Origin of the sequence: Rhodococcus sp. IEGM 1241 (assembly GCF_033142365.1) — a bacterium.
GTDB lineage: Bacteria > Actinomycetota > Actinomycetes > Mycobacteriales > Mycobacteriaceae > Rhodococcus_F > Rhodococcus_F erythropolis.
In genome coordinates, this window is record NZ_JAWLSE010000001.1 from 646,836 (window position 1) to 871,860 (window position 225,025).

The window sequence follows — 225,025 nt, forward strand, 5'->3', positions numbered from 1 at the left end:
GGGGGTGCTGCCGCGAACGCGCGGCTCGGGTGGGGCCCCCGCCCCCAACCCGCCCGCCCACACCCCCCCCCCCCCCCCGCCGCGGGGGCCCCGCCCCCCCCCCCCCCCCCCCCCCCCCCCCCCCCCGCGGTCATTTCTGTGACTCTTTGATTGCGTCCAGTCGCGCCTCTAGACCGTCGAGGACACGGTCGAGTGTGTAGCGATAGTGTTCTGCCCGTGTTGCTTCCGCAGCATCCGGTGGACCGGCAAATTTCCCGATCAGTGTCTCCATCGATGAACGGGGATCTGAGGGTCCGTCGTTGCTCAGGCGTTCCAGCATCGCGCTGTGATCGGGTGAACGCTGTCCGCTGGGAATGCGCCTGGCGTCGTTCATGGCAATCAGTGTGGTTGTCGAAGTGAAGGCGACGGTGTAAGCCTGAGCGGCTTCTTCCCCGAACCCGGCGGCGGTCAGTGAAGCCAATCCGGCCTCCATGAGTTCCCGGCTGCGCTGGGTGGCAACTCCGTTCATCAGCAGCCACTGTGCCGCGCCTGGACACTCGATCAAGGCCTCTCGCATCTGCAAGAGCAGATGCGTCAGCCATTGACGCCAATCTTCTTGTGCGGATGGCACGTTCACGGCCGACACCGCACTGTCGACCACCGCAGCCGAGAGTGCGTCCCGATCTCCGACGAGTCGATAGACGACGGAGAACGACGTATCGAGTTCGCTGAGCAGCTGCCGCAGCGACCAGCCCTCGACTCCGTGCTCGCGACTGAGCCCGAGCGCCACGGTCAGCACGGCGTCCGCAGTTATCCCGGTGTTGTAACTCCGGCGGCGCTGTGATTTCGCGGCGGACTTCTTGTCAGGTGATGGCGCAGTCATGGTCCGACCGAGCTTAGCGGCGTCGGATCGGGTCGCGTAGTCGACGCAACCGATTGACGGATGAACTTAGGTGAGGTTTACTTGCCAAATCCGAGCAGTGCTCCGATTTGTAGCGAACCCCCGATTATTCGAAGCTGAAGGACACCATGAAGTTGAAAACGCGACCCGGTTACCTATCGAGGCTGGGTGCTTCGCTGCTGGTCAGTGTCGTTGCCCTGACTGCGGCCGCCTGTAGCTCGAGTGAGGCGGGACCGACGACGGAACCTGCCGAGGGAACGCGTGTTGTGTCCCACGAATTCGGTGAGACGTCGGTTCCGGGCGACCTCGGGCGAATTGTTTCCCTCGACGAATACGCCGCACTCGGTCTCCTTGCCGTCGGCATCACCCCTGACGTGGTCTTCACGTCGTGGGGATCGGAGATCGGCCAGGACATCTTGGCGTCAGCGGGTACCGAGGTGGTCACGGTGCCGCCGCTCGGTGCACCCCCGATCGAGCAGGTCCTCGCCCAGGATCCTGGACTGGTCATCTTCACGTCGATGGGCGATCGGAGCTACTACGACTCCCTCGCGTCGACCGTCCCCACAGTGCCGGTCCCGGCCGTCACAACTCCGTGGCGTGAGAATCTTGCCTTCTTCGGACGCGCTTTTGATCGTCAGTCGGTTGCCGACAAGTTGACTGTCGCTTTGGAGAGCAAGATCGCTGACGTCTCTGCTCGGTCCGGTGGTGAAGCGAACACCGTGTCGGTGTTGATGAGCAGTTCTGGAATCCTTGCCACCACCACCGAGCAGGCGCCGCCGTCGTTGCTGTTGGCGGAGAGCGGCTTCGGGCGTCCGGAATCCCAGCGAGCGAATGCCGCTGGAGGACTGCCGTATGCGCCCCTGTCCGACGAGGCGATCCCGGCGCAGGATGCTCGGATCGTAGCCGTGTTCGACGAGGGCGTGTACGAGTTCGGCAAGGTTGCCGGTGTTCCCGGGTTCTCGAGTCTTTCAGCGGTGCAGGAGAACCGAGTGGCCAAGATCAACGGAGACATGTGGCTCGCCACTCATCCCTTCGCCACTTTCTGGATGATCGAGGACATGGATGCCATGGCTGCCGGCAATCTGACCGGCACCGGAACCGAAGCTGTTGCCGCGACGCGCTATCAGGAATTCACGGCGCTGACGGCATGAGTTCGAGTGCGTTGAGTCGGCGCCTGGCTCTGCGATGGGGAGCGGTGACTCTCGGCTCTGCGGCTGTGGGTTCTGCGGCTTTGGGTTCTGTGGCATTGAGTGCGTGCAGCCGTGGCTCGGCGAACGAAACCAGTTCTGAGATTTCACCGTTCGACGACGAAGTACGTGCTGCCGAACAGGCCAGATTTCGTAGCGGGCACACAGTCCAACGGAATCTGACAGCTGCACCCGCTCGGGTGAGTCTGGGCGCCAGAGGGGTGGACACATGGTCGTACGGTGCAGAAGCGGTGGGGCCGGAGATTCGAATCTCCAAGGGAGACCGGCTCAACCTTCGGTTGCAGAACGACCTTCCGGCGGAGACCTCGGTGCACTGGCACGGCATTGCGATCCGCAACGACATGGACGGTGTCCCACCGGTCACCCAGGAACGAATCCGACCAGGTACCGAGTTCACCTACGACTTCGTGGCCCCGGATCACGGAACATATTGGTACCACTCCCATTCAGGATTGCAGGCCGATCGAGGGCTATTCGGTGCACTCGTGGTCGAGGACCCGAACGACCGGACCGGAGCCGACGAGGACGTCGTCATCGTGATCGACGACTGGCTCGACGGGCTGGGAACAACCCCGGATGCAGTGCTTCGCGCATTGTCACCGGACGTGCAGGGAGGACACCACGGGCACGGCGGAGCTCCACCGGAAGTCGATGATGCAGAGATTGATTCTGCCGCAGAACTTCTCGCCAGCGGTCACGGTAATTCCGAGGCGCTCGGTGGAATGGCAACGCACATCACGTATCCACTGCACCTGATCAACGGACGGCCTGTGGAAGATCCCTTCGTCGTCAGTGCAGCGGCCGGAACACGGCTTCGATTGCGGGTGATCAATGCCGGGGCGGAGACTCCGTACCGTTTCTCGGTCGCCGGGCACGAGTTGACCGTTGTCAGTGCTGACGGGCAGGACATCGCCTACACAGCCGGAGACGAGATTCTGATCGCACCCGCGCAGCGATACGACGTATTGGTGACGGTGCAGTCCGGTTCGTGGCCTATCGCCGCGAAGGTGGAAGGGAAGCCAGGTGGCGCCGCGTGCCTGCTTCGGACACCGGATTCGGTAGCGAGCGTCGACCTGACTTCTCCTGCAGTGCTGTCAGGGTCCGGCGGTCGACTCGTTCTGGAACCGACGCTTCGACCGTCGGGCGCGTGGGAACAGAGGGTGCCGGATCGTGAGTATTCGGTCGATCTCATCCAGGCCGGGGATCGATACGTCTGGGGAATGGCGGGCGCCGATGCGGGTCGGTTGATCATGAAGCAGGGCGAGCGAATACGAATCGTCATGAACAACAACACCGATATGTGGCATCCGATGCACACCCACGGGCACACCTTCTCGGTTCCCTCGTACGGCGGGCTTCGCCGAGACACCGTGATCGTACTTCCGCGTGCACAATTGGCGATCGACTTCGACGCCGACAATCCAGGACGGTGGATGTTCCACTGTCACAACGCGTACCACTTCGAGGCCGGGATGACTGCCGACCTCCACTACGTTCGATGAGGAGAGCAGAATGTCAGTTCGCACCGGGTTGACCACATTGATCGCTGTTGCAGCGGTGTTCACGCTGACGTCGTGCGGAGGTGAATCACAGGGTTCCACCGAGCAAGCGCCGGTCGAGATCTCGGTGAAGAACCTTGCGTACTCACCGAACTCCGTCACTGTGCACACAGGACAGACGGTCACGTGGATTTTCGAGGACCAGGGAATGCCGCACGATGTCGTGTTCGCCGAGCTGGGGATCAAGAGCGATCTCCAAGGAAGCGGAACCTACAGTCAGACCTTCGACAAAGCCGGAACGTTCACCTACACGTGCACACCACATCCGAACATGACCGGCACGATCATCGTCGAAGAGTGAGTAACTCGATGACAGTGAACTCGATGACAGTGAAGGAGACTGTGGCCTTCGAAGACTCGCCTGGTCTGGTCGACCGAGACGCTTTGGGTCGCATGATCGCTCCCGTGAGAAATCGCCTGCTCCTGGGTGCGGGTTTGTCGGCGCTGTCGGTGCCGCTACGATTCCTGCCCTACGTTTCGGTGGTCGAGATCGCGCGGGTGCTCCTGACCGACTCGTCGTTGAACCTGGTCTGGCTGTGGGCCGCAATCGGTGCAGCGGGCACAATTCTCGGTTTTGTCGTCTACAACGCAGCGCTGACCGTGTGCCACACCGCCGACGCGCATTTCAAATACTCGATCCGCTCGCGTATCGCTCGGCATCTGTCCCGAGTTCCTCTGGGGTGGTTTGCAAATGGTGGCACCGGTGAAGTGAAGCAGGCGATGACCGACGACGTGAAGCGGATGCATCTTCTCGTCGCTCACCTTCCCGCCGACGTGGTACCCGCGATCCTGTCGCCGATAGTGGCCCTGATCTATCTGGTGGCGATGGACTGGAAGTTCAGCCTGATCTTGGTCGGCTACATCGGAGTGTGTCTAGCTCTTGCCGCGCCGTCGATGCGCAGAGCCTATCGAACGAACGTCGACTCGTGGAATCTTGCGATGTCGACATTGACCTCTGCGACAGTAGAACTGGGCGACGGTATCGAGGTTGTCAAGACGTACGGGAGTGGGAGTCGCGCATTCGCGCGCTACTCGAGCGCTGTCGATTCGATGGTTGCGGTGTGCGTGCGCTGGATGTCGGGGATGGGAAGGCCGGTGGTCGCGATGTCGATCCTCCTCTCACCGGCGGTACTCATCGTGGTCATCACGGCGACGGGAACTGCAATGTTGTCCGGGGGTTGGATTACCCCGGTAGCTCTTGTTGCCTTTCTGGTCGTCGGAATCGGTGTTCCGTCGTCGGTTCTGCACATGGGAACGATGGCCAACCTCTACCGCGAAGGCCAACTGGGAGCGACTCACGTCGAGAGCATCCTCGGCGAACCAGAGCTGGCCGAACCTCAGGATGCAGTGCCTGCTCGCAGCACTTTGGTCGAATTCGACAGCGTCGGCTTCGAATACACCACTGGGCAGCGCGTCCTCGAGAACATCTCCTTCGAGATGCAACCGGGCACCGTGACCGCGATCGTTGGCCCCTCCGGCTCCGGCAAGACCACTTTGGCGCGTCTACTTCCGCGGTTCTGGGACGTGACGGACGGGTCTATTCGACTGGGCGGAAGCGATTTACGAGATCAGTCCAGTCGTGAAGTCTTGAGATCGATGGCCATCGTCTTCCAAGATGTTGTGCTCCTGCGGGACAGCGTGCGCGAGAATATTCGGCTCGGTCGACCGGATGCAACGGATCTGGAAGTGGAGACAGCGGCGAGGCGGGCGCAGATTCACGACGTGATCATGCGACTGCCGGACGGGTATGACACCGAGATCGGTGGTGGTTCGGGCGGTGAGCTGTCGGGTGGGGAGAAGCAACGCCTGACGATCGCCCGCGCCATCCTTCAGAACCCGCCGATCGTCATCCTGGACGAGGCGACTTCGCAGGCCGATCCCCACAGTGAATCGGCCGTTCAACGCGCACTGGGCGAGATCAGTGCAGACGGCGGCACCCTGATGGTGATCGCTCATCGACTGCACACCGTCCGATACGCCGATCAGATACTCGTTCTCGACGCCGGACGGATCGTGGAAAAAGGTACGCACGAACAGTTGTCGGCGCTCGGCGGAACCTACGCGCGGATGTGGGCGCTCCAGAACCCCCTCGTCGAAGACATCTCTCCGCGAAAGGCGCCGCAATGATTCGAGACCTGGACGAAATCCTCGGGCGCGACAATGGGATGCGAGGTCAGATAGCAGGTTTCACGCTCGCCGGGATACTCGAGGGTGTCGTCTTTGCACTGATGATTCCGATCCTGAAAGCGGTGGTTCGCGGCGATTACGACGCCGCAGTGCCGTGGGTTGTCACGGCTGCTCTCGTGGCGGTGGCCTGTGGCGCCGTACGGTGGATCGCCGAGAATCGGGCGTACCGCATCGGAATCGAGGGTTTTGCCGGTGGAATCATGCATCGCCTCGGTGAGCACTTGGTGCAGGTTCCGCTCGGGTGGTTCAGCAAGGCAAACCGTGGAGCGTTCACTCGCCTGGTCACCGAGGGCACGGCTATCTTGATGAGCATCCCGGGAATGATCATCGCGCAACTCGTCACCGTCACGGTGACTCCAGCGACAGTGGCGATCGCTGTCTTGTTTGTGGACTGGCGACTGTCTCTCGCGATGGTCGTCTTCGTTCCACTGGGGATTCGGGCTTACCGCAACGTGCAACGGGCGGTTGTTCCCGAATACGAGGCGATCGGCAAGAGCGAATCCGAGTTGGCATCGCGCGTCGTCGAATATGCACAGGCGCAGCAAGTTCTACGTTCGGCCGGTAAGAGTGGCGAAGGCTGGACTCGGTTGGACGAAGCTCTTGTGTCCAACCGGGACGCACACCTGCAGGAAATCGGATCGGTCGACAAGTATCTGCTGCGCTTCATGATCGTCGTTCAGGTTGCCTTTCTCACCGTCCTGGTTCTGGCGGCGCTGCTGGTCACCACCGGGTCCATCGACACAGCAAGCGTGATCGTTGTTCTCGTGTTAGCCGTGAGGTTCGTGGAGCCGATGCAAATGCTCGCAGGATTCGGTGAAGGTATCTCACTGGCCCGGGTGTCGCTCGGATCTGTCCGAGAGATGATCGATGTACCGGTGCTGGCGGAGCCTGAGGTGCCGAAAGAGCCTACCTCGTATGATATTCGGTTCGATTCGGTTTCCTTCGGCTACGGCCCGGATCGCGTGATTCGTAACGTGAGCCTCGAATTCCCGGACTGCTCGGTCACTGCTCTGGTCGGTTCTTCCGGTTCCGGAAAGACAACTCTGGTTCGGCTGATCTCCAGATTCTGGGACGTCGACGAAGGTGCGGTATCCATCGGGGGAGCCGATGTTCGCGACATCGGAACGAGAGCATTGATGTCTCGGATATCGACTGTCTCACAGCAGGTTTACCTGTTCGACGGAACCATCCTGGAGAACGTTCGGTTGGCGAGACCGGATGCCACCGAGTCGGAGGTCCGTCAAGCAGTGGTGGATTCCAGGCTAGGCGAAGTGATCGACCGTTTGCCGAGCGGTGAGGAGACCAGGGTAGGTGAAGGCGGATCACTGCTGTCCGGCGGTGAACGTCAGCGGGTCTCGATTGCGCGGGCATTCCTCAAGGACACTCCGATAGTTCTTCTCGATGAAGCGACTTCCGCCCTCGACGGAGAGAACGAAGTCGCCATCACCGAGGCAATTCACCGATTGGCCCGTGGTCGAACGGTGGTGATCATCGCTCATCGCCTGTCGACTATTCAGGGAGCAGATCGCATCGTCTACCTCGAAGCCGGAGGGGTGGAGGAGGTCGGTTCCCACGAAGACCTGATCGCGCGAGGTGGAAAGTACTCGGATCTGTGGGCCGAGCGCAGTGGCGCGGAGGGATGGAGGATCGACCGAGCACTCGAGCCATGAGCAAACCGTGTGGTTTGATCGACGAATGGACGAAGCTGCTGCAGATCCAGTGAAACCGCCGCGCAAGCGCAGGTGGCCTCGTTGGGTCGCAGGCATTGCGGTGCTCGGAGCAGTTGTCTACGCGGGCTCGATCGTGTGGATCTCCGTGGCGTCGGCCGGACATACGTCAGACGCCGCCGATGCTCCCGACGCTCCGGTTGTGATCGTGCTGGGCGCGCAGATCAAGGACGGTAAGCCGATGGCTTTCCTGAAAGGGCGGCTGGACGCAGCAGTCGAACTGGTGGAAGCGGGAAAGGCTAAAGCGGTCCTGGTCTCCGGCGACGCGAACGGCGGCTCGGGTGACGAGATCGCGGCGATGACGAACTACCTGGTGGAGCAGGGAATAGATGAGCGTCGCATCGTGGGGGATCCGTACGGCCTCGACACCTATGACACCTGCTTCCGGGCCATACATACGTATGGGGTAACCAAGGCGTTGATCGTCACTCAGGGGTATCACGTGCCCCGCGCTGTTGCGTTGTGCCGAGACGTCGGCATCGACGCAGACGGTGTGAACAGCGATTGCGGGTGCGCAACTCCCACGCTGATCAAGAACGCCGCGCGGGAGTGGGTTCTTGCCAAGCCCAAGGCAGCGCTGGACATGCTCTGGAGTCGGGACGCAAAGGTGACGTCGCCGTCGGAGGACTCGGTCCAGGTGGCGCTGTCGATTCCCTGACGCGGGGTGAGTGCGCACGGTTTCTGTCGAGTGAACACACGCTCCGGAGAGTCGGAGCGTGTGTTCACTCGAGGTGAAGGGTGCTAGCTCGACAGTCAGATCAGTGCTGCGGCGGCGAATGCTCCCAGTGCGATCAATGCCGCGCCGGTGACGCTCTGCACGCGACGGTCCACGACGCACATGATCGAGAGGAATCCCGGCATCGAGCCACCACGCTTGGTGTGCACGATTGCCGCGAGGCTGGGCATGCAGCGGCCAAGGGATACGACCGTGAACAGCGCCGCCCCGAGAGCCGGTGAACCCGAAGCCATGACGCCGAGTGCCAGGAGGTAGTACGCACTCGAGCGGATGAAGATCAGAAATCCCGGACCGATGATCGCGCCGAAGATCAGCGAGACCTTCCAGGGCGCCATTGTGCGGCGCAGATGGCGCGGAAGCTGTTGGCGCCGCATCGGAGTCGGCATCCTCACCGCACCCAACTCGTGCAGCCCGTACGCAACCGCGACGACGGCCCAGACGCCCAGCGCCCAGCCGATCGGGACGTACCCGGACATCGCCGCACCGAGAGCGCCGATCAATGCCCCGGTGACGGCTCCCGTCGTGACCGAACCCAGAGCGTGCCAGCCGAGTCGGCGGACGGGGGTCGAGGATCCCTTCCGATCTACCTGCTTCGGCGCGGCAACAACTCCGGCGACGGACATTCCGCAGGTCGACCAGTTCGCAGCCAGCGACGTAACCAGTCCGGCGCCGATAACAGCTGTGGTCAAAGCTGTTGTCGCAGATGGCGTGGCCACGAGTGCGAGGCCGGCACCCGCAGCAGCGCCCGCCGCGACGAGGCTGACACGGGTCGCGGTGCCGACCGAGCCTTGAAGGGTCGGCCGGATGTCAGGGACATCGGTCTGCAGTGGGCCGTGTGAGAGAACAGTAGTCATCAGATCCTCCGAAGTGTTTGTGGTTCAGGAAAAGTGTTGAGCCGAAGTCGCAGCGAAAAGTGATGAGCCAGGTTTCACAGCACTGTGATGACGCCGATCATGTACGGGTGGACGGAGCACGAATACTCGTAGACGCCGACGCTCTCGAACGTGTGCCGGAACGTTCCGTCTCCGGTGATACCACTGTCGAACAGGCCGGGTGATTCCACATGATGCAGGAGTCCACCGTCGTCGAAGCGCCACTCGACGGTGCCGCCGTGTTCCACGGTGACGTCCATCGGGCTGAACTGAACATTGCTGATCTCGACCACCACGTCGGGGACGGGATCTTCTGTGCCGCAAGCTGGGACAAACGTCGCCGCGACAGCGAGGCCGAAGCCGGCGATCCACCTCCTCACTATTGAACGATCACGGTGCCCACCATCATCGGGTGGGGCGTGCAGTGGTAGGTGAAGGTGCCGGCGTCGTCGAACGTGTACGAGAAGGTTCCCTCGGTGAGCAACTCGCTCTTCAGCTTCCCGTCGAGATCACCGTTGCCGACCACGTCGTGGGGGAGTCCGCTGTCGTCGAACTTCCATTCGACGGTCTGTCCCTTCTCGATGGTGACCGATGCCGGTGTGTACGCCATGTTCTTCACCTCGATCACGACTGCAGGTTCGTCCGACGATGCACCGGCATCACTACTGCAGGCGGTGAGGCTCAGGGCAGCGCACGCGGCTAGGAAAGCGGGAACGAGTTTCTTCATGAGGTGTCTCTCCATTCTTCGACTTGTCAGCGGACGTAACGCAGATTTGCCGTCATGCCGGCCTCGAAGTGGTAGGCGTTGTGGCAGTGGAACATCCACTCGCCGGGATTGTCGGCGTCGAACTCGATGGCAAGCTCGGTGCCGGGTAGGACGTTGACGGTGTCGCGGCGAAGTCCGCCGTAATCCGGTACCGCAAACGTGTGGCCGTGGGTGTGCATGGGGTGCCACATCGTGGACGTGTTCTTCATCGTGATCCGGACCCGTTCGCCCTGTTTCATGACGAGCTTGCCCGCATCGGCTCCCGCCATTCCCCAGACGTACCGATCGCCGGCCTGGATCAATTCGATGTGGTAGTCGCGATCAGGCGACTTCGTCTCGAGCCGTGCGGATTCCGTGGGCCGGAGTTCGCTTTCGGTGACCAGTCGGCCGGCCAGTTTCGAGAGGTTTCCGCCCACATCCGGATTCGCCAGCGCCAACGCGTCGGTGCTGCGTAGGACGGTCGACGCATAACCATCTCGGCCCTCGACCTTCGCCACCACCGGCCATGTTCCCGACTTCACCGTCACCAGTACGTCGTAGCGTTGGGCCATTCCGACGATGATGGTGTCGGCGGGAGTTGGTTCCACGTCGTAGCCATCGGTAGCGACGATTGTCATCTCGTGACCGGCCACAGCAAACCGGTACGGAGTTTCGGCCGCTGCGTTGATGATTCGCAGTCGAAGGGTCGAACCGGGCGCTGCAGTGACGACAGCAGGATCGTTGGGTGGCCGCCCGTTGATCAAGTGCAGTGGATACGCGATGTGTTGAGTCATCCCGCCGAGTGGTTCGGAAGAACCGTGTCCACCGCTCACCAACTGTTGCGCGACGGACATGTCGGCTTCCGAGTGTTCCGCCGGAGTCGTTGCCCCACCGCCGTGTCCGCCGTGCCCGCCCGAAATTGCCGGGTTCAGGGCCATCAGGACGGAATCCGGTGTGGTACCCAATCCGTCGAGCCAGTCGTCGAGCACCAGAACGGCATCGGCGTCGGCCCCGGTGATGTCGTTCGGATCCTCGACGATCATGGCGCCGAAGAGCCCCCGATCGGCTTGTAATCCGCTGTGCGAGTGGTACCAGTACGTTCCCGGATCCGGTGCGATGAAGTTGTACTCGAAACTCGAACCGGCGCCGATGGGGGCCTGCGTGGTGGGTGCCGCGCCGTCCATGTCGTTGCGGATTCGAATTCCGTGCCAGTGCAGTGTTGTTTCGGCATCGAGGCCGTTCTGGACGCTGACGTTCACCCGGTCACCGGACTTCAGTCGAAGTTCCGGAGCCACCGCAGCGCCTCCGTACGTCCACGTGTCCACGAGGCGTCCGCCAAGATCTACCGTCGAGAATCCGGCGGCAAGGGCAAACGCAGCGGTGGTCCCGTTCCAGGCTCGCGCCGATTCTGCGGCGGCAACTTCGGGGTCGGTGGGCAGAATGTAGTCGAGATCGGTTGTGGGCGTCGGAGATGCTGCAGTGGAACTGCATCCGGCAATCGTCCCCATCGCGCCGAGCCCGAGTGCTCCGGCGCCGAGTGCTCCCAAACTCAGGAAGCGGCGCCGGCCCATCGCCACACCGGATCCGGGACGACTCATCGGAGTACTTCTGGTGTGATCAACCCGCTGACATCCCCGACGTTGCCCGAGACATCGACGGAACTGACCTGCTCGCCGGTGCTCGCGTTGTAACCCACGATCTTCTGCGGAGCGGAGCCTTCGACCTCAGGTCCGGTACCGAGCACGTAGAACGTGGCGCCGTCGACGGAAAAGGTCATGCTCTTGATGTCTGTCAAGCCGAGGTCTGCCAGCGTCAAGCTCTTCACCGGGGCGAAGGTCGTTGCATCGGACAAGTCGATCTTGACCAGTGAGCCTCCCCGAGCAGAGTCCGGATGAATAGCCGTGTCCGTGTACGCGATTGCGAGCCGGGTTGCGTCGGCGTTGATGACGTTCTCCGAGAATCGACCGGAGTCCTGCCCGGCGTTTCCGATCGGCTTGACACCTTCCTGAGGCAGTCCGTTGGAGAAGTCGAAGACGTACACATCGCCGTTCTCACTGACCAGCAAGGCTTTTTGTGCTTCCGATGCCCACGTGACCTTGCGGGTGGAGACAAAATCCTCGGGTAGGACCTTGCTTCGGGCGGTTTCCTTCGGAACACCGTCGTCACCGATCGTGACGTGCAGCAGTTCCCGGGTGTCCTCGCAGACGCTGTACAGCTCGTGATCGACCATCCACGTGAACGGACCGCAGCCGACTATCTGGAGTGCACCGGTCGCTTCCTTCTTCTCGAGGTCGACCACTCTGATTCCGTACAAACCGTCGTCCCACGTGACGAAGAACTTGCCGTCGGACGTCACGGCGTTCGAGCCGGGACGGGAATGTACGCGTGCGACGTCCGGAAGCATGACCTCGGCTGGTTCCAGCAGGTTTCCGGAGTAGGTGCTGACCGTGAAATCTGCTGCGCCGCGGGAACCTCGGGGGCGCCACACCTCGGCAGCGAGCACCGCAGGATCTTCGGCGGAATCCCCGACGAATCCGTGAATGACCGGGTCCCAGATACCCGGGCCGACGGTGATTCGGCTCTCGGCCACACCGGTTTTCGGATCGATGACGTTGACGCTCAGCTCGAGCTGGCCGAATCCACCTTCGACGCCCAGCAAGCGGTCAGCTGCGATCGGGGTGATCGAACCGACGTGCAATGGCTCGGGAATGGTATCGCCGATTTCCTGGTCGTCGTGACCGAGGGAGATCCCCTCGCCCGGAGCAGTGAACGGAACTGTCGGATAGGTGACATCGCCTGCGCTGGAGGGTTCGTCGTTGTCGGACGAACTGCAACCGGCCAGCGCGAGTACGACTGTGAGTGGGATGACGGCAACGGCGGGGCGCGCCAGTTTTCGGGTTCGCGAACTGCTCATGATCCGGCACCGACCTTGGGGCGCTCGGCCGGTCGAGTCTGGCAGTCCTCACCGATGATGGGCGCCATCGTGCAGGTGTATGCCTGAGACTCGTCGGAGACACACCAGATGATTTCCTGGTCGTAGCTTCCGGAGACCGGGTTGTACATCACGGCCTGCATGTCCGGTTCGCCGCAGAATGCGTTGGAACACGAAGGTGCACCGCAGCAGTCGTAGTAGGCGATCAGATAGGTCTTGCCGGTATCAGGGTTGGTGCAGCATCCGACCCAGAACTCTGCGCCGGGCTTGCTGCCGGGGGCGCAGGTGGTGACACCGCCGCCGTTGCATGCGGCACAGGACGTTCCGTCCATGTTGCACCAGCGCCAGTACTCGCACTCGGCCGGATCTTTACCGTCGTAGACAGGGACAAGTTGTTCGGGGCCAGGTGCCGGCGCAGGAACCTCGGGCTCTTGGGCGAAGGCACTACGTGTCACGGGAAGTGTGCTGATCAGTGCCACTCCTGACACACCCATGGTCCACTTGCCGATCCGACTGATCATGGACCGTCGCGAAACTCGTTCGGAGAGTTTGCGTCCGGTTCGACTGGTGAGCGAACCGCCCTGGCCCGCCATCCATTCGGCCTGGGCCTGAACTGTCGCCTCGTCGACTGGATATCGATTCTCCGTCATGTTGTGCTGCGGGAATTCATTGTCGTCCAACGATTTTCTCCTGATTCGTGAAGAGGATCGAACTGTGCAGGAAGATCAGGCCGCGCTGCCGGATTTCGCCTGGGCATGAAGGTGCTGGAGTGAGGGAGTGCCGGATTCGAGCGCATTGAGCAGGCTTTCCACCTGAGCCATGTGATTGCACAGGCCCTTTCCTCGGATCTTGCCGTGCTCGTCGAGAATCACACCGTACGGAGTGGTGCCCACCTGGTACGCGATACCGACGTCTCGAGCGTCGATGTAACTGAGCTCGGAACCGATCCCGCTGCCGGCCAGGAACTCGCGATGCTCTTCGGGTGTTCCGTCGGAGATGATGATCACGTCGAGATCCGATTCGGCTCGGGCCATTGCCCTTACGCCGGGAAGAAGGCTCTTGCACGTCGAGCAACTCGGAGCGGTGAACAGCAGGAGTTGCGGCTTGTCGCGGTGACCACCGACTCCGACGGTCCGTCCTTCCTGATCGATGAGACCGGCAAACGACGGGCCGGCCTGTTCGACCTTGGGCCCGGTATCCATCATCCGGGCACCGAGAGGTCCGAGACGTACTTGTACGCGGCCGATTTCACGAGCCAGAGCAAGAACCATCAAGAACAGTACGGCTACGGCGATCACCAGGATCACTGTCGCGACAAGGAGGAAAGTGGTCATCGTGGTAGTCCTGCCTTCGAGTTTTCAGTGGTGGGGATGTGAGTCACGAGCCGTACCGGGACGCGGTTTCGGCGGTTCGGAGGCGGATGGAGGCGCTCGACAGATAGTCGTCGACCGGGCGTCGTCCGAGGTGGACCACCGAACGAATCTGTGCGAGAGCAACTCCAGCCAGGACAAAGAGGAATCCGAAGGTCGCCGCCACGGCCTGGACGCCGATCTCAGCCTGTCCGGCGGTGACCGACAGTGCCACAGCGATCACCGCGAGTGTTCCGGCGCGAACGGCGTGGAACCATCCGATACGCGGAATCTCGCCGACTCCGAATGCAAAACATCCGCAGTCCAGATCGCGTCGCCCACGCAGGAGGTTGATCGTGAGGCCCGTGAAGAACGACGCGAACATGACGGCAGCAACCAAGGCGGCGAGGCGATGGGCCACGCCGAGAACCAGGAGGATGCCTACGACGGTTTCCGCGACGGGAAGGATGCGAGCGATCGGTACTTCGAGTCGCACCGGCAACACTTTGTATCCGCGTACCGAACGAAGGACCCCGTCGTGGTCGTTCAGCTTGGGAATGCCGGCGAGCAGGAGAACAAATCCGATGATCGCCGAAGTGGTGGCGCTGACCAAGTCCATGCTTCCTCCGTTCCTCTCGGGTAGTGCCGGTGGTGTGTGGGACACATCCTGTACGGGCGATGCTGCGAACCCGCGTCGACCGCGCTACGCCTGGACGAGGTGCAACTGAGAGAGCAGTTGTCGTGTGAGAATCGGAGAACTCGCAGGTCAAGGTGCTCCCGGAGGGGCCGGATACCGTCGGCCGCCCTTGATCCGGCATGACGCTGGGTGGGAAACAGAGTCGGATTCTCACTTGAAAGTTCTGTGCGCGCCATCGTGGAAACTGCGCGGAAACATAAGCGGACTAACTTGACCGAATTCTGACAATTCGCTCGTAGGTTCGGGCCTGGACGCGACGGACGGTGACACATGGCCGTGAGTGCGGCACTGCGTGCGGCGATCACGCGAGCGCAGAATGCGGATCAACACAGTGAGCCCGTGTTCTCCCCGCTCCGTGGTCTCGGACGAGGACGTCTGACCCCGATCGACCTGTTGGGGCAATCACTTTCCACGATCGCTCCGGCAACGGGAATGGTGTTCATCGCCCTGTGGATGATCACCTACAGCCCCGGCTACGTCGGGTTGGCTGCGATTGCTGCGACAACTTCGGCGGTGTTTCTCGTTGCGTTCTGCATCACTCAGTTCACGCGGAGACTGGCCGCAGCAGGATCGTTGTACAGCTTCGTCTTCCAAGGCTCCGGTATCCGGGCGACACTGACGGCGGGAGCCGCACTGGTACTCGGGTATCTCGGTATCTCGGTTTCGGTTTTCTCACAGGCAGTTCCGAGTCTGCTCGATACCATCGCCATTGTCGGCCCCGACGTGCGAGGGACTGCCGCGACGGTGATCACGACGGTGGCGATTGCCCTGGCCGTCGCGTGGATTGCAGTGCGCGGCGTCCGGTTCGCCACCCGAGCGATCCTGGTCGTCGAAGCGTGCTCGTTGATTCTCATCGTCGTGGTCATGCTGGCGACGCACAGTGACACGACAACTGCTGTTGCCCTGCCGAATCCGTCGCTGAGTGCAGTTCCGTTTCTCGCGATGCTGACGGTGCTCAGCATGGCGGGCTTCGAAAGTTCGGCCTTCTTCGGCCCGGAAGCGAAGCGACCACTCATCAGCGTCACACGCACGGTTCTCATTTCGCCGATCATCTGCGGGGTGCTCTTCGTTTTTGCGGCCTGGGCGGCGATGACCGGCCACGGCGCGACGATCGTCGGAGCGTACTTCGAGGGAACGGCATCGGGGGCCAGCGCGGAGGTGGTTCTGGCAGTCAAGATCGGAATGACGTGTTCCTGGTTCGCATCCACTCTCGGTTGTGCGCAGGCGGGTTCGCGGTTGTTGTATTCGATGGGGATCGAACGGGTACTGCCTGCGCCGCTCGCTCGCGTGCACAGACGGTTCCGCACCCCGTACGTTGCGGTACTTGCGTTCGTCGCGGTAAGTGCGGCAGGCGTATTCATCTATTCGGATACGGTTCGCGACGATTCGGGATCCTTCGACGGCGTGGTGGAGACCGCGTTGGTCTGCGCTTACACGCTGGTGGCCTTTGCTTCGTGGAAGTTCTTGCGCCGAATCGGGGAACATACGTCGCTGACCCGGATATGCACCGTGTCCGTGAGCGTCGCCGGTGCCGGTCTATTGGTCTACATCGTTCTCGACGGGGCGGTTCACGGGATGTGGGCACTGCCGATCGCTGCTCTTGCTGTTGCTGTGTCGGGGACAGTGTGGAGCGCATTGCTCCGTAGAGCCAGACCTGAAAGCCTTCTGATGGTCGGTGCTTTCGACAGCGTCGAGACGGCGGACCTGTTGCCCGGTGCTGGCACTCTGCTGATCGACGGTGACGGGCGAAGGCGACTCGTTCCGGATCGTGGGACCGCCGAGGGCGACTCGCCGGAGCATGGGCGGTGACCGCGGACCGTGCAACCGCTGGTCCACGATCAGACAAACGGATCGGCGAAGAGACCCACTTCAGTGGACAACAACCGCGTGCGGTTCAGAAGGCGCTGGGGATGCTCGAGGCGGTGGCTCATCTGGGACCGGGAACAACCGCGAAGGAGATCGCCACTTTTGCAGGCGTTCCATCGGCCACGGCGTACCGGATGCTGAATCTGCTGGTGGCGGAGGGCTTTCTCGTGCGGGTGCCGGACCTGTCAGGGTTCGCGTTGGGACGTCGGACTGCCGAGCTCTCGCATGCGGCGTCGTCGAGTGGTCCGGCGCCGACGCTGCACGAGCGCGTCGAGGACATGCGGACACACACGAGGTTCGGATTGCACGTCGCGTCATTCGCCGGTGGGCGCTTGCGGTTCGTCGACAAGGATCCGGATCACGAGATCATCGGAATAGCGGCACTGGCCAAGAACCTTCACGCGAATGCGCTGGGGAAGGTTCTGTTGGCGCACGACGAGCGGTTGCTTTCGGGTTTGGAACTTCGCCGGGTCACGGAGTTCACCCTCGGTGATTTCGATGCGTTGTATGAGCAGTTGAGGTCTGTTCGCCTGCAGGGTTTTGCATTCGAGAACCAGGAATGCCGCCTGGGTCGATCCGCAGTGGCAGTACCGGTTCGAGATCACGCAGACCAGGTGGCGGGCGGGTTATGTGTTCAGGGAGCGAGCGGGCGAGTGACGGACGAGGATCGAGAGTTGGTCGGTTTCCTACTCGATTGTGCGCGTCAGCTCACCGGATTGCTCTGACGTCACACGCGCAGGCTCAGTGGGAGCCCGGCGGTCATCAGGACCACGGACTCCGATTCACTGGCAATGCGGCTGTTCACCAGACCGAGTAGATCGCGGAACAGCCTCCCGGACTTCGTGTCCGGGACGACGCCGCTTCCCACTTCGTTCGTGACGGCGACAATCGGAACCGGACAGGCGGTCCAGGCGTCGGCCAACCGGTCGATATCTGCGTGGACGGCGCTGAGATCTTCTGTCGCCCACGCCTGATGTCGGTCCAGACGTGCGGTCAACCACGTGCCGAGGCAATCGAGCAGGATCGGTGTTGTTGCGGCCGCGAGAATTTCGGTCACTTCGGAGGTCTCAACCGTCGTCCACGTCGACGGCCTCCGCGCGCGATGCGACGCAATTCGTTCGATCCAGTCGGGATCGTCGTCCTGCGGATCCCCGGTGGCGATGTACGTGACGTTCCGGTAGCCGGCAAGCAGGCCCTCCGCGTAAGTGGACTTGCCCGAGCGGGCGCCACCGGTGACCAGAGTTCGATGGCTCTGTCCTACCCCGATCTCGAGCACAGCTCCATCCGGAACCGCTCGCGCCCCGGACACGCGAAGTGCTTCCGAGAGTTCGTTTTCGACTGGGTTGTGGTGTCCGAGGTGTACGGCGACCACATCGGTTCGATCGGCGATCGCGTCGCAGTTGCGTAGTCGCGACACCGTCTCCGCGAAATTCGGCAGATCATGGTGCCCGGTGCCGTGGTCAGTTTTGTAGCCGAAGGTCTCTTCGAGAAAGACGGCGTCGAAACGGGCGTCGGCAAGTGCGTCGACAGTGGATTCGGGCAGAGGCCCGGTGTCGGTGGCCCAGAAGATTCGGGTTCCGGATGCGTCGGTGATGTCGTAGAGAAGGGTGGGTACTTCGTGCGCGGCTTCGAGTGCGCGAACACGATAGGTGCCCAACATGATCGACTGGCCGGTCTCGAGCGGTGTGAAGGTCACCGGGTCATCCGGGCCCACCCAGTCTCGGCAGAGAGCGAGCGCGTCGGGTGGTCCGAGAACCTGTAGTGGTTCGGTGCGCGAGGCCCAGGACCGGAACAGCAATGCCATCGGGCCGAGGTGATCGGGATGAGAATGCGTCAGCAGGATGTGTTCGACGTGTGCCAGCGTGCGACCGAATCGCGATGCGGCACGCGGTACTTCGGGTCCACAGTCTAACAGAATTCTGTTGTCCACCAGGGCGGCAGTGTGCCCGCGAATGGTTTCACTCGACAGGGCAGCCAGGCAGGAAGGGCAAGTACAGAACGGGTTCGGCCAACCGTCGGCAGCGCCGGTGCCGAGCATCACCAATTCCATCAGCGGGTGCCTTCCTGCCGAATCGGAACAACTATGGGACCGCTGGGCCGGTCCAGGATTTCGACCCGAGCGCCGTACACGCGGCCGAGGAGGTCTGCCTCCAGCACCGATGAGGGAGTGCCGTCGGCAACCACGCTGCCCTTGTCCAGCAGCACGATTCGTCGACCGTACTGACCCGCGAGAGTGAGGTCGTGCATCGCGGCGATGACCGTGATGTTGTCGGCCTCACGCAGTTCCTCCACCAAGTCGAGAACCTGCTGCTGGTGACCGATGTCGAGCGCGCTGGTGGGTTCGTCCAGGAGCAGTACCTGAGGTTCTTGAGCCAATGCCCGAGCGAGGACCACGCGCTGCAGTTCGCCACCGGAAAGTTCGGTGGCTCGTCGATCTGCGAACTCGGTGAGGTCGAGCCTCTCGATCACCGAAGAGATCACCGAACGGTCAGTGGCGGTTTCGGTTCCGAAGCGTCGTAGATAGGGAGTGCGGCCGAGCGCAACCAGTTCCTTAACCGTTGAGCCCTCGGGTACTACCGGACGCTGAGGCATCAACGCGACGACGGCGGACATCGCCTTGCGGCTGGAATTGCGAGGACTCAGTCCCCCGACCGAGAGCTCACCGGTAGACGGAATCAATCCGGCGAGGGCATGCATCAAGGTTGTCTTGCCGGCGCCGTTCGGCCCGACCACGGCAACCCAATCGCCGGGTGTCACATCGAGATTGATGCCGTCGACGACGTCTTTGCCGCCGAGGTTGACTCGGAGGTCGCGGCACCGCACTGCGCTGTCGGTCATGCCGAGACCCGGCTGCGGCGCAGAACCAGAAGGAAGAACGGAGCGCCGATCATCGCGGTTACAACCCCGATGGGGAGTTCGGCCGGTGCCATGACCGTGCGGGCGGCAACGTCGGTGAGGACGAGAAACGCCGCTCCGAGCATGAGTGACAGGGGGAGAAGCAGTCGATGCGACGGGCCGACGACCAGTCGAACCGCATGGGGAACAACGATTCCGACAAAGCCGATGAGTCCACTTGCACTCACGACCGCCGCCGTTCCCAGAGTTGCGGCGAGCACCAGTACCAGGCGTGATCTGGCCGGGTCGACGCCGAGGCTGGCGGCTTCGACGTCACCTACGGCCATCACGTCGAGTACGCGTCGGTGTACCAGGATGACGGCAGATGCCAGCGCGACGTACGGCAGGACAACCAGAACTTCCGACCAACCGTCGGTGGACAATCCGCCGAGCAGCCAGGAATAGACCTCGCGGAGTGAATCGTCGAACCGCTGCTGGACAAAAGTCTGCGCTGCATTCGTGAACGCCGCGACTGCGACACCGGCGAGGATGATGACTACCGCGTTCTGCGGCCCGCCAATGCTTCGGCCGAGCGAATAAGTTGCGAACACGGCCAGCACACCACCGACGAAGGCGGCCATGGGAATTCCGAACATGCCCAGCGCTCCACCCGAAACGATGGCGAGGGTTGCTCCCAGTCCGGCTCCGCTGGAAACGCCGAGGAGATACGGATCTGCCAAGGGATTTCGGAACACGCCCTGGTAGGCGGCACCGGCAACGGCCAACATTGCTCCGACCAACGCGCCCAGTACTACTCGCGGAAGCCGGATCTGCCAGAGAATCGCCTGCTGTGTCGCGGTGAGACCGGAATCGAGGTTGATGCCGGGTATTCCGTCCAGAAGTTCGAGAATGGTCCGATCAGGCGTCAAACCGGCCGGCCCCACCAGAACACCGATCAGCAAGGCAGCGCACAGAATCAGCGCGGCGCCGAGCAGAACGGCGGTCCGATGGTGGGAGATACCGGCTTTGATCATCGAGTGCTCAGGCCGCGGGAACTTGGGCGACGATTGCCGCGACGGCCTTCACCTGATCGGCGACACGAGGTCCCCAGCGGCTGGAGAGGTCTTCGTCGAGCACATGGATCTGGTTGCCGGTAACCGCTTTCATGCCGCTCCACCCGGGCCGAGCGGCGACGGATTCTGCTGTCACTCCACAGCATTGGGAGTCTGCGAGAAAGATGAGATCGGGATTGGCCTGCACCACGAATTCGGCGGACAGCTGCGGATAGTCGCCCTGCCCCGCGGCGTCGGCGATGCTCTTCATTCCGAACAGCGAGTAGATCTGCCCGACGAAGCTCGAACTCGTGACGGTGTAGAGCGAGGAGTCGAGTTCGTGGAAGTACGTCAGCGGCTGTTGGCGCGCAGGAACACTGGCGACAGCGGCGTCGATGTCCGAGCGCATGGTGTCGACAACTTCGGTGCCCTTGTCCTCGTGGCCGGTGGCCTTCGCGACGCGCTCGATCTGGGCGTAGACGTCGTCGATGCTTGTGGCTGCCGGTAGCAGGAGTGTCGGCACCTTCGCCTTTTGCAGTCCGGAGACAAGATCGTTCATGTCATCCGATGCGATCACCAGATCCGGTGCGTAGCCGAGGATGGCTTCGACGTTCGGTTGAAAGCCCGAGAGATCGGTGACCGGGATACCGGCCGGGTAGTCGGACTGATTGTCGACGGCCTTCACCTGATCGCCCGCGCCGACGGCCCACAGGGTCTCGGTGGCGCTGGGACTGAGTGACACGATCGACTGCGGACGTGACTCGATGGTGATGTCCGTGCCGGAATCCGTGGGACCGGAAACAACAGTCACCGGGAACGAGCCGTCCGAGGCGGCTGTGGTTGCGGGTGCATCGGACGTCGAGCTACTGCAGGCACCGGCAAGCAGTGCGGTGCTCACCGTCAGTGCTGCAAGTACAGATCTGAATCTACGTGTCGGCCGAGTACTCACAGCCACCCCTCCGCTAGTGGTGAAGGGTCGCGAGCAGCGCGGCCGCGAGGCGAAGCGCCACGAGCGGTCCTTCGTCCGAGAACCATCGTGTCGCCACGAGGCCGGTGACCTGACTCGTTCGCCTCGAGTAGTGACGGGCGAATTCACAGTTGCGTCGACAGTGCCGGGGTTTCACCGAACTTCACACGAGCAGCGTGGCACCCCAGTGAACCGGGGCATCTGCACTTTACAGGGGTCGTCTGGCTTGACCCGGGAGGTCAAGGCAGGGTAAATATCTATTCCACTAATGAACTAGTGAAAGGGTTCGGATGATCGACTTCCGTATCGACCGCCGATCCGGCATTCCCACTTACGTGCAATTGGTCCTTCAGGTGAAGCAGGCGCTCAGGCTCGGTGATCTCCAAGTCGGGGATCGGCTGCCCACAGCCAAGGACGTCGTGGGAGCGCTCGCGATCAACCCGAACACAGTCCTGAAGGCCTACAAGGAACTCGAGCGCGACGGACTTGTCGCCCCGCGGCCCGGATTGGGCACGTTCGTCGTGAAGTCCCTGGCAAAGCCCGGTATGGCGGAAAGCTCTGCGCTACGTCGTGAGTTGGCGCGTTGGGTTGCAGATGCCGTGGCCGCCGGACTCGAGCGCACGGACATCGAAGCATTGGTGAGTTTGGAGCTCGAGAAGACGTTCATCGAATCGGATCCGTCCGGAAAGCAGGGGGAGACATCATGACTGCGCAAGAATCGGCACTGACGATGCAGGACGTGGACAAGCGCTTCGGCAAGAAGAAGGTGCTCGACGCCTGCACTTTCGAGGTCGCAACGGGAAGCATCACTGCCCTGGTCGGGGTGAACGGCGCCGGTAAGTCCACACTGATGTCCTTGGCTGTCGGGTTGACGATGCCTGACCACGGTTCGATCTCGGTACTGGGCAGCACGCCGGATCAGGACGGCATCTGCCCAGGCCTGTCCTACCTCGCTCAGCACAAGCCGCTGTACCCCAAATTCACTGTTGCGGAACTTCTTCGATTCGGTGCGTATACCAACGACAAGTGGGATGCGAAGTACGCTCTGGATCTGGTGGAGCGCGCTGGGATTGCTCTCGATGCAAAGGCGAAGACTCTGTCACCAGGTCAACGAACCAGGGTTGCACTGGCTTTGGCGCTCGGGCGCAGACCGCAGTTGCTTCTACTCGACGAACCCTTGGCGGATCTTGATCCCGTGGCGCGGCGGTCCGTCGCGACCACTCTGCTCGAAGACGTTGCCGAGTACGGCACCACGGTTCTGTTGTCTTCACACATCGTTTCCGAATTGGCAGACGTCTCGGATCGACTTCTTCTGCTGGGCGGCGGAAACGCGAGATTGTCCGGTCCGTTGGATGAATTGATCGCTGCCCATTACGTATTGATCGGGGACGGCGATCCTTCGGACATGGTCGGTGCCGGTGCGGTCATTCATACCGACAAGGGGATGCGGTCGAATTCTCATGTGGTGGAGGGAATTCGTCCGAGCCCTCAGGCCGGCTGGGTGATCGACGACGCAACTCTCGACGACGTGGTGCTCGGGCACCTGAGCGCGGAAACGATGGTGGCGGCATGATCTGGGTTACGTGGCGGCATCACCGGACATCGCTCGTTGTGTCGTTGGGATTCCTCGCGGCATTAGCAGTCATTGTCTTGTCGAGTGGTGCGATCATCAAGAGCGGCGGACAAGCCCAACTCTTCGGATCGCCTCTCAGTTGCTTCGATGACATCACCGCTATCTGCACGGCAGAGACTGCTCTCACACTGACGACAGTGGTTGCGACGGCTCTGCCGGTGTTCCTCGGCGTGTTGATCGGTGTCACCGTGTTTTCGCGGGATGTCGAACAAGGAACACACGTATTGGGGCTTACTCAATCGGTCAGTCGGACTCGTTGGTTCTGGACCCGGGTGTTGATCGTCTTCCTGCCGATTTCTGTGGCTTCGGCATTGCTCGGATTTGCACTGCAATGGGCTCGATCTCTCCCGGACAACTCCCGGTATGCATTTGTTGCCGGGCGTTCGACTTTCGTCGAGATATCGAACCTGTCGTATCCGCTCTTTCAATCCAGCGGACTGGTCTTGGGTGCATACACATTCATGGCACTCATGCTCGGAGCAGCTCTGGCTTTGCTGGTGCGTAGTTCGATCGGCGCAATGGCGATCACGATGGTCGGTGTTGTTGCGATCCTCGCAGCATTTCAGTTGGTTGCACGACCCGATTACGCCGAGCCGAGTGTCCGAACGTCACCCGTCGCCGGATTCAGTTCCTACTATTCGAGCGATACCAGTATTCCCGCGGTCAATTGGGAACTCGCGCAAGGATATGTCGACCTCCGAGGTAACTGGGTCGACATCAAATACGACGAGTGCACGTGGGGTGGATCAGGCGGCGAGAACCCGTACGACCAGCGCCCGGAGGAGACCGGCGCCGAGTACAGCCTCCGCATGGATGTGCTCTCAGCGCGGCAGAACAGAGAGATGGAGATCTGTTTGCGGGAACACGGCGTCGACCACTACGAAGTTCGCTACCACTCAGCTGATCGGTTCTGGCGTTTCCAGTTCACGGAAGCTGCACTCGTCCTGATCCTTTCGGGCTTGTTCCTCCTGCCGGCGCTCTGGGGCCTACGACGCCTCAAGCCGTGACTCAGCGGGCGACCGGCGCGACCGTCAGCTGGTTGATGTTCGCGCCGGTCATCGAGCAACCCTTGGTGGGGTAGGCGAGGAAGACCGAGTCGTAGCTGTTGGGCGGGTAAACCCTCAGTCCCGCAACGTCGGTCACGCCGCACTGATCTGCCGGGTAGTTCTCGACGTTCGTAGCTCGCACCAAAGACGTTGCGGCAGAGCCAGGGGCAAGGGAGACGAGTGAACCGGATCCGGAGCGGCCGGCTGCAGCACCCACTTCGCTTCCGGACGCTCCCGTGACATAGGAGACGCCGGGGAAACCGTCGAGCGTGCACGTGCGGCCGCTCGTGTTGGTGAAGACCACCGGAAGCTCCACAGAACCGGCGGCGCCACTCGACTCGCCGAGGGTGACGTTCAGTTCCCCGATCGCGCAGCCTTCGGGATTGGGTGCCGTCGAGGTTGTGGTTTGGGTGTGATCGGTATGGGTCGTCGAAGGTGCGGCAGTACCGGTCTGGGTCGTCGGCGCAGAGGCGGTCGTGGTTGAGGCGGGTGCCGGTGAACTCTCGGCCGTTCCCGTTTCGTCCGAGCCGCAACCGCTGAGAAGGGCGAGAGCAGCAAGTGGAGCCGCCAACAAGCCGGCGTTGCGCATGCGGTTGGGATTCATCGCTCTGTACTCCTCAAGCTGGTCGACAACTGGCTCCGGAACATCCGTGTCCGGTATATCCGAATCCGAGGCCGGATGTGCAGAAACGAATCAGGCTCGCCGGTGATCAGGACCTACCTCCCGGATGGATTGCCGCTGCGGATCTAGCATGAGAAATGACCTGTCCGGATCGCGACCACCGGGAGTAGCGCATGTTCACCTTCACCAGCGACGACGGAGTGGTCATTCATGTCCACGAATGGCCCACCGAGCAGGAACCTCGAGGGGTTGTTCAACTCGCGCACGGTATGGGTGAGCACGCAAAACGCTACGCACACGTTGCCGAAGCCCTGAATGCTCGCGGTTTCCACGTCTACGCGGCGGACCACCGCGGCCACGGTGAGAGCATGCACGCCGGCCCAGGCAACATCGGCGACGACGGCTGGAACCGCTTGGTGGCAGACATGGTGACCCTCACGGGCATCATCCGCGACAAACACCCCGGCCTGCCCGTCGTACTGCTCAGCCACAGCCTCGGTTCGTTCGCTTCGCAGCAGTACATCCTCGATCATTCGCACCTGATCGACGCCGTCGCACTGTCGGGGACTACCGCGGTCGATCAACTGATCGAGAGCCTCGTCAACGACGGCCCGGACGTCCTCGCCCAGTTCAACGCCGAATTCGAACCGGCCCGCACTCCGCACGACTGGCTCAGCCGTGACGAAGCGCAGGTGGATTTGTACATCAACGATCCGCTGTGCGGTTTCAGCCTGGACGACGCAGGCATGGGCGGACTTATCGCAGCGGGACCGAGGTTCGTCGACGTCGAGGGTGTGCGACAAGACCTTCCGATCCTGGTCTTCGTCGGCACCTCGGATCCTCTCAACGCCGCGCTGAGCCGTACCGACGTCGCAGTCGAACGGTACAACTCGGCGGGGATCGAAGACGTCACCTATTACACCTATCCGGGCGCCAGGCACGAGATCTTCAACGAGACCAACCGCGACGACGTCATCAATGATCTGACGACGTGGATGGACCGCGTACTCGAAGCGTGACCGCCTCACCGGAAGGGGAACACGATGTCCACAGTTCCGGCCGCACGACCCGATCCAGACCCGCGAGATGTCAAGCGCTGGAGACGATACCTCGCCGACGAACAAGCCGAGGCCGCCGTCTACCGCGACCTCGCGGGTAGGCGCAGCGGCGAGGAGCGCGAAATCCTTCTAGCCCTGGCCGACGCGGAGGGCCGACACGAGGCGCACTGGCGAGCGCTTCTCGGCGATCACGTCGGTAAACCACTGCGCGGCGATATCCGCACTCGGATACTGGGCTTTCTGGCCAGGCGCTTCGGCTCCGTGTTCGTGCTCGCTCTTGCCCAGCGCGCGGAGACGCGATCCCCGTATCCGAACGACGCCGACGCGACCGCATCGATGGGCGCGGACGAGAAGATCCACGAAGAAGTGGTGCGGGCCTTGGCCACTCGGGGTCGGAACAGACTTTCGGGGACGTTTCGTGCCGCCGTCTTCGGAGCCAACGACGGCCTCGTCAGCAATCTCGCTCTCGTGCTCGGCATCAGCGGTAGCGGCGTCTCCAACCAGATCGTTCTGATCACCGGCATGGCCGGGCTTCTGGCCGGCGCCCTGTCGATGGGAGCCGGCGAGTACGTTTCCGTCCGCTCGCAGCGAGAGTTGTTGGAAGCGTCCAATCCTGGTCCCGCGGCCAGCGAAGCCGTCGGACTGCTCGACGTCGACGCCAACGAATTGGCGCTGGTCTACCGGGCCCGTGGCATGTCCGCCGAGGAAGCGGACCAGCGCGCCGCCGAGGTCCTCGCGAACAGCACCTTCGGCGCCGCGGACGTTGTCGACGACCATGAAGCTGTCGGAACCGGGTTGGGCGCAGCGGCGGCAAGCTTCTGCTTCTTCGCCTCGGGCGCCATCATTCCGGTGCTGCCGTATCTGTTCGGCCTGGAAGGCATGACGGCTCTGATCGTCGCATCTGTTCTCGTGGGGATCGCGTTGCTGACGACGGGCGTTGTGGTCGGGTTGCTGTCGGGCGGGCCGCCGTTCAAGCGGGCGCTACGCCAACTTGCGATCGGCTACGGCGCTGCCGGCGCAACGTATCTACTCGGCATGTTGTTCGGGACCTCGCTCTGAGCGTCTGCTCATGCGCGCAGGGCGGGATCGCGGTGAGCCGGATCGATCCGGACCGGAATTTGGCACACCACGGCCTCGGTGTGTTTGCGCAGTGCATGAGCGATCTCATCGGTCCGTTGGCTCGGGAGTATCCGATGCCATCTGGTCGCCGGGTCGATGGTGGCGACGACAACAAAGGTTTCCCGGTGGGGGAAGTGTGTGCGGATGTATCGAGCGAGGGTATTCCCCACGGAATTCTCGGTGTCCTCGATGACGATCAAACGCGAATTCGGGTGTCGGGCTTGCCATCGGCGGGTGAAGTCCGTCGTCGATTCGTGGGCAAGGCAGACTCGAATTGCGATGGGCTGCGAAGACATTGCCGTTGCCGCGGCCATCGCGCGGGTGGAGAGCGACGTAATTTCGGACACGGGTACTAGGACCGCTGGTTTGTATCCGATAGACAGAGAATCGTTCTCACCCTGAACGGTTAACCGCGTACCGATATGTGTGTACGCACCGCGGATGCGTTCCATGCCGAGGACGAGCGCAGGGAGCGCGAGAGCGATCAGCCAGGCGCCCTCGGTGAACTTCATGGCGGTAGTCACCACTGCTGCGATCGAAGTCAACGCAGCCCCGAAACCGTTGAGCGCCAATCGCCACTTCCAGCCCGGTGTCCGTTCAGTGAGCCAGTGGCGCACCATGCCGAACTGCGCGAGCGTAAATCCGATGAACACACCGATGGCGAACAGCGGCACCAAGGTGTTCATGTTTCCGCCGGATCCGATGAGCAGGAGAGCACCGACGCCACCGAGCGACAAAACGCCGTACGTGAAGACGTCGCGCGTCGACTTCCGGCTGAAGCGGTGCGGGAGCACGTTGTCGTCGGCGAGGATCCGCATCAGGTTGGGAAGTCCGCCGTACGAGGTGTTCGCGGCCAACGCCAACAGAATCACGGTGGAGAATTGGACGACGTAGTAGCCCACACCATTTCCGAGGGCAGCGGAAGTGAGTTGCGACAGGACCGTTGTTCCAGGGACCGGGGCCAGTGAGAACTTCTCGATCAACACGGCAAGGCCGATCAGCATGGTGCCCAACAGGATTCCCAGAGCTACTTCGGCACGCTGAGCGCTACGCACGCGAGGCTTCTTGAAACTGGGTACCGCGTTGGCGATGGCTTCGACACCGGTCAATGCGGCGCAACCACTCGAAAATGCCTTGAGCAGAAGGAGAATGCCGATCGTGTGTGCGTTGTCGGCGAGGAAGGGAGCCGTGGCGGCGGCAGGGTTTTCCCGAAGTAGTCCGGCACCGATCACCGTGAAGATGCTGACGACAAAAACCACGGTGGGCAACATGAATACCCGCGCGGAATCTGCGATGCCCCGCAGATTCAGTGCCGTGATGCCGCCGAGTATCGCCAGTGCGATCCAGACCGTGTAGGGAAGAAGCGCAGGGAAGGCGGAGGTCAGAGCCGCGACACCGGCTGCGATCGACACCGCGACGTTGAGGGTGTAGTCGACGATCAACGATGCGGCGGCAGTCAGGCTTGCGCGAGGACTCAGATGCTTCTTTGCGACGGCGTATGCGCCACCGCCTTCGGGAAATGCGGCGATCACCTGGCGATACGACGCCACCAGGACCACAAGCAGCACGGCGATGGCGATCGTCACCGGCACGGTGAAGCCGATCCCCGCGCCGCCGGCGAGGGCCAACACCAACACGATGGCCTCTGGACCGTACGAGACCGAGGCCATCGCGTCGAGCGACAGACCCGCCAGTCCGGTTGCGACGGAGAGCTTTTGCTTCTCAGGTTCGCCGCCGGCGCGGGTGGTCGACGATATGACTCCACGGTGTCCGAGTATCACTGCATGTCTCACCGAGTCAGTATCGTCATTTCCCGTAGCTCTGAGACTGATCTTGACGATGCCTTGACGCGATGGCCCGCAAATCTGTACGGGTTCACAACGGGGGTTCGAGTCGCGGGAAGCCTTGTGACAGCTGATCAATCCAGCGGGCGCGCGTGGCGAGAATATCGCGGTTCCGAGACTCCGATTGGGCGGCGACGTGCGAAAGTAGGTCGCGAAGTCGGCCCAGAACGAGTGGCGAGTTCGATGCCGAGGCTATGACGTCGTCCAGTCCGGTTCTGACGAAGCTCGTGAAGTCGGGCAGCGGAATCACCACACGCAGATCACCACGCTCGTCGACGGCCCGGATCGAATCTGCGCGCACGGAGGCCACCAGAGAGAGGAGGTCCTCGATCTCGTCCAGAGCCTGCACGGCCGTCGCAGGATCGTTGATAGCGGGTGAGAGCGCTCTGAGCGCGATGTCAGCCAACAACCGAATCGCGAGTAGGGGGTCCTGGGTGAAGGTCCGCTCACTCCCACTGACCAAGGCGTCAAGAATCGTGTTGGCGGGCATCGGTCCGCCGTAGACGTCGGCGAGCGGCAATCCGTCTCGCAGCGTGCTACCCGGCGACACTCGGAGGACCACCATGGATCGGCAGTTCCGAGTGCTCTGCAGGAGATCTTCGACGAGGATCTGTTGCAGAACGGCCGGCGGTCGATGCCACTCGATAGTCGTGATCACCGGAAGTGTTGGTAGAGGAGGCAACTCCCGATCGGTGGTGGGGTACACGGCGGCGAAGACTGCTCGGCCACGACTCGAGATCGAGGTCAGTACAGGAGCCAACTGGATGGCCGAGAATGCGCGCAGCTGGAGCAGCCTGATCAGCGTCAGCGTGGCCAAGAGCGCCAGCACTGCGAGACTTGGCACAACCACGGACACATCCGTTTCGTTGCTGATGGCGAGCGCTGCCGTGATGTCGAAAACCGACTGGCCTATGGCGAAGGCAAACGTCCGCCACACGATGGGGTCGTCGCGGAACAACAACAAGCGAGGAGTGAAGGTGGTCGCGGCCCACTGGACGACAAGGAACAGTAGCGAGAAGATCACTGCGACTACACCCAGTAACCCCAGCCCGAGTGCAACGAGCATCTCGCTGACCTGACGGGCGGGAATCATTGGGCCGCTACGTAAATATGGCATCGCCAGTCCGGCAGCCAGTCCTACGACGACGCACAGGATCTGGGTCAGGCCGGCGCGCACACGGCGCCGGGGGACGAGGAAGGCATGCCCGATCGGGGTGGGAGCGAAACGTCCGGGCTGATCCACCCTTCAAGCCTCCACGCTGCGGCAATGGTGCGCCTTCACCCGAAACGGATGATGTCGACGCCGTCGTGATCCTGAAACGCTTGAAAGAGCCATGTGAGAGACAGAAGGCGAGACGTCATGACGGATCCGACAGGCCAGAGCCGCGCTGTACTACCGATTCCGGATCGACAACATCTTGGTCTGGTGACGTACGACGCGAAGGATCCGGACACGGAGTTTCCGCCGATCACTCCGCTACTGCCGCCGGCCGGGGCACCCAATGTTCTGGTGGTCCTGTTGGACGACGTGGGATATGGCGCGAGCAGTGCCTTCGGCGGACCAGCGGACACACCGACTGCTGAGCGATTGCAAAGTAATGGGCTCACGTACACGCGGTTTCACACGACTGCGCTGTGTGCACCGACCCGCGCCGCACTGCTGAGTGGGCGCAACCACCATTCGGTCGGTATGGGCTCGGTCACCGAAACCGCGACCTCAGCTCCTGGACTTTCCGGTCTGCGCCCGAATACCAAAGCCGCACTACCGATGACGTTGAAACTGAACGGATACTCGACGGCGCAGTTCGGCAAGTGTCACGAGGTACCGCCGTGGCAGACATCCCCGGTGGGGCCGTTCACATCGTGGCCGACGGGAGAAGGCGGATTCGAGCACTTCTACGGATTCATCGGCGGGGAGAACAACCAGTACTACCCGGCGCTGTACGAGGGTGTCGCGCCCGTGGAGGCGGACAAGACACCGGAGGAGGGTTATCACCTCACCGAGGACCTTGCCGACCACGCGATCGACTGGGTTCGGATGCAGAAGTCCTTGGCTCCGGACAAGCCGTTCTTCGTCTACTTTGCACCCGGCGCCACACATGCACCGCACCATGTTCCGAAGGAGTGGGCAGACAAGTACGAGGGCCGGTTCGCAGGAGGTTGGGATGCGCAACGCGAATCGATTCTCGAGCAGCAGAAGCAGCGGGGAGTCGTCCCCGCGGATGCGGTCCTCACCCCGCGCCCCGAGGCCATTCCGGCGTGGGAGGACATGAGTGAGGAGATGAAGCCTGTCCTCGAACGCCAAATGGAAGTTTATGCAGGGTTTCTCGAACACACCGATTTCCATGTCGGCCGGCTTGTCGATGCGATCGAGGAACTCGGAGCTCTCGACAACACCCTCGTGTACTACATCATCGGCGACAACGGAGCGTCTGCAGAGGGGACGATCAACGGGGCCTTCAACGAGATGGCCAACTTCAACGGACTCGCCGCCATCGAAACACCCGAGTTCATGGCGGAAGTGAAAGACAAGTTCGGTACCAAGGACGCGTACAACCACTACTCCGTGGGGTGGGCATGGGCAATGTGTACGCCGTACCAGTGGACGAAACAGGTTGCCTCGCATTGGGGTGGCACTCGCAACGGAACGATCGTGCACTGGCCGGCTGGGATTCGGACCAAGGGTGAGACGCGGTCGCAATTCACCCACGTCATCGACGTCGCACCGACGATCCTCGAGGTCGCGAAACTGCCGGAACCGACCTTCGTCAACGGCGTCCAGCAATCACCGATCGAGGGGACCAGCATGGTCTACACCTTCGACGACGCCGAAGCCGCCGAACGTCACGATCTGCAGTACTTCGAGATGGCCGGCAATCGCGGTATCTATTACAAGGGTTGGAGTGCGGTCACCAGACACAGCACTCCGTGGCTGTTCGCGGAGGCGCTCCCCGCTCTCGACGACGACGTGTGGGAGCTCTACGACGGGTCGCAGGATTGGACGCAGTCCAAAGATTTGGCGGCCGAGTTGCCGGAGAAACTTGCTGCACTGCAACGCTTGTGGTTGATCGAAGCAGTCAAGTACAACGTGCTTCCGATCGACGACCGAAGATTCGAGAGGTTCAACCCTCACATCGCGGGGCGTCCGCAGTTGGTGTCCGGGAACCGACAGGTTCTGTTTCCCGGAATGAAACGGCTGAGCGAGCACAGCGTGCTGAGTATCAAGAACCGATCGTTCAGTGTCACAGCAGCAGTCGACATCGCGGATGGCATTACCGCCAACGGTGTGATGATCGCGCAGGGAGGCAGGTTCGGCGGTTGGGCACTTTACGCGCGGGAAGGTCGCGCCAAATTCGTCTACAACCTGCTCGGCATGACCGAGTTCGTCGTCGGGTCCGAGGTTGACATTCCGGCAGGATCACATCAGATCAGAGTTGAGTTCGCCTACGACGGCGGTGGTCTCGCGAGGGGCGGCGGTGTCACGATCTATCATGACGGTCGCGAAGTGGGCTCGGGTCGCGTCGAGCAGACCCAACCGATGGTCTTCTCCGCGGACGAGACCACCGACATCGGTGACGATTACGGCATGCCTGTCAGTGTCGACTACAGTGGCGCAACCACATTCAACGGCCGTATCGAGGTAGTGCAGATCGACGTCGGCGACGATGACCATACCCACCTGATCGACCCGGAGGAGGTGGCGCGAGTGGCGTTGTCCAGACAGTGATTCCACTGACAAGAGCAGCAGTCACAATCTCCTGAGGGAGGGTCGCAATGCCGACCGTCATCCGTACTGTTCACGATCTGGTCCGCCACGCGCGCGGGCCGACGCACCATCACCACCATCAATCCGTGCACGAGGCAAGGCGAATGCGCGCCCACCACATACTGGTCACGCATTCGCTCGCCTGATTTCGGGGCTACAGGTCGCGCGCCAGTGCTCGTCCGGCTGCGCGGCCGGAGAAGATGCAGCCACCGAGGAAGGTCCCTTCGAGCGCGCTGTAACCGTGGACTCCGCCGCCGCCGAAGCCCGCGACCTCACCGGCCGCGTACAGGCCGTCGAAGACACTGCCGTCGGCCTTGATGACCTGTGAATCCAGGTTGGTTTCCAAGCCGCCGAGGGTCTTGCGGGTGAGCAGGTGCAACCGGACCGCGATCAGTGGGCCGTTCTTGGGGTCCAGGATCTTGTGCGGTGCAACGACGCGCACGATCTTGTCTGCCAACAGATTACGAGCACCGTGGATGGCGGTGACCTGGAAGTCCTTGCTGTACTTGTTGTCGACTTCGCGGTCGCGGGCGATCATCTCGCGCTCGATGTCCTCGTAGTCGAGGAGCGGTTCGTCGGTGAGGGCGTTCATGCCGTCGACCAGATCACGAAGGTTGTTGCGCACCACGAAGTCTGCGCCCTTCTGCTTGAATGCCTCGACCGGTCCCGGCGCGCCCTTCTTGATTCGTTCGAGGAGGAGCTTGAAGTCGCGGTTGGTGAAGTCCGGGTTCTGTTCCGATCCCGAGAGTGCGAACTCCTTCTCGATGATCTTCTGGTCGAGGATGAACCACGTGTACTCGTGGCCGCTGTCGAGGATGTACTTGAAAGTTCCCATCGTGTCGAAGCCGGGGAAGTTGGGGACGGGCAGACGCTTGCCGGTGGCGTCGAACCACATCGAGGACGGTCCGGGGATGATTCGGATTCCGTGGTTGGGCCAGATGGGATTCCAGTTCTGGATGCCTTCGGTGTAGTGCCACATGCGGTCGCGGTTCACGATGTTTCCGCCCGCGGATTCGGTGATTTCGAGCATCCGTCCGTCGACGTGTGCAGGTACTCCCGTCAGCATGTGCTTCGGTGCCTTGCCGAGTCGCTCGGGCCAGTTCTTCTTCACCAGTTCGTAGTTGCCGCCGATTCCACCGGAGGTGACCACGACTGCCTGTGCGGCGAACTCGAATTCGCCGATGGGGGTGCGCGAACTCTTCACGCCGCGTAGATCACTGGAAGGTTCGAGGACGGTTCCGCGTACACCGGTGACCGCACCATCGGTGACGACGAGTTGATCGACTTGGTGGCGGTGCTTGAACGTGACCAGTCCGCGCTTCTGGGCGGCGATCACCTTGGTCAGGAAGACATCGACCACGCCGGGGCCGGTTCCCCAGGTGAGGTGGAATCGCGGTACCGAATTGCCGTGTCCAAGAGCCATTCCGCGGCCGCGTTCGGCCCAACCGACATTCGGCATCAGGCGAAGCCCCAGGTCGTGCAGGTACTGACGCTTGTCGCCGGCCGCGAACTCGACGTACGCCTTGGCCCACTGGCGAGGCCAGTGATCTTCGCGCTCACGGTCGAATCCGGCAGTGCCCATCCAGTCCTGCATTGCCAACTCGAGAGAGTCCTTGATGCCGAGTCGGCGTTGCTCGGGGCTGTTCACGAGGAAGAGTCCGCCGAGCGACCAGAATGCCTGCGCGCCGAGGTTGGCTGCGTTCTCCTGTTCCACGACAAGGACTTTGCGGCCGGCGCGTGTCAGTTCGTAGGTGGCGACCAGTCCCGCCAGCCCTGCCCCGACAACGATGACGTCAGCTTGTTCGCTCACGACAGCTCCTCTTTCGATTGGTTGTTCTGGATTATTTCGCTGTAGGACAGCAGGATTCGAGTGAAGATATCGCGGCGCAGTGCGAAGGCGGCGTTGGTGTCGGTGTCGACGAGACACTGCACGCTGGTGCCGTCGTGCACTGCGACCAATGCCCGTCCCAACGCAGTCGGGTCGCCGACGATTGTTCGCCCGACGTCGCTGAGTGCGGACTCCACAATGGGCAACAGGGTGCGAAGGATCGCGTCTTCACGGTCGGCAAGGGCTTTGCGAAGTGCCGGGTTGCGGAGCGCGTGGGCTGTGAATTCCGCGTTGATCCGGTACCACTGCGGGTCGACCGGAACCACCGCCACGATCCGGGCGACAGCGGCATGGATGTCGACGGTGTTGCCGGCGGTGATCGACTCCGTCGCCAACCGCAGATCGGCGAGCATAGCTGCAGATCGTTGCTCCCACATCGCGAAGAACAGTTCGTCGAGTGAATCGAAGTTGGAGTAGAACGCGCCTCGGGAGTAACCGCCGCGTTCGCAGATCTGCTCGACCGTGGCGTGCCCGAACCCCGATTCAGAGAAGGCGTCCGCAGCCGCGTCGAGCAGGCGCTGCCTGGTTTGACCACGGCGTTTGGTGACACGCTTGGCCGGCGAGTTGTCCGTTCCAGTCGTCATCGGCGCCTCCGTCGGGGTGGAACCCAAACGATACACCGATGTATCCGATGCGAAGACGTATCTCGATTAGATCTTCTTGGCAGGTGTTTCTATCTATATCTAGCAAATACGCAAGATAGGAAGATATTTGTATGACGACAGCTACAAGTGCAGATCACGCTTCCTGATCGCCGCTGTGGCGACGACGCTGATCGCCGAGGTGGCCACGAGATATCCACATGCCAGCCACGGTGAACCGCCACTGGCGCCGATCAGTGCCGTCAGAATCAGAGGTGTGACGCCGGAGGCGTAGATACCAGAGAACTGGTAGACGACCGACAACCCGGTGTACCGGATTTCTGTGGGGTAGAGGCTCGCATACAGCGTTCCCTGGGCGCCGTAGAACAAGGCATGAATCACTCCGAAGACCACGACCATCGCGACTCCGAAGAGCAGGAGATTCTCGGTACCGAACAGTGCGAAGGCGGGGAAGATCGCGAGGCCGTACGCGGCGATGCCCACGATGTAGACCCGTTGCGGGCCGAACCGATCAGTGAGTAAACCGGAAAACGGCAGCAAGATCGCCATCACTATTGCGGCCACGGTGACCACAAGAAGTACGGGAACCTTTTCGAAATGCAGAGTCTTGGTTGCATACGTGATTGCAAAGACGCCCCAGGTGTTGAACGCGGCGCCCTCGCCCCAGCGAGACAACATGCCCAGTACGGTGTTTCGCGCGGCTTTTCCTTGAAAGACTTCCCTGAGCGGGGCGGACGAGCGCTGTTCGAGGTCGCGAACGGCCTGAAAGGCGGGCGTCTCGTCCACCTTCAAGCGGACCACCAACCCCACGATCACGAGCACCAGGCTCAGGACGAAGGCGATGCGCCAGCCGAAACGGAGAAACTGGTCGTCGTCGAAGACTGTTTGAAGCAGCGCGAACATTCCTGTGCCCAATGCCAACCCGAGAGCCAATCCGATCTGCGGGATGCTGCCGAACAGTCCACGCTTCTTCTCCGGACTGTGTTCGACTGCCAAGAGAACAGCTCCGGCCCACTCGCCACCGAGAGCAAATCCCTGCAGGATACGAAGCAGCAGAAGCAGAATCGGTGCAACGACTCCGATCTGAGCGGCGGTCGGAAGAACGCCCATCAGCGCCGTCGCGATACCCATGATGAACATCGTGAGAGCAAGCGTCTTCTTGCGCCCGATGCGATCGCCGATGTGACCGAACACCACTCCACCGATGGGGCGAACGAGAAAGCCGACTGCGAAGGTCGCAAAAGAGAGCATGGTCCCGACGAACGAACTCTGGTTCGGGAAGAACAGTTGGTTGAAGACCAGACTCGCTGCCGTTGCGTAGAGGAAGAAGTCGTACCACTCGACCGTCGTGCCGAGCAGGCTCGCGGCGACGACGGTTCTCAATCTGGATCGCCGCTCGTCGTCGGTCTCGTTCGAGAACGGTGAATTGTGCTCGACTTCGGCAAACGTGGTCATCGGAGCCCCCGGGTCGCGGTGCAAATTCACGAAGGTATCGCCGGCGCCGAAAGTGGGCACCCCTAGCGATCAGGGTGATTTCAACCCTGTTCTTCGAGGTGGACTGTGGTTGTAATGACAGAAGAGTTCTGCCTGTACGTCGACGAAAGGAATCACCGTGTCACTGCGCTTCCACTGGTTCTTGCCTACTTACGGTGATTCCCGGAATCTGATGGCGGGTGGGCACGGCAGCTCGATGTCCGGTGATCGTCCGGCGACGCTGAAATACCTCAATCAGATCGGCGCGGCCGCCGAGACGAACGGCTTCGAAGCCGTCCTCACGCCCACCGGCGCGTGGTGCGAAGACGCATGGCTGACGACGGCGATGATGCTCGAGACCACCGAGACACTCAAGTTTCTGGTTGCTCTGCGCCCGGGATTGCTCAGCCCCACGCTTGCCGCTCAGATGGCCGCAACCTTCCAATGGCAGTCGGGCGGTCGTCTGCTGCTCAACGTCGTGACCGGCGGGGAGGACCACGAGCAGCGCACGTTCGGTGACTTCCTCGACAAGAACCAACGGTACGCACGATGCGGCGAGTTCCTCGACGTGATCCGCCAGTTGTGGTCCGGTAACGGTCCGGTTGATTTCTCCGGCGAGTACGTCAACGTGGAAAAAGCTACGCTGCAGCGTATTCCGGATCCGGTACCGCCCATCTTCTTCGGCGGATCCTCGCCGGCGGCCGGCACCGTCGCATCGCGCTACGCGGATACCTACCTCACCTGGGGTGAGACGCCGTCCGCTGTTGCCGCCAAGATCGCCTGGATCCGCGACCTCGCGGAAGTCCAAGGTCGTCACCTCGACTACGGAATCCGTTTGCACGTCATCAGCCGGGACACCTCGGAACAGGCATGGGCAGAAGCGGATCGGCTGCTCAGTGCGCTCGACCCGGCGACCGTCGAGCAGGCTCAGGCGAGTCTTGCGCGATCCGGCTCCGAAGGTCAGCGTCGGATGCTCGAATTGCACGGCGGCGGTTCGGCTTACAAGGAGGGCGTCGGAGCGAGGTCGCTGGAGATTGCGCCGAACCTGTGGACCGGCGTCGGATTGGTGCGAGGGGGAGCAGGTACCGCATTGGTCGGTTCGCACCAAGAAGTGGCTGATCGGATTGCCGAGTACGCGGCGATCGGACTGGATCACTTCGTATTGTCGGGCTATCCGCATCTCGAAGAGGCGTATCAGTTCGGTGAGGGTGTGCGTCCGATCCTCGAAAAGCGTGGATTGGTAGCACCGCACGGTTCTGTCGGCGGACCGGTGCGAACGCCCTTCGTCTCCAGTGGGAACTGAGTCGAAAAGCTAGCTCTTCGAGAAGGGGACGTTTGTCCCGATCTTTCGGGCATGCCCTCCCGGCGGGGCAATTGGGCCATTTCGGGCGCTAGATCCGATCTAGGCTGCGCACTGTTGCCGAACTCAAGGCGCAGTACGAAAGGATCCTCGATGAAGCTGGGCACGAGTGGAGTACGTCGCTTAGTGGGAACCGTGGCAGTCGCCGCTGCAACCGCGGCAGGCGTCGCGATGGTCAATCCTGCGACTGCGTCGGCCGAGGTGGTCCCGCCGGTCGTCTCGTACAAGGTGACCGGAAACGATCTGGCACTGACGATCACGAACAACAACACGGGAATTGCCCCGTTGTGCCAGGCGTTTGTCGTCAACGCCGCGGATTCTGCTGCTGTGCTTGATGATCCGCTGAAACTGCTTGATCCGAACCTTGTGGTGTACCCCAAGATCACCGATCCGGCCTCGCTGTTCGACGTGGGCAAGGGGCAGACGGTCACCGATACCGTGACCGATGTTCCGGACGGAACCTACGCCGTGCTCGGTGCCTGCTCCGATCTTCTCGATCTCGAGACGTTGGGTAAGCCCGTTACTGGCGTGCCGAGCCTCGTTGTCATCGGTGGACCGTTCAGCGGCATCAATACCGGAAGCCTGAGCGACCTGTTCGGTAGCGGCAGCCTCGAAGGACTTTTCGGGTAGCTCACTGTCTGTCTCCCCAATTTTCCGACTGAGCGGTCTATTCTCCATGCATCTGGTGATCTGACCGACTTGCCTGGAGGTTCGGAAATGCGAAGTCGTGGATTCAAACGCGCTCTCGGAAGCATTGTCGCGGCGTCGGCCGCCGTCGTGGGACTGGTTGTCATGACTCCGGCGACGGCGTCGGCAGCACCGGCGATTCTTCCGCCTCCGGTATCGGTGAGCGCAGCGGACAATGCGATCACCTTCACCATCACCAACCCGAACCCGCGGTTCAGCTTCATCAACTGCACGGTGGCGATCCTCAATGCCAGGGATGTCCCCGACGTGATTCGTGATCCGGCAAAGCTGCTCCAGCCTGGCGTGTTGGTGTACCCGACCGTCAGTAACATCCTCGATCTGTTTGCCGTTTCGCCTGGGCAGACGATCACGCGGACCGTCGGTAATCTGCCGGCCGGGGTTTACGCCGTTGCGGGAGCGTGCGTTCGACTGCTCGATCCGACCAACCCGACTATCGCGATTCCGCAGGCAGTTGTGGTCGGCGGCTGGTTCGAGGGCGCGGGAACCGGAAGTCTCTCAGGATCTTTGGAGGATCTGGGATACAACACGGTTCAGGACTTGATCGACGCGTGGAATCGGATCAGCTCGGGAAGTAGCGGCGGTAGCTTTCAATTCGAGTACCAAGGTGGCTCGGATTTCGAGGTAGTGGGTCCCACGTCGTAGTAGGTGCAGCTCACTTGCGTGCACGATGACGCCGCACCGCGTCGCGATTCGCGCACGTGGGGGAGCAGTACCGCTGATTGCCGTTGCGGGAGGTGTCCGCGTAGATGTTGGTGCACTCGTCCAGGGTGCATCGACCTAATCGGTGCATGCCGCGGCCGACGAGGTGTAGCGCCGTGCCTACCGAGAAGAGTGCCTTGAGGACCTCGGCGAGCGACTGTTGGGGATCGCGGTAGTGCAGATGCCAGCCGTCGTTCGCGTGGTTGGTCATGCGCGGATACGCCGACGCTTGCTCGAGCATGACGTTCACCAGTTCGGCGCGGGCTGCCTCCTCCGTGACGTCGACGATTTTCGACCACTCGATCAGAAGGTCGAGGGTCTCGTCGAGGTCCTTCTCGGCGATGGGGAAATCGAGAATGATGCCTGCATCGACGCAGCGTTCGACGAGTTCGGCCAGGGTCTCGGGGTTTCGATTGGCCAGGTCGGCGGCCAGCGTCACCGCATATTCGCCGTAAGGGTTGAGATGCACAACGCCATTACATCATGCTCGTTGCATGAAGAAAACAGAGATCACGCCGATCGGTTGCATCCATCGCTGGGAGGTCGAATCCCGGCACCGAACCAGCGAGGGGACGGTCACCTACCTGCGCTGCCATTGCGGGTCGTGGCAGACCTTGCTCGCCGAGTGGATGTCGGGTGGGGCAGCCTCGGCCGTCGCCGCACCGATAAAGGTCAGGTCCAGGTAATGATCAGCTAATCGTTCCGTTTTACCTCCGGCGACATGGAACGTGTTCTAGATTCAGGGTTATCTGCCTCGATGTCGCGGCGCGGACTCTGAAAGGAAAGACAATGCAGTTCAATCTTGCTGACATATTCGAGACCGTTGCCGGCTCAGTCCCTGATCGCGTTGCATTGACTTACGAGGGAGAGAACTTCTCCTACTCTCAGTTGGATGCGGAGGCTAACCGAACGGCCAACCTGTTCGCGCAAGCTGGCATCTCGAGCGGCGATCATGTAGCCCTGTTCCTGAAGAACAGCGTCGAACATGTCACGTCGATCCTCGGGTTGATCAAGATCCGTGCGGTCCCGATCAACGTGAACTACCGGTACACACCCGCCGAGCTCGAGTACATCTTCACCAACTCCGACTCGGTCGCAGTGGTCGTGGAACTCCCCGAGCATCAGCGTGTCCTTGCTTCCCTCTTCGGTGCATGCCCGAAGGTGAAGACGGTGATCGTGATCGGCGAGATCGACGCCGAACTGGTCGCAGCAGCAAAAGCGCATGAAGTTTCCGTGGTTTCGTTCGACGACGCCCGTGAACAGTCGCCAGTGGGGGAGTTCGACGCTCGTTCTGGCGACGACGTGTACCTCCTCTACACCGGCGGGACCACCGGATACCCGAAGGGCGTCATGTGGCGTCATGACGACTTCTTCCGTAAGCCGCTCTCCGGCGGCAATCCGTACGGTGAGGGAGCGCGACAGGATCTCGCCGAGATTGCCAGTGCTGCAAAGGAATTTCCGGAACTCTCGTTCCTCATTGCTGCCCCGCTGATGCATGGCGCCGCGTTGTACTCGCTGTTCACCTTCCTCACCCTCGGTGCGCGAGTTGTTCTACGACGCGAGTTCGACGCGGAGAAGGTCGTCGAAGCGATCGAGAAGGATTCGGTACAGGTGATCTTGATCGTCGGCGACGGCATGGGACTGCCGTTGGTCGACGAGATGGAACGACGCAAAGACGAGGTCGATTTCAGCACCCTGTTCTCGATCACCTCGGGTGGCGCGATCTGGTCCACCAGTGTTCGGGATCGCATGCTGGCGGTGAAACCGGACCTGCTGCTGCGGGACAACTTCGGAGCCTCCGAGTCCGGTAACGACGGCGCCTTCTCCATCGACGAGGCGGGCAATCTGCGAATGCCGCCCTCGCCGAACATGATTCTGGTCGACGAGCGCCTCGAAGAGATTCCAGCGGGCTCTGACGACGTGGGCTACATCGCTCGTATCGGAAACGTCCCGCTCGGGTACTACAAGGACGAAGAGAAGACCGCCCGCACATTCCCGACCCGCGCCGACGGCACCCGCCTTTCGGTGCTCGGCGACATGGGCAAGGTGGAAGCAGACGGCACCATTGTCTTCCTGGGGCGTGGCTCGCAGTGCATCAACACCGGTGGCGAGAAGGTCTTCGCCGAAGAGGTCGAGGCTGCCCTTCACGCACATCCGGCGATCTCCGACGCGCTCGTTGTTCCCGCACCCGATGCGCGCATGGGGCAGCAGGTCGCAGCGGTGATCGCGACCTACCCCGGATCCGACGAGCTGACTCTCGAAGCGGTACAGGAACATTGCCGCAAGACGTTGGCCGGATACAAGGTGCCGCGCACGATCGTGCTTGTCGATGAAGTCAAGCGAACCCCGGCCGGTAAGGCGGACTACCGCTGGGCGACGACACTGGCGTCGTCCTAGCGGCGTGGAGTGGGCGACGACGATCTTTCACACGGATTTCACCACGACATAAGAGACATACCGGAAAGATGGTGCAGAGTAAGTCGTTCGCGCCTTGCGTCGTCACTCCACGAAAGGGCCTTGTCTCATGCTCATCATCGGAATACTCCTGTTCGGGATCGTCATCGGAGCGGGAGCCCAGCTGATTCTGGGGAAAACGACCGCACGAGTGGACTGGACCTTCGCGTTCATCGCGGGAATTGGTGGTTCGCTGGTCGGCGGATTGCTTGTGAGTTTGATTGCAGGCGACGGATTATCGTTGCGCCCGAGCGGCATCCTCGGGTCCCTTGCCGGCGCTGTCATCATCACCGCGGGGTGGCAGTGGTACCGCGGGAGGAACGCAACAACAACTACGCGTCCGTCTGATCGCTGATTTCCACAGTTCCGTCAGGGGACGGAGAGCGTCGACATATGAACGAACTACTCGATGAAGTCCTCACCGCACATGGCGGAGTCGAATGTTGGCAGTCCGTTTCAGCGATCACGGCGCGGGGACGTTTGGGCGGTCTGCTGCCTCAGCGCTTCCCAGGCAACAAGTTGGCGAAGTTCACGGTCGAGGTTGAAGTCGCCGAGCAACGCACTGTCCTCCAAGACTTTCCGCGTGTCGGCGAGTGCGCTGTGTTCGACAAGGGCGTCGTGCGGATCGAAACTCGTGACGGCGAAGAACTCGGGAGTCGAACCGACCCACGTCCAGAGTTTCGGGATGAGCGGACTCCGACGCAATCTTCACTGGGACGCACTCGACACCGCTTACTTCGCCGGCTACGCCTTTTGGAACTATCTGACGGCACCGCTGCTGCTCGCCCGCGACGACATCACTGTCACCGAAGCCGAACCTTGGCAGGAATCCGGGCAGCAATGGCGACGACTTCAGGCAACGTTCGCGCCGGCGATCGATACTCATTGCCGGCAGCAGACCTTCTATGTCGACAACGGCGGCCTCATCCGCCGTCACGACTTCGTCGCCGAACCGGTAGGCAGCTGGGCGAAAGCTGCTCTCTACTGCGACCATCACCGTCAGTTCGACGGTCTCACCTTTCCCACTCGACGACGTGTGCTCCCGAGAGGCCCAGGCGGCCGCGTTCTCTCGCGGCCGACGCTCCTGGCGCTCGACTTCGACGACATCGAGATCAAGCGATGAACATCAGTTACTGGTTACCGGTTGTCGAGTGTGAACAAACGGAACACGGTCCGCATGCACAGAACGACGCCGACGAAGCCCAGTACCGCACTCACGAGTGCATAGCCCGACAGCTGAGGTGTGAGTTGTGGTCCGCCAGGCACGAACAGCAGGATCGCCGCGACAATCAGCGCGGTCACTCCCGCCGCCATACCCAGGGCGTTGTTCGCCGACCGTCGTAGCCATCGCCTGTCGTCGGGGTGTGCGACCGAGCGTGTGCGAAGTGTGAAGCTTCCCGATGCGATCGAGGTCGCGATCTGGTCGAGCTGACCAGGCAGACGCCTGACCACCGCGGTTGTGACCGCCGTCGTCGACAGGATTGCCTGCGCGGCTGCAGTCGGGCTGGAGACCTGGGTCAACAGTCGGGGTACTTCGGCCCGAACAGCAGCGACGAGGTCGATCTGCGGATCCAAGAGCCGGAGGGCGCGCTCCAAAGACGCGAGCGAACGGAAAGCGGCGGCGACGTCTCCCGGCACTCCGATTCGGTGTTCTCGAAGCACGGTGAACATTCTCGCGAACGATGCCATGGAAACATTGGGTTGGACACTGAGCAGGGTGATCTCTCGGCCCACCTGGTGACGTAGTGCTCCGCGATCCACTTCGGGCGGTACGTCGAATGCCATCAGCATCGCGTCGACTGTCGCCACCGGATCACCTGCGAGGGCAGCGTTGAGGAGCACGGCGAACAAGATCCGTGTCTCGCCGTCCAGAACCCCTACTGCGCCGAAGTCGAGGAGCCCGACCCGGCCGTCATCGAGGATCATGATGTTGCCGGGGTGCAGGTCCGCGTGAAACACCCCGTGGACAAAGATCCCGTCGAGCAACGACGCAAGAAGTTCGTTGGCGACGCTGCTGCGGGTGTGGCGGTCGAGGCCGGTGAGCGCCGAATCACCGTCGGAGAGCGGGGTGCCGTGAAGACGTTCCATCACGAGCACCCGTCCGCTACTGAGGTTGGGGTAGATATGCGGAACGACGATATCCGGGCGGTTCGACATGGTGGAAGCAATCGCGCCGGTGTTCGCTGCTTCGGTGCGGTAGTCGAGTTCCTCGAGCAGTGACGTGACGAGGCCCCCGGCGAGTCGATGAACTCCGATATCGCGTGCCCAGGGAAAACGGGTCTCCGCGAGCGCCGAAACGCGAAGGAAGATATCGCAATCCACGCTCACTTGTGCGCTCGCCTCGGGGCGTTGAACCTTCACCACAACGTCGACGCCTTCAACGGTGCGCGCGGAATGTACCTGTGCGACAGAGGCGGCGGCGAACGGCTCCACATCGAACGACGCGAACACCGACTCTGGTGCGTCGCCGAGTTCCGATGCCAGTAGCTCCGCGATACGGTCGGGATCAGCCGGGCGTGCCGAACTTTGCAGAGAAGAAAGGGCGCGAGCCAACTCGGGTGGTATGAGGTCGTCTCGCGTGCCGAGGATCTGTCCCAACTTGACGAAAGTGACACCGCACCGGTTGATTACTTCCACCAGTGCATCCCCGAACTGAGGCGCTGATGGCCCAGCACGGAGAGCGGGCCCGCCTCCCGCTCGCACGACGATGCCCGTGATCTGGACGTACCGCTTCGTTCGGCGCCACGATTTTCGGCTGCGCCGCAATGCTTCCGACGGACCTGGTAGGGATCCTGTAGGAACCACGACTTCGAGGAAAACCAATGCGGCCAGGCATGCTGCGAACACCCATAGCGCGACAACTCCGAAGAACGTGAGCGCTACTCCCACGCTCACCAGAAGTTGATCGTCCTGGCTGGCAATTCCTGCGAATGTCGCGGCGTAGCCAGACAGGGGGACACCCACCGAGAGCGCTATCACCGCGACCGCGAGGGTTCGCGGCCATCCGACTCTCGTCCCCAGCGTTCGTCGCATCACGCCTGCCAGTGCTGCTGCAAGAAATGGCGTCGTGACGATCCAGACCATCAAGTCCATTGCGATAGCGTACGGGTTCGCAATCTGCGATACATCCAGGAAAACCCCGAGCCCACCCCGACTGACGGGTAACAAGCCCGACAGTGCCCAAGCGTCGAACATGCTTGGGCACTTCGGTGTTCATTCGCTCCGATGGCGACTCGTCCTGATCGGCCGTCCAAAACTGCGTTCACTGACCATCCGCGAGGCCGAACTACGCATCATGCTCGTCAGCGAGGTCCCGGCCCCCTTCGCGCGGAGCTGTACAGCCGAAGAACAGGCTGCGATGGACGCCGAGCAGAAGTGGGACCGAGTGGACTCCTTTAAAGAATGGGGCCGCCGGTGAACAGGTTGACGAGACTCACCACGAAGAACTGGACGATCGCTATGGCGGTGGCAAACGGGTCGCCCGCATACGTAGCTTGGTTGACCCATTCGTTGAATGCGTTGATCGAACCCATTGTGATTCCTCCTGAGTAGTGATGGCGTGATCGATTGAAACTGGTGGTATGACACTCGACACGAGGGACATCAGTACGGACCCAGCGCAGTTGGGCATATGAGGCCACGAAAGGTCAGTGACGAGCGCCGACAGTACGCTGCGGTTACGGCCTTCTGCGTTTCGAATGTAGTTCCTCGACTTAGGAATACCGTGAAGGACGGGCGGATTGGTTACGAGTATCCCGCGACAGACGACATCGTCAATATTACGATGTCGGTAACAAACGCGACGACCGCACCAATCGGATTCTGGACAATCCACGAAATTACTTCAGTCATGTTCTCGGTCCTTCCTTAGCGTAAGACGCGTGATCGAATACTCGACCAGCTATTGCGGTACCCGGCCCCGTTCGGCGAATTAAGCCTTTGTCGAGGATGATTGGCGCAAATAGATAGATCGCACACCGGGGGCGTTGAATCAACTCGCCCAATCGTTGCACCTCTGTGCTCCGGGTTCGATTCGTTACCAATACCTTTCGGAGAAGGGGTGATCAGTCCCATCAGCGATCGGTACCCCGTGTGCGGAGCCCTTTTCCGTAAACACTTGCCCAGCAACGTCGTAACGTCAGAGGTGGCAGTTGGCAAAGCCGACCGTCTTCTCGAGATCGTGGCGAGTTTTGCTGGGCAGATGTGACACTACCTTGCGGTTTCGCCGGATCAGTCTTCCTTTCGGAGATCGATGGCTGTTCTTCGTGTGGTTGTTACACAATCGACGGAATCGCTGTTGGTGGTGGCGATGCGCAGCTATTTCCCCTACGAATCTTCAGGAATTGCTTGCGACACCCGTGGATACGGATCCTCGATCTCCACCGAGCGCAATTCCATGTGCCGACAACATCGCAGTGCTTCCGGCAGGATCGATGCGCCCAGAACCAATCGCCGTCACGCACAAAGGGCCAGACTGTTCTGGGAAAGACTCAAGCGCTCCTTCAGTTCCCGGCGATCTGTTGCGCCAGTTCGAGTTCACGCTTGGTCTAACTGGTCGACGCATAGTGGTGTACCGGTAGCCGAAAGAGTCCTGCCGGTCGGTTAGTGTTGACGGTGAAACACGACGTGGAGGTGGCTGTGAGAATCTGGAACTGGTTGATGCTCAAAATCTCAGCAATCGGCGGGTCGCCGAAGTTTCAGACGATAGTCGACAGTCCGATTTGGGCGGGCGCCAATGACCGCAAGCTCTGACTGAGCGGGCGGCAGATTCTCCAATTTGCAATTGCCGACCTGCGACTGCGGGCACGCTCACTGCCTGCTGCGACGGGAACGCGACTGTCGACCTGAATTTATCCGCAATCGATATGGGAGGGCTTGTGGGAGTCTGGGGTCCGGGAAACTTTGACAGTGACACCGTCGCGGATGGGTTGGGGGCCCTGACCGGTCGAATCGTGGACGACATCACTGCCGAGTTCGAAGACGATTCGAGTCTGGAGCCGGATGAATGGGGCGGGGAGATGGTGCCGGCGTGGCTCGAGATCCTCACCGATATTGCCCAGACGAAACGAGTCGGTGTGACCTTTCCATCGACGCAAGTGCTGATCGACTGGCGCGATCGATATCTGCGCGTGTGGGATGGCTACATTGACGAACTCGAACCGGACGAGGATCACAAGGTCGCTCGACGTGCAGTGCTCGTCCATACCTTTGAACAGGCGGTCGCCCTCGCCGCCGAGCGGGAACAGGCATAAACCTCGCGCGGCCGCGCTACTGACCATAGATCCGTCAGTTCCCCGGTGGAACGACGGTGAACGTGAACCCTCCGGAAGTCATTGCGTTGGCTTCTTCGAACATCGAACAGAGAGCTTCGGCGGCGTCGGTCGCCAATGCTCGGGCGGCGCTGGGGGTTCGACCTCGGGCCGTCACCGCGAGCCCAGGTACGTCCGCATCTGTGATCGTCAGATCGGACTCGTAGTCGGAAGCACTGCCGCCGAGTATCTGCGCGAGTTTTTCAGCAGGAACAGACATGCCGTTGGAGGCTTCCCGTTCGCCGATGTACGCATCGCGCGGGGACCCGTCGTAGAGTCCGGTTCGATTACTACTGAACTGAACTACTGCAGTTTCGGTGAAGGAGATGGTCTTCGTCCACCACAGACCTCCCGCCACGACCAAAACGGCGGCGGCAACGGCCACCATTACCTGACCGCGGCGGTCGGAGAGGAATGTTCTCATCTGTCAGTTGTACCGCCTTGGCCGGCTGATTGACCGGCTTCATCACTACCTTGTCGGCGGCTGGTCCGCGAGATCACGTCCGCTTCGCGTCGTCATGATTGCGGACGAACTTCATGAGTCGGGGAATTACCCGATCAGGTATGTGTCCCAGGATTCCGTGGCCGGTTCCGGCATAAATCTCCACTTCGGCTTCAGGTACAAGATCAGCTAACCTCGCGGCCACCTGCTCGGGGTTGGAGACCACCGTCTCGGCGCCGGAGATTACGAGCATTGGAACCGAGATCGACTGCACTTCTGCATCTTTGAGCATTCGTGCCCACCCCACACCGGGCCGGTAATTCAGCGCTTCCTTGGCGAGGGCGAACTCGAGGTCGCCGAGAACGTATCCGGGGGACAGCCAATCGTTGAGTTTGCGAATATTTTTGTCGGTGCGGCGTATACCGGCGCGGACCATCTTCAGCAGTACGCGCCACGAGGGCTTGTCGAAGACTCCGCCCGGCTCGATGAGCGTCACACTCGCCAGTCGTTCAGGGGCGTGCAGTGCTACGAGAACGGCGTGCCACGCGCCCTGCGAGTAGCCGACCAGGTGGACGCGATCGACCTTGAGTTCGTTCAATACCTCGCTGATCCAGGTGGCGAAGTCGGATTCCCCGGTCAATGGAGAAGTCTGGACACTGCGGCCTGGTGTGCCGATCGTGTCCATTGCGTACACGACTCGGTCTCGGCACAGGTCCTCGATGACGATGTGCCATTGCAGACAGTTGGCCCCGAGAGAGTGCACCAGGACGATCGGCGTTTCCGTGCCGGTCCCCGACCTACGGACATGGGTGGTTCCGAACGATGTCGGCACGTCGAGTTGTGTCGACGGAACCGGCCAGGTGCCCTCCAGTTCTCGGTAGATGCTCTCGTACGCCTGCTTTGATGCTTCGTTCTTGAATCGTCCGATCTTCGGCATGAGCCTCCCTCTCGCTGCATTCAATTTTGATGGTATGACCGTATCACTAATGCGGTACGTGCGTATCATTAACGAGTCAAAGTCATCCATTCGAAAGGGGAAGGACAGCCTCATGCCGCGACTGGTCGACCATGAAGTGAGGCAACGGGAGATCACCGATGCGGTGCGGCGAGTGATTGTCGACGGTGGGCTCGCGGCGGTGACATTTCAGTCCGTTGCTGCCGAGGCTGGGATTTCGGTGCGACTTGTGCAGTACTACTTCGGCACGAAGCGGGAATTCCTTCTCGCGACGCATCAAGCTGTGCGTCAGGATGCGGGTGCTCGCTTGATGCAGGAGTTGTCTGTTCTTGGCGCGGAAGCGACACCCCGCGAGGTTATTTCAGCGTTCCTTGTCGGCATGCTCCCACTCGATCGACAACGTCGGGAGGAAGCGATTGTTCTCGGTGCCTTCCACGCTGCCGCACTGACCGGACAAGGAATCGCCGCCGAGGAAACCCTCACTGCCCCAAGAGAGTTGACAGCGCTCATTTCCGGCCAGCTTCAACGAGTGACCAATCGGGACGCGGTTGCGCCGTCAATGGATCCCGACCTCGACGCCGAGCTCATTCTGGCGGCTGTCGCCGGGCTCGCCCAGGGGATGCTTCCCGGCTACGCCACAGCAGAATTGGCGGCCCAGTTGGTTGAGCGTCTCCTCGATCGCATTCTCGGGCCGACGAGACCTCAGGCCATGAATCAACCCGAAGTCGGCCGCCGTTAGTATTCCGGGATGTCTCCTGTGAACCCAGCGCTCGCCGGCCGGGTGTTTCCCTCGTCTTCGTACCTTGTCGGGCGCGAAAAGATTCGCGAGTTCGCTCTGGCGGTGCGTTCGAGCAATCCCTTGCACCATGATGTCGGTGTCGCCAGGGAGGCCGGGTTCGTCGATGTCATCGCGCCGACAACATTCACAACCGTTGTCCAGCAGCGAGCGATCATGGCACTGCTGCGCACGCCGGATACTGGGCTCGATCCGACTCGTGTGGTCCATACTTCCGAGAAGATCGAGCATCAGCGTCCGATAGTCGCCGGCGATGACCTGTCTACGACACTGACGATTACAGGGGTGACAGTGCGAGCAGGCAGTGCGATCCTGTCGACAGTTTCCGAGATCCACGACGTGACCGACGCTTTGGTCGCAACGGTCACCTCGACCCTGCTGGCGCGAGGAGAAGGCGCATGACCGTACCCGTCGTGCCGGTTTTCGAAAACCTCGTCCTTGGTGACATCGTCGCGAAGGTTGATCTGGTCCTCACTCGTGATGACCTAGTTCGCTACGCCGGTGCCTCCGGCGACATGAACCCGATCCATTTCAACGACGCAATCGCTACTGCGGCTGGGCTACCGGGAGTTCTGGCGCACGGAATGCTCACTGCCGGAATTGCTTTGCAGGCCATCGTCGACTGGGTTGGTGACCCGAGCGGTGTGATCTCGTATGAAACTCGCTTTACTCGGCCCGTCGTAGTCGATGCCGTCGATGGTGCTGATCTCTCCATCGCTGCGAAGATCGCGCGGATCGACTCCACAACGCGGACTGTGCGTATCGATGTCACCGTCATGCATAAGGGCCAGACGGTTCTGGGAAAGACCCAGGCGCACCTTCAGTTCCCGGGCGCCTGACAGGATTGCGGGCTGTCACTGGTCACATCGGGACCTACGCATCCGGGCGGGAGATCAACTGCATTGTGGCGCAGCACTACCGGAAAGACACCAACAGCTCGTCCGACGCTTGCATCGGTGCGTATCCGTCGGCGATGACGCGCCGACAGCCGTCGAGTTCGACGGTGAGTAATCGTTCCTCGTTCGTAGGACGGTCCACGTAGATCGTCGACGCCACCTCGGTGGCCACCGCGTCACAGTCGGGAGCGGGTGAAAGTCCGTCGAAGGTTTCCGTCGTAGACGATGTGCCTACGAATTCGGTGGCGGAGAATCGGCAGAAAACGCTGCCCGCCGACAGCGACGTCAGCGCCGTGGTAACTGTTGTGGCTGGTCGGTAGGCCGGCCGACAATGCGACAGTTCGTAGATCTGGTCGTCGGACAACGCTATTCGGTGTTCGGTACTGCCGACCGGTGTCAGTTCCTTGATGGCGGCCAGGCCACCGGGTTTCGGCAGTCCACACGAATCGGAGGGATACCCCGGCCGAGTTGCTCGGCCTCGATCGTCGACCAACCAGAATTGGTCCAGGACAGCCAGGCTGTAGTTGTCACCGCAGCCTTCGGGGAACCAAGTCTTGTGCGCGGACGAGCGGTTCAGCATTTCCACCGCCCGACTGAAATCGCCCTCCCAACGATGAGCAGAGAAGCTGACGGTTCGGTCGGCTGCCACGTTGTCGCTGACAAACGGGTCGCACGTGACTGCGGCGACGGGTACGAAATCGTCTGGAACCGTCGCCGTTGATGTCGTCTGGAGCGGGCCGATCGGATACGGGGTCGCGCACCCCAGCGTCTCGGCGTCGACTATTACGGCAACTGGTCGATCGGGGATGGTCACGTGCCAAATGCCGGCAACAGCGAGGATGACGATCACGACTGCGAACCAACGCCAGAGCATGAGCCCACCGTATCGTTCCCGATGTACGCCGAGCGGGAACAGGCCTAGTCCTCCGTTAACCGCCGAAGTCCTCGCATCCAAATTGAGTGGATCCAGGTTGCGGCTCGCAGATATGGTCCACTGGTGACGCATCCGAATGGCCGAAACGACAGTCCGATCCTGGTGATTGGTGCCGGTGTCGTCGGCGCGTCGATCGCGTATCACCTGGCGCGCATTGGTCTCCGAGTCACGGTGCTGGACCACGGCTCGGTGGCAGGAGGGGTGACCGGCAACTCCTTTGCCTGGGTCGGCCTCTCGAATAGTGCCGCAGAAACTTACTCAGATCCGTTCCGGCAAGGCGCTGCAGTCGAATTCGACCGCCTGGAGCGCGAACTCGTCGAGCCAATCGGTTTGCGCCGCAGAGGCGCGATCACCTGGGAAGCGACGGAAGCGGAGACTCGAGCGTTCGTAGATGCTCATCGAGCACTCGGCCATCCCGTCGACCTCATCGGTAAAGAGGAAATCCTTGCTCGTGAGCCGGGATTGCGGACGGCCCCCTCGGTCGCAGCGTACGCGCCTGATGACGGTGGCGTTGACCCGGTTGCGTTCGCTCGATCGCTCCTGCGAGGTGCCGAAGAGTGCGGTGCCACAGTGTATTCCGATGTCAGTGCGCGCGGGGTGCTCACGGAGGGCATGAGAGTGTACGGAGTAATGACTGCCGACGGTCCCGTCTACGGATCGGCCACCGTGCTCGCTGCGGGTACCGCGATCCCTGGACTCGCGGCGTCGGCGGGAGTCGACGTCGAGGTCGACGCCTCCCCGTGTTGCCTCATCAGATTCTCGACGCCCCACCCATTGGTGAACGGAATACTGTCCTCTCCGGATTTCGAGATCCGGCAATTGGACGAAACGACACTGATTGCGGCTGAAGATGTTCCGGCCGGGTTCTCCGGAGATGCTCGTGAGCTTGCGGGGCCGACGCTGCACGCGATCCGCAGTCAGCTCGTGGACGGTGACCAAGTGGAACTGATCGAGGCGGTAGTCGCTGACCGTCCCATCCCGCGTGGTGGCCGCCCGCTGCTGGGCTTCGCCGAAGGCGTGTCGGGGCTCTATCTGGCCGCGACGCATCCGGCGATCATTCTGGCCGGAGCAATTGGAGCCCACGTGGCCGGGGACTTCGCCCGAGCGTCGAGCCTGGACGGTTAGACGACGATGCCGGAGCCCGGTTCGACAAGGTCGAGCCGATATTGCGGTTCCTAGTTCTCTCTAGGACACGCGCTAGAGAGCGGGATATTCGTCTACTCGGCTTGTACCGTCGATGGGCATGGACCCCGTGCGCAATCCGTATGCCCCCGGTGCCGGTCAACGCCCGCCGGAACTCGCCGGGCGCGACAAGCAGATCGACGCCTTCGACGTCGTTCTCGAGCGAATTGCGCGTGGCCGCCCGGAACGAAGTGTTGTCCTCACCGGCTTGCGTGGCGTCGGCAAGACCGTCCTGCTCAATCAGTTGCGTTCGGCCGCGATCTCCCGAAGTTGGGGGACCGGCAAGATCGAGGCGCGCCCCGATCAGGATTTACGACGCCCACTCTCGTCGGCGCTGCACATGGCAGTCCGAGAGATCGCGGTCTCCCATCGCGATCCCGAGCGGGTCGAGCAGTTCCTCGGAGTCCTCAAATCGTTTGCCCTACGCGCCACTGCGGACAAGGGAATGCGCGAGCGCTGGCAGCCAGGCATCGATGCACCCGCGATCAAGGGTCGGGCAGACAGCGGCGACATCGAGATCGACCTCGTCGAGTTGCTGCTCGACGCGTCGTCGCTGGCCAGGGATGTCGGCGTCGGGATCGCCATCTTCATCGACGAGATGCAGGACCTCGGTGCCGCGGATGTCTCGGCGATCTGCGGGGCCTGCCACGAGTTGAGTCAGGACGCGGCACCGTTGATCGTCGTCGGGGCGGGGCTTCCGCATCTGCCTGCTGTGCTGTCGGCGTCGAAAAGCTACTCGGAGCGCCTGTTCAGCTACCACCGGATCGACCGCCTTGAGCGTGAAGCTGCAGATCAGGCACTGATTGCGCCTGCTGAGCGTGAGGACGTCGAGTTCACCGAATCCGCGCTCGACGCCCTCTACGAAGCGGCTGACGGGTACCCGTACTTCGTTCAGGCCTACGGAAAGGCCACGTGGGATGTGGCGGCGTCGAGTCCGATCACGTCGGAAGACGTGCGCGTCGGCGCGCCGACGGCTGAGGAAGAACTCGCTGTCGGCTTCTTCGGATCACGGTACGAGCGAGCAACGCCCGCGGAGCGTGAGTACATGCGCGCCATGGCCGATCTCGCCGGTGACGACGGACCCGTCGCAACCGCGAAGATCGCCGTCGAGTTGGGGCGCAAGCCGGCTTCCCTTTCGCCGGCACGCGATGGACTGATCAAGAAGGGACTGATCTATTCGGCAGAACGTGGGTCCATCGGATTCACGGTCCCTCACTTCGGCCGATACCTGCGCGGACAAGCGGAGTGAACGCGCTCGAAACCGCGTGGGATCGGGTGGCGGCGCTCAGTCCCAACCCACCGGCGTGGGTAGTTCAACTGGCCGCGTTGATCGCCGTGATCATTGTTCTCGAACCACACCTGTGGCGGATCGCCCGTAACGTCGTCACCATCGCACACGAGGGCGCTCATCTGATTGTCGCCGTCCTGGTCGGTCGACGGTTGAAAGGTCTTCGCCTGCATTCGGATACGTCGGGTGTCGCTATTTCGTCGGGCAAACCGACCGGCTTCGGCGTCATTCTGATGACGTTCGCGGGGTACGTCGGACCGTCGATTCTCGGACTCGGCGCGGCCGGGTTGTTGGGCGCGCAGCGTGCGGTCTCGGTGTTGTGGATCGGCGTATTCGTGATCGCGGTGATGATGGTTCTGATCCGAAACCTCTACGGAGTCTTCTCACTTGCCGTGGTGGGAGCCGTGTTGTTCGGACTCGTCTGGTGGGGGACCCAGGAGCAGCAGGTGGCTGCTGCCTACTTCTTGACGCTCTTCCTGCTTTTCGCCGGACCACGCCCAGTCGTGGAGCTTCAACGGCAGCGAATGCGACGAGGCGGGGCACCGGACTCGGACGCCGACCAATTGGCCAGGCTCTCACCGATACCCGCGATCGTCTGGGTCGGTTTGTTTCTGCTCGTGAACGTCGCGGTGCTCGTGCTCGGCGGATGGTGGATCCTGCGCCCGGTGGGTGGCTGACCGCATTGATCAGTTGTCCTGACGGGACAACTGATCAACGATTATTGATGCTCCGCGGCCGTAGTCATCGCGTGAAGGCGCTCATATCGTGGAAGTCGACGAGTGGTCGTGCCGGGACTTCCCGCGGCCACAACCGCAGCGACGAAGACCGTCGACGATGACAAGGATTCGTTTTGGACGACAAGAACTTCCGCGGACGAACCGCGATCATGTCCGGGGGAAGCCGTGGCATCGGACTTGCCATCGCCCGTGCGATAGCGCGCCGCGGCGGAAACGTCGTGTTGCTCGCCAAGACCGATACGCCTGACCCCCGGTTGCCCGGAACAATCCACACGGCTGTGGACGAGTTGAACGAGCTTGGGGGTCATGCCGTTCCCGTCGTCGGTGACGTGAGGAACGACGACGACATCGCGCACGCCGTCGATGCAGCGGTAGAGCACTTCGGTGGTATCGACATCGTGGTCAACAACGCGAGCGTCCTCGACATTTCGAAAACCGAAGACCTCGCGATGAAGCGATTCGATCTGATGCAGCAGGTCAACGTCCGTGGCACTTTCGCGCTCACCCGAGCGTGCCTTCCGTACCTTCGGGTTTCGGCCAACGCGCACGTATTGACGCTGTCGCCACCGCTCAACTTTTCGCCGCACTGGTTGGGTGCTCATCCGGGCTACATGCTGGCCAAATACGGAATGACATTGGCGGCCTTGGGTATCGCCGCGGAGTATTCAGGTGCACCGATTTCGAGTAATTGTCTGTGGCCGGAGACCATGATCGCCACGGCGGCCGTCGGAAACCTGCTCGGGGGAGACGAAAGTATCGATCACTCGCGTTCACCCGAGATCATGGCTGATGCGGCTATCGAGATTCTCGGACGTCCCGCCGGCACGGATACCGGTCGGACGGTGCTCGACGTCGATGTCCTGCGCGAGGCGGGGATTTCGGACTTCTCGCAGTACGGCGGTCAGTCACCGTTGGCTATCGACATTTTCGTCGACGCTCCAATTCCGTGATCTCGGGTGATCTACAGGTATCTAGCCAAATCGCTAGATACCTGTAGATCTTCCTCACGCCACCTCGTGCTCGCCGCCCGGGGCAACCTTCTGAAGTCCGCGATATGCGTCGCTGGCACTTTGGCGACCACCGATGACGGCCTCGACCTCCGCGGCAATCGGCATGTCGACTCCGTATTCGCGAGCCAGATCCATGACGGTAGGGGCAGTTTTTACTCCCTCGGCGACCTGGCCGAGCTTGGCGACCGCCTCCTCGACGGTCAATCCCTGCGCCAGAGCTTCGCCGACGCGACGGTTGCGAGAAGTCGGAGCCATGCAGGTGGCGATCAAATCGCCGACGCCCGTCAAGCCGGCAAAGGTGCGCGGGTTGGCGCCCATCGCTTCACCGAGTCGGGTCATTTCGGCGAGACCGCGCGCGAGCACCATCGCACGAGTGTTGTCCCCGACTCCCAGGCCGTCGGCCATGCCCGAGGCGATGGCAACGATGTTCTTGAGGATGCCGCCGAGTTCACAGCCGAGCACGTCGGTGTTGCGGTAGACACGGAAGACCGACGACGCGAACAGGGGTTGCAGCGCGGCGGCGACGCGATCGTCCTGGGTGGCCACGACCGATGCCGCGGCCATGCCGTCGACGATCTCTTTGGCGATGTTGGGGCCCGCGAGCAGTCCGACGGGATGGCCGGGCAGGCACTCGGCGATCACTTCGGTGGGGCGCTGCCGGGTGCCGGGCTCGAGGCCCTTGGACAGTGACAACACCGGGACCCACGCCCGAACCTCGTTGGCGATCTCGGCGAGGGTGGCGCGAACGGCGTGCGAAGGCACCCCACATACGAGTACGTCCGCTTCACGAGCGGCTTCGACCAGATCCGAGGTTGCCTTGAGTCCCTTGGGAAGTTTGCGCTCACCAAGGTATTTGGAGTTGGTCCGTTGCGAATTGATCTCGTCGGCCGCTTCGGAATTTCGTGCCCACAGCAGGGTGGGAGTGTTGCGGGCAGCGAGGCCGGCCACCGTGGTTCCCCACGATCCGGCACCGAGGACGACGACGCGTACCGGGCGGGCCATCAGAGTGCGCTGTTCTGGGTAGCGAGTGCTGTCATGGCGCCAAGCGTTCCACTTGCGGAGCAGTTGCGGGCCAATTCCGGCGAGTCTGTGGCTCGACTTACAGATGAGGCGGCGGTTCGGGGCTTTCGCGCATTGTTTCGACCGCTTCTGCGGATTCCGCGACGATCGAGCGCATCGCGGTTTCTGCAGCGTCGGCGTCGCCGGACTGAATGGCTGATGCGACCACTCCGTGCAGGTGAATCGCTTCGGGGTCGGCTTCGTGGGGCATCAAGGAGTGGCGTGTGCGGCCTTCGAGTATCTCGACGACGATCTGCGACATCGCCCGCAGCATCGGGTTACCGGAGGCGGCGAGCAGGGTGCGGTGGAAGTCGGAGTCATGGCCGAGATAGGCGCCGGTATCGGCAGCGCGAGAGGTAGCTGACATGCCGATGACGGCTGCGGTCAGAGCGCCGCACTGGTCGGGTGTTGCGCGAGTTGCGGCCAGTCGCGCCGCCAGGGGCTCGATACCGGAACGGAGTTCACTCAGGATCGAAAGCTGCTCGAACCGATCAGGACCGGCCAGTTGCCAGCGGATGACATTGGGGTCGAGCGAGTTCCAGTGTTCGGAGCCCAGGATGGTGATTCCGACGCGTCGACGAACCGAAGCCAATCCGAGAGATTCGAGAACGCGGACAACTTCGCGGATGACGGTTCGCGACACGTCGTAGCGCGTTGCCACCTCGTCGGCGGAGATCGTGGTTCCCGGGGGGAGCACACCACCGACTATGTCTTGGCCGAGCTGTTCCAGCATCGAGTCGTGTAACTGCTGAAACGGGACAGAAGGCATACGTAGATCGTCCCATGCGTATGGAGTAAGCCCGGTGCAAGGCGAATAAATACTACAAATTAGTGTCTGCTCTTGAAATTGTAGGTTAATTAAGGAACAGTGACCTCAATCACTCATCGGACTGGGAGTCCCTATGAACACCACAGCATTGCTGGCGGCCGAGGTCGTCCCCGCTGGTAGCGACGCACGATTGATCATCGCTGCAGTCGCCGGCGTCGCGGTCATCATCGCGCTGATCACCTGGCTCGACCTGCATCCCTTCCTCGCGCTGTCCATCGGCGCGGTAGGTGTCGGTCTGGCGGCCGGCCTCGGTTCGGCAGAGTCGGTTGCAGCATTCGCCACCGGTTTCGGATCGACCATGGGAAGCGTCGGAATCCTGATCGGTTTCGGCGCGATGTTCGGCAAACTCCTGGCCGATTCCGGTGGTGCCGACCGAATCGTCGACACACTGGTCGGCCGCTCCAGCACCAAGGCGCTCCCGTGGACCATGGCTCTGGTCGGCGCTGTCATCGGTCTGCCGATGTTCTTCGAGATCGGTCTCGTTCTGTTGATGCCGGTCATCATCCTCGTCGCGCGGCGATCCGGATTGTCCCTGATGCGCATCGCGATCCCCACCCTCGCCGGCCTCTCGGCCATGCACGGGTTGGTCCCCCCGCACCCAGGGCCGCTGGTTGCAGTCTCGGCGTTGAACGCAAACCTCGGCCTCACGCTCGCGCTCGGTGTCCTCGTCGCGATCCCCACTGTTGTTCTCGCCGGACCGGTCTTCAGCAAGTACGCAGCGCGGTGGGTCGACGTGAAGGTTCCGGATCTCTTTGTCACAGGCGAAGATCGAGGTGAAGAAGAGAAGCAGCAGCGCCCTTCGTTCGCGGCGACTCTCGCAGCGATCCTCCTCCCGGTTGTTCTCATGCTGGGCAAGGCATTCGCCGACGTGATCGCACCCGATTCCGAGGCACTCCCCAAATCCGTCCTCGACTTCCTCGGAACACCCGTTGTGGCTTTGGGTCTCGCGGTTCTGGTTGGAATGGTGCTGCTGGGTCGCGGCGGCGGAATGGACCGCAAGGCCATCTCGAAGTCGCTCGAGAGTTCCCTACCTCCCATCGCAGGCATCTTGTTGATCGTCGGCGCCGGTGGCGGTTTCAAGCAGGTCCTGATCGACACCGGTATCGCCGGAGTGATCGCCGACGCGATCAAGGGCAGCAGCCTTCCCGTGCTGTTCCTGGCCTGGCTGGTAGCGGTATTGATCCGCGTCGCAACGGGTTCGGCAACGGTGGCAACGGTGACGGCGTCGGGCATCCTCGCTCCGGTTGCGGCCGACCTCTCGTCCGCACATGTCTCGCTGATGGTCTTGGCGATCGGTGCAGGCTCGCTCTTCCTCTCGCACGTCAACGACGCCGGATTCTGGTTGGTGAAGGAGTATCTGGGCGTCAGCGTGGTACAGAACCTCAAGACCTGGACCGTGATGGAATGCATCATCTCGGTATCGGGCCTGGCCGGAGTGCTCGTGTTGAGCGCATTCATCTAGGTAGGCGAGCACATGAACAGCGAAGCGGCACAGCAGAAGCAGTATCCCGTGCTCGTCCTGATGGGTGTCTCGGGCTCGGGAAAGTCGACGGTCGGCGGCATGCTCGCCGGAGCGATGGGTTGGGACCTTCAAGAAGGCGACGATCTGCACCCGCAGGCGAACATCGACAAGATGGCGACCGGGCATCCGTTGAACGACGACGATCGCTGGCCCTGGCTCGACAAGATCGCCGTCTGGATCAAGAGCCATACCGACGCCGGTCAGCCTGGCATCGTCACGTGTTCGGCACTCAAGCGCAGCTACCGCGACGTGCTTCGCGGTGAGCACGTCGTGTTCGTGCACCTCGCCGGTTCGCGGGATCAGATCGGCCAGCGATTGACCGCCCGCCTCGATCACTACATGCCCGCCTCGCTCCTCGACTCCCAGATCTCGACGCTCGAGGCCGTCGACCCGGACGAGCAGGCCATCGTCGTCGACGTGGGCGGTAGTCCCGCCAAGATTGCGGAGGAGATCCTGCGACGGGTGGAGACGTTCGAATACTGAGCATGCCAGGCGTGTAGAGACCCGCGGTTCGGGTTACGGTGCATGGGTGACTGCTGCTGACGAAGGCCACGACGTCGATCAATTGCGTGTCGATGCCCAAGCGCGTCTGGAAGTCGCGGTGGGTGAGGGGCGTTTGACCCTCGAGGAGTACTCGGACAAGGCGGCAGTGGTGTGGTCGCCCACCGCAGATCGAGGGCAGCTCGAGCAGATCGTGCCGTTCAGTGCGGCACCACCTGCTGTGGTGTCGCCGCCGCAAGCAACGATCGTCGGTGTCTTCGGTGACACGAAGCGCTCCGGCCGCTGGTCTTTGGCAAAAAAGACACTCGCTCTGCTGTTGTTCGGGGACGTCAAGTTCGATCTGCGATCGGCAACCATCACAGCGTCCTCCTCGACGATCACCATCGTGTCGATCTTCGGGGACACGAGGCTGCGGGTTCCGGAGGGTGTTTCAGTCGAGTTGGGTGGCTTCGACCTTTTCGGAGATCGGGAATTCGACGGGGGTCGACAGGATCCTGGCCCAGGTGCACCGGTTATTCGTGTCGTCTCGTATTCGTTGTTCGGCGATCTCGCCGTGCGCACCGGCTAGCTCGGACGCCGTGACCGACTTCGACTTCCACAGCGTCTGGACGCTCCAGGCCTCTGCCGACCGTGTCTACGCCGTTCTCGCGGATGCCGAGCGGTATTCGCAGTGGTGGCCTCAGATACGCCGAGTCCGGGCGACCGACGAGCACTCGGGCTCCATGGCCATCCGCAGCGCTGTCCCTCTGACGCTGCTGGTCTTCGGGCGACGCGAGGTCGAAGACCCCGTTGCCCGACGTCTGCAAGTGCGTCTCTCCGGGGCAATGACCGGGTGGAGTAGCTGGGTGGTACGCCCCGCTGAATCTGGCTGCGTCGCCGACTTTCGGCAACAAGTAGCGGTGTTCGGAGCGCTCGGTCTGGCCTCGAAGATCGCGAAGCCGGTATTCGAGTGGAATCATGAAGCGATGATGCGTGGCGGGCACCGCGGACTCTCCGCGTATCTCTCCCAGCCGTGATTGCGAGCCGAACTTACACACGCTCGAGTAATTCATGCCTACCCGTCGTGTCGTTTTGACGCAGCGTCAGTTATCGTTCACAACAGCAGTCGACAAGTATGTGTAACTCACATGCACAAAACGTCTTGACCTGGGAGGACGCTATGCGGACGCGAGATTCGACGGTATGGCATTGGAACGTGAGTCCCCGAGCGCGGGTTATCTTCTGCCTGACCAGGACGTTCGTGAAGCCGATGTTCACCCTCTGGCCGACCACCGAACGCGGCATCCGCCAACTGGAGCGACTCGACGCGATGGCGGACAAACTGCCGAAGCCGAAGAACCTCGACATCGAGCCTTTCACGCTTGGTGGTGTGCCAAGCGAGAAGGTGCAGCATCCACGCAAAGCGCAGGGCGAGTTGGCCGGAGCCACGATCCTCTACTTCCACGGCGGTGGGTTCGTCTTCTGCGGTCTGGCAACGCACCGCGCGCTGTGCGGTTTGCTCTCGGCGAAGGCCGGGGTGCCGGTGATCTCCGTGCGCTACCGTCAGCTGCCGGAAGGTTCCATCGGCACCTCCGTCAAGGATGCGATGGCCGCGTACACCGCGTTGCTCGAGACAGCGGAAGACCCGAACAAGATTGTGCTTGCCGGTGATTCGGCGGGCGGTTACCTGGCCATGAAAGTCGCCGAAATTGCCGCACTGCGCGGAATCACGCGGCCCGCTGCCGTGGTGGGATATTCCCCTCTTCTCAACGTGAACCTCGAGGACCACGATCCCGATTTCATGAAACGCGATGCCTACCTACCGATGTCACAGGTCGAAAAGCTCAAGGACCGGTGGCTGGAGGGTCCGGACGAGATTCCTGGTGCGCAGTCTCCGATCAACGCCGACGCCAGCCTGATTCCGCCGTCGTTCCTGGTGTCCGCCGAATACGAACTGATGCGTCCGGACGTCGAGATCATGACCGAAAACCTGATCAAGGCAGGACAAGCCGTCGAAACGCACATCTGGAGTGGGCAGATCCATGCTTTCCCGGTGATCGGCAAAGCTCTTCGGGAGGGTAAGGCGATCGTTGATCTCACGGTCAAGTTCCTCGAGCGAACGATGGCCTCGCAGAACCAGATCAGCGCCTGAGGTGTTTGTCAGCCGATCGACGTGAGTGTTGCGTAGTCGTCGTTGTCGAGAACGCCGTCGACGACTGCGCGAACTTCCGAGGCATGCAACGTGATCGAACCGCCGTGGTTGTCGAGGAAGGCGGTATCCGCGGCGTCTCGCCCGGTCGAGATCCGCACAAGATTGCTGCGCGGCGCCAATTGAGTTGCGTCGACCACGCGCCACACGTTGTCGATACTGGCTTCGACGACGGCGTGAAAATCCATCGGATCGCAGCCCGGCGCGTAGACGGCCACCAAGCGCGCGGGAATCCCCACGGCGCGTAATAGTGAGATGGTCAGGTGCGAGTAGTCGCGGCACACTCCGGCGCCTGCGAGCAAGGTGTCTACCGCGCTGTCGGTGCCGCGACTGGTGCCGGGAACATAACTCAAATGTGTACTCACCCAGCGGGTGACTTCGAGGAGGAGTTCGGCCGGGGGAGTGGCGAGATCGAATTGCCCGGCGACAAAACCGAAGAACTTGTCGGCCTCGGCATAGCGACTGGGGCGCAGATATTTCGACACGTCGTAGTCGCCGACCGACGACGGTTCTGCGCGGCCGATCACGGTCGCGTCGTAGCTGACGATCAGTTTGCCTGGGGCACAGTCGAGTAGGTGAATTCGGGTGCCGTGTTCGGCGATGATCTCACGGGGTTCGATCGGATTGCCGTCATGGACGAACGACATCGTTTCCAGCAGTTCGACACCCGGCGCGCGCGTCACCGCGATCTGGAATTCCAGATTGGTCGCCTCGTCGATCTCGATGTCGAGCAGGGCGGCGACGGTACGTTTCATCGGATCATCTTTACACCGAATTCGGACACCCACCACCTGGGAGGATTGTGACAGTGCGATCAGGCTTCGGGATAGTCGACGTCGACGCCGCTGCTGAGGTCGCTGCACTCCACCAACTCCACGCCGTGTTCGCGTAGATAGGTGTTGGCGCCGCCGTCCCCGGTGAGTGACTCTGCAAGCGTCGGCCAATGGTCGCGTCCGATCAGGACAGGATGGCCGGGCCTTCCGTGAAAGACAGCTCTTCGCAGTATGTTTCGTGATGGGATGCCCTGACCCGCGATTCGCGTCACGGTGTCGGTGTTCAGGTCCGGGACGTCGACCAGGGAGATCGCTGCCGCCTCGGCACCCTCGATCTGCATGGCTGCCTCGAGTCCGCAGCGTAGTGATGCGCTCATTCCCCGTTCCCAATCCGATTTCACCACAATGACATCGGTGGTGGGCAGCAGTTCGACGGCGTCCTCGGCCTGTGCGCCGAGAACCACGATGACCGGTGAGAGTCCGGCGGACTGCAGCGTCGCCACCCCGTGGCGAAGCCAAGGCTGGCCGTCCGTGCCCGTAACGAGAGCTTTCGGTTTGCCCATGCGGGATCCGGCCCCGGCAGCCAGCAGGATCCCGCACGTCGACATGATTATGCTCCGGTGACCCGCGGGCGCAGCCACTCGATCAGATCGTTCAGAACCTCTTCCTGCTCAGGCTCATTGAAGATCTCGTGATACAAGCCGTCGTACACCTTCAAGGTGACGTCCGAAGAACCGGCCAACTCTGCTACGAGCTTGCTGCCGGCGGGGTCCGTCAATCGGTCGTCCGAGCCGTGTTGAAGCAGTACGGGAATGGTGAGCGATGGCAGGCGCGCCGGGAAGCCTTCCGCGGCGGTGATCATGCCGCGCGCAATTCCGGCAGGAACCTTGCCGTGGTGAACCAGCGGGTCGGCGTTGTACTTGTCGACAACCTTCTGATCACGCGATACGGCAGCCGCTTCCAGGTTCTCGACAGGCACGTCGGGGAGGTACTTGCCGACGATCTTGCCCAGCTGCATCACGATCTTCGGAGTGCCGGTTGCGATGATCACAGCAGGTCCGGACAGGGCGAGTGCTTTGAGATCGGCCTGATGGTCGAGGGCATAAGAAAGTGCGATTGCGCCTCCCATGCTGTGGCCGAGCAGGAACTTGTCCTTGCCGGGATGTGCCGCCGTCACGATCGAGAACAACGTGTGGACGTCGTCGGTGAAGTCGGAGAATTCCTTCAGGTGAACGCGCTTGCCGCCAGAGCGTCCGTGTCCGCGATGGTCGGGTGCGTACACGATGAGCCCGAGTTCCCCGAGCCGCGCAGCAACATGGTCGTAGCGCCTCGCGTGTTCGCCGAGTCCGTGGCACAGGACAAGAACCCCGGTGGGTTCGCGGTCCGGTGTCCACACGTCGTAGACGATCTTGGTGCCGGCTACTCCGGTGAACGACGACTCTTCGTGCTGCATTGTTGCGCCCTCTCTGCGACCGGTTCCGGTACGCGGATTCTCACATGCTATTCGCCCCGTGGGCAGGGCGCGGGTGTTCAGGGTGTGAGGTCGTCGAGGAAACTTCGACACTTGTTTGTTACGGCTGGTTACATTAACTTAGGGGCGTGACCGGACAAACCGTTGATCGTTCCGACCCTGTTCCAGCCACCCGCTCGCGCCGATTGTGGCGACCCGCGGTTCGGGCCTTGCTGGACGGCGCGCTACCGCTGATCGACAAGCGAATGGCGGAATCGGTACGCCCGTTCGATCGGCCCGACATGATGCGTCCGCACCTGGCTTCGCGGAAGTTCGCGTGGACGCACTACGGGATCTTCGTTCCCCGGCTGCCAGGGCCTTTCCGTTACCTCAACATCATGACGTTGATCGGTGCAACCGGGACGGTGGTGTTCGACAACGACTATCTCGCTGCACCCGACGCGCGAAACACTGCAACCGTGCTGAGTTCTACCGCAGCGCCGGGGCATCACTTCTATCGGGCGTACGACGCGGCCGATGAGTGTGCGTTCGAAGAAGATGGTTCGCGAATCGCCTTCGGTGACAACCTGATCATCGACAACAGCTATCCGAAGTTCCGTGTCACCGGACGATACGACTCTTTCGACGTCGATCTCGAGATCGTGGCATCAGATCAAGCGTCGTGGTTCGTGCGCAATCCCGTCTACGACCACGTCAGTCTGCTGGCGCAGTGTTCCGGGACGATCTCGAGTCCGGATGGCCCGGTGAGTATTTCGGCTCCGTGCACCGTCGAATACGCGCGGTGTATGACACCGCAATCGTTGACCCGCCGCGCCCTTCCCGAGTCCTGGAAGCTCCCGGCCGATTTCTTCACCTACCAGATCGTTCAGCTCGACGACCGGCATCAATTGTTGCTCACCGATGTTCGAGCTTCAGGGGTTACGGCGTGCAAGCTCGCCTACATTCGGACGGTGGACGGCAGCGCAAGGGTCTTCGACGATGTGGTGTTCGACGTACTCGAGTACGCTGACGCATTGCATGTCGACCCGCAGGGACGTGAGATGCGTGTGCCGCGCGTACTGCGTTGGCAGGTACGCGATTACGGCAGGGCAATTGTCGAGTTCGAGGCCGAGATCGACTCGGAGTGGCGCTATGGCCACGGTAAGGGATACGTCGGCGCGTACACCTACCGGGGAAGCTTCGACGGTGCGTCGATCAACGGCACCGGTTACATCGAATGGGTGGACTGCGAAGTGTAAGGCACCTAGTGTGTATCGGTGCCTTTCGTAGACCCCGCCTCGCTGACGACTCGTCCGCAGAAGATCCTTGTCGCGGGGACCTCGGGCGCCGGAAAGACGACTCTCGCCGGTCGAATCGGGCAGCTTCTCGGGATCGAACACACTGAGTTGGACTCGCTGTTCCACGGGCCCGACTGGGTTCCGCTCGAGAGTTTCGAAACCGAAGTACGACGCTTTTCCAGCGAGCCGGCCTGGGTGACCGAGTGGCAGTACGGTGCGGTGCGTCGGCTACTGGCCGAGCGTGCGGACCTGATGCTGTGGTTGGATCTGCCTCGGCGGACGGTGATGCGCCAGGTGATCACACGAACCGTGCGTCGGCGATTGCAGCGAGAGGTGTTGTGGAATCGCAACATGGAGCCGCCACTGCACACCATTCTGTTCGATCCGGATCATGTGGTGCGCTGGGCCTGGCGAAGCGACGGACGCAATGTCGGGCGTATGGCCACGGTCCTTGTCGATGTGCCGTCGTTGCCGATAGTTCGGCTGCGCAGTCGAGAAGAGATCGAGGCTGTGCTCGAAGTCCTCGGCCGTCTGCCCTCAGATCGTCTGAGCTAGGCGAAATCCCAAGTCATCGATAGCAAACGTCGGGTGGCTTCGCCTCCGTACGGTAGCGCCGCAACCGCGCTCACTTTCGGCCCAACTGCCGCCGCGGAAGATCCGGTACGTGCCGTAAACCTCGGGGTCGTAGAGATCCCAGCACCATTCCCAGACATTGCCGATCATGTCGTACAGGCCCCAGTTGTTGGGTGCCTTCATCCCGACGTCATGTGCTCGTCCTTCTGAATTGTCGCTGTACCAGGCAATCTCGTCGATTTCGCCGTAGCGGTAGCCGGAGGTGCCGGCTTTGCACGCGTACTGCCACTCGGCCTCGGTGGCGAGTCGGTAGCCGGTTGCCGCCCGGTCCCACCGGGGAGACTCGGTGTCGATGTCGTGATACGCGGGCGACAGACCGTCCGCGACTGACAGTGTGTTGCAGGTTGCGATGACGTCTTTCCACGAGAGGTCGACCGCGGGTTTGCTCGGATCGTCCGCCGAATCTCCGTGAAGCAGTGCCCTGGTGGTGAGATGGCGAGCGAGGCGGAATGATTCGACTTTCGAGGTCCACGCAGTGCCTTTGCGATCGTCTCTGAGATGCACCTCGCCGGCAGGGATCTCGATCATCAATTCCGCTGCTCCGGTCATTCGTTCATCATCGCAGAGGTTGTCGCTCACCCGGGGAGACGCTCGAACGCAGCTTGTGGGTCAAGGCCGGTACGCATGCGCCATGCGGTCAGTGCAAGCCCGAGACACACCACCTGCGCCGGATCGTCGAGGGAAACTCCCATCAGCTTCTCGATACGAGTGAGCCGTGCATAGAGCGACTGGCGCCGAATGCCGAGGAAATCCGCGGTTCTCGCCTTGCCGCCCCGGTGTGCGAGGTACGCGTCGAGTGTCCGGACGAGGTCGGCGGAATGTGCTGTGTCGTAAGCGATCAGCGAACCGAGTTGCTCCGTGACAAACGAGGACAAGGAAGCGGGCGTCGTGCCGGCGGCGAGCAGTCGTTGGACGCCGACGTCCCTGGCGAGGATCACTCCGGTCCGGGTGCCGAAACGCCGTGCGATCTGGACGACTTCGCGAGCTTGCGCGACCGCCGCACCGACGCCCGACAGATCCTCGACCGGCGTCGCCACTCCGAGCGTGCGTACCGCGGAACCGCCCGGCCCGCGGCGTAGCAGCTCGTCGGCTTCGGTGAACGCAGTCCGCACTCGAGCGGGGGATGCGGACGCCCACCCATGCGCGAGCACGATGACGTGATTGGCCGCAGTCCCGACGACACAGGAGCCGAGCACGGCCCGCACGGCGTCGCGTACTTGGTCAGCGAGCTCTCGAACCGGCGTTTGCCGATCGATGTCGACAGCGGCGACGAGGACGTGGTGCCCCTCCGACAACGGCGTCCACCCGGCCGCTGTCAGTCGTTCGGACAAGTCGCCGTGCGATGTGAGCACACCGCCCACCACGTCGGTGATCACCGATTGCGCGAGTGACTGTCTTGGGCCGAGGTCGCCGTGACGGCCGAGTTCCAGAGCCACCGCGACGGCGGCGCAGTTTGCGACGGCGGTTCGGCGTGTAGTTGCGGGCCCGCACAGAACAAGTCGACCGAGTGAGTTCGTCGGACCGCGTACGTCGTGGATCGTGCGTTCGGTCTCGGACCGCTCTGCGCCGGTTGTGCTGCGCTCGACGGTTCTGCCATCCGCGTCGAGGAGATCGACGGCGCACCCCGCGAGTCGTGACACCTTGTCGAGCAGCGCGGTCATGCCCTGGCCCGCCACCACGAGGCTCAGAAGTTCTTGCCAGACAGGCTCGCCCGCCTGTGCCGAACCGAGAGTGCGGCGGAGCATGAGGTCGTGAAAGTCTTCGACCATCCGCTCGAAGGGCACTACTGCGTGCAGGGCCAAGAACGCGAGCCCGCGTCGGCGCGATGCTTCGACGAGTTCGGGAGGGGCCGTGAGGAACGAGCGGCCGACCTCCATCGCGAGCGCGACGCATCCCGCGTCCGCCAACTGGTCGATGTAGGCGGTGAGCTGCTCGGGAGATCGCCCGTGCAGACCGAGGCCCGTGGTCAGGAGGACCTCACCTCCGGACAGCAGCCCACCCATCTCGTACACCTCGGACGAATGGACCCAGCGGACCACCGCGGTATCGACGTCGCCCGCGAGCACCTCGATTGCGGCGGCCTTGAACGAGGGCATCGCAAGAACTTGTCGCAGAGTCGGGAGCATTTCTATATCGTCCGCCGAGGGGGCACTTCGTCATAGAGCTAGTTCTGCCGAACTGACAGGTTGTCCCTTGTCGGGCTGTTACCACCATGGTCGGATTGTGACACGAGCCACAATCGACGATTTTGGTCAGACTCCAGGAGCGCACATGAACCACCCGGCACACACCGATGAGTATTTTCTCGGACTTGCGATCGAACAGGCGAAGATCGGTTGGGAGGAGGGCGGCGTGCCGATCGGCGCGGCGCTGATTCACCGCGGCGAGGTTCTCGCAGTCGGACGCAACCGCCGGGTCCAGATGAACAGCGCCATCCGTCATGGAGAGACCGACTGCATCGAGCGCGCCGGACGACTGCCGGCCTCGGTGTATCGCGAGTGTGTCCTCTACACGACTTTGTCACCGTGCTTCATGTGCGCCGGAACGGCGCGCCTGTACGAGATCCCTCGAATCGTAGTCGGCGAAAATCGTTCCTTCGAGGCATCGGAAGAATGGTTGCGCAGCAGCGGAATTCAGGTCGACGTCGTCGATGACGCGGAGTGTGTGGCACTGATGGACCGCATGCTGGCCGAGCGCCCGAGCCTGTGGCTCGAAGACATCGGCGAAGTTGTATGAGCAGCGCCGTCGAACCTGCCACGGCCGCAAGCGATTCGGAGAGTGCGGATCACCCCGTCGATCCGGACTATCCCGTTAGTCCGGTTCCGCTTCATGCACGAAAGCCGTTCTTCTCGCTCGCGGTGGTGTTGCTGGGGTTCACCATCTTCACGCCGACGATGTTGGCCGGAGCAGCGCTCGGTACCGCGTTCTCGTTCTGGAAACTGATGGTGGTGATCGCCGCCGGATCCGCCATCTTGGGGGTCTACGTCGCCATGATGGGGTTCGTCGGAGCCCGAACCGGGCTGACGACAGTTGTGATGGCGCGCTACAGTTTCGGCACTCGCGGGTCCAAGCTCGCTTCGATCCTGCTGGGCGGTACCCAGATCGGCTGGTACGGAGTCATCATCGGCACGATCGGCGATCTCACCGCGCAGGCATTGGGCTGGGATTCCTATCTCGCGCGGGCGTCGGTGATGATCGCGGCGAGCATCTTGATGTGCATCACCGCCTGCTACGGCTACCGCGGAATGTATTGGGTCTCGCTCGTCTCGACGCCATTGATCCTGGCGTTGGCCTGCTGGGTCGTATTCCGGTCCCTCGAGGAAGTCGGTGGGTTCTCCGGTCTGGTCTCGGTTCAACCGCAGACGACCATGACGATCGCGCTCGCAATCACCACTGTGGTCGGCACGTTTGTATCGGCGGGAACGCAAGCGCCCAACTGGACCAGGTTTGCCCGTTCCGGATCACAAGCGGTGTGGGCCTGCGTTATCGGGTTCCTCCTCGGAAACGGATTGATGATCCTGTTCGGTGCAATCGGAGCCATCACGTTCCACGAAGGTGACTTCGTGCTGATTCTCTACAACCTCGGGCTTGTCGGCTGGGGCTTGGTCTTGCTGTTCGGGAATCTCTGGAAGAGCAACGCCGACACCGCTTACGCCTTCGGTGTGGCCGGCGCCGAATTGTTCAGAAAGCCCCGCAAGACCCCTTTCGTCATCGGTGGGTGTGTGATCGGCACGGCGCTCGCTCTGACCGGTGTGCACAACCATCTTGTCGACTATCTGAGCCTGCTCGGAACGTTCATCCCGCCATTGGGCGGCGTGATCATCGCGGACTTCCTGTGCCGGTGGCGGCGCGGCATTCCCGAGGGATACACCCCGCAGCCGGTCCACTGGCGAAACCTCGCCGTCTATGCCGTCGCAGCGTTCCTCGCTTGGCTTTCCGGTGAGTTCGAGGTGGGAATCCCGCCGCTGATCGGAATCGTGGCAGCAATTGCTCTGACGATGTTCCTGCACAGGGTGTTTGGCAACAGCTCGGCAGATCGGGAGGTCTCGACCTCCACCGTCTGAATCGTGCTTCAGGCACCAGCGAGCCCCCGGTGGTTTCGACCCCGCCGGGGGCTCGCGTAATTGATGGAAAGGGCAGACGATTCCGTCTCAACCGTCAGCGCAGAACAGGCAGGTAAGGTGCCTCGATTCCCTGCTCTTCGAACGCAGTCAGCGCCGAGCGTGCAAATGCGCGCTGGACTGCCCACTGGCGCCCAGGCTTGACCTGCGCCGTCACTCGAATGGTAATTGCCTCGGCAGTAACCGAATTGACTCCCAGCATCTCCGGTTTGTCGATCATGTCCGCCCTGATCGGTTCGGACTCCGCCGCCTCGAGGACAGCTCGCGTCGCCACCTCGCACGCTTTGTGCACGTTCGCGTTGTGGGCGATCGGGAGATCGAGAACTGCAGTGGCATAACCCTGACTCATGTTGCCCACTCGCAGGATTTCGCCATTGCGGCAGTACCACAAGGTGCCGTTGGCATCTCGAATCGTGGTGACACGCAGGCCCACTGTTTCGACGGTGCCGACCGCGTCGCCGAGATCGACGACGTCGCCGACACCGTACTGATCCTCGAGCAACATGAAGATGCCGGAGAGGAAGTCACGCACCAGGTTTTGTGCACCGAAACCGATGGCAAGACCGATGACGCCGGCGGATGCGATGAACGGCGCGACGTTGATCCCGAGGATGCCGAGGATCTGCAGCACACACCAGACGAGGATGACGATGGACACCGTCGATTTGAGTACCGAACCGATGGTCCGGGCTCGCTGCGATCGGCGCTCGTTCACCTTGGCGTTCGGAGACTTGCGAGGCTTCGACATTCGATCGATCCCGCGGTGCAGTGCGAAGCGCAGAACGACTGCGAGCGCCACGTAGATCGCGATCTCGACGGGTCGGTGAATCAGCCAGTCTCGGTTGGTGTCGGTCAGTTCCCATGCTTGTATTTCGGAAATCATCCCCATGCAGTCTACGGATTCCCACCGATTCGGGCATCGGTGCAGGGCAACACCTCGTTGATGCCAGAGATACGCGGTTCACTCAGTTGTGCTCTATGGCTGTGAGTGCCAGCCTGCGGGTGGTGCTGGTGGAGGGCTCTGTGAAGCTTGCACTGAGCCGTATTGCTGAGCCGCGGCGGATCGCGGTGTGGCCGTGGCGCGCATGCGAGCCGAAAGTGCCACAGCAAGTGCTGCTATCGCAGTCACCAACGCGATGACGGCGATGATGAGAACGGGAATGCTCACTGGGGCTTCCACGACTACCGGGGTTGGTTGGAAGACTTCCTGGGCCAGTAGATCCGTGAATGCCGACAGTCTCGGTGTCATGTATTCCCCCCTGTGAGTAATTGTTTGGTCCACCTGGCCATATTTCGGGCAATTCGCGGGCACGGCAAGAGTCCATTCGGATGACACGTCGGTGGTGCGTGTCAGCCCGGACTAGGCTTACGCCATGGCTGCGTTCACTGGCATACCCGTTGCTGCACTCGACTTCTACGAAGACCTGGAGGCCGACAACAGCAAGACCTGGTGGGCAGCGCACAAGGAGACGTACGACGAAGTGGTTCGTCGTCCGATGGCGTCGTTGACCGCGGCGTTGGAGGACGAATTCGGCACGGCCAAGCTCTTTCGGCCATATCGTGACGTTCGATTCTCGAAGGACAAGATCCCGTACAAGACGCACCAGGGAGCGTTCGTCGGTCTCGCCGAGAGCTGTGGCTACTACGTGCAGATCGACGCGGCAGGGTTGATGGTGGCCGGTGGTTTCTACGCCAGCAGTTCGGAGACCATCGCGCGTTATCGTGCGGCTGTCGACGACGACGTTCGAGGGCCGGAGCTCGAGAAGATCCTGGCCTCGGTCGAGAAGGCCGGATTCACGATCGGCGGCGACAAGCTCAAGACGGCGCCTCGCGGATACACGGTCGATCACCCGCGGATCGAATTGCTGCGTCACAAGTCGCTGACTGCTGGTCGTAGTTACCCGAGCCCGTCGTGGCTGGACAGCGCCAGGACATTGAAGGAAGTTCGCACAGCGTGGCGCGCACTGACGCCCTTGGTCGAATGGTCCGGACAGGTGCTCGGACCGAACTGACCGTCCGACAGAAAAGTGTGACGTAGCCGTAGGAGTGTTCACCTCGAGTTCATCGAAACTCGAGACGCCTGGGGCTAGCGTGGTGTGTGTAACCGAAAGTTTCGGCCCCGCTTCGAGTCGCAGCGCCGCAGTTCGAAGCCATTTTCTCTCGATCGACATCGTGAACAACCCGTGTCAGTGGAGACCATCATGGCTATGTTTCTCGCTCTCGTCCTGATCATCTCGGTCCTCGGAATCGTCGGCACCTACCTCGCGTTCAGTGCGGTCTACTTCGTCGAGATGCGCAAACTCGACAAGTAAGGGGTGCGAATTGGCCTGATTCGACTATTTCTGGGCCGATCGCGACGACCCTCCCTGCGTACGCTGTTAGGGCATCCTTATCCGCTCGCAACAGTGGATGATTCATTTCTTCTGGAGGTTCGACACGCATGCCCGCTCAATCCACGCTCTTGCTTCCCGAGGGCTACTCCGACAACCGCCTCGTTTCGGACCTCACACGTCGGCAGTTCGGCTTCGGCGCCGGGATCGCCGGACTGGGCGCGTTCCTGGCGGCCTGCGGTGACAGCGGGAGCAGTTCGGGTGAAACCGAAATGCGTTCTGTGACGACACCTCTCGGTACCTACGACATTCCCGTCAATCCGAAGAGGGTTGTCGCGATCGACTCACGGCTCGACCTGGAACCTGCTGTAGCGCTGGAACTTCCGCTCGTCGGCTACACGTACGCCCAGGCGACACCGTGGGTGCCTATCGATTCGTCGGTGCCGTTCCTGTCGGAGATCCCCAACCGCGAACAGATCTTGGCACTCGAGCCCGACCTGATCGTGTGCCTCAACTACGAGAGCGAGTGGTGGCCGGTAGCCGAGATGTCCACCATCGCGCCGGTTCTGACGACCGAGTTCACCGACGACTGGCGTACAAACCTCTCGCGGCTGTCGGGCTGGCTCGGTCGAACGGCCACACTCGATCGATTGACGCTCGACTACGACAATCTGATTTCCGACATCCGCAGTCGTCATGCCGAGAAGATTGCGTCCAAAACCGTTGCCAGTGTCTCGTTCATGCCAGACACGAACACGCTGTACGTCACGAGCATCCGTACGTCCGAGAAGGGCGACAAGCCCAGCGACATGACGCTCGGCGACATCGGTGGCAAAACTGCCACCTCGGAGGGCCTCGATCCCGAAGGCGGCGTCAGCCTCGAAGGCCTCGATGTGCTGGCTGGCGTCGACGGCTTCATGATCACCGAAAACGAGGACAGTGCCGCGTACCAGGCATTGGTGGCGAGCAAGCTGTGGCAGCGACTCCCGGCAGTGCAGGCTGGCAACGTCACCAGTCTGGGCGGCTCCACGTTCTACGGTTCGATCTACACGATTTCATACGTGGCACAGGGTTGGGATGCCCTGTACAACAAGATCAGCTGAAGCCTCTGCCGACCGGACCGATGAGTTTCGGTAACGCGGGCGGTCTAATCAGGTAGGCATTGACCAAACCTGAGGAGATCGACGTGCAAACAGGGCAATCCCCAGCGGTAGTGCAATCCCGCGACGGCACGACCATCGCATACGAACGCTCCGGTGCCGGACCAGCAGTGGTTCTGGTTGCCGGAGCGTTCTGCGATCGAGGATGGTTCGATTCTCTCGCTGCTGCGTTGGCGGCGGACTTCACGGTGTACTCGTACGACAGGCGGGGACGCGGGGACAGCGGTGACAGTCGTGCGTTCTCGATCGACGCCGAGGTGGAGGACTTGCGAGCGGTCGTCGCTGCCACCGGTGAAACGCCGCTGGTCTACGGATTGTCGTCGGGTGCTGCGCTGGCTTTGGAAGCCGCTGCGCAGGCCGTTCCGATGCGTAAGCTCGCCGTCTACGAGGCGCCGTACATGGACGACGACCAGCGTGACGAGACTGCCCAAAGTGACCTGGAGCGGTTGATCGCGGCCGGCGACAGGGAAGGTGCTGTGACGCGTTTTCTGGATCTGACCGGTGCATCCCCGGAGATGGTCGACGAGATCAAGCGGAGTGCCGATTGGCCCGACATGTGCGCCATTGCGCACACCTTGCCTTACGACGTCGCCGTGTGTGATCACGGCTGTCAGTCGCTCGACTGGCTTGCCTCCATTACCGTCCCCACCTTGGTCATGTACGGCGGTGACAGTGGTCAGTGGGCGCCTTCTTCGGCGACGCGAATCGCTGCAAAAGTCTCGGGGACAAAGACTTTGGAGATCCCCGGTCAGGGTCACGGCGTTGCCGACGACGCTATTGTCCCGGCTCTGCGCGAGTTCTTTTCCGGCTAATCGCAGTGCGGCGAAAACGATCGTCAACCTAGGGTTGACGTTTTCGATTGCGTCAACCTATGGTTGACGCATGAGCAAGCCAGTGGAAATGACCAACAAGGTTCGACTCGACGACCTCATCGACGCGATCAAGAAGGTGCACACCGACGCGCTCGACCAACTTTCCGACGCCGTGATCGCAGCTGATCATCTCGGTGAAGTTGCAGATCACCTGATCGGCCACTTCGTCGACCAGGCGCGCAGGTCGGGAGCGTCGTGGACGGAGATCGGTGCGAGCATGGGTGTGTCGAAGCAGGCTGCGCAGAAGCGTTTTGTTCCCAAGGTGCCGAGTGATCAGAAGCCGATGGATCCGAACGAAGGGTTCAACCGGTTCACTCCCCGGGCGAAGAACGTCGTCATGGCCTCGCAGAACGAAGCCCGCGCTGCCGGTAACGCAGAGATCCAGCCGGAGCACCTGCTCCTGGGGCTTGTCGAGGAGCCTGCCGGGTTGGCTGCGAAGGCGATAGTGGCGCAGGGGGTGGAGCTCGGGTCCGTCCGAGCTGCAGTGGCCGGTGTACTCCCGGCTCCGACTTCCGAACTGCCAGAACTTATTCCGTACGACGCTCGCGCGCGCAAGGTTCTGGAACTGACGTTTCGTGAGGCTCTTCGCCTGGGCCACAACTACATCGGAACCGAGCACATCCTGCTCGCGCTGCTCGAACTCGAAGACGGATCAGGTGTTCTGGCTGATCTCGGAATCTCGAAGTCGGTTGCGGAGTCGAATATCGTGGGAGCGTTGGCCGTCATTCAGGATCAGTGATTCATATGTGAATCTGATGCAGAAGAGGGCCGCACCCTTGCGGGTGCGGCCCTCTTCTTGTGTCACTGATTAGACAGCGCGCACATTGGTGGCCTGAGGACCCTTCTGGCCCTGGCCAACCTCGAACTCCACACGCTGGTTCTCGTCGAGCGACTTGTAGCCGTTGCCCGAGATTTCAGAGTAATGAACGAACACGTCCGGTGTTCCGTCGTCGGGAGCGATGAAACCAAAGCCCTTTTCGCCGTTGAACCACTTCACGATGCCCTGTGCCATACCGATACTCCCTACAAACTCGATCCGGGCCCTCACATCGAAGTCCCGATCTCGATGTGTCTATCCTCCCACGCCGCGCAAGTCGAACGGTGGGCGACGTGCAAAAGACGGTAATTCGGAAGCTTTCGAGGAGGGAATGGCAACTGATCTTCGACTGATTTTCGACGCTGGAGCGACCCGATCGCCGAAGGCAGGGACTGGTGGCTCGCCCAACTGCCTGCGGTGATAGATCAGCGGGAATGTACTTGTCCGCTCGAGAACGGTCCATAGTTGTCGCTCCGATCTCTCGGAATCGCAAACGTAGGAACCCTATGGAAGATGAGGGTGGGCTAACCTCTCATTCGCTGTGCCCTCGGCGCGCGCAGCAGCCGAGAAGGAGAGTGCATACATGTACGGAACGATTTGTGAATCCACGACGTCTGAACTGGTGGACCAGCTCAGTCGCCGTGGGTTCTTCGGCGTCGGCGCAGTGGCAGCGGCCGCCATCCTTGCGGGTTGTTCGACTACGTCAGATGCCGCTGATGCCGGCGAACGACGCGAGGTGATCAATGCGCTCGGCACCACCACGATCTCGGGGAAGCCGGAAAGGATCGTTGTTGCCAGCGACTTCACGGATCTCGAATTCCTGCTCTCTCTCGGCGTTCACCCAGTCGCTTACGGCAATACGGGTGCGTGGGACCGCGGTGCACTGCCTTGGCAGAGCACCGCTGGAATAGCCGATCTCGAAAGCTTCGACACCACAGGCGAAATCAACCCGGAAATCATCGCGCGCTACTCACCGGATCTCATCATCGGAATGAAGACCTATCTCGAACCGGCAGCCGAGAGGCTCAGCCAGATCGCGCCGGTCATCGCGCTGGACTGGACCACCTCGTGGCGTGACGGCGTCGCCACGGTCGGGCAGGCCGCTTTTGTCGACGAGGCCGCTGCTGCAGCGATCGCCCGGACCGACGCCCTGATCTCCGACACCGCCGCTTCGCTGAATGGCTTGGGTGGCAAGACGATCATGATCGGCTCGATGTACGGCGATCAGTTGTATGTGCAAGGGGATGCCAGTGCGCCCGGGGTTCTGCTGCGCGAACTCGGACTCAACTATCGCGGATACAACGCCGAGCAGATGACTGCGCTGTCGATGGAGCAGGCGGAGGTACTAGCACCCGCAGACATTTTGCTCAGCCTCGCTTCTGATCAGGAAGCGACGACGAGGTTGGAGAACTTCGCAGTTTTCCAGAACCTCCCCGCGGTGAAGGCGCGAGCCTATGCGCCGGTCGAACTTCTGCTCTCGAATGCCTTCGTCGACAATTTCGGTCCACTGAGCGCGCCGTACGCCTTGCCGCAGCTCGCCGAGGTCTTGACCGGGCTTGCGGCGGGCCAGGGAAAACAACTCCCCTGACCTCGCTTCCGAGCGTACGGACCCTGCGTCGGCCTAGCATCGAAACATGGTGGACATAGATCTGACTGGCCGCGCCGCAGTTGTCGGCGGATCACAACCGCTGCGAGCGATACTCGAAACCCCCACTACCCCCGGCCCGTGGCCGGGGGTAGTGATGATTCACGAGGCCTTCGGGCTCGAGGAGGTGATGCAGCGGCAAGCGAAGCGGCTGGCCTCTGCGGGATTCCTGACGCTCGCTGTCGACCTCTACAGCGCGGGCGGGGCGAAGCGGTGCCTCGTGCCCACCATGACGTCGATGCTTCGAGGACACGGCAAGGCGTTCACCGACATCGAAGTCGCTCGCAGTTGGCTGGTGGAATCCCCGGACTGCACCGGAAAGATCGGTGTCATCGGATTCTGCATGGGCGGCGGCTTCGCGATGGTCAGCGCCGGAGATTTCGACGCTGCCTCGGTCAACTACGGTCAGCTTCCACGCAAACTCGATGAGGCCGTGGTGGATGCGTGCCCGATCGTCGGGAGTTTCGGAAGCAAGGACTTCTCGCTCCGCGGTGCGGCAGCGAAACTGGAGACGGCGCTCAGCAATGCCGGTATCGAGAACGACGTCAAGGAGTACCCCACCGCCGGCCACGCGTTCCTCAACGACGCGGAGGCCGGACCCAAGGTGCTTCGTCCGTTGGAGCGCATCCTCGGAATCGGTCCCGATCCTGTTGCAGCGCAGGATGCCTGGAAGCGAATCGACTCGTTCTTCGGGCGCCACCTGGCATGATCAGCGACTGGTTCTCTCACCGCCGTTGACTGCCAATACCTGACCGGTGATCTGCCGGGCGCCCGGTGAGGCCAAGAAGTGGACGGCTGATGCGATGTCGTCCGGTGTTCCGGCGCGCTTGGTGCTGGTGGACTCGATCAGCATCGCGCGACGCTCGTCCGTCAGAAAGTCTCGGAAGAACTCGGTGTCAGCGATGTAGCCGGGGGAGACGATGTTCGCGGTGATGCCTTCGGGCCCCAGTTCGGCGGCCAGATCGATATTCCACGTCGCAACTGCGGCTTTGGCAGCGCCGTACGCGCCCGCGCCCTTGTCGGCGGCAATCGATCCGATGGTGATGACGGCACCGCCGCTGGGGATTCGATCGCGAACTGCGGCTGTGGTCAGCACTGCCGAGATGAGATTGGAGTCCAGATTCGCACGCCACCCGGCGGCCAGGGATTCCAGATCTGACGGTGCTTCGCGATCGAAGTCCGTGTTGCCACCGGCGCAGTGCACCACGACGTCGATGGTTCCCGGAAGCGAATCCTGCAGCCGCTTCAGGTCTTTCGGGTCGGAGTTGTCACACGTCAAGGCGTGAACATCGGAACCCAACTCCTCCGCGGTCTTTTCGAGTGGTTCTCTGCGTCGGCCGGTGACAAAAACTGTGTCTCCGTCTCGGGCGAACGCCGCTGCAACTGCGCGCCCGATCCCTGTTCCGCCGCCGGTTACCAGAACTGTGCGTGTCATGCCTACCTCCGTGAGCTACGTTTAGACCTATACGAAGAACGTATCATTTAGAGCTAAATGAGGTGTGCAGTGGTGGGCGATTACAACCCGGACGACGCAGTGGACGCGGTTGCGTTGGCCTGGCTTCGCGAAAGGCCGGGCACGCCCGTAGAGGGTATCGGCATCGTGACCAGGCTGTGGATGTGCGCCAAGTTGCTCGGTGAGGATCGCCGACGGGTACTCGCCTCGGCCGGTGCGGACACAGCCACGCTGGACCTACTCAGTGTCCTGCGGCGATCCGGCGAGCCGTATCAGTTGACGACTCGCCAGATCACCGAGCAGACCGGAGTCACGGCCGGTGCGATCTCGCAGCGACTCGCGCGCGCGGAGAACGCGGGTCTGGTGGAGAGGTCCTCCGCCGCGCAAGGGTCACGAATAGTGCTCGTGACCCTCACTGCCGCCGGTCACGAACTGGTGGAGCAATTGGTGGACCGAGTCCTCGGCCGTGAAGCCGCACTGACGTCGATTCTCACCGAGCAGCAGCAGGCCGAACTCACCGAACTGCTGCGTGTCTTTCTCGACGGTCTACGCGGCGAACTCGGTGACCCTGGCGTCGCGCACGTCGGGGCTTGATCAGGACAGGCGCTCGAACACTGCAGCCAGGCCCTGCCCGCCGCCGATGCACATCGTCTCGAGGCCGTAACGCGCTTCGCGACGGTCCATCTCGCGCAACAGGGTGGCCAGGATTCGTCCACCCGTGGCACCGACCGGATGGCCGAGGGAGATGCCGGAGCCGTTGGGGTTGACGCGCGGGTCGTCGGCTTCGAGCTTCCAACTCTGCACGACTGCAAGTGCTTGTGCCGCAAAGGCTTCGTTGAGTTCGATGACATCCATGTCCGCCAAGGTCAATCCGAGGCGGCCGAGTGCCTTCTCCGACGCCGGGACGGGACCGATGCCCATGGTGCGCGGGGGAACTCCGGCAACGCTCCAACTCGCCAGGCGTGCGAGGGGGCGCAGTCCGAGTGCGCGGGCTTTGTCTGCGGTGGTGACGATCGCCAGCGCTGCGCCGTCGTTCTGGCCGCTGGCATTACCTGCCGTCACGGTGGAGTCCGGGTCGATCTTTGCGCGCATGGGACGAAGGCGTGCAAGCGATTCCATCGAAGTGTCGGCCCGCGGATGCTCGTCGGTGTCGACGAGCAGGGCCTCACCCTTGCGCTGCGGAACGGATACCGGAACGATTTCCTCGGCGAAGACGCCGTTCTTCTGTGCGGCAACGGCACGCTGATGCGACTGCACCGCGAGTGCGTCCTGATCTTCGCGGCTGATGGAGAACTCGGCGCGCAGGTTCTCTGCCGTTTCGATCATTCCGCCGGGAACCGGGAAGTCGCGTCCGCCGGCTGTCACGCGGGCGCGCGCGAGACGATCGCTGAGCGCAACACCTTCACCCTTGACACCCCAACGCATTCCGGTTGCGTAGAACTCAGCCTGGCTCATCGACTCGGCACCACCCGCGAGGACCAGATCACTGCCACCGGACTGAACCTGCATGACGGCCTGGATGATTGCCTGCAATCCCGACCCGCACCGGCGATCCACCTGCATGCCGGGAACATCGACGCCCAGACCGGCGTTGAGCGCCGCGATGCGTCCGATCGCCGGAGCTTCACCGTTCGGCGAAGCCTGGCCGAGAATGACGTCGTCGATCTCCGCGCCGGAAATGCCGGTACGCGTGACGAGTTCGGCGATCAACGTCGAGGCGAGATCTTCCGGGGCTACGTCACGGAAGACACCGCCGAAGCGGCCGACAGGGGTACGGAGCGGTTCACAGATGACAACGTCAGGCATTGGTTCTTCCTTGGGTATGCCCGGTCAGCGAGTGGCTGCCGAGTGATTGTTGGACGACTGAGTACGTCCGAGATCGACGGAGATGGCGTCCGCGGTGGCGACTGCGGCCGGAACCAGTTCACCGCGAACAGCTTCGGCGCTGTAGCGGGCGGCTTGGGTGGAGATGTTGACAGCCGCGACCACATCACCGGTTGCGTCCCGGATGGGTGCGGCGAGCGAGCGCAGACCCTCTTCGAGTTCCTGATCGACAATCGCGAATCCGTCGGCGCGAATCTTCTCGAGTTCGGCACGCAGACCGTCGGCGGTGGAGATGGTCTTGCCGGTCAGGCGGGCGAAGGACACTCGGGCGAGGTAGGCGTCCAGTGCGTCGTCCGGCAAGCCGGCGAGCAGAACTCGACCCATGGATGTGGCGTACGCGGGAAAGCGCGTGCCGATGGTGATGGAAACCGTCATGATGCGGCTGACCGGAACACGGGCCACGTACACGACGTCGTCACCGTCGAGGATCGACACGGACGTGGATTCACGGACCTTGGCGGACAAGGCTTCCAGATGCGGCCCGGCGATCTCGGGAAGGGACAGACTGGAGAGGTAGCTGTAGCCGAGTTCGAGGACACGGGGCGTCAACCAGAACACCGAACCGTCAGTACGTACGTATTCGAGTTCGACGAGCGTGAGCAGGAAGCGGCGAGCGGTCGCACGCGTGAGATCGGTGTGCCTGGCAACCTCGCTGAGGGTGCGACGCGGGTGCTCACCGTCGAAAGCCTTGATGACGGACAGTCCACGTGCCAGCGACTGCACGTAGTCCGGTGACGGGCCCGGCGCTTGCTCGCTGCTGTTCTCACTCATGTCGTCTCGTTCTCCTCAGGTTCGGCCGAGAGGTCTGCGAGTGCTTGCTTTCCCAGCGCAAAAGCCAAGTTGCTGTTCGGCACACCCGCATAAACCGCGGTATGGAGAAATACTTCCACGAGTTCGTCGGGATCGATCCCGGCACGCAGCGCAGCGCGAATGTGCATGTCGAGTTCGTGTTCGTTGCCGACGGCAGTGAGGATCGCGAGAGTGAGGAGCCTGCGGGTGTGGTGATCGAGGCCGGGGCGTGACCAGATGTCGCCCCACGCCGTGCGAGTGATGAAGTCCTGGAACGGGGCCGTGAATTCGGTGGCACCGGCGATGGAACGATCGACGTGGGCGTCGCCGAGCACCTGACGTCGTACGGTCATACCTGCCGATACCGCGGCGCTACGTTGGGCGAGCGCAGATGTGTGCGAGGCAATATGCGTTGCAAGCAGTTTGGTGACGCGCCCGGCCTGTTCGACGTTGGCGAGGTGTGCGCCGGGATCGACCACGTGCAGTACCGCATCGGCGATTCCGTCGGCGATCGCGCTCAACGTCGCCGGAGGTGTCGACGGATCCTGCTCGCCCGCGACGAGGAGCGTCGGAGCGACGATGCGGGCCAGGTCGGCGCGGCCGTCCCACATCGAAAGCGCCTCGCAGCAGGCGGCATAACCCTCGTCGGGTGTGGCTTCGACCATCGCGACGTGGCGGGCGACAAGCTCCGGATCGTTTTCGGCCAGTCCCGGCGTGAACCAGCGTCCGACGACGGCGGCCGCGATGGACGCGATGCCGTCCGCACGGACAGCCTGCGCACGATCGATCCACGGCTGAGCCGGGGCGAACTGCGAGGACGTGCACATCAACGTCAACGTCTCGACGCGAGTGGGGTGGTGCGCGGCGATCCATTGGCTGACAGCGCCGCCGAGGGAGAGCCCAACGAGATGTACGGACTCGAGTTCGAGCGAATCGAGGAGAGCGATGACATCGCCGGCGAGATCGGCAATGGAGTAGGGGCCCGCAGGCACCGGTGACTTGCCGTGGCCGCGATGGTCGACGGCGATGACGCGGTAGCGATTCGACAGCGCGTGAATCTGCGGCTGCCACATGGACAGATCGGATCCGAGTGAACCCAGGAGAACCACTGCCGGGGCATCGGGATTGCCGGTCTGTTGAAAGTTGAGCGCGACGCTCATCGAGATCCTCCTGTGGGGCGTTCGGCGAGGGCGCGGTCGACCAGATCGGTGGCGTGGCCCAGATAGTGTGCGGGGTCGAGTAGTTCGGCGATCTCGGTTTCGCTCAGGTGCTCTGCGATGGCGGGATCACGATCCAACCTGGTTCCGGAAGTGGCTGCCGCGGTGACGATGTCGCGTGCTCGATCAGTGTGTGCGGACAGGGCCTTGGTGACACGCTCGGCGAGAATCAGGCCACCGGTGATGTCGAGATTACGAGCCATCGACTCGGTGTGTACTTGCAGGCCGGTGAGGCTCACGGAAAGCTGGTGCGCTGCTCCGCCTGCCAGACGCAGGAGATCGGTGACGGTTTCCCACTCGGCGTGCCAGGGGCCTGCGGCGCGAGCGAATTCGTGATCCATGTTCGACAGGGCTGTGGCCACCAGGGCGGGAGTACGTCGCGCTGCCGCGCGGGCGGTGATCGCGGCAACCGGATTCTGCTTGTGCGGCATGGCCGATGAGCCGCCCGGAGCGCTCTCGGCAACCTCGGACAGCTCGGTGGACGCCATGACGGTGATGTCGGTGGCGGGCTTGGAAACGGCGCCGGCGACGATACCGAGTGTGGTCGCGAGTTCTGCGATGGTCACGCGGTCGGTGTGCCAGGGAGTGACCTGCCTGGCCAGACCGAGTTCGTCGGCCAGCGCGTCCGCGATCCTGAGCCCGTCGGGATACAACGCAGCGAGTGTTCCTGCGGCTCCGCCGAATTGAACCGGCAACGTGGACAGCACGATTTCGAGACGAATCGCTGCGGCGTCGAGTGCGGTGAACCAACTCGATGCCAGTAGCCCGAAGGTGGTCGGAAGTGCTTGTTGTCCCAGGGTTCTCGCGACCATCGGAGTAGAGCGATGGATGCGGGCGAGGTGGGCGGCGGAATCGGCGGCGCGGGTCAGGTCGGCCAGAACCACTGTGCCCGCGCGTCGCGTCAACAGCATCAGCGCACAGTCCATGATGTCCTGACTGGTGGCGCCCGGGTGCACCACGGAGGCAGGCACACCTTCCTGTCCCACCCTTTCGCGCAGCATCTTCACCAGCGGAATGACGGGATTTCCGCCGGTGGCCGACGCGCGGCCGAGCGCCACGATGTCCAGGCCGCCCGGTTGTGAGAGTTCAGCTGCGGCGGTCGCCACCGCGGCGCAATGTTCCCCGTCGGCCAACCCGACAGTGGCCATCGCACAACTCAGTGCGGCCTCCACGTCGAGCAACGCGGTGACCCACGCCTGGTCGGACAGGTGCTCCGATACTCGGGTGGCCCCGAACACCGGGTCGAACAGTGCGCCGCGAGTGGGCATGTGTACTCCTCTTACAACTCGAAGAAGGGCGTCTCGACGCCGTTCGCGTCCTCGTCCTGAACATAGACCGTCCAGGAGTACCCACCGTCGACCTTGGTTGCAACCAACTTCGCGCGTTCGGTTTCGCTCAGTGAGGACAGCACCGGATCTGTTGCGTGTGCGTCGGTGTCCTCGGGGAAGTACAAGCGGGTGACCAGGCGGTCGAGCATGCCGCGAGCGAAGACCGACACGTTGACGTGCGGCGCCTCGTCCGCATCCGTTTCAGTGGGCTGCGCTCCGGGCTTGACGGTGTGGACCAGTGCGGTGCCGGTGGAATCTGCTGCGCTGCGGGCGAATCCGCGAAAACCCGCCGGAGTGAGGTCCACTGCGCCGCGGGGATCGTCCGGATGGTTGAAGCGCCCGAGCGTATCGGCTTGCCATGTTTCGATCATCGCGTCGGCGACGGGTGTGCGGGCGCCGTCGATCACCGTGATGGCCAGCGTGATTCGTCCGGGGGTGTCGGTCGGGGCAGCGTCGGGGCCGTCCGTCCAGGGGAGTCCGATGTGCCAGTACGGTCCGACGGTCTGAGAGGGCGTGACCCCGAAGGGGGCAGTGGTGAAGTTGCCGGGGACGACCGGATAAGTGGGTGCGGGCTTCGCGGTGCGATCAGTCATCGTGGTCTTCCTCGTTTTCGAATACGGAGGCATTACGGCCGCGCAGGACGATGTCGAAGCGGAACCCGAGAGCCCAGTTGGGGACTGTGGCGTCGTAGTCGAAGACGCTGACCATGCGGTGACGGGCTTCTTCGGGCACTGAGTTGTAGATCGGGTCCTGGAAGAACATCGGATCGTCGGGGAAGTACATCTGCGTCACGAGGCGCTGCGTGAATGCCGTGCCGAACAGCGAGAAATGGATGTGGGCCGGTCGCCAGGCGTTGTCGTGGTTCATCCACGGGTAGGCGCCCGGCTTGATCGTGGTGAAGCTGTAGTGGCCGTTCGCGTCGGTCACGCAGCGACCGAGCCCGTTGAAGAACGGGTCCAGCGGCGCGGGCCAGTTGTCGCCGGTGTGGCGGTAGCGTCCACCGGCGTTGGCCTGCCACACCTCGAGCAGTGTGTGGGGGACCGGCTTTCCGTCGCCGTCGAGTACACGGCCGTGAACGACGATGCGCTGTCCCTGTGCTTCGCCGCCGTTGGCAATGGTCAGGTCGTTTTCGCCGGCGCCGACGCGATCTTCGCCGAATACCGGCCCGGTGAGCTCCGTGAGGCGCTGGGGGAGCAGCTTGAGCGGTTGCTTCGGGTGGCGAAGGGAAGTGGTCTTGTAGTCCGCGAAATCGGCCGGGGCGTTGACGCCAGTCGGCCGCTGGTACCTCGGCGGTAGATGCAGCATAGGGAACCTCGTCGTTCGGTTACGTGAAGTTGTTCGCAATGTGTACATGTGTTGCGCTCTGCGAACAGAATAGTTCGTAGATGTGACCCAGGCAATGCCGGGGGGCGAAAAATGTTCGTGATGCGCACGGGGGTTCACAATACGTACGCACCGCGCTACTGTGATCGACATGATGGACAAAGTCATTCCCACTGCTGCCGAGGCCGTCGCCGACGTGCCGGACGGCGTCACGATCGCTGTCGGAGGTTTCGGGCTCGTCGGAGTGCCGGAAATCCTCATCGATGCGCTCCTAGAGCAGGGCGCGACATCACTCGAAACGGTGAGTAACAACTGCGGCACCGACGGGTTCGGGCTCGGAGTGCTTCTGGAGAAGGGGCGTATCCGTCGTACTGTCAGCTCGTACGTCGGCTCCAACAAGGAGTTCGCGCGTCAGTACCTTTCCGGTGAGCTGGAAGTCGAACTCACGCCGCAGGGCACGCTCGCCGAGCGCATGCGCGCCGGGGGAGCGGGCATCCCCGCGTTCTTCACCCCGGCCGGCGTCGGCACCCAGGTCGCCGACGGTGGCCTGCCACTGCGTTACGACGGCAACGGCGGCATCGCAGTTGCCAGTCCGCCCAAGGAAACTCGTGACTTCGACGGCGTCACCTACGTGATGGAGCGCGGCATCGTCGCCGACTATGCACTGGTCCACGCCTGGAAAGGTGACCGGCACGGCAACCTCGTCTACCGCGCGAGTACCCAGAACTTCAATCCGGCTGCAGCAACGTCGGGGCGCATCACCATTGCGCAGGTCGAGCACCTCGTCGAGCCGGGTGAGCTCGACCCTGCCGAGATCCACACGCCGGGCATTCACGTTCAGCGTGTTGTCCACGTCGGCCCCGTGACGGTCGGCATCGAGAATCGGACGGTACGAGCATGACTTCTGTACTACCCACCAAACTCACCCGCGAAGAGATGGCGGCCCGCGTCGCGCGAGAACTCGAGGACGGGCAGTACGTGAACCTCGGCATCGGTATGCCGACGCTGGTTCCGAACTACCTCCCGACCGACATCACCGTTGTATTGCACTCGGAGAACGGCGTTCTGGGCGTGGGGCCGTACCCGACCGAGGACGAACTCGATCCCGAGCTGATCAATGCGGGCAAGGAGACCATCACCGTTCTCCCCGGTGCGTCGTTCTTCGACTCCTCAGCGTCGTTCGGCATGATCCGCGGCGGCCAGGTCGACGTTGCCGTGCTCGGTGCCATGCAGGTCAGTGCCACCGGAGACCTCGCGAACTGGATGATCCCCGGCCACATGGTCAAAGGCATGGGCGGCGCGATGGATCTGGTCCACGGCGCAAAGCGCGTCATCGTGATGATGGAGCACGTCTCGAAGAAGGGTGAGCACAAGATCGTCGAGGAGTGCTCGCTTCCGCTGACCGGTAAGGGCTGTGTCCAGCGAATCATCACCGACATGGCCGTGATCGACGTGACTGACGACGGTCTCCGCCTGGTGGAGACGGCGCCGGGCATCAGCGTCGAGGACGTGGTTGCTGCCACCGGAGCGAAACTGATTCTTTGACAGTATGTTTCATCTGATGGCTCAGCCGCCGGGTCGTGACTTCCATCCGACCCGGCGGCTGTTTTACGCCCCGACGTCCCTCAGCTCGCTCTCGACCGGAATCCAGAGCTCGAACCGTGCGACGGTGAAATCGTCGTTGTATTCGGTACGCATGATCTCGGGACCAGGTACGGAGCGAAAAGGGTTGGCCGGGAACCATTCCGTGTAGATATCGCGCCACAAGTACTGCACAGATTCGATTGCCGACCCGTCGGCGGTGAACACGGCCCACGTGTGTGCGTCGACCGTCAGCACATCGAAACCCGTGGGTGAAGGTTTGCCGGTGACCACTCCCAGGTAGTAATCCAGTTCTGTACCTTCGGTTCTGGGATGCGCCAAATTGTCGACGACACTGACGATTCCCGCCGGTTCCTGATCGGACAGCTCGCGCAACCCGCGCAGCGCGACCTTGTCCACGGAGCGGGTGAAATCTTCGATGGCGGAGTTGGGACCTTCGTGAACCAGTGGAACCCGGGTCTTGAACCCGACTACCGTCAGGGCAGGTTTGTCCACAAGCATGTAGTCCATCGGTGTGGCTCCTTCCAGTGTCACGTGAATGACAAGTTTCGGTTGTGATTTGAGAACGGCGGGAGCGCGTTTGACCGCGCCGGGGCTCACGCCGTGAAATGCGGTGAACGCTCGTGTGAAGGCTTCCGCGGACGAGTAGCCGTACTTCACGGCGGTCTCCAACACTCCTGATCTGCTGACGGACAACTCGGCACCGGCCAGGGTGAGTCGACGTCGACGGATGTATTCGGATACGGGAATGCCGGCCAGGGCTGAGAACATCCTCCGAAAATGATACTCCGAGGTGGTTGCCAGCCTTGCCATCTCGGCTGTGTCGATCTCGCCGCTCAGATTGCTTTCGATGTAGTCGAGCGCGCGGTTCAGTCCGTCGATCATCGTGTCTTCCTGTTCACGGGTTTCACGCTACGCAGATCACTTGGGCCGTACCCGACTATCCGTGCCCGAAAAAGTAGGGCAGGAAATGCATCTGGACAACTCAGTTAATCATCATTATCTTGAATCGAACATCGATGGTTGACCAGGAGGCACAGTGAGCACCCGTTTTCCGCAGGCTGAATTGACCGAGGTGCCCGAGGACATCGCCGCCAGGATTCTCGAGATCCAGGAGAAGTCAGGGTTCGTGCCCAACGTCTTCCTGATGTTCGCTCGGCGGCCAGCCGAGTTCCGGGCATTCTTCGCATACCACGACGCGATCATGCTCAAGGAAGATTCCGCACTCACCAAGGGCGATCGAGAAATGATCGTCACCACGATCTCTGCGGCCAACAAATGTACGTACTGCGTTGTCGCGCACGGCGCGATTCTGCGTATCTACGAGAAGAAGCCGCTGGTTGCCGACCAGGTTGCAGTCAACTATCGCACCGCAGAGATCTCCGATCGTCAGCGCGCGATGCTCGACTTCGCCACCAAGGTGAACTCCGCCTCACACGAAATCGCCGACGTCGACTTCGACACCCTCCGTGTGTACGGCTTCGGCGACGAGGACGCGTGGGACATCGCCGCGATCACTGCATTCTTCGGGCTGAGCAATCGCATGGCGAGCTTCTCCGGCATGCTGCCCAATCCGGAGTTCTACCTGATGGGGCGCGTTCCGCGGTCCTGATTCCTGCCACTCGAACATAAGCTTTCAATTTTTCGGACCGACCGGTCGTAACGTCTGGAACTCGGCCGACGAAGTAAAGGCTGTCCACGCCGGAATTGCCGTCTTCGTAAAGAAGGCCGAAAGGTTGAGCGCTATGTCGGAGAAGTCCATCGCCCATTCTCGGAGGGTCCGCTCTGCGGCCGCCGGTGCCGTACTAGCTCTCGGATTGGCGGTGGGCGGCACAGGAATTGCATCGGCAGAGCCCGAAACCGTGTGTACCCCGAGTGCCGATCCGCTGGTGACCTGCGCCGAGGAAGAGGCAGCTGCCACCACCGACGCCGACGCGGCGACGAGCACCGAGACCACACCCGAGAAGGTTGAAGCCGGCGTCGCGGGCGCGGGCAGTGCCGAAACCGCAGGTACGGACGCCGCAGCACTGGCGGAAGCCGAAGCGAAAGCCAAAGCAGCAGCCGACGCGGCAGCGAAGGCCGCCGAAGCAGCCGCGACGGCAGGGGTCGACTCGTCCGCAGCGACAGACACTTCGGTGAAGGCGACCGAGGCAATGACTCAGGCGAGCGTCGAGGCAACCAAGGCGGCGGTCGAATCGACGCAGGCCAAGGCGGAGGCAGGGGCCGCGGAACAGTCTGCCAACGAAGCCGAAGAGGCAGCCAAGGTTGCGGAGTCCGCTGCAGCCGATGCCAAGGAGGTAGCAAAAACAGCTCAGGCAGAAGCTGATGCGGCTGCAGCCAAGGCTGCTGAACTCGAGGAAGCTGCGAAGGCCGCCGGTTCGGGGACCAAGACCGAGGAGGCGGCACAGGCTCGCGCCGAGGCTAATGCTCTGCAGGCCAAGGCAGATGAGGCGAAGGCTGCCGCGGATGCAAACGCCAAGCTGGTTGCGGACAAGAACAAGGAAGCCGAGGAAGCTCTCAAGAACTGGGATTTCGCGAAGGCGTTCGCTGCGAAGGCCGAAGCGTTGGCCGCGGCTTGGAATGCCAAGCAGCTTGCAGTCACTGTGAGGGAGACTCAGAAGGTGGCCACCGCCGCCGAAACCACGGCCAAGGCAGCCGAGTCCGCAGCCGCCACCGAGGTAGAAGCTGCCACTGCCGCCCGTAAGGCTGCTGATGAAGCGGCAGCTACTGCGGCTTCCGCACGAAAGGACGCCGAGGCTGCGCAGAAGGCCGCGGAGACGGCCCAGGCCGAGGCCGATGCTGCGGGCGAGGCCGCCACCGACAAGCGAGCCATCGCCGACGAAAAGGCTGCCGAAGCCGCCAAGAAGGCCGAAGCTGCCGAAGCGGCGAGCAAGAAGGCGCAGGATCTCTACCTGGCCGCCGAAGACGCGAAGGCCGCAGCCGACGCCGCCGCAGCAAAGGCCAAGGAAGCTCAGGCCGCCGCAGCCGCCGCAAAGGCCGAAGCTGATGCAGCGCAGAAGATCGTCGACGAGCTCAAGGCAAAGGGCGAGAAGGAGATCGACAACGGAACAGGCGTCGGCGGTGAAGTGATCATCGGTGAGCACACCGACGACGGCTCCGGAGTCACGAAGGTCGACGAGACCACCGCTGTAGTGAACAAGACCGGCGTCAAGCTGGTCGGCTACTACAACAACAAGGGCGCCTTCGACGTCGTCGACTACTACGTCACCGATGCCGACGGCGATCCGGCACTTGCAGGAAGCCTGCCCCCCGTCGAACTTGCTCTCGGTGACACTGCAAGCAGCAGTACCAGCGGCAGCAGTAGTTCCAACCTGCCGGCTGTACTGATCGGCGTCGGAGTCGTGGGCGCTGCCGCCGCAGCAGCTACGACGGTGGTTGTTCGTCGCAAGCGTCATGACGGCCCGGGCAACACGTCTGCGTAGCGCCGGCCTCTCGGCGGTAGCGATCCTCGCCCTCCTCGCATCCGGATGTTCGGGCGAGAATGCGGGATCGCTACCTGACCGCTCGCCGGTGCAGTCGCATATCGCGGCTGCACCGGCTTCGGTGACCGTCGATCCGGCAGAACCCGAGAGGATCGAGTTGAGGTCTGCGTCCGGGGTCACGTACCTGAGCAGTCCGTTGCACTCGGAGAAACTGATGCGCGGCGGCGAGAGTGGGCAGCAACTGAATCCCGTCGACGAACTGCCGGTGTGGTGGGGCGAGAGCGGAATGCCGGGAACGGAGACCACACAGACCGTTGTTGTCGTCGGGCACAACTACACCACTCGCGAAGCACCGTTCCGGGCGCTCCGGGTAGTGGAGCCGGGCGATCGAATTCTCCTGGCTACACCGAACGGCACACTCGAGTACGACGTCGAAACCGTCGGGCCGCTGCACAAAGGTTCGCTGCTGGGAACTCACGAGTTGCGTGAATCAGTTCCCGGGCGGTTGATCCTCGCCAATTGTGATGTCGTCGAAGGAGAGTCGACCGACGACAATTACGTCGTCATCGCCCAGCTGGCAGCGCACTGAATCCGTGGCAGTGCAAGAATAGGGACATGGATTCCCTCGGACTTCTCTCGGAACTGGTAGCTCTCGACACGGTCTCGGGGGAGGCCGCTCCTCAACGGCGGGCGATGGATTCGATTGTCTCGTTGGTTCTCTCACGTGCGCCACAGGCGAAGGTGGAGTCAGACCTGACCGGCAATCATCCCTGGGCCTTGATCACCAACGAGGCTGCACCCTCGGCAGCCAGACTACTGTTCGCCTGCCACGTGGACACGGTGCCAGTGGGCACTGTCTCCGACTGGGAGTTCGACCCGTACGCCGCACAGGTCGACGGCGAATTGTTCCTCGGCAGAGGGACATCGGATATGAAGGCCGGCCTTGTTGCCGCTACTGCCGCGGTTGTCGACGCCTTCGAACGTGGAGTCCCGGTCGCACTACTGCTGACGAGCGACGAGGAAATCGGATCGCTCGGGGCCGTTCGTTCGGCCGACGCCGTGGCGAATCTCGAGGTCGGGGCTGTCATCGTTCCCGAGGCGACCGGTAATCGCATCAACCTGGGGCACCGCGGTGCACTGTGGCTCGAAGTGTCCGTCAAAGGAAAAGCCGCGCACGGGAGTACGCCGCAGCGAGGAACTAACGCTGTCCTCAAACTGCTTGACGTCGTCGATCGAGCTCGGCGTGAGCTTCCGCTGTCGTCCGACGCGTTTCTGGGCGCCGAAACCTGGAACCTCGGTTTGGTCGGCGGCGGTTCGGCTCCGAACATCGTGCCGGACAATGCACGTGCGGTGATCGATCACCGCACGGTGGGAGACGGCGCAGACCTGCTTGCATGGTGGCGCGCCCAACCGGAAGTCGACTCGGTGGAGACGTCGATTCACCTGGGAGGTGTGCGTACCGACGCGTCGGATCCGTGGTTGGCCACCTTGCCGATCCCTGTTGCAACCGAACCGGTTTCGTACTTCACCGACGCTTCGGTGCTGGCAGCGGCCGCCCCCGGCGCTCCCGTCGTGATCTGGGGCCCTGGCACTCCCTCGCTGATGCATGCGGCCAACGAAAGCGTCAAGGTGTCCGAACTGGACGATGCGATCGCTGCCTACGGTGCCGTGGCTGCTGCTTGGCCGACGGTGGACTGACGGACAATCAGTTCAGGAGCAAGCGCAATGTGGGCTGTCGACTCGGAAGAGTTGTTCATCGCCTGATCCAGAAGTCGCACAGCTTCTTCCGCGATTCTCTCCTGCGGCTGTCCGACGGTGGTCAACGGCGGATTGCACAGTGCGGAGAAGGGGATGTTGTCGAAACCGGTGACCAGAACGTCGCCGGGGACGTCGATGCCCAATGCGTGGCAGGTCTGCAGCACACCGAGCGCGATCAGGTCGTCGGCGCAGACCAAGGCGTCGGGGCGAGTCTTGCCGGTCAGGATGGTGTTGGACGCCGTGCGTCCCCATTCGATCGAATACTCGCCGAGTTGTGTCCACTCGTCACGAGTTTCGATTCCCATTCGATCCGCATGGCGGAAGAATCCGGCCCGGCGAAGTTCGGTCGACGAATTGGTCAGCTCGGAACTGATGAAGGCAGCCGATCGCGCGCCGCGCTCGGACAGATGCTCCATCACGAGTGATTGAGCGGCGTCGTCGTCGACACCGACCCAATCCGTCTGGGTATCCATTGCAAACCGGTCCAGTTGAACGACCGGAAGCGTTGCTGCGCTGGCTCGTACTGCTTCGGCACTCAATTCGCCGTGGCACGGGCTGATGATGATTCCGTCCACCTGCCGCGAGACGAGCGACTTGAGCCGCTGCGCTTCCACGTCGGGATCGGAACGAGAATCGCACAGGAACAGTTGTAGGCCGCGCTGAGCGAGGACGTGTTCGACGTTGACCACCAGCGAAGTGAAGAAGGGATTCGCGATACTGGGAACCACCATGCCGACAGTGTCCGTCCGATTGCGACGCAGTGAGCTGGCGATGATGTTTCCCGAGTATCCGAGAGAATCCGCGGCTCGTTTGATCGTCGCTGCAAGCTCGTCCGAGACAGGGCGGGATCCGGACAGTGCTCGCGACACGGTGGCAGTCGAGACCCCGGCCAGTTCCGCGACATCGCGAATGGTCGCCTTGCGCATGCGTCCCCCGTTTTCTGCTCGATTCGGGTCCGAGGTTATCGAACCGCACGGTCCAGTGTCCCGCATGTAACGCGATTGAGGCAATCGTTTACAAATTCGAATTGTGAAATCCTTGACACAACCCGGTGTTGATCGCATAACCTGCTAATTCATCAAGGCAATCGATTACATCGTGTGCAGATCTTGTGCATGGACATACAGCGCAAATCTTGCGCATGGAATGGGGTAGCTGAAGTGACCGCATCACCGCTCGGAGTCTTTCCGCCCAAGCCCTCGGCGTTGGCAGAGATGCTCACCGGCACGCCTTCTCTCATCGGGGCCATCCACCTCCCTGCTCTGCCGGGCAGCCCGCACTACACCGGGCAGCCGGTTTCGGAAATTGCTCGCTTCGCTGTGGAGGAAGCGCACGCGTACGTCGACAACGGTTTCGACGGTGTGATCGTCGAAAATCACTGGGACATACCGTTCCTCAAGCCCGGCGAACACGGATACGAAACCGCCGCCAGCATGGGAGTCATCACGGCAGCGGTGGTCGGTGAGTTCGGCAAGGCCGTCGGCGTCAGCATCCTGTCCAACGCCGGCGAGTGCGGAGTGGCCGCGGCGTGGGCGGCAGGCGCGAGTTTTGTGCGCGTCAATCAGTGGGCCAATGCCTACATTGCCAATGAGGGCTTCATCGAGGGTCAGGCGGCCAAGACGACGCGCTTTCGCCATCGCATCGGCGCCGACCCGGTCCGGATCTTCGCTGACGTGCACGTCAAGCATGGTGCGCATGCCATTGTTGCGGACCGCACCGTCGCGGAACAGACCGAAGACGCCGAGTTCTTCGACGCAGATGTCCTGATCGCGACCGGTTCGCGCACCGGTGACGCCGCTTCGGTCGACGAGGTTTCCGTGATCCGAGACAACACCGTTCTTCCCGTGATCATCGGATCCGGCATCACGGCTGCCAACGTCGCAGCGCTGATGAAGGAATGCGACGGCGCCATAGTTGCATCCTCGGTGAAGGACAATGGACGCTGGTGGGGACGGGTCGCAGGCGAGAAGGTCCGCGAACTGTCCCGGGCCGCAGGAAAGTAACCATGATTGTCTTTTGTGGATACGCCAACAACGATGTGACGGTACATGTTCCACATGTACCGGTGCTCGGAGAGCGCGTGCAGGCAACGGCCATCAGTCAGATCGACGGTGGAATGAATGCAAATGCTGCGGTATCCGCAGCCCGAATGGGCGCGCAGGTGATCTTTGCCGGTGCCGTGGGCCCGGATGCGCGGTCCACCGAGTTTCTCGAAGCCCTCGAGACTGACGGCGTCGACACCAGTTGGTCGCCGCGAGATGCGTTCCTGTCGACGGCAGTTGTACTCATCGCGCAGGACGGCGATCGCTCCATCATCAGTCAAGACGACCCGAACGATGCCGAACGCATCGGAGTTGTCATCACCCGATTGGCTGCTGCCGGTGGTGGACGGCTGTTCCTCGACGGATACCGTGCGGGCTTCCTGCCAGAGGGATTGCCGGGAAGCGTAAGTCTGGTAATCGATCTGGACGGTTGTGAAAACAAAGCCGCGGCACTGCGCGCATTCGCGCTCGCTGACCACGTCGTCGTAGGGCGTGCCCTGTGGGAAGGCGAGTTCGGGATCGGTTTCGATCAGTGGCAGGCACTGGCCGCCGAGCACAACACACACCTGCTGGTGACCGACGGCTCGCGAGGTTGGACACTGGCCACACCGGACGGCGAGGTGACGAGCGAACCGGCAGTAGTGGTCGACGTCGTCGATGCCGTCGGGGCCGGTGATTGCTTCGGCGGTACGTACATCGCTTTTGTCGACGCCGGGTGCTCACCGGTGGACGCCGCACGACTCGCGGGAGCCTCGGCTGCCTTGGCTTGCGCCACTGCCGGACCCCGCGGATGCCCCACCCGAGATGAATTGGACAGCTTCACAGCAACATTGACCCCTCACACCCTTTTGGAGACTCGATGATGAAACGTGCATTGCCTCTGGCGCTGGGAGCTGCAGTCGCGCTCACGCTCACCGCTTGTGACTCGGCTTCGTCGAGTGACTCGAAGGACGCATCGGGTGGCTCGTCCATCCCGCAGCCGACCCGAGTCGCCGAAAGCTGTGACGGGACGAACGGCAAGCTCAAGGTCGGTCTGGTGACCATCAACCTTCAGGCGCTGTACTTCAACCAGATCAACAATGCCGCCAAGAACGTCGCGGACAAGGCAGGTGTCGACCTGCAGATCATCAGTGGCAACGACGATTCCGTGGCGCAGGCCAACGCCTTCGACAATCTGATCGCCGCCGGAGTCGACGCGATCATCGTCGATGCAATCGACACGGACGGAATCAAGCCGTCGGTGGTCAAGGCCGAGAACGCGGGCATCCCCGTCGTCGCGGTCGACGCGACCATCGACGATCCAGCGCTGTCGACTCAGGTCGGTACGGCCAATGCCGAGGGCGGTGCCAAGATCGGAAACACCTTGGCCGACGTCGCGAACAACACCGGAACGGTCGGTATCGTCGGCGCGCTCAACAGCACTGTCCAGTTGGAGCGGCAGAAGGGCTTCACTGAGACCGTGACCGGCCGCGGAATGACCGTCGGCACCGTCGTGGACGGACGTAACATTCAGGAGAACGCACAGACCGCAGCGGAGAACCTGCTGACCGGCGGTGGCGACATGAAGTACGTCTACGCAACCGGCGAGCCGGCTTTGATCGGACTCGTTGCGGCGGTCAACAGTCAGAAGGCGCAGGATCGCATCGAAGCAGTCGGTTGGGATCTTTCGGATCAGGCGGTAGGCGGACTCAAAGCCGGTTGGCTTAAAGGCGTGGTCCAGCAGAACACCTTCGAATTCGGCCACGAGGCAATGAATTCGGCAATCGACCTGGCTTGTGGTCGCGGCGCTCCGGCGAACATCCCCGTCCCCACCCAGATCGTGACCCCGGAGAACGTAGCCGACTACATGTACTACTTGGAGAAGTAATCATGGCACCTCCACTGATCGAACTCTCGGGCATCACCAAGTCGTACGGACCGGTGAAGTCCCTTCAAGGTGTTGACCTTCGGCTGGCGAAGGGTGAAGTACTCGGAGTCGTCGGCGACAACGGCGCCGGCAAGTCCACCCTGATGAAGATCCTCGCGGGCGCCGTCCAGCACGACGGCGGCGAAATGCGCGTCAACGGTGAACCAGTGCGCTTCTCGACGCCGCTCGACGCGCAGCAGAAGAAGATCGGCATCGTCTACCAGGACCTGGCGCTGTGCGACACGCTCGACGTCGCGAGCAACCTGTTCCTCGGCAGAGAACCGCGAAAAGGTCCATTCCTCGACCGGCATGCCATGCACGAGAAGGCGGCTCACATTCTCGCCGACCTTCATGTCAAGGTGAAGTCGACCTACCAGGAGATCGGGCAACTGTCCGGCGGGCAGCGGCAAACCGTCGCGATCGCCCGCGCTGTTTCCTTTCGGCCAGACGTACTGATCCTCGACGAACCCACCGCAGCGCTTGCCGTCGCCGAGGTCGAGTCGGTGCTCAAGCTGATCACGGACGTCGCAGCGGCCGGAGTGGGCGTCATTCTCGTGACACACCGCCTGCAGGACTTGTTCCGCGTATGTGACCGAATCACGGTCATGTACGAGGGGCAGAGCGTCGACGACGTTCCGATCGGCGACTTGAACATCGAGTCCCTCGTCGGACTCATCACTCGAACTCCGGTGCCGCAACGGACATCGGCAGCAACACAGGGAGCCACGGCATGACCACTCTCGAGAAGACCCAGGCGCCGATCGAGCGCAAGCTCGCCGCGAAACCCTCCTTGTGGGACAGCGTCAACAAGCCCACCCTCGCGATGCTGGCGGTGACAGTTGCTGTCGCAGCCGTCTTCTCGGCGACCACGTCGTCGTTCCTGACATTCACGAACCTGTCGAACCTGGCAACCCAGATCGCTCCGGTTCTGATCATCGCGGTGGCGATGACTTTCGTGATCACGGCAGGTCAGATCGACCTGTCCGTCGGTGCGATCGTCGCGTTCGTCGCGGCGATGAGTGCCGAGCTTATCCAGGCCGGCGTCGATTCGTCCCTGGTCTTCGTCGCCGCCCCGGTGATGGGTGCGGCCTGGGGCCTGGTCAACGGATGGCTCGCTGCCTATCAGGGCATTCCGCCGTTCATCGTGACTCTGGCGACGATGTCCGTCATTCGCGGTATCGCGCTGTATCGGACCGAAGGATTCTCCGTTCCGGTTCCGGCCGACACTTACTTCGCGAAGCTCGGAACTGCTGAGTTCCTCGGGTTCTCCGCCAGCGCCTGGATTGCTCTCGTTGTCGTGGTCATCGGAGCAATTGCGCTCAACCGCATGCGCTTCGGGCGCTACGTCACCGGTATCGGATCCAACGTCGAATCCGTGCGACGGTCCGGCGTCAACACGCGTCGTGTGCTCATGATGACGCTCGTCTTCACCGGCTTGGCTGCCGGTATCGCGGGACTGCTGATCGCGGCTCGACTGGGCTCGGGTTCGGCCAACTCCGCAACGGGATTCGAGCTCACGGTGATCACCGCGGTGGTTCTCGGTGGCACCAACCTCTTCGGCGGTCGCGGCACCGTGATCGGTACCGTCATCGGCGCCGTCCTGACCGGAATCATCGCCAACGGACTGACCCTGCTCGGCGTGAGCCCATTCCTGACGCCGATCATCACCGGTGTCGTTCTGCTACTGGCCATCTGGATCAACATGCGGGGACACACCCTGAGCGCGCTGTGGCGACACCTGCAGTCCGCACCCTCGGGGCCTGCACGCTCATGAGCAAGGTTCGTACTGTCACGGGAACTGTGGACAGTTCGGAACTCGGACTGGTTCTCCCACACGAACATCTGCACAACGACGTCACCGGTGCGTACACCGAGGCCCCGGATCCGGTTGTGGCACAGCGGTTGGCCGGTCCGGTACGCGCCGAGGATGGCTGGCTTCTTCACGACAATCCGTATTACAGTCTCGACAATTGTCGAGTCGACGACGCAGCGGCCGTGGTGGAAGACCTTGTGGACTTCGCCCGCCTCGGTGGTCGGACGATCGTCGATCTGACACCGCCGGGACTGGGCCGGGCACCGGAGAAGTTGGCGGAGTTCTCGCGAAAGTCAGACGTGCGAGTGATCATGGGTTCAGGGTGGTACCTCGAGACGACCCATCCGGTCGAGGTCCACGAACTCGGTGTCGACGATCTGGCAGGTTCGCTCGTCGAGGAGTTCGATCCGGCAAAGGAATTGGCACCTGGCGTGATCGGGGAGATCGGAGTCTCCCCGCTCTTCACTCAGAACGAGGCGAAAGCGTTGAGGGCGGCATGCATCGCCCAGCGCGAGGTGGACGTGCCCCTGTTCGTCCACCTTCCGGGATGGCAGCGCGTCGGACATCACGTCGTCGACATCGTGGTCGACGAGATGGGCGTCGATCCGCAAGCAGTGGTCCTGTGCCACATGGACCCGTCCGGACACGACGCCGACTACCAACGATCGCTCGCCGACCGCGGTGTCTTTCTCGAGTTCGACATGATCGGGATGCCTTTCGATTTCCCCGGCGAGGGTCTTTCTCCGCATCCGGCGGAAACAGCCACTGCGGTAGCCGGATTGGTCACCTCCGGTCGCGTATCACAGCTCCTGCTCAGTCACGACCTCTTCCTCAAATCAATGCTCAGAAAGCACGGCGGAAACGGATTCTCCTACGTACCACTCGTCTTCGCCGCCCGGTTGGTGCGCGCAGGCGTAGATCCCCAGCAAGTGTCCGCACTGATGCGAGACAACCCGAGGTCGCTCTTCGAGCAGGCCGCGAAAGGAAACAGAAGCAGTCATGGGTAAACGAGTACTGATCGCCGGCGAGAGCTGGATGACGACGTCGACGCACGTCAAGGGCGTCGACGAGTTCAGTGTCCATTCCTACGTCGAGGGAGTCGGTCCGCTTCGGGATGCGCTCACCTCACGTGGCCACGACGTGACACACATGCCCGCACACCTGGTGCCGACGCAGTTCCCCGGTACCGCAGAAGCGTTGTCCCAGTTCGACGTCGTCGTTCTCTCCGACATCGGAGCGAACTCGCTGCAGCTGGCTCCCGGCGTGTTCGACCAGTTCCGCGCCGGGGAGGACCGTCTTGTCGCGCTACGTGACTGGGTGAACGCCGGCGGCTCACTGATGATGATCGGTGGTTACCTCTCGTTCTCCGGGTTCCAGGCGCGAGCAGCTTTCCGCCAGACCGCGATCGCCGAGGTACTGCCCGTGACGATGCTGGCCGAAGACGATCGCGTCGAGACACCGGCCGGGATCGTTCCCACCGTTGTCGATGCTGCTCACCCGGCTCTCGGTGGTGCCGGCGATTCCTGGCCGGCGCTCCTGGGATACAACCGCGTCGTCGCGAAGGACGGTGCCGTGGTTCCCGCCACCATCAACGGCGATCCGCTTGTCGCTGCCGGTGAATACGGCGCCGGACGGTCGATCGTCTTCACCTCGGACTGCTCGCCGCACTGGGCTCCGCCGGAGTTCTGTGAGCAGTGGCCCGGATACACCGACCTGTTCGACGGCTTGATCAGTTGGGTCGCCGGCGAATGAGTCGCTCCTCAGACCTGCTCGCGCGGCAGCAGAGTAATCTCGCTGCCGCGCGGGCGGTTCCATTCATCGAGGACACCATCGGCGGGACGTTGAGTGATGAGGGATTCCGCCGGTACCTCGTGATCGAAGAGGCATTCGTACTGACGGCTGTCAAGGTGTTGGGGTTGGTGGTCGCCGAATCCCCGACGCTCGACGACGCGCTCGACCACGTGACGTCGATGTCGAACCTGGTGGGCGAACAGCGCGAGTATTTCGCGCAGTTGCGTTCCCGCTTCCCGTACGCGGGGGACGCAGCGGCTCTGGTCGAGGAGTCGTCTGTGCTGTCGACGCATGCCTTGACCCTCGCTGGCGAAGAGGGCAGGGCGGCGGCCCTGGTGGGCATGTACGCCGCGGAAACCCTGTATCTGTCGTGGTGTCGGGAGGCGGCGGCAGTGAACGTACAGCGCGAACCAGCGTTGCAGGACTGGGTAGACATGCATGTCGCTCCGCCGTTCGTGTCTCAGGTGGCGGTGCTGGCGTGCGAGGTAGACGCCATGCCCGAGTCCGTCACCGACGAGGACCTGGATCGGTGGTTCTCCGGCATGCTGGCCGCAGAGATCGATTTTCACAACGTGGCGGTGTGAACCACTGCTGTGCGCCTTTATTAACCCCCGGCGGTTAATAAAGGCGCACAGCAAAAGGCCCGTAGGTCGCTTTCGCAACCTACGGGCCTCTTCTTTGTAGCGGGGACAGGATTTGAACCTGCGACCTCTGGGTTATGAGCCCAGCGAGCTACCGAGCTGCTCCACCCCGCGTCGGTGTGAAACCAACAGTACACGACTTCTGGAGGTGCAATTACCACCCCCTGTCACCGGCTGGAGTGAGCGCTTTCCGAGTAGTAACCGCGGATGTGTCCGGCTATGCGCTGACGTGCGAGTTCGCCGTCACCCGCGTTGACCGCATCGACCAATCCTCGGTGTTCGTGACGCAGTCGCATGCAGGTGCTCGGCCAGCTGTCGATCTGCACGCCCGCGAGAACGTAGGCCTCGATGGACTCTCGTAGGCCGGTCATCATGGCTGCGATCACCTGATTGCCCGCCGCGTCGGCGAGTGCTACGTGGAATTGCGCGTCGAGTAGTAGGAATTCCTCGGCCGACAGATCTACGTCATCCATCGAGTCGAGCAGTTCGACGGCTGCGTTGAGGTCAGGTGTCGGGGTCCGTGATGCCAGGGACTGCATCACCTCGGATTCGAGAACGAGTCGTGTCTTCACCACATCCGAGACCGGAAATCCTTGTGCTGCAACCTGCATCCGCATCAGCATGGTCATGCCGCCGGTCGGTTTGGCCACGATCATCGCGCCGGACGTCGGGCCGGAGCCAGTCTGCGCCTTGAGGAGGCCGAGTGCTTCCATGACCCGCAACGCTTCTCGGACCGATGACCGTCCGACGCCCAACTCTGCTGCCAGAATTCTCTCTCCCGGCAGGCGCTGGCCAGGAGACACCTCGCCTGAAACGAGCCGACGTTCGAGGTGGCTCAGTACTTGTTCCCACGCTCGCGGGCTCGGCTCGGTCGGCATGAGGCAAGAGCATAACCGGGTGGACGCCGTTTGCGGGGTGGCCTGTCCAGGGATGTATTACTGTGGTCAGACCACACCGACAGATTGCGGGGAACCACATGCGAGTAGCGCTGTTCGCCACCTGCATCGGGGACACGATGTCTCCCGACGCCGTCAAGGCCACCGCCCTCCTGCTCGCCCGTCTCGGGCACGACGTCGTGTTTCCGTCCGGGCAGACTTGCTGCGGGCAGATGCACGTCAACACCGGCTACCAGCCCGGAGCGCTGCCGCTGGTCGCGAATTACGCCGATACGTTCGGTGACCCGTCGATCGACGCGGTTGTCGCACCATCGGGATCGTGCGTCGGTTCGATCCGTCATCAACACGAGATCGTTGCCGAGCGCTACGGCACCGCGTCGCTGTGTGGGCAGGTGCAGGCCGTGAAGGCAAAGACGTACGAGCTTTCGGAATTCCTCGTGGACGTTCTCGGTGTCACCGATGTGGGCGCGTACTTCCCGCACCGGGTCACCTATCACCCGACCTGTCACTCACTGCGCATGTTGAGAGTGGGAGACAAACCACTTCAGTTGCTGCGCAACGTCCGCGACATCGATCTGGTCGAACTCCCGGAAGCAGATTCCTGCTGCGGCTTCGGCGGCACGTTTGCCATCAAGAACGCCGAGACGTCGACGGCCATGTTGGCTGACAAGATTCGCCATGTGGCCGACACCGGCGCAGAGTTCTGCAGCGCCGGAGATTCGTCCTGTCTCATGCACATCGGCGGTGGGATGTCACGACTGCAGATGGGCGCCAAGACCATTCACCTCGCGGAGATTCTGGCATCGGTGGAAAGCCGGGTGCACGCATGAGCGCTGTGACGCTGGGTCTGCCCAGCTTTCCGCCGAGGTCACCCGAAGGTGCAGGGTTCCTGCGAGGTACTGAGAAGTTCCCCGTCGCAGCACATCACGAGCTGGCCAACGCGCAACTGCGACGAAATATCGGCAAGGCGACGCATACCATCCGTACCAAGCGCGTCAACGTGACTGGAGAGCTTCCCGATTGGGAGGAGCTGCGGGATGCGGGTTCGGCGATCAAAGCCGACGTCATGGCGCGGTTGCCGGAACTGCTCGAACAGTTCGAAGCTGCAGTAATCGCTCGCGGTGGGCAGGTGCATTGGGCAGCGGATGCCAACGAGGCCAACGCCATTGTGACCGAGCTTGTCAAAGCCACCGGCTCCGACGAGGTCATCAAGGTCAAGTCGATGGCAACGCAGGAGATCGGTCTCAACGAGCATCTCGAAACCCAGGGAATCATCGCCTACGAGACCGATCTCGCGGAATTGATCGTCCAGCTCGGCCACGACAAACCGTCGCACATCCTGGTTCCTGCGATCCATCGCAACAGGTCCGAGATTCGAGAGATATTCCTGCGTGAGATGCCCGATGTCGATCCGAACCTCGGGGAGAACCCGGCCGAACTTGCCGCAGCTGCACGAAAGTTCTTACGCCACAAGTTCATGACGACGCCCGTCGCTGTCTCCGGCGCCAATTTCGGCATCGCGGACACGGGCACTCTGACCGTCGTGGAGTCGGAGGGCAACGGGCGAATGTGCCTGACGCTGCCGAAAACACTGATCACCGTCATGGGCATCGAGAAGATTCTGCCGACCTATCAGGATCTGGAGGTCTTCCTTCAACTGTTGCCGCGGTCGTCGACGGGGGAGCGGATGAACCCGTACACCTCCATGTGGACCGGCGTGACGCCTGACGACGGTCCACAGGAATTTCACCTGGTCCTCCTCGACAACGGCCGGACCGCCGCGCTTGCCGACAAGATCGGGCGGGAAGCCCTGAGCTGCATACGGTGCTCGGCGTGCCTGAACGTGTGCCCGGTCTACGAGCGCACCGGTGGCCACGCCTACGGATCCACCTATCCGGGACCGATCGGCGCGGTACTGACTCCGCAGCTCGCGGGCATGCATGGCAAAGACGATCCGAATTCGACTCTTCCTTTTGCCTCGAGTCTGTGCGGTGCGTGCTTCGACGCCTGCCCGGTCAAGATCGACATCCCGTCGCTGCTGGTCGAATTGCGGCACCAGAAGGTCGAGCAATCCGGTGTCACGGCAGAGTCTTTGGCGATGAAAGCCGCATCTCTGGCGATGTCGACCGAGGGCAGGTGGACGCTGGCTCAGAAAGCTGCCGGGCTCGGACGCGTCGTGGCCGGCAAGAAGGGGAAGATCTCCACATTGCCCCCTCCACTGAACGGTTGGACAGCTGCCAGAGACATTCCCGCACCGCCCAAGCAGACCTTCCGATCCTGGTGGGACTCCGACGAAGGCCGCGAGGCATTGGACGAGGCTCGTCGTGACGGGAAGGCAGACAGATGAATTCACGTGACGTGGTGCTCGGACGCATTCGTGATGCCATCACCTTGGCGCCCGCCTGCGAAGGCGAGATACCGCGAAACTACCGGACTGGCAGAACCATGCCAGACGGGGAGCTCATCGATTTGTTCGTCGACCGCCTCGAGGACTACAAGGCGCACGTCCACCAGTGCGCGGCGATGGAAATCGCCGAGACCGTCACCGGAATACTAAGGGTGCACGGTCTACACACACTGGGAATCCCCGCCGGCCTCGACCGATCATGGGTAGCCGGATTCGACGGAACGCTGGTGGTGGACAGCCCGGACGTACCGGCTCCTGAACTCGAGAACCTCGACGCCGTTGTCACCGGCTCGAAGGTATCGTGCGCCGAAACCGGCACCATCTTCCTCGACGCCGGTCCATCGCAGGGGCGCCGTGCGTTGACGCTGGTACCGGACACACACATCTGCGTCGTGTATCGCAGCAGTGTGGAAGTGGGAGTGCCGGAGGCGATTGCGCGGCTGACGCCGCAGCGTCCCACCACCATGATCAGCGGCCCGTCGGCAACCTCCGACATCGAACTCGAACGCGTCGAAGGTGTACACGGTCCGCGAAATCTGCACGTCGTGATCGTGGATGGCTGATTCCCGCCGAGCGGGAACTCAGGGGCAGCGGGCCATATCAGCGTCTAACGTCCCGGCCATGACACAACTCTTGGCAGGCAAGGTCGTCTTCATCACCGGTGCAGCGCGGGGTCAGGGACGCAATCACGCGATCCGACTCGCGCAGGAAGGTGCCGACGTCATCGCTGTCGACGTGTGCGCGTCGGTGTCTGAAGACGTGGGTTACGCGGCCGCGACTGAAGCCGACCTCGAAGAAACGGCCCGTCTCGTGCGAGCAGAGGGGCGCGAGATCGTCACCGCGGTAGCGGATGTGCGTGACCTCGAGGCGCTGCGGGCGGCGGTGGCGTCGGGCGTCGACAAGTTCGGTCGCCTCGACGTCGTGATCGCCAATGCGGGCATCGCTACGTGGAATCGTTTCTGGGAAATGCCGGAAGAACAGTGGTCGACGCTGGTGGACATCAATCTCAATGGTGTGTGGCGCACGATGGCGGCTGCGGTTCCCTCGATGATCGAGGCGGGCAACGGTGGTTCCATCGTGATCGTCAGCAGTGCTGCCGGCGTCGCCGAAGCGCCTGGTTGTGCGCACTACTCGGCGGCCAAGCACGGCCTCGTGGGTTTGGCTCGCACTGCTGCAACGGAATTGGGAAGCTTCGACATTCGAGTCAACAGCATCCACCCTGGCGCGGTGGAGACCGAGATGGGAAACGATCCCAACGTCGGTAAGGTACTCACTACTCATCCGGAGTACATGAACTCGTACAAGTGGCCGCTCACGTCCGTCCCACGCACCACCGTCGAGGACATCTCCAACGCCGTGGTCTACCTTGCGACGGACCTCTCCCGCGCGGTCACCGGGACGAAAATCGTCATCGACATGGGTCAGACGATGGCCTAGAAACGACGATGGCCTGAGAGCACATAAGGGCGCCTACTCGTGAACTGCGAGTAGGCGCCCTTATGCGGTCCAGGATCAGACGGAGATGGACTGCAGTTCGGGGACCAGCGGGAAGACTTGGGTGGCTATGCGCTCGAGTTCTTCGTGGGCCGGCGAAGTTTGAATCAGGAGAAGGGTCAGACCGGCATCTTGATAGGCGCGGATCTTCTCGGCAACCTGTTCGGCGGTACCGACGAGGTCGGGGCGAAGTCCGCGAGTGCCCACCGAGTACTCGCGCCTGGACACCTCGACGTCGAGTTCGGAATTTTGGACGAACTCTTCGAACGACGCATAACCCGGTGAATTCGGGTCGACGGTGGTGATGCGTTCGAGTTCGGCACGTGCCTCGGCTTCGGTGTCGCGGACGATGATGTAGGTAGACATACCGAATTCAGCCATGTCGCGCTGGTGGATTCGCCGTGATCGGGCATTCATGTCCGCGATCTTGGTTCGGACTTCGTCGATGGTCCCACCATGAAGGACGTAGGAATCGGAGAATGTCGCAATGGATTCTCGGCCGCTCTCGCTCTCGCCTCCTGCGAAGATCGGGGGACGAATTCCGGGTTTCGGGGACAGGATGGAGTCGCGGACCGCGAAGTGATCGCCCTGATAGGTGAACGGCGTGTGTTCCCACAGTCCGCGGAGAATGTCGACGAACTCCGTGGCCTGGCGGTACCGATCGTCATGTCGAGTGAAGGCTCCGCCGTACTGACGTGCCTCCTCTTCCCACCAGGCTGCAACGACATTGAGTGCGAACCGTGCGTCACCGTGATCGGTTGTTCCGGCGATGTCGGTGATCGTCGCGGATTCCTTCGCCGTCACTGCCGGTAAGTGGAATCCTGGCCGCACAGCCGTCATGACTCGAAGTTGTTCTGTGACAGCAAGAATTGCCGACGATAGTGACCAGGCCTCGAGGCTGGGCGCTTCGATCCCCTTGCGATCGTTGAGATAGAGTTCGGGCACGAGGGTGGTGTGATATCCGAGACGATCGGCAAGCTGTGAGAGTTTCTTGACGTAGTCCCACGTTGCCGGCATCTGCTCGTCGCCGAGGTTGCGCAGGAAACCGCCGTAGATGGGTGTCCAGTAGCCGAAGTGCATGTCATTCCTTCTTAGATGGCGTCGAGTGACGCACGCAGATCGTCGACGAGGTCGTCGATGTTTTCCAAGCCGATCGACAATCGGATTGTGCTGTAACCGAATCCGGCTTCGACGAGTTGCGTGTCGCTGAGGTGGCTGTGGGTGGTGGTGGCGGGATGGACCACCAACGAACGAGCGTCACCGATGTTGGCGACTATGGCAAACAGTTGCAGTGAGTCGACGAACTTCTCGATCTTCGAGTCTTCGACGTCGAGATCGAAGGAGAACACCGAGCCTGCACCGCGTGGCAGATACCTCTGGGCCGCGTCGTGCCATCTGTTTCCCGGCAGACCGGGGTAGTTGACGTGCGACACTCTGGGGTGTGCGTCGAGGAACCGCGCGATCGCCTGAGCTGACCCGACTTGACGATCCAATCGTAGATCGAGCGTTTCCAAACCTTGAAGTAGCTGAAAGGAATTGAACGGGGACAATGCCGGCCCGAGATCGTGGACGATTTTCGTTTTTGCGTAGACAAGATAGGCGCTGCGTTCGCGACCGAATTCCTCCCAGAGGACAAGATCACCGATCCGGGGATAGGGCTCGGTGAACTGGGTCCATCGCTCGGGTTCTGCTCCGAAGTCGAAGGTACCGAGGTCCACGATGACACCGCCGAGCGAAGTGCCGTGTCCGCCGATGAACTTCGTGGCTGAGTACACGGCAATGTCAGCGCCGAAGTCTTTCGGACGAAGTAGGTACGGAGTTGCAATCGTGTTGTCGACGATCAGCGGAACACCGGCCTCGTGGGCGATGGCTGCCACAGCCGAGACATCGAGAACGGAGGCGACGGGATTGCCTATCGTCTCAGCGAAGAAGGCGCGGGTCTCGGGCCGGGTTGCGCTGCGCCAGGCTTCGAGGTCGTCCTGATCGACTAGGGTGACGTCGATCCCGAAGTCCGCGAAGGTGTCCGTCAGAAGATCGACCGTTCCGCCGTACAACTGCCTCGCAGCAACGATGTGTTGTCCCGACTTGGCGAGGGTCAGGAGTGCAACAGCGACGGCCGACTGCCCAGATCCCGTTGCGAGTGCTGCGACCCCGCCGTCGAGGTCGGCGAGTCGCTTCTCGAACACGGCCTGTGTGGGATTCCCGGTGCGACTGTAGAGGTTCCCGATGCGGCGCAGAGCAAAAATGTCGCGCGCCTGTTCGAAGCTGCCGAAGTCGTAGGCAACCGATTGGTAGATCGGGGGAATCGCGGTGTTCTGTGCAATTCCGGGTTGGTAACCAGAGCGGACCTGCCGGGTCGCGAACCCTGTGGTCTCGGACATCGGTGCGTCTGTCCCTTCGTTGATCGTGCCGTTTGATGCATCACAAAGAAATATGTTCGGAACAAAACACGAAATGGGGGAGGAAAGCACCGGTTTTGTTCGGGGTGAGCCTTAGTCTTGTTCGCCATCGGATCGTGAGTCAGAGTCACTCTGTCTTCTCTGTGAACAAACCACTCCGAATGAGGTAATCAGTGGAAATCGACTGGCTGGAACCTGAAGCGACAGCTCGAGGTTCCGTGATCGTGATCGGCGGTCGCGGCGAGCGGGCTGACGTGTACCGCAGGTTCGCTCGCCGGATCGTGTTCGACGGCTATCGAGTCGCTGTGGTGGAGAACGACTCCGCAGTGATTGCCGGGATCGTCGCCGACGCGCAGTCCGATCTCCCGCTCACGGTGATCGGGTCGGACAGCGGCGCCGTAGCAGCCCTCACGGTCGCGATTGCCAACCCCGCTGTTACAGGGGTGGTGGCCGCGGGTCTTCTGGTCGCCGATACCGAAGCGCTCGTGCAGGATTGGGACGGCGAACTCGATATTCGTTCAGCGTGCCCGGTGCATAGAGGAGTTCTCTCGACGGTCGACGCACTCGAACCCGGATCGCTGGGACAAAAGGTACCGCTGGCCACCGCGGAAACGGTTGCTCTGGTGGATGTACCGGTTTTGGTCGTTCACGGACAAGCCGACGCGCTCAGTTCCGCCTTGGATGTGTTGGCACTCCGATCGTCGTTGCGCGATGCCCGGGTGGTCCTTGTCAGAGACGGTCGGCACGACATTCTCAACGACGTGTCCCACCGGTCGGTAGCCGCCGAGATCGTCCAGTTCCTCGAGCGACTTCGCCTGCCCGACACACCCGACATCATCCTCCGCGACTCGGCGGAGGCTCTCGCGCAGTAATTGTCCGTCCGGGGGATCGGGTAGTGACTAGACGAAAGGTTATGGATGTCAGCGGTATTGGAATCGGAGATTGTCGACCCGGAATGGTTGGTCGAGCGGATCGGCGGCGGGGCGGGGGACCTGGCCGATGCAGTCGCCGACCTCATTCGGTCAGGTGAACTACGTCCTGGCGACCGTTTACCTACCGTTCGCGCACTCGCGCAGTCGACAGACTTCAGCGTCGGCGCGATCGTCAGCGCCTGGGGCAGGTTGCAGGACCAAGGGTTTGTGCAAACTCGCCGACGCGGCGGCACCGTGGTTCTCCCGCCGCGGGACACTGTGCCCGAACGCGGGATACCTAATTGGCGTGGTGTCGATCTAGCGCAGAACGCGCCGGATCTAGCGCTGCAGCCATCCCTGTCCGAAGCCTTGTTGTCGAGCCTGGACGCAGAGACCTTGAATGTCTTCGGGCGTGAGCTCATGACAGAACGTCTTCGAGACGCCGTCGCGCAGAGTTGGCCGTTCGAGCCGGAAGCCTGGGCCACGGCTGGCGGCGGCACCGAGGCGTTGCTCTTGGCAGTCGAGGCTGCGGCCCCGCCTGGAACGATTGTCGCCGTCGACGAGCCTCTAGGTCCTGGTGTTCTCGACACACTTCGCGACCTTGGCCTCGAAGCGATCGGGGTTGCCGCAGACCGTCACGGTCCGCGCCCTGACGCTCTCGATGCGGCCTTGACCGCCGGCGCTGCGGTGTTCGTGTTTCAACCGGGGGCGCCGTTCGCGGTCGACCACGCGGTCAGTGCAGAGCGTATCGACGAACTCGCCGCGGTTCTGCAGCGCCATCCAGACGTCTGGATTGTCGAGGACGATTCGATAGGGCCGCTCGAACCCGAACAACCGCCGTCGCTCGGCGGTCGTTTTCCGGACCGAGTTGTTCGAATTCGAAGCTACTGCAAGGCATATGGGATCGACGTGCGGACCTCAGTTCTCGGTGGATCGAGCACACTGATCGAACGGGCAATGAAGGTTCGAAGTCACGGTGTCGGCTCGAACAGTCGAATTCTGCAAAACACTTTGGCGCACTTGATCACCAGTGCGGACGCCGAACGTGCGGTCTCTACAGCGCATGAGCGTTATGTAGCGAGGCGCGCAGCCCTGGTGAAAGCTCTGATCGACCGCGGCATCGAGGCGCTCGCTGGACCGCACAGTCTGGTTGTGTGGGTGAGAGTTACGGACGAGACAGCTTCTCTGGTCGCGTTGGCGCGGCAAGGCATTTCGGTTGGGGCGGGTTCGCGTTCGTTTGTTCAGGCTCCTGTGCAACAACTTCTGCGGCTGTCGGCTACTCAGTTGCCAGATGATGACGAACAGATCGGGCAACTTGCGGATGTGGTCGCCGGTGCTGTCGCCGAGTCGTCGCGAGAGTTTTTCGACTGATCGAGTTTTGTTCGATTGTGTTGCGCAACATAGAAGTTATGTTTTGAACATCGAGAATTTAATACTCTGCACGCGTCTGTTTGCTCCATACACTTCAACTCGACGTACAGAGGCACATGCCTTTTCGGTGAAGGAGTGGAAACATGAGCAGACGGCAATTGAAGTTGGGTGCGGTCCTTACCCCGACAGGTGGGCCGGGACACCCCTACACGTGGCTGGATCCGGAGATTCCCGGAGATGCGAGCGTGGACATCGATTGGTACATCCGCTACGCACGCTTGGCGGAGCAGGCGAAGTTCGACCTCGTGTTCATCGTCGACAGTCAATTCATCACCCCGGACTCGCCGCCGCACTACCTGAACCGACTCGAACCGCTGACGTTGCTGTCGGCGCTCGCGGTGGCAACCGAGCGCATCGGTCTGGTCGGAACCCTGACTACCTCGTTCAACCAGCCGTTCAACCTCGCTCGGCGCCTCGGATCTCTGGATCTGATCAGTCGAGGTCGCGCCGGCTGGAACGTGGTCACCAGTGGAGACAGCGGAACCGCCGGAAACTACGGACTTGACGAGCATTACGACTACGCCACCCGCTACGGTCGCGCGCTCGAACACGTCGAGGTTGTCAAGGCCTTGTGGGACTCGTACGAGGACAACGCATTTCCGCGAGACAAGGAGTCTCGGAGCTTCCTCGACCCCAGCAAGCTGCACACTCTTGATCATCGGGGCGAATACTTCTCGGTAACAGGGCCACTGAACCTCGAACGCTCACGCCAAGGGCAACCGGTGGTGTTCCAGGCCGGAGACTCCGACCAGGGGCGTGACCTCGGTGCCCGGATCGGTGACGGAATATTCACTCATGCACCCAATTTCGAGGCCGGTGTGGCCTTCTATTCGGACATCAAGTCCAGGGCCGCGGCGTACGGACGGTCACCCGAGGATATCGTGGTCCTGCCTGGTGTCAGCGTCACGGTCGGCGATACCGATACCGATGCTCGCGAGATCGAACGTTCAACTCAGCTCGCGGACAACGACTTCGGAAAGTCACTCCGCGAGTTGGGGCGTCCGTTCGGTTGGCACGATTTCAATGGGTACGATCTCGACGCGCCCTTTCCCTCCGAGGCACTGCAATACGCCGAGCGGAGCTTCTACACCCAGGCGAAGAAGATCACCGAACTCGCCGCGGACCGCGGGCTGACACTGCGGCAAACGGTTGAACTACTGAACGCGCCGAAACTGTCGCCGTTCACCGGCAGCGCGGAGACCGTCGCGAACGAACTGCAGCGCTGGTTGGACGGACACGCCCTCGACGGAATCAACATCCACATCGGTCATCCCGAGCAGTTCGGTCGATTCCTCGACGAGGTGCTGCCGATCCTTCGGGAGCGAGGCGTTGTCCGAGAAGAATACGAGCACAACACATTGCGCGGAAACCTCGGGCTCCCCTTCGCCGAGAACCGCTATTCCCGAGCAGAGCGTGAAGGAATCGCCCCTGTTGCCCGGTACCTCTGCATCGCTCTCCGCGATTGTCTGAAAACCCCACTCTTGCCTGACCTTACGAAGAAAGTTCACTGATGAAATTTTCCCGCCGTCTCACGGCTCTCGTGGGACTCGCCACGGCCTCCATACTGGTGCTGGCCGGCTGCTCGTCGGCTGGCGGATCCACGTCCGGCGATGCTGTCGTCAAGTGGGGTCAGGCCGGGGTTGCTCCCGGCAACTGGGATCCGATTGTCACCGGCGCTACCGGAGCGACCGTCAACCTCACTCCGATCTACGAGCCACTGCTGACCCAGGACGAGAACGGCAAGCCCGCACCCGCGCTCGCGGAAAGCTGGGAATACAACGCCGAGGGCACGGCGGTCACGTTCACGCTGCGCGCGGGGCTGACCTTCCAGGACGACACGCCCGTCGACGCAGAAGCGGTGGCGTACTACATCAATCGTGCGATCACGCAAAAGAACTCGGCGCTCGCTGGGTCGTACAGCAATATCAAAGACGTCGTGGTCGCCGACGAACTCCATTTCACGGTCAATCTGAAGAGTGTCGATTATCAGATTCCGTACCTCTTCAGCCTTCGAGCGGGTCTGATTACGAGCCAAGCCGCCGCTGAAAAGGACGCCGATGCTCTCAACACCCGCAACCCTGTCGGGGCCGGACCGTTCAAAGTTGTCGAGTTGGTTCCGGAATCGCACATAATCCTCGAGAAGTTCCAGAACTATTGGGACGCAGACAACATTCACATCGACCGGCTCGAAATCAGTTTCGGTAACGATGCGGCGAGCCTCGTGTCGGCAGTGCAGACCGGCGTCTACAACTTCGTTTCGCTGGACCCGACCCAGATTCAGAATGCGCGCACTGCTGGACTCGATATTGTCAGTGACATCACCAAGAACTGGTCGATCCAGTTCCTGAGCGTCAACCGCAATCTTGCACCGTTCACCGACCCACGCGTCGTCGAAGCGTTCCGGCTTGCGGTCGACTCACAGGAGTTTGTCGACACGGGCACTCTCGGCGAAGGTGAAGTAGCACATCAGCTTCTTCCCGAAGGTCACCCGCTCTTTGCCGACCAGATCGAAGGTGTGTTCACGTACAACCCCACAAAGGCAAAGGCGCTCCTCTCGGAGGCCGGGTACGCGAACGGGCTCGATATCACCCTTGAGGCCTTTCCCGGAGCATCTGATGCCAACACCGAACTTGTTCAATCGCAGTTGGAAGCCATCGGTGTGAAGGTCACGATCAACAAGAACCCGAACTGGGCCAAGGGCTATTTCGGCAAGACCCAGGCCTTTTCTTTCTATGGCTATGTCGGTCGAAACTCGCAGGCACAGACACTGACCGAGCACTACGACGTCGGCGGGGTGCTCAATCTGAGCTCGCCGATTACATCCGACGCATTCCAGAAGGCGCTTGCCGATCTGCGGGCCACTCCGATCGAGTCCCCGGACTATCTGGAGAAGGCACGCGCGGCTTCTACCGCAGGATTCCTCGAAGGCTCCTCGATTCCGCTTGTCGCACTGGCGACCACGTGGGCGAAGTCTCCGGAGATCTCCTCGGATTTCCAGAACCGTGAGGGGTTCCTCAACTGGCGCGGCATCACGGTCGGTTCCAAGTAGTCGATTCGCCGTACGGCATTCATCTCTTCAGTGAAGGACACAGCATGACAACGACGACAGCACTTCCCGGACTCGCGCTCTTCGAGGTGCCGCCCGTCACCGACAATGCAGGCGCAGGGTATGCCGTGCTCCTCGACAATGCCGTACGAGCGGAATCTCTTGGCTACGAGACCTACTGGGTGGCGGAGGGTCGGTTCTCGAATATCGGGCTGCCCTCCGCGTTGACCCTACTGGCGGTGCTGTCGGAGCGAACAGATCGGCTGCGCCTCGGCACAGCCGTCATTCCGCTCGCGTTCGATCACCCTCAACGGCTCGCGGAGACAGCTGCGGTTGTCAACACGTTGAGCGGTGATCGCCTCGAACTTGGTGTGGGAAAAGGGAACGGAGGTGGATTCTCGGCGGCAGCATACGACGCGTTCGGCCTCGACGAGAACCGACGCGAAGAACTGTATGCGGAAGCCCTCGCCCGGCTGCGAGGGGCATTTGGAGTCCAGCGCGTGGTGGAAGGAAAAACCTTCGGTTTCTATCCGCCGGCGGAGAACCTCCCGCAGCGCTTGTGGCAAGCGACATCCAAGGTCGATACCGCGCGTTCGATCGGTCGGGCGGGTGACGCTTTGCAGTTGCATCGGTTCGCCTCCAGTGGCCCGACCGGCACAGTGCAGAAGACTCTTGTCGACGCATATTCGAGCGAACTGCAGTCGGATCGCTCGCCTAGAATCGGGGTGTCTCGATCGGTACTTCCGGCCGAGAGCAAGGCGGACGCCGTAAGGCTCTTCACCGAGCACCTCGAACGTGATCCCGGAGCTACACCGTGGATCACCCGGGGGTCTTCGCCGTCCGAGATCTTGCGCGATTTCTACATCCTGCACGGATCACCCGAGGAGATTGCCGCGGAGTTGGTGGAGGATGCCGCGGTGTCCGAGTCCACCGACTACCTCTTCAGCGTGCCACTTGCTCTGGACGACAAGCACTACCGGGAGAGTCTCGCGGTAATCGCAGGAAAGATCTACCCGACTCTGTCGACTGTGCGTCCGAATGCGTTGCCGCGAAACTTGTTGTCCACATCACCGATACCCGTCGGCTGACCCTCGGACCAGACAGAGAGGAAGAGCAATGGTCATCGATCTGCAGCCAGCGGTCACCCCGAGTGCTGTTTCGCCGCGCGCTCAGTTCCGGCGACCGTCGGTTGCGAAGCGCGTCGCCGTGACGATTCTCCGTTCGATCGGCATCTTTGTGCCTGTCTTCGTGATCGCAACATTCATCACGTTCTCATTGCGGGAGATCAGCGGCTTGTCACCGGCCTACCTCCAGGCGGGGGACAACGCCACGCCAGAACTCGTAGCCCAGATCGAGCGTGAGTGGGGCCTGGATCGTCCCTTCCTCCTTCAGTATTTCGATTGGTTGGGGGCGGTGCTCCGCGGCGACCTCGGAGAGAGTTGGTACAACGGATTCCCCATCTCCGAGCTCCTCTTCGACCGAGCCTTGATCAGTCTGTCGATCGCAGGACTCGCATTGCTCATCGGTGTGACCGTCGGACTTCTCCTGGGTGTGCTCGCAGCGGCCCGCCCGACCTCGCTACTCGACCGGGCCATCACGGCGTTCTCGACGCTCATCTCCACGATGCCGCCGTTCATCGTCGGTGTTCTGCTCGTATCGATCTTTGCGGTCGGTCTCGGGTGGTTCCCCGCAGCGGGTTATGCGCCGGTCGCGCAGGGGATCGGACCGTGGCTCTGGTACGCAACACTGCCAGCACTCGCATTGAGCGTCGACACCGTTGCAGAGGTTGCCCGTCAGACGCGCGTGGGCCTTGTCGACGTCTATCGCCAGAACTACATAGTAGGGGCGCAGGTACGCGGACTCGGCACGCGGCGAATCTTTTTCGTGCATGCATTGCGGAACGGGATCGGTCCGACGGTCGCTCTTCTCGGCCTCAAATTCCCGGCGCTCCTCGGCGGCGCGGTTGTCACCGAGACGATCTTCGGTATTTCCGGGTACGGGCGGTTCGCTGCCGACTCGGCCCAGCGCGGCGACGTGCCCGCGGTCCAAGGGGTGCTTGTGGTTTCGATAGTGCTCGTTGTGGCCTTCAACCTCGTCGTCAACGTCATCCTCAACCGCATCATCCCCGCCGCGACGAGAGGACTCTAAAATGTTCCGCAATATCTGGGCGATCCGCAGTGGACGCTTTGCCGTCCTCATCATCGGTGTCGCGGTCCTTCTCGTGGCCTTCGGTCCACTCCTCGCGCCTTACGATCCGCTCGAGGGCTCGAAACTTGTTCTCGCCGGACCTTCTTTGCAACATCCTTTCGGAACCGATTACCTCGGCCGAGACACACTGAGTCGATTGTTGGCGGGCGCACCGCTGAGCATCGCGAGCGCGGTCCAAGTAGGTGTGATCGGGCTTGTCGTCGGTGCCGTTCCCGGAGTGCTCTCGGTCTACTCGGGGCGTGTTTTCGAGTGGGTGACACTCAGACTGATCGACACTCTTATCGCACTGCCGTTCCTTGTTTTCGCGGTGGCGGTAACAGCCCTGCTCGGTAACGCACTCACCCAGGCGATGCTCGTCGTCGGTGTGCTCACTGCTCCCGCCTTCTACCGTGTGGCCCGCGCATCGACCCTCGCTGTAGCGAACTCGCCTTACGTCGAGGCCGCTCAACTCGCCGGCGCTGACGTCTCCTGGATTGTGCGTAAGCACGTGACAGGCAAAGTTCTTCCGCCGCTCGCGATAACTTTGGCGAGTACGCTCGGTGTCGGCCTCATTGCCGTTGCAGCGCTGAGCTTTCTGGGAATCGGAGTTCAGCCGCCCGCGCCGACGTGGGGCGGAATGTTGGCCTCCGATTTGAAGTACCTGACCTTCCGTCCGTTTGCCCCGATCATCCCGTCGATCCCGATCATCGTGCTCGTCTGGGCGTTCAACATGCTTGCCGACGTCATCCGTGACGTGAGTGGTGAGTCGGGTCGGCAACTGCTCGCTCGGTCTCGTCGTCGACGAGGCCTCACACCGAAGCAAGGAGTATGAACCGATGTCGATACTGCTGACTACGGAATTCGAGCCGGAAATCGAGCTGGAAACGGTTCTGCGGGTGAATGATCTGCGGATTGTCAACGAGGTCGACGAGGTTGTCCTCGTAGGCGGTGTCGATTTCGAACTTCGACGCGGCGAGGTCCTCGGTATCGTCGGCGAATCGGGGAGCGGGAAGTCGATCAGCCTCCGGGCGGTGCTCGGTCTGCTCCCCGCCGGCCTTGCAGTCTTCGCCGGTACGATCGAACTCTTCGGCGAGGACACGTCGCATTTCACGAATGCAGACTGGAATCGTGTTCGCGGATCAGGAATTACGGCGGTCTTCCAAGATCCGGGCTCGTATCTGAATCCGTCGATCCAGGTTGGGAAGCAGGTCGCCGAAGTCCTGCGCGTCAAACGTGGGCTGGGTCGTCGGGCGGCAAAGACAGAGGCGTTGACCTTGCTCGGCGAAGTGCGGATTCACGACCCCGAGCTTGTGTTCCGGCAGTACCCGCACGAACTGTCCGGAGGGATGCTTCAACGGGTACTCCTCGCCATCGCGGTATCGCTCGAGCCACGAATTTTGATTGCCGACGAGGCAACAACGGCACTCGACGTCACGGTGCAGGCGGAGGTGCTCGACCTGATCGTCGATCTGACCGAGCGCCACGGGCTTTCGCTGATCGTCGTATCCCACGATCTTGCCGTCGTCGCACAAGTGGCCGACGAGGTTGTGGTGTTTCGTGACGGCGTCATCGTCGAACGCGGAGCGACTGCGCAGGTGCTGCGCGATCCGCGGCACGAGTACACCAGACTGCTCGTCTCGGAACACGAACTCTACGGTCTCGACCGCTTCACGAGCGAGGTTGCCGCACATGTCTCTTGACCCCCACGTGTCTTCTGGCCAGGCACCCCTGCTCGACGTCCGGAACCTCGACGTCTCCTACGGCCGTGGCACGAAGCGTCGTCAGATCCTCGACGACGTCAGCTTCCGAATCGCCCCCGGCGAAGCGCTCGGCCTGATCGGCGAGACAGGTTCGGGCAAGTCGACAATCGCGCGTGCGGTACTCGGACTCGTCGAGACCGATGGTGGAGAGATTCACGTCGACGGCCACGATCTCACATCGCTGTCGCGGGCCCAGTGGCGGCAAATCCGCCGAGAAGGTGTTGTGCAGTACGTGTTTCAGGATCCCTTGCGCAGTCTCGATCCGGAACGCACGATCGCGCAGTCCCTTGCCGAGCCTCTCGAAATAGCGGGTGTACTCGGTCGTGACGAGATCCGCGAGCGGGTTGCGGCTCGTCTGGCGACAGTGGCCCTCGACGCAGATATTCTTCCCCGATTTCCCGGCGAGATCTCGGGTGGTCAGCGACAACGGGTCGCGGTTGCGCGAGCCCTGATCACAGATCCGCGGCTCATCATCCTCGACGAACCGGTGAGCGCACTCGACTCGGCAAACCGGGTCAATGTCATCGAAATCCTTGCTTCACTGCGTGACTCGGGTGCAACGCTGCTGTTCATCTCTCACGACCTCGGATCCGTCGCGGGAGTCACGGATCGACTGATCGTGCTCTATCGAGGACGAGTCGTGGAAGAAGGCTCGACAGCCGATGTACTGCGTCGGCCCGCGCATCCGTACAGTCGACTTCTTGTCGGTTCGGCACCGACGTTGCACGGCGGCGCCGTCGACCGCGCAGAGCGCGAAGAACTTCGGCGGCTGCTGACGGAGCACGACGACACTGCGCTCAAAGCAGATTGAACTGCGCCACCTCGATGGTGTTCTCGACCGCCTCCGAGAGCGTGCGAATACGTTCGTCGGCGCCTGGCGCGGTCAAAATCGCCAGGCGATCGGCGTCACCCATCGGAATGCTCCTGGCGAGGGCATACAGCCGAGAACCCAGCGGATCCAAGGGATCCGGTGGGACGGGCATTCGCGGAGTCTGTTCGCCGGCCCGAAGTGCGAGCTTTCCCAACATTCCGTACATGAACTCGATGCGCTCGAGGAGAGAGTCGTATTCGTAAGCGGTGACAGGTGTTCCGTTGTTCTCGTCAGGCCACAATTCGACCTCGGCGAGTGGGTAAGGATCGTCCGGCAGCCAGCGATTGACGCGGATGCGGTCTTCGGTCCGGCAATACAACTGATACCGTCCGGCACCCATTGCGACATGAGACTCGATCCGAGCCAGAGTGCCGACGTCGTGGCGTGATTCGCCGCCACCGACCTCGTGGCCACGAGCGATGAGCACTACTCCGAACAGTGGGCCGTCGGCAGCTTCGAGAACGTTCTCTACCAGTGCGCGGTACCGGGGCTCGAAGATGTTCAGTGGCAACACCTCACCCGGAAGCAATGCAGAGCCGAGCGGAAACATGGGGAAGATGGGCATCAGGGGATTCTCAACCTCGGAATCGGAGGGACGGGGAAATCGCCGGGGCGATCGATTTCAGCGAGCAAGTGCTCGGACCACATCAGCAGGCCGGGGATGTCGAGGCCGTGCGGGCTTTCCACTTCGTAGTGCCTGATGCGGTCGTGACCCTGGCCGAGAAGTGAGACGGCACCGGTGTTGTTGCCCCGAAGTAGATGGGTGAGCCCGACGGCCAATTGAGCCAGTCCCTGCCACAGGTCACGCTCCTCGGCGGGAGCGTCCTTCCACGTTCCTTCGAAAATTTCGTGCGCGTGAAAAGGCATCCCGTGGTCGAGAAGACGCTGAGCCTCGGTGATCGACTCGTCCGGAGGGAGGCGCACATCGTCGGGAATGCGCGGGACGCCGCCCGCTGCGTCACGTGGCAGTGGACGGCCGAGTCCGTCGCGGGGCCGCGAATTGAGGGGCTTTCCAGCGGCGTCCCGGTCGCGTTCGGTCATACACTCAGCCTAACGGCAGCACCTCGGACGAAACCGCCGAAAGTTTTTTCGAGTCGCCTGTCGATTCCGGGGAGAACCGTTCGTCGTCATGTTGTAAGGCAAGAAAGCCGGAAGAGAAACAACAGACCAAGGAGTCAGTCATGAAGTACATGTTGCTCATCTACACCGCGCCCGGCGGAGACACCGAACCCCAGTGCACGTTCGAGGACTGGCAGCAATACGACAAGGAAATGAAGGATGCCGGTATCTGGGTGTCCGGCGATGCCCTCGCCGACCTGACGACTACGACAACGGTTCGGGTCTCGCAGTCCGGAGAAAAGACCGTCACCGACGGACCCTTCGCTGAAACCCGTGAGATCCTCGGCGGCTACGACGTCATCGACGTTCCTGATCTGGACGCGGCGCTGGCCTGGGCCGCGCGGTGCCCCGGCGCGCGCGACGGCGGCAGCGTCGAGGTGCGTCCACTGGCCGGGTTCGGGGACTGATTCGCCGTGGACGAGCAGGCCGAGAACTCCATCGAGTCAGTGTTCCGGGAGGAACGTGGACGACTCTTGGCCTCGCTCGTCCGCCGTTTCGGTGACCTGGATCTGGCCGAGGAAGTCACCTCCGAAGCCGTCGAGGCCGCGTTGGTGCACTGGCCGGTGGACGGAGTGCCGGCCAAACCCGGCGCCTGGCTGCTGACCACGGCGCGTCGCAAAGCCGTCGACAGGCTTCGTCGTGATCAGGCCTATGCGGCGCGATTGGCGGTGATGCAGGTGGACGCCGATCGTGCCGACCCGGCGCCTCCCACGGTCGACGGGGAACTTCCCGACGAGAGGTTGCAGCTGTTCTTCACCTGCTCGCACCCGGCGCTGGCCGAGGACGATCGAATCGCGATCACCTTGCGTTGCCTCGGCGGGTTGACGACGCCCGAAGTTGCTCGTGCCTTCCTCGTGCCTTCGGCGACCATGGCGCAGCGGATCGTGCGTGCGAAGAAGAAGATCCGTCAGGCTCGGATTCCTTTCCGAACTCCCAGCGCCGAAGAACTCCCGGAGCGTCTGCCCGGTGTTCTGCAGGTGATCTATTCGGTGTTCACCGAAGGGTATGCCGCCAGTTCGGGTCCGGATCTGCAACGCGTCGACTTAGCGGTAGAGGCGATCAGGCTGGCGAGGATCTTGCGCGCTTTGCTTCCCGATGAGCGCGAGATCGCCGGGTTGCTGGCGTTGATGCTCCTCGTCCACGCGCGTCGAGATGCCCGTACTGACGCCGGTGGCGGGATCGTCCTCCTCGAGGACCAGGATCGCGGGTGCTGGGACCAGCCGATGATCGAGGAAGGCAGCGACCTCGTCGTGGTCGCGTTGACCGGGGGAGCGCCGGGGCCGTACGGGGTGCAGGCTGCCATCGCCGCATTGCATGACGAGGCGGCGGATGTGGAGAGCACCGACTGGCCGCAGATCTGCGCGCTCTACGGAGTGCTCCTCACGTTGACGCCTTCGCCTGTCGTCGCAGTCAACAGGGCAGTGGCGCTGGCGATGCGCGACGGCGAGGAGGTTGGGCTGGCAGCGTTGGAAGAACTGGCAGCGGAGCCCAAACTTGCCGACTACCACCCGTATCACCTCGCGCGCGCCGAACTGCTCGCGCGGTTGGGGCGCACCGACGCGGCAATGTCTGCATACCGACGTGCGCTGAATTTGGTTGGTACGGAACCGGAGCGGGCCTACTTGGAGCGTCGGCTCGGTGAGATCTCTGACTGATCGGTGCGTCAGACCAATTCGAGTCTTCGGGCCATGTCGGACACAAAAACACCTGTCGGATCGATATTTCTGCGCATCTGGATCCACTCGTCGATTCGCGGATACATCGAGTGGAAGTTCGCCGCGGTAGTCCGAGAGTCCTTGGCGGTGTAGAGGCGACCGCCGAATTCGAGTACCCGTTTGTCGAGGGATGCGACGAACTCACCCAGGCCGGGCTTGATCGGGAAGTCGAAGGCGACGTTCCACCCGGACATCGGAAAGCTCAGTGGGGCAGCGTTTCCCCCGCCGAACAGTTTGAAGACGTTGAGTGCCGAGTAGTGCCCCGAGCCCTGGATGTCGCGGATGGCGCTCTTGAATTCGTCCACTGCCTCGACCGGCACCACGAACTGATATTGCAGGAATCCCTTGGACCCGTACGCGCGGTTCCACTCACCGATGAGGTCGAGTGGGTGATAGAACTGCGTCAGGTTCTGCACCTTCCCGACGTAGTTGCCACCGGTGCGGTAGTAGAACTCGCCGATCGCTGACGCCGATAGCTTGTTCATCAAGCCGTTGGGGAAAACATCCGGTGTCGTGAACAGTTGTGGCGCATCGAATTTCAACGGGTTCTTCTGCAATTTCAGCGGAAGCTGGTCGACGGTCGCCAACGAACCACGCGTGATCGAGGCCCGGCCGAGCTTCGGCGGCGCACTGACTGCATCGAACCAGGCGCTCGAATACGTGTAGTCGGCTTCGCTGCCGTCGCTGTGAAAAGCGACGGTTTCGTCCAGGCTTGCGGTCAGTGCGCCGTCGTTGACGAAGTATGCCGTTTCGGTCGGCGTCATCTCGAGGGTGACGCGCAGGATGATCCCGGTCAGTCCGATCCCGCCGACGGTAGCCCAGAAGAGTTCGGATGTCGGGCCTTGCGGCTCCAGTGTTCGGATACTGCCGTCAGCAGTGAGCAGATCCATCGAGCGGACATGATTTCCGAAGCTGCCCTCGGTGTGGTGGTTCTTGCCGTGAATATCGCAGGCGATCGCTCCGCCGATGGTTACCTGGCGTGTTCCGGGGAGTACCGGTACCCAGAGACCGAATGGTAGCGCCGCGCGCATCAGCTGATCGAGAGAGACTCCCGCGTCCATCTTCACGAGACGGGACTCGGCATCGATCTTGTGAATTCGACGGAAGGCAGTCATGTCGATGACCAAGCCGCCGGTGTTCTGCGCGTTGTCTCCGTAAGACCGGCCCAGGCCACGAGCGATGACTCCACGTCGGAGGTGCAACGGCTTGTCCGCGTTGTCGTCTGCGACGCGGGCGACGGCCTTTGCGATCGCCTCTACATCAGGAGTCGAAACGACATGCGAGGTAGTTCGGGCTGTGCGACCCCAACCGCCGAGGACGGTGGACGCAGAGGTTGGCAGATCGGTGGCGTAGTCGGACACGAAATCCGAGGGTACCTGTTTGCGGACCAACTGGTCTGAAACTGATGGATGCTCGGTTCGCCTATCGCGGGACGTCGAGATCGAAGTACAGGGTCTCGGACCAGTAACCGAGGCCGAGCTCGCGTAGCGGTTCCTCGACGCTCTCCTGAGTCGGCGTGAACAGCCGCTCCCAGAAGCGCGGCTTGGCGGGTGCGAGTGTGGCCAGAGCCGCCTCCATCTCGGCGTCGATGTCCGCCAGACCGGTCATCAGGGCCGCGCCCTGTTCGGCGAACGGTTCGTCGTCCATGTCGAAGATCTCGCCGCACTCGAGGACGAAGTAGTGGTCGGGCTCGGTGTGGCTGCGCAGGAAACGCAGCGCATCGCCGGCCATCGTGCCGAGTTCGGGGTGATCGATTCTGCCGAGGAAGTCTTCGAGCCGGGCGATACCAGGACCGCAGGGCGCGGTGACCGCGATCAGGTCTGGGGTGTCGTCCCAGATGACCGACTGGTGGGCGAAGGGATTCACGGACACAAGGATCCTCGGGACCAGCGGTATCGCGTACGACCACTCGGAGATACCGGTGAGACCTCGGGCGCGAGCGGCAGCCGGATTCTCATGCGGAGCAACAGGGGTTGAGTAGAGATAGGTGCGGTTGGCCACTGGCCGAGTCCTTTCAGCGGTCGGTGTCACCTGATTCAGGCGGCGCCCACCATCCTCAATGCCAGGTCTCCGTACAGTTTTCCAATGTCTTCCGGATTCGTGTAATTGCCGGCCGGGAACCAGCGGCACACGTCGACGCACAGGGACATCAAGGCGAGGGTGACGCCTTCGGCATCGGGGATCGTGAAGTCGCCCGACTGGACGCCGGCGTCGACAACCTCCCGGACCACCCGCGTCGTGCTGCGGCGAAGCGCGACGACGGTTCGGTAGTGCTCTGGTGTGAGTGCAGTGAGTTCGTATTGGACGACGCGAGCGAGTGAGTGGTGCCCGGCCTGCCAACTGGCGAAGGTGCTGACCAGTTCCTGGAGGCGAACGGACGGCTCTTCACCCGGTCTGTCGGCGCCCTCGACCACCTTCAACGCTTCGGTGTGACCTTCGAAGCTGATCGCGAAAAGCAGCTCTTCTTTCGAGCGGTAGTGCGGGTACATGGCGGCGGGACTCATGTCGAGTCGTGCGGCGATGTCACGGGTGGTGGTGCCGCCGTAGCCCGCGGAGGCAAAAGCGTCCACGGCTGCCGCGCGGATACGGGCCGCAGCTTTGGAGGGGCTGATCACCACGTCAGGTGAATCGCTCACGGTTTCCTCCAGGTGTGACGGATTTCGATGTTGACAATATCCCGCTCTCGATTCACTATAAGCAGATGCTTAGATTCTAAGCGAATGCTTAGGAACATCGTTACGTGTGGCATTGCCACGCCGAAAGGAAGCAACTCGTCATGCGTCGCACTCTGTACGGACCCGATCACGAGGCATTTCGCGAATCTGCCCGCGAATTCGTCAACCGGAACATCCTTCCGGTCGCAGAGAAGCTGATCGACCAGCGCTTCATCGATCGTGAAATCTGGCTCGAAGCGGGACGCAACGGCTTCCTCGGACTCGAGGTTCCAGAGGCGTACGGCGGAAGCGAAGCCGGCGACTACCGCTTCAACGCTGTTCTGGCCGAAGAACTCTCGCGTGCCAGTGCAGCTGTTGCCTCGAGCTTCGGCATCCATGCCGACGTCGTTGCTCCGTACCTCGTTCAGCTCACCACCGAAGAGCAGAAGCAGCGTTGGCTGCCCAAGTTCTGCACCGGTGAGATGCTGACGGCCATCGGCATGACCGAGCCTTCCGGCGGATCCGACCTCGCCTCGCTCAAGACCACTGCGGTCAAGGACGGCGACGACTGGATCATCAACGGCTCCAAGACCTTCATCACCAACGGCTACAACGCTGATCTCGTGATCGTGGCGGCGCGGACCAGTCCCGAGAAGAAGTCCAAGGGCATCACGCTCTTTGCCGTCGAAACCGGCATGGAAGGTTTCGAGCGCGGACGCAAGCTCGACAAGGTCGGCCAGCACGAGTCCGATACCGCTGAACTGTTCTTCGAGAACGTTCGCGTGCCGTCCACCAACATCATCGGTGAGATCGACCGCGGGTTTATCCACATGATGGAAATGCTGCCGCAGGAGCGCGTCGGCGCTGCGGTGTCCAACATCGCGCACGCCGCTCCGATCCTCGAAGAGACGCTGCAATATGCCAAGGACCGCAAGGCTTTCGGTCAGCCGATCGGCTCGCTGCAGTGGAACAAATTCCTTCTCGCGGATCTCGTCACCCGCATCGAGGTCACCCAGGCCTATGTCGACAACTGCGTCGCAGCACACGCTGCCGGCGAGCTGACCGCCATCGACGCCGCCAAGGCGAAGTGGTGGACCGCGCAGGTTCAGAACGAGGTCCTCGATCACTGTGTTCAGTTGCACGGCGGCTACGGCTTCATGACCGAGTACCGCGCCGCTCGCGCGTGGATGGACGCCCGCGTCACCAAGATCTGGGCCGGATCCAACGAGATCATGAAGGAACTCATCGGCCGCGATCTCGGCCTGTAATTTCGCAACTGCAGTCCATATGTCACTGCAGTCCATACGTCACTTCCCGAACCCGACGACACAGGAGCATCACCGCGCATGTCTGTTCTCGACAAGTTCTCTCTGACCGATCGAGTGGTCATCGTGACCGGTGCGTCGTCGGGCCTCGGGGTGGCGTTTGCGAAAGCCGCAGCAGAGGCCGGCGCGGACGTCGTCCTCGCTGCTCGCCGCGTCGACAAGCTCGAAGACACGGCCAAGCTCGTGCGTGACGCAGGCCGCGAAGCGTTGTGCGTGGCCACCGACATCGTCGATCCGGCTCAGGCTCAGAACATGGTCGACGCCGCGATGGAGAAGTTCGGCCGCGTGGACGTACTGGTCAACAACGCCGGCGTCGGAACCGCTGTTCCGGCAACCCGTGAGACCCCGGACCAGTTCCGCGCCGTCATCGACATCAACCTCAATGGGTCCTACTGGGCAGCGCAGGCCTGCGGCCGCGTCATGCTCCCGGGCAGCTCCATCGTCAACATCTCGAGCATTCTCGGATTGACGACCGCCGGACTCCCACAGGCCGCCTATGCGGCGAGCAAGGCAGGCGTCGTCGGATTGACCCGTGACCTCGCACAGCAGTGGGGAACGCGCAAGGGCATTCGCGTCAACGCGATCGCGCCAGGCTTCTTCAAGTCGGAAATGACCGACCAATACAACGACGGCTACTTGGACGCGATGGCTCCGCGCCTGATCCTCGGCCGCATGGGCGATCCTGAAGAGCTCGCGGCCACCATGGTGTGGCTCGCGTCCGAGGCAGGCGGATACGTCACCGGTCAGACCATCGCCGTCGACGGAGGAATCACCATCACCTGACGCCGATGCCGAGATGTCGCCGGCTTTGCCGTATAAGTAGCTGGTGACCTCTCGCGCCGAACCTCAGGAGAACTGGGAAGACCGTCCGCCACCATCCATGGCTGCGACGGAGCTTCTGCGTGACCTGCCGGTGACTGCCCGCGGCGTCCGGACCAGGGCTTCTCTGGTCGCAGCGGCTCGAACGGTGTTCGAGCGCGCAGGGTATCTCGATGCCCGTCTGACGGACATCACCAAGGAAGCGAACTGCTCCACCGGCACGTTCTACACCTACTTCGACAACAAAGAGCAGATCTTCGCCGCAGTTCTCGACGTTGCGCAGGAAGACATGTTGCACCCCGGCATGGGACGGGTCCGCGACGTCGACAATCCGTATGCGGTCCTCGAATCGAGCAACCGTGCCTACCTGACGGCGTTTCGCCGCAACGCCAAACTGATGGGTCTGCTCGAGCAGGTATCGCACATCGATCCGGCCTTCGCGAAACTGCGTCGGGACCGAGCCGAGACCTTCATTTCTCGTAATGCCCGAGCCATCGAACGCTTGCAAGCAGCTGGCAAGGCAGACGGCTCGTTGGATCCGCTGTTGGCTTCCCGAGCACTGTCGGCGATGGTGAGCCGTCTTGCCTACAGTTCGTTCGTCTCCGAGGAACCTGGCGCCGACGGCAACCCCGTCCCGTTCGAGGACGTCGTCAAGACGGCTACTCAGGTGTGGGCCAACGCGCTGGGCCTCGAAGGCGACCGCGGGTAGTTTCAGCCTTCGCCGCGGGCCGCGAACTGCTGCTCGAGGCTGTGGCGCAACGTCTCCTCGCTGTTCCTGACAGCGTTTTCGACGAACGGCCCGATCAAGCGGCCGAGAGCTTTGCCGGCAATGCCGCCGGGGAGTTTGTAGGCGAAGTCGACGGAAAGCTCGGTCTTGGAATCGTCGATCGCGGCGAACTCCCACGTGGACGAGTTGGATACACCGCCGAGCGAAGACAGCTTGATGATCCGATTCTTCTCCCACTCGGTGACCTCGAGCTTGGAGCGCAACGTGCTTGGCCCGATCTGCATGGCCGCGTCGAACGTGGCGCCGAGCCCCTGATCGAACTCTCCGAACGGTGTGAACTCGGAAACACCGAACATCCACGTCGGGACGTTGCGGTAGTCGTCGATGTAGTCGAAGGCGACATCAACCGGCACGGCAGCAACCGCGGAGTGGCGAACATGGATCATGACTGGTCCCTGTCTTTCGGTGAACATCGACTGTAACCAATGGCACCGACGCGTTCGGCGGCGGCGCAACGGCGATCTACGGTATCGGTATGACGAACGAGCTTCCGGTACGCGGGTCCTGGCGCGATTACGAAGACCTGGGACTGCCGAAACCGCTCGCTGCGGCGCTGGAGGCGTTCGTCGAGCAGGGCTATCACGGGACTTCGATCCGTGACGTCGCGTCGCGGTCCGGGCTGTCGGTGCCGGGGCTCTACCATCACTACCCGTCCAAGCAGGCTCTGTTGATCGGTCTGGCGACCGTGGTGATGACGGAGTTGTTGGAGCGAAGTCGCGCCGCCGAACTCGACGCAGGGGACGATCCCTCTGATCGCTTCGACGCGGTGATCGAATCTCTGTTGCGGTTCCACATGTTTCGACGCGAGCAGTCGTTCGTCGCTTCCTCCGAGATCCGCAGCATGGAGCCCGACAGTCGGGCTGGTTACATCGCGCAGCGCGACGAACAGCAGAAGCAGGTGGACCGGATCGTCCTCGACGGCGTTGCTTCGGGCGTGTTCGATGCCGACCATCCCGAGGATGCCAGCCGAGCTGTCGTGACGATGTGCGTCGCCGTCGCGGTGTGGTACCGACCGGACGGTGAGTTGTCTCCGGACGAGTTGGTGGAGAGGTATCTGGAGATAGCGCGTCGGATGGTGGGGGCGTAGGGGCGATCACCCGGGATGCTTCAGCATTTCGAGGGCCACATCCCGGCCGACGTCGAAGGGGTCGGTGCCGATACCGATACCGTCTGCGACGAGGGCGCCTTCGTGAAGCAGCATGATTGCCTCGACGAGACGTTCGTCGGCTTGCCCGTCCGTCGCCAGAATGCGCCGGAAAAGGTCTAACATCTCCCGCTTCTGTTCGGCGATGACAGCGAACACCGGATGTGACCGATCGCTGAACTCGGCGTGAGCGTTGACCATGCTGCAACCTTTGCCTCCGCTCGCCTTGGACCAGGAGGCGGAAGCGTCGAATGCCGCACTCAACTGCTCGGCGCGGCTGTGTCCGGCTGATGCGAGCTTCTTGTCGCGAAAGGCTCGCCACCGCCGATCTCGATCCTTCAGATATTCCACGACGAGGCCGTCTTTCGAGCCGAACCGCTCGTACAGAGTCTTCTTCGTGACCCCGGCGTCCAGTGCGACGGTATCCACGCCTACGGCGTGAATTCCCTTTTCGTAGAACAGCTTCGACGCCGACTCCAGAATGCGACGTGCTTTCGGAGTCAAGTCGGGTACGGATTCGTCTGCCATGGACAAAAGTATACCGATCTGTATAGTCGACTCCATGAGTAAACAGATCGGTATACCTCGGATCGTGACCTCGAGATCTGCCGTGACGGCTACCTTGTCGGTCCTGTTCGTCGCATGCTGGAGTTCGGGATTCATCGGAGCCAAACTCGGCGCCGGCAGTGCCGAGGTCTCCACGCTGCTGATGTGGCGTTTTCTCCCGCTTGCGGCGGTACTGGTCCCGATTGTCTGGCTGTCCGCCCGGCGCCGGAACGCGATGCCGACACCGCGGGCTGTCGGCAGGCAGGTGGTGATCGGAATACTCTCCCAGAGCGGCTACCTGTTGTCTGTGTACTGGGCAGTCGATCTCGGCGTGAACACCGGAACCACAGCGCTGATCGACGGTATTCAGCCGCTGGTGGCAGCCGCGCTGCTCGGCCCGGTCCTCGGTGTCGCAGTCCCGCGGATGCAGTGGATCGGTTTAGCGATCGGACTGGCCGGCGTCGCGATGGTCACGGCAGCCGACGCCGGGGCCGGTACATCGGCCCCGTGGTGGGCGTACGCGATTCCGTTCCTGGGAATGCTCAGCCTCGTTGCATCCACCTTCGTTCAGCAACGCGCTCCCACGTCCACGCCGCCACTGCAGGCTTTGGCCATCCACTGCTCAACCAGCGCAATAGTTTTCACAACTCTGGCGATCGTCTCGGGTGCTGCCGTACCGCCGAGTGTCAGCACATTCTGGATCGCATTGCTCTGGTTGATCGTGTTGTCCACCTTCGGCGGATACGGGCTGTACTGGTTGTTGCTCCGCCGCATCGGCATCACGTCCGTCAACACCTTGATGTTCTTGATCGCCCCCGTCACCGCGGTCTGGGGCGCACTGATGTTCGGAGAATCCTTCACTCCGTTCACCGCTCTCGGCTTGGCGGTGGGCATCGTCGCCGTCGTCGTGGTCACCCGGGTGGACAATCGACCGAAGAAGCATGACGAGAGCACGGATTCCTGCCCGGCAAGAGCTCCGATCACGTCGCGCTGACGAAGCCCGATCGCGATGTGAACCGCTCGCGGAGCGTGGTGATTTGTTCTGCGGTGAGCTTGAGTCCGTCGATTGCGTAGTCCTCGACTGTGCCGAAGCGCGTGCGCATTTCGTCGAGCGCGGCGTCGAAGTAGCTGTCACGGACTCCGAGGAGCGGCCGGAGCAGTTCTCCGTCAACGCCTTTGCTTGCGGCGAAGTCGAGGATCGGTTCCGTCATGGGCGCCAGATCGGTGTTCGTCTCCAGGTAGTCGGCGCGTACATCGGCTTCGTCGGCGCCGAGGAGGAGCAAGAAAGAGGTCGCGGCCCACCCGGTGCGATCTTTGCCGGTGGTGCAGTGGAAAAGTGCTGCACCGGTTCTTGTTTCGTCGATGAGGTCGAGATAGAACGCGCGGTAGGCGTCGAGGGCGGACGGCAGGCTGACGAAGTTGCGGTTCGCTTCCTCCATCTGTGCGATCCCACGTCCATCGCTGATGGTCTCGGCGTACGCGACCGGGTCCGTCATGAGTAGTCCGGTGGCCGCGGCGTTTTGGGCATTGTCGGCGAGAACGTCGAGCCAGACCGTCCGCGTCGAGTCAGGGAGATTGTCGAGTGCGCCGTCGCGCTCGGCAGCGGTCCTCAGGTCGTAGACCGTCCGGACGTCCAAGTCGGCGACCGCGGCGACGTCGTCGCCGTCGAGTTTCGCGAGCGTCGCCGAACGGTAGAGCGCGCCGGCGCGGACGGTGCCATCAGCAACGGGAATGCCACCGAGATCCCGGAAGTTCGGAGCGGTCTTCAGGAGAACGCGACGATCGAGCGGGTGAGTTGGCATGGCTGACTCCTTGTGGGTTCCGTTTCCGAACTGATCATTCATGCCTTCTGCACACTGCGCACGAGCTTTTCGGCATTGCGTCTCTTGATCCACTTGTCGATGACGAGAGCCATGAAGATCCACCCTCCCAACGCCGTGATCACCCACACGATGATCGGGGCGAGGATCCAGGACCCGACGCCGCTGATCTCAATGCCGTCGGGGACCAGGGTCGCAACCCAGAGCGCGAGCAGCGTGGCGACCAAGCCGACACCGCCCGCGAGCGGAGCCGCGTAGTGCAGTGCCACGCTGAGCACGAATGGGCCGAGAATCATGTGGGCGAGGGTGAATACACCGATAGCGGCCAAGAAACCGTTGACGCTCAGGCTGACCCCGGGAAGAGCGAAATGCACGACGATCAGCGCGATCGCGCCGAGTACGCATTGCGAAACGAGCTGAAATAACAGACGCATGGCTTGTACCTCCGTGATCAGGTCGAGTCACCCGAGAGTGGTGTGTGCGTGGGGAACGCTTTGCTGGAGGGCCTCGGGACGAGGTGCCGTCCAGGTGCCGTCGAGCACGTCGGGGCGGGGGCGGTACAGGCGCAGTACGTAGTTCCAGCCCGGCATGATGGGCAGTGCGTTCGCGACGCCGTCGAGATTGACGCCGAACCGGATGGTGGTGCTGCCGTCGGAGTCGGGGGTGGCTGTGAGGCTGTTGATGCTGTTGACGCCCAAGGCGTTCTCTTCGAAGTATCCGGCTGCGTTGTACAGCGAGACCGACCAGAACGCATCCACGGGAACATCGTTCAGGCGGAGACGGTATTCCCCGACCGGGAGACGTTCGTCGAAGTTGACGTAGGTGGCCTCGTACTCGGGAAGGCCACCCCAGCCGGATGCGGTACCGAGCAGGTGCCTGATCGGGTCGACTTCCGCCGCGGTGCCGAATGAATGGTCGTAGGTGGTGATGCCACGAGCGAGTGCGAGGAGCGCGTCGCGGGTCTCGGTCTGCGACTGTTCGTCGTAGTCGGGCAACGGGAACTCGCCCGTTCCACCGCCGTCGATGGTGAGGGCGTCTTGCAACCGGTTCACCTCGGCGACGTCTTCGGGGCTGTTCGGATCGACGAGGATGCGCACGATCAGTGCGGCGTAGTCGGTCCCGACCAATTCGCGTGTGAGCAGGTGCTCTCCCGGATCGCGCAGGATGACGGGACCGAAATGATCTTGACTGACCACCCAGACGGAGATGTAGCGCTTGCCGGTATCGGGCACCGTGATCGTGACGTTTTCGCGCACGTCGATGATCGCGCTGCTGTACAGGGTGTCGCGGTTCTGGCGGATGATCGGCTGGTTGTCGAGTGACCCGAGCTCGCGAGTGTGGTTCCACGTGCCCAGGCCGACGCCCGCGGCCAGGCGAGCGAACATGAGATCGGATTCTGCCCGATTGAAGTTCAGGACGTTGACGGCGATCGTGGACATAGCGGATTCCAATCGGTGTCGGGGTACGGAAGCGGGCGCGGTAATCCATGGCCCGTCGGGGTGAATCAGCCCAGCAGTCGTGCTTTCGCGGCTTGGAACTCGGCGTCGCTCAGTAGGCCTTGTGATTTGAGATCGCCGAGTTTCTGCAACTCGGCGACGAGATCGACCGGGGGTGCGGGTGTGGGGAGTACGGCCTGCTGCTGGGCGAATTCGTACTGCGCCTGCTCGTAGTCGGCCTGAGCTCTCCTTTGCCGGCGGGTGGCCATACCGTCGCTGACGGCGGTCGCGGTACCGGTCACGACCGCGGTGCGGGCGGCGAGGCCCAGCAGTCCAGGGCGTCCTCGTCTCGGGATGTACGGCATGTCAGACCTCCAATTTCGGGATGATCGTGTCCATGAGGGCATTGACGACGGGTGCGGGTATCCGCTCGTAACCCAGTAACACCGCGCCGGACTCGGCGGTCCGGGAGGCGATTTCGCGCTGATAGACCAGCTCGAGCGCGACCAGCAGCGCTGAAGCGCCGGCGGGAATCGCCTCCGCGAGTTCGGTGATGTCTTCATGCCCGAGCAGACCGGACGCGCCGAGCATTTCGACGTTGATCTCGAAGCCGTTCGGCAATTCCTCGACCTCGACGAGGGTGAGTTCACCGTCGTCGGACTTGGAGATGACGATCAGATCGAGGAGTCGTACCAGGCCGGTATCCGTGAGGTCGGTGAGCGCGGAGAACGCGGCGGGGTCGAGGCTCTGCCCCGGCAGACCGAGAAGGTAGAAGTCGACGGGGCCGAAACGCGCGGCACTCACGAGAGCACCTTCAGCTTGAGTGCGGCGAACTCTTCCTCGCTGATCGATCCGGCTTCGAGGAGTGCTGCAGCTGTGGCGATTTCCTCGCTGGGACTCTTTCCTGCGACTTCGCGGATATACGATTCGGCCGCGCTCTCGGCCTCGCGTGCGGCCTTGTTGCTGCGTTCCGTCATCCCATCGCCGCGGGCGACGAGATAGACGAGCGCGGTGAGGATGGGTAGGAAGAGCAGGAAGAATATCCAAACAGCTTTCAACCAGCCGCTCAGCTTGTGGTCGCGGAACAGGTCGGCGACGATCGCGAACAGCGCGAAAAGATATCCGACGAAGACGGTCGCCCACAGCATCCAGCCGAGGCTTTCCCAGAAACTCATGTGTCTTGTCCGTTCGTGTCAGGCCTGCGCGTCGGCATTCCGCCGACTCGCGCTTTTCAGTTGATTCCGGCAATTCTCACCGGTTTCCGCATGCTTCGATCGCTGTCTCATCCGAAGCGGATGAGACGGGATTTCCACGGCCGTCGAACGTCTCGAGTATCTTCGACACATGATCGAAGCCGTGCGTGACGCACTCGCCTCCGGTGAGGCGGAGCAGGCTCGACGCGTCCTGCGGAAGAATTGGCTCCGTCTGATTCTCGAATCTCATACCAGGGAACTCGAGCAACTCTGCCTTGCGCATCCCGATCCACACGATCCACACATCCTGCTGATACGGGCGTGCTGCCGCGACCTCAGCGGCGATCCGTACGGCGCGGAGTTTCTACGCGGGCAGGGTCTACGGGTCGCGTCCGACGATTTTGTCGTCTGTTTCACCGACCTACTGCTCGCTCCGGACACCTCGACCAAGGCCGTCATCGCCGATCGCGCGCGTCACGCCCTCGCCCAGTGCGAGCCCGAGGACGATTACCCGTCCGCACTTTTCCTCCTCGGGTGGACCGAGATCAGGCTTCGTCGTGATCTACCTCGCGCCATCGCGCTACTTCGCTCCGCCGGCGATGAAGCGCGGTTGCAGTCGCGTGCGGAGACGTTGCGTCTCGCGCAATCCAATTTGGCTTTTGCACTCACCCACGCGGGAGTGTTCACCGAAGCCGAACAGATCCTCGACGGCCTTCCTGCCCGAGAGGTTGCATCCGACTGGGAACGCTTCGAAGGTGGACTCCCACAGTCGAATCGAGGGTGCATCGCCTATTGGCGTGGCGACTTCGAGGAAGCGATCGCTCAGTTCGACTCGATAATCGTGGAGGGCAGTCCCGGAACCAACTTCGAGGCGCTCGCCCGTCTGTACCTGGTGATGAGCCTGATCGCTCTGAACCGGAAAGACCGGTACCACAACGCCGCTCGGCTGCTGCGAGGCGTGAGCACTGCGGACAAGCACGGCATTCCTTGGGATACGCTGCGGCGCGTCACCACGGCCTGGCTCGCCCACGCTCAGGGGCAGGACGAGCAAGCGCGCCGCATCGCGAAGCCCACGCTGACCAGAACAGGTGCTGCGGTCGCTCACGCGCTGCTCGCCGAGCTCTATCGAGTCTTGGGGGATCCGGAACCGTCGGCGCAGGCGCTTCGGTTGGCAAGCTCGGCCGCGCTGCCGCGATATGCGCTGGTGAGCACACTTGTCACCTCTGCAGCGCTGAGCTCCGTCGCAGGGCGTGGGCCGCAGGCGCACGAGCAGCTGGATCGTGCGCTGGCTGAGGCAATCCCGGAGCAGATCCTCGCCCCCTTTCTCAGCGGCGATCCGGTAATTGTCGATCTCTTGAACGCGCACGCAATACAGGGGTCGAGACACCAGGACCTCCTGCGCACGATTCTGGAAAAACGGAGCCGACTCTCTGCCCAGCTCGCCGGAGTCCTGACCGAACGCGAGAACGAGATTCTCACTTTTCTGCGCACCACGATGACTGCAGACGAGATCGCTGCGCACCTCGGCATCGCCTATCCCACTGTGAAGACTCACATTCGCTCGATTTACCGCAAATTAGGTGTGGCCAAGCGGCGTGCCGCTGTTCAAGCAGCCGACAACCTAGACCGCGGGATCGGGGGCGATTCCGCGACGGAGGCTGCGAACCGTCAGATCCAAGGCTTGTAGTCGCGTCCCGGAACCGCGGTTCACGTAGTCCATCGACGTATAAAGCAGTGACCACAGCAGGTTCTGCACCCAGTCCGAACCCATGTCGGGGTCGATGGACCCGTCGGAGTGTCCGCGTTCGATGGCGTCGGTGACTCCGTCGTCGTTCGACGCGGACTCGGCAAACGAATCTTCTTGATAGACGCCGGGAGTGAAGAACAGGACCGTCAAAAGGTCGGCCAGTTCGAAGTATTCATGGCAGAGGCGAACCAGCGCCTCGGCTCCGGTGCCCTCACCGAGTCGCGCCGCTGCTGCGGCCTCACCGACGGCGCGAGTGGCCTCGGCCGCGACTGCGTCGACCAGGTCGGATCGTTCGGGAAAGTAGCGGTGCAAAGTGGTCCGGCCGACCTTCGCGGCCGAAGCGATCTCGCTGAGGGTCGCAGCAGGCTTGGATGCGAACACCGAAACGGCAGCATCGAGGATGGCCTTCCGTGTGCGCTCGCGGGTCGCGCTTTGTTCTGGTGCGCTGTGGATCGTTGTCACGAATTCGAAGCGTAGCCGTGTCCGGTTTCGGTATCCAGTGTTTCCGAATCGGAATTTCTCTTGCCCTTTATGGAACATTCGTGTTCCATAAATTCATGCTTGAATCCGACGCTTCTCAGCCCGCACCGAAATGGAGCAATCTCCGCGTCCTCTCGGAGTTCGCTCGACCGCATCTGCCGTCGCTCCTCCTCGGATTGGTACTGGCGCTGTGCGGCTCGGCGGCGACGCTGGCAACGCCGATGGTCACCAAGTGGGTTCTCGACACCCTCGATACCGGTGCGTCGCTGAAGGGGCCGATCCTCACGCTCGTCGTCCTTCTGATCGTCGGTGCTGTGCTCGGTTGTGCTCAGTGGATCGTTCTCGGAACCGCCGCCGAGAAGGTTGTCTTCGACGCCAGGTCTTCGCTGGTGAGGCGATTCCTGGCGGCGACCGTACCTTCGCTGCAATCGCGATCCGTGGGTGAATTGGTCACCCGGGTCACGTCGGACACCTTGCTGCTGCGGGAGGCGGCGTCGTCGGCCGCGGTGAATATTCTGAACGCAGCCGCGTTGACCATCGGAACGATTGTTCTGATGGGCGTTCTGGATCTGCCGTTGTTGGGGGTCACCATGGTGGCAATCGTGTTCGCCTCCATACTCTTTGCCGTTCTGATGCCTCGGATTTCCGCAGCCGAAGCGCGAACCCAGGAATCGCTCGGTCAGCTTGGCGGCGTACTCGAGGGTGGCTTGCGTGCGATCCGGACGGTCAAGGTTTCCCTCGCCGAGGATCGCGTCGGCGCTCTGGTGACGAACAATGCGTCCGATGCGAAAATGCATGCGATCACGGCGGTTCGAGTGTCGGCAACCGCGTGGACTGTCGCGTGGACCGCCATTCAAGGATCGATCATTGCCATCCTGGGCTTCGGTGCCTGGCGAGTCGCCGACGGCGAAATGGCAGTCTCGACGCTCATCGCGTTTCTGCTCTACGCCTTCACCCTGATGGGGCCGGTGTCGGAGCTGGCGCAGAACGTGACTTCCGTTCAGTCGGGAATCGCGGCAGCTATCCGGATTCGCGAGATGCAGTCGTTGCCCACCGAGCAGTACGACGAGGTCGTGGACGTGGTCGCGAAAACAAGCGCTGCCGCGCCGCTGATCGAGTTGCGCGACGTGACCGTGAGTTATCACGGATCGAACCAGCCGGCGTTGCGCGATGTCTCGCTGGTCATTCCGACGCGTGGGCACATGGCCATCGTCGGCCCGTCGGGTGCCGGAAAGACGACCTTGCTCTCGACTGTGCTGCGATTTGTCGAACCGCGATCGGGTGAGGTTCTCCTGCATGGAGTCGGTTACGACGCGCTCGATCACCGCGCTGTGCGCGAGAGTCTCGCGTACGTGGAGCAAGAGACACCGGTGGTGCCCGGAACGATTCGGGAGAACGTCGTCTTCAGCCATCCCGACGCGACGGACGAAGAAGTCCAGGCCGTTCTGCGCTTGCTCCGACTCGACGACGCGATCGAGGCCCTGCCGAATGGACTCGACACCGCTCTGACGGCCACCTCGCTGTCGGGCGGCCAACGTCAGCGGATCGCGATGGCACGCGCAGTTCTGCGACCGAGTGCTTTGCTTCTGCTCGACGAAGCCACTGCCCAGGTCGACACACTCACCGAAGCCGCGATTGTCGACGCGATCAACGAACGTGCACGTACCGGGGCCGTGGTGACTATCGCTCACCGGCTCTCAACGGTGCGTGACGCCGACTGGATCGTGGTCATGGAAGACGGTCGGATCCGCAACATCGGCAACCATGACGAGCTCATGGACAAGGACGATCTGTACCGCGACATGGTGGTTGCCGGCCGGCTCGATCAGGGCGAGGCGATGCTCGAAGATTGTTGACCCGGCGCATCTGCGTGTGCGAGAGTGCTGTTACCGAGCGATCGCTCGGTCGGGATGTTCTTTCGGAGGTGGCTGGTGGCAATCGATCTGACGTACGCGCCCGAGGTGGTGGCGCTGATCGAGAAGACGCGCGACTTCACGCGCAACGTAGTGCTCCCCATCGAAGACGAACACGCCGGTGACATCGCCGTCGCGGGTGGCGATGCCATCCGCATCGAGATGCAGGCGGCAGCAAAAGAAGCCGGTGTCTTCGCGCCGCATGCACCGATCGAGTACGGCGGCCACGGACTCAACATGAGTGATCGCGCGCCTGTTTTCGAGGAAGCCGGCTATTCGCTCTTCGGGCCGACGGCGCTCAACATCGCTGCGCCGGACGAGGGCAACGTTCACATGCTGGCCCACGTCGCGAACGAAGCACAGAAGCAGCAGTTCCTCGCGCCGCTCGCAAGCGGGGACATGCGGTCGGCATTCGCCATGACCGAACCCGCGCCGGGAGCGGGATCCGATCCCTCGGCTTTGAACACCCGCGCCGAGAAAGTCCCCGGTGGCTGGAAGATCAACGGTAAGAAATGGTTCATCACCGGCGCCGACGGCGCCGGATTCTTCATCATCATGGCGCGTACCTCCGGCGAGCCCGGGCAGCGCGGCGGAGCGACCATGTTCCTGACGCCGACGGACACAGCGGGTCTCATCGTGGGTCGACACATCGACACCCTCGACAAGGCCATGATCGGCGGGCACTGCGAGGTCACGTTCGAGGATCTCTTCGTTCCCGACGAGGCCGTTCTCGGTGAGGTCGATCAGGGTTTCGCTTACGCGCAGGTTCGTCTCGGTCCCGCCCGGATGACGCACGTGATGCGCTGGCTCGGTGCAGCGCGCCGCGGCCACGACGTCGCCGTGGCCAGGGTTGCCGAACGAGAAGGCTTCGGCTCGAAACTCGGTGATCTCGGAATGATCCAGAAGATGGTCGCCGACAACGAGATCGACATCGCAGCCAGTCGCGCACTTCTGGTGCAGGCCTGCTTCGAACTCGATCAGGGCGGGCACGCGAGCAACGCGACGTCCATCGCCAAGACCTACGCGGCCGAGGCGATCTTCCGGATCGTCGACCGCTCCATTCAAATGTGTGGCGGAATGGGCGTGTCCGGCGATCTGCCGCTGGCACGGTTGTCCCGCGAAGTGCGTCCCTTCCGCGTCTACGACGGTCCGTCCGAGGTTCATCGCTGGGCAATTGCGAAACGTGTTGTCGGCGCTGCGAAGCGCGCTGCTCGGGAGGAGTCGAAGTGACGGACTTCCCAGGACTCGATCTCGCGGCGCTCCACAAGTATCTGCAAGCCGCAGGCGTCGAGGTGAGCGGTGAGTTGCGAGCCGAACTGATTTCAGGTGGCAAATCCAATCTCACCTACGGAATCTTCGACGACAACTCGAAGTGGATTCTGCGTCGTCCACCTACGGCCGGCCTGACGCCTTCGGCGCACGACGTTGCGCGCGAGTTCCGAATCACCTCGGCGTTGCAGAACACTGCCGTGCCGGTCGCGCCGACCGTCGTGCTGTGCGAGGACGCCTCGGTGATGGGTGCGTCGTTCACGGTGGTCGAGTTCGTCACCGGTCAAGTGATCCGGACCAAAACCGAGTTGGAAGCTGTTCCGGCAGAGCTGGTCACGCAGTGCACCGACGAGTTGGTGCGTGTTCTCGCTGCCCTGCACGACGTCGACTACAACGCAGTGGGTCTCGGCGAACTCGGCCGACCCGACGGTTACGTAGCCCGCCAGGTGAAGTTGTGGGCCGGTCAATGGTCACGCGTCAAGACCGAGGACTCGGCCGATGTGGACAGGTTGGCGTCGAGCCTCGCGGAATTGATTCCGGCTGAATCGGCTTCGTCGATCGTGCACGGCGACTACCGGATCGACAACACGATTCTCGCGGCGAACGACGTCACCAAGGTTGCCGCAGTGGTGGACTGGGAACTGTCGACGCTGGGAGATCCGCTGGCGGACATAGCGATGATGTGCGTCTATCGGCATCCCGCGCTGGATCTGGTTCTGGGTGAGCCTGCTGCGTGGACGAGCCCGTCGCTACCGTCCGTTGTCGATCTGGCGCAACGGTATTCGTCCGTTTCGGGTCGTGAACTGGCGCATTGGAACTTCTACATGGCGCTCGGGTTCTTCAAACTCGCAGTCGTGGCGCAGGGCATCGATCACCGATTCCGGGCAGGAGCCACCGTCGGCGGGGGATTCGACAAGGCTGGATCTTCTGTGCCGGAACTGATCTCGGCCGGACTCAACGCACTGCAAGGGAAATTCGAATGACTCGATCAGCACTGGTCACCGGCGCCTCCAAGGGAATCGGGCTCGGCATCGCAACACGCTTGGCTTCGCAAGGGTACGGGCTGACCATCACGGCGCGTGATGCCGAACGGCTCGCCGTTGTCGCCGAAGAACTTACGCGCGCCGGATCGCCGGACGTCGTCGTCTCGGCCGGCGACATGGCGGACGAGAACTTCGCCGCAGCACTCGTAGCCACGCACGGCGAGCGATTCGGCTCCATGCGAGCCCTCGTCCTCAACGCCGGAGTGGGAACCAGTGGGCGAGTGGCTGACTACCCGATGCGCCGTTTCGACAAGACCGTTGCCGTCAATCTCCGGACACCGTTCGCACTATTGCAAGCGTCGCTGCCGCTCCTGCGTACAGCGGCGGACGCGGACCTCGTCGGCGGAGCAAAGGTGATCGCTCTCGCCTCGATGGCCGGTGTGTATGCCGAGAGCGGCTTGGCCGTCTACGGAGCCACCAAAGCTGCGCTGATTTCGATGGTCGAGGCACTCAACGCCGAGGAGTCCGGAAACGGCGTCAGTGCGACGGCCATCGCTCCCGGTTACGTCGATACCGACATGTCGGCGTGGACGCGCGATCGGATCACACCGGACACCATGATCAAGGTCGACGACATCGTGGAGTTGGTGGACGGTCTGCTCAAGCTCTCGTCTCGAGCGGTAGTTCCGAAGGTCGTCATGACGCGTGCTGGGACCAACGGCTACTCCGCCTGAAATTTCAATCCAGCTTGGCTTCGCCCCGCTTGCGAAAGAAGTGAAAGCCAGGCACTCCGACGATTGCCTGCCGCAGGTCCTTGACCACTCCGAGGAGTTCGTGGATCTCGGGTGAGACGGAGTCGAGAGTTCCGAGGATGGGCAGCACCGCGGCCACCCGGTCGGTGAGCTCCGGTAGTTGGTCGATCAGCTTGATCGCGGCGCTGACCTCTGCCTCGGAAAGATCGTCGGCGAACCTGGCAGCCAGCGGCGCGAGCTGTAGGGCGATGGGCTCGTAGATCTCGAGGAGTTGTCCCGCGATGTCCGAGGTCTGCTCGACGGCCTCGACCAGCGTCTCAGCTCGAACGGTCACGGCGGCGGCTCCGATGACGACGCGGTCGGCGTTGTCGGCGATCTGGTTGATGCGTGCCACCAACCTCTCGACCGAGAAGAGGAGCGCCTCGAGTCGAGTGGGCAGGGTGACCGCAAAAGCGACCGTGGACAGGGACCAGTGCACCACGTCGCCGACGGAGCGGACGACGGTGGAGCTGCCGGGCAAAACTAGAGCCATCCCTCGATACTGCCTGATGTGACGTCAAAGTACAGGTAAATCTCACATTCACGAGGCCAGCGGCGTCTTCGAGGTGTCGGTGCCGGCGCGGACAATCAATTCACCCGCTGCCTGCTGCACCGCGCAACCTGGAAGGATCGAGACATGACGGCTATCCGTACGCACACCGTGATCGACTCGCCGATCGGGGCGTTGACGCTGGTAGCAGCAGGTGACGACCTCTGCGGGCTGTACATGGCGGAGCATCGCCACAAGCCGGACGAGTCCACGTTCGGTGATCGTTCCGCGGCGGTCTTCGGTGAAGTCGAATCGCAGCTCACCGAGTACTTCGAGGGTTATCGCACGGAGTTCTCCGTGCCGCTGGCGCCCGTGGGTACCGAGTTCCAGAAGCGGGTGTGGGATACCTTGCGAACGATCCCGTACGGCGAAACCTGGACATACATGGAGCTCGCGCAAACTTTGGGTAACCCGCTTGCGATCCGCGCCGCCGCCGCGGCAAACGGCAAGAATCCGATCAGCATCATCGTTCCCTGTCATCGTGTGGTCGGTAGCGACGGAAGTCTGACCGGTTTCGCCGGCGGCCTCGAACGCAAGCGGTTCCTGCTCGACCGCGAGCACGGCGGCGAATCGGATGTCCTCTTCTGATGCGCTCGGCTCACAATTCGGTGATCGGGAACGTCTACCGATCGTGAGACTCAAACCGTTCGAAGACGTCGTGACCGAATACGGTGCAGTGGTCCTCCGTGTCTGCCGCGCGGTGGTCGGTCCCGTCGACGCCGAGGACGCGTGGTCCGAGACGTTCATCGCAGCGATGCGGGCATATCCGGATCTGAATCCGGACGCGAACATCGAAGCCTGGCTGGTGACCATCGCGCACCGCAAGGCAATCGACATCACCCGAGTGCGCGCCCGCGTGGCCGTGCCCACAGACGAGGTTCCGGAGTTGCCGACGCGAATCGGCGTACCCGGAACGTGGGATCACGAACTCTGGGACGCACTCGAACAGCTACCGCTCAAACAACGTGCGGCAGTCGCCTATCACTTTCTGGGTGGGCTGCCGTACGCAGAGATCGCGGACATCCTCGGCAACACCCCGGCGGCCGCCAGACGCGCGGGTGCCGACGGTATCGCCACACTACGAAGAACCTACTTGTCCGCTACCGCTGCGGAAGGGAGTCACTCATGAGTAACGATGTGTTCGAGGCGCTTCCAGCCGTTGACGCTGACGCCATGATCCGCCTACGGGCGCGCCTGGCTGCGCAGGCGTCCGAAGCTGAATTGATCGACGTGGCATATCGAACCGTCGATTCGCCGGTCGGAAAGCTGCTCCTGGCGGCGACCGATGTCGGCCTGGTGCGGGTTGCCTTTGCCGTCCAAGGGCACGACCTCGTTCTGGAACGTTTGGCGGACACCGTCAGCCCCCGTGTGCTTCATTACCCGCGCAGGCTGGACACTGTCGCTCGCGAGTTGGACGAGTACTTTGCCGGTGCGCGTCGAGAATTCGATCTGCGCTTGGACTTCCAACTCGCGAAGGGGTTCCGACGCGAAGTGTTGCGTCATCTCCCCGAGATCGAATACGGCCACACTGCAAGCTATTCGGTGGTCGCAGCAGCGTCGGGAAGCCCGCGTGCGGTGCGTGCCGTCGGGACCGCATGCGCAAAGAATCCGCTGCCGTTGGTGGTCCCGTGTCACCGGGTGGTGCGCAGCGACGGCAGCCTCGGGCAGTACGCCGGCGGCCCCGAACTGAAAGCGATTCTGCTGGATCTGGAAGCCGGCCGGTGAGCGCAGTGACGCTGCGCTTTCAGGCGCCCTATGCAGTCGAACCGCTTACCGGTGCCCTGCGGGCTCACTGCGTCGCAGGCCTCGAGCGTCACGACGACGGTGTTCACACCAGAGTCATCCCGTTGCCTTCCGGTCCGGTAGTTGTGTCGGTGTCGTGGACAGACGACGGTGTCGTCGTGGATTCCGATGTGCCGGCGGAGGATTCCGCAGTGCTGGAGGTGATCGTGCGTCGTTGGCTCGACCTCGACGCCGATCACACTGCTGTCGAAGCAGCGTTCGGTAGCGACGAGTTGTTGGCCCCACTCGTTGCCGCCCGTCCAGGATTGCGGGTGCTCGGCTCGGTGGACGGTTTCGAGACCGCAGTGCTCACCGTTCTGGGGCAACAGGTTTCGCTCGCCGCAGCGAGGACGTTCGGTGGTCGTTTTGTCAGCGCATTCGGAGCGCCGGTGGAAGGGGAGTTTCTTGCCTTCCCTGATCCGGACGCGGTTGCAGCGCAATCGCCGGAGGACATACAGAAAGCCGTCGGATTGACCACAGTGCGCGCAAGAACAGTGCACACGTTGGCAACTGCGGCAGCGAACGGTCTCGATCTCTCCTGGGATGCGGATCCTGTCCAATTTCGACAAGAGTTGTTGGCGCTACCGGGAATCGGACCGTGGACCGCTGACTATCTCACTGTTCGAATTCTCGGTGATCGCGACGCCTTCGTACCCGACGATCTGGTGTTGAAGCGAGCGTTGGGGGTCTCGTCGGGCAAAGAAGCCGCAGCGTTGTCCGAGCGCTGGCGACCCTGGCGAGCGTACGCACTCTTTCATCTGTGGACCAAGGAAGCGTTTCTGTAGTGGTCAATCTTTCGCGCGGGCCAGTTCGGACGGCCACCATATACGTTTCCCGATGTCGTGAGAGAGCGCAGGCACCAGGACACTGCGCACGATGATCGTATCGAGCAGCACACCGAAGGCCACGGCAAATCCGATCTCGGCGAGGAAGACCAGGGGCAGGATGCCCAGTACGGCAAATGTTGCGGCCAAGACGATTCCGGCTGAGGTGATCACACCCCCGGTGACCGCAAGACCGCGCAGGACACCTGCGCGGGTGCCGAATTCTCCGGTCTCCTCTCGCACACGGGTCATCAGGAAGATGTTGTAGTCGATACCGAGAGCGACCAGAAACACGAAGGCGAACAGTGGGAACGATTGATCCGCCCCGGCGAACCCGAATACGTGTGTGAAGAAGAATCCGCTCACACCGAGCGTCGCCGCGAAGGAAAGCACCACGGTGACAATGAGAATCACCGGGATCAGCAGAGCACGGAGCAAAGCGGCCAAGACCAGGAAGATCACCGCCAACACGATCGGGATGATCAGGTTTCTGTCGCGGACCGAGGCCGCCTGGACATCGAGGGTGGTGGCCGTGCTGCCGCCGACGAGCGCGTCGGCGCCGGGCACCTCGTGGACGGCAGTCCGCAGTCGCTTGACAGTTTCGAGTGCCTGCGGCGAATCGTAAGAGTCGGCGAGGGTTGCATTGATCATGGTTCGGCCGTCGATCGGTGCAACGGTGAAAGCCGCAGGGGCGCAACCCGCAGCGGCGGCTTGTGCGACGGCAGCGGGGTTGGTCTTGATCAGCTCGCTGACCTTTGCGACGTCCACCTGGGTGCAGACGGCGCCGGGATCCTGCGAGATACCTTCGACGCCGCTGGCTGCTTTGATGACGGCGTCGGCCTGGTCGGCGTTTGCGGTGATCACAGCCGGTGCGCCGGCTCCGGGATCGAACTTCGAGTCGTAGAGTTCCTGTCCGACAACAGCGTCCGGACGATTGGTGAAGCTTTCGGTGGATGTCAGGCCATCGGTTTTGAGACTGCCGATCCCGGCCGCGAACAGGATGATCAACAAGACTGTGGCGCCGATCCACAGTGGGCGGTCCTTGCTGCCGACGGCCTCGGCGATCTTGCCCCACATCCCGTGCGTCGTAAGGTCTGCGGCGTGATCGACCTTGGGCTTGCGCGGCCAGAAGACCCACCGTCCGGTGGCGGCCAGAGCGACCGGCATGAACGTCATCATCACCAGATAGGTGCAGGCGATCCCGATGGCGGCGACGGGTCCGAGGCTCTTGTTGGAGTTGAGTTGAGAGAACGTCAGGCAGAGCAGACCGAGAATGACGGTGACAGCCGAAGCGGTGATGGCCGGCGCAGACTCGCGCCAGGCCTTGATCATCGCGTCGAAGCGGTTGGGATACGTGTGTAGTTCTTCGCGATAGCGAGAGATCAAGAGTAGGGCGTAGTCGGTACCGGCACCGATCACCAACACGAAAAGGATGCCTTGAGATTGTCCGGTCAGAGTGAGTAATTCGGCTTTCGCGAGGAAATAGATCACCATCGACGACAAGCCGATGGCGAGGAGCGCGGAGAACAGCGGGAAGAACCACAACACCGGCGATCGGTACACGACAAGCAGGATGAGGATCACGACCAGGAGTGCCGCGCCAAGGAGCGCTCCGTCCAGACCGGCAAAGGCGTCGATGAACGCAACGAGTAGCCCACCTGGCCCGGCTGGGAGTACCTCGACATCACCAGCTGCTTGTTTTGCTGCGTCGATGACGTTCTGCTCGGTGGTCGCCAGGACATCGCCTGCCACGGATGTGTCTCCGTCCTTGGCGACGAGTGGCACGAAGATCGACGCAGTTGTGCCGTCGGCGGAGTACTGAGTGGGTTGCATTCCGTCGGCGTCTACTCCGGAGATGCCGGCAATAGCGCCGTACGCCGAGTTGATTGCAGATTTGTCCGCCTCGGTGAGGGCCGAATCTCGATGGAACAGAACAAAACCAGGGATCGTCTCGACCGCGAGGAAGTTCGCGGATTGATTGCTGGCGATCGTCGATTCTGCGGAACTCGGCAGGTACGAGGCGTTGTCGTTCTTCTGAACCTCGGCGAGTTTGCCTTGGAACGAACCGCCGAATCCGCCTGCGACGAAGGCAAAGATTGCAAGCGCGATCACGGTGAAGATCGGCAGTCGACGGCGTTTGACCGTTCCGCGCTCGTTCCGTTCTGCATCAGTTGTATCCAGCTTGGTCATGGTTCTCCTCGAACGCAGTCGACCAGCACCAACAAAGCAACGTTTTCCAGTAGAACACGCAATACGGGCGCGGTGGAACCACTTGGAGTGGAATTGACGACGCTACGAAGTGCCTTTGCCGTAAGTCTCGCGGGCTGCGACGTCCATGGGAAAACGAACGACTGTGTCGCCGAACAACAATCGAGTTGCCGAAGCCTCAGCGGCCAGCACGTGGGCGGCACCTGACTCGGGGTTTCGGGTATGCACGACCACTTCGTCGTGCTGGAAGAAGACCAACTCGCCGTCCGGATCTTCGGCGAGGCGGCGCCTGAGGTCGGCGAGCAGGCACAACGCCCACTCGGACGCAGTGGCCTGAACGACGAAGTTTCGCGTGAAACGACCGCGGGCATGAGCGTCGCCGTGGGAGTAGAAGTCGGGAGACGGTGGGGGACAGGCCCGGCCGAGCAGTGACTTCACCACCTCGCCGCGCTCACCTGCCTTGGCAGCTTGCTCGACGTACTCGACGGCGACCGGGAATCGCTTCCGCAACAAGATGAGCAGTGCTTTGGCTTCACCCGCCGTCGCCCCGTACAGGACTCCGAGGATTGCGACCTTGGCTTTTGCGCGATCCCCGCCGAAAGCTTCGGCACCGACAAGTGCGTACAGATCGTCGTCGCCGGCGGCAGCCATCATGCGGCGGTCGCCGGACATGGCGGCCAGAATTCGGGGTTCGAGCTGACCGGCGTCGGCGACGACGAACACGTGGCCCGGATCTGCGACGACGCTCGAGCGCATGGTCTTAGGAATCTGGAGGGCCCCGCCGCCCCGGCTCGCCCACCTGCCGGACACGACACCACCGGGAACGTAGATCGGGCGGAATCGATCGCCCCGCACCCAACTGTCCATCCACTGCCAACCGTTGGTGCTGTACAGCTTGGCGAGTTCGCGATGACGTAGGAGCAGCGGCACAGCCGGATGATCGATTTCCTGCAGAAACCACTTGCGCGTCGACGGCAGTTCGATGCCCTGACGCCCGAACGCCTCGGTGATCTCCACCGAAGACGAAGGATTGACGGTGCGCCCGAAGACCTCGCTGATCTGGGCGGCAAGTTCCTGCATGCGTGCGGGGAGGTCGTATCCCGTCGGCCGCGGCCCCAGTCGTTCTTCGAGGAGTTCGCGGTGCTTCTGCGTCGAGAACGGCAGGCCCGTGTGCGTCATCTCGGCGGCGCTGAGAGCGCCGGCCGATTCTGCTGCGATCAACAAGTCCAGTCGAGCATCCGTGCCGATGGTTGCGCGCTGATCGGCGAATTCGGTGGCGACGGCGAGAGGATCGAGAACGGGTGCAGTGTCGAAGAGTCCGAGTCGATCGTCGTCGAACTCCTCGGCAGGCGGTGACGGTTTGCCGACGCGCATTCCGAGTATCGCGCGGGTCAGGGAGATGTCGTGGCACCGCTGAACCCGTACGCCTGCACGCAGTAGCGGTGGGTACACGGTCGCCGTACTCGGCCACACCCACCGCGGGTGCTCGGCTTCCTCGATGGTGCGCACCGCTGCGATCAGGTCGGGGTATTCGACGGGATCGGCGAGCGGCGTTCCACCGGGATCGGTCCGTAGGACAGTTGCCGTCACAGCTCCCGTGGACGTCGTACTACCGGGGACCAGGACAACTCGCACGACATCAGTGTGACGGCAGGGTCCGACACCCCATCGCTCGGCGCTGCTCAGGCCCCGACGAACCGGATGTGCTGACCCGGGCGGGCTTGGCCGAGTCGGTCGATATCTGCGTCCGCGACCACTCCGACCACCGGATACCCGCCGGTGATCGGGTGATCGGCGAGGAACACGACAGGTTGGCCGCTGGGTGGGACCTGGATCGATCCGAGCGCTACGCCTTCGGTGGGGAGTTCGGCGTCATTCGTTCGTTGCAGCAGTTCGTCGGTGCCGACACGATCGAGTCGCGCCCCGATTCGGTCCGAATCGGTGGAGACCGCCCAATTCCCCCGCAGGAGCGATTCGGGGTTGGTGAATCGATCTGCGCGCGGCCCGAATACGACTCGAATGTCGAGAGTCTCGTTTGTCATCGGTGGAACTGGTGCAAGGTCGACGAGCGAGAACGCGGTCGGCGAAGGCCCGATCGGGAGAACAACCTTGGGCTCGAGAGGCGCCGGACCTATCCCGGACATGGTGTCGGTGCTGCGCGATCCCAGGATCTCGGGAACCACAATGCCGCCCCGGACGGTCAGATACGTCCGCAGGCCACTCGGTGCGTAGTCGAGGCGGACGGTCTGACCGACGTCGAGAGCGATCACGCTCGAATGCCCGACCGGAATGCCGTCGCGGTAGGCCTGTGCAGGCGCCCCGGTGAACGCGATCGTTGCTTGTTGCTGCGCCCGAATGCTCAGCCCGCCCAGAAGGACCTCGACGCCTGCCGCGCCCTCGTCGTTGCCGACGAGCCGGTTGCCGAGTTTGAGCGATCGCCTGTCCGCAGCACCGGAAACCCCGACGCCCGAGCGAAGGTGTCCGGTCCGTCCGAGGTCCTGGATCAAACTCAGCGGCCCGGTGTCGAGTATCTCCAGACCGTTCATCGGTCGTCCTCGTTGACGAAGCGCACGCGGCACCCGGGCTGAACGGCGGCCGGTGGTGTGGCGTTCAGATCCCACATCACGGCGTCGGTGCTCCCGATGATCTGCCAGCCACCCGGCGATGCCCGCGGGTAGATCGCGCTGTATCCAGCGGCCAGGGCGACGGAACCGGCTGGCACTGCGGTTCGCGACTGAGTTCGACGTGGAACGTCGAGCCGAGTGTCGCCTGAAGTCAGGTAGGCGAAGCCGGGTGCGAATCCGATGAAGGCGCAACGCCACATCGCCCCGGTATGGGCCGCAACCACCTCGGAACGGCTCATTCCGAGTGACTGGGCGACGTCGTCGAGGTCGGGCCCGTCGTACCTGACGGCGATGGTGAGTGCATCCGTCTCGGAATGCTCGTCTGTGGTCGCGGCAGAATTGGTTTGCTCGAGATCGTTCAAGCACTTCCGGACGTACGTGAGATCTGCCGCCGGGGTGCACGTGACCAGGACCGTGCGAGCTGCGGGGAGGAAGTCTTCGACCCCGACCGGGGTGTTACGCGTCAGTGCTTCGGTGAACGCGAGAACGTCAGCTTCGGAATCGAGGTCTACGAGAAATGCGCGTTCTCCCGCGGGAAGTATGCGAGTCACAGGGAGGGCTCCCGATCGATTCGAGTCCGCTCCACGTCCGCTCGCATCGCCACGATGAAACTCGCGATGGTGGCTCGCTCGGCCGCGGTGTAATTCCCGACGGTGCTCGCAGCCCGTGAAATGAGGGGGCCGAAGAAGCTCTCGCCCAGAGTGACCGCCGATGGTGTGACCTGCAAGAGCACCCGTCGACGGTCCGCTGAATCTCGCTCCCGAGCTACGTGCCCCGCTTTGACCATCCGGTCGACCAGTGCAGTCACCGACGCCGAGTTGATCCCGAGCTGTGAGCCCAACCAACCAGGCGTCGCCGGTGTGTCCGAGCGCTCGGCATCGAGAAGGCAGATCAGTGCGCGGACGTCGGTCGAGTGCATTTTGTACTTGTTCGCAAAGCCGGAAACCGCCACGTTCAAGTCGACGGTCAGTGCGCGAAGCGAGTGGACGATCGCCATCGCTTCGTCTTCTGCATCGCCGACGCTCATGGATGCCTCCAGCCCTGGTGTGTTGTCTCTCGATTGTCTACTATCTCGATAGTCGAGAGAAAATGGGGGTGGGGAATGGACTTCAATCGCGCATACGACGCCGTACTGACCAAATGGCCGCAAAAACCGCTGGGTGTGGATCTCGCAGGCCGGTTCGGCCGAACGCATGTGAACGTCTGTGGACCTGAAGACTCGCGGCCGTTGATCCTTCTGCCCGGGGGAGGTGCCACTTCGACGGTGTGGTTCGACAACGTTGCGGCGCTGTCGAAATCCCGGCGTGTTTTTGCCGTCGACACCCTGGGCGATGCCGGACTCAGCATTCCCAATGGTGATCCGATGAAGTCCGTCGACGATCTGATCGAGTGGATGGACTCGATAGTCGATTGCACCGGCGCCGACACCGTCGATGTGATCGGACATTCCTACGGCGCAATGGTTGCGTTGGCCTTTGCGCTGCATCGACCGGATCGTCTCGGGAAACTTGTTCTGCTCGATCCTAATTCGAGTTTCTCCGGCATGAAGGCGGGCTACCTTCTGCGTGCGCTTCCGCTGTTGCTGTCCCCGTCGCGAGCACGCCGACGACGACTGTTGGAGTGGGAGACAGGTGAGTCGAGTATCGACTCCGACTGGCTGTCTCTTGTGGAAGTGGGCACTTCGGATCTACCGCGACCCGATCTCGTAGTGCCTCAACGTCCTTCGAAAGAAGACTTGAGCGCACTGGATGTCGAGTTGCTGGTGGTCCTCGCGCAAGACGGACGGGTGCATGATGCGGAAACGGTGTCGACGTCGGTGCGGGAGAGGATTCCCGCAGCACGTGTCGAGGTGCTGAAAGATGCTTCACATCACAGTATTCCGATGGTTCCCGCCGATGAACTCAACCGAGTGCTCGTCGACTTCTTGGAGGGCTAGCGGATCAGGGTGCGACGACGCACCCCGGACCGATCGGGGTGGCCGGATTGACATCGACCGTTGTGACCGGCCCGCCCGCTGACGTCTGGTAGGCCATCAGAGAATGTTCGCCGGGTGCGGTCGGAGTCCACAGTGTGACGGCGTGGCCGAGTACAACCGGCAAGGTGAAATAGGGATTGACGGTGTCCCAGATCAATTCCTGCGGGAACATGGTCGACGCCCGGTTCAGGTCGACAATCGAGACGTTCGACTCGTCCAACGCTGCTGTCCTGGCAACCACCAGATACGTGCAGCCCGCCCCGTACGGCGTTGTCGGCCCGCTACTGAGACCCGGAAGGACCGTGACGTCTACTACGTCCGCGGAAGCTGACGTCGCGGAACAGATGGCGGCGCTCGCGCTGATGGCGGCGGCGATCACGGTAGTGCGAGCGATTCGTGAAAGTGTCATACCAGCAGGTCGGTTTCATCCTGCGGAGCGTTACAGTTGAAAGGCCCCGACCTCAACAGAGATCAGGGCCTTCCTTTGTATTGCGCTACTTTTGCACCGAGCTACTTCTTGGAGACGCGGAGCAGCTTCTTGTTCACGAACTCGTCCATTCCCCACGGACCGAGCTCGCGGCCGACTCCGGAGCGCTTGACTCCGCCGAAGGGCAGACCGGGCAACGTCGTTCCGTGCTCGTTGACAAACGCCATTCCCACGTCGAGATCGGCAGCGACCGACCGGGCGGAATCGAGATCGCTGCTCCAGACAGACCCGCTCAGACCGTAGACCGACGAATTGGCAAGTTCCACAGCCTCGCTGGCCGACTTGACCTTGTAGACGACGCCGGCAGGTCCGAACAGTTCTTCGCTGTAAGCCCGCATGTCCGGGGTCACGTCTGCGAGCAACGTCGGCTGAACGTAGGCGCCCGGGCCGTCGATCTTCTTCCCACCGGTGAGCAGCGTCGCTCCCTTGGACACAGCGTCGTCGATCTGCTCGATCAGAGTGTCTGCCGCGCTCTGTGAGGACAACGGGCCCAGGACGGTGGTTTCGTCCAACGGGTCACCGGCAGAAACGGATTCGAAGGACGTCGCCAATTTGCGGGTGAAGTCGTCGTAGAAATCTTCGGTGACGATGAAACGCTTGGCCGCATTGCAGGCCTGGCCGGCATTGGACAGACGCGCCTTGGTTGCGGACTTGACGGTGGCATCCATGTCGTCGGAATCGAGGACGATGAACACGTCCGATCCGCCGAGTTCGAGGACGACCTTCTTGAGATTGCGTCCCGCAGTTTCGGCGACGCTGGTGCCGGCGCGTTCGCTGCCAGTCAGTGACACACCTTGAACTCGGGGATCGGCGATCATGTCCGCGATCTGCTCGTTGGTCGCGAAGACGTTGACGTAGGCGTCGTCCGGCAATCCGGCTTGTCGCAAAATCTCTTCCATCAGCAACGCTGACTGCGGACAGTTGGACGCGTGCTTGAGAATGATCGTGTTGCCCAGCATGAGATTCGGTGCCGCGAAGCGGGCGACCTGGTAGTACGGGAAGTTCCACGGCATGACGCCGATCAGGGCACCGATCGGTCGCCGGTACACAACCGACTCCTCGGCCCCGGGAACGTCGAGCCGTTCTTCCTCGAGCAACGCCGGACCGTGGTCTGCGTACCACTGATAGATCGCGGCCGAGAGTTGTACTTCGCCCTTGGCCTCACGGACCGGCTTACCCATCTCCAACGAGATCATTCGGGCCAGTTCGTCCGCCCGCTCTGTGTACAGTTCGGCGGTCTTGCTCAGGACTGCCGCACGTTGCTGTGGCGCACTGTTGCGCCAGGTCAAGTAGCCGCGATGCGTGTTCGCAAGTGCGGCTTCAACTCCGGCGTCATCCAAAGTATCGAATTCCCTGACGGTTTCACCTGTCGCGGGATTGACTGTTTTGTAATTAGCCATAGTTGTACAACGTGCGGAAGGGGGTCGAAGATTCCCGAAACGCGCAATCACATTGAATCGGCCCAACAGGTTTCGATCAAATCCCGGCTGGGTACCATCTCACGCCACCTTGGGGCGATGGGTGCGTTCGTAGCCCTTGCGGTCGTAGAAACGGGTGGTCACGATGCCGAGTACGACGCCGATCAGTAGACCCACCAAGGTCATCCAGACGGCATGCAGCAGCCCTGCCTCACCGCGTGCGCCGAAGAACAGGATCGATCGCGTACCCATGTAGATCTGGTGCATCGGCTCGAATTGCGCCAGCCAGGCATACAACCTGGGGCTGGCTTCGAGGGGGATGGTGCCACCGGACGAAGGCAGCGCGAGGATGACGAACACGAACAGGTTGATCAACATGCCCAACGAGCCGAATGCGGCCATCACCGACATCGCCGTGATGCCGACTGCAGTGATGACCAGCGCGCCGTACTCCCACAATGCAAGCCCGTGAGTGACCGGCATTCCGAGGGCGCGACTGATCCACTGGAACAACGCGGAGACTATGCCGGACAACACGATCATGAACGCCCATTTGACGAGCAGCGTCCGAAACCTGTTGATACCCACAACGTCGTTCTGAACGAAGAGCGGACCGAATTCGGTAGGCGCATATCCGAGCATGCCGTCCACCAAGGAATTGACCACGGTTGCTCCGGTGAATCCCGCAAGGACCAACAGCAGCGCGAAATAGAATGCAACCAAACCGAATCCGGTGCCGTCGGGAAGCGGATCGTGGGCCACCGTGAGTACGTTCACCGGATTTTCGAGCAGCAGGCGGCTCGCTCCTGAGATCTGGGTTCCGGTGCCTCCCGCTTCCAACTGCTGGGTGACCAGGGTGGTGAGTTGCTCGCCCATGTTCTTGTTGACCGAGGCGAGGGCTGTAGTTCCGATCGACTGGACCAGAGATGCGGATACGGAACCGGCGCGCGGATTGGTGTAGATCGTGATGATCGGTTGCTCTACGTCACCGGCGACGACGCTGGCCTCCGCCAGGATGATCGTCCTCTTCGTGAAATCACTGGGAATCACGATCGCGCCGTACAGCGTGCCGGAGTTCAACCGAGATTGGGCTTCGGCGATACCGATCTGCTGCAGGTCGATCTTCTGGTGGTCGATTCCGTTTTCGAGGCCGGCGACGATGTCGTTTCCGAAATTCTTGCGGTCGGCGGGGTCGCCGCCGGGGAGGGTGTCGCCTTCGTCCTGGTTGACCAGGGCGATCGGGAACTGGTCCAGGTGTTTCTTGGGGTCGAGTATTCCGCCCATGTACAGCGCTGCCAGCGCCGACATCAAGAGGGTGACCACTATCAACGGCGTCAACCAGAATCGTGGTGTGTGCATGACGGTGCGGGCAGACGGCTCCGTGTTCTTGCTCATCGTCAGTCGACCGGCTTTCTTTCGCGCGGAGTTCCTCGGGCTGAGCGTAAACGCAAAGGTGCGCCGGGGCAGTCTTTCGATCTGCCCACGGCGCTGGAGACCTGCCCGGCCGGCGGCGGGTCAGCTTGCCGGCAGTCTCATCCGAAAAGGCTGAGAACGGATCGGTAGGGTATGGCCCGCGGCAACCCTGCCGAGACGATTTCGGAGAAACCGTTGACCAACGTGCTGATAGTTGTCCTGATACTCGTAGTGATCGCTGCCGTCGCGTTTGTGGTCCTGCGTGGACGCCAGGGCAAGCCGAATGCTCGCGTGGACCCGCTCGCCGACTATCCCGAGGTGTACGACCCCCACAAGATCGGGGTCGGCGACATCATCACGTACGCGGGTATCGACCACGTTGTTCGAGGGACCATCACGCTCGACGAAGAGGGATACATCTGGCGTGAGCACCTTCTCGACGGGTCGACCGGTCGTCGTTGGCTGACAGTGGAGGACGACGAGGGCGAACTCGAGATGACTCTCTGGATGCGTCGAGAAGGAACCAACCTGGTCCCGAACGGCGACGTCATTCTCGACGACAAGGTTCACCGCAAGATCGAAAGTGGAACGGCGAAGTTCACGGCCGAGGGTACGACGGGTACGGCCCCCTCCGGCTCGATGGAATACGCGGACTACGCGACCGCCGACAAGACCGGGCTGATCGCATTCGAGAAGTGGGCGCGCGGACAGTCGTGGGAGGTTTCCACGGGACGTGCGGTCACCCGCAGCGAACTCACCGTCATCCACTCGGGCCCACCGGAATGAGTCTGTATCGACTCGATGTGGAACCGACCGACGTGAATGCCTCGGCACTGGGGTTGGTGCTGGGAGCTCCCTCGCCGCCGACCCTCGCCGAGTTGGTGATCGAAACTTCCGATGCGACGTTGACACTCGGAGTGCTCGGGGCATCTCACGTGGTGACGGCCCGGGCGTCGGGAAAGGAACTGACCGAGCAGGTTTCGTGCGATGCTCTTGCCGCCGGCGGTGAACCCTTGCCGGCAGTGGAGTCCACGGGAAACTACCGGTTCGAGTCTTCGTCGCTGATCCTGGACCGAGTCGAATTCGATTCGGAAGCTGCATCGTTGAGAGAGTCCGCCGGCCAGGACGGTTGGATCTGCGGATCCTTTCCCGGCGACGACACAGCGTTGACCGCGTTGTGTGGCGTGCGAGACCGCCAGGGGTGGAGTTGGCAGAGTTGGCATTTGTACCCGGGGGAGGGGACAGGAGTGATCGTGAAGACGCGCAGTAGGTGGCGCCCGTGAGGGGGCGGACGTGGTTTGCTCCGGTGATGGTGGCAGCCGCAATTATGTTGTCGGCGTGCGGTGGTGGAGCCAAAGACTTCATCGCGGACAACTATTCCAAGACGTCCCAGGATGGCGACGTCGTGTTGTACTCGTCGAAAGATCCAGTGGGCACGACCGTCTCACGGATTGTCGACGCGGACGAACCAGCGGCGCGAAGTGCTGACGGCGGCAACGAATACCTGCGCTACGACGATGACATCGTCACTGTCAGTTCGGCTTCGGGCGGTGGCAGCACCATCAAGGTAGAGGACATCGACGGCACGTATCGCAGCGGCGGATACGCGTACCTGGGACCGGGCTTCAACCCGGGATCCCCGGCGGGTGGAAGTAGTGGCAGCGGCGGCTCGGGTAGTGCCAAATGACGGTAGTGCTCAATGAGAAGGAGAACGGCGTGACGAACATCTTTGCATCCACTTCCGTCGAGATCGGAACGGTGGATCCGGCATTGCTCGTCGGGGGCGTTCTCGGCACTCTCGCCTACTTCGTCGTCGGCGTAGCGGTTCTGGCGACGGGATTCCTGGTCCTCGACCTCATGACACCCGGAAATCTCCGCCACCAGGTTTACGTCGACAAGAACCCGAACGCTGCGATTCTGTTGGCTTCCAACCATCTTGCGCTGGCGATCATCGTGGTGACGGCAATCCTGACCAGTTCGGACGGCTTTGCCCAGGGACTCGCCGACTCCGCGGTGTACGGACTGTTCGCGATCGTGTTGCAAGCGATCGCGCTGCGTTTGATGAACGCATTCCTTCCCGGCAAGTTGGTTGCACTGGTGCAGGATCCGAAGATGTGCGGCGCCGCGTGGGCGGTGGGTGTGAGCTTGTTGTCCATCGGTTTGGTGAACGCCGCAGCGCTCACCTGATGGTTGCCGCTGATCGCGATGTGAAAGTTGCCGAGCGTTCGACGATGCTCGGCTCACGCGCACGCGTGCTTCTCCTTGCGGCTGTTGCCGCGTGCGCGGCGTGCGGTCTGATCTACGAGCTGGCCCTGTTGACGCTCAGCGTGAGTCTGACCGGCGGCGGCATCACCCAGACGTCGTTGATCGTCGCGGGATTTGTTGCGGCGCTGGGTATCGGAGCGCTGGCCGCCAAACCGCTGTTGGGGCATGCGGCCATCTCGTTTGTGACCGTCGAAATCCTGCTCGGGCTGATCGGCGGATTCAGTGCCGTCACGCTGTACGTGACCTTCACGTTCTTCGGTTCCAGCGCAGCAGTTCTGGTGGCTGCGACCGCGCTGATCGGTATCCTCGTGGGTGCCGAAGTGCCTCTGCTGATGACGCTGTTGCAGTCCGGTCGCAGCGACAACGACGCACAGAGCACCGGAAAGGTATTGGCCAACCTCAATGCAGCCGACTATCTCGGCGCGCTGATCGGCGGCCTCCTGTGGCCGTTCGTATTGTTGCCGTGGGCGGGCATGATTCGCGGTGCCGCACTCACCGGCATGATCAATCTCGTGGCTGCGGCAGTTGTCGCGCTGATACTTCTTCGGTGGCAGCTCAGCCTGCGTGCACGATTGATCGCCGTCGTCGCAATGCTGTTGGCGGCGAGCTTGATCGGGTGGCTGCTGATCGCGGCCTCGGACATCGAGACCACGTCGAGGCAGCGGCTCTACACCGATCCCGTGGTGGCCGCCGAGCGATCGGTGTACCAGGAAATCGTCGTCACCGAGCGGGGAAACGACGTGCGACTGTTCCTCGACGGAGACCTGCAGTTCTCCAGTGTCGACGAGCATCGGTATACCGAGTCGCTGGTGTATCCGGCCCTGGTCAACGACCCACGGCGCGTGCTGATTCTGGGCGGAGGTGACGGCCTCGCTGCACGAGAAGTGCTGCGAATGAACAGCGTCGAGCAGATAGTTCAGGTGGAACTCGACCCGGCAGTCATCGAGTTGGCCAACACGCGTCTTCGTGATCTGAACGCGGGAGCACTCGAGGATCCACGGGTGGACGTCGTACTCGACGACGCGTTTCGGTGGTTGCGCGAGCGTCCGGATCCAGGCTTCGATGCGGTCATCGTCGACCTCCCGGATCCTGACACCCCCGCACTTGGCCGCTTGTATTCGATGGAGTTCTACGGACTTGCCGCTGCCGCGATGAATCCGGGCGGGCTGATGGTCGTCCAGTCCGGCAGTCCGTACTCGACGCCGGATGCGTACTGGAGAACGGTGTCGACGGTATCGGCTGTCGGACTGAGCGTCTCGCCCTACCACGTTTTCGTGCCGAGCTTCGGTGACTGGGGATACGTGCTCGCGCAAAGAGGTTCCACGCCGCCCGAGCTTCGTCTGCCCGCTGATGTGCCGAACCTGCGGTTCCTCGACGAGCCCACCCTGGCGTCGGCCTCGGTGTTTCCTCGCGATCGCCCGAGGCGGGAAATGGAGCCCTCGACACTCGACCGACCGCGCATCGTCGACGATATGCGCAAGGGCTATGAACGCTGAACTCCCGACCGAGTAGCTTGAATCGAGACTCTCGGCCACGACGGAGGTACGGATGACTGTTCGGATCGAGGAGCACGCACCGGGAGTCCGGTTGCTCACGATGGATCGCCAGGAGAGGCGCAACGCGCTCGACCCCAAGACTTACCGCGAACTGACGAACGCGATCCGGGAGTCTGACGACGATGACGCAGTGCGGGTTTCGGTGCTGACGGGCGCCGGTGGTGTCTTCACCAGCGGCAACGACATCGGAAGTTTCCAGGACACTGCCGGGAGAGACGGCGGCGAGGCCAAAGACCTGCTGATCGCACTCGTCACCGCACGCAAACCGATTGTCGCAGCGGTCGAGGGGTTTGCAGTCGGAATCGGCACCACGATGTTGTTGCACTGCGACTTGGCATTCGCGGGGCGAGGTACACGATTCCGATTGCCGTTCGTTCCGCTCGGGCTCTCGCCCGAGGGCGGATCGAGTTACCTGTTGCCGCAGATCGCGGGGCTCAAGCGGGCAACGGAACTACTGATGCTCGGAGAAATGTTCGGGGCGGAGGAGGCTGCCGAAGTCGGCCTGATCAATCGCGTCGTGGAGGCCGAGACCGCGCTCGACGTGGCATTGGAGCGCGCGGTGCGCATTGCAGACTCCCCGGCTGAATCGGTGACGCTGACGAAGATGCTCCTCCGCCGCCCACATCTCGATGCCCTGCTGGAAACCATCGACGTGGAGTCGGATCATTTCGCGAGACGGCGGCGATCCGACGAAGCGCAAGAAGCCTTCGCAGCTTTCATGAAGAAGAGGTGACCGAAATGAATGGTGCACAATCGCTTATCCAGAGCTTGGTCGACTCGGGTGTCGAGGTGTGCTTCGGCAATCCCGGAACGTCCGAGATGCATTTTGTTGCCGCACTCGATTCCGTTCCCCAGATGCGTGCGGTACTCGGCTTGTTCGAGGGCGCCGTCACCGGTGCCGCGGACGGGTACGCGCGTATCGCCGGAAAGCCTGCCGCGACGCTGCTTCATCTCGGCCCCGGAATGGCGAACGGACTGGCGAACCTTCACAACGCGCGCCGCGCCCACACCCCCATCGTGAACATCGTCGGGGACCACGCGACCTACCACCACGGTTTCGACGCTCCACTCGAATCGAATATCGACGCGCTGACCGAGTGGCTGGAGGGATGGAGTCGACGTTCCGACTCCACCGCGACCGTCGGTAGCGATGCGGCCGACGCCGTTGCCGCCTCCATGGATCCGCCCGGACGCATTGCCACACTTGTCCTCCCCGCCGACGTCTCGTGGAGCGAAGGTGGACTTCTTGCGGGTCCTCGAGACATACCGGGGCGGGCGGAAGTAACTGCAGCACAGATCGACTCGGTGGTAGGCGCGCTCAATGCCGAGGGGCGCGCCACGCTACTGCTGGGCGGCGCAGCGTGTTCCGAAGCCGGACTGCGCGCCGCTTCCCGAATTGCAGTCGCGACCGGTGCACAGATTCTGGTCGAGACCTTTCCGGCCAGGCTTCAACGCGGTGCGGGACTACCGTCATTCGAGCGCTTGGGATACTTCGCCGAGCACGCCACCGAACAACTTCGCGGAACAACTCAGCTGGTCCTGGCCGGCGCGGTTTCGCCGGTCTCGTTCTTTGCGTATCCCGGAAAACCGAGCGATCTGGTCCCGGACGGCGCCGCGGTGACAACGCTGGCGAATGTCAGCGACGATGTTGTCGGCGCGTTGGAAGCAGTGGCGGAACTCGTGGCACCCGGAGCGGAACCCGTTCTGCAGGAGGCAAATCGGCCGTCGCTGCCGAGCGGGCCTCTCGACGTGCGAAATTGGGCCGACGTGATCGGGGCCCTGCTGCCGGACGACGCCATCATCTCCGACGAGGCGGCCACTTCCGGTTGGGCGATCCCGATTGCCCTTGCCGGAGCGCCGCGCCACGACGTGCTCACGCTCACCGGAGGTGCCATCGGCCAGGGCATCCCGGTGGCGACGGGCGCCGCTGTGGCAGCGCCGGAGCGGCCGGTGATCAATCTCGAAGCCGACGGAAGCGCGATGTACACCATCACGGCGTTGTGGACGCAGGCGCGAGAACAGTTGAACGTCACGACGATTCTGCTCAACAATCGCGCATACGCCATCCTGCGTGGCGAACTGCAACGAGTCGGCGCAGAAGGTGGCGGCGTCGTCGCACAGTCGATGTTGGATCTGTCGTCTCCGAACATGGACTACGTCAAGATCTCCGAGGGGTTGGGAGTGCCCGCGTCGCGGGCGAACACAGCGGAGGAGTTGGCCGAACAGTTTGCCGCAGCGCTGGCGGAACCCGGCCCGCATCTCATCGAGGTCATGCTGCCTCCGCCGTCGTGATTTCGACCTCGAATCGATCGTCGATTTTGCATTCAACTGGAGGTTTTTGTGCTAGCTGCGATCGGTCTGTCTCTTCCGATTGCCCTCGGCCTGCTTTTCGTCTCGATGCCCATGGCGGTGATCGTGCTCGTCATGATCACCGCTGGAGCACATCGAGGGGCGGCATCTTTTCTACTCGGGTGGGTCCTCGGAATCTCGGCAGTCGTTGCGGTGACGATCGTGATCGCGGACTATTCGTTTGCGGAGTCGGAGTCGTCGCAGACTTCGGTGTGGTCGAGCGTCGTACGAATCGTGTTGGGGCTCGTTCTGTTCGGATTGGCGTACAAGCAGTGGCGAGCGCGTCCGAGGGACGGAAGTGATCCGACAGTTCCGAAGTGGATGAAGAGCATCGACGGCTTGACTCCGCGGAAGGCGTTCGGGTTGGCGTTCTTGTCCGCGGCGGTCAATCCCAAAAATGCAGCGCTGGCAGTATCCGGTGCGGCCACTATCGCGGTTGCCACGAATGTTGTTGCCCAACAGATTGTTGCCGCGGTGATCTTCACGGTCATCGCGAGCGTCGGCATCGCGTCGCCGATCCTGGTCAAGGTGTTCTCCGGCAAGCGAGCCGACGAGATCCTCGCATCAGCGAAGTCATGGATGACCGCGAACAACGCAGTGATGATGGCGGTCATCCTGGCGATCCTCGGCGCGACCGTGCTGGGCGAGGGGCTCAGTGGACTGCAATAAGTCGCCTACCATTGGCGGGTGACTGATTTCGACGACGAAACCGCTGGTTCCGACGCTGCTGGTTCCATTGCCTCCGCTGCTTTGGCTGTTCTGCGCGAGCAAGGCCCGCTGAGTCTCGAAGAGTGGGCGACCCATCTCGAGGAGTACGGAACTGCGACCGAGTTGGCCGACGTGCTCGAGTATCTGTCCGAACCGATGCTCGGGTACCTGCCCAACGGAAAGTACGTCGCCCTCGACACGGTCCTCGAAGGGCTCGTGTTCAGTCACCGGCTAAGTGAGCTCGAGATTGCGTCCGACATCCTCGACGCGAGCCCCGACCTGGAGCCGATCTTGGCATTCGGCGACGGCGACGGCGAAGACGGCGCGATCCGGGTGGCCCTGGCGGAAGAAGCAGCCCTGGAACGTGGCGCTGCTCCCTTCCGGAGTCGACGAGTTGTGGTTCTTCCAGCCGGAACCCTCGGCGAGTGCGCCGACGGTGATCTCATCGGCCTGGCAGTCGAAGACGGAAGACTTGCGTTTCGTCTGGTCGAGATCGAGGACGAACCCGATCTTGCTCCGGCGCTCGGCGAACTCTTCGAGGAGGACGGAGTCGAGGCCCTGGATTCGGTGTGCTGGCAACTCCTGCTCGAGGATCCGTCTCTCTTCACGGTTCCTGTTGCGCCGCTGGGTGAGATCTTCGAGGCGGCAGGTTACGAGCACGAGCGTGAACTACTGGCTCGGCGGGGATTCGACTTCGATGCCTACGACCTGCAGATTCGGACAGCTTTGGTCGCCAGTACCTACGACCTGACCCACGACGAGGCCGTCGCTGCTGTTGCATTTGTCGATCTGGCGGACCGCGGATACACCGATGCCGTCATCGCCGACTTCGACATCGTGGACTGGGCTCGCCGTCACGTCAGCGCCGCCCCGGACTTCTTTGTCTCACTGGCAGATCCGGGTGCTGCAGTGGCCGTGTTCGATCTCGGATTTCGGAATCAGGACCCGGTGACCGACGCAATCCTCGAAGCGCTTGCGTCCGAACTGGCCGAGCGAGGGCCACGGTCGGTCAGGGCGGCGGCTCATTGGCTCGCCGGTAAGGCCGTCGATCGGCTGGGGCGCGTCCTCGAAGCGGAGGCGCACTACGAGAAAGCGCTCCTTGCCGAATCCGGTTGGGGTCCGGCCTTGTTCGAGCTGGCTCAGTTCGCGTCGGACCGCGGCGACGCGACCCGGGCACTGTCACTGCTCGGGCGGATCGACGGCGGAAGTGAAGAGAATCTCTACGCCGTACTGCAGGACTTCGTCCCAGCCGATCACCCGGAGCTCGGGCGAAACGACAAGTGTTGGTGCGGTTCCGGCCGCAAGTACAAGGTCTGCCACCTCGGAAAGGCCGATGAATCGGTCAAGGCAGATGGTCGCTGGTTGTACAAGAAGGCGTGCCTGTTTGCGTTTGCCTCCGAATTCGTCGACGTCGTGACCGGGCTCGACGATCTCGAAAACGCGAATCTCTCCGAGAACGAACTGATCGCCGCCACGATCTTCGACGGCTCGGCACTGGACGTGGCTCTGTTCGAGGGTGGGATCTTTGCCGACTTCCTGGCCAGACGCAGCGAACTACTTCCCGAGGCGGAAGTAGTGACAGCCGCACAGTGGCTCGGGGTCCGGAGGTCGGTGTACGAGGTGATCGAAACTTCCGACACCGGCGTCGTGCTGCTCGATCGTGTGTCCGAGGAAACCGTCACCGTTGGTCACCCGGTCGAAGGAAAGCCCGGCGACCTGATCAGTGCCAGGCTCCTGACGGCCCCCACTGGCGCGCTTGCGGTGGGTGTAGTCGTCATGTCCTCGGAATCGCAGGCTGCGAGGGTACTCGAGGTTCTCGCTTCCGAGGAACTCGACGCCGAAGAACTGGTCCGCGAGTCGCGTGGAGGCGCCGATCACTCGACCGATGACCGGTGACGATGTATCGAGTCGACCCCGTTAAAGTTGGATAGGTGAACGAACCGATGGATGCCAATGACTTGATCGCCGAAGCCGCGATGGAGTTGTTGCGTGAGCACGGCCCGCAGACAGCGGCGGACTGGGGCACCCTGTTGGCCGATGCCGGCCACGGTACAGCCGACGACATGGCCGAATTCGTCGAGTACGTCGAGGACCCACTGCTCGGCTACTTGAGTGAGGAGCGGTACGCCGCACTCGACACGTTGTTCGAGCATCGAGTGCTGACCCATCGGCTCACCGAAGCCGAAATAAAGTCCGGCGTTCTCGACGCGAACCCTGATCTGATGATGCTGCGGGTGTTCCTCGATCGTGACGACGACGAGATTCATGGCATCAGCGTCGTGCACCGCGGGATCGACGACGACCTGTTGGCTGATCGTGGGATCGAAGATCCGGAGTTCCCGCACGACGAGGGTTTTCTCCTCGACACCGATACTCTCGCCGAATGTTCTGCGGGCGATTTGATCGGACTGTTCGTCGCTGACCGTGAGCTGACGCTCTGCACCATCCCCGAGGTACTGGATCCCGCACCCGGATTCGGCGAGAGTCTGGGGACGGTCCTCGCAGACACCGGTGCTGACACCCTCGATGCCATTGTCTGGCAATTGATGCTCGACGAGCCGTCGCTGTTCCGTCAGCCCACCGCACCGCTGGGCGAAATGCTCGAGGCGGCAGGTTACGTCCGCGACGGTGATTACGTTGCGGTCGACGGATTCGATTTCGAGGCATACCACCTGGCGAACCGAGCCCGCATGCTCGAGGTTCGGGAGAACCTGCACCCGGAAGAAGCCGCCTCGGTGATTGCCTTCGTCGATGTGGTCATGGCCGCGAAAGCCGAAGCCGTCGAGGATGTCTCGGACTGGGCGCGCAAGCAGATCAAGGAGGATCCGCAGACCTTCGCCGGCATCGCCGAGCCGCCCGCGGCTGCGGCAGCGTTGGAGCTGTTGTCCGAACTCGACGATCATGATTCCGTATTGCATTCTGTTGCAACTGCTCTCGCCGAGAAAGGGTCGCGTCGTGTCAAGCCGGCAGCGCATTGGCTGGCAGGCAAGGCTTCGGATCGTCTCGGCAAGATCCTTGTCGCTGAGGCGTCGTACGAAACGGCGCACGATCTCGATCCCGACTGGACTCCCGCGATCTTCGATCTGGCACTACTGGCGGCCGATCGCAGCGACGTGACCCGCGCGCTGGCACTTCTCGGCCGGATCGAGGGTGGCGAGTCCGAGGTTCTGCACGAGGTTCTTCAGCGCTATGCCCCGGCCGAGCACCCCGAACTCGGCCGAAATGACAAGTGCTGGTGCGGTTCCGGTCGCAAGTTCAAGGTCTGCCATCTGGGCAAGTCCGAGGTGACGTTCGATGATCGGGCCAACTGGCTCTACGTCAAGGCTCAGTTGTTCTCGCGCACACCGGAGTACTTCGACGCCGTGTTCGATCTTGCGCTCATCCGTGCCGAGCAGTTCAACAGCGAAGAAGCACTGACGTTGGCCCTCGAAGGCGGATTGGCCGTCGACGCTGCCTTGTTCGATGCGGGTATTTTCGCGGCATTTGTCGAGCGGCGCGGAGAACTGTTGCCTGCCGACGAACGCGAACTGGCCGATCAGTGGTTGTCGATTCCGCGCTCGGTGTACAAGGTCGCCTCGACGGAACCGGGACAGTTGGTGACCCTCAGCGACGTCCGCAACGGGCATCTGGTGAAGGTCACGGACGAGTGGGGCTCAGTCAATCTCGAGCCGGGCACGCTCGTCTGTGCACGCGTTCTCCCCGCCGGCTCCACGATGCGCACCTTCGGTGGCATCGAACCGCTTGCAGCAGAGGACAAGAAGGAACTGATCCAACTGATCGAGTCGGTGGATACCGAACCGGGTCAGCTGGTGGAGTTCCTCAGCCGCGGCCTTGCCGGTGCGCCTTTCCGGTAGCGTGCACTACCAAAAAGGCGCACGGGGCCGGAGGCCTCAGGGCGTGACCTGAGCCAACATCATCTGCTCGAAACCCTCACCGTACGGCGGGAGCATTCCCCATTCACCGCGCGGGTCATGCTGCGCTGCTTCGAATACCGTTCGGGCGTGACTGAACTCGAGGAAACCCTCGCGGCCGTGGTAGTGCCCGATACCCGAAGCTCCGACGCCGCCGAAGGGTGCGTCGCTCAGGCCCGGGTGTGACATCGCGTCGTTGATGGTGACGCCGCCCGAGACGGTGCGTTCGAGTACGGATTCCTTCTCGTCCAGGTCGGTTCCGAAGTAATACAGCGCCAACGGTTTCGGCCGTGAGTTGATGTCGGCGACGACGCTGTCGAGTTGGTCGTACGGCAGGATCACGACGGCCGGTCCGAAGATCTCCTCCTTCATGATCTGCGCGTCGGTCGGAGGGTCGACCACGATTCGCAGTGGGCGGCGACGAGTGTCTGCGGAGAGTTCTTCGTCGGGAACGGTGATGATTCGTGCCCCACGCTCTTCCGCGTCCGCGATGTACCCCTCGATGCGTGCGAGGTGACGATCGCTGACTATCGAGACCATGTCTTTGTTGTCGGCGATCGTGGGGAACAGTCCGGTGAACTGATCGGTGAACGCGTCGATGAACGCTTCTGTGTTCTCGCGCGGGACGTAGATCAGGTCGGGAGAGACGCAGAGTTGGCCGGCATTGGTCGACTTCGCGATGGCCAAACGTGATGCAGCAGAGCTGATATCGGCACTGCGGCTCAAGACGCTCGGTGACTTGCCGCCGAGTTCGAGGGTGACCGGCACCAGGTTCTTCGCAGCATTGGCCATGACCAGCTTTCCGACGGTTGTGCTGCCGGTGAAGACGAGGTGGTCGAAAGGCAGCGACGTCAGCAGATCAGCGACCTCCGGTCCACCTGTCACCACCGCGACCTCCACGGGGTCGAGCGTTCGACGCGCCGCCTCGGCCAGGACGGCCGCAGTGTTCGGCACGATCTCCGATGGTTTGAGAACGGCGCGATTTCCCGCTCCGAGGGCGCAGGCGAGCGGGCTCAGGAGGGTGAAAAGGGGAGCATTCCAGGTTCCGATGATGCCGATCGAACCCTTCGGCTGGTACGACACGTACGCCGTGGCACCCAGCTGATCCTGCATCGCCCCGGTGGCTCTCGGTGAGCGAATCATCCACTCTTCGAGCGAATCACGAACGTGCTTGAGTGAAACCATGGATCCCAGAACGTCATTCATCACCGAGTAGGCCGGGATTCGGCCGCCGAAGTCTTCGTTGATCGCTTCGGTCAGATCCTTGTGGTTTGCCACCAGAAGATCGACGACGCGTTGGATGCGCTCGCGTCGTGTCTGCGCGGACGGAAGACCAGCGGCGCGAGTTGCTTCCTGCTGGGCCCGCAGAATCTCTTCGAGATCGGTGGTGACGGCGGCATCGGTGCTCATGGGCACTCCTCGTAGTGGCGAAGTATTGACCGGACCGTATCGACGCGGCGCGAACAGATGCCCCTTTCGTCTCGTTGACCGGGACGGATTCGATTGGTAGAGAGAACACATGTCGCAGACACAGGTAGAAAACACTGCAGTGAAGATTTCCGTCGAGGAGTCGGTGGGACTCGGATTCCTGACGCTCGATCGGCCGGCGCGGCGCAATCCGCTCTCGGCGGAGACCATGCGCGAGGTGACGGCTGCCCTTCTCGAATTGTCTGCAGACGAGCGCGTGCGGGTCGTGATCGTGCGCGCCGAAGGCCCGGTGTTCTCCGCCGGCCACGATCTGACGGAGATGATCGGGAGAACCCTCGAAGACGAGCGGGCGATCTTCGACGGCTGTACCGAGATGATGGAGACCGTACAGCGGATTCCGCAGCCGGTGATTGCCGCAGTACAGGGCCCGGCTATCGCGGCGGGCTGCCAACTGGCCGCGTCGTGTGATCTGGTTGTTGCTGCGTCGAACGCTGTCTTCGGTACTCCCGGCGTCAAGATCGGACTGTTCTGCTCGACGCCCATGGTGGCCCTGAGCAGGGCAGTAGGTCGCAAGCGCTCGATGCAGATGTTGCTCACCGGGCAGACGATCGACGCCGACACCGCTGCGGACTGGGGTCTGGTGAACTTCGTCGTCGCGCCCGAAGACCTGGACCGAGAGGTGCGCGAACTGGCCGGCAAGATCACGACGGCCAGCCCCCTGACGGTGAAGATCGGTAAGCAAGCGTTTTATCACCAGATCGATCTGCCGCAAGCCCAGGCGTACGAGGCGATGGCAAAAACGATGGCAACCAATGCCGTGACCTGCGACGCTCAAGAAGGTATGCAAGCTTTTGTGGACAAGCGAAAGCCTGAATGGCGCAATAAGTAACGATCGCTCTTCCGGATTAGTTGGACGTCCTATAACCTGAGCGAATGAGCCTGGATCCACGCACCAACACCGTCGACGGAGTGCTTCGGCGCTCGGCAGCCAAGTACCCCGACCGCGTAGCCGTCGTCTTCGAAGATCGCACTCGCACCTACCGCGAACTCGACGACGCGGTGACGCGGGTCGCGGCCCACTTGCTCGGTCTGGGCCTCGAACACGGCGACCGCGTCGCGGCATACGGAACCAACTCCGACGCCTATGCAATCGGATTCCTTGCCTGTGCGCGAGCAGGTTTGGTGCATGTTCCGGTCAATTACGCACTCAAGGGGGAGGAACTCCGGTACCTCGTGGCGCAGTCAGGCGCCCGCGCGGTGTTGGTGGATCCGGCATTGGCGTCGACGCTCGACTCGGTTCGCTCCGACCTCGATCTCGACCACGTGATCGCACTGCGGGACGCGGAACTGTCGGTGGTCACGATCGGCGAGGCCGGCGAGGTGCCTGTTTTCGAACCGCGTGCGACGTCGACGGATCTGGCGCAACTGCTGTACACCTCGGGCACAACCTCGAAGCCCAAGGGCGCCATGATGTCTCATAGCGCACTGGTTCACGAGTACGTGTCCTCGGTGATCGCGCTCGGGCTCGACAAGAACGACAACCCGCTGATCTGCATGCCGATGTACCACTCCGCGGGCATGCACGTCTTCATGCTGCCGTACCTGTCCGTCGGTGCGACGGTCAGTCTGATGCAGGCGCCGGACATCCCGGAGATCCTGCGCCGCGTCGAAGCAGAAAAGATCGGATCGCTGTTCCTGGCCCCGACCGTGTGGGTACCGTTGGCCAACCATCCGGACCTCGAGACCCGCGATCTGTCCTCGCTCAAGAAGGCGCAGTACGGCGCCTCGATCATGCCGGTCACGGTGCTCAATCGTCTGCGTGAGCGTTACCCGGACATCGGCTTCTACAACTGCTTCGGCCAGTCCGAAATCGGTCCGCTGGCAACAGTTCTCCAGCCCGGCGAGCATGCTGATCGTCCGTCTTCTTGCGGGCGAGCGGTGTTCTTCGTCGAAACCCGTGTCGTCGACGCCGACGGAAACGACGTTGCCGACGGTGAGTCCGGTGAGGTTCTCTACCGCTCACCGCAGCTGTGCAACGGCTACTGGGAAAATCCGGAAGCCACCGCCGACGCCTTCCGCGACGGCTGGTTCCATTCGGGCGATCTTGTCGTGCGGGACGAAGAAGGGTTCATCACGGTCGTCGACCGAATCAAGGACGTCATCAACACCGGCGGCATCTTGGTGGCGTCGCGCGAGGTCGAAGATGCGGTCTACACACACCCGGCTGTGGCAGAAGTTGCCGTGATCGGTACGCCCGACGAGAAGTGGATCGAGGCCGTCACCGCGATCGTCGTGCTCAAGGACGGCAACGACGAGTTGACGCCTGAGGCGTTGATTGCCCACGTCAAGGAGCGAATTGCCCCGTTCAAGGTCCCCAAGCACGTGCGTTTCGTGGCCGAACTCCCGCGAAATCAGAGCGGAAAGCTGCTCAAGCGGGAACTGCGCACCGTCTGACACCTGCTATAGGTTCTGCCTTACCTTCGGTTCGTTTTCAGGTCTTTGACTCCGATTGCCTCACGGTATTGACTTCGGAGGACGGCATGGACTTCGGAAACAGCAAGGTGAGTGGTGGGAATGCAGGTCGATGCAGATGACTTCGCAGATATCTTGGCGACTGCGCGGGAGTTCATCCGTAAGGAAGTAGTTCCGCGTGAGCAGGAGATTGCCGACACCGACGCCATTCCTGAGGACATACGCAAGAAGGCCGCAGCCATCGGGCTGTTCGGCTACGCGATTCCTCAGGAATGGGGTGGGCTCGGACTCGACCTCACCCAAGACGTCGAACTGGCAATGGAATTCGGCTACACGTCCCTGGCGCTGCGTTCGATGTTCGGTACCAACAACGGAATTGCCGGGCAGGTGCTGGTCGGCTTCGGTACCGACGAGCAGAAGGCTCAGTGGCTCGAGCGCATCGCCTCCGGCGACGTCGTGGCTTCCTTTGCTCTCACCGAACCCGGCGCGGGCTCAAACCCGGCCGGCCTCCGGACCAAGGCCGTTCTGGACGGATCCGAATGGGTGATCGACGGCAACAAGCGGTTCATCACCAATGCTCCACTGGCACAGCTGTTCGTGGTGTTCGCGCGCACTCGCCCGGCGGATTCCGATGGTCCGGGAATTGCAGTCTTCCTGGTTCCGGCTGACACGCCAGGAGTCACAGTTGGTCCCAAGGACAAGAAGATGGGTCAGGAAGGTGCTTGGACCTCCGAGGTCACCTTCGACAACGTCCGGGTTCCCGAGTCGGCCCTCGTCGGTGGCGACCAGGACACCGGATACCGCGCAGCGATGACGTCTCTCGCGCGCGGACGAGTCCATATCGCGGCGCTCTCGGTGGGAGCAGCACAGCGAGCGCTCGACGAATCTGTCGCGTTCTCCGTGGTCACGGAACAGGGCGGCACCGCTATCGGTGACTTCCAACTGGTTCAAGCGATGCTGGCTGACCAGCAGGCCGGTGTCATGGCCGGGCGTGCGATGGTGCGTGAGGTGGCTGCGCGGTACGTCAGCGGTGAGGATCGACGTCTCGGCCCCTCGGCGGCAAAGCTTTTCTGCACCGAGATGGTGGGCAAGGTCGCGGATCTCGCCGTGCAGATCCACGGTGGCAACGGTTACATGCGCGGTGTGCCGGTCGAACGCATCTACCGTGAAGTTCGCCTGTTGCGCCTGTACGAGGGAACCAGCGAGATCCAGCGACTGATTCTCGGCGGTGGGCTCGTGGCGCAAGCGAAAAAGCAAAACCAGCGCTGACACCTTTACCTGACGAGCTTTAACCTCACGAACGGAGTGGACATGGGATTGTTGGACGGCAAGGTTGCGGTAGTGACCGGCGGAGCGCAGGGCATCGGGCTCGAAATTGCGCGCACCTTCATCAAGGAAGGTGCGAACGTCGTTCTCGGCGACATCAACGAAACCGTCGGAACGGCTGCGGTCGCCGAACTCGGTGGAGAGTCGGTCGCCCGTTTCGCTTCCTGCGACGTGCGTGATTCCGGACAGGTCGAGGCCATGCTCGATCTGGCCGAAAGTGCTTTCGGTCCAGTCGATGTCATGGTCAACAACGCCGGCATGACGCGCGACGCCACGATGCGGAAGATGACCGAGCAGGACTTCGACGACGTGATCGCCGTTCACCTCAAGGGTGCTTGGAACGGAACACGCGCTGCCGCCGCCCGCATGCGCGAGCGTGAGACGGGCGCAATCGTGAACATCTCGTCGATCTCCGGCAAGGTGGGCATGCTCGGGCAGACCAACTACTCGGCCGCCAAGGCCGGCATCGTCGGTCTGACGAAGGCCGCGGCAAAGGAGGTCGCGTTCAAGAACGTTCGCGTCAACGCCGTTCAGCCCGGACTTGTCCGCACGGCGATGACCGAGGCGATGCCCGAACGGATCTGGAACGAGAAGCTTGCCGAGATCCCGATGGGGCGTGCGGCCGAGCCCTCGGAGGTTGCTTCGGTTGTACTGTTCCTCGCGAGCGACCTCTCGAGCTACATGACGGGCACGGTTCTCGAGATCACCGGCGGCCGCCACATCTGACCCGTCCTGTTCGAGTGCAAGAATTCAGAGTGTAAAACTTCTGGGTGTAAAACTTCTGGGGTGACTACTGACATGGGACAGCCGAACTCGGATCTTCCGCTCGACGGAATCACCGTGGTTGCACTCGAACAGGCGGTGGCGGCACCGCTCGCCACCAGGCATCTCGCGGACATGGGTGCGCGGGTGATCAAGATAGAACGCGTCGGCGAGGGCGATTTTGCGCGTCACTACGACCGGGCGGTTCATGGTCAGGCGTCACACTTCGTGTGGCTCAACCGTTCCAAGGAATCGATCGCTGTCGACGTGAAGTCGGAATCCGGCCGGCAGATCGTTCTCGATCTTGTCGCGCGAGCCGATGTGTTCCTACAGAATCTGGCACCCGACGCAGCTGCGCGACTGGGGCTCGGCGCGGAGGAACTGCGCGAGAAATTCCCACAGCTCATCGTGATCGACATGTCCGGATACGGCAGTGCTGGCCCACGGCGTGAGCGCAAGGCGTACGACATGCTGGTCCAAGCCGAGACCGGAATGATCTCCGTGACAGGCACACCGGAGACGGCCACCAAGACGGGTATCCCGGTCTCGGACATCGCCGCTGGAATGTACGCGCTGACTTCGATTCTGAGCGCCCTGTTCCGTAGAGAGCGAACGGGTAAGGGAGCGCTCGTCGAGGTCTCGATGTTCGATTCCACCGTCGAATGGCTCGGGCATCCGATGTACATGAAAATGTATGCAGGAAAGCAGATTCCGCGGGTCGGTCTCGGCCATGCGGCGATCGTTCCCTACGATTCGTATCCTACTGCCGACGGCGAGATCCTGATCGGCGTCCAGAACGATCGTGGATGGCGTGCACTGATGGTGGACGTGTTCGAGCGAGAGGATCTGGTCGACCATCCGCGCTTTTCCACCAACATCGTGCGCGTCGAAAATCGCGGCGAGGTAGACGAATTGGTGGGTTCCCTGACTCGTCTGTATTCGACGGCAGATCTGGATCAACGCCTTGCCGACGCCGGTGTCCCGGCCGCTGCACTCAACGACATGGCCGGTCTACTGGAACATCCGCAGTTGGAGAAGCGTGCCAGGTGGAGGTCCGTGGGCACCGAAAACGGACCGATCGATGCCGTGCTGCCTCCGATGACGTACTCGGACGTCGAAATGCGCATGGGTGACGTTCCGGCACTCGGCCAGCAGACGGATTCTCTGCTGGCCGAGTTGGGGCGTACGGGAGACCAGATCGCGGACCTTCGCCGCGACGGATCGATCGGTTGACGCTTCTAGCGTCGCAGGTTCTCGAACACCGCTGCAATCCCTTGTCCGCCACCGATACACATGGTCTCGATCCCGTACCGTCCCTGGCGCCGGTCGAGTTCGCGCAGCAGATTGGCGAGGATCCGCCCACCGGTGGCACCGACAGGATGTCCGAGCGAGATCCCGGAACCGTTGACGTTGAAGCGCTCCTCGATGTCCTGCGCGCTCAATCCCCAGGCCTTGGCGCACGCGAGAACCTGTGCGGCGAATGCCTCGTTGACTTCGATGAGGTCGATGTCGTCGAGCGACAGATCGACACGGGAGAGAGCTTTCGCCACGGCAGGCACCGGTCCGATGCCCATTCGGTTCGGCTCCACACCCGCCACACCCCAGCTGACCAGTTTCGCGAACGGTCGCAGGCCAAGGCGTTCGGCGTTGGCCGCAGTGGTGACGATGGCCGCGGCTCCGGCGTCGTTCTGGCCGCAGGCGTTTCCGGCGGTGACTGTGGCCTCGGGGTCGACTCGACCTCGAATGGGGCGCAGTGCAGCAAGATCGGACAGCTGAATCCCTCGGCGCGGATGCTCGTCGCGAGTGACGACTGTCTGCTCACCACGGCGCCCGCGCACCGAAACGGGAATGGTCTCGTCGTCGAAATACCCACTGTCCTGGGCATGAACGGCCCGTTCGTGCGATCGCACCGCGTATCGGTCCTGCTCGTCGCGGGTGATCGAGTACTCCCGGCGCAAGTTCTCGGCGGTCTCGATCATGCCGCCTTCGACCGGAAAGTTGACTCCGCCGGAGTTCGTGCGCGGTTTGGCCAATCGGTCGTGGAACTCGACCGAAGGGCGCTTTGTGCCCCAACGCATATCGGTGGAGTAGAACTCGGTTCCGCTCATACTCTCGGCGCCGCCGGCGATGACCAGATCACTCATCCCGGTCTGTACCTGCATCGCGGCGTAGATGATCGCCTGCAATCCCGAACCGCAACGGCGATCGAGTTGTATTCCGGGAACGGACACGTCCAGACCGGCGTCGAGTGCCGCGATTCGTCCGATGGCCGCGGCCTCTCCGTTGGCGTAACCCTGACCGAAGATGACGTCGTCGACATCGGTGGACGCAATGCCGGTTCGTTCGACGAGGCCACGCACAACAGTGCTGGCGAGAGTGGTGACGGGAACGTCCTTGAAGACTCCGCCGAATCCGCCCACCGGGGTGCGAACGGGTTCACAGATGACTGCGTCGTGCATGGAATGCGCCTGTCTCGAGGAGAGGTGGGGAATGCGTCGCGTGAACGGGCCGATCGAAGGGCCCCATAGCGACCTGGCCACTCGAATATCCAGCACGCGTGGCGCGGTTGTCAACAGCAGGAACGACCTGTTCGGACATAGTTTCCGCCATACGGTTCGTATGCGAAATCGACTTTGACACATATACCGTTCGGGGATTGAATGGATGCAGCGTCTCTGCCGCACACATGTCGCGGTGGGGTGAAAGTTCCTGGAGTCGAATCAGTTTCGTCGACAGGAGAGCACGAAGTACCGACAGACAGGTGGAACAGTGACTCGTTTGGCGCAGACGGCGGGATTGACCGAGACCCAGAGCGACATCGTCGGGGCGGTACGCGAGTTCGTCGATCGTGTGGTCATCCCCGCGGCGCAGGAGCTCGAACACTCCGATACGTACCCGACCGACATCGTCAAGCAGATGAAGGACATGGGTCTGTTCGGACTGACCATCGACCCCGAGTACGGGGGTATCGGCGAATCATTGCTCACCTACGCGCTGTGCGTCGAAGAGTTGGCCCGTGGATGGATGAGCGTGTCCGGCGTCATCAACACGCATTTCATCGTGGCTCACATGATCTCCGCGCACGGGACGCCGGAACAGAAGGCGAAGTACCTTCCACGTCTGGCGTCCGGGGAACTCACCGGCGCATTTTCCATGTCGGAACCGGCCCTGGGTTCCGATGTTGCTGCCATATCGACCAAGGCGAAGCATACGGAGTCAGGCGATTACGTGATCACCGGCCAGAAGATGTGGCTGACCAACGGTGGTTCGTCGACGTTGGTGGCAGTCCTCGTCAAGTCGGACGAGGGCGCGGAGAAGCCGCACAACAATCTGACGACGATATTGATCGAGAAGCCCGCAGGTTTCGGCGAGGTACTCCCGGGCCTGACCATTCCGGGCAAGCTCGAGAAGATGGGCTACAAGGGAATCGACACCACGGAGATGATTTTCGACGGCTTCGAGATCGGAGCCGAAGAGGTCCTCGGTGGCATTCCTGGCTTGGGATTTCGGCATATGATGGACGGCGTCGAGGTCGGCCGGGTCAACGTCGCCGCGCGTGCGTGCGGAATCGCCCAGCGCGCTTTCGAACTGGCTGTCACCTACGCCAAGCAGCGCGAGACGTTCGGCAAGCCGATCGCCGAGCATCAGGCCATCGCGTTCCGGATCGCCGAAATGGGCACCAAAGTCGAAGCGGCACATCTGATGATGGTCAACGCTGCCAGGCTCAAGGACTCGGGTGAGCGCAACGACGTCGCCGCGGGTATGGCGAAGTATCTGGCGAGTGAATTCTGCTCGGAGGTCACGCAGGACAGCTTCCGTATCCATGGTGGATACGGCTACTCAAAGGAATACGAGATCGAGCGGTTGATGCGTGAGGCGCCGTTCCTTCTCATCGGTGAAGGCACCAGCGACATCCAGAAGCAGATCATCAGCAAGGGCTTGTTGCGCACCTACAACTGAGCCGACAAGCGGCACCGCGAACATGCGCGGTGCCGCTTCGTCGTGTCGGATCAGCGGGTGAAGGCCAGGGTTGTCACCGGTGACCGATTGCCGTATGCGTCAACGGCTTCGACACGGGCTTCGTATGCGGTGCCCGCTGCGGCATCGGGAATCGGAATGTCGAGGCTGTTCGGCCGCGGCATGAAGTAGAAGTCCGAGAGCACCTTCGACGAGACCACCTTCGCTCCGGTGGCTGTGTCCGTGACCTCGACGGCGTAGTGGTGCACCATCTGATCGTCCTTGGCCTGCGCGATCCTCAGTGCGGTCGCACCGTTTTCGCCGGTCGTCACCGAGAGCGGAGTGCTCGAGGTGAACTCCGGCGCGTGCGTGTTCCGTGCGCCCGAGGTGTAGCGGAAGTTGTCCTTGATCTGCTGGTTGGTCGACCCGTCGAGCTCGACCGTCCACCCCGAACCGCTCAGCGTGCCCGCGCTCGAGTACGGCGGCTGCCAGTTGGCTGACCACGCGCCACCGGCGTAGATGTCGTGCTTGTCTGCCGCCATGTTGATGCGGTTGATTTCCGTGCGGTCCTGGTAGACCTCGACGAAGAGCGCTTGGGCAGTGGGTGATTCGAAACGGTTCGCGAGACCGGACTCGGTCACCATCTGGTAGCCGTGATCGATTTCGATGTACGACATCGAGCCGTCGTTGACCGACGTGAAGTCACGCTGATGGATCGACCGGTCGTCGTTGTTGTTCAGATGTGAGTGCCCGGAGAAGAAGATTGCCTGAGGGAAGGCGCTCAAGTCTTCGGTCAGTCGAGGGTTCGACGCCTGCTGGCCGTCCATGGCTGTGTTGCTTGCCGGCCGGTGTCCCTGGACCAGGATCGGCTTGGTCAGGTTCCCGGACTCCGCGGTGATTTCGGTCAGGCGGGACTTCAGCCAATTACGTTGCGCTGAATCATTGTTGTATGTCTCGGTGTTGACCGTGAAGAGATGGACACCGCTGACATCGGATTCGTAGTATCCGCCACCGGAATCCGGGAACCACTCCGCCGGATATCCGGCTCTGATTGCCGCGAGACTTGCATCGTGATTGCCGTTGGAGATCAGGAGTTGTGTGTCGTTCATGCCCTTCCTGGCGAGGTTTGCCTGGAAGATTTCTGCGACGATCTTGTGGTCAGGCCCCTTGCCGTCTCCGTTGTCGTTGATCATGTCGCCGTTGGAGAGGATCGCGTCGGGTTTCGGGAAGATGGAACCGATTGTGTCGAAAAAGCTTTCGTACTTCTGGTCGTTGTTCGCGTGGTCGCCGACGTGGACGTCGGACATCACGACGACCTGAGCCAGCGGCTTCTCCGAGGTCTTGATCAGGTAGCCGAACGAGACTGCCGCGCTCGCGTGATCGCCGCGGAAAGCGGCGACAGTGACGTTGGTGTCCTGTGCGATCTGCAGCGGACGTCCCGGTGTGGCAGCTTGGCTGTCGGTGGTGGGTGTCGTTCCGTCCAAGGTGTAGCGGACAGTGGCGCCGCGCTCGGCGGTGAAGGTCAGATCGACAGGGTGCTCGTACCGTCCGCCGGGGACGCTGACGCCGGGCGCTGCGGGCGGCGTGTTGTTCTCGCCCGAAGAGCTACCCCATTCGAAGGACGAACTGCCCCAGCTGGGTTCGGCTTGGGATTCGGCGGGGGCGATGCCGGGAACGGCGAGAGCCGCGGTCACGGCTGCTATCGCGATGGTCGTACGTCTCACGAGGATTCCTTGTCTTCGACGCGGTGGTTCAGACCCATTCGTAATTGGTCTGGACCAATTACGCTAGGTGGCGCCGGGTAGAAAAAGGTGTGTCCTGTATGTCCGACTAGTGAAGCGTGTATGAACACCGTCTGCGCTTGCCGGCGGTACTGTCGGCTGCGCTTATGGCAAAGTCGATGGCGTGGACCTACGTCAGATCGAGTACTTCCTTGCCGTTGCCGGTGGGGAGTCCTTGTCGACGGCTGCGCAGAATCTGTCGGTCACCAAGCCGTCGCTGTCGCAGGGTATTCGTGGTCTCGAGCGTGAACTCGGAGTCGAACTGTTTCACCGTGTCGGTCGCGGTTTGGTTCTGACGGCGGCAGGTCGGGCGTTGGTAGGGCCGGCGAGGCAGATGATGCGGAGCAGTGCGGCCGCATTCAATGTCGCGACCGGGACGGCCGACGAGCCTCGTGGGCGGCTCGACATCTGCTCCGCGGCACATGGTCTCGAAGGTCCGATCGCACGCATCGTGGTGGACTTTCGTGAGCGGTGGCCTGCTGTGACCGTTCGGGTCGGTGAACTGCCGCAGGGCGCAACGTCTGAGCAGGTGTTGGCAGACGGCGCATGTGAGGTGGTCTTCAGCTATTGGCCACCCGACATGTCGGCGCTGTCCACGAAAGTGATCGGGGTGAACGAATACTGGCTGGCAGTGCCGTCGGGGGTTCATCCTGACGTCTGGCCGAATGGTGTGAAACCCGCTGCGGGAGAGCCGGTGTCATTGACGGCGTTGCCCGATCTCCCCGTGGTGGGTGTGCTCAAACACTCGCGGGCTCGGCTTGCCATCGAGTCGTCTCTGCAGGCCGCCGGGGCCCGGACTCGGATGTCGACGGAGTTGGCGCAGCGGGAGACCGTCGGCGCGTTCGTCTTTGCGGGTTTGGGCATGGCATTCATGGAGCGTTCGTTGGCCGAGAGATCGGTCGCGTCCGGCGCGGAGATATTTCCGGTGGAGCCGGCGATCTCACTGAATTACGGCATCGAGTTCGATCCGGAGACGCTCTCGCCGTTGGGCAGGCTGTTCGTAGGCGGCTTGTGACGTGTGGAGACGTTCTCGATGTACGCAGACCCGGCCGGCGAGAGCGGGCCGTCGCGGTAGACCAAGATCGTCTGCCGCGTGATCGGCGGGAAAAGCGAGCGAACCTCAGATGCTGGGGAGTCTTGTTCGGCGATCGATCTGGGCAGCAGCGCGGCGCCTACACCTTGCCCGACCATTTCCCGGACGGCAAGGCGATCAGGTACTTCCACGACGACGTTGGTGAGCTCCAGATCGCCGTCGTTCGAACGCCCGCGCCGAAATGTCGATGCCTCGACCACCATCGGCAGGCGCGCAACCACGGCGCGCGGAACCGGATCGGGGAGGTCTGTGGCCAGGCGAACGGGGATCGACAAGACCGTTTCCTGGGTACTCACGGCAATTTCTCGAAGCCCGTCGGAGACATCGGTACCCGGGTGGGTCTCGAGAAACCCGAGTTCACACGTGCCCGCTCTGACCAGCGCGCGCACGTCCTGTGCGTTCGGGACGGCGTTCGTGGAGAACCGAATTCCGGGCGCCGTCAGATGGAGGCGTCCGGCGACCTCTGCGACAGGGTCGATGGCAAGATCGGACTGAACAGCTATGGCGAGTTCGCCGGCGCGCAAAGCGGTTACTGCGGCCACCGCGGCTTCGGCCCGAGCAACGTCGGCGAGCAACGCACGTGCAGAATCGGTAATTGCCAGTCCGACTGTGGTGGGAGCCAGACCGCGAGTGGTGCGCTCGAAGAGTGTGGCTCCGAGTGCTCGTTCGAGGTTGCGTACGGCCTGCGAGAGTGACGGTTGCGAGATACGCAGGACGTCCGCGGCGGCGGTGACGCTGCCGTGATCGACGACGGCGACGAGATACTGCGCGCTGCGTATGTCCATCCCGGGTGCCTGCATCTGGCAAATTCTCCCAGATGACCGGACCTTGGCGGCGGTGACTTGCTGCGACCTGCAGATATAGGTCTCAGCTATGGCTCTGTGCGCCTTCTCGTCTTTGTGGCGCAGGCCATAGCGATGGTCGACTGTTCCAGTACCACCGACCGCGGTTCGTGCTCGGTGAGTACCTGGAACACAGGAGCGTGATGTGAGCGAGCTTCACCTACCCAACCGGATACGCCACTCGGCGTCGACACGGCCGTCCGATCCGGCGATCACGTGCGGCGACCGAACTTTGACATGGGCTGAGCTGGATGGCGAGACCAGTACCTTGGCGAGCGCGCTGGCAGAAGTGACCGCAGCCGGTGCTCGCGTCGGTGCGCTACTGCGGATGGGGCTCGAAGGTGCGGAAACCTTCGTCGCGTGTGCGAAGGCAGGCGCTGTGTTCATCCCGTTGAACTGGCGGCTCAACCCACTCGAACTCGTCGACATCGCCGAGGACGCGGAGCTCGACGTCTTGATCGTCGATGACGAGTTCGCCGCGGGGGCGGCGGCGATGTCCGCAGCGTTGCCGGACATCGAGGTCATAACCGTGGGAGCTGCAGGGGGCCTGCCGGATTCGCGAACCTGGGCGGAGTTCGTGGCCTCCGGGAACGGCGTCGACCCCGGACAGGGGCACGATCCGGACGCAGCAGTTCTGCAGCTGTACACCTCCGGGACAACCGGCCGGCCCAAGGGCGTCGTGGCCACGCACCGGAATCTGTACAACGAGCCAGAGGGGTTCGATGTCTACGAATTCGGTTCGAATGCAGTCGCACTCGACGCACTTCCCCTCTTTCACATCGCCGGCGCCGGCTGGATGAGTACGTGCTTGTCGGCCGGAGTGCCTTTGGTGCTGCTCGGAGACATGGCGCCGGCTCGGGTTGCTGATGCCATCGCGACTCACCACGTCACCCACGCATTTCTGGTGCCTGCCGTCATTCAGACGCTGGTAGATCTGCCCACTCTCGACAGTTTCGATCTGGCCAGCCTGGAGGTGGTCGCCTATGGGGCGTCGCCGATCACTCCGGCACTCCTCGCTCATGCGATGACTGTCTTGAACTGCAAATTCGTCCAGAGATACGGGATGACCGAGACAACGGGTTCGGTATCCGTCCTTCGTGCCTTCGACCATCATGTGAGCGGACCGCGTTCGGAGTTGCTCCGCTCGGCGGGAAAACCGATGATCGGCGTCGAGATCTCCATTCGAGACGTCACAACTGGTGAGGTATTGCCGCCCAACAAATCCGGTGAGATCGTTGCGCGCAGCAGAAACAACACTCGCGGGTACTGGCGACGCGACCGAGAGACCGCGGAATTGTTCACTCAGGACGGCTTTCTCCGAACAGGCGACGCCGGCCATTTGGACGACGAGGGGTATCTGTTCGTCACCGACCGCCTCAAGGACATGATCATCACCGGCGGTGAGAACGTCTATCCGATCGAGGTGGAATCCATTCTGGCCGAACACCCCTCGGTTGCCGAGGTCGCGGTGGTCGGGGTTCCGGACAAGCGCTGGGGTGAATCCGTCACCGCGGTGGTCAAACTGGTCGACGGTGCCGACGTGCCGAACGTCGACGAGTTGATCGCGTTCAGCACAGCGAAGTTGGCGTCGTACAAGAAACCTCGCCAGATCCATTTCGTGGACTCCTTGCCTCGCAACGCGAGCGGGAAACTGCTCAAGTCGAGCCTGCGGACCATGCTGAACGCGAGCGGAGAAGCATCATGATCGTGACCGAAGACGTCGGTGTCGCACAACGTGAGGCGTGGGCGAACAAAGTCCTTCCACCGGTGGAACAGGTGCGGGACGGACTGTGGTCGATCCCTGTTCCCATGCCGGACAACCCTTTGCGTTACGTGCTCGTCTACGCACTCGCGCTCGACGACGGACTTGCCCTCATCGACGTCGGTTGGGATCACGAACAGTCGTGGCAGGCTCTCGTCGACGGCATAGCATCGATCGGATACCACGTTTCCGAAGTGCGCTATGCGGCAATCACGCACCTGCATCCCGATCACTTCGGTCTGGCGCCGCGTCTTCGGCAGGTCAGCGGCGCAACGCTTGCGATGCACGTGGCCGACGCGACGCTCCTCGGATACCACGGTCCCGAGCAGACCCGCGACGACATCAGTGGCTGGAACCTGCAATTGTCCGAACTCGGCGCACCGGCCGAAGTGCTCGACGCGTCTCGGGTCGACCTGGTGCGGTTCGCCGAGCACGAAACCATCGACATTGTTCTGGGAGATGGTGATTCACTCGATCTTCCCGGGTGGAATCTCCGGGCCCAGTGGACACCGGGGCACACTCCCGGACATCTCTGCTTCGTGGAAGAGGACAGAGGCTTGTTGTTCAGCGGCGATCACATGCTGCCGAGGATCAGCCCGAACATCTCCACGATTCCCGGTGAACTCGAGAACCCGCTTCATCGTTATCTTCTCTCGCTCGAGGCGACGACAACACTGGGCGAATGCGAAGTGCTTCCGGCACATGAATATCGATTCCGTGGGATCGCCGATCGTGCACGTCAATTGATGGGGCACCACGAGGAGCGATTGGCGGAGATCGTGGCTGCGGTGCAGGATGAGCCCGAATCCACGGCCTGGGAACTCTCACGCACGATCTCCTGGTCTCGCCCGTTCGAACAGATGTCGCCGCGACTACTTCGCTTGGCAGTCCGCGAAACCCATGCTCATCTCGTTGTTTTGGCCAAGCGGGAGATCGTGACACCGTCCGGCGGCACACCCGTGCGCTGGAGCATTCGCGCGCAGTGACCTTTCAAGAATCTCATCACGGAAGTAGGAACCGAACATGAGCGTCGTGCTCACCGACTTCGCCGACGGCGTTGCTGTCATCACCCTCAATCGTCCCGAGGCCAAGAACGCGGTCAATCTCGAACTTGCCGAAGCCTTGGCTGCGGCCATCGACGAGTTCGAGAACAGGTCCGACCTCACCATCGGTATTCTGACCGGAGCTGGTGGAACCTTCTGCGCTGGTATGGATCTCAAGGGATTTGCGCGCGGAGAACGGCCATCGCTGCCCGGTCGTGGTTTTGCCGGTCTGACCGAGGCTCCGCCGTCGAAGCCGCTGATCGCAGCCGTCGAGGGGTGGGCCCTCGCCGGCGGGTGCGAACTGGCGTTGGCAGCCGATCTGATCGTGGCGTCCACCGACGCGAAATTCGGCTTGCCCGAGGTGAAGCGGGGACTTGCCGCGGCCGCCGGTGGCCTTCTGCGTCTGCCCAAGATCCTCCCGTATCAGTTGGCCATGGAAATCGCGATCACGGGGGATCCGCTCAGTGCCACCGTGGCGCATCATCACGGCTTGGTCAATCGGCTCGCCGAACCTGGACAGGCGCTGACCGTCGCACGCGAGCTTGCGGCCCGAGTAGCGGCAAACGGTCCACTGGCTGTTCGCGCGACCAAGCAGGTACTGGCAATGTCCGCCAAGTACACCGACCCGGATGCCTTTGTCGCGCAACGCGAATTCATCGATCCGGTATTCACCTCACGTGACGCCAAGGAAGGTGCAACGGCGTTTGCCGAGAAGCGCTCTCCCGTGTGGAGTGGCTCATGAGTGCCGAGACGATCGAGCGCGCGGCCGTAAGCATCGAACGTGACGGTGCTGTCGCGACGATTGTTCTCTGTCGGCCGCACCGCCGCAACGCTCTCGATCTCGACGCCTGGATCGCACTACGTGAAGCAGTCCTCGAACTTCAAGAGGATTCGCAGATTCGCTCTGTGATCCTGACCGGCGCGGACGGGACCTTCTGTGCGGGCTCCGATCTGGACAAACGCGGCTCGTCGCACCCGCTCGATCGCATGCGTGTCATCAACGCAACGGCGATCGCACTGGGTGAGTTTCCCAAGCCTCTGGTGGCGAAGGTCGACGGGTTTGCCGTCGGAGCCGGATGGAACATGGCGTTGCTCTGCGACTTCGTCGTGGCAGCCAAGGGCGCCAAGTTCAGCCAGATCTTCGCCAAACGGGGGTTGTCTGTCGACTTCGGGGGTTCGTGGATCCTGCCGAGACTGGTCGGCCTCCAGCAAGCGAAGCGACTGGTGATGCTCGCCGAGACGATCGACGCACAGGAAGCCTACGAGCTCGGGCTGGTGACCTATCTGGTCGAACCGGGTGAACTGGACGAACACACGTCGAAGCTTGCGCAGCGGCTCGCTGCCGGTCCGCCAGCCGCACTGAGTCAGTCTGCCGCCATGCTCGAACATCACACCTCACTCTCGTTGCGGGAAGCCTTGGACAACGAGGCGAGGGCGCAAGCGGTCAATTTTGCGACGGATGCTACCGACGCGGTTCGTGCCTTCGTGGAAAAGCGGGAGCCGGTCTTCACCGGAGAGTGGGCCGTACCAGGGCTAACTCGAGTGGAGTGAGCGTCAGATCGCTGGTCGTATGATGGATGAGTGGATCTGCACTTCGTTACCTACTTCGTCGCTGTTGTCGACCACGGTGGGATAACGAAGGCCGCTCAGGCTCTCTACATTTCGCAGCCCTCGCTGTCACAGGCAATTCGCACGCTCGAGCGTCGACTCGGCGCCACGCTGTTCGACCGGACCGGCAGACGGTTGGTTCTTACCGACGCGGGCCGCACGTTCGATCTCGCGGCCAGGAGAATCCTTGCCGACGTCGAGCGCGCGAAGGCGAAAGTGACCGCCGTTCGCGAACTCGAGTTCGGCCGGGTGGACGTCGTCTCGTACTCGGCGTTCTCCATCGATCCGATGGTCGAGTTGGTCCGGCGATTCCGGGCCAACTTTCCGAAGATCGTCGTGCGCGTCCTCGACACGTACGGCCCGGCCGGGGTCGACAGTGCGTTACGGCGAGGGTCGGCCGAGGTCGGCGTCACCGATCTGAGTATCGGGTACGAAGGTTTGGTCACGGCTCCGATTGCCGCTCAGGAGTTGGTACTCGCCACCCATGCGTCGTTGTCCGGCCGGCTTGCAACGCCGTTGGCGGATCCGGTGCCGCGAACGCTCTTGCACAGTTTGCCGCTGGTGGTCGATCTCGGTGATCAATCGAATCAGTTCCGGGGTCTACTCAGCGAAGGCGCCGAGAACGTAGTCGTGGACTGTGTCCACCCTGTGACCACGTGGGAACTCGTGCGTCGAGGGATCGGCGCCACTGTCGTGCCGAGAAGGGTTGCGCAACAGCAGATGACAGACGTCTGCGCCTTCTCCTTCGATCCGCCGCTGACACGCGACGTCGGCATCGTCTATCGCTCGGGCGAGCAATCCCCGGCAGCCGCTGCATTCATCGCGACGGCTGCGGAAATGGCCACCTCCGCCGTTCCGTCCAAGGAAGAGGAGTGAACTGTGGAGTTCCGGCAGATGGAGTACTTCCTCGCGGTCGTCGAAAACAAGGGGATCAACGGCGCCGCAGCTGCTTTGGGCGTTGCTCAGCCGACCGTGTCACAAGCGTTGCGCGGGCTCGAACGTGAACTGGGAGTGAGGCTTTTCCATCGCATCGGGCGCGGCATGGTGCTCAGTGCGGCCGGTCGCAGCCTGGTCGGCCCGAGTCGACAGGTTTTGCGAGACGTAGCTTCGGCGGCTGAACAGTTGACGGCATCCGATGGCGCCATCGTCGGACGCCTCGACATCATGGCTTTCCCTGCACTGACCTCGGGGACGATCGTCGATCTGATTGCGGAGTTCTGTCGACGCTATCCGCAAGCACGAGTCAGATTCTCGGAACTCGAGCGTGAGGACAATCTGGAAAGTCTCATCCGGGACGGCCACTGCGAATTCGCGGTGGCTCATCTGCCACTCGAAGCGGGCGAAGGGCTCGAGATCGTCGAATTGGGGGAGCAGGAGTACCGCCTGGTCTACCCGGCGGGAACCGAACTGCCCGAGGGGCCGGTACGCCTTTCGGAAATGCCGGACATTCCCATGGTATTCGTTCCTCGCGGGGCAGCAATGGGTGACGCGATCGAAGATTCGATCCGAAAGGCCGGTATTAGAACGGAACTCGCGGTAGTGACCGAGCAACGGGAGTCGAGGCTCCCGATGGTCATCGCCGGGCTCGGCGGTTCGTTGGTCGAGCGCTCGGTGGCGAAATCGATGCCTGGTCAGGTGGTGGAACGGGCCTGTGAGCCGAGATTCCTGCGTGCGTACGGTCTCGCCTTCGACCCCTCGACGTTGTCGCCGGTGGGACAGGTATTCGTGAACCTGATCCACGAGTACCTGTCCGACGAATCCCGCTCTGACGAATCCCTCTCCGACGAACACCGGTCACAGCACTAGAGTCGGCAGATACGTTCTCGAGCGGCAGCGTACTCGGCGGCGAGACGCTCTACTACTGCATGCGTCGGAAGTACGGCGTCGATCGCTCCGATGCCCTGTCCGGCGCCCCAGATGTCACGCCACGCCTTGGTATCGGTGTCGGTGGTCGCGAAACTCATTGCGGAAGGATCGGATTCGGCTAGGTTGTCGGGGTCCAAGCCGGCGGCAACGATGCTGCCCCGCAGGTAGTTTCCGTGTACTCCGGTGAACAGGTTGGAATAGACGATGTCGGAGGCCCCTGAACCCACGATCATCTCCTTGTACGCAGGATCCGCGTTAGCCTCTTCGGTCGCGATGAAAGCTGATCCGACGTATGCCAAATCGGCTCCGGCCGCGAGCGCAGCGAGAATCGAATCACCATGAGCGATGGCACCTGACAACAGCAGTGGACCGGCGAACCACTCACGAATCTCCCGAATCAGGGCAAACGGCGACTGCCTACCGGCATGACCACCGGCCCCGGCAGCTACCGCGATCAGTCCGTCGGCGCCCTTCTCGATCGCCTTGCGTGCAAAGCGATTGTCGATGACGTCGTGAAGAACGATTCCACCGTATGCGTGGACGGCGTCGTTGATGTCGGTGCGAGCGCCGAGGGACGTGATGACGATCGGAACCTCGAACTCGGCGATGGTCGCCAGGTCCTCTTCCAGGCGGTTGTTGGACCGGTGGACGATGAGGTTGACGGCAAATGGCGCCGACGGATTTTCCGGGTGCTCACGATCATGTTCCTCACGAGCGACCGTGATCAGTTTGAGCCAATCCCGAAGTGCCGACTGCGGACGAGCATTCAGTGCCGGGAAGGACCCGATGATCCCAGAGGTGCACTGCGCGATGACGAGGTCAGGAGTCGAGATGATGAACATCGGTGAAGCGAGAACCGGGACACGCAGTTGCGACGTCAGGTCTGCGAAGGTCGTCACCTGGAACCGCCTTTCTGATCGACGGATTCGAGAAGTCTCGAGCGGAGGTCGGTCTTGAGGACCTTACCGGCAGCCGATGTCGGAAGGAGTTCTACCTCGACGACTTCGCGAATCTTCTTGTACGGCAGCACCTGCTCGGCGACAAACGCCTTGATCTGCTCGGCGTCGAATTCGGCGCCCGGAATCATCACCACGAAGGCTACGGGCTCCTGGCCGTTGCTCCCCACTTCGCGGCCGACGACCGCGGCAGTCGAGATCGCCGGGTGCGAAACCAGAATCTCTTCGAGTTCACGCGGATAGACGTTGTACCCCTTGTAGATGAGCATGTCCTTCGCCCGGTCACAGATGAAGAGGTATCCGTCCGAGTCCAGGTACGCGATGTCACCCGTGTCCAACCAGCCGTCGACGAACTGTTCTGCGGTGGTTTCCGGGTGTCCGAGATAGCCGTCGGTGACCTGAGGCCCACGCACCCACAGTTCGCCGCGTTCGTTCTCGCCCAGAACGGTCTTCCGGTCCAGCTGATCGCGAATCTGGATTTCGGTGTCGAAGATCGGGAGGCCGACGCTGCTCTGCCGGTACTCCGAGCCGTTGATCAGCGGAGCTGCCGTGACCACACAGGTGGCCTCGGTCAGCCCGTACCCCTCGACGACGAGCGCTTTGGGAAATGCCCGGCGGAGTGCGGCGAGCGTGACGCTGTCGATCGGGGCAGCGCCCGAAGAGACGACGCACACGCTGTCGGTGTTGCGAACCGTAGCGTCGGGATGAACCGACAGTGCATGCCACATGGCGGGAGACCCGGTGAGATAGGTGGCCTCGTGCTTTTCGATCAGTTCGAGCATCCGGCCGGGTTCGAACCGACCGGCAAATACCTGGGTGAGACCGGAAATCAACAGGAACGACGTGTTGAGCAACGAATGTGCGTGGAAGAGAGGTGAGACCACGATGGTCGCCCCTGTTCCCGGCGTCGGACCGAGCACGTCGAGGCCGTCGATGCGTCGAGGCGTGACGAGACCGTCCGGACCTGCCTCCAACTCGTGCCCGGTTCTCCACCCACACATCTGCGTGATGTTGCCGACGACGTTGCGGTGAAGAACACGAACACCTTTGGATACTCCGGTGGTTCCGCCGGTGAACGCGATGTGTGCGATGTCGTCGCTTCGGACGGAGGCAGGGGTGAATTCGGTGGGTAGATCGGCGATGAAGGCGTCGAACGCGACGACCGACTCCGGTGTGTCGAGCGCACCCTCGGTGTCCTGGACCATCACGATCGTACGTACGGAGGTTCCGGAAGAGGCCGCGAGCAGTGTGTGCAGCTGCGAACTCTGAGTGACCGCAGCAACGGCGGACGTCTCCTCGATCTGCTTGCGCAGTCCAAGTTCTGGCTGCAGCGGATTGACCAATGTAACGGTCGTCCCGGCCTGCAGGCAGCCGTAGTAGGCCTGGAGGAACTCGACGCAGTTCCCGAGATGTAGCAACACGACGTCGCCGACGCCGACCCCGGCCTGCCGCAGAGCGCCGGCGAATTGTGCACTGCGCTGACCGAGTTCGCGGAACGTGCACATGCGCTCGCCGTCCACGACGGCGAGGCGATCACCGTAGAGCGCCGCCATGCTGGGTGCCCAGTAGGCCATGGTGGTGTCCGGGTAGTGCATGTTGTGGCGCAGTTGTGGATTGGCGATCACGCTGATGCCCGTCACCGGGGAGCCATTCGGATCGCGCCGTCGAGTCTGATGGTTTCGCCGTTGAGATAGCCGTTCTCGAGCATCGAGACGGCCAGCTGGCCGAACTCGTCCGGGCGACCCAGCCGTGAGGGGTTGGGAACCGAGGCTTCGAGGGCCGTGCGCACATCTTCGCGCAGGCGCGCCAGCAGGGGAGTGTCCATGATGCCGGGAGCAATGGTGTTGACGCGGATTCCGCGGCTGGCGAGATCGCGGGCAGCGGTGACCGTCATACCGACGATGCCGGCTTTGGACGCCGTGTAGTTGATCTGACCGATCTGACCTTCGAATGCTGCGACCGACGCCGTCATGATGATGGCTCCTCGCTCACCGTCCACGGCATCGAGTTCTGCCATCCGCTCGGCGCCGAGACGGAGTGCGTTGAACGAACCGACAAGATTCAGTTTGACGACGAACTCGAAATCTTCGACCGATCCGGCTTTTCCGTCCTTGTCGAGAATGCGCATGCGACGCCCGGCACCCGCGCAGTGGACGACGCCGCGAAGGCCGCCGCGCTCGTGCGCCGCGTCGAGTGCTTCGGCGAATTGTTCGCTGTCGGTGACGTCGGCCGGGGCGAATTGCGCGGCAGCTCCGAGATCGGCCGCCACCTGCTTACCGTCGGACGAAGGCAGATCGATCAACGTGACCTGCGCTCCGGCGTCGAGCAGCCGTCGAGCGGTTGCCAGGCCGAGACCTGAAGCGCCGCCGGTGATCGCGGTGGAAAGTCCCTCGAGTTTCATGGATCAATTCTTCTTTCCTGCTGGATGACGTGTCGGCCCGAAAACGTTGTCGGGTCAGATCAATTCGAGAATGGTCGCATTGGCCATGCCGCCGGCCTCACACATCGACTGGAGACCGTATCGAATTCCGTTGTCGCGCATGTGATGTGCCAGGCGAGTCATCAAGATCGCACCTGATCCGCCGAGTGGGTGGCCGACCGCGATAGCGCCGCCGAGCGGATTCACACGATCGATGGCTGCGCCGGTTTCAGCCTGCCAGGCAAGCGGGACGGGGGCGAATGCCTCGTTGATCTCGAAGGCGCCGATGTCGTCGATGGACAATCCGGAGCGATCCAGTGCCTTTGCGGTGGCGGCAATCGGACCGGTGAGCATGATGACCGGGTCGTCGGCTGCGACCACTGCGGTGTGAATACGAACGAGCGGCTTCCAACCGCGTGCCCGGGCGTACTCGCTGGTCGTGACGAGTGTGGCGCCCGCCCCGTCGGAGATCTGCGAAGAGTTGCCGGCGTGGATGACACCGTCGGCGTCGAAGGCCGGGGGCAACTTCGCGAGCGACTCCAGACTTCCGCCTCGCCGAATGCCTTCGTCCTGGGAAAAGTCGGCGATCGGAGTGATCTGCCCGGTGAATGCTCCTGCATCGGTGGCGCTGGCCGCGAGTTCGTGTGAGCGGAGGGAATATTCGTCCAGGGCCGTTCGGGTGAGTGCCCATTTCCGGGCCATCATCTCGGCGCCGGTTCCCTGGCTGAAACTGTCCACCCCGTAGCGTTCGAGTACCGAAGGCGGGAAATGCTCACCGTTCTTGCTGGCGGTTCCCATCGGTACTCGCGACATCGATTCGACGCCTCCGGCTACGACCACGTCGTTCTGACCGGAGATGACGGTGGCCGCAGCAAAGGAAACTGCCTGCTGGCTCGATCCGCAGGCCCGGGTCAGTGTGACGCCGGGAACGCTGTCGGGCCAGCCGGCGGCGAGTGCCGCTGTGCGGGCGATGCTTCCGGCTTGTTCGCCGACCTGACTGACGCATCCCCAGATCACGTCGTCGACCGTGGCCGCGTCGAGTCCGGTCCGTTCAGCGAGTGCACGCAGTACATGTGCGGACAGTTCGGCCGGATGGATCTCCGAGAGGGCGCGTCCTCGACGGCCGATCGGTGTACGTACTGCGTCGACGATGACGGCATCTCGCATGTATCTCTCCTGCTGTTCGTGCCCGGTGTTGCGATTGTGCGGTCGGGGCGTGCCTCGAGTCGATCACGAGCGGGTCGACCCGGCAATGTCTTTCGGTGAATGGCTTTGTTAGCGAATGGCTATACGTGGAGCATTCAGCCGCGGATGAGCTTGCGATCACGCTCGGGATTGGCGAAGACGAGGACCAGAACCGCGGCGACGACTCCGATGATGCCGATTGCCTGGAAGGACTGGGCGTAACCGTCGGCCGGGGTTGCTGCGTTGTCCACGATGACTCCCGTTGCGTAGGGAGCAATCAGGCCGCCGATCGACATGATGGCGAGGAAGAATCCCATGGTGCCTGCAGTCTGCTGCGGCGGGCACAGTTCGGAGATCGCAGCGTTGATGAGCGGGAAGGTGATTGCCGAGAATCCGTAGCCTATCGAGACCATGGCGACAGCGACGATGGGAGTGGAGATCTGTGGCAGGAACAGGAGAATCGATCCGCAGATCAGAACGCCGACGCAGGGAACGATGACGCGAACCGTGCGAGAGGTGAAGCCGCGGCCGATCAACTTGTCCGTGACGGAACCGGAGGTGATCATGAGGACAAGGCCGACGATCGAGGGCAGCGCGAACATCGAACCGGCTTGCATCGCACTATATCCGAGGCCGACCTCGAAGTACGACGGCAACCAGGTGAGAACGACGGTGGTCAGTGCGTAGATGGTGGCGATGAGGAAGCAGCAGCTGACGAAGGTTCGGGAGAGCAGGATCTTGCGCCACGGAACGTTGGGCTCGGTGACTGCCTTCGTTGCCGTCCCGGTCGCCTCGGTTGCTTCTGTATCTGCAGTCTTGGTCGCCTTGACGGCCTTGCTCGTGTACGGGCCTTCGGACCAACCGGCCAGCCAGCAACCCATCCACACGAGTCCGAGGACAGAGAGCGAGAGAACCGCTGCGCGCCAGCCGTAGTGAACGGCGATGAAGGTCAGTACGGGCGCGAGGGCGATCTTCGCGACGGAGGCGGATCCGGCGAGCATTGCACCGGGAAGGCCGCGCTTGGCCGGCGGGTGCCACGAGTACGCGGCGGTGTGCATCAGCGCCGAGCTGGGGCCTTCGGCGAATCCGAGGAGCATGCGCGAGACGATCAACATCGCGAGGCTGGCACCGAGAACGAGGGGGAGCATGACCACGGACCAGATTGCGGCCAGGATCAACAGCGCCCAACGTAGGGTCAGGTACTTGTTGAGCGGTCCGGCGAGAAATCCGCCGATGCAGAACATCAGGAAGAACAGCGAGCCGACCATGCCGATTTGCGAAGACTTCAGTCCGAGCTCGCGAGCGAGGGGCTGAGCGATGATTCCGAGGACTGCTTTGTCCGCGTAGTTGACGATGTAGAGGAAGACGACGAGCCCGGTCATCGTCCACGCACGCTTGCGGGTACCGAAGACGGGGACTGCTGACGAATCTGGCGTTGCTGTTGCTTCGGGCTGGACGTCGTTACGCTGTGGCGCGATGGGGGTCACGTGGCGTCCCTTCGAGACTGGTGGGCGGATGCGATCGTGCTCGAAGCGCGGCCTCGAAGCGATCGGTGGTGTTGTGTTTGCCGGCTGACCCATTCAACGTGTTCTGGATCACTTTGAGCAATGTCGCGTCGATGATCGGAACGATAGCGGTTGCCTATGTATCGCAGGTCAGGCCATATTGGTACGCCCTATCGGACGCATAGCCGATGAGTGTTGGATCGAATGCGGAGCCTTGAGGCAAGGTGAGATCAGGATCACCCTGTTCCCTTGACCGACTGGAGTTCATACATGCAGCGCACCGTGTTCAACGAGGATCACGAGGCATTCCGGGCTACCGTCCGCGATTTCATCGCGAAGGAAGTAACCCCGGTCCACGAGAAGTGGGAAGGGGACGGTCACCCGCCCCGCGACTTCTACCGACGACTCGGAGAGCTTGGCGTACTCGGAATTCAGGTGCCGGAGGAATACGGCGGAGGCGGCGAGAAGTCGCTCAAGTTCAACGTCGTCGTCGCCGAGGAGGTTGCTGCCGCCGGGGCGTCTTTCGGCTCGCAGTCGGTGCATACGAACCTGATCCTGCCCTACCTGCTCGAGTACGCGAACGACGAGCAGAAGAGCCGCTGGTTGCCGGGCTTCGCCTCCGGCGATCTGATGTTCGCGATTGCGATGACCGAACCGGGAACAGGGTCGGATCTGGCGAACATCGCGACGACGGCCAAGCTGTCGGAGGACGGTACCCACTACGTGGTCAATGGTTCCAAGACGTTCATCACCGGCGGGGTACTTGCCGATCGCGTCCTGGTGGTGTGCCGCACCGCGCCCAGCACGGCGGAGAACCGACGCACCGGGTTGTCGATCCTGGTGGTCGACACGTCGTCGCCCGGATACTCGGTGGGGCGCAAGATCAACAAGATCGGTCTCAAGACCTCCGACACTGCGGAGCTTTCGTTTGTCGACGTACAGGTGCCCGTCGAGGACCGGCTCGGAGAAGAGGGCGACGGATTCAGCTATCTGACCCACAACCTGGCTCAGGAGCGGTTGACCATCGCTTTCGGAGCGGCCGCCACTGCCAGTGCAGCGCTTCGCTTTGCCATCGACTACGTCAAAGATCGCAAGGTGTTCGGCAAGCCCGTCGCGGCATTCCAGAACACCAAATTCGTTCTGGCCGAATGTGCTACCGAGGTTGATGCCATCCAGCTGGTGTCCGACAACGCACTCGAATGTCATGACCGCGGCACTCTGACGATTCCCGACGCAGCGAAGGCGAAACTGTTCTGCACCGAGGCGGCAGGTCGAGTGATCGACAAGTGCCTCCAATTGCACGGCGGGTACGGCTACATCACCGAGTATCCCATCGCGCGTCTTTACGCAGACACGCGTGTCACACGAATCTACGGTGGCACAAGTGAAGTCATGAAGACCATCATCGCGAAGGATCTTGGTCTCTGACGCACTCTCGACATGTTTTCGGCCTCGGAACATTTGTTCCGAGGCCGAAAACATGTTCCAGGTAGATCAGTTCGCCGGAACGCCGACGATGCCGTCCGCGATCAGTGCCGAGGCGTGATCAGCAGTGGTTCCGAGGACATCCGCGAGCACCGCAATCGAATCGCCGCCGACCTCGGAGGCCGGTCCGGTGCTCAGGTGCGCGCCGTCGAACGAGGCTGGGTTCGCGGCAGCCAGATAACGTCCGATTCGAGGCTGATCGAGTGCGGAGAACATCGGGTTGTTCTCCAGTTCAACGGAATTCACCACTTCCTCGAAACTGCGGTACCTCTCGAACAGAACCGACGATGTGTCCAGCGCTGCAGCGATCTCGGCGCCGCTGTGTTCCCGGAACCAATGTGAGAACAGAGCAGTGAGTACCTCTCGATGACGGTAGCGGTCTGCTTCGGTGGAGAAGTCGGCTCCGAGTGCAGCTTCGACGGCGTCGACAGCCGCCGTGGTGCCGGTGACCGACGCAAGGTCGCGGAAATGGCGGGTAGTGAGTGCAACGATCATGAACCGTTCGTTGTCGCGGGAGACGAAATCGATTCCGTACGTGCCGTAGACGGCGTTTCCGCCGGACTCGCGACTGCGACCGTTCACTTGGACTTCGGTGAGGTAGCCGAGGGTTCCTGCGGTGGCCAATGCGACGTCTTCGAGTGGCAGCGTGATCTGCGTGCCGTGTCCGGTCGAGTCACGTTGGCGCACTGCGGCAGTGATCGACAGGGCGGCATAGAGCCCGCAGGCGACGTCCCAGGCGGGCAGTGCGTGGTTGACAACTCCGGCGTAGTCGGCGGGGCCGGTGATCTGTGGAAATCCCAACGCGGCGTTGACCGTGTAATCGACCCCGGGGCTGCCGTCGCGGCGTCCGAGAACCTCGAGGGTGATGACGTCGCTACGCAACTGGGCCAGGGAGTCGTGGCTCATCCAGGTGCGACCGCCGGCATTGGTGACCAGGATTCCGCCGCCAGGTCCCGGAGCCGTGACCAGTTGGCGAATCAGTTCTTGACCGCGCTCGGCGCGCATGTCCACTGACAGTGACCGTTTGCCTTTGTTGAGTCCGGTCCAGTAGATGCTTTCACCCGTGTCGGTGACGGGCCAGCGTTTGTAATCGGAGGCACCTCCGATCGGGTCGATCCGGATCACCTCGGCGCCGAGCTGGGAGAGAGTCAGTCCACACAGGGGTGCGGCGACAAAGCTCGAGACCTCGACGATGCGAAGCCCGGACAGCGGGCCTTGGGTCTGAGTCATCTGTGATCCTCCGTGGTAGAAGAGTGTGCGATCATGCCATCAACACGGTGAAACGCCAGTCGAGAACCGGAGTCTGTGTTGCAGAAGCATTGTGGGAGAACACGAGCGAACGCAGTTGCACTGCGGTTCCGTGTTCGAGGGGCGACGAACTTTCGACGTGCAGTTCGCTCGTGAGGGTGTCGCCCTCGTGAACGGGCCCGGTGTGATCGCACGAGTGCCATCCGAGAACCGTCACCACATTGGGCAGAGCGCGAGTTGCCTGGGCAAGTGCAATTCCGATGGTGTGGCCGCCGTAGACGAGGCGACCGTGGGTGCCGACGCGATCGTCGTGGTGCGTCGCTGCGATGTTCAAGCTCAGCCGGGCAAGTTCGGGTGCACTGGTGACGACGTCGCCGCTGCTACGGAATACCGAGCCCACCAAATCCGACTCGAAGTGCCTGCCGGGTACCCGATCTCGATATGTGTCGAGGTCCCAACCGTCAGGTGATACGTACGGCGCCGGTTCGGACGGACCGATCACGTAGAGGTCGTCGGCGTGGCGAGTTCTCGTCTCGATCGGGTCGGGGCTCAGTGGGAGCATGGCGCAGCGGTAGAAGTCGAGGACCGTGTTGCCATTCTGATCAGCGGACGTCATCCGTAGCGCGGCAAGTCCGGTGGCGCCGCGTCCCGGCTTGGCCGAGTTCTCGCGTAGACCGACAACCTCGGTGCGCGTGTACAGGGTGTCACCGAGTACCGGGAAACGGTGGAATCGCAGTCCACGGTAGAAGAGGTTTGCCTTGACGTGGTGTGTGACCACGGTTGACTGGCCGATGGCGACGTCGGTGACCAGTCCTGGATTCGCCACTGGTGCAGCGGAACCTGTGACGCTCGACGACAGATGTGCGTCGAGAGGCAAGCGCATGCGGTCACCGAGGATCGCCTGATGGGAGGCGGCGAGTCCACTGGTCAACGTCACCGCTGGTGCTTCGTCGAAGATCTGACCGTGGGTGAGTTCGTCGAAGTACGGTCCTCCCACGTAGTGCTCGCTCATGCGGTGACTCCTTCGGCTCGGGCAAGCGTACGACGCGCTGCCACGGCCACTGCTTCGTCGAGCATTTGGCCGTCGAGCTGGGCGGCGCCGGAACCCAGGGTTTCGGCTTCTTCGAGTGCGGTCAACACCCGTCTGGCGTCATTGACGGCGTCGTCCGAAGGAGTGAATGCGGTAGTGGCCGAGTCGATCTGCGCCGGGTGGATGACCCATTTACCGTCGAACCCGAGAGCGCTGGTCCAGTGCGCGGCGCGGCGGAAGGCGTCGTCGTCGGTGATGCCGAGAAAGGGTCCGTCGATGGCGGCGACGCCGGCTGCGCGGCAGGCGATCAGGATTCTGTCCTGGACGGCAAGCCAGTGTTCGGGCAGTGCCGAGCGTGAGCGACCCAGCGCTGCACCGAGATCTGCGTATCCGATGATCGCGGCCTGCAGACGAGGAGTCGCGCGGGCGATGGAGTCGGCATTCTGGACGCCGAGCGGAGTTTCGATCAGGGCTTGCAGGGTGGTGTGGTGCCCACCGGCAGCGAAGAGGATGTGCTCGGCCTCGAGGAGTTCGTCGGCGGACTCGACCTTCGGGACGATCACGCTGGTCAGCGATTCTCCGAGGGTGCCGCAGGCGATCAGGTCGTCGCGGGCCCATGGTGTGGTGAGGCCGTTGATTCGGACCGAGATGGTGCGCGCCTTACCGAACTCGTGCACCAAGGAGCTCACGAGGGTTCGCGCAAGGTCCTTGTTCGCCGAAGTGACGGCATCTTCGAGGTCGAGAATCACCTCGTCTGCGTTCGAAGAGAGTGCCTTGCGGGCCTTGCGCTCGTCTGAACCCGGAGCGACCAGGGACGCGCGGCGTCTGGTCGCGCGGTAGTGGTTCTCGTCCATAGTGTGTCGATTACCTCGATCTGGTGATCAAATGTACGGCCAGTTGCGAAATAGATGTGCTGCCGTGAACGGCGTTGATGTGCAGCGAACTGCCTCGATGCTGGCAGTTGCTGCGTATCGATGTCAAGGCGCGGTATTGACATTGCGCGAACAATATCGAAATATGGCCGTACAAACTTATTTCAAGTCGAGGCGGATTCATGCTCAAGCTCAACGACGAAGAGACATTCCTGATCGAAACCGTGCGCCGGTTCGTCGACCGAGAGGTCAAGCCCACGGTCCAGGAGGTGGAGCACGCGAACGAGTATCCCGAGAAGTGGATCGATCAGATGAAGCAGATCGGGATCTACGGCCTCGCGATTCCCGAGGAGTACGGCGGATCACCGGTGTCCATGCCCTGTTATGCGCAGGTGACGCAGGAACTGTCGCGCGGATGGATGTCCCTGGCAGGAGCGATGGGTGGACACACAGTGGTCGCCAAGCTCATCTCGCTGTTCGGTACCGAAGAGCAGAAGGTGAAGTACCTGCCGCGAATGGCAACCGGCGAGATCCGGGCAACGATGGCCCTCACCGAGCCCGGCGGTGGTTCCGATCTGCAGGCCATGACAACCAATGCCAAGAGCGACGGCACAGATCTGGTCGTCAACGGCGCCAAGACATGGATCACCAATGCCCGCCGATCCGGCGTGATCGCCTTGCTGTGCAAGACCGATCCAAGCGCAAGCCCTCGTCATGCGGGCATCTCGATCGTTCTCGTCGAGCACGGCGAAGGCCTGACCGTGTCCCGCGACCTCCCGAAGCTCGGATACAAGGGCGTCGAGAGCTGTGAACTGTCCTTCGACAATTACCGCATCGCCGAGTCGGCCATTCTGGGTGGTACTCCCGGAAAGGGTTTCGGGCAGATGATGAAGGGGCTCGAGACCGGCCGTATCCAGGTGGCTTGCCGTGCACTGGGCGTCGCCACGGCCGCACTCGAAGATTCACTTGCGTACGCGCAGCAGCGCGAGAGCTTCGGCCAGCCGATCTGGAAGCATCAGTCGATCGGCAACTACCTCGCCGACATGGCAACGAAGCTGACGGCCGCGCGGCAGCTGACCTGGCACGCGGCGCAGATGTACGACAGCGGCGAGCGGTGCGACATGGAGGCAGGCATGGCCAAGCTGTACGCCTCCGAAGTGGCGATGGAAATCGCGTTGTCCGCCGTCCGCATCCACGGCGGTTACGGCTACTCGACGGAGTACGACGTCGAGCGGTATTTCCGTGATGCACCACTGATGATCGTCGGGGAGGGAACCAACGAAATTCAGCGTAACGTGATCGTTTCGCAGCTGGTTGCCCGCGGCGGTCTGTGACGGACCGGTGAGCAAGTAGGATCATGTCGCTATGAGCGGTAAGGAAAGAGAGACGGAGCCGGCGTACCAACGCCTCTCTCGTGAGCTTCGTCAGCAGATCTCTGCCGGTACCTACCGCGACGGCATTCAACTGCCCACCGAATCCGAACTGGCACAGCATCACGGCGTGAGTCGGCAGACGGTCCGCCGAGCCTTTCACGATCTTGTTGCCGAGGGCATCGTGTACCGAGTACCCGGGCGCGGGACTTTCGTGACCGAGAACAGCGGCCGCTATCTCCGTCATCTCGGATCCATCGAAGATCTCATGAACCTTTCGCGGGACACGACGATGGAAGTGGTGTCACCGCTGCAACGGCGCGTGGACATCGAGGCGGCCAGTCGGCTTCGGCTCGACACCGACGTCGTGTACACCGTGGTCTTCCGGCGGATACACGAGGGAGTTCCGTTCGTGCAGACGACGGCGCATCTGCCGGAGGCGATAGCTCGGCAGATCATCGACCTGCCCGCCATGGCGGCCGGTGCGGTGAGCGCCAATACGGTGATCGGCCTGCTGGAACCGCTGATCGACAGTCCGATTGTCGAAGCAGCACAATCGATCACGGTGTCTCCGGCCACGGCAGACGTTGCCAGGGATGTCGATTGCGAGATCGGCCACGCCATGTTGCGGGTGGACCGTTTGTACTCCAACGCGCAGGGCGTTGCCAACGAGTTGTCGGTGAGCTATTTCTTGCCGGAGCAGTACACCTATCGGGTGACGCTGCGCCGCGGCGCACATTAGCGCTGCACTTTTCTTTGCTGTTCAACACCTTTCAGGAGAGAACTATGCGAATTTTCAACGGAATCGACGAAGTTGAGACGGCTGTCGGTGAGCACTTGGGCTACAGCGCGTGGTTTCCGGTCACACAGGATCGGATCGACAAGTTCGCCGACGCCACCGAGGATCACCAGTGGATTCACGTGGATCCCGAGCGCGCAGCGCAGGGTCCGTACGGCGGCACCATCGCCCACGGCTATCTGACTCTTTCGTTGTTGCCGGTGCTCGGCGCTCAGGTGATGCGTGTCGACGGAATCTCCATGACCGTGAACTACGGCAGCAACAAGGTGCGATTCCCCGAACCGGTCAAGGTCGGTTCTTCGGTGCGGGCAGGTGCGGAGATTCTTTCCTTCGAGCGCACCGCGAAGGGCGCGACGATTGTCGTGCGGTACACGATCGAAATCGAAGGAGCAGGTAAACCTGCGCTGGTGGCGGATACCGTGCGCCTGTTGGTCTCCTGAATCCTTTTCCATTCTTCCAGAACGAGATTCGAGGTCAGTTGTGAAACGAGCAGCATTGGTCGCGCCGGTCAGAACCGCGGTGGGCCGTTTCGGAGGGGCACTTCGTGACGTGCCTGCGGAAAGTTTGGCTGCCACTGTCGTCAAGGAGACCGTGCGTCGTAGCGGAATCGATCCGTCCCGCATCGACGACGTCGCGATGGGGCAGTCGTATGCCAATTCGGAGGCACCGTGCATCGGAAGGTGGGCGGCGCTCGAGGCAGGGTTGCCGATTTCGGTAGCCGGCTTCCAGACGGATCGCCGATGTGGAACGGGTCTGCAGGCCATCGTTACCGCGGCCATGATGGTCCAGACGGGTGCGGCCGACGTGGTTCTCGCGGGTGGCGTCGAATCGATGAGCGGGATCGAGCACTACACCACCGGAGCGCGGTGGGGCACCAAATCCGGTGGGCTGCAACTGTTCGACCGCCTCGATCGTGGTCGAGAGCGCTCGCAACCCGAGTGGCGTTTCGGCCGGATCAGCGGAATGATCGAAACGGCCGAGAACGTCGCGACACGCTGCGGGATCACGCGGGAGGAGTCGGACGCCTTCGCCGTCGAGAGTCACCGAAAAGCTACACTGGCAAGAGAATCCGGCCGATTCGATGCCGAAATCGTCGCCGTCGAACTGACGGATCGAAAAGGGAACGTCACACAGTTTCGTGCTGACGAGGGGATCCGTCCGGATACCTCACTCGAAACCCTGGCACGGCTGCGTGCGGTGTCCGAGGGAGGCGTCGTGACCGCCGGTAACGCCAGCCAACAGAATGACGCTGCGGCAGCGATGTTGGTGGTCGCCGAGGATCGCCTGGACGAGCTGGGGCTGGAACCCATCGGGTTCCTCGACAGTTGGGCCGCGGCCGGTTGTGAACCGGCGCTGATGGGCCTCGGACCGGTTGCCGCCGTCTCGAAACTGTTTGCTCGCACAGGGGCAGGCTTTGCCGACTTCGATCTGGTCGAGCTGAACGAGGCGTTTGCGTGCCAGGTTCTCGGCGTCGTGAAGGAATGGGGTTTCGAGGACCTCGATCGACTGAACGTCAACGGTTCCGGCATCTCGCTCGGGCACCCCGTGGGAGCGACGGGTGCGCGTATGGCAACAACCGCGCTTCACGAACTCGGCCGTCGCGGCGGCGGAAAAGCGCTGTTGACCATGTGTATCGGCGGTGGCCAGGGCATGGCAGCCGTGGTGGAGTCTGCCTGACGAGGTTCGCTTCTGGGTACACTTGCGGCGGGGGATCGGAAGTTCTACGGAGGCAGTCGGTTGACGAATGCAGGCGCAGCAGACACCAGTGGCGCGCTGAGCGTCGAGGATGTTCGTCGCGCCAGGGCTGCACTCGAGGGTCTCGATGTCACCAGTTGGTCCGGTCGCTTCGAGCTTCTCTCCGACGCCAACCGTCTGCGTCTGTTGCTCTGCCTTCACCACGCACCGGGTATCTGCGTCACGGATCTGTCCGTGGCGCTGGGGATGAGCGGCACAGCCGTCTCACATGCGCTGCGGCTACTGCGTAGCCAGGGGTGGGTGAGCGCGACGCGCGACGGCCGATCGATGCGATACCAACTGGCAGACGACACCGTTCACCAGCTGTTGCATTCGATCGGCGCCACACATTTTCACGACGAGACACCCACCCCCGGGCACACGCACAGTTGAGCGTCTCTCAAGGAGTCGCGAAGAACTTCTCGACGGCCGGCGCAGCGTTCGGGTTTCCGTTGGTGATTCCCGCGCCGACTCCGGCAACCGTGCCGATGACTCCACCGACGATGCAGCCGGCGATGAAGTTCGGGAAGATCGACAGGCAGCCGATTCCGACGCCGAGGTTGGCTCCGATGAGCGTCGACTGCACGCCGCCGTTGTTCCAGCCGATATTGACCTCGTTGGCCATCGTGTCGAACGCGGCTTGCTTCGGATCGTTACCGGGGAAGAGCATCAACGCCGCCTGGCTGTTCGACTCGGCGGTCGGGGTCAATAGGGGTTGGGACGGATCGAAGCCCGCATTCGGGGGCGCTGCGACCGCGGTGCCGGCTCCGGCGCCGACAGCGGCGACGACGAGAACGGACATGGTGAGAGTTCGGGACAGTTTCATGGGGACGGCCAATCTGTCTGTGTGGAACCAGTCGTGAATGGTGGCGGTGCAGTTCGTCAGCCTGAACTCCACCGTCTGGATCGATCGTGCGGACCTCCTCGGGCACAACGGGACCCGTCGTCTCCGCGCGACGGGCCGTGTTTGGTGGCTACCCGACTCAGGGGGCCCTGAAACCGCCCAGTCTCATTCGTTTTTCGACAACCGCGCGCGCAATTCTTCGACCTCGGCAGTAAGCCGATCGACCTCGGCTTGCAGGGGTTGGCGTGCCAGAGCGAGGGATTCGTCCATGCGCTCCTTGTCGAAGCGAGGTGTGATGTTTCGACTGCAGTTCCAGTCGAACGCTTCGACCTCGACGACGATGGAGCGCTGCGCTTTTGCTGTCATGGTGCCGCCGGGGACCTGCAAGAGTTGTTGCAGCAGTTCAGGGTCCTCGTCCGCTTCGATCACGTGTGCACGCCCGTAGATCTTCAATCTCGTTCGCGTCGGGTAATCGATGACGAACAGCGAGATGCGATTGTTCTCTTCCAGATTGCCGAGCGTCACGAATTGCTGATTGCCGGGGAGATCGGCGAATCCGATTCGATTCGGGCCCAACACATGCAGGAATCCGCGCGGTCCGCCGCGATGTTGGACATACGGCCAACCGTCGGGCGTCACCGTGGACATGAAGAAGGAATCCACGGATTTCACGAATCCCTGAGCGCGGAAATCGAATTCCATCGGACCTTCGTCGGGCTGATCGAGCTTTGAACCGTAGACGGTGAAACTCCCGGTCGACCGCTGACGCTCCACCGCAGCGGGGGAGAAGGCGATGTGTGCGTATCGGGTCGACATTCTTTATCTCCTGGTGCTCAGTGCCAGCGGTGGTCGGCAACGGCAGTTCGCGGACCGAACTTGGGTTTGACGGCTTGGCCGCTGACCTGCAGAAGCCGCACCGCGCGGTATCGATGCGGTTGGAGGGGAGCGAGGTACTGCACCATCTGGGCGTCGTCGATCGGTTCGCCCAGGAGCGACCAGCCGACGACCGCAGCGAGGTGGTAGTCGCCGACCGAGAGTGCGTCGGAATCGCCGAAGGCGCGCTGAGCCACTTCCGCGGCAGTCCAGATCCCGACGCCGGGCACTGCTCGCAATCGTTTGGTCGCTTCGGCCCTGGGGAACGATGACGCCTGCTCGAGGCGGTCGGCGACGCGAGCGCACTGAACGATCGTCTTGGATCTCGCGGGATCGACATTTGCGCGATGAAACTCCCACGACGGCATTCGCCGCCATTGGTCCGCGGTGAGTGGAACTCGCATTCCGTCGGGCGCGGGGCCGGGTGGGCGCTCCCCGAATTTGGTCAACAGCCGACGCCATGCGGCAAACGCGTCGATGCCGTGGACGCGTTGCTCGAGGATCGCGGGAACGAGGGCTTCCATGACGCGTCCGGTGCGGCCGATGCGCAGATGAGGGAAGCGTCGATGAGCTTCGGCGAGCTTGGGATGCTCGGGCGCAAAATCTTCGGCCTCGTCGTCGAGACCGAGCAGAGCTTCGGCGCCGGTCAGAAATTCCGTGGCGCCGGGACCCCAGGCCTGTACCCGGACCGTATGGCGATCCGACTGCGTGATGCGGTAGGTCACAGGACCCGAAAGTTGGCGGGAAACTCGCCAGATCGCTCCGTCGGCTGACCGTCGATGTGCGGGGTCGCCGGGTCCGCGCTGATGCGGGCTGAGCGTCAGCGCGGCATCGAGCGGTCGCTGAGAAGTCACCGTGACTTCGTCGACCGGAGATAGCGGCGTCATCGAGGTCAGCGTATCGCCACCGTCCATCCTCCGTTAAGGCGTGTGTCGGTGGCGCAACGTATTGTCCGAGCCATGATCATCGTGAGCACCGACGGATCCTGTCTGCGAAACCCCGGCGGGGCTATCGGCTGGGCGTGGGTCAATCACGAGGGTCCGAGCATGTCCGGCGGAGAAGCGTCCGGCACCAATCAGATTGCCGAGTTGCGTGCGCTCTTCGAGGCCGTCGTCGCCCATCCCGGTGCTGATCCTCTGCTCATCGAATCCGACTCGCAGTACGCCATCAAGTGCGCGTCGGAATGGCTGCCGAGTTGGAAGCGCAAGGGCTGGAAGACCGCGAGCGGCGGGGCGGTCAAGAACCTGGAACTGGTGCAGAGCATCGACCGAGCCATCACCGATCGAGTCGGTCCGGTGCGCTTTCGTTGGGTGCGCGGGCACGTCGGCAACCACTACAACGAAATGGCAGACAAGCTGGCCGGCGAAGCCGCACGCGCCATCGTCTCGGGGGACATCGCATCGGTCCCGCTTGCTGCCCCGGTGAAGAAGGAACCGACCGCCGTGAACTCCCCTTACAAGGAGAAGTCCACGACGGCCGAAGAACCGGCAGATCTGTTCACACTTTTCTGAGCGGTTCAGAAACCGTCGGCAACCTGAACCAGCGCCCGGCCGGTGTACTTGCCTTCGCGTACCTGATCGATCACCGAGACGACGTCGCGGACGGCAACGAGGTTCGTGATCTCCTTCAGATGACGTGGGGCCAAGTCGGAGCCCAGACGGGCCCACAGCGCGCGACGGGGTTCGATCGGCATCAATACCGAGTCCATGCCCAGCAGTGAGACTCCGCGGAGAATGAACGGCAGCACGGTCGTAGGCAGCGCGGCGCCGCCGGTCAATCCGCTGGCGGCCACAACACCGCCGTAGTTGATCGTGCTCAGAACGTGAGCGAGGGTCTTTCCACCGACGCAGTCGACGGCCGCCGCCCACTGAGATTTTCCGAGCGGGCGAGGCTTGGCGTCGGGATCTTCGGGGAGCCGGCCGATCACCGAAGACGCACCGAGTGACGTCAGAAGGTCTGCCGCGCCTGGCTTACCGCTGGAGGCGACCACGTCGAAGCCTGCGCTTGCCAGAAGGTCGACGCTGACGGTGCCGACTCCGCCGCTCGCGCCCGTCACCAGGACGGGACCGTCGGCGGGCTTCACTCCGCTGGCCAGAATGGCTTGGACGCTCATGGCTGCGGTGAATCCTGCCGTGCCGATCGCAGCAGCGTCGGCGGTGGAAATGCCGTCGAGCTTCACGACCCACTCGGCAGGCAAACGGGCGATCTCGGCGTAGCCGCCGTTGCGGGCGGTCCCGATCTCGTAGCCATGTGCGACGACCTTGTCGCCCGGGGCGAATGCGTCGGACTCGGAGGCAATGACCTCGCCGGCGACGTCGATGCCGGGGACGATCGGGTACTCGCGAACCACCCCGCCTTTCGGGGTGACCGCGAGCGCGTCCTTGTAGTTGACGCTCGAATACTCGACGCGAATGGTGACCTCACCTGCCGGGAGGAAGGATTCGTCGACGGTTTCGGGGGCGAAGTCGATGGTGCCGTCGCTTTCGCGGGCGACCCAGGCGTTGAAAGTAGTCATGGGTCGAACATAAAGGCCTTCGGCCCTGTGCGCCTTTTCGGTAGTGCGAACTACCGGAAAGGCGCACAGGGGCGGAGCCCCTAGATCAAGCTGCCCTCATGCACCGCTCGATCGAATGCCGGCAGCGGACTACCGTCGCGCAGGGTTGTCGCCAATGCCGGATCGGCGAGGTGGAGACGGCCGATCGCGATCAGATCGAACTCACCGCTGCCGATGCGTTCCTCGAGCTGTGGGATGTTGTCGACGACAGGGGCGACGCCTTCGATACGGCTGTCCCGCAGCGACTTTCCGATACCGACGCTGCCGACGGCCATCGTGACGGCGCCGGTCAATTTTTTCGCCCAGCCGGCCAGCGAGAGATCGCTGCCTTCGAAGGCGGGGACGTCGAAGCGCCTGATGCTGGCATCGAGAACGTCGACTCCGGCGTCGACCAGCGCGCCCAGGATGACTCCCAACTCCTCGGGGGTCTCCGCGATCTTCGCGGTGAAATCCTGCTGCTTGTGCTGCGAGAAACGGTAGATGATCGGCAGATCCGGTCCGATGGCCGCGCGGATCGCAGCGACGACGGCGGCCGGGAACTTGGTACGACGCTCCAGGTCGCCGCCCCACGCGTCGTCGCGCTGGTTGGTGCCCTCCCAGAAGAAGGAATCGAGGAGGTAGCCGTGACCGCCGTGGATCGCGATACCGTCGAAGCCGAGTTCGACGGCGTGCTTCGCGCTACGGACATACGCGTCGATGACGTCCTGGATGTCTTGCTCGGTCATCGCTTCGGTGCTCGCCTGCGCGCGTTCGACGTAGGCCGCGGAGTACGAGGTGACGCCCAGCGGACCCCACTCGCCGGAGGGACGCATCGGCTTGAGCGAAGGGTCCATCTGCGTCATCGCGCCCCACAGAGGCCCGACGTGCCAGAGCTGCGGCACGATCTTGCCGCCCGCAGCGTGCACGTCGTCGACTACCTTCCGCCATCCGGCCTGAGCAGCGGGAGTGTGGAGGTTGGGGACGTTGGCGTGGTCGACAGCAGTCTCGTGATCGATCGCGACGCCTTCGGTGACGATCAGTCCGGTACCGCCCTCGGCGCGTCGGCGGTAATAGTCGGCGACGTCGCGGCCAGGCACGCCCTCGATGGAGTACGTGCGCGTCATCGGCGACATGACTATGCGGTTGGACAATTCGAGCGAACGGATGCGGAGCGGTTGGAACAGCGGGTTGGTCACTTCGTCACAGCGCTTTCATGAATCGGAAGAATCCGGGGTCCTGGTCGACACGGAGCCGGGTGAGGGTTCGGTAGCTGATCAGCCACTTGCCGTCTTCTTTGCGGTATTCCTCGTGGTAGTGGCCGTAGCCGTGCAGGTGTAGTTCTTTCTCGCCGTCGTTCCACCACAGCATGTCTTCCATCGCCCAGATACCGGTTGCGGTGGTGGGTGAGGTCAGCACGATTTCGGGAGTGTGTGCGTGGTGCGCCGTGGTGAGGGGGATGTCGCCGTCGAGCATGTTCCGAATTGCCGCGGTGAGTTTGTCGATGCCCACTACCTGGTTCGAGGTGTCACCGGTCTTGGGTTGCTTGTCTGTCGGGAGTCCGCCCCACGTCTCGCTGACGACGTCTGCGGTGTGCAGGGTTGGGTAGACGTGCCACTGCTTGGTGTCCATGCAGCGTAGGCGCGCGGCGAAGACACGTTTGATTTCCTCGATTGCGAGCAGTTCCTCGACGGCACTGATCGATCCCACTTCGGACTCGGCCTGAGACATTCAACCTCCAACGGTGATCGGCAAGATGGGTTCACATTCGGGTGCTCAACGCGGGCCGTCAACGACCTGTCCCGGTGAGCGCGACGGCACTCGGTATGGTCGAGCGAACGAAAGGGGTGTCAGACGTGTGTACCGAAGAGGTCCCATCAACCGGACCGGAGGAGATCGCCGAGGTTCGGGCTTTCTGGCGCGAGTTGGGTGTTCCTGGCGTGATCGACGTCCATACCCATTTCATGCCGAAGAGCGTCATGGACAAGGTGTGGGGCTACTTCGATTCGGCGGGACCGATGATCGGTCGACCATGGCCGATCGCGTACCGACTTGCCGAGGAGGAGCGGGTACACCGTCTCCGCGAGTTCGGTGTCCGGGCTTTCACGTCGATGATCTACCCGCACAAGCACGCGATGGCCGAGTGGCTCAATCAGTGGGCCGTCGAATTTGCCGCGCAAACACCTGATTGCCTGCACACGGCCACGTTCTATCCCGAGGAGTCGGCGGCGTCGTACGTCGGAAAGGCCCTGGAGTCGGGCGCGCGAATCTTCAAGTCCCACATCCAGGTCGGAAACTACGACCCGAACGACCCTCTGCTCGACAAGGTCTGGGGTCAGCTCGAGGACTCCGAGACGCCCATCGTGATTCACTGTGGATCGGGACCGGCGCCGGGGGAGTACACGGGACCCGATCGCATTGCTTCGCTGCTCGCACGGTACCCGCGCCTGTCGTTGATCGTCGCCCACATGGGGATGCCCGAGTACAGCGAATTCCTCGATCTGGCAGAGGCTTACGGCAACGTCCGCCTGGATACGACCATGGCGTTCACCGATTTCACGGAAGAGCAGTGCGCCTTCCCGAAGGCAGACGTTTCACGGCTCGTCGACATGCAGGACCGGATTCTGTTCGGTAGCGACTTCCCGAACATTCCGTACCCGTATCTCACAGCCTTGCAAGCGGTTACGCGCTTCGATCTCGGAGACGAATGGCTGCGAGCCGTCGTGCACGACAACGCTGCGAAACTCTTCTCGGTGAGCTGAGCCCACCGAGAAGTATTTCGCTCAGCGCAATTTGATGCTGCCGCCGTCGGCCATCAACGTCTGTCCGGTCATGTACTTGGAATCCTCGCTCGCCAGGAATACCACGACGGGAGCGATGTCGGTTTCGGGATCACCGATGCGTCCGAGAGGTACCTTGGCAACCGATGCGGCTGCGCGCTCGGGGAAGGCTTCCTGCCACTTGACGACGCCTTCGGTGGCGGCGAACGGGCAGACCACGTTGACCCGAATGCCTTCCGGCGCCCACTCGTTGGCGACGACGCGCGTCAGGCCTCGCACAGCTTCCTTGGCCGCAGCGTAGGACGTCTGGGTGGGCATTCCGTCCAAACCTGAACCCGATGCGAAGTTGACGACCGAACCCTTGGTCTTCGCGAGTTCGTCGTGGCATGCCTGCATCAGGTGGACAACGGGGTAGAAACCGGTGTTGAAGGACAAGTCGAACATGTCCTGCGTGGTTTCGAGCAACGGAGCCTGACGGGATGCGTGAGCGTTGTTCACCAGGATGTCGAGCTTGCCGAAAGCCTCGAGCGCGGCGTCACGGATCTGCTCGGCCGAACCGGCGGCAGCAAGGTCGACGTTCAGGAACTTGCCGGAGCCGGCCAGTTCTTGTTCGAGGGCCTGGCCCTGCTCGTCGTTGATGTCGACGAACAGGACCTTCGCGCCTTCACGGGCGAAGACTCGGGTGATGGCACGACCGATTCCACCGGCGCCGCCGGTGACGATCGCTACCTTGCCGTTCAACCTCATGAAAACGCTCCTCTTCGTAAGTGCTGCTTAAACTGTTGCGGTCTCGTCGACTGCAAGTGCGATCTTTTCGAGGCCGGCGATGCTGTAGGCAGCGTAGGTCTCGTACGGCCCACGGCCGGAGAAGTAAGACGAGAGCTGGCCACCGAGTTCTTCGACGGTGAACGCGGATCCGGCTGCGTCGAAACGGTTCTCGACCTTGGGTGCTTCCATCAATGCCACCATCTTGCCGTAGACGACGAAGACCTGTCCGTTGATCTCGTCGGAATCGGGGGATGCGAGGTAGCTGACCAGGGTCGCGACGCGCTCGGGTGCAAGCGGATCGAGGCCGACGACGCCGGTGTTGTTCTCGCCGAAAGCTTCTGCCGTCATGGCGGTGCGGGCACGGGGGCAGATCGCGTTCGTGCGGACGCCGTAGCGGGAGAGACCTGCTGCGCTCGAGAGCGTCAGAGCGGTGATGCCGGCCTTGGCTGCCGAGTAGTTGGGCTGTCCGGCGCTGCCGAAGAGGAAGGCCTCGGAAGAGGTGTTGATGATGCGGCCGTAGACCGGTGCGTCGGCTGCCTTGCTGGCTGCGCGCCAGTGGACTGCGGCTGCGTGCGAGGTGGCGGCGTGGCCCTTGAGGTGCACGCGGATGACGTCGTCCCAATCGGATTCGGTCAGGTTGAAGATCATCTTGTCGCGCAGGATGCCTGCATTGTTGACGAGGATGTCGAAGGATCCGAAGTTCTTGACAGCCTCTTCGATGATGCGCCCGCCGAGCGACCAGTCGGAGACGTCGCCGGTGATGGCGAGTGCCTGTCCACCTGCGGCCTTGATCTCGTCGACCACGTCGTTGGCCGCTGCACCCATGTCGTTGACGATGACGGCTGCACCGGCAGCCGCGAGTCCGAGTGCTTCGGCGCGACCCAGGCCGGCGCCGGCGCCGGTGACGGCGGCAACTTTGCCTTCCAAGCTCAGTGATTGCGTCATGTCGTGCTCCTTCGATCCGGTCTGGCGGGTAGGTACAGCAAAATTAGTATTCATTCTAATTTGAAGTCGAGAGTTCGGCAGTCTTTCCGAAAAAATCATTCGAGCGAAATCAGAATTAGTTCTAGTTTTGAGCAGAAGTTTGACCAACTGAGGAGCAGTCTCACTCAGCGGGAGCGGTGATCTGGGTCACGAGCGCTGCATGCCACCTTGGGTCGACGCGGCGATCCCACCGCATACGCGTTTGCGTCACCACCGATCCGCTCAGTTCTCGGCCGCATTCGTCGGCTCCAGGGTCGGATAGTTCTCACCGAAAACGCAGTACGGTCGGCCCCGAATTCACCGGGCCGGACATCAAGGAAGGCACCAGCAGTGTCACTGAATTTGGCAGATCTGTACGAGGGCATTTCGGATCTGATTCCGGACCGCACGGCGCTCGTGTGCGATGGCCGTCGTCGCACCTACGTCGAACTGGACGAGGGATCGAACCGCATTGCCCGCCACTTGGCGAGTGTCGGTGTCGGGCCGGGCGATCACGTCGCTCTGCACATGCGCAACAGCGTCGAGTTCGTCGAGAGTTTGCTCGGCTGCCTCAAGATTCGTGCGGTCCCGATCAACGTCAACTATCGCTACGTCGACGCCGAACTGACCTACCTGTACAACGATTCGCAGTCGGTGGCACTGATCGTGGACGAGGAGTTCGTTTCCGTCGTGGAGACGGTTCTCCCGGCCGCGCCCGGCATCAAGCACGTCGTTGTCGTCGGCGAGTCAGCCGTCCGCGATATCGAAGGCGTCGACGTCGTTCGATTTGCCGACGCTGCCGCGGAGCAGCCCGCCACTCGTGACTTCGCGCCCCGCAGCAACGACGACCTCTTTGTCATCTACACCGGCGGCACGACGGGGATGCCCAAGGGTGTCATGTGGCGTCATGAAGACTTCTACTTCGCGGCGCTCACCGGCGGAAATCCGTTCGGTCCGCCGCACACGACCGCTGAGGCTCTGTTCGCCGCGGTGCCGAACGTTCCCGCGATGAACATGCTCAGTACCGCACCCCTGATGCATGGTGCGGCGTCGTACTCGCTGTTCACCGGATTCTTCATGGGCGCCAACGCAATTCTCATGGCGCGGTTCGACGCGAAGACGACCCTGCAGCTCGCCGGGAGTGAGAAGGCCGTCTCCATCACCGTCGTCGGAGACGCGATGGCCCGTCCGCTCGCAGACGAATTGGCTGCAAACGCAGCAGATTACGACCTCAGTACGGTCGGCATGGTCTCGTCCGGCGGGGCCTTGTTCTCGCTCTCACTGCGGGAGCAGCTCAAGTCGATACTTCCGAACCTGGTGATCCGCGACGGATTCGGCTCCTCGGAGTCGGGCGTCGACGGCAATCTCGAGATCGGCGAAGACGGCCTGATGCGCATCGCCGCTCGCGACGAGACCCGCGTCGTGGACGAAAGGATGCGGCCGCTGGAGCCGGGATCGCCCGAGACCGGTTACATCGCTCGCAGTGGTCACGTGCCGGTCGGTTACTTCAACGATCCGGTCAAGACCGCGGCTACGTTCCCGGTGATCGACGGGGTGCGGATGTCGGTGCTCGGCGACGTCGGGCGCGTGGAAGCCGACGGCTCGATCGTCCTGCTGGGGCGTGGTTCTCAGTGCATCAACACCGGCGGGGAGAAGGTGTACCCCGAAGAGGTCGAGCAGGCACTCAAGAGTCACCCGGCGGTGCTCGACGCTCTGGTCGCGGGAATTCCGGATGCGAAGTTCGGTGAGCGCGTCGCTGCGGTCATCACGACCCGCGAAGGCTTCGACGTCCCGGACGCTGCCGAGATCGGTGAGCATTGCGCGTCGCAGGTCGCTCGGTACAAAGTGCCGCGCACCGTCATGAACGTTCCGTCGATCAGGCGTTCTCCCAGCGGAAAGGCCGACTATCGCTGGGCCAAGGCCACTCTCGCCGAGCAAGTTTCCTAGTCCGGCCGGAGCCATCCAGCGCGTTTGTGAGGGACGCGTTGGGTGGCTCTGGTGCTCTAGCCTGTCACCGTCAGAACCAGCAGAGCGACGTTGAGTGCAACGATCAAGCCGGCCGCAATCCATGCCGCGACGGTCGTGAACGGGGCATTGCGCGCGTCGCCCATGAGTTCGGAGTCCGAGGTCATTCGCACCAGCGGGATGATCGCGAAGGGGATGCACAGGCTCAAGACCACTTGGCTGAGCACGAGTGCCAGCGTCGGGTCGACGCCGAGTCCGAGCACGATCAGTGCCGGGATGAGAGTGACGATTCGGCGTGTGATCACCGGAATGCGAATGGCCAGAAGACCATGCATGATCTCGGCGCCGGCCGCGCACCCCACGGAGGTCGACGCGAGTCCGGAGGCGAGGAGTCCGATCGCAAACACCACGGCTACACCCGGACCGAGTGAATTCTCGATCGCGGCATGCGCGCCGTCGATGGTGTCGGTGCCGGGTACTCCGCGCAGCGCCGAAGCGGCCAGAAGCAGCATGCCGATGTTCACGCCACCGGCGATGATCAACGCGACGACGACATCCCAACGGGTGACTTTGAGTAGTCGCTGCAACCGTGGCCCGGGTTTGATGTGGCCGTGGCGATCACGTGCCAATGCGGAGTGAAGGTAGATCGCGTGCGGCATGACCGTTGCTCCGAGCATGCTGGCGGCGAGCAGTACGGTCTCGGTTCCTTCGAAGCGGGGGACCAGTCCGGCGACCGCTTCGCTGCCGGAGACGTCGGTGAAGGCGAGCCCGGTCAGGAAGCCGATGGTGATGATGGCCAGCAATCCCATGACCACGAACTCGAAAGTGCGCTGTCCGCGCCGACTTTGGATCGTCAGGATCACCATCGACACGCATCCGGTGATCAGCCCGCCGAGGAAGAGCGGGATGTTGAAGAGCAGGTTGAGTGCGATGGCGCCGCCGATGACCTCGGCCACGTCGGTCGCGATCGCCATCATCTCGGCCTGGAGCCAGAAGGCGCGGCGGTTGTTCTTACGCAGGCGCTGACCCAGCATTTCGGGCAAGGATCTGCCGGAGACCAGCCCGAGTTTCGCGGACAGGTACTGCACCAGCACGGCCATTGCATTGGCGAGTACCAGTACCCAGATGAGGAGGTAGCCGTACTTCGCGCCGGCGGTCAGGTTGGCGGCGACGTTACCCGGATCGACGTACGCGATTGCCGCGACGAACGCCGGACCGAGCAGGGCGATGGATCTTCCCGTGGGTCGTCGGCGCGGAGTCGTCGGCTCTTGCGTACTGGTGCTCATCGGTCTCCTGGTCACACGTACTCGGACCTGTTGGTTCGAATATGTGAACTATAGAGTTCGGGGAGCCGAACTTTCAACAGCTGTGCGCGGTCAGCGACCCCAGAGGGTCCCTAACCGCGCACAGGGGTTAGGCAGTCACCCCGGCGGCCAGGAGAGCGCGGGCCTCGGGTCGGCCGTCGAGGAGCGCGTTGGTACGCAGTTCGACCTTCCACTCGCCGTCGGTCTTGATCAGCTCCCAGCGGTTCGCGGTGATGCGGAGGACCTTGAACCCCGTCGGGTTCTCGGGGTCCTTGATGACCAACTGCGAATGGCAGGTCGCGACGGCCTTGTTGCCGTCGATGCGGATGTGCGCGGGCGTCATCATGTGAGCGGCGCCGTTCATGATCCAGTTCTGGTGAGAGGCGCTGTGAACCATCGCGCGCAGTTCGCCGCGGCCGTGCATCGCGCCGGTGTCGACGTCGTAGACACCGTCCTCGAGCCACAGGTTCGCGACCTCGTCGGCTGATCCACTGTCGACGGCAGGGCTGTACGTGGTCAGCAGTTCGGTGATCGCGAGCTTGTCCTCGAGCAATTCCACTCGGGCGAGCAGAGATTCGATCAGGGCGGTCGAGTCGGTCATCGGTACGTCCTTTGCATTGGATTGTCGGCAAATCAGGAAGTGGTGAAAGAGAAGCCCTCGGCGAGGGCGATTCGGTGAAGTTCTTCGAGTTGTTCGCAGTAGTGCTCGACGCTTCGAGCGCCGACCGAGCAACTGGCGATGGTCGCCCCGGCGTCACGGACGCGTGTCAAGGCGCGAAGGGCGGATTCGCGATTGCCGAGGGGATCGAGCGGAGCACCGGCGGGAAGCACTACGTCGAATCCGTCGGGGAGTGTCGTGGCGTCGAGCATTTCCTTCAGTTCGGAGAATCGCAGCCCGAACGGCACCCACCCGTCGCCGTGTGTGGTGGCCCGGCGCAACGATCTCTTTGTCCGGCCGCCGATCCAGAGGGGCACACGTTTCTGGACGGCATGGGGTTCGACGACAAATCCGGAGTAGTCGTAGAACTCGCCGTGATACTCCGGAGTCGGAGTCGACAGTGATGCTCGAAGTGCTGCCAGAGCGTCGTCGGCACGTGCTCCTCGGTCGACGAACGGAGCATTTATGAGATCGAATTCTTGTTTCAGAGTCCCCACTCCGAGACCGAGTATCAGGCGTCCGTTGCTGACGCGATCAAGCGTTCCGTAGCGCTTGGCGATCTCGAGGGGGTGGTGATAACCCAGTACCAGCACCTGCGTCGCCAGGAGGATCCGCGACGTACGGGCGGCCAGGTAACCCAGCGTGGCGAGCGGATCCCAATAGGTTCCGCCGCGTTCGGTGGCAATTTCTTCTGGAACGGCCACGTGTTCACTGCAGGTCAGATGATGGAAACCGAGTCGATCCGCCGTGGCGGCCACTGTGGCGATCTCGCCGATGTCAGCACTCGCCTCCCACTCCGAACGCGTGCTCGGGTGCTGAATCAGGACCGGCGTGACGATTCCCAGGTGCATCGGGCGTTTATAGCGCTCCCACCGACGCGGCAGCGGGTGAATTACCGCTGATCGGGATCGAAACGACCGATTCACTTTCCAGAAACTGTGACCTGGGTTATAGTCGGTAGAATCAATTCCAGTTTTCGGGAGGCGTCCATGACCATCGTTGACATGAACGACACACTGTCCACCGTCCAGAACGCCGCCGGGCAACCCAAGAAGGATCTGCCGCCGTCGATGGTCGAGCGGATGACATTGATTCTCGACGCCTTCGACGGCCGCGCCGCGCGGCTGACGCTGGAAGAAGTCGCGTGCCGCACCCAGTTGCCGCGGTCCACCGTCCACCGCATTCTCGATCAGCTCGTCAAGCTGGACTGGGTCGATCACGCATCGTTCGGCTACTGCCTCGGGCGTCGCGCGCTCGGCCTCGGTGGTGGCGACGGCGGCCACAGCCAGATCCGCGAAGCCGCAGCACCGCTTCTGCACGAACTGCACCTGCAGACCGGCATGGTCGTTCACCTGTCGGTGCTCGACGGACGCGAGAGCGTCTACCTCGACAAGGTCGGCGGACGATTCGCCGCGGCGCTGCCGTCCCGCGTCGGCGGCAGAGTGCTCGCTCATTCGACGGCCGGCGGCAAGGCGATGCTGGCATGGATCGACCCCGAGCGCGTCGACGCTCTGTTCGGGTCGGCACTTCCCCGCTGCACCGAGAACACCATCACCGACGTCGCCGTGCTCCATCAGGAACTGAACCGCATCCGTCAGCGTCGGGGACTGGCCTTCGAACGCGGGGAGTCGGCGCGTGGAGTCGCATGTGTGGCTTCGGCAATTCGCGGACACGAGGGTCCCGTCGGCAGCATCGCGTTGTGTGGTGACATGCGGACCGCTCAGCTCGAGCGAGTTGCTCCGCTGGTCGTCGACGCGGCTCGCGAGGTCTCGCGGACGTTGTACCCCGAACTGGGTGCTCCTCGACGCGGCCGCAAGACGCCTCCCGTTCCGACCAATACGTTCTCGGCGGAGACGATGGATCGCCTGCTGGCAGCGTCGTCCGACCACTGGATCTGACGTATTTTGATCGACTTGTCTCGCTGATCGGGACGAGTCATAGCAGCTCAGCGGTACTGATGGCACCGTTCGGACCATGACGACTGAACTGAGCTACGAGGGAACCCTGAAGGAACTGCAGACCGATCTCGGTGTGCTCCGGTACCACGAAGCCGGCGACGGCCCGCCGCTCCTGCTGCTGCACGGTTCGGGCCCCGGTGTCACGGGTTGGCGTAATTACCGCGGCGTTCTCGCGGACTTCGCGGAGCACTTCCACTGCTACGTTCTCGAGTTCCCCGGATTCGGCGTCAGCGATCCCGGCCCCGACCACCCGATGATGATGGCGCAGGCATCGGTGGGGATGTTCCTCGACGGCCTCGGCCTCGGACCTGTCCACATGATCGGCAACTCCATGGGCGGCATCGTCGCCACCAAGGTCGCGATCGACGAACCGCACCGGGTGAGCAAGCTCGTCACCATCGGCGGCATGGGAAAGAACACCTTCTCGCCGGGCCCCGGTGAAGGCATCAAACTCCTCATGGAGTTCACCGACAACCCCACCCGCGAAGCTCTGGTCCGGTGGCTGCACTCGATGGTCTTCGACCGCGCGGTCGTCACCGAGCAGCTCATCGAAGAGCGCTGGGCCCTGGCCACCGAGCCGACGACGCTCGAGATCGCCCGCCGGATGTACAGCAGCAAGGCCATGGCCGCCATGGGCGCGGCTGCCGCTGCGTCGACCGCCGTGCCGTACTGGGCGCAGCTGAACAAGATCAAGGCGCCGACGCTGTTGACCTGGGGACGCGACGACCGCGTCAGCCCCGTGGACATGGCGATACTGCCGATGCGCGACATCCCCAACGGCGAAGTTCACATCTTCCCCAACTGCGGACACTGGACGATGATCGAAGCCCGTGACGCCTGGGTCGCGTCCGTTCTGGCATTCCTGACGCGTCCAGAAGGCAAGTAAGGGGCTTCGCCCCCGTGCGCCTTTTTGGTAGCTCCCACTACCAAAAAGGCGCACAGGGGGTGCTCCCACTCACCGGGAAGCGTTTCTGCACTTCGGCGGGCTACCTGCCACCGTTTCACCAACAGATTTTCATTCTGCCCAGGCACTCGCCGGGTAGCGAAACCAGAAAGCCGGAAAAATCATGGGTCAGGTTCTGGACAACATCTCACAGTTCGCCGACGAGATCCGCGCCGACGGAGTCGAGGGCGACAAGCTGATGCGCTTGACGGACGGCAGCGCGAAGCGCCTGCGCGACTCCGGCGTCATCCGGATGTTCCAGCCGAAGGAGTTCGGAGGCCTCGAGGCACATCCGCGTGAATTCGCCGAGACGGCAATGGCTATCGGCGCGATGGACGGTGCTACGGGTTGGGTCAGCGGCATCGTCGGTGTTCATCCGTGGGAGCTTGCGTTCTTCGACCGCAAGGCTCAGGAAGAGGTGTGGGGAACCGATCCTGACACGTGGATGGCGTCACCGTATGCGCCGATGGGCGTGGCGAGGCCGGTCGAGGGTGGGTACATCCTCAACGGTCGCTGGTCGTTCTCCTCCGGTACCGATCATTGTGACTGGATCATGATCGGCGCGATGGTCGGTGACGAGTCCGGCAAGCCGTTGATGCCGCCGAAGCACCTGCACGTACTGCTGCCGCGCTCTGATTACGACATCGACCAGGACAGCTGGAATGTCGTGGGCCTGCGCGGAACCGGGTCGAAGGACCTGATCGTCAAGGACGCGTTCCTGCCCACCTACCGCACGATCGACGCCGGAAAGGTGTACGACGGGACGGCGTGGAAGGAAGCGGGCCGTACGGAGACGTTGTACAAGTTCCCGTTCTCCTGCATTTTCCCGTTGGGGATCACCTCGTCGTTGATCGGTATCGCTGAGGGTGCGTTGGCGTGCAACATGGCGGCGCAGCGTGAGCGTGTGACGGTCAGTGGTGTTCCGATCAAGGAAGATCCGTACGTGTTGTTCGCGATCGGTGAGGCGGCGGCCGAGATCGCTGCTTCTCGGGCTGCGATCTTGGAGACGGTGGATCGTTTCTGGGACATGACCGAGAAGGGGCAGGAAGTTTCGTTCGAGCTGCGTGCGATCGGTCGGCGTACGCAGACTGCTGCGGCGTGGCGGGCGGTGCGGGCGGTGGACGAGATCTTTGCTCGTTCCGGTGGTGGCGCGTTGCAGTTGAACACGCCGATGCAGCGGTTCTGGCGTGATGCGCATGCCGGTCTCGCGCACGCGATCCACGTACCCGGTTCCATCTTCCACGCGTCGACGCTCTCGCAGCTCGGTGGCGAACCGCAGGGCATCCACCGCTCGATGATCTAGTCCCACAATCACTCTCGAAGCAAGGACGGTTAGGCATGACTGAAATTCGGGGCCTGGGGTATCTCAGGATCCAAACGCAGGACGTGGCTCGCTGGCGCGAGCTCGTGGTCGACGGACTCGGCCTCGCGGTCGGTAGTGGCCCGGAAGCCGACGGCCTCTACTTGCGCCTCGACGAGCGTCGTGCGCGACTGATCGTCCTGCCCGGTGAGACGGACAAGGCCCTCGCAGTGGGCTGGGAAGTGCGAGATCAGTTCGCGCTCCAGCGTGTTCGTGAAGAGGTCGAGAAGGCCGGAGTCGAGGTCGAGGTTCTTTCCGAGGTCGACGCCAGCTACCGCGATGCCGAGCAGGTCATCGCATTCGACGATCCCAACGGCAACCGCGTCGAGGTTTTCTTCGGACCGGTACTCGACCACAGCCCGTTGGTCACCCCGCACGGCGGCCGCTTTGTCACCGGTGATCAGGGACTCGGCCATGTGGTGCTTCCGGTTACGCGTTTCGACGAGGCGTACACCTTCTACACCGAGGTGCTCGGATTCCTCCCGCGCGGTTCCATCCGTCTCGGCGGAATCGATGCGCCGCCGCCGGCTCGCCGCGTTCGCTTCATGGGTGTCAACCAGCGCCACCACAGCCTGGCGCTGTGCCCGGCGCCGCCGGTTGACGAGCCCGGTCTCGTGCATCTGATGATGGAAGCCGAGACTCTCGACGCCGTCGGTCAGGCTCTCGATCGTGTTGCCAAGCTCGGCTTCTCGATCTCCTCGACGTTGGGTCGCCACACGAACGACAAGATGGTCTCGTTTTACGTGCGCGCACCGGGTGGTTGGGATCTCGAGTTCGGTTGCGAAGGCACGCTTGTCGACGAAACCTTCTACACCGCTGAGGAAATCACGGCGGACAGCTACTGGGGCCATGACTGGTCCGACAGTGAACCGCTGGCCGCGTTCACACCCAAGAGCTAGTTCTGACGCAACGAAGAAGCTCGGTCCCGACGCCTGTCGGGACCGAGCTTTTTCTTGTGCTCGATCAGGAAGCTGCTGCTGCCAAACCGGTTTCGAGGTCGGCGAGGATGTCGTCGATTCCTTCGATACCGACCGCGAGGCGGACGAGCCCCGGGGTGACACCCGAAGCGAGCTGCTCCTCGGGGGTGAGCTGCGAGTGCGTCGTCGACGCGGGGTGGATGACGAGTGAGCGAACGTCACCGATGTTGGCGACGTGGCTGTGCAGCGTCAGTGCGTTGACGAACTTCTTGCCTGCATCGACTCCACCGGCGAGCTCGAACGCGACGATAGCGCCGGTTCCCTTGGGAGCCAGCTGCTTTCCACGCTCGTGCCAGGGTGAGGATTCCAGTCCGGCGTACGCGACCGACGTGACTTCGGCGCGGCCCTCGAGGAACTTCGCGACCTTCTGGGCGTTGGACACGTGGCGCTCGATGCGCAGGCTCAGTGTCTCGATGCCCTGCGAGATGAGGAAGGCGTTGAACGGTGCGATGGCCGAGCCGAGGTCGCGCAGAAGCTGAACGCGTGCCTTGAGGGCGTAGGCGGGTGCACCGAGATCGGCGAAGGTGACGCCGTGGTAGCTGGGGTCGGGGGTCGTGAAGTTGGTGTGGCGTCCCTGGGTCCAGTCGAACGTGCCGCCGTCGACGATGACGCCGGCGATCGCGGTGCCGTGTCCACCAAGGTATTTGGTGGCGGAGTGGACGACGATGTCGGCGCCGTGCTTCAGCGGCTGAATGAGGTACGGAGTTGCAACCGTGTTGTCCACGATCAGCGGGATGCCGTGCTCATGGGCGACTGCGCTGATGCCGGGGATGTCGAACACGTCGTTCTTGGGGTTGGAGATGGTTTCGCCGTAGAACGCCTTGGTGTTCGGACGGATTGCCTCACGCCAGTGATCGAGGTTGTCCGGGTCCTCGACGAAGTCGACGGTGATGCCGAGCTTGGGCAGCGTGTAGTGGAAGAGGTTGTACGTGCCGCCGTACAGGCGAGGGCTGGAGACGATGTGGTCCCCGGCCTCGGCGAGGTTGAGGATCGCGAAGGACTCGGCGGCCTGACCGGACGCAACCAGCAGAGCCGCGACTCCGCCTTCGAGAGCGGCGATGCGCTGCTCGACGGCGTCCTGCGTCGGGTTCATGATGCGGGTGTAGATGTTGCCCGGCTCGGCGAGGCCGAAGAGCGCCGCCGCATGGTCGGTGTTGTCGAAGACGTAGCTGGTGGTCTGGTAGATCGGAAGCGCTCGAGCGTTGGTAGCGCTGTCCGGGCCCTGTCCGGCGTGGACCTGCTTGGTTTCGAACGACCAATCGGCGGTCGGATCGGTGTCGACGGGGGTGTTCTCGCTCATGAATTCATACTCCGTGGTGAAGGTGGGTTTGTGCGGGTCAGGCAGTTTCGACGACTGTATGCACTGAGACGGGATTTCGGGTGAGATCGAGTACGGGGCAGTGGGCGTCGACCGTCTCCTGCAACTCGAGGTATCGCTCGCGAGTTTCCGGACCGGTCAGGGTCACCACGACGCGAACCTCGGAGAATCCCGGGCGGACGGCATCGTCGAATCCGAAGAATCCACGAACGTCGAGGTCGCCTTCTGCCCTGGCCGAGATGTCGTCGAGCGCGATACCGAGCTTGTCCGCCCACACACGGTAGGTGACCACCTGGCAGGAGAGCAGGGATGCGAGGTAGTACTCGACGGGATTGGCTGCGGTGTTCTCGCCGCCGAGGGCCGGCGGCTCGTCGACCTCGACGGTGTACTTACCGAGAGAAATGGTGCTGGCAACGGCGTCGTGCGCCTGAGCGGATGCCTTGAAGACGACGTGCGCTTTGCTTGCGTCCTTGTCGATGGCGTCGGCATTGGCTGCTACGACGGAACTCAGGTGCGAGATGGAAGCGGTGGTCATGACAGAAATGTCCCCTGATCTGGGTGTACATACGAGTATCGACGTGAGCGGCGCTCACGTCGTAGGTCCGATCAGTAGATCGGACACCCGGATGTACAGACGTGCGCAAAATCGACATGGCGTCGCCGCGTCAGCAGCGTGCCCGTCTCGTATGCGCCAATTCCCGTCACGGAAGAGACTGTAACCGGTTCACACCCTTTCCGACCAGCCCTATAGGAAATTCGTCTCGGATCGTGGTCGCTCATGTGGGCGGCAGTCCGCTCCACTGCGGCGTCCGACGGCTCGCAAAAGCGTCGAGTCCTTCGGCGATGTCCGGCGATCGGAGCACCGCGTCCTTGGCGTCGTCGGTGATGGTCCATCCGGCAGTATCGGCCTCGGCGTAGAGAGCGTCGATTGCCTTCAGGCTCAGGCTTACCGAGGTCGGAGAGGACTCGCAGATCTCGGCCGCCATCACCAGAGCCTCGTCGAGCGCCTTACCCGGGGCAGTCACTGCATTGACGACGCCGAGATCTTTGGCCCGATCGGGATCGAGAGTGCGCCCGGTGATCAGGAGTTCGCGAGCGACATTGATCGGAAGGGCACGTGGCGCCCGAAAGAGCGCACCGGACGTCGCAACCAGACCGCGTTTGGTTTCGGGCAGACCGAATTGTGCTGTGGCGGAGGCGACGATCAGATCGCAGGCCAATGCGATTTCGAATCCGCCACCCAGCGCGTACCCCTCGACCGCGGCAATCAAAGGCTTGTTTCGCTGACGCCGAATGACGCCGTACTCACCGCCGCGAGGCATGCGAAGGTCGGCTCGCTCTCGGATATCGGTTCCGGCGCAAAAGATGTTGGGGGTTCCGGTGATGATGCCGACCCACAGCGCAGGGTCGTCGTCGAGAAGGTTCAGTGCGGCTTCGATGCCCTCGGCAGTTTCACGATTGATCGCATTACGACGTTCTTCGCGTTCGATCCTGACGATGAGAACGCGGTCGTGGCGTTCTGTGGAAACAGGCGACATAATTGGACTGTAGTCCATCTATCGAAGGGGTGGTGCGTCAACTGGCGAGACCGACATTGGACACATTCCGGACTGTGGCGAAGACTGTGTCCTGAGGCGGAGAAAGGCAGGTCGACGTGATTTCCAAACGAGAACAGAACAAGCGCGATACCAACGACAGGTTGCTCTTAGCTGCTCGAATTCTGTTCTCGGCAAAGGGTTTCGCCAGCACGACCGTTGACGACATCGCCGAGCGAGCCGAGGTGTCGCGAGCCACCTTCTTCAATTACTTCCAGGGCAAGGACTCGGTTCTCGAGGCGCTGCACAGTGATCATCTCGATCAGCTTGCGGCACTGGTGGATCAGCTCATGGAATCTCCGATGCCGACCTCTGATCGGATCTCCCGGATTTTTCAGGACTTTGCGCAACAAGCGATCATGCATCCGCGCTATCTGCGCATGGTGACTGCAGAACTCGAGCGCGACTTCGCCTCCTCCGGAGCGGGGGCGGCACACGATCATCGGTTCCATGTGGAACTTCTGCGGATCGTCACTGCCGGTATCGAAGCCGGCGAAGTGAGATCGGACTACCCGCCGCTGTTTCTCGCGCAGATGATCGGCGGTACGTACGGAGCGTTGGTCCGCTTCTGGCGGCAAGACGCCGATTACGACGTGGTCGGCGAATTCGATCGCGGTGCCAGGTACGTCGCGGAAGGCATCGCTGCTCGCTGAGTCGACTCAGGACGTGGTGCCGGCTCAGGGTGTGGGCACTACCATGGGCAGCATCTGCTGGACGCTCTCCGAAAGATAGTTCGCGGCAGTCTGATCACCGGACAGGTGGCGAAGAAGACTCTGCTGGAACAGGCCGTCGAAGATCGCGTACATCGCCGGCGAGGTGACCGAGGGCTCCACGTCGAGAAGCTCGGAATAGCGAGAGACGATGCGCCAGATCATGTTTTCGAGACTCTCGTCGATCGCGGCCACGTCGGTTCGGAACGACTCCTCGAACATCGACTGCGCGCGCAGGTCGTACCAGAGGCGGTGCATCGTCGGCTCGTCGATCATGGTCTCGGCGAGCAGCGCGCCGAAACCCGTTTTCAGTTCCTCCGGCGTCTGAGCGGTGGCGACGATGCCGTCGTAGCGGGTGACGCAGCGTGCCTTGTAGTGGCGCACGCAGTGGGTGATGAGATCGACCTTGTCGCTGAAGTAGTAGTGCAGGACGCCGTGTGAGAACTCCGAATTCTGGGCGATTTCGCGCAGGCTCGTGCGTGCGTAGCCCAGTTCGGCCAGCGTTTGCAGTGCGGCCTCGGCCAGTTGATCACGTCGCTCGGAGAATTTGTCGACCTGACGACGTGACACCTTGTCTGCGTTGGACCGCTTCTCCGAAGAGACAGGAACCGCCTTTTTTCCTGCCCCACTTGGCTTCTCGACTGTCGTGGTCACGATGGCACGTCCTGTTCCCTGCGATTTCCACAGCGGCACGATCGCCGCGTCCGAATCAGTGTAACCCCTGGTCTTTGACGAGCGTGTAACAAAATCTTGACAGTCGTCAAGATTTCTCTTGACACTCGTCCAAAGTTGAATACTCTGTGACTCACACCACTTGGCAGCGTCGCTGTGAACGGTGGCATCGCGAGAGTCGTTTCAGTCATGGAGGCAGTCGAAAATGAGCGTGTTTGATCTCGAGGGACGAAAAGCGCTGGTCACAGGTGGTGCCAAGGGGCTCGGAGCCGGAATGGCTGAGGCGTTGGCGAAGGCGGGGGCGTCGGTGATGATCGGCGATGTTCTCGAAGACGAAGGTCGTGCCACCGCAGAGGCCGTTGGTTCGGGCGGAGTCAAAACCGGGTTCGTAAAGCTGGACGTCACCGACGACGCCAACTGGGAAGAGGCAGTCGCCGCCACCGCGGAGACTCTCGGCGGCTTCGACATCCTCGTCAACAACGCAGGCATCGAGATTTCCTCGCTGGTGGTTGACCTCGATCCGGGCGACATCCGCCGTATGTGTGAGGTCAACATCCTCGGAACAGCGCTCGGAACTAAACACGGACTGCGCAGCATGCGTCCGGGTGGCGTAGCCGGAACCGGCGGCTCCATCATCAACATCTCTTCAGTGGCCGCAACCATTCCGTTTCCCGGGATAAGTGGATACTCCGCGACCAAGTCCGCGGTCGATCGCTTCACCAGAGTTGCCGCCGCCGAGTCGGGCAAGCTCGGCTACGGAGTCCGCGTCAACTGCATCTACCCGGGCCTCGTCGCCACGGAGATGGGTCTCGGACTCGCGGCGGACATGGAGAAGCTCGGCCTGTGGCCCAGTGCCGAAGCGGCAGTCGGCGACGTCATCGGTCTCACCCCGCTCGGCCGCCTCGGTGAAGTGAACGACATGGCTGACGCCGTGGTGTTCTTGTCCTCCGACGCCGCGCGATTCATCACCGGAATCGGCCTACCGGTCGACGGTGGCATGGGCATGTAACTCGCCCTCCCCATTCGCACGTACACCCTCCTCACGTCTTCGAAAGGTTCCACGAACATGTCCGAAAAGAAGCCAGTCATCGTCTACGGCGTCTCCGGGTACACCGGCCGTCTGGTGTGTGAATACCTGCGCGAGTTCAACATCCCGTTCATCGCAGCCGGTCGCGACGCCGCTCGCATCCAAGAGGTCCTCGACAAGATCCCCGGTTTGGACACCGTCGATCACGAGGTCGTCGAGGTCGAGCACACCGTCGAGGCGCTCACTGAACTGTTCACCGGCGCACAGGTTGTCAGCAACATGGTCGGGCCGTTCATCAAGCTTGGCGGCACCGTCGTCGAGGCTGCGTTGAATGCCGGTTGCCACTACATGGACACCACCGGTGAGCAGGACTGGGTACTCGACGTCCAGGAGAAATTCGGCGACAAGTACCAGGAGAAGGGTCTGCTTCTCTCGCCCGGTATCGCGCAGATGTACACCACCGGTGAGATCGCGGCCAACATCGCACTGGAAACGCCGGGTCTCGATACGCTCGACATTCTCGTGCTGTGGAAGGGATTTCCCACCTATGCCTCCACTCAGACGATCTTCACCATCCTCAAAGCGAACTGGTACTACCTCGAGCAGAACAAGTACGTGCAGTGGGCGCCCGGCCAGACTTTCGACGTCGTCGTTCCTGGCCAGCACGAAACTGCGCTTGCATTGCCGTGGGGCGGAACTTGCCACCCCGTGTGGTTCAAGAACGATCCGCGAGTTTCCAACGTCAAGGCTGCGGGCGGGGTGTTCGACCGCACCGTGATGGAAGGTGTTGTCGCGACACAGAAGATCGTGGAGGAGCAGATCAAGACCCTGCCCGCCGACGAGCAGGAAGCCGCCTTGGCCGAGATCGCCGGTTCGGTTCAGGCGGGTATGCCCCCTCGTGAAAATCCGCGCATCAACACCTCACTCGACTCCGTCTACGCGTCGGGTCCGCTGGGTCGCTCGCACGTCGTGATTCACGGAAACTGCAACTACAAGCAGACGGGCCTCCTGCACGCCTATGCAGCGCATTCGTTGCTTCAGCAGGCGCCCAAGCGGACCGGGCTTGCCTCGGCCTGCCAGGCGTTCGGCCATCGCGAACTGCTTGGCGCGCTACGTAGTTTCGGGCTGGCTCTGGAGCCGGAAGTAATCATCAACGCCTAGCTCGTCGCCCTCGTCATCATGTTCACGGCTCCCGGCGTGCATCGCGCCGGGAGCCCCGCCCTGGAGGCTCCCCATGCGTTTGACCGACTATCTCGACAAGGGAGCCTCTCTTGGTTCCACCGCACCGTGTTTGACGATGGGGGAGCGCACTCTCTCCTACAGCGAGGTGCAACAGTTCAGCCGACGCTTCGCAGCTTCGCTCGCTGCTTCGGGCATCGCGGCGGGCGAGAAGGTCGCGATTTTGTCCGGCAATGACCCGATCTCGTTCTCCTGCGTATTCGGTATCAGTAGGGCTGGCGCGGTCTGGTGCCCGATCAACCCCCGCAACGAAGCTGCGGAGAACCGAGACCTGTTGGATCTGTTCGATTGTCGCGCTCTGTTCTTCCAGAAGTCCTATGCGCCGCTCGTCGACCAGATCAAGGACGCGCTTCCACAGTTGGTGACGCTCGTCTGTATCGACGGCGAATGGGATTCGGCACAGTCCCTCGAAAGCTGGCTCGGGGAAGAAGAACTCGATGTCGCGGCGCCCGACGACGTCACCATGCTGGTCGGTACCGGTGGTACGACGGGCCGCCCCAAAGGCGTGATGTTGACCGGGCACAACATCGAGACGATGACTGCAATCACTTTGATGAGTTATCCATTCGAGGGGCGCCCGGTGTATCTGGCGTTGGCGCCGTTGACTCACGCCGCCGGTGTTTTGTGCTTCCCGATCATGGCCCTCGGCGGCGAAGTGGTGATCATGCCGAAGCCCGATCTCGGGTACTTCCTCGCGAACGTTCAGAAGCACAAGGTGACTCACACCTTCCTGCCGCCGACGCTCATCTACATGTTGCTCGAGCACGAGGACCTCGCGGTAACGGATCGTAGCTCGCTGCAGTGTTTCTGGTACGGCGCGGCACCGATCTCCCCGACCAGGCTAGAGGAGGCGATCGACAAGATCGGACCGGTCATGGCTCAGCTGTTCGGGCAGAGCGAAGCCCCCATGATGATCTCGACGATGTCACCGAAGGAGCACTTCGGCCCGGACGGCACTGTCGCAACGTCGCGACTCTCGTCGGCGGGTCGACCGTCGCCGCTGGTGACCGTGGGGATCATGGACGACAAAGGCGCGCTGCTCGGACGTGGCGAGCGTGGTGAGGTGGTGATTCGCAGTTCGTTGGTGATGGCGGGTTATTACAAGAACCCCGACGCAACGGCGGAAGCGTCAGCCCACGGCTGGCATCACACCGGCGACATCGGGTACCTGGACGAGGACAATTTCCTGTTCATCGTCGATCGTGCGAAGGACATGATCATCACCGGCGGTTTCAACGTCTATTCGGTCGAGGTGGAGCAGGCCCTCATGGCGTACCCGGGGATTCAGGACTGCGGAGTGATCGGGTTGCCGGACGACAAGTGGGGCGAACGTGTTGTGGCAGTGGTGCAGCCACACCTCGGCGCAGACATCGACGGCGCCGAGGTGATGGCTTTCGTGAAGTCTCGCATCGGAAGTGTGAAGACTCCGAAGCAAGTCATCGTCTGGGACGATCTACCTCGCTCCAAGGTCGGCAAAGTTCTCAAGAACGAGATCAAGAGCGAGCTGACTGGCTGAGATCACGACTCGCACACCACGTCTTCGGCGGGCAGTGAGCCGTCGAGCAGGTACGAGTTGACGGCGGCGTTCGCGCAAGTATTCGCGTAGCCCGGGAACACCGCATGAGTGCGGCCTGGAACTGTCACGAGCCGTGAGCCTTTCATCGCTTCATGCATGCCGAGGCCTTCGTCGTACGTCGTGCGGGTGTCACCGGTTGCCTGGATCTGCAATGCCGGAACGTTGTTGTCGATGTCGATCCGCTTCGGGGCCTCACTGCGCCAGAACGCGCAGGGCATGATCGTGTTGTGCGTGCCGGCGAAGATCGGCTGATCAGCACGGTGCTCCTCCAACTTGTTGCGATACCACGCGGGATCGCTCGGCATCGACACGTCTCCGCAGACAATGGCGATTGTTCCGGCATAGTCAGGGCCGGTCCCCAATTCGGTCTGGAACCACGCCTGCATCAGTCCCGTCAGCTGGGGATGGATGTCCTCGACGGTCTTGCCTGCGGCGAGTTCGCGCAACTGAACCAATACCTGCGCGAATGCCTCGCTTTCCTTTTCGGTGTCCCCGGTTCCGTTGACGTACATCAGGAATGGAAGGACGTGATCGTCGACGGCGTAGTCACCGATCTGAATCGGAGTGGTGGCAGCGTCCGAGATCAGCTTCTCGATGAGGGCGCGAACTTCGGCGGGCGTCGATCCGAGTGCATAGGTGGAATTGCGTTCTGCTGCCCACTGTGAGAATCCGTCGATCGCTTTCTCATTGGCCGGGCCCATGTCCTGGAACATCTCGTATCCGTATTTCTTCGGGTCCGGTGCGCTGTCGAGAACCACACGGTCGATCCTGTCTGGGAACATTTGAGCATAGGTCGCACCAAGGTATGTGCCGTACGACCACCCGAAGTACGACGCCTTCTCCTGGTCGAGGGCACCACGAATCACGTCGAGGTCGCGGGCGATGTTCTGAGTATTGATGTGCGGCAGATAGTCCGGGTACTTGTCCCAGCATGTGTCAGCGGCCTCGCGTGCGAGCGCAACACTTTCGTTCCACCCTTCCTCTGTGGTACCCGGTGAACGCATCCATGTCATCTGCTCGACGCCGCAGTCGATCGGCGTGCTCTTGCCGAGCCCTCGGGTGTCCATGCCGATGACGTCGTATGCCGCTGCGACTTCCGGTGTCATCCCGGCATTCAGAATCTCGGGCAATCCCAGTCCTCGGCCACCCGGGCCACCAGGGTTGGTGAGCAAGATCCCGCGTCGCTGTGCGGGGTCGGTGGACGCGACCCGCGAGATCGCCACTTCGATCGTCTTGCCGTCAGGGGCGGAATAGTCCAAAGGTACTGTGACCATGGCGCAGTCACTTGCCGTCGATGTTCCGGTGTCTGTGGCGCATGGCCCCCATTCGACATCCTGGTCGTAGAACGCGCTGAGATACGATTGTGGATCTTCCTGCGGAGCAGCAGGATCCGAGCACGCCGCCAGTGCAGGTACTGCGAGTGCGGCGGCGGCGATTGTGGTAGCCAGCCACTTTCGTGGTCGAGGCGTGCGTGATCTGGGCATGATGGATCCAGTCATTGTCGTGTCGTGTCCTTGTTTCGAGCCCATTTTCGGGCAGCGTTGATCACCCCACTTCCGATGTGGGGATTCAGTGGCGGAGTTTCAGG

At 62.3% G+C, this 225,025-nt stretch carries 228 protein-coding genes, 1 tRNA gene and 1 pseudogene (1 of these 230 running past the window's edge); 130 read left to right on the forward strand and 100 right to left on the reverse strand.

The window, feature by feature from the left end; genetic code table 11:
• Positions 1-130: 130 nt before the first annotated feature.
• Positions 131-862, reverse strand: a complete 732-nt coding sequence (locus R4P70_RS03065) for a TetR/AcrR family transcriptional regulator (protein WP_195790844.1) — start codon at positions 860-862, stop codon at positions 131-133.
• Positions 863-1,008: 146 nt separating this feature from the next.
• Between R4P70_RS03065 and R4P70_RS03070 the strand changes: the two genes are divergently transcribed.
• The 6 genes from R4P70_RS03070 to R4P70_RS03095 are packed head-to-tail and all read left to right on the forward strand — an operon-like array spanning position 1,009 to position 8,219.
• The gene (locus R4P70_RS03070; protein WP_317830373.1) at positions 1,009-2,031 is read left to right on the forward strand and encodes an ABC transporter substrate-binding protein; all 1,023 of its coding nucleotides are present in this window, start codon (positions 1,009-1,011) and stop codon (positions 2,029-2,031) included.
• Complete coding sequence (locus R4P70_RS03075; RefSeq protein ID WP_317830374.1) at positions 2,028-3,590, forward strand: multicopper oxidase family protein; 1,563 nt, start codon at positions 2,028-2,030, stop codon at positions 3,588-3,590. Before R4P70_RS03070 ends, R4P70_RS03075 begins: the two co-directional genes overlap by 4 nt.
• Positions 3,591-3,600: 10 nt before the next feature.
• Entirely contained in the window at positions 3,601-3,948 is a 348-nt protein-coding gene (locus R4P70_RS03080; RefSeq protein WP_021331818.1) for a plastocyanin/azurin family copper-binding protein, read from the forward strand.
• 23 nt (positions 3,949-3,971) lie between these two features.
• Positions 3,972-5,774: an ABC transporter ATP-binding protein gene (locus R4P70_RS03085; protein WP_230091015.1), complete on the forward strand. Its 1,803-nt coding sequence runs from the start codon at positions 3,972-3,974 to the stop codon at positions 5,772-5,774.
• A complete protein-coding gene (locus R4P70_RS03090; RefSeq protein ID WP_317830375.1) occupies positions 5,771-7,504 on the forward strand; it encodes an ABC transporter ATP-binding protein in 1,734 nt (577 codons plus the stop codon). The genes R4P70_RS03085 and R4P70_RS03090 overlap by 4 nt, the downstream gene beginning before the upstream one ends.
• A 25-nt stretch (positions 7,505-7,529) precedes the next feature.
• Complete coding sequence (locus tag R4P70_RS03095; RefSeq protein ID WP_019745580.1) at positions 7,530-8,219, forward strand: vancomycin high temperature exclusion protein; 690 nt, start codon at positions 7,530-7,532, stop codon at positions 8,217-8,219.
• Positions 8,220-8,314: 95 nt separating this feature from the next.
• Here the strand turns inward: R4P70_RS03095 and R4P70_RS03100 are convergent, their stop codons facing one another.
• The 8 genes from R4P70_RS03100 to R4P70_RS03135 all read right to left on the reverse strand — a co-directional run bounded on the left by R4P70_RS03100 (position 8,315) and on the right by R4P70_RS03135 (position 14,814).
• A complete protein-coding gene (locus R4P70_RS03100) occupies positions 8,315-9,151 on the reverse strand; it encodes a hypothetical protein (protein ID WP_019745579.1) in 837 nt (278 codons plus the stop codon).
• 74 nt (positions 9,152-9,225) lie between these two features.
• Entirely contained in the window at positions 9,226-9,549 is a 324-nt protein-coding gene (locus tag R4P70_RS03105; RefSeq protein ID WP_141488295.1) for a cupredoxin domain-containing protein, read from the reverse strand.
• Positions 9,549-9,896: a plastocyanin/azurin family copper-binding protein gene (locus R4P70_RS03110; RefSeq protein WP_003940240.1), complete on the reverse strand. Its 348-nt coding sequence runs from the start codon at positions 9,894-9,896 to the stop codon at positions 9,549-9,551. Before R4P70_RS03110 ends, R4P70_RS03105 begins: the two co-directional genes overlap by 1 nt.
• 26 nt (positions 9,897-9,922) lie before the next feature.
• Positions 9,923-11,512, reverse strand: a complete 1,590-nt coding sequence (locus R4P70_RS03115; protein ID WP_317830376.1) for a multicopper oxidase family protein — start codon at positions 11,510-11,512, stop codon at positions 9,923-9,925.
• Positions 11,509-12,828, reverse strand: a complete 1,320-nt coding sequence (locus tag R4P70_RS03120; protein WP_228401393.1) for a hypothetical protein — start codon at positions 12,826-12,828, stop codon at positions 11,509-11,511. The genes R4P70_RS03115 and R4P70_RS03120 overlap by 4 nt, the downstream gene beginning before the upstream one ends.
• On the reverse strand, positions 12,825-13,496 hold the full coding sequence (locus R4P70_RS03125) for a methylamine dehydrogenase light chain (protein ID WP_317830735.1): 672 nt from the start codon (positions 13,494-13,496) through the stop codon (positions 12,825-12,827). Before R4P70_RS03125 ends, R4P70_RS03120 begins: the two co-directional genes overlap by 4 nt.
• 75 nt (positions 13,497-13,571) lie before the next feature.
• Positions 13,572-14,180 (reverse strand): redoxin domain-containing protein, encoded by a 609-nt coding sequence (locus tag R4P70_RS03130; RefSeq protein ID WP_019745575.1) that lies wholly within the window; start codon positions 14,178-14,180, stop codon positions 13,572-13,574.
• A 43-nt stretch (positions 14,181-14,223) separates the two neighbouring features.
• On the reverse strand, positions 14,224-14,814 hold the full coding sequence (locus R4P70_RS03135) for a MauE/DoxX family redox-associated membrane protein (RefSeq protein WP_317830377.1): 591 nt from the start codon (positions 14,812-14,814) through the stop codon (positions 14,224-14,226).
• Positions 14,815-15,162: 348 nt separating this feature from the next.
• Between R4P70_RS03135 and R4P70_RS03140 the strand changes: the two genes are divergently transcribed.
• A complete protein-coding gene (locus tag R4P70_RS03140) occupies positions 15,163-16,701 on the forward strand; it encodes an APC family permease (protein WP_046379397.1) in 1,539 nt (512 codons plus the stop codon).
• Positions 16,698-17,483, forward strand: coding sequence for an IclR family transcriptional regulator (locus R4P70_RS03145; protein WP_003939697.1), 786 nt, complete (start codon positions 16,698-16,700; stop codon positions 17,481-17,483). Before R4P70_RS03140 ends, R4P70_RS03145 begins: the two co-directional genes overlap by 4 nt.
• 2 nt (positions 17,484-17,485) lie before the next feature.
• Here the strand turns inward: R4P70_RS03145 and cobU are convergent, their stop codons facing one another.
• The 4 genes from cobU to R4P70_RS03165 are packed head-to-tail and all read right to left on the reverse strand — an operon-like array spanning position 17,486 to position 21,594.
• Positions 17,486-18,808, reverse strand: coding sequence for a bifunctional adenosylcobinamide kinase/adenosylcobinamide-phosphate guanylyltransferase (cobU, locus tag R4P70_RS03150; RefSeq protein ID WP_317830378.1), 1,323 nt, complete (start codon positions 18,806-18,808; stop codon positions 17,486-17,488).
• Positions 18,808-19,596, reverse strand: a complete 789-nt coding sequence (locus tag R4P70_RS03155) for an ABC transporter ATP-binding protein (protein WP_317830379.1) — start codon at positions 19,594-19,596, stop codon at positions 18,808-18,810. Before R4P70_RS03155 ends, cobU begins: the two co-directional genes overlap by 1 nt.
• Positions 19,593-20,627, reverse strand: a complete 1,035-nt coding sequence (locus tag R4P70_RS03160) for a FecCD family ABC transporter permease (protein ID WP_141488301.1) — start codon at positions 20,625-20,627, stop codon at positions 19,593-19,595. Before R4P70_RS03160 ends, R4P70_RS03155 begins: the two co-directional genes overlap by 4 nt.
• Positions 20,628-20,634: 7 nt before the next feature.
• Positions 20,635-21,594 (reverse strand): ABC transporter substrate-binding protein, encoded by a 960-nt coding sequence (locus R4P70_RS03165; protein WP_020970983.1) that lies wholly within the window; start codon positions 21,592-21,594, stop codon positions 20,635-20,637.
• A gap of 308 nt (positions 21,595-21,902) precedes the next feature.
• On the opposite strand from R4P70_RS03165, the gene R4P70_RS03170 reads away from it, so the two are divergent.
• Genes R4P70_RS03170 through R4P70_RS03180 form a run of 3 tightly spaced genes read left to right on the forward strand, consistent with a single transcriptional unit; the run spans position 21,903 to position 24,252 of the window.
• Positions 21,903-22,319, forward strand: coding sequence for a GntR family transcriptional regulator (locus R4P70_RS03170; RefSeq protein ID WP_007729675.1), 417 nt, complete (start codon positions 21,903-21,905; stop codon positions 22,317-22,319).
• Positions 22,316-23,185 (forward strand): ABC transporter ATP-binding protein, encoded by an 870-nt coding sequence (locus R4P70_RS03175; protein ID WP_021331826.1) that lies wholly within the window; start codon positions 22,316-22,318, stop codon positions 23,183-23,185. Before R4P70_RS03170 ends, R4P70_RS03175 begins: the two co-directional genes overlap by 4 nt.
• The gene (locus tag R4P70_RS03180) at positions 23,182-24,252 is read left to right on the forward strand and encodes a hypothetical protein (RefSeq protein WP_021331827.1); all 1,071 of its coding nucleotides are present in this window, start codon (positions 23,182-23,184) and stop codon (positions 24,250-24,252) included. The genes R4P70_RS03175 and R4P70_RS03180 overlap by 4 nt, the downstream gene beginning before the upstream one ends.
• A 1-nt stretch (position 24,253) precedes the next feature.
• Here R4P70_RS03180 and R4P70_RS03185 read toward each other — a convergent pair whose 3' ends face one another.
• The gene (locus R4P70_RS03185) at positions 24,254-24,895 is read right to left on the reverse strand and encodes a DUF4232 domain-containing protein (RefSeq protein ID WP_317830380.1); all 642 of its coding nucleotides are present in this window, start codon (positions 24,893-24,895) and stop codon (positions 24,254-24,256) included.
• 191 nt (positions 24,896-25,086) lie between these two features.
• Here R4P70_RS03185 and R4P70_RS03190 point away from each other — a divergent pair, with 191 nt between their 5' ends.
• The gene (locus R4P70_RS03190; protein ID WP_003939910.1) at positions 25,087-25,932 is read left to right on the forward strand and encodes an alpha/beta hydrolase; all 846 of its coding nucleotides are present in this window, start codon (positions 25,087-25,089) and stop codon (positions 25,930-25,932) included.
• Between the two features lie 24 nt (positions 25,933-25,956).
• Positions 25,957-27,030, forward strand: a complete 1,074-nt coding sequence (locus R4P70_RS03195; RefSeq protein ID WP_042924901.1) for a VIT1/CCC1 transporter family protein — start codon at positions 25,957-25,959, stop codon at positions 27,028-27,030.
• 8 nt (positions 27,031-27,038) lie between these two features.
• Here R4P70_RS03195 and R4P70_RS03200 read toward each other — a convergent pair whose 3' ends face one another.
• Entirely contained in the window at positions 27,039-28,871 is a 1,833-nt protein-coding gene (locus R4P70_RS03200; RefSeq protein ID WP_317830736.1) for an APC family permease, read from the reverse strand.
• Positions 28,872-28,965: 94 nt separating this feature from the next.
• Positions 28,966-30,177, reverse strand: a complete 1,212-nt coding sequence (locus tag R4P70_RS03205) for a DUF2254 family protein (RefSeq protein WP_317830381.1) — start codon at positions 30,175-30,177, stop codon at positions 28,966-28,968.
• 117 nt (positions 30,178-30,294) lie between these two features.
• On the opposite strand from R4P70_RS03205, the gene R4P70_RS03210 reads away from it, so the two are divergent.
• Entirely contained in the window at positions 30,295-32,661 is a 2,367-nt protein-coding gene (locus R4P70_RS03210; RefSeq protein ID WP_211918735.1) for an arylsulfatase, read from the forward strand.
• Between the two features lie 47 nt (positions 32,662-32,708).
• Positions 32,709-32,846, forward strand: coding sequence for a hypothetical protein (locus tag R4P70_RS03215; protein WP_153211511.1), 138 nt, complete (start codon positions 32,709-32,711; stop codon positions 32,844-32,846).
• Positions 32,847-32,854: 8 nt separating this feature from the next.
• Here the strand turns inward: R4P70_RS03215 and R4P70_RS03220 are convergent, their stop codons facing one another.
• The 3 genes from R4P70_RS03220 to R4P70_RS03230 form a co-directional block, all read right to left on the reverse strand.
• Positions 32,855-34,510: an FAD-binding dehydrogenase gene (locus R4P70_RS03220; protein ID WP_019745556.1), complete on the reverse strand. Its 1,656-nt coding sequence runs from the start codon at positions 34,508-34,510 to the stop codon at positions 32,855-32,857.
• Positions 34,507-35,172 (reverse strand): TetR/AcrR family transcriptional regulator, encoded by a 666-nt coding sequence (locus R4P70_RS03225; protein WP_020909325.1) that lies wholly within the window; start codon positions 35,170-35,172, stop codon positions 34,507-34,509. Before R4P70_RS03225 ends, R4P70_RS03220 begins: the two co-directional genes overlap by 4 nt.
• Positions 35,173-35,313: 141 nt before the next feature.
• On the reverse strand, positions 35,314-36,645 hold the full coding sequence (locus R4P70_RS03230; protein WP_047889080.1) for an MFS transporter: 1,332 nt from the start codon (positions 36,643-36,645) through the stop codon (positions 35,314-35,316).
• 157 nt (positions 36,646-36,802) lie between these two features.
• Here R4P70_RS03230 and R4P70_RS03235 point away from each other — a divergent pair, with 157 nt between their 5' ends.
• The 3 genes from R4P70_RS03235 to R4P70_RS03245 all read left to right on the forward strand — a co-directional run bounded on the left by R4P70_RS03235 (position 36,803) and on the right by R4P70_RS03245 (position 39,373).
• Positions 36,803-37,966 carry an LLM class flavin-dependent oxidoreductase gene (locus R4P70_RS03235; protein WP_003940457.1) on the forward strand — a complete coding sequence of 388 codons (1,164 nt, stop codon included), beginning with the start codon at positions 36,803-36,805 and terminating at the stop codon, positions 37,964-37,966.
• A 150-nt stretch (positions 37,967-38,116) separates the two neighbouring features.
• On the forward strand, positions 38,117-38,653 hold the full coding sequence (locus R4P70_RS03240) for a hypothetical protein (RefSeq protein WP_317830382.1): 537 nt from the start codon (positions 38,117-38,119) through the stop codon (positions 38,651-38,653).
• Positions 38,654-38,740: 87 nt separating this feature from the next.
• Positions 38,741-39,373 (forward strand): hypothetical protein, encoded by a 633-nt coding sequence (locus tag R4P70_RS03245; RefSeq protein ID WP_003940176.1) that lies wholly within the window; start codon positions 38,741-38,743, stop codon positions 39,371-39,373.
• A 10-nt stretch (positions 39,374-39,383) separates the two neighbouring features.
• On the opposite strand, the gene R4P70_RS03250 is transcribed toward R4P70_RS03245, so the two are convergent.
• Positions 39,384-39,899, reverse strand: a complete 516-nt coding sequence (locus R4P70_RS03250; protein ID WP_003940315.1) for a CGNR zinc finger domain-containing protein — start codon at positions 39,897-39,899, stop codon at positions 39,384-39,386.
• A gap of 25 nt (positions 39,900-39,924) precedes the next feature.
• Between R4P70_RS03250 and R4P70_RS03255 the strand changes: the two genes are divergently transcribed.
• The 4 genes and pseudogenes from R4P70_RS03255 to R4P70_RS03270 all read left to right on the forward strand — a co-directional run bounded on the left by R4P70_RS03255 (position 39,925) and on the right by R4P70_RS03270 (position 43,007).
• Positions 39,925-40,116 carry a hypothetical protein gene (locus R4P70_RS03255; RefSeq protein WP_021331840.1) on the forward strand — a complete coding sequence of 64 codons (192 nt, stop codon included), beginning with the start codon at positions 39,925-39,927 and terminating at the stop codon, positions 40,114-40,116.
• 103 nt (positions 40,117-40,219) lie between these two features.
• Positions 40,220-41,827 (forward strand): AMP-binding protein, encoded by a 1,608-nt coding sequence (locus R4P70_RS03260; protein WP_222672013.1) that lies wholly within the window; start codon positions 40,220-40,222, stop codon positions 41,825-41,827.
• 127 nt (positions 41,828-41,954) lie between these two features.
• Complete coding sequence (locus tag R4P70_RS03265; RefSeq protein ID WP_003939785.1) at positions 41,955-42,239, forward strand: hypothetical protein; 285 nt, start codon at positions 41,955-41,957, stop codon at positions 42,237-42,239.
• Positions 42,240-42,277: 38 nt separating this feature from the next.
• Positions 42,278-43,007: pseudogene (locus tag R4P70_RS03270) on the forward strand (hypothetical protein).
• A gap of 14 nt (positions 43,008-43,021) precedes the next feature.
• On the opposite strand, the gene R4P70_RS03275 reads toward R4P70_RS03270, so the two are convergent.
• Together R4P70_RS03275 and R4P70_RS03280 are read right to left on the reverse strand one after the other, a co-directional pair.
• A complete protein-coding gene (locus R4P70_RS03275) occupies positions 43,022-44,977 on the reverse strand; it encodes an ABC1 kinase family protein (protein WP_317830383.1) in 1,956 nt (651 codons plus the stop codon).
• A gap of 302 nt (positions 44,978-45,279) precedes the next feature.
• Complete coding sequence (locus R4P70_RS03280; protein WP_019745545.1) at positions 45,280-45,417, reverse strand: hypothetical protein; 138 nt, start codon at positions 45,415-45,417, stop codon at positions 45,280-45,282.
• 1,419 nt (positions 45,418-46,836) lie between these two features.
• On the opposite strand from R4P70_RS03280, the gene R4P70_RS03285 reads away from it, so the two are divergent.
• Positions 46,837-47,136: a DUF4259 domain-containing protein gene (locus R4P70_RS03285; RefSeq protein WP_223304584.1), complete on the forward strand. Its 300-nt coding sequence runs from the start codon at positions 46,837-46,839 to the stop codon at positions 47,134-47,136.
• Positions 47,137-47,170: 34 nt separating this feature from the next.
• Here the strand turns inward: R4P70_RS03285 and R4P70_RS03290 are convergent, their stop codons facing one another.
• On the reverse strand, positions 47,171-47,617 hold the full coding sequence (locus tag R4P70_RS03290) for a hypothetical protein (RefSeq protein ID WP_317830384.1): 447 nt from the start codon (positions 47,615-47,617) through the stop codon (positions 47,171-47,173).
• A 73-nt stretch (positions 47,618-47,690) separates the two neighbouring features.
• Complete coding sequence (locus R4P70_RS03295) at positions 47,691-48,572, reverse strand: alpha/beta fold hydrolase (RefSeq protein WP_317830385.1); 882 nt, start codon at positions 48,570-48,572, stop codon at positions 47,691-47,693.
• A gap of 112 nt (positions 48,573-48,684) precedes the next feature.
• On the opposite strand from R4P70_RS03295, the gene R4P70_RS03300 reads away from it, so the two are divergent.
• From R4P70_RS03300 to R4P70_RS03310, 3 genes are read left to right on the forward strand one after another with little or no spacing between them, the layout of a single operon-like run.
• Positions 48,685-49,329, forward strand: coding sequence for a TetR/AcrR family transcriptional regulator (locus R4P70_RS03300; protein WP_317830386.1), 645 nt, complete (start codon positions 48,685-48,687; stop codon positions 49,327-49,329).
• Positions 49,330-49,338: 9 nt separating this feature from the next.
• Positions 49,339-49,788 (forward strand): MaoC family dehydratase N-terminal domain-containing protein, encoded by a 450-nt coding sequence (locus R4P70_RS03305; protein ID WP_019745537.1) that lies wholly within the window; start codon positions 49,339-49,341, stop codon positions 49,786-49,788.
• Complete coding sequence (locus R4P70_RS03310; protein WP_021331850.1) at positions 49,785-50,225, forward strand: MaoC/PaaZ C-terminal domain-containing protein; 441 nt, start codon at positions 49,785-49,787, stop codon at positions 50,223-50,225. Before R4P70_RS03305 ends, R4P70_RS03310 begins: the two co-directional genes overlap by 4 nt.
• A 76-nt stretch (positions 50,226-50,301) precedes the next feature.
• Here R4P70_RS03310 and R4P70_RS03315 read toward each other — a convergent pair whose 3' ends face one another.
• A complete protein-coding gene (locus tag R4P70_RS03315; protein WP_317830387.1) occupies positions 50,302-51,156 on the reverse strand; it encodes a hypothetical protein in 855 nt (284 codons plus the stop codon).
• A gap of 123 nt (positions 51,157-51,279) precedes the next feature.
• Between R4P70_RS03315 and R4P70_RS03320 the strand changes: the two genes are divergently transcribed.
• The 4 genes from R4P70_RS03320 (at position 51,280) to R4P70_RS03335 (ending at position 55,373) form a co-directional block, all read left to right on the forward strand.
• On the forward strand, positions 51,280-52,341 hold the full coding sequence (locus R4P70_RS03320) for an FAD-binding oxidoreductase (RefSeq protein ID WP_317830388.1): 1,062 nt from the start codon (positions 51,280-51,282) through the stop codon (positions 52,339-52,341).
• Between the two features lie 118 nt (positions 52,342-52,459).
• Positions 52,460-53,647 (forward strand): ATP-binding protein, encoded by a 1,188-nt coding sequence (locus tag R4P70_RS03325; protein WP_021331853.1) that lies wholly within the window; start codon positions 52,460-52,462, stop codon positions 53,645-53,647.
• Positions 53,644-54,363, forward strand: a complete 720-nt coding sequence (locus R4P70_RS03330; protein WP_003940327.1) for a M50 family metallopeptidase — start codon at positions 53,644-53,646, stop codon at positions 54,361-54,363. Before R4P70_RS03325 ends, R4P70_RS03330 begins: the two co-directional genes overlap by 4 nt.
• Positions 54,364-54,536: 173 nt before the next feature.
• Entirely contained in the window at positions 54,537-55,373 is an 837-nt protein-coding gene (locus R4P70_RS03335; protein ID WP_046379384.1) for an SDR family oxidoreductase, read from the forward strand.
• Between the two features lie 54 nt (positions 55,374-55,427).
• On the opposite strand, the gene R4P70_RS03340 is transcribed toward R4P70_RS03335, so the two are convergent.
• Complete coding sequence (locus R4P70_RS03340; RefSeq protein WP_019745531.1) at positions 55,428-56,435, reverse strand: NAD(P)H-dependent glycerol-3-phosphate dehydrogenase; 1,008 nt, start codon at positions 56,433-56,435, stop codon at positions 55,428-55,430.
• A 97-nt stretch (positions 56,436-56,532) separates the two neighbouring features.
• Complete coding sequence (locus R4P70_RS03345) at positions 56,533-57,261, reverse strand: FadR/GntR family transcriptional regulator (protein ID WP_042953057.1); 729 nt, start codon at positions 57,259-57,261, stop codon at positions 56,533-56,535.
• Between the two features lie 133 nt (positions 57,262-57,394).
• Here R4P70_RS03345 and R4P70_RS03350 point away from each other — a divergent pair, with 133 nt between their 5' ends.
• From R4P70_RS03350 to R4P70_RS03370, 5 genes are all read left to right on the forward strand, one after another.
• Positions 57,395-58,783 (forward strand): GntP family permease, encoded by a 1,389-nt coding sequence (locus R4P70_RS03350; protein ID WP_019745529.1) that lies wholly within the window; start codon positions 57,395-57,397, stop codon positions 58,781-58,783.
• Between the two features lie 12 nt (positions 58,784-58,795).
• Positions 58,796-59,326, forward strand: a complete 531-nt coding sequence (locus tag R4P70_RS03355) for a gluconokinase (RefSeq protein ID WP_020909302.1) — start codon at positions 58,796-58,798, stop codon at positions 59,324-59,326.
• A 46-nt stretch (positions 59,327-59,372) separates the two neighbouring features.
• Entirely contained in the window at positions 59,373-59,912 is a 540-nt protein-coding gene (locus tag R4P70_RS03360) for a LiaF domain-containing protein (RefSeq protein WP_317830389.1), read from the forward strand.
• A 10-nt stretch (positions 59,913-59,922) separates the two neighbouring features.
• Positions 59,923-60,360 carry an SRPBCC family protein gene (locus R4P70_RS03365; protein WP_317830390.1) on the forward strand — a complete coding sequence of 146 codons (438 nt, stop codon included), beginning with the start codon at positions 59,923-59,925 and terminating at the stop codon, positions 60,358-60,360.
• Positions 60,361-60,503: 143 nt separating this feature from the next.
• Positions 60,504-61,475, forward strand: a complete 972-nt coding sequence (locus tag R4P70_RS03370) for an alpha/beta hydrolase (protein ID WP_041815310.1) — start codon at positions 60,504-60,506, stop codon at positions 61,473-61,475.
• An 8-nt stretch (positions 61,476-61,483) separates the two neighbouring features.
• On the opposite strand, the gene R4P70_RS03375 is transcribed toward R4P70_RS03370, so the two are convergent.
• Genes R4P70_RS03375 through R4P70_RS03385 form a run of 3 tightly spaced genes read right to left on the reverse strand, consistent with a single transcriptional unit; the run spans position 61,484 to position 63,758 of the window.
• Positions 61,484-62,287, reverse strand: coding sequence for a transglutaminase-like domain-containing protein (locus tag R4P70_RS03375; RefSeq protein ID WP_317830391.1), 804 nt, complete (start codon positions 62,285-62,287; stop codon positions 61,484-61,486).
• 59 nt (positions 62,288-62,346) lie between these two features.
• Complete coding sequence (locus R4P70_RS03380; RefSeq protein WP_019745523.1) at positions 62,347-62,913, reverse strand: NTP transferase domain-containing protein; 567 nt, start codon at positions 62,911-62,913, stop codon at positions 62,347-62,349.
• 2 nt (positions 62,914-62,915) lie between these two features.
• Positions 62,916-63,758, reverse strand: a complete 843-nt coding sequence (locus R4P70_RS03385) for an alpha/beta hydrolase (protein ID WP_020970959.1) — start codon at positions 63,756-63,758, stop codon at positions 62,916-62,918.
• 146 nt (positions 63,759-63,904) lie between these two features.
• Between R4P70_RS03385 and R4P70_RS03390 the strand changes: the two genes are divergently transcribed.
• Positions 63,905-65,014 carry a DUF6670 family protein gene (locus R4P70_RS03390; RefSeq protein ID WP_317830393.1) on the forward strand — a complete coding sequence of 370 codons (1,110 nt, stop codon included), beginning with the start codon at positions 63,905-63,907 and terminating at the stop codon, positions 65,012-65,014.
• 18 nt (positions 65,015-65,032) lie between these two features.
• Entirely contained in the window at positions 65,033-65,608 is a 576-nt protein-coding gene (locus tag R4P70_RS03395) for an AAA family ATPase (RefSeq protein ID WP_195790825.1), read from the forward strand.
• Here R4P70_RS03395 and R4P70_RS03400 read toward each other — a convergent pair.
• Both R4P70_RS03400 and R4P70_RS03405 read right to left on the reverse strand, forming a co-directional pair.
• Positions 65,591-66,235 (reverse strand): formylglycine-generating enzyme family protein, encoded by a 645-nt coding sequence (locus R4P70_RS03400; RefSeq protein ID WP_030243927.1) that lies wholly within the window; start codon positions 66,233-66,235, stop codon positions 65,591-65,593. The two genes, R4P70_RS03395 and R4P70_RS03400, sit on opposite strands and share 18 nt — an antisense overlap.
• A gap of 26 nt (positions 66,236-66,261) precedes the next feature.
• Positions 66,262-67,782 carry a PucR family transcriptional regulator gene (locus tag R4P70_RS03405; RefSeq protein WP_229756674.1) on the reverse strand — a complete coding sequence of 507 codons (1,521 nt, stop codon included), beginning with the start codon at positions 67,780-67,782 and terminating at the stop codon, positions 66,262-66,264.
• Positions 67,783-67,957: 175 nt separating this feature from the next.
• Here R4P70_RS03405 and R4P70_RS03410 point away from each other — a divergent pair, with 175 nt between their 5' ends.
• The gene (locus R4P70_RS03410) at positions 67,958-68,422 is read left to right on the forward strand and encodes a nucleoside deaminase (protein WP_003940577.1); all 465 of its coding nucleotides are present in this window, start codon (positions 67,958-67,960) and stop codon (positions 68,420-68,422) included.
• Complete coding sequence (codB, locus tag R4P70_RS03415; RefSeq protein WP_070795611.1) at positions 68,419-69,750, forward strand: cytosine permease; 1,332 nt, start codon at positions 68,419-68,421, stop codon at positions 69,748-69,750. The genes R4P70_RS03410 and codB overlap by 4 nt, the downstream gene beginning before the upstream one ends.
• A 94-nt stretch (positions 69,751-69,844) precedes the next feature.
• Here codB and R4P70_RS03420 read toward each other — a convergent pair whose 3' ends face one another.
• Together R4P70_RS03420 and R4P70_RS03425 are read right to left on the reverse strand one after the other, a co-directional pair.
• Entirely contained in the window at positions 69,845-70,690 is an 846-nt protein-coding gene (locus tag R4P70_RS03420; RefSeq protein ID WP_024487521.1) for a mechanosensitive ion channel family protein, read from the reverse strand.
• Between the two features lie 93 nt (positions 70,691-70,783).
• Complete coding sequence (locus tag R4P70_RS03425) at positions 70,784-71,056, reverse strand: hypothetical protein (RefSeq protein ID WP_139047393.1); 273 nt, start codon at positions 71,054-71,056, stop codon at positions 70,784-70,786.
• Between the two features lie 124 nt (positions 71,057-71,180).
• Between R4P70_RS03425 and R4P70_RS03430 the strand changes: the two genes are divergently transcribed.
• The 4 genes from R4P70_RS03430 (at position 71,181) to R4P70_RS03445 (ending at position 74,908) form a co-directional block, all read left to right on the forward strand.
• A complete protein-coding gene (locus tag R4P70_RS03430) occupies positions 71,181-71,819 on the forward strand; it encodes a DUF2461 domain-containing protein (protein WP_003939783.1) in 639 nt (212 codons plus the stop codon).
• A gap of 428 nt (positions 71,820-72,247) precedes the next feature.
• Positions 72,248-73,240 carry an ABC transporter substrate-binding protein gene (locus tag R4P70_RS03435; RefSeq protein ID WP_007729992.1) on the forward strand — a complete coding sequence of 331 codons (993 nt, stop codon included), beginning with the start codon at positions 72,248-72,250 and terminating at the stop codon, positions 73,238-73,240.
• A gap of 83 nt (positions 73,241-73,323) precedes the next feature.
• Complete coding sequence (locus R4P70_RS03440; RefSeq protein WP_133727176.1) at positions 73,324-74,109, forward strand: alpha/beta fold hydrolase; 786 nt, start codon at positions 73,324-73,326, stop codon at positions 74,107-74,109.
• Positions 74,110-74,179: 70 nt separating this feature from the next.
• Positions 74,180-74,908 carry a Clp protease N-terminal domain-containing protein gene (locus tag R4P70_RS03445; RefSeq protein WP_081328919.1) on the forward strand — a complete coding sequence of 243 codons (729 nt, stop codon included), beginning with the start codon at positions 74,180-74,182 and terminating at the stop codon, positions 74,906-74,908.
• A 69-nt stretch (positions 74,909-74,977) separates the two neighbouring features.
• Here R4P70_RS03445 and R4P70_RS03450 read toward each other — a convergent pair whose 3' ends face one another.
• Entirely contained in the window at positions 74,978-75,181 is a 204-nt protein-coding gene (locus R4P70_RS03450; RefSeq protein WP_003939930.1) for a cold-shock protein, read from the reverse strand.
• Positions 75,182-75,569: 388 nt separating this feature from the next.
• Between R4P70_RS03450 and R4P70_RS03455 the strand changes: the two genes are divergently transcribed.
• Together R4P70_RS03455 and R4P70_RS03460 are read left to right on the forward strand one after the other, a co-directional pair.
• The gene (locus R4P70_RS03455) at positions 75,570-76,574 is read left to right on the forward strand and encodes an ABC transporter substrate-binding protein (protein ID WP_070796052.1); all 1,005 of its coding nucleotides are present in this window, start codon (positions 75,570-75,572) and stop codon (positions 76,572-76,574) included.
• A gap of 46 nt (positions 76,575-76,620) precedes the next feature.
• The gene (locus R4P70_RS03460) at positions 76,621-77,340 is read left to right on the forward strand and encodes a dienelactone hydrolase family protein (protein WP_214499997.1); all 720 of its coding nucleotides are present in this window, start codon (positions 76,621-76,623) and stop codon (positions 77,338-77,340) included.
• Here the strand turns inward: R4P70_RS03460 and R4P70_RS03465 are convergent, their stop codons facing one another.
• Complete coding sequence (locus R4P70_RS03465) at positions 77,341-78,066, reverse strand: SDR family NAD(P)-dependent oxidoreductase (RefSeq protein WP_070795612.1); 726 nt, start codon at positions 78,064-78,066, stop codon at positions 77,341-77,343.
• A gap of 72 nt (positions 78,067-78,138) precedes the next feature.
• On the opposite strand from R4P70_RS03465, the gene R4P70_RS03470 reads away from it, so the two are divergent.
• Positions 78,139-78,678 carry a MarR family winged helix-turn-helix transcriptional regulator gene (locus R4P70_RS03470; protein ID WP_241840814.1) on the forward strand — a complete coding sequence of 180 codons (540 nt, stop codon included), beginning with the start codon at positions 78,139-78,141 and terminating at the stop codon, positions 78,676-78,678.
• On the opposite strand, the gene R4P70_RS03475 is transcribed toward R4P70_RS03470, so the two are convergent.
• The 6 genes from R4P70_RS03475 to pcaH are packed head-to-tail and all read right to left on the reverse strand — an operon-like array spanning position 78,679 to position 84,607.
• Complete coding sequence (locus tag R4P70_RS03475) at positions 78,679-79,890, reverse strand: acetyl-CoA C-acetyltransferase (RefSeq protein WP_070795614.1); 1,212 nt, start codon at positions 79,888-79,890, stop codon at positions 78,679-78,681.
• Positions 79,891-79,914: 24 nt separating this feature from the next.
• Positions 79,915-80,739, reverse strand: coding sequence for an IclR family transcriptional regulator C-terminal domain-containing protein (locus R4P70_RS03480; RefSeq protein ID WP_007730008.1), 825 nt, complete (start codon positions 80,737-80,739; stop codon positions 79,915-79,917).
• A complete protein-coding gene (gene pcaD, locus R4P70_RS03485) occupies positions 80,736-81,917 on the reverse strand; it encodes a 3-oxoadipate enol-lactonase (protein ID WP_020970944.1) in 1,182 nt (393 codons plus the stop codon). The genes R4P70_RS03480 and pcaD overlap by 4 nt, the downstream gene beginning before the upstream one ends.
• Entirely contained in the window at positions 81,914-83,242 is a 1,329-nt protein-coding gene (gene pcaB, locus R4P70_RS03490) for a 3-carboxy-cis,cis-muconate cycloisomerase (RefSeq protein WP_019745505.1), read from the reverse strand. The genes pcaD and pcaB overlap by 4 nt, the downstream gene beginning before the upstream one ends.
• Before the next feature lie 11 nt (positions 83,243-83,253).
• Complete coding sequence (gene pcaG, locus R4P70_RS03495; protein ID WP_317830394.1) at positions 83,254-83,895, reverse strand: protocatechuate 3,4-dioxygenase subunit alpha; 642 nt, start codon at positions 83,893-83,895, stop codon at positions 83,254-83,256.
• Positions 83,888-84,607, reverse strand: coding sequence for a protocatechuate 3,4-dioxygenase subunit beta (gene pcaH / locus R4P70_RS03500; RefSeq protein WP_070795617.1), 720 nt, complete (start codon positions 84,605-84,607; stop codon positions 83,888-83,890). The genes pcaG and pcaH overlap by 8 nt, the downstream gene beginning before the upstream one ends.
• Before the next feature lie 172 nt (positions 84,608-84,779).
• Between pcaH and R4P70_RS03505 the strand changes: the two genes are divergently transcribed.
• Positions 84,780-85,526 (forward strand): CoA transferase subunit A, encoded by a 747-nt coding sequence (locus R4P70_RS03505; protein ID WP_007730016.1) that lies wholly within the window; start codon positions 84,780-84,782, stop codon positions 85,524-85,526.
• Positions 85,523-86,170, forward strand: a complete 648-nt coding sequence (locus R4P70_RS03510; protein WP_007730017.1) for a CoA transferase subunit B — start codon at positions 85,523-85,525, stop codon at positions 86,168-86,170. The genes R4P70_RS03505 and R4P70_RS03510 overlap by 4 nt, the downstream gene beginning before the upstream one ends.
• A 63-nt stretch (positions 86,171-86,233) precedes the next feature.
• Here the strand turns inward: R4P70_RS03510 and R4P70_RS03515 are convergent, their stop codons facing one another.
• A complete protein-coding gene (locus tag R4P70_RS03515; protein ID WP_317830395.1) occupies positions 86,234-87,112 on the reverse strand; it encodes an AraC family transcriptional regulator in 879 nt (292 codons plus the stop codon).
• Between the two features lie 154 nt (positions 87,113-87,266).
• On the opposite strand from R4P70_RS03515, the gene R4P70_RS03520 reads away from it, so the two are divergent.
• The 4 genes from R4P70_RS03520 to R4P70_RS03535 all read left to right on the forward strand — a co-directional run bounded on the left by R4P70_RS03520 (position 87,267) and on the right by R4P70_RS03535 (position 91,368).
• Positions 87,267-87,839 (forward strand): peroxidase-related enzyme, encoded by a 573-nt coding sequence (locus tag R4P70_RS03520; protein WP_317830396.1) that lies wholly within the window; start codon positions 87,267-87,269, stop codon positions 87,837-87,839.
• A 133-nt stretch (positions 87,840-87,972) separates the two neighbouring features.
• Complete coding sequence (locus tag R4P70_RS03525) at positions 87,973-89,670, forward strand: hypothetical protein (RefSeq protein ID WP_317830397.1); 1,698 nt, start codon at positions 87,973-87,975, stop codon at positions 89,668-89,670.
• A complete protein-coding gene (locus R4P70_RS03530; RefSeq protein WP_113682620.1) occupies positions 89,642-90,259 on the forward strand; it encodes a sortase domain-bontaining protein in 618 nt (205 codons plus the stop codon). Before R4P70_RS03525 ends, R4P70_RS03530 begins: the two co-directional genes overlap by 29 nt.
• 26 nt (positions 90,260-90,285) lie before the next feature.
• Positions 90,286-91,368 (forward strand): M20/M25/M40 family metallo-hydrolase, encoded by a 1,083-nt coding sequence (locus R4P70_RS03535; protein WP_029256364.1) that lies wholly within the window; start codon positions 90,286-90,288, stop codon positions 91,366-91,368.
• On the opposite strand, the gene R4P70_RS03540 is transcribed toward R4P70_RS03535, so the two are convergent.
• Positions 91,329-92,354 (reverse strand): LacI family DNA-binding transcriptional regulator, encoded by a 1,026-nt coding sequence (locus R4P70_RS03540; protein WP_317830398.1) that lies wholly within the window; start codon positions 92,352-92,354, stop codon positions 91,329-91,331. The genes R4P70_RS03535 and R4P70_RS03540 overlap by 40 nt on opposite strands.
• A gap of 234 nt (positions 92,355-92,588) precedes the next feature.
• On the opposite strand from R4P70_RS03540, the gene R4P70_RS03545 reads away from it, so the two are divergent.
• Genes R4P70_RS03545 through R4P70_RS03580 form a run of 8 tightly spaced genes read left to right on the forward strand, consistent with a single transcriptional unit; the run spans position 92,589 to position 99,564 of the window.
• Positions 92,589-93,431: a BtpA/SgcQ family protein gene (locus tag R4P70_RS03545; RefSeq protein ID WP_317830399.1), complete on the forward strand. Its 843-nt coding sequence runs from the start codon at positions 92,589-92,591 to the stop codon at positions 93,429-93,431.
• 2 nt (positions 93,432-93,433) lie between these two features.
• Positions 93,434-94,333, forward strand: a complete 900-nt coding sequence (locus R4P70_RS03550) for a carbohydrate kinase family protein (protein WP_317830400.1) — start codon at positions 93,434-93,436, stop codon at positions 94,331-94,333.
• Positions 94,330-95,337: a substrate-binding domain-containing protein gene (locus tag R4P70_RS03555; RefSeq protein ID WP_317830401.1), complete on the forward strand. Its 1,008-nt coding sequence runs from the start codon at positions 94,330-94,332 to the stop codon at positions 95,335-95,337. Before R4P70_RS03550 ends, R4P70_RS03555 begins: the two co-directional genes overlap by 4 nt.
• Before the next feature lie 2 nt (positions 95,338-95,339).
• Positions 95,340-96,110, forward strand: coding sequence for an ATP-binding cassette domain-containing protein (locus tag R4P70_RS03560; RefSeq protein ID WP_003939830.1), 771 nt, complete (start codon positions 95,340-95,342; stop codon positions 96,108-96,110).
• A complete protein-coding gene (locus R4P70_RS03565) occupies positions 96,107-97,150 on the forward strand; it encodes an ABC transporter permease (protein ID WP_003939698.1) in 1,044 nt (347 codons plus the stop codon). Before R4P70_RS03560 ends, R4P70_RS03565 begins: the two co-directional genes overlap by 4 nt.
• Complete coding sequence (locus R4P70_RS03570; protein WP_317830402.1) at positions 97,147-98,196, forward strand: phosphotriesterase; 1,050 nt, start codon at positions 97,147-97,149, stop codon at positions 98,194-98,196. Before R4P70_RS03565 ends, R4P70_RS03570 begins: the two co-directional genes overlap by 4 nt.
• Complete coding sequence (locus R4P70_RS03575; protein ID WP_003939869.1) at positions 98,189-98,941, forward strand: glutamine amidotransferase; 753 nt, start codon at positions 98,189-98,191, stop codon at positions 98,939-98,941. The genes R4P70_RS03570 and R4P70_RS03575 overlap by 8 nt, the downstream gene beginning before the upstream one ends.
• On the forward strand, positions 98,938-99,564 hold the full coding sequence (locus R4P70_RS03580) for a TenA family protein (RefSeq protein ID WP_029256359.1): 627 nt from the start codon (positions 98,938-98,940) through the stop codon (positions 99,562-99,564). The genes R4P70_RS03575 and R4P70_RS03580 overlap by 4 nt, the downstream gene beginning before the upstream one ends.
• A 97-nt stretch (positions 99,565-99,661) precedes the next feature.
• On the opposite strand, the gene R4P70_RS03585 is transcribed toward R4P70_RS03580, so the two are convergent.
• Together R4P70_RS03585 and R4P70_RS03590 are read right to left on the reverse strand one after the other, a co-directional pair.
• Positions 99,662-99,735, reverse strand: a tRNA-Met gene (locus R4P70_RS03585).
• 53 nt (positions 99,736-99,788) lie between these two features.
• Positions 99,789-100,499 (reverse strand): FadR/GntR family transcriptional regulator, encoded by a 711-nt coding sequence (locus tag R4P70_RS03590; RefSeq protein WP_317830403.1) that lies wholly within the window; start codon positions 100,497-100,499, stop codon positions 99,789-99,791.
• Positions 100,500-100,597: 98 nt separating this feature from the next.
• Between R4P70_RS03590 and R4P70_RS03595 the strand changes: the two genes are divergently transcribed.
• From R4P70_RS03595 to R4P70_RS03610, 4 genes are read left to right on the forward strand one after another with little or no spacing between them, the layout of a single operon-like run.
• Positions 100,598-101,347 carry a (Fe-S)-binding protein gene (locus R4P70_RS03595; RefSeq protein ID WP_317830404.1) on the forward strand — a complete coding sequence of 250 codons (750 nt, stop codon included), beginning with the start codon at positions 100,598-100,600 and terminating at the stop codon, positions 101,345-101,347.
• The gene (locus R4P70_RS03600; protein ID WP_133727164.1) at positions 101,344-102,864 is read left to right on the forward strand and encodes a LutB/LldF family L-lactate oxidation iron-sulfur protein; all 1,521 of its coding nucleotides are present in this window, start codon (positions 101,344-101,346) and stop codon (positions 102,862-102,864) included. Before R4P70_RS03595 ends, R4P70_RS03600 begins: the two co-directional genes overlap by 4 nt.
• Positions 102,861-103,487, forward strand: a complete 627-nt coding sequence (locus R4P70_RS03605; RefSeq protein ID WP_133727163.1) for a lactate utilization protein C — start codon at positions 102,861-102,863, stop codon at positions 103,485-103,487. Before R4P70_RS03600 ends, R4P70_RS03605 begins: the two co-directional genes overlap by 4 nt.
• 58 nt (positions 103,488-103,545) lie before the next feature.
• Positions 103,546-104,361 (forward strand): mycofactocin-coupled SDR family oxidoreductase, encoded by an 816-nt coding sequence (locus R4P70_RS03610; RefSeq protein WP_019745487.1) that lies wholly within the window; start codon positions 103,546-103,548, stop codon positions 104,359-104,361.
• A gap of 75 nt (positions 104,362-104,436) precedes the next feature.
• On the opposite strand, the gene R4P70_RS03615 is transcribed toward R4P70_RS03610, so the two are convergent.
• Positions 104,437-105,498, reverse strand: coding sequence for an LLM class flavin-dependent oxidoreductase (locus R4P70_RS03615; protein WP_151532012.1), 1,062 nt, complete (start codon positions 105,496-105,498; stop codon positions 104,437-104,439).
• Positions 105,499-105,509: 11 nt separating this feature from the next.
• The gene (locus R4P70_RS03620; protein WP_317830405.1) at positions 105,510-106,799 is read right to left on the reverse strand and encodes an O-acetylhomoserine aminocarboxypropyltransferase/cysteine synthase family protein; all 1,290 of its coding nucleotides are present in this window, start codon (positions 106,797-106,799) and stop codon (positions 105,510-105,512) included.
• Positions 106,800-106,990: 191 nt separating this feature from the next.
• Here R4P70_RS03620 and R4P70_RS03625 point away from each other — a divergent pair, with 191 nt between their 5' ends.
• The 9 genes from R4P70_RS03625 (at position 106,991) to R4P70_RS03665 (ending at position 116,963) form a co-directional block, all read left to right on the forward strand.
• Positions 106,991-107,689, forward strand: coding sequence for an alpha/beta hydrolase (locus R4P70_RS03625; protein ID WP_317830406.1), 699 nt, complete (start codon positions 106,991-106,993; stop codon positions 107,687-107,689).
• Positions 107,690-107,734: 45 nt separating this feature from the next.
• Positions 107,735-109,099, forward strand: coding sequence for an aminotransferase class I/II-fold pyridoxal phosphate-dependent enzyme (locus R4P70_RS03630; RefSeq protein ID WP_317830407.1), 1,365 nt, complete (start codon positions 107,735-107,737; stop codon positions 109,097-109,099).
• A gap of 143 nt (positions 109,100-109,242) precedes the next feature.
• Positions 109,243-110,670 carry an NtaA/DmoA family FMN-dependent monooxygenase gene (locus R4P70_RS03635; protein WP_317830408.1) on the forward strand — a complete coding sequence of 476 codons (1,428 nt, stop codon included), beginning with the start codon at positions 109,243-109,245 and terminating at the stop codon, positions 110,668-110,670.
• The gene (locus R4P70_RS03640) at positions 110,670-112,208 is read left to right on the forward strand and encodes an ABC transporter substrate-binding protein (RefSeq protein ID WP_283384164.1); all 1,539 of its coding nucleotides are present in this window, start codon (positions 110,670-110,672) and stop codon (positions 112,206-112,208) included. The genes R4P70_RS03635 and R4P70_RS03640 overlap by 1 nt, the downstream gene beginning before the upstream one ends.
• A gap of 44 nt (positions 112,209-112,252) precedes the next feature.
• Positions 112,253-113,293, forward strand: coding sequence for an LLM class flavin-dependent oxidoreductase (locus tag R4P70_RS03645; protein WP_317830410.1), 1,041 nt, complete (start codon positions 112,253-112,255; stop codon positions 113,291-113,293).
• Positions 113,294-113,321: 28 nt separating this feature from the next.
• Positions 113,322-114,353 carry an ABC transporter permease gene (locus R4P70_RS03650; RefSeq protein WP_151532007.1) on the forward strand — a complete coding sequence of 344 codons (1,032 nt, stop codon included), beginning with the start codon at positions 113,322-113,324 and terminating at the stop codon, positions 114,351-114,353.
• 1 nt (position 114,354) lies between these two features.
• Complete coding sequence (locus R4P70_RS03655; RefSeq protein WP_283384162.1) at positions 114,355-115,224, forward strand: ABC transporter permease; 870 nt, start codon at positions 114,355-114,357, stop codon at positions 115,222-115,224.
• 4 nt (positions 115,225-115,228) lie between these two features.
• The gene (locus R4P70_RS03660) at positions 115,229-116,092 is read left to right on the forward strand and encodes an ABC transporter ATP-binding protein (protein ID WP_317830411.1); all 864 of its coding nucleotides are present in this window, start codon (positions 115,229-115,231) and stop codon (positions 116,090-116,092) included.
• Positions 116,082-116,963, forward strand: coding sequence for an ABC transporter ATP-binding protein (locus tag R4P70_RS03665; protein ID WP_283384161.1), 882 nt, complete (start codon positions 116,082-116,084; stop codon positions 116,961-116,963). The genes R4P70_RS03660 and R4P70_RS03665 overlap by 11 nt, the downstream gene beginning before the upstream one ends.
• On the opposite strand, the gene R4P70_RS03670 is transcribed toward R4P70_RS03665, so the two are convergent.
• Both R4P70_RS03670 and R4P70_RS03675 read right to left on the reverse strand, forming a co-directional pair.
• The gene (locus R4P70_RS03670) at positions 116,950-117,588 is read right to left on the reverse strand and encodes an LON peptidase substrate-binding domain-containing protein (protein ID WP_003940076.1); all 639 of its coding nucleotides are present in this window, start codon (positions 117,586-117,588) and stop codon (positions 116,950-116,952) included. The genes R4P70_RS03665 and R4P70_RS03670 overlap by 14 nt on opposite strands.
• The gene (locus tag R4P70_RS03675) at positions 117,588-118,064 is read right to left on the reverse strand and encodes a DUF309 domain-containing protein (protein ID WP_042953026.1); all 477 of its coding nucleotides are present in this window, start codon (positions 118,062-118,064) and stop codon (positions 117,588-117,590) included. Before R4P70_RS03675 ends, R4P70_RS03670 begins: the two co-directional genes overlap by 1 nt.
• Before the next feature lie 140 nt (positions 118,065-118,204).
• Here R4P70_RS03675 and R4P70_RS03680 point away from each other — a divergent pair, with 140 nt between their 5' ends.
• On the forward strand, positions 118,205-118,549 hold the full coding sequence (locus R4P70_RS03680) for a YciI family protein (protein WP_007730031.1): 345 nt from the start codon (positions 118,205-118,207) through the stop codon (positions 118,547-118,549).
• Positions 118,550-118,555: 6 nt separating this feature from the next.
• Positions 118,556-119,797, forward strand: coding sequence for an RNA polymerase sigma factor (locus R4P70_RS03685; protein ID WP_020970926.1), 1,242 nt, complete (start codon positions 118,556-118,558; stop codon positions 119,795-119,797).
• Positions 119,798-119,805: 8 nt separating this feature from the next.
• On the opposite strand, the gene R4P70_RS03690 is transcribed toward R4P70_RS03685, so the two are convergent.
• The 3 genes from R4P70_RS03690 to R4P70_RS03700 form a co-directional block, all read right to left on the reverse strand.
• A complete protein-coding gene (locus R4P70_RS03690; RefSeq protein WP_317830412.1) occupies positions 119,806-121,218 on the reverse strand; it encodes an FAD-binding oxidoreductase in 1,413 nt (470 codons plus the stop codon).
• A 61-nt stretch (positions 121,219-121,279) separates the two neighbouring features.
• Positions 121,280-121,858 carry a hypothetical protein gene (locus R4P70_RS03695; protein ID WP_020970924.1) on the reverse strand — a complete coding sequence of 193 codons (579 nt, stop codon included), beginning with the start codon at positions 121,856-121,858 and terminating at the stop codon, positions 121,280-121,282.
• 35 nt (positions 121,859-121,893) lie between these two features.
• A complete protein-coding gene (locus R4P70_RS03700) occupies positions 121,894-122,493 on the reverse strand; it encodes a TetR/AcrR family transcriptional regulator (protein ID WP_020970923.1) in 600 nt (199 codons plus the stop codon).
• A 140-nt stretch (positions 122,494-122,633) separates the two neighbouring features.
• Between R4P70_RS03700 and R4P70_RS03705 the strand changes: the two genes are divergently transcribed.
• The 3 genes from R4P70_RS03705 (at position 122,634) to R4P70_RS03715 (ending at position 125,364) form a co-directional block, all read left to right on the forward strand.
• Positions 122,634-123,779 carry an acyl-CoA dehydrogenase family protein gene (locus tag R4P70_RS03705; protein ID WP_007730036.1) on the forward strand — a complete coding sequence of 382 codons (1,146 nt, stop codon included), beginning with the start codon at positions 122,634-122,636 and terminating at the stop codon, positions 123,777-123,779.
• A 78-nt stretch (positions 123,780-123,857) separates the two neighbouring features.
• Positions 123,858-124,619, forward strand: a complete 762-nt coding sequence (locus R4P70_RS03710) for an SDR family NAD(P)-dependent oxidoreductase (protein ID WP_003939707.1) — start codon at positions 123,858-123,860, stop codon at positions 124,617-124,619.
• 97 nt (positions 124,620-124,716) lie between these two features.
• Positions 124,717-125,364 (forward strand): TetR/AcrR family transcriptional regulator, encoded by a 648-nt coding sequence (locus R4P70_RS03715; RefSeq protein WP_019745481.1) that lies wholly within the window; start codon positions 124,717-124,719, stop codon positions 125,362-125,364.
• A 2-nt stretch (positions 125,365-125,366) separates the two neighbouring features.
• On the opposite strand, the gene R4P70_RS03720 is transcribed toward R4P70_RS03715, so the two are convergent.
• The gene (locus R4P70_RS03720; RefSeq protein WP_019745480.1) at positions 125,367-125,828 is read right to left on the reverse strand and encodes an SRPBCC family protein; all 462 of its coding nucleotides are present in this window, start codon (positions 125,826-125,828) and stop codon (positions 125,367-125,369) included.
• 89 nt (positions 125,829-125,917) lie between these two features.
• Here R4P70_RS03720 and R4P70_RS03725 point away from each other — a divergent pair, with 89 nt between their 5' ends.
• A complete protein-coding gene (locus R4P70_RS03725; protein ID WP_021345650.1) occupies positions 125,918-126,529 on the forward strand; it encodes a TetR/AcrR family transcriptional regulator in 612 nt (203 codons plus the stop codon).
• 6 nt (positions 126,530-126,535) lie between these two features.
• On the opposite strand, the gene R4P70_RS03730 is transcribed toward R4P70_RS03725, so the two are convergent.
• A complete protein-coding gene (locus R4P70_RS03730) occupies positions 126,536-127,114 on the reverse strand; it encodes a TetR/AcrR family transcriptional regulator (RefSeq protein ID WP_256062844.1) in 579 nt (192 codons plus the stop codon).
• Between the two features lie 82 nt (positions 127,115-127,196).
• On the opposite strand from R4P70_RS03730, the gene R4P70_RS03735 reads away from it, so the two are divergent.
• Positions 127,197-128,126 carry a DMT family transporter gene (locus R4P70_RS03735; protein ID WP_317830737.1) on the forward strand — a complete coding sequence of 310 codons (930 nt, stop codon included), beginning with the start codon at positions 127,197-127,199 and terminating at the stop codon, positions 128,124-128,126.
• Here the strand turns inward: R4P70_RS03735 and R4P70_RS03740 are convergent.
• The 6 genes from R4P70_RS03740 to R4P70_RS03765 all read right to left on the reverse strand — a co-directional run bounded on the left by R4P70_RS03740 (position 128,113) and on the right by R4P70_RS03765 (position 131,563).
• Positions 128,113-128,934: a tyrosine-protein phosphatase gene (locus R4P70_RS03740; RefSeq protein WP_317830413.1), complete on the reverse strand. Its 822-nt coding sequence runs from the start codon at positions 128,932-128,934 to the stop codon at positions 128,113-128,115. The two genes, R4P70_RS03735 and R4P70_RS03740, sit on opposite strands and share 14 nt — an antisense overlap.
• A gap of 38 nt (positions 128,935-128,972) precedes the next feature.
• The gene (locus tag R4P70_RS03745) at positions 128,973-129,386 is read right to left on the reverse strand and encodes a phage holin family protein (RefSeq protein WP_003940418.1); all 414 of its coding nucleotides are present in this window, start codon (positions 129,384-129,386) and stop codon (positions 128,973-128,975) included.
• A gap of 27 nt (positions 129,387-129,413) precedes the next feature.
• A complete protein-coding gene (locus R4P70_RS03750) occupies positions 129,414-130,391 on the reverse strand; it encodes a DUF1214 domain-containing protein (protein WP_070385179.1) in 978 nt (325 codons plus the stop codon).
• 65 nt (positions 130,392-130,456) lie between these two features.
• Positions 130,457-130,753 (reverse strand): SHOCT domain-containing protein, encoded by a 297-nt coding sequence (locus tag R4P70_RS03755; protein ID WP_019745452.1) that lies wholly within the window; start codon positions 130,751-130,753, stop codon positions 130,457-130,459.
• A 1-nt stretch (position 130,754) separates the two neighbouring features.
• Positions 130,755-131,192: a DUF6325 family protein gene (locus R4P70_RS03760; protein WP_317830414.1), complete on the reverse strand. Its 438-nt coding sequence runs from the start codon at positions 131,190-131,192 to the stop codon at positions 130,755-130,757.
• Positions 131,189-131,563 (reverse strand): PLDc N-terminal domain-containing protein, encoded by a 375-nt coding sequence (locus R4P70_RS03765; RefSeq protein ID WP_019745450.1) that lies wholly within the window; start codon positions 131,561-131,563, stop codon positions 131,189-131,191. Before R4P70_RS03765 ends, R4P70_RS03760 begins: the two co-directional genes overlap by 4 nt.
• Before the next feature lie 169 nt (positions 131,564-131,732).
• On the opposite strand from R4P70_RS03765, the gene R4P70_RS03770 reads away from it, so the two are divergent.
• Positions 131,733-133,268 carry a LuxR C-terminal-related transcriptional regulator gene (locus R4P70_RS03770; RefSeq protein WP_021345644.1) on the forward strand — a complete coding sequence of 512 codons (1,536 nt, stop codon included), beginning with the start codon at positions 131,733-131,735 and terminating at the stop codon, positions 133,266-133,268.
• On the opposite strand, the gene R4P70_RS03775 is transcribed toward R4P70_RS03770, so the two are convergent.
• Positions 133,203-133,790: a TetR/AcrR family transcriptional regulator gene (locus R4P70_RS03775; protein WP_019745447.1), complete on the reverse strand. Its 588-nt coding sequence runs from the start codon at positions 133,788-133,790 to the stop codon at positions 133,203-133,205. The genes R4P70_RS03770 and R4P70_RS03775 overlap by 66 nt on opposite strands.
• A gap of 95 nt (positions 133,791-133,885) precedes the next feature.
• On the opposite strand from R4P70_RS03775, the gene R4P70_RS03780 reads away from it, so the two are divergent.
• The 4 genes from R4P70_RS03780 (at position 133,886) to R4P70_RS03795 (ending at position 138,707) form a co-directional block, all read left to right on the forward strand.
• Positions 133,886-135,664: an ABC transporter ATP-binding protein gene (locus tag R4P70_RS03780; protein ID WP_317830415.1), complete on the forward strand. Its 1,779-nt coding sequence runs from the start codon at positions 133,886-133,888 to the stop codon at positions 135,662-135,664.
• Between the two features lie 75 nt (positions 135,665-135,739).
• Positions 135,740-136,951, forward strand: a complete 1,212-nt coding sequence (locus R4P70_RS03785; RefSeq protein ID WP_020970898.1) for an acyl-CoA dehydrogenase family protein — start codon at positions 135,740-135,742, stop codon at positions 136,949-136,951.
• The gene (locus R4P70_RS03790) at positions 136,948-137,973 is read left to right on the forward strand and encodes a phosphotransferase family protein (protein WP_021345641.1); all 1,026 of its coding nucleotides are present in this window, start codon (positions 136,948-136,950) and stop codon (positions 137,971-137,973) included. Before R4P70_RS03785 ends, R4P70_RS03790 begins: the two co-directional genes overlap by 4 nt.
• A complete protein-coding gene (locus R4P70_RS03795; protein WP_113682607.1) occupies positions 137,970-138,707 on the forward strand; it encodes an SDR family NAD(P)-dependent oxidoreductase in 738 nt (245 codons plus the stop codon). Before R4P70_RS03790 ends, R4P70_RS03795 begins: the two co-directional genes overlap by 4 nt.
• Before the next feature lie 4 nt (positions 138,708-138,711).
• Here the strand turns inward: R4P70_RS03795 and R4P70_RS03800 are convergent, their stop codons facing one another.
• Positions 138,712-139,257, reverse strand: a complete 546-nt coding sequence (locus R4P70_RS03800; RefSeq protein ID WP_007729604.1) for a hypothetical protein — start codon at positions 139,255-139,257, stop codon at positions 138,712-138,714.
• 144 nt (positions 139,258-139,401) lie between these two features.
• On the opposite strand from R4P70_RS03800, the gene R4P70_RS03805 reads away from it, so the two are divergent.
• Genes R4P70_RS03805 through R4P70_RS03820 form a run of 4 tightly spaced genes read left to right on the forward strand, consistent with a single transcriptional unit; the run spans position 139,402 to position 141,881 of the window.
• Positions 139,402-139,902: a methylated-DNA--[protein]-cysteine S-methyltransferase gene (locus tag R4P70_RS03805; protein WP_197940915.1), complete on the forward strand. Its 501-nt coding sequence runs from the start codon at positions 139,402-139,404 to the stop codon at positions 139,900-139,902.
• On the forward strand, positions 139,889-140,443 hold the full coding sequence (locus tag R4P70_RS03810; RefSeq protein ID WP_020909250.1) for an RNA polymerase sigma factor: 555 nt from the start codon (positions 139,889-139,891) through the stop codon (positions 140,441-140,443). Before R4P70_RS03805 ends, R4P70_RS03810 begins: the two co-directional genes overlap by 14 nt.
• Positions 140,440-141,039 carry a methylated-DNA--[protein]-cysteine S-methyltransferase gene (locus R4P70_RS03815; protein ID WP_133727148.1) on the forward strand — a complete coding sequence of 200 codons (600 nt, stop codon included), beginning with the start codon at positions 140,440-140,442 and terminating at the stop codon, positions 141,037-141,039. Before R4P70_RS03810 ends, R4P70_RS03815 begins: the two co-directional genes overlap by 4 nt.
• Positions 141,036-141,881, forward strand: a complete 846-nt coding sequence (locus tag R4P70_RS03820) for a DNA-3-methyladenine glycosylase family protein (protein ID WP_279164211.1) — start codon at positions 141,036-141,038, stop codon at positions 141,879-141,881. The genes R4P70_RS03815 and R4P70_RS03820 overlap by 4 nt, the downstream gene beginning before the upstream one ends.
• A gap of 3 nt (positions 141,882-141,884) precedes the next feature.
• Here R4P70_RS03820 and R4P70_RS03825 read toward each other — a convergent pair whose 3' ends face one another.
• The 5 genes from R4P70_RS03825 to R4P70_RS03845 form a co-directional block, all read right to left on the reverse strand.
• Positions 141,885-144,110, reverse strand: coding sequence for an MMPL family transporter (locus R4P70_RS03825; RefSeq protein ID WP_317830416.1), 2,226 nt, complete (start codon positions 144,108-144,110; stop codon positions 141,885-141,887).
• A gap of 102 nt (positions 144,111-144,212) precedes the next feature.
• Positions 144,213-145,763 carry a bifunctional 3'-5' exonuclease/DNA polymerase gene (locus R4P70_RS03830; RefSeq protein WP_317830418.1) on the reverse strand — a complete coding sequence of 517 codons (1,551 nt, stop codon included), beginning with the start codon at positions 145,761-145,763 and terminating at the stop codon, positions 144,213-144,215.
• A gap of 47 nt (positions 145,764-145,810) precedes the next feature.
• On the reverse strand, positions 145,811-146,674 hold the full coding sequence (locus tag R4P70_RS03835) for a biotin-dependent carboxyltransferase family protein (RefSeq protein WP_317830419.1): 864 nt from the start codon (positions 146,672-146,674) through the stop codon (positions 145,811-145,813).
• Positions 146,671-147,303, reverse strand: coding sequence for a 5-oxoprolinase subunit B family protein (locus R4P70_RS03840; RefSeq protein WP_029256337.1), 633 nt, complete (start codon positions 147,301-147,303; stop codon positions 146,671-146,673). The genes R4P70_RS03835 and R4P70_RS03840 overlap by 4 nt, the downstream gene beginning before the upstream one ends.
• Positions 147,300-147,779: a MarR family winged helix-turn-helix transcriptional regulator gene (locus R4P70_RS03845; protein ID WP_019745433.1), complete on the reverse strand. Its 480-nt coding sequence runs from the start codon at positions 147,777-147,779 to the stop codon at positions 147,300-147,302. Before R4P70_RS03845 ends, R4P70_RS03840 begins: the two co-directional genes overlap by 4 nt.
• 75 nt (positions 147,780-147,854) lie before the next feature.
• Between R4P70_RS03845 and R4P70_RS03850 the strand changes: the two genes are divergently transcribed.
• Entirely contained in the window at positions 147,855-148,688 is an 834-nt protein-coding gene (locus R4P70_RS03850; protein WP_317830421.1) for an alpha/beta hydrolase, read from the forward strand.
• A 4-nt stretch (positions 148,689-148,692) separates the two neighbouring features.
• On the opposite strand, the gene R4P70_RS03855 is transcribed toward R4P70_RS03850, so the two are convergent.
• The 3 genes from R4P70_RS03855 to R4P70_RS03865 all read right to left on the reverse strand — a co-directional run bounded on the left by R4P70_RS03855 (position 148,693) and on the right by R4P70_RS03865 (position 152,027).
• Positions 148,693-149,136, reverse strand: coding sequence for a hypothetical protein (locus tag R4P70_RS03855; protein ID WP_020970887.1), 444 nt, complete (start codon positions 149,134-149,136; stop codon positions 148,693-148,695).
• A 101-nt stretch (positions 149,137-149,237) separates the two neighbouring features.
• On the reverse strand, positions 149,238-150,614 hold the full coding sequence (locus R4P70_RS03860; protein ID WP_020909241.1) for an NAD-dependent succinate-semialdehyde dehydrogenase: 1,377 nt from the start codon (positions 150,612-150,614) through the stop codon (positions 149,238-149,240).
• A 99-nt stretch (positions 150,615-150,713) separates the two neighbouring features.
• Positions 150,714-152,027 carry a YhgE/Pip domain-containing protein gene (locus R4P70_RS03865; protein ID WP_021345628.1) on the reverse strand — a complete coding sequence of 438 codons (1,314 nt, stop codon included), beginning with the start codon at positions 152,025-152,027 and terminating at the stop codon, positions 150,714-150,716.
• A gap of 171 nt (positions 152,028-152,198) precedes the next feature.
• On the opposite strand from R4P70_RS03865, the gene R4P70_RS03870 reads away from it, so the two are divergent.
• From R4P70_RS03870 to R4P70_RS03915, 10 genes are read left to right on the forward strand one after another with little or no spacing between them, the layout of a single operon-like run.
• Complete coding sequence (locus tag R4P70_RS03870; protein ID WP_019745427.1) at positions 152,199-152,831, forward strand: DUF4178 domain-containing protein; 633 nt, start codon at positions 152,199-152,201, stop codon at positions 152,829-152,831.
• The gene (locus R4P70_RS03875; RefSeq protein ID WP_019745426.1) at positions 152,828-153,328 is read left to right on the forward strand and encodes a DUF2617 family protein; all 501 of its coding nucleotides are present in this window, start codon (positions 152,828-152,830) and stop codon (positions 153,326-153,328) included. Before R4P70_RS03870 ends, R4P70_RS03875 begins: the two co-directional genes overlap by 4 nt.
• Positions 153,329-153,354: 26 nt before the next feature.
• A complete protein-coding gene (locus R4P70_RS03880; RefSeq protein WP_044480673.1) occupies positions 153,355-153,732 on the forward strand; it encodes a DUF4247 domain-containing protein in 378 nt (125 codons plus the stop codon).
• Complete coding sequence (locus R4P70_RS03885) at positions 153,729-154,232, forward strand: DUF350 domain-containing protein (protein WP_019745424.1); 504 nt, start codon at positions 153,729-153,731, stop codon at positions 154,230-154,232. Before R4P70_RS03880 ends, R4P70_RS03885 begins: the two co-directional genes overlap by 4 nt.
• Positions 154,232-155,806 (forward strand): polyamine aminopropyltransferase, encoded by a 1,575-nt coding sequence (locus tag R4P70_RS03890; protein ID WP_019745423.1) that lies wholly within the window; start codon positions 154,232-154,234, stop codon positions 155,804-155,806. The genes R4P70_RS03885 and R4P70_RS03890 overlap by 1 nt, the downstream gene beginning before the upstream one ends.
• A gap of 52 nt (positions 155,807-155,858) precedes the next feature.
• Positions 155,859-156,599, forward strand: coding sequence for an enoyl-CoA hydratase/isomerase family protein (locus R4P70_RS03895; RefSeq protein WP_113682601.1), 741 nt, complete (start codon positions 155,859-155,861; stop codon positions 156,597-156,599).
• Positions 156,596-158,158, forward strand: coding sequence for an acetolactate synthase large subunit (locus R4P70_RS03900; RefSeq protein WP_317830422.1), 1,563 nt, complete (start codon positions 156,596-156,598; stop codon positions 158,156-158,158). The genes R4P70_RS03895 and R4P70_RS03900 overlap by 4 nt, the downstream gene beginning before the upstream one ends.
• 48 nt (positions 158,159-158,206) lie before the next feature.
• Positions 158,207-158,884, forward strand: a complete 678-nt coding sequence (locus R4P70_RS03905; RefSeq protein ID WP_042952994.1) for a GAP family protein — start codon at positions 158,207-158,209, stop codon at positions 158,882-158,884.
• Positions 158,885-158,902: 18 nt separating this feature from the next.
• Positions 158,903-160,819, forward strand: a complete 1,917-nt coding sequence (locus R4P70_RS03910) for an SEC-C domain-containing protein (RefSeq protein ID WP_317830424.1) — start codon at positions 158,903-158,905, stop codon at positions 160,817-160,819.
• A 35-nt stretch (positions 160,820-160,854) separates the two neighbouring features.
• Entirely contained in the window at positions 160,855-162,777 is a 1,923-nt protein-coding gene (locus R4P70_RS03915; protein WP_317830425.1) for an SEC-C domain-containing protein, read from the forward strand.
• Between the two features lie 36 nt (positions 162,778-162,813).
• Here the strand turns inward: R4P70_RS03915 and R4P70_RS03920 are convergent, their stop codons facing one another.
• Entirely contained in the window at positions 162,814-164,244 is a 1,431-nt protein-coding gene (locus R4P70_RS03920; RefSeq protein WP_019745418.1) for a coniferyl aldehyde dehydrogenase, read from the reverse strand.
• A gap of 109 nt (positions 164,245-164,353) precedes the next feature.
• On the opposite strand from R4P70_RS03920, the gene R4P70_RS03925 reads away from it, so the two are divergent.
• From R4P70_RS03925 to R4P70_RS03945, 5 genes are all read left to right on the forward strand, one after another.
• A complete protein-coding gene (locus R4P70_RS03925; protein WP_020909231.1) occupies positions 164,354-165,151 on the forward strand; it encodes an enoyl-CoA hydratase in 798 nt (265 codons plus the stop codon).
• A gap of 44 nt (positions 165,152-165,195) precedes the next feature.
• Positions 165,196-166,716, forward strand: a complete 1,521-nt coding sequence (locus R4P70_RS03930) for an acyl-CoA synthetase (RefSeq protein WP_069145555.1) — start codon at positions 165,196-165,198, stop codon at positions 166,714-166,716.
• A gap of 120 nt (positions 166,717-166,836) precedes the next feature.
• Entirely contained in the window at positions 166,837-168,003 is a 1,167-nt protein-coding gene (locus tag R4P70_RS03935) for an acyl-CoA dehydrogenase family protein (RefSeq protein ID WP_019745415.1), read from the forward strand.
• 42 nt (positions 168,004-168,045) lie between these two features.
• Complete coding sequence (gene fabG, locus R4P70_RS03940) at positions 168,046-168,786, forward strand: 3-oxoacyl-ACP reductase FabG (protein ID WP_317830426.1); 741 nt, start codon at positions 168,046-168,048, stop codon at positions 168,784-168,786.
• A gap of 72 nt (positions 168,787-168,858) precedes the next feature.
• Positions 168,859-170,055, forward strand: coding sequence for a CaiB/BaiF CoA transferase family protein (locus R4P70_RS03945; RefSeq protein WP_020909228.1), 1,197 nt, complete (start codon positions 168,859-168,861; stop codon positions 170,053-170,055).
• Between the two features lie 5 nt (positions 170,056-170,060).
• On the opposite strand, the gene R4P70_RS03950 is transcribed toward R4P70_RS03945, so the two are convergent.
• Complete coding sequence (locus R4P70_RS03950) at positions 170,061-171,281, reverse strand: acetyl-CoA C-acetyltransferase (protein ID WP_020909227.1); 1,221 nt, start codon at positions 171,279-171,281, stop codon at positions 170,061-170,063.
• 310 nt (positions 171,282-171,591) lie between these two features.
• Between R4P70_RS03950 and R4P70_RS03955 the strand changes: the two genes are divergently transcribed.
• Positions 171,592-172,782 carry an acyl-CoA dehydrogenase family protein gene (locus R4P70_RS03955; protein WP_097386842.1) on the forward strand — a complete coding sequence of 397 codons (1,191 nt, stop codon included), beginning with the start codon at positions 171,592-171,594 and terminating at the stop codon, positions 172,780-172,782.
• A gap of 50 nt (positions 172,783-172,832) precedes the next feature.
• On the opposite strand, the gene R4P70_RS03960 is transcribed toward R4P70_RS03955, so the two are convergent.
• Entirely contained in the window at positions 172,833-174,503 is a 1,671-nt protein-coding gene (locus tag R4P70_RS03960) for a chitobiase/beta-hexosaminidase C-terminal domain-containing protein (RefSeq protein WP_097386843.1), read from the reverse strand.
• A gap of 181 nt (positions 174,504-174,684) precedes the next feature.
• Between R4P70_RS03960 and R4P70_RS03965 the strand changes: the two genes are divergently transcribed.
• Positions 174,685-175,575 (forward strand): LysR family transcriptional regulator, encoded by an 891-nt coding sequence (locus tag R4P70_RS03965; RefSeq protein ID WP_317830427.1) that lies wholly within the window; start codon positions 174,685-174,687, stop codon positions 175,573-175,575.
• Here the strand turns inward: R4P70_RS03965 and R4P70_RS03970 are convergent.
• Positions 175,509-176,453, reverse strand: a complete 945-nt coding sequence (locus tag R4P70_RS03970; protein WP_317830428.1) for a LysR family transcriptional regulator — start codon at positions 176,451-176,453, stop codon at positions 175,509-175,511. The genes R4P70_RS03965 and R4P70_RS03970 overlap by 67 nt on opposite strands.
• A 187-nt stretch (positions 176,454-176,640) precedes the next feature.
• Here R4P70_RS03970 and R4P70_RS03975 point away from each other — a divergent pair, with 187 nt between their 5' ends.
• From R4P70_RS03975 to R4P70_RS04000, 6 genes are read left to right on the forward strand one after another with little or no spacing between them, the layout of a single operon-like run.
• Positions 176,641-178,200, forward strand: coding sequence for a long-chain-fatty-acid--CoA ligase (locus R4P70_RS03975; RefSeq protein WP_317830430.1), 1,560 nt, complete (start codon positions 176,641-176,643; stop codon positions 178,198-178,200).
• A complete protein-coding gene (locus R4P70_RS03980) occupies positions 178,197-179,243 on the forward strand; it encodes an MBL fold metallo-hydrolase (protein WP_003940131.1) in 1,047 nt (348 codons plus the stop codon). Before R4P70_RS03975 ends, R4P70_RS03980 begins: the two co-directional genes overlap by 4 nt.
• Before the next feature lie 37 nt (positions 179,244-179,280).
• Positions 179,281-180,042: a crotonase/enoyl-CoA hydratase family protein gene (locus R4P70_RS03985; protein WP_317830431.1), complete on the forward strand. Its 762-nt coding sequence runs from the start codon at positions 179,281-179,283 to the stop codon at positions 180,040-180,042.
• Positions 180,039-180,851, forward strand: a complete 813-nt coding sequence (locus R4P70_RS03990) for an enoyl-CoA hydratase/isomerase family protein (protein WP_317830432.1) — start codon at positions 180,039-180,041, stop codon at positions 180,849-180,851. The genes R4P70_RS03985 and R4P70_RS03990 overlap by 4 nt, the downstream gene beginning before the upstream one ends.
• Positions 180,852-180,881: 30 nt before the next feature.
• Positions 180,882-181,784, forward strand: coding sequence for a LysR family transcriptional regulator (locus R4P70_RS03995; protein ID WP_069145562.1), 903 nt, complete (start codon positions 180,882-180,884; stop codon positions 181,782-181,784).
• Between the two features lie 3 nt (positions 181,785-181,787).
• Positions 181,788-182,714: a LysR family transcriptional regulator gene (locus tag R4P70_RS04000; RefSeq protein ID WP_256062878.1), complete on the forward strand. Its 927-nt coding sequence runs from the start codon at positions 181,788-181,790 to the stop codon at positions 182,712-182,714.
• Here R4P70_RS04000 and R4P70_RS04005 read toward each other — a convergent pair.
• From R4P70_RS04005 to R4P70_RS04025, 5 genes are all read right to left on the reverse strand, one after another.
• Positions 182,711-183,616: an NAD(P)H-dependent flavin oxidoreductase gene (locus R4P70_RS04005; RefSeq protein ID WP_411742463.1), complete on the reverse strand. Its 906-nt coding sequence runs from the start codon at positions 183,614-183,616 to the stop codon at positions 182,711-182,713. The two genes, R4P70_RS04000 and R4P70_RS04005, sit on opposite strands and share 4 nt — an antisense overlap.
• Before the next feature lie 53 nt (positions 183,617-183,669).
• The gene (locus tag R4P70_RS04010) at positions 183,670-185,325 is read right to left on the reverse strand and encodes a class I adenylate-forming enzyme family protein (protein ID WP_166655079.1); all 1,656 of its coding nucleotides are present in this window, start codon (positions 185,323-185,325) and stop codon (positions 183,670-183,672) included.
• A 41-nt stretch (positions 185,326-185,366) separates the two neighbouring features.
• A complete protein-coding gene (locus R4P70_RS04015) occupies positions 185,367-186,131 on the reverse strand; it encodes an SDR family NAD(P)-dependent oxidoreductase (RefSeq protein ID WP_007729494.1) in 765 nt (254 codons plus the stop codon).
• A 54-nt stretch (positions 186,132-186,185) separates the two neighbouring features.
• The gene (locus tag R4P70_RS04020) at positions 186,186-187,316 is read right to left on the reverse strand and encodes a thiolase family protein (protein WP_317830435.1); all 1,131 of its coding nucleotides are present in this window, start codon (positions 187,314-187,316) and stop codon (positions 186,186-186,188) included.
• Between the two features lie 134 nt (positions 187,317-187,450).
• Positions 187,451-188,914, reverse strand: a complete 1,464-nt coding sequence (locus R4P70_RS04025) for an MFS transporter (protein WP_176450530.1) — start codon at positions 188,912-188,914, stop codon at positions 187,451-187,453.
• A gap of 195 nt (positions 188,915-189,109) precedes the next feature.
• On the opposite strand from R4P70_RS04025, the gene R4P70_RS04030 reads away from it, so the two are divergent.
• On the forward strand, positions 189,110-190,267 hold the full coding sequence (locus R4P70_RS04030; RefSeq protein ID WP_080909923.1) for an acyl-CoA dehydrogenase family protein: 1,158 nt from the start codon (positions 189,110-189,112) through the stop codon (positions 190,265-190,267).
• A gap of 66 nt (positions 190,268-190,333) precedes the next feature.
• Here the strand turns inward: R4P70_RS04030 and R4P70_RS04035 are convergent, their stop codons facing one another.
• The 3 genes from R4P70_RS04035 to R4P70_RS04045 are packed head-to-tail and all read right to left on the reverse strand — an operon-like array spanning position 190,334 to position 193,456.
• Positions 190,334-191,554, reverse strand: coding sequence for a CoA transferase (locus R4P70_RS04035; RefSeq protein WP_317830436.1), 1,221 nt, complete (start codon positions 191,552-191,554; stop codon positions 190,334-190,336).
• A gap of 31 nt (positions 191,555-191,585) precedes the next feature.
• On the reverse strand, positions 191,586-192,584 hold the full coding sequence (locus tag R4P70_RS04040) for a MaoC family dehydratase (protein ID WP_317830437.1): 999 nt from the start codon (positions 192,582-192,584) through the stop codon (positions 191,586-191,588).
• On the reverse strand, positions 192,581-193,456 hold the full coding sequence (locus tag R4P70_RS04045; RefSeq protein ID WP_019745396.1) for an HpcH/HpaI aldolase/citrate lyase family protein: 876 nt from the start codon (positions 193,454-193,456) through the stop codon (positions 192,581-192,583). Before R4P70_RS04045 ends, R4P70_RS04040 begins: the two co-directional genes overlap by 4 nt.
• A 200-nt stretch (positions 193,457-193,656) precedes the next feature.
• Here R4P70_RS04045 and R4P70_RS04050 point away from each other — a divergent pair, with 200 nt between their 5' ends.
• The 5 genes from R4P70_RS04050 to R4P70_RS04070 are packed head-to-tail and all read left to right on the forward strand — an operon-like array spanning position 193,657 to position 197,770.
• Positions 193,657-194,808 carry an acyl-CoA dehydrogenase family protein gene (locus R4P70_RS04050; protein WP_019745395.1) on the forward strand — a complete coding sequence of 384 codons (1,152 nt, stop codon included), beginning with the start codon at positions 193,657-193,659 and terminating at the stop codon, positions 194,806-194,808.
• A 31-nt stretch (positions 194,809-194,839) separates the two neighbouring features.
• The gene (locus R4P70_RS04055; protein ID WP_003940169.1) at positions 194,840-195,586 is read left to right on the forward strand and encodes a GntR family transcriptional regulator; all 747 of its coding nucleotides are present in this window, start codon (positions 194,840-194,842) and stop codon (positions 195,584-195,586) included.
• Between the two features lie 44 nt (positions 195,587-195,630).
• Positions 195,631-196,083, forward strand: coding sequence for a MaoC family dehydratase (locus R4P70_RS04060; RefSeq protein WP_003940415.1), 453 nt, complete (start codon positions 195,631-195,633; stop codon positions 196,081-196,083).
• 40 nt (positions 196,084-196,123) lie between these two features.
• On the forward strand, positions 196,124-197,320 hold the full coding sequence (locus R4P70_RS04065; RefSeq protein ID WP_069145568.1) for an acetyl-CoA C-acetyltransferase: 1,197 nt from the start codon (positions 196,124-196,126) through the stop codon (positions 197,318-197,320).
• A gap of 60 nt (positions 197,321-197,380) precedes the next feature.
• Positions 197,381-197,770 (forward strand): ArsR/SmtB family transcription factor, encoded by a 390-nt coding sequence (locus tag R4P70_RS04070; RefSeq protein ID WP_019745393.1) that lies wholly within the window; start codon positions 197,381-197,383, stop codon positions 197,768-197,770.
• 7 nt (positions 197,771-197,777) lie between these two features.
• On the opposite strand, the gene R4P70_RS04075 is transcribed toward R4P70_RS04070, so the two are convergent.
• The 3 genes from R4P70_RS04075 to R4P70_RS04085 all read right to left on the reverse strand — a co-directional run bounded on the left by R4P70_RS04075 (position 197,778) and on the right by R4P70_RS04085 (position 200,008).
• Complete coding sequence (locus tag R4P70_RS04075; RefSeq protein ID WP_020970854.1) at positions 197,778-198,275, reverse strand: hypothetical protein; 498 nt, start codon at positions 198,273-198,275, stop codon at positions 197,778-197,780.
• Positions 198,276-198,386: 111 nt separating this feature from the next.
• A complete protein-coding gene (locus tag R4P70_RS04080) occupies positions 198,387-199,037 on the reverse strand; it encodes a pyridoxamine 5'-phosphate oxidase family protein (protein ID WP_019745391.1) in 651 nt (216 codons plus the stop codon).
• A 17-nt stretch (positions 199,038-199,054) separates the two neighbouring features.
• A complete protein-coding gene (locus tag R4P70_RS04085) occupies positions 199,055-200,008 on the reverse strand; it encodes a DNA-3-methyladenine glycosylase family protein (protein WP_019745390.1) in 954 nt (317 codons plus the stop codon).
• Positions 200,009-200,053: 45 nt separating this feature from the next.
• Here R4P70_RS04085 and R4P70_RS04090 point away from each other — a divergent pair, with 45 nt between their 5' ends.
• Positions 200,054-200,605 carry a ribonuclease H gene (locus tag R4P70_RS04090; protein WP_007729467.1) on the forward strand — a complete coding sequence of 184 codons (552 nt, stop codon included), beginning with the start codon at positions 200,054-200,056 and terminating at the stop codon, positions 200,603-200,605.
• A 5-nt stretch (positions 200,606-200,610) separates the two neighbouring features.
• Here the strand turns inward: R4P70_RS04090 and R4P70_RS04095 are convergent, their stop codons facing one another.
• The 3 genes from R4P70_RS04095 to R4P70_RS04105 all read right to left on the reverse strand — a co-directional run bounded on the left by R4P70_RS04095 (position 200,611) and on the right by R4P70_RS04105 (position 203,355).
• Positions 200,611-201,609 carry an MDR family oxidoreductase gene (locus R4P70_RS04095; RefSeq protein WP_019745389.1) on the reverse strand — a complete coding sequence of 333 codons (999 nt, stop codon included), beginning with the start codon at positions 201,607-201,609 and terminating at the stop codon, positions 200,611-200,613.
• Positions 201,610-201,689: 80 nt separating this feature from the next.
• Complete coding sequence (locus tag R4P70_RS04100; protein WP_019745388.1) at positions 201,690-202,823, reverse strand: 12-oxophytodienoate reductase; 1,134 nt, start codon at positions 202,821-202,823, stop codon at positions 201,690-201,692.
• 4 nt (positions 202,824-202,827) lie between these two features.
• Positions 202,828-203,355 (reverse strand): nuclear transport factor 2 family protein, encoded by a 528-nt coding sequence (locus R4P70_RS04105; RefSeq protein WP_019745387.1) that lies wholly within the window; start codon positions 203,353-203,355, stop codon positions 202,828-202,830.
• A gap of 125 nt (positions 203,356-203,480) precedes the next feature.
• Here R4P70_RS04105 and R4P70_RS04110 point away from each other — a divergent pair, with 125 nt between their 5' ends.
• Positions 203,481-204,386: an amidohydrolase family protein gene (locus tag R4P70_RS04110; RefSeq protein ID WP_003940342.1), complete on the forward strand. Its 906-nt coding sequence runs from the start codon at positions 203,481-203,483 to the stop codon at positions 204,384-204,386.
• A 21-nt stretch (positions 204,387-204,407) separates the two neighbouring features.
• Here the strand turns inward: R4P70_RS04110 and R4P70_RS04115 are convergent, their stop codons facing one another.
• Both R4P70_RS04115 and R4P70_RS04120 read right to left on the reverse strand, forming a co-directional pair.
• Positions 204,408-205,151 (reverse strand): SDR family NAD(P)-dependent oxidoreductase, encoded by a 744-nt coding sequence (locus R4P70_RS04115; protein WP_019745385.1) that lies wholly within the window; start codon positions 205,149-205,151, stop codon positions 204,408-204,410.
• 27 nt (positions 205,152-205,178) lie between these two features.
• The gene (locus R4P70_RS04120; RefSeq protein WP_007729451.1) at positions 205,179-206,117 is read right to left on the reverse strand and encodes a 3-oxoacyl-ACP reductase; all 939 of its coding nucleotides are present in this window, start codon (positions 206,115-206,117) and stop codon (positions 205,179-205,181) included.
• Between the two features lie 369 nt (positions 206,118-206,486).
• Here R4P70_RS04120 and R4P70_RS04125 point away from each other — a divergent pair, with 369 nt between their 5' ends.
• Entirely contained in the window at positions 206,487-208,082 is a 1,596-nt protein-coding gene (locus R4P70_RS04125) for an acyl-CoA synthetase (protein WP_070386352.1), read from the forward strand.
• 56 nt (positions 208,083-208,138) lie between these two features.
• On the opposite strand, the gene R4P70_RS04130 is transcribed toward R4P70_RS04125, so the two are convergent.
• The 3 genes from R4P70_RS04130 to R4P70_RS04140 form a co-directional block, all read right to left on the reverse strand.
• Positions 208,139-209,386 (reverse strand): Nramp family divalent metal transporter, encoded by a 1,248-nt coding sequence (locus tag R4P70_RS04130; protein WP_019745383.1) that lies wholly within the window; start codon positions 209,384-209,386, stop codon positions 208,139-208,141.
• A 127-nt stretch (positions 209,387-209,513) separates the two neighbouring features.
• The gene (locus R4P70_RS04135; RefSeq protein WP_003939809.1) at positions 209,514-210,005 is read right to left on the reverse strand and encodes a nuclear transport factor 2 family protein; all 492 of its coding nucleotides are present in this window, start codon (positions 210,003-210,005) and stop codon (positions 209,514-209,516) included.
• 32 nt (positions 210,006-210,037) lie between these two features.
• Positions 210,038-210,913, reverse strand: a complete 876-nt coding sequence (locus R4P70_RS04140) for a TIGR03619 family F420-dependent LLM class oxidoreductase (RefSeq protein WP_020970850.1) — start codon at positions 210,911-210,913, stop codon at positions 210,038-210,040.
• Positions 210,914-211,051: 138 nt separating this feature from the next.
• Here R4P70_RS04140 and R4P70_RS04145 point away from each other — a divergent pair, with 138 nt between their 5' ends.
• The 4 genes from R4P70_RS04145 to bphC all read left to right on the forward strand — a co-directional run bounded on the left by R4P70_RS04145 (position 211,052) and on the right by bphC (position 215,222).
• Positions 211,052-211,960, forward strand: coding sequence for an IclR family transcriptional regulator (locus R4P70_RS04145; protein ID WP_020970849.1), 909 nt, complete (start codon positions 211,052-211,054; stop codon positions 211,958-211,960).
• 76 nt (positions 211,961-212,036) lie between these two features.
• Entirely contained in the window at positions 212,037-212,906 is an 870-nt protein-coding gene (locus R4P70_RS04150; protein ID WP_019745379.1) for an alpha/beta fold hydrolase, read from the forward strand.
• A gap of 181 nt (positions 212,907-213,087) precedes the next feature.
• The gene (locus tag R4P70_RS04155) at positions 213,088-214,266 is read left to right on the forward strand and encodes an acyl-CoA dehydrogenase family protein (protein ID WP_003940250.1); all 1,179 of its coding nucleotides are present in this window, start codon (positions 213,088-213,090) and stop codon (positions 214,264-214,266) included.
• A 35-nt stretch (positions 214,267-214,301) separates the two neighbouring features.
• Positions 214,302-215,222, forward strand: a complete 921-nt coding sequence (gene bphC, locus R4P70_RS04160) for a biphenyl-2,3-diol 1,2-dioxygenase (protein WP_020909199.1) — start codon at positions 214,302-214,304, stop codon at positions 215,220-215,222.
• A gap of 64 nt (positions 215,223-215,286) precedes the next feature.
• Here the strand turns inward: bphC and R4P70_RS04165 are convergent, their stop codons facing one another.
• From R4P70_RS04165 to R4P70_RS04175, 3 genes are all read right to left on the reverse strand, one after another.
• Entirely contained in the window at positions 215,287-216,600 is a 1,314-nt protein-coding gene (locus R4P70_RS04165) for a bifunctional o-acetylhomoserine/o-acetylserine sulfhydrylase (RefSeq protein ID WP_019745377.1), read from the reverse strand.
• 37 nt (positions 216,601-216,637) lie between these two features.
• Positions 216,638-217,153 carry an OsmC family protein gene (locus tag R4P70_RS04170; RefSeq protein WP_070795651.1) on the reverse strand — a complete coding sequence of 172 codons (516 nt, stop codon included), beginning with the start codon at positions 217,151-217,153 and terminating at the stop codon, positions 216,638-216,640.
• A gap of 241 nt (positions 217,154-217,394) precedes the next feature.
• Complete coding sequence (locus tag R4P70_RS04175) at positions 217,395-218,156, reverse strand: enoyl-CoA hydratase-related protein (protein WP_069145572.1); 762 nt, start codon at positions 218,154-218,156, stop codon at positions 217,395-217,397.
• A 116-nt stretch (positions 218,157-218,272) separates the two neighbouring features.
• Here R4P70_RS04175 and R4P70_RS04180 point away from each other — a divergent pair, with 116 nt between their 5' ends.
• A complete protein-coding gene (locus R4P70_RS04180) occupies positions 218,273-218,866 on the forward strand; it encodes a TetR/AcrR family transcriptional regulator (protein ID WP_019745374.1) in 594 nt (197 codons plus the stop codon).
• Positions 218,867-218,890: 24 nt separating this feature from the next.
• On the opposite strand, the gene R4P70_RS04185 is transcribed toward R4P70_RS04180, so the two are convergent.
• Positions 218,891-219,493, reverse strand: a complete 603-nt coding sequence (locus R4P70_RS04185) for a TetR/AcrR family transcriptional regulator (RefSeq protein WP_371326914.1) — start codon at positions 219,491-219,493, stop codon at positions 218,891-218,893.
• 307 nt (positions 219,494-219,800) lie between these two features.
• Between R4P70_RS04185 and R4P70_RS04190 the strand changes: the two genes are divergently transcribed.
• The 3 genes from R4P70_RS04190 to R4P70_RS04200 all read left to right on the forward strand — a co-directional run bounded on the left by R4P70_RS04190 (position 219,801) and on the right by R4P70_RS04200 (position 223,377).
• Positions 219,801-220,604, forward strand: coding sequence for an SDR family NAD(P)-dependent oxidoreductase (locus R4P70_RS04190; RefSeq protein ID WP_019745372.1), 804 nt, complete (start codon positions 219,801-219,803; stop codon positions 220,602-220,604).
• Positions 220,605-220,661: 57 nt separating this feature from the next.
• Positions 220,662-221,783, forward strand: a complete 1,122-nt coding sequence (locus R4P70_RS04195) for a DUF5938 domain-containing protein (RefSeq protein WP_317830438.1) — start codon at positions 220,662-220,664, stop codon at positions 221,781-221,783.
• Positions 221,784-221,856: 73 nt separating this feature from the next.
• Positions 221,857-223,377: an AMP-binding protein gene (locus R4P70_RS04200; protein WP_020909196.1), complete on the forward strand. Its 1,521-nt coding sequence runs from the start codon at positions 221,857-221,859 to the stop codon at positions 223,375-223,377.
• Positions 223,378-223,379: 2 nt separating this feature from the next.
• Here R4P70_RS04200 and R4P70_RS04205 read toward each other — a convergent pair whose 3' ends face one another.
• Both R4P70_RS04205 and R4P70_RS04210 read right to left on the reverse strand, forming a co-directional pair.
• Positions 223,380-224,921 (reverse strand): alpha/beta fold hydrolase, encoded by a 1,542-nt coding sequence (locus tag R4P70_RS04205; RefSeq protein WP_317830439.1) that lies wholly within the window; start codon positions 224,919-224,921, stop codon positions 223,380-223,382.
• A 99-nt stretch (positions 224,922-225,020) separates the two neighbouring features.
• Positions 225,021-225,025, reverse strand: the 3' end of a protein-coding gene (locus R4P70_RS04210) for a MerR family transcriptional regulator (protein ID WP_229756669.1). The gene runs 811 nt beyond the window's last position; 5 of the gene's 816 nt are visible here — the last part of the coding sequence; its start codon lies beyond the right edge, outside the window — the gene reads right to left on this strand; it ends in the stop codon at positions 225,021-225,023.

Excerpts from the sequence above, each read along its gene's own strand:
- R4P70_RS03925 (WP_020909231.1), top strand. The coding sequence starts at position 164,354 with ATGTCGCAGACACAGGTAGAAAACACTGCAGTGAAGATTTCCGTCGAG.
- R4P70_RS03350 (WP_019745529.1), top strand. The coding sequence starts at position 57,395 with ATGAACACCACAGCATTGCTGGCGGCCGAGGTCGTCCCCGCTGGTAGC.
- R4P70_RS04105 (WP_019745387.1), bottom strand. The coding sequence starts at position 203,355 with ATGTCTCAGGCCGAGTCCGAAGTGGGATCGATCAGTGCCGTCGAGGAA.
- R4P70_RS03370 (WP_041815310.1), top strand. The coding sequence starts at position 60,504 with ATGCGGACGCGAGATTCGACGGTATGGCATTGGAACGTGAGTCCCCGA.
- R4P70_RS03130 (WP_019745575.1), bottom strand. The coding sequence starts at position 14,180 with ATGACCACTTTCCTCCTTGTCGCGACAGTGATCCTGGTGATCGCCGTA.
- R4P70_RS03290 (WP_317830384.1), bottom strand. The coding sequence starts at position 47,617 with ATGAGAACATTCCTCTCCGACCGCCGCGGTCAGGTAATGGTGGCCGTT.
- R4P70_RS03125 (WP_317830735.1), bottom strand. The coding sequence starts at position 13,496 with ATGACGGAGAATCGATATCCAGTCGACGAGGCGACAGTTCAGGCCCAG.
- R4P70_RS04035 (WP_317830436.1), bottom strand. The coding sequence starts at position 191,554 with ATGACTCAGACCCAAGGCCCGCTGTCCGGGCTTCGCATCGTCGAGGTC.
- R4P70_RS03855 (WP_020970887.1), bottom strand. The coding sequence starts at position 149,136 with ATGACACTTTCACGAATCGCTCGCACTACCGTGATCGCCGCCGCCATC.
- pcaH (WP_070795617.1), bottom strand. The coding sequence starts at position 84,607 with ATGCTGCATCTACCGCCGAGGTACCAGCGGCCGACTGGCGTCAACGCC.
- R4P70_RS04040 (WP_317830437.1), bottom strand. The coding sequence starts at position 192,584 with ATGAGCGAGCACTACGTGGGAGGACCGTACTTCGACGAACTCACCCAC.
- R4P70_RS03445 (WP_081328919.1), top strand. The coding sequence starts at position 74,180 with ATGAGCAAGCCAGTGGAAATGACCAACAAGGTTCGACTCGACGACCTC.
- R4P70_RS03640 (WP_283384164.1), top strand. The coding sequence starts at position 110,670 with ATGAAATTTTCCCGCCGTCTCACGGCTCTCGTGGGACTCGCCACGGCC.
- R4P70_RS03610 (WP_019745487.1), top strand. The coding sequence starts at position 103,546 with ATGACACAACTCTTGGCAGGCAAGGTCGTCTTCATCACCGGTGCAGCG.
- R4P70_RS03300 (WP_317830386.1), top strand. The coding sequence starts at position 48,685 with ATGCCGCGACTGGTCGACCATGAAGTGAGGCAACGGGAGATCACCGAT.
- R4P70_RS03895 (WP_113682601.1), top strand. The coding sequence starts at position 155,859 with ATGACTGTTCGGATCGAGGAGCACGCACCGGGAGTCCGGTTGCTCACG.
- R4P70_RS03215 (WP_153211511.1), top strand. The coding sequence starts at position 32,709 with ATGCCGACCGTCATCCGTACTGTTCACGATCTGGTCCGCCACGCGCGC.
- R4P70_RS03070 (WP_317830373.1), top strand. The coding sequence starts at position 1,009 with ATGAAGTTGAAAACGCGACCCGGTTACCTATCGAGGCTGGGTGCTTCG.
- R4P70_RS03420 (WP_024487521.1), bottom strand. The coding sequence starts at position 70,690 with ATGATTTCCGAAATACAAGCATGGGAACTGACCGACACCAACCGAGAC.
- R4P70_RS03850 (WP_317830421.1), top strand. The coding sequence starts at position 147,855 with ATGGACTTCAATCGCGCATACGACGCCGTACTGACCAAATGGCCGCAA.
- R4P70_RS03835 (WP_317830419.1), bottom strand. The coding sequence starts at position 146,674 with ATGAACGGTCTGGAGATACTCGACACCGGGCCGCTGAGTTTGATCCAG.
- R4P70_RS03305 (WP_019745537.1), top strand. The coding sequence starts at position 49,339 with ATGTCTCCTGTGAACCCAGCGCTCGCCGGCCGGGTGTTTCCCTCGTCT.
- R4P70_RS03810 (WP_020909250.1), top strand. The coding sequence starts at position 139,889 with ATGTCCTCTTCTGATGCGCTCGGCTCACAATTCGGTGATCGGGAACGT.
- R4P70_RS03740 (WP_317830413.1), bottom strand. The coding sequence starts at position 128,934 with ATGCCAACTCACCCGCTCGATCGTCGCGTTCTCCTGAAGACCGCTCCG.
- R4P70_RS03990 (WP_317830432.1), top strand. The coding sequence starts at position 180,039 with ATGAGTGCCGAGACGATCGAGCGCGCGGCCGTAAGCATCGAACGTGAC.
- R4P70_RS04010 (WP_166655079.1), bottom strand. The coding sequence starts at position 185,325 with ATGCACTACCCGGACACCACCATGGCCTACTGGGCACCCAGCATGGCG.
- R4P70_RS03860 (WP_020909241.1), bottom strand. The coding sequence starts at position 150,614 with ATGGCTAATTACAAAACAGTCAATCCCGCGACAGGTGAAACCGTCAGG.
- R4P70_RS04085 (WP_019745390.1), bottom strand. The coding sequence starts at position 200,008 with ATGGACGGTGGCGATACGCTGACCTCGATGACGCCGCTATCTCCGGTC.
- R4P70_RS03930 (WP_069145555.1), top strand. The coding sequence starts at position 165,196 with ATGAGCCTGGATCCACGCACCAACACCGTCGACGGAGTGCTTCGGCGC.
- R4P70_RS04080 (WP_019745391.1), bottom strand. The coding sequence starts at position 199,037 with ATGTCGACCCGATACGCACACATCGCCTTCTCCCCCGCTGCGGTGGAG.
- R4P70_RS03885 (WP_019745424.1), top strand. The coding sequence starts at position 153,729 with ATGACGGTAGTGCTCAATGAGAAGGAGAACGGCGTGACGAACATCTTT.
- R4P70_RS03280 (WP_019745545.1), bottom strand. The coding sequence starts at position 45,417 with ATGGGTTCGATCAACGCATTCAACGAATGGGTCAACCAAGCTACGTAT.
- R4P70_RS03510 (WP_007730017.1), top strand. The coding sequence starts at position 85,523 with ATGACTTCTGTACTACCCACCAAACTCACCCGCGAAGAGATGGCGGCC.
- R4P70_RS03745 (WP_003940418.1), bottom strand. The coding sequence starts at position 129,386 with ATGCGTCTGTTATTTCAGCTCGTTTCGCAATGCGTACTCGGCGCGATC.
- R4P70_RS03630 (WP_317830407.1), top strand. The coding sequence starts at position 107,735 with ATGTCAGCGGTATTGGAATCGGAGATTGTCGACCCGGAATGGTTGGTC.
- R4P70_RS03600 (WP_133727164.1), top strand. The coding sequence starts at position 101,344 with ATGAGCGCTGTGACGCTGGGTCTGCCCAGCTTTCCGCCGAGGTCACCC.
- R4P70_RS03340 (WP_019745531.1), bottom strand. The coding sequence starts at position 56,435 with ATGGCCCGCCCGGTACGCGTCGTCGTCCTCGGTGCCGGATCGTGGGGA.
- R4P70_RS04005 (WP_411742463.1), bottom strand. The coding sequence starts at position 183,616 with ATGTTCATCATCTCGACTCCTGACCTCGTCATCGCGCAGTGCACCTCT.
- R4P70_RS03170 (WP_007729675.1), top strand. The coding sequence starts at position 21,903 with ATGATCGACTTCCGTATCGACCGCCGATCCGGCATTCCCACTTACGTG.
- R4P70_RS04020 (WP_317830435.1), bottom strand. The coding sequence starts at position 187,316 with ATGCGAGATGCCGTCATCGTCGACGCAGTACGTACACCGATCGGCCGT.
- R4P70_RS03805 (WP_197940915.1), top strand. The coding sequence starts at position 139,402 with ATGACGGCTATCCGTACGCACACCGTGATCGACTCGCCGATCGGGGCG.
- R4P70_RS03535 (WP_029256364.1), top strand. The coding sequence starts at position 90,286 with ATGGATTCCCTCGGACTTCTCTCGGAACTGGTAGCTCTCGACACGGTC.
- R4P70_RS03945 (WP_020909228.1), top strand. The coding sequence starts at position 168,859 with ATGGGACAGCCGAACTCGGATCTTCCGCTCGACGGAATCACCGTGGTT.
- R4P70_RS03355 (WP_020909302.1), top strand. The coding sequence starts at position 58,796 with ATGAACAGCGAAGCGGCACAGCAGAAGCAGTATCCCGTGCTCGTCCTG.
- R4P70_RS03555 (WP_317830401.1), top strand. The coding sequence starts at position 94,330 with ATGATGAAACGTGCATTGCCTCTGGCGCTGGGAGCTGCAGTCGCGCTC.
- R4P70_RS03225 (WP_020909325.1), bottom strand. The coding sequence starts at position 35,172 with ATGACGACTGGAACGGACAACTCGCCGGCCAAGCGTGTCACCAAACGC.
- R4P70_RS03380 (WP_019745523.1), bottom strand. The coding sequence starts at position 62,913 with ATGTCGACGTGCGGGATCCTGCTGGCTGCCGGGGCCGGATCCCGCATG.
- R4P70_RS03935 (WP_019745415.1), top strand. The coding sequence starts at position 166,837 with ATGCAGGTCGATGCAGATGACTTCGCAGATATCTTGGCGACTGCGCGG.
- R4P70_RS03260 (WP_222672013.1), top strand. The coding sequence starts at position 40,220 with ATGCAGTTCAATCTTGCTGACATATTCGAGACCGTTGCCGGCTCAGTC.
- R4P70_RS03730 (WP_256062844.1), bottom strand. The coding sequence starts at position 127,114 with ATGGCAGACGAATCCGTACCCGACTTGACTCCGAAAGCACGTCGCATT.
- R4P70_RS03405 (WP_229756674.1), bottom strand. The coding sequence starts at position 67,782 with ATGCCCTCGTTCAAGGCCGCCGCAATCGAGGTGCTCGCGGGCGACGTC.
- R4P70_RS03720 (WP_019745480.1), bottom strand. The coding sequence starts at position 125,828 with ATGATCCATGTTCGCCACTCCGCGGTTGCTGCCGTGCCGGTTGATGTC.
- R4P70_RS03115 (WP_317830376.1), bottom strand. The coding sequence starts at position 11,512 with ATGAGTCGTCCCGGATCCGGTGTGGCGATGGGCCGGCGCCGCTTCCTG.
- fabG (WP_317830426.1), top strand. The coding sequence starts at position 168,046 with ATGGGATTGTTGGACGGCAAGGTTGCGGTAGTGACCGGCGGAGCGCAG.
- R4P70_RS03980 (WP_003940131.1), top strand. The coding sequence starts at position 178,197 with ATGATCGTGACCGAAGACGTCGGTGTCGCACAACGTGAGGCGTGGGCG.
- R4P70_RS03120 (WP_228401393.1), bottom strand. The coding sequence starts at position 12,828 with ATGAGCAGTTCGCGAACCCGAAAACTGGCGCGCCCCGCCGTTGCCGTC.
- R4P70_RS03710 (WP_003939707.1), top strand. The coding sequence starts at position 123,858 with ATGTCTGTTCTCGACAAGTTCTCTCTGACCGATCGAGTGGTCATCGTG.
- R4P70_RS03255 (WP_021331840.1), top strand. The coding sequence starts at position 39,925 with ATGAAGAAAACAGAGATCACGCCGATCGGTTGCATCCATCGCTGGGAG.
- R4P70_RS03295 (WP_317830385.1), bottom strand. The coding sequence starts at position 48,572 with ATGCCGAAGATCGGACGATTCAAGAACGAAGCATCAAAGCAGGCGTAC.
- R4P70_RS04130 (WP_019745383.1), bottom strand. The coding sequence starts at position 209,386 with ATGAGCACCAGTACGCAAGAGCCGACGACTCCGCGCCGACGACCCACG.
- pcaB (WP_019745505.1), bottom strand. The coding sequence starts at position 83,242 with ATGCCCACTCGCGGCGCACTGTTCGACCCGGTGTTCGGGGCCACCCGA.
- R4P70_RS03230 (WP_047889080.1), bottom strand. The coding sequence starts at position 36,645 with ATGACCACGTTTGCCGAAGTCGAGCACAATTCACCGTTCTCGAACGAG.
- R4P70_RS03110 (WP_003940240.1), bottom strand. The coding sequence starts at position 9,896 with ATGAAGAAACTCGTTCCCGCTTTCCTAGCCGCGTGCGCTGCCCTGAGC.
- R4P70_RS03240 (WP_317830382.1), top strand. The coding sequence starts at position 38,117 with ATGAAGCTGGGCACGAGTGGAGTACGTCGCTTAGTGGGAACCGTGGCA.
- R4P70_RS03160 (WP_141488301.1), bottom strand. The coding sequence starts at position 20,627 with ATGATCAAAGCCGGTATCTCCCACCATCGGACCGCCGTTCTGCTCGGC.
- R4P70_RS03155 (WP_317830379.1), bottom strand. The coding sequence starts at position 19,596 with ATGACCGACAGCGCAGTGCGGTGCCGCGACCTCCGAGTCAACCTCGGC.
- R4P70_RS03780 (WP_317830415.1), top strand. The coding sequence starts at position 133,886 with ATGCTTGAATCCGACGCTTCTCAGCCCGCACCGAAATGGAGCAATCTC.
- R4P70_RS04115 (WP_019745385.1), bottom strand. The coding sequence starts at position 205,151 with ATGAGGTTGAACGGCAAGGTAGCGATCGTCACCGGCGGCGCCGGTGGA.
- R4P70_RS03985 (WP_317830431.1), top strand. The coding sequence starts at position 179,281 with ATGAGCGTCGTGCTCACCGACTTCGCCGACGGCGTTGCTGTCATCACC.
- R4P70_RS03325 (WP_021331853.1), top strand. The coding sequence starts at position 52,460 with ATGGACCCCGTGCGCAATCCGTATGCCCCCGGTGCCGGTCAACGCCCG.
- R4P70_RS03890 (WP_019745423.1), top strand. The coding sequence starts at position 154,232 with ATGGTTGCCGCTGATCGCGATGTGAAAGTTGCCGAGCGTTCGACGATG.
- R4P70_RS03755 (WP_019745452.1), bottom strand. The coding sequence starts at position 130,753 with ATGCCGTACATCCCGAGACGAGGACGCCCTGGACTGCTGGGCCTCGCC.
- R4P70_RS03660 (WP_317830411.1), top strand. The coding sequence starts at position 115,229 with ATGTCGATACTGCTGACTACGGAATTCGAGCCGGAAATCGAGCTGGAA.
- R4P70_RS03245 (WP_003940176.1), top strand. The coding sequence starts at position 38,741 with ATGCGAAGTCGTGGATTCAAACGCGCTCTCGGAAGCATTGTCGCGGCG.
- R4P70_RS03795 (WP_113682607.1), top strand. The coding sequence starts at position 137,970 with ATGACTCGATCAGCACTGGTCACCGGCGCCTCCAAGGGAATCGGGCTC.
- R4P70_RS03175 (WP_021331826.1), top strand. The coding sequence starts at position 22,316 with ATGACTGCGCAAGAATCGGCACTGACGATGCAGGACGTGGACAAGCGC.
- R4P70_RS03505 (WP_007730016.1), top strand. The coding sequence starts at position 84,780 with ATGGACAAAGTCATTCCCACTGCTGCCGAGGCCGTCGCCGACGTGCCG.
- R4P70_RS04165 (WP_019745377.1), bottom strand. The coding sequence starts at position 216,600 with ATGAGCGAGAACACCCCCGTCGACACCGATCCGACCGCCGATTGGTCG.
- R4P70_RS03920 (WP_019745418.1), bottom strand. The coding sequence starts at position 164,244 with ATGAGCACCGATGCCGCCGTCACCACCGATCTCGAAGAGATTCTGCGG.
- R4P70_RS03670 (WP_003940076.1), bottom strand. The coding sequence starts at position 117,588 with ATGCCCATCTTCCCCATGTTTCCGCTCGGCTCTGCATTGCTTCCGGGT.
- R4P70_RS03065 (WP_195790844.1), bottom strand. The coding sequence starts at position 862 with ATGACTGCGCCATCACCTGACAAGAAGTCCGCCGCGAAATCACAGCGC.
- bphC (WP_020909199.1), top strand. The coding sequence starts at position 214,302 with ATGACTGAAATTCGGGGCCTGGGGTATCTCAGGATCCAAACGCAGGAC.
- R4P70_RS03525 (WP_317830397.1), top strand. The coding sequence starts at position 87,973 with ATGTCGGAGAAGTCCATCGCCCATTCTCGGAGGGTCCGCTCTGCGGCC.
- R4P70_RS03590 (WP_317830403.1), bottom strand. The coding sequence starts at position 100,499 with ATGCCGACCGAGCCGAGCCCGCGAGCGTGGGAACAAGTACTGAGCCAC.
- R4P70_RS04025 (WP_176450530.1), bottom strand. The coding sequence starts at position 188,914 with ATGGGTCAGCCGGCAAACACAACACCACCGATCGCTTCGAGGCCGCGC.
- R4P70_RS03460 (WP_214499997.1), top strand. The coding sequence starts at position 76,621 with ATGGTGGACATAGATCTGACTGGCCGCGCCGCAGTTGTCGGCGGATCA.
- R4P70_RS03800 (WP_007729604.1), bottom strand. The coding sequence starts at position 139,257 with ATGGCTCTAGTTTTGCCCGGCAGCTCCACCGTCGTCCGCTCCGTCGGC.
- R4P70_RS03310 (WP_021331850.1), top strand. The coding sequence starts at position 49,785 with ATGACCGTACCCGTCGTGCCGGTTTTCGAAAACCTCGTCCTTGGTGAC.
- R4P70_RS03650 (WP_151532007.1), top strand. The coding sequence starts at position 113,322 with ATGGTCATCGATCTGCAGCCAGCGGTCACCCCGAGTGCTGTTTCGCCG.
- R4P70_RS03100 (WP_019745579.1), bottom strand. The coding sequence starts at position 9,151 with ATGACTACTGTTCTCTCACACGGCCCACTGCAGACCGATGTCCCTGAC.
- R4P70_RS04190 (WP_019745372.1), top strand. The coding sequence starts at position 219,801 with ATGAGCGTGTTTGATCTCGAGGGACGAAAAGCGCTGGTCACAGGTGGT.
- R4P70_RS03090 (WP_317830375.1), top strand. The coding sequence starts at position 5,771 with ATGATTCGAGACCTGGACGAAATCCTCGGGCGCGACAATGGGATGCGA.
- R4P70_RS04200 (WP_020909196.1), top strand. The coding sequence starts at position 221,857 with ATGCGTTTGACCGACTATCTCGACAAGGGAGCCTCTCTTGGTTCCACC.
- cobU (WP_317830378.1), bottom strand. The coding sequence starts at position 18,808 with ATGGAATTGGTGATGCTCGGCACCGGCGCTGCCGACGGTTGGCCGAAC.
- R4P70_RS03635 (WP_317830408.1), top strand. The coding sequence starts at position 109,243 with ATGAGCAGACGGCAATTGAAGTTGGGTGCGGTCCTTACCCCGACAGGT.
- R4P70_RS03725 (WP_021345650.1), top strand. The coding sequence starts at position 125,918 with ATGACGAACGAGCTTCCGGTACGCGGGTCCTGGCGCGATTACGAAGAC.
- R4P70_RS03580 (WP_029256359.1), top strand. The coding sequence starts at position 98,938 with ATGAGTCGCTCCTCAGACCTGCTCGCGCGGCAGCAGAGTAATCTCGCT.
- R4P70_RS03765 (WP_019745450.1), bottom strand. The coding sequence starts at position 131,563 with ATGAGTTTCTGGGAAAGCCTCGGCTGGATGCTGTGGGCGACCGTCTTC.
- R4P70_RS03615 (WP_151532012.1), bottom strand. The coding sequence starts at position 105,498 with ATGCACTTCGGCTACTGGACACCCATCTACGGCGGTTTCCTGCGCAAC.
- R4P70_RS03430 (WP_003939783.1), top strand. The coding sequence starts at position 71,181 with ATGGCTGCGTTCACTGGCATACCCGTTGCTGCACTCGACTTCTACGAA.
- R4P70_RS04045 (WP_019745396.1), bottom strand. The coding sequence starts at position 193,456 with ATGGACGAGAACCACTACCGCGCGACCAGACGCCGCGCGTCCCTGGTC.
- R4P70_RS04060 (WP_003940415.1), top strand. The coding sequence starts at position 195,631 with ATGCGAATTTTCAACGGAATCGACGAAGTTGAGACGGCTGTCGGTGAG.
- R4P70_RS04090 (WP_007729467.1), top strand. The coding sequence starts at position 200,054 with ATGATCATCGTGAGCACCGACGGATCCTGTCTGCGAAACCCCGGCGGG.
- R4P70_RS03560 (WP_003939830.1), top strand. The coding sequence starts at position 95,340 with ATGGCACCTCCACTGATCGAACTCTCGGGCATCACCAAGTCGTACGGA.
- R4P70_RS04030 (WP_080909923.1), top strand. The coding sequence starts at position 189,110 with ATGCAGCGCACCGTGTTCAACGAGGATCACGAGGCATTCCGGGCTACC.
- R4P70_RS03140 (WP_046379397.1), top strand. The coding sequence starts at position 15,163 with ATGGCCGTGAGTGCGGCACTGCGTGCGGCGATCACGCGAGCGCAGAAT.
- R4P70_RS04135 (WP_003939809.1), bottom strand. The coding sequence starts at position 210,005 with ATGACCGACTCGACCGCCCTGATCGAATCTCTGCTCGCCCGAGTGGAA.
- R4P70_RS03550 (WP_317830400.1), top strand. The coding sequence starts at position 93,434 with ATGATTGTCTTTTGTGGATACGCCAACAACGATGTGACGGTACATGTT.
- R4P70_RS03565 (WP_003939698.1), top strand. The coding sequence starts at position 96,107 with ATGACCACTCTCGAGAAGACCCAGGCGCCGATCGAGCGCAAGCTCGCC.
- pcaD (WP_020970944.1), bottom strand. The coding sequence starts at position 81,917 with ATGAGCGTCGCGCTCAACTTTCAACAGACCGGCAATCCCGATGCCCCG.
- R4P70_RS03970 (WP_317830428.1), bottom strand. The coding sequence starts at position 176,453 with ATGCAGGCACCCGGGATGGACATACGCAGCGCGCAGTATCTCGTCGCC.
- R4P70_RS03845 (WP_019745433.1), bottom strand. The coding sequence starts at position 147,779 with ATGAGCGTCGGCGATGCAGAAGACGAAGCGATGGCGATCGTCCACTCG.
- R4P70_RS03210 (WP_211918735.1), top strand. The coding sequence starts at position 30,295 with ATGACGGATCCGACAGGCCAGAGCCGCGCTGTACTACCGATTCCGGAT.
- R4P70_RS04120 (WP_007729451.1), bottom strand. The coding sequence starts at position 206,117 with ATGACGCAATCACTGAGCTTGGAAGGCAAAGTTGCCGCCGTCACCGGC.
- R4P70_RS03135 (WP_317830377.1), bottom strand. The coding sequence starts at position 14,814 with ATGGACTTGGTCAGCGCCACCACTTCGGCGATCATCGGATTTGTTCTC.
- R4P70_RS03435 (WP_007729992.1), top strand. The coding sequence starts at position 72,248 with ATGCCCGCTCAATCCACGCTCTTGCTTCCCGAGGGCTACTCCGACAAC.
- R4P70_RS04195 (WP_317830438.1), top strand. The coding sequence starts at position 220,662 with ATGTCCGAAAAGAAGCCAGTCATCGTCTACGGCGTCTCCGGGTACACC.
- R4P70_RS03950 (WP_020909227.1), bottom strand. The coding sequence starts at position 171,281 with ATGCACGACGCAGTCATCTGTGAACCCGTTCGCACCCCGGTGGGCGGA.
- R4P70_RS03075 (WP_317830374.1), top strand. The coding sequence starts at position 2,028 with ATGAGTTCGAGTGCGTTGAGTCGGCGCCTGGCTCTGCGATGGGGAGCG.
- R4P70_RS04175 (WP_069145572.1), bottom strand. The coding sequence starts at position 218,156 with ATGTCGCCTGTTTCCACAGAACGCCACGACCGCGTTCTCATCGTCAGG.
- R4P70_RS03675 (WP_042953026.1), bottom strand. The coding sequence starts at position 118,064 with ATGACCGAACGCGACCGGGACGCCGCTGGAAAGCCCCTCAATTCGCGG.
- R4P70_RS03480 (WP_007730008.1), bottom strand. The coding sequence starts at position 80,739 with ATGAGTGAGAACAGCAGCGAGCAAGCGCCGGGCCCGTCACCGGACTAC.
- R4P70_RS03865 (WP_021345628.1), bottom strand. The coding sequence starts at position 152,027 with ATGAGCAAGAACACGGAGCCGTCTGCCCGCACCGTCATGCACACACCA.
- R4P70_RS03620 (WP_317830405.1), bottom strand. The coding sequence starts at position 106,799 with ATGTCCGAGACCACAGGGTTCGCGACCCGGCAGGTCCGCTCTGGTTAC.
- R4P70_RS04155 (WP_003940250.1), top strand. The coding sequence starts at position 213,088 with ATGGGTCAGGTTCTGGACAACATCTCACAGTTCGCCGACGAGATCCGC.
- R4P70_RS03465 (WP_070795612.1), bottom strand. The coding sequence starts at position 78,066 with ATGACACGCACAGTTCTGGTAACCGGCGGCGGAACAGGGATCGGGCGC.
- R4P70_RS03750 (WP_070385179.1), bottom strand. The coding sequence starts at position 130,391 with ATGTCCACGATCGCCGTCAACGTCCTGAACTTCAATCGGGCAGAATCC.
- R4P70_RS04170 (WP_070795651.1), bottom strand. The coding sequence starts at position 217,153 with ATGACCACCGCTTCCATCTCGCACCTGAGTTCCGTCGTAGCAGCCAAT.
- R4P70_RS03195 (WP_042924901.1), top strand. The coding sequence starts at position 25,957 with ATGTCCACAGTTCCGGCCGCACGACCCGATCCAGACCCGCGAGATGTC.
- R4P70_RS03825 (WP_317830416.1), bottom strand. The coding sequence starts at position 144,110 with ATGACCAAGCTGGATACAACTGATGCAGAACGGAACGAGCGCGGAACG.
- R4P70_RS03530 (WP_113682620.1), top strand. The coding sequence starts at position 89,642 with ATGACGGCCCGGGCAACACGTCTGCGTAGCGCCGGCCTCTCGGCGGTA.
- R4P70_RS03410 (WP_003940577.1), top strand. The coding sequence starts at position 67,958 with ATGAACCACCCGGCACACACCGATGAGTATTTTCTCGGACTTGCGATC.
- R4P70_RS04150 (WP_019745379.1), top strand. The coding sequence starts at position 212,037 with ATGACGACTGAACTGAGCTACGAGGGAACCCTGAAGGAACTGCAGACC.
- R4P70_RS03315 (WP_317830387.1), bottom strand. The coding sequence starts at position 51,156 with ATGCTCTGGCGTTGGTTCGCAGTCGTGATCGTCATCCTCGCTGTTGCC.
- R4P70_RS03385 (WP_020970959.1), bottom strand. The coding sequence starts at position 63,758 with ATGCAGCACGAAGAGTCGTCGTTCACCGGAGTAGCCGGCACCAAGATC.
- codB (WP_070795611.1), top strand. The coding sequence starts at position 68,419 with ATGAGCAGCGCCGTCGAACCTGCCACGGCCGCAAGCGATTCGGAGAGT.
- R4P70_RS03080 (WP_021331818.1), top strand. The coding sequence starts at position 3,601 with ATGTCAGTTCGCACCGGGTTGACCACATTGATCGCTGTTGCAGCGGTG.
- R4P70_RS03400 (WP_030243927.1), bottom strand. The coding sequence starts at position 66,235 with ATGACCGGAGCAGCGGAATTGATGATCGAGATCCCTGCCGGCGAGGTG.
- R4P70_RS03815 (WP_133727148.1), top strand. The coding sequence starts at position 140,440 with ATGAGTAACGATGTGTTCGAGGCGCTTCCAGCCGTTGACGCTGACGCC.
- R4P70_RS03515 (WP_317830395.1), bottom strand. The coding sequence starts at position 87,112 with ATGATCGACGGACTGAACCGCGCGCTCGACTACATCGAAAGCAATCTG.
- R4P70_RS03190 (WP_003939910.1), top strand. The coding sequence starts at position 25,087 with ATGTTCACCTTCACCAGCGACGACGGAGTGGTCATTCATGTCCACGAA.
- R4P70_RS04205 (WP_317830439.1), bottom strand. The coding sequence starts at position 224,921 with ATGCCCAGATCACGCACGCCTCGACCACGAAAGTGGCTGGCTACCACA.
- R4P70_RS03870 (WP_019745427.1), top strand. The coding sequence starts at position 152,199 with ATGGCCCGCGGCAACCCTGCCGAGACGATTTCGGAGAAACCGTTGACC.
- R4P70_RS03570 (WP_317830402.1), top strand. The coding sequence starts at position 97,147 with ATGAGCAAGGTTCGTACTGTCACGGGAACTGTGGACAGTTCGGAACTC.
- R4P70_RS03275 (WP_317830383.1), bottom strand. The coding sequence starts at position 44,977 with ATGGACTTGATGGTCTGGATCGTCACGACGCCATTTCTTGCAGCAGCA.
- pcaG (WP_317830394.1), bottom strand. The coding sequence starts at position 83,895 with ATGACTGATCGCACCGCGAAGCCCGCACCCACTTATCCGGTCGTCCCC.
- R4P70_RS03425 (WP_139047393.1), bottom strand. The coding sequence starts at position 71,056 with ATGACACCGAGACTGTCGGCATTCACGGATCTACTGGCCCAGGAAGTC.
- R4P70_RS03575 (WP_003939869.1), top strand. The coding sequence starts at position 98,189 with ATGGGTAAACGAGTACTGATCGCCGGCGAGAGCTGGATGACGACGTCG.
- R4P70_RS03645 (WP_317830410.1), top strand. The coding sequence starts at position 112,253 with ATGACAACGACGACAGCACTTCCCGGACTCGCGCTCTTCGAGGTGCCG.
- R4P70_RS03475 (WP_070795614.1), bottom strand. The coding sequence starts at position 79,890 with ATGCCTGACGTTGTCATCTGTGAACCGCTCCGTACCCCTGTCGGCCGC.
- R4P70_RS03665 (WP_283384161.1), top strand. The coding sequence starts at position 116,082 with ATGTCTCTTGACCCCCACGTGTCTTCTGGCCAGGCACCCCTGCTCGAC.
- R4P70_RS04140 (WP_020970850.1), bottom strand. The coding sequence starts at position 210,913 with ATGCACCTGGGAATCGTCACGCCGGTCCTGATTCAGCACCCGAGCACG.
- R4P70_RS03715 (WP_019745481.1), top strand. The coding sequence starts at position 124,717 with ATGGCTGCGACGGAGCTTCTGCGTGACCTGCCGGTGACTGCCCGCGGC.
- R4P70_RS03875 (WP_019745426.1), top strand. The coding sequence starts at position 152,828 with ATGAGTCTGTATCGACTCGATGTGGAACCGACCGACGTGAATGCCTCG.
- R4P70_RS03705 (WP_007730036.1), top strand. The coding sequence starts at position 122,634 with ATGCGTCGCACTCTGTACGGACCCGATCACGAGGCATTTCGCGAATCT.
- R4P70_RS03540 (WP_317830398.1), bottom strand. The coding sequence starts at position 92,354 with ATGCGCAAGGCGACCATTCGCGATGTCGCGGAACTGGCCGGGGTCTCG.
- R4P70_RS03450 (WP_003939930.1), bottom strand. The coding sequence starts at position 75,181 with ATGGCACAGGGCATCGTGAAGTGGTTCAACGGCGAAAAGGGCTTTGGT.
- R4P70_RS03655 (WP_283384162.1), top strand. The coding sequence starts at position 114,355 with ATGTTCCGCAATATCTGGGCGATCCGCAGTGGACGCTTTGCCGTCCTC.
- R4P70_RS04095 (WP_019745389.1), bottom strand. The coding sequence starts at position 201,609 with ATGACTACTTTCAACGCCTGGGTCGCCCGCGAAAGCGACGGCACCATC.
- R4P70_RS03180 (WP_021331827.1), top strand. The coding sequence starts at position 23,182 with ATGATCTGGGTTACGTGGCGGCATCACCGGACATCGCTCGTTGTGTCG.
- R4P70_RS03375 (WP_317830391.1), bottom strand. The coding sequence starts at position 62,287 with ATGAAACGTACCGTCGCCGCCCTGCTCGACATCGAGATCGACGAGGCG.
- R4P70_RS03345 (WP_042953057.1), bottom strand. The coding sequence starts at position 57,261 with ATGCCTTCTGTCCCGTTTCAGCAGTTACACGACTCGATGCTGGAACAG.
- R4P70_RS04015 (WP_007729494.1), bottom strand. The coding sequence starts at position 186,131 with ATGAAACTCGAGGGACTTTCCACCGCGATCACCGGCGGCGCTTCAGGT.
- R4P70_RS03085 (WP_230091015.1), top strand. The coding sequence starts at position 3,972 with ATGACAGTGAAGGAGACTGTGGCCTTCGAAGACTCGCCTGGTCTGGTC.
- R4P70_RS03595 (WP_317830404.1), top strand. The coding sequence starts at position 100,598 with ATGCGAGTAGCGCTGTTCGCCACCTGCATCGGGGACACGATGTCTCCC.
- R4P70_RS03185 (WP_317830380.1), bottom strand. The coding sequence starts at position 24,895 with ATGAATCCCAACCGCATGCGCAACGCCGGCTTGTTGGCGGCTCCACTT.
- R4P70_RS03680 (WP_007730031.1), top strand. The coding sequence starts at position 118,205 with ATGAAGTACATGTTGCTCATCTACACCGCGCCCGGCGGAGACACCGAA.
- R4P70_RS03770 (WP_021345644.1), top strand. The coding sequence starts at position 131,733 with ATGATCGAAGCCGTGCGTGACGCACTCGCCTCCGGTGAGGCGGAGCAG.
- R4P70_RS04055 (WP_003940169.1), top strand. The coding sequence starts at position 194,840 with ATGAGCGGTAAGGAAAGAGAGACGGAGCCGGCGTACCAACGCCTCTCT.
- R4P70_RS03095 (WP_019745580.1), top strand. The coding sequence starts at position 7,530 with ATGGACGAAGCTGCTGCAGATCCAGTGAAACCGCCGCGCAAGCGCAGG.
- R4P70_RS03455 (WP_070796052.1), top strand. The coding sequence starts at position 75,570 with ATGTACGGAACGATTTGTGAATCCACGACGTCTGAACTGGTGGACCAG.
- R4P70_RS04050 (WP_019745395.1), top strand. The coding sequence starts at position 193,657 with ATGCTCAAGCTCAACGACGAAGAGACATTCCTGATCGAAACCGTGCGC.
- R4P70_RS04145 (WP_020970849.1), top strand. The coding sequence starts at position 211,052 with ATGACCATCGTTGACATGAACGACACACTGTCCACCGTCCAGAACGCC.
- R4P70_RS03265 (WP_003939785.1), top strand. The coding sequence starts at position 41,955 with ATGCTCATCATCGGAATACTCCTGTTCGGGATCGTCATCGGAGCGGGA.
- R4P70_RS03605 (WP_133727163.1), top strand. The coding sequence starts at position 102,861 with ATGAATTCACGTGACGTGGTGCTCGGACGCATTCGTGATGCCATCACC.
- R4P70_RS03880 (WP_044480673.1), top strand. The coding sequence starts at position 153,355 with ATGGTGGCAGCCGCAATTATGTTGTCGGCGTGCGGTGGTGGAGCCAAA.